Source organism: Pseudomonas sp. MF6396 (genome assembly GCF_002018915.1).
In the GTDB taxonomy this organism is placed as follows: Bacteria; Pseudomonadota; Gammaproteobacteria; order Pseudomonadales; family Pseudomonadaceae; genus Aquipseudomonas; species Aquipseudomonas palmensis.
In genome coordinates, this window is sequence record NZ_MVOK01000006.1 from 108,007 (window position 1) to 279,212 (window position 171,206).

A 171,206-nucleotide genomic window follows, 5' to 3' on the forward strand; every position below is an offset into this window, starting at 1 on the left:
GGATATCACCCTGACCGCCCGCGGGCAGTCAGCGGGCCAGTCGATCCCCATGTGCGGTATCCCCTACCACGCCGCCGAAGGCTACCTGGCCAAGCTGGTGAAGCTGGGCGAATCGGTGGTGATCTGCGAGCAGATCGGCGACCCGGCCACCAGCAAGGGCCCGGTGGAACGCCAGGTGGTGCGCATCATCACCCCAGGCACGGTCAGCGACGAAGCCCTGCTCGACGAGCGCCGCGACAACCTGATCGCCGCCGTACTGGGTGACGAACGCCTGTTCGGCCTGGCCGTGCTGGATATCACCAGCGGCAACTTCACCGTGCAGGAGTTCAAGGGCTGGGAAAACCTGCTGGCCGAGCTCGAGCGGGTCAACCCCGTGGAGCTGCTGATCCCCGACGACTGGCCCCAGGGCCTGCCCGCCGAGAAGCGCCGTGGCTCGCGCCGCCGCGCACCATGGGACTTCGACCGTGACTCGGCGCGCAAGAGCCTGTGCCAGCAGTTCGCAACCCAGGACCTCAAGGGCTTCGGCTGCGAGAAGCTGACCCTGGCCATCGGCGCCGCCGGCTGCCTGCTCGCCTACGCCAAGGAAACCCAGCGCACCGCCCTGCCGCACCTGCGCAGCCTCAAGCACGAGCGGCTGGACGACACCGTGGTGCTCGACGGCGCCAGCCGGCGCAACCTGGAGCTGGACGTCAACCTGGCCGGGGGCCGCGACAACACTCTGCAATCGGTGATCGACCGCTGTCAGACCGCCATGGGCAGCCGCCTGCTGACCCGCTGGCTGAACCGGCCGCTGCGTGACCTGAAGGTGCTGCAGGCCCGCCAGAGCTCGATTCGCTGCCTACTCGACGGCTACCGCTTCGAGAAGCTGCAACCGCAACTGAAGGACATCGGCGATATCGAGCGGATTCTCGCCCGTATCGGCCTGCGCAATGCTCGCCCACGGGACCTGGCGCGCCTGCGCGACGCGCTTGGCGCGCTGCCTGAACTGCAGAACGCCATGGCCGAGCTGGAGGCACCGCATCTGGCGCGCCTGGCGGCCATCGCCGGTACCTACCCGGAACTGGCCGACCTGCTGCAGAAGGCGATCATCGACAACCCGCCTGCGGTGATCCGTGATGGCGGCGTGCTCAAGGTCGGCTATGACGCCGAGCTCGACGACCTGCTGTCGATGAGCGAGAACGCCGGGCAGTTCCTGATCGACCTCGAAGCCCGCGAAAAGGCCCGCACGGGCCTTGCCAACCTCAAGGTCGGCTACAACCGCGTGCATGGCTACTTCATCGAGCTGCCGAGCAAGCAGGCCGAACAGGCGCCGGCCGATTACATCCGCCGCCAGACCCTCAAGGGCGCCGAGCGCTTCATCACCCCCGAGCTCAAGACGTTCGAAGACAAGGCGCTGTCGGCCAAGAGCCGCGCCCTGGCGCGCGAGAAGATGCTCTACGATGCGTTGCTCGAAACCCTGATCGGCCACCTGGCCCCGCTGCAGGACACCGCCGCGGCGCTGGCCGAACTGGATGTGGTCAGCAACCTGGCCGAGCGTGCGCTGAACCTTGACCTCAACTGCCCGACATTCGTCGACGAACCGTGCATGCGCATCCGCCAGGGTCGCCACCCGGTGGTCGAGCAGGTGTTGACCACGCCGTTCGTGGCCAACGACCTGGGCCTGGACGACAACACGCGCATGCTGGTGATCACCGGCCCGAACATGGGTGGTAAGTCCACCTACATGCGCCAGACCGCACTGATCGTGCTGCTGGCGCATATCGGCAGCTTCGTGCCGGCCGCCAGCTGCGAGCTGTCGCTGGTGGACCGCATCTTCACCCGTATCGGTTCCAGCGACGACCTGGCCGGCGGGCGCTCTACCTTCATGGTGGAGATGAGCGAAACCGCCAACATCCTGCACAACGCCACCGAACGCAGCCTGGTGCTGATGGACGAAGTGGGCCGCGGCACCAGTACCTTCGACGGCCTCTCGCTGGCCTGGGCCGCCGCCGAGCGCCTGGCCCAGCTGCGCGCCTACACGCTGTTTGCCACGCACTACTTCGAACTGACCGTGCTGCCCGAAAGCGAGCCGCTGGTGGCCAACGTGCACCTGAACGCTACCGAGCACAACGAACGCATCGTGTTCCTGCACCATGTGCTGCCAGGGCCTGCCAGCCAGAGCTACGGCCTGGCAGTGGCACAACTGGCAGGCGTGCCGGCACCGGTGATCCAGCGAGCCCGCGAGCACCTGGGCCGCCTGGAAACCAACAGCCTGCCCCACGAAACCGCGCCAGCAAGCCCGGGAGCGCCCAGCACGCCGCACCAGAGCGACCTGTTCGCCAGCCTGCCGCATCCGGTGATCGAGAAGATCGGCAAGCTCGACGTGGACAACCTGACGCCACGCCAAGCTATCGAAATGCTCTATACACTAAAGACTCTGTTATAACGCCCCATCGCACAAACTGATAGAATCCCGCGCGGTTCGGCGGGGCAGCGAGTTAGTAGCCTGGCTCGCTGCCGACCTACCGAACCGAGCGGCCCTGTCTGGAAGGGAACGCTGCCGTCGCCTGAGGAGAAAATTAGAAATGACCTTCGTCGTCACCGACAACTGCATCAAGTGCAAGTACACCGACTGTGTAGAAGTCTGTCCGGTGGACTGCTTCTACGAAGGCCCGAACTTCCTGGTCATTCACCCGGATGAGTGCATCGACTGTGCACTGTGCGAGCCTGAGTGCCCCGCCGTTGCGATCTTCTCGGAAGATGAAGTGCCGGCCGGCATGGAAAACTTCATCGAGCTCAACGCCGAGCTGGCCGAAATCTGGCCGAACATCACCGAGAAGAAGGATTCGATGCCAGACGCTGCAGAGTGGGATGGCAAGCCGGGCAAGATTGCAGATCTGGAGCGTTGATCGACGCCGGATCAATGAAAAAGGCCCTTCGGGGCCTTTTTTATGTTCGCTGCAGGGCCACCCACTTTTTCGCAGGCAAAAAAAAGGGGCGGTATGACCCGCCCACATTTTTTTCCGTAGTCCCTGTATTCCCTATCATCATCCTGATGAATCGCATCCCGCGATGTCCTTGGCGCTCATCCTTGAGAACCTGTGTCAGTCCGTAGACACAGTTCAGATACTATCCCCTGCAGCCGGCAGAGCAACTGGTAAAAGCTCTCAAAAAAAGTCCGGAAGGTGACGCCACCTCACAATAAACTCTTTCAATATCAATTGGTTAGACAAAATACCACGTCAAAACCGACTGGAATTTACACCCGCTTGATATAAAGGCTTACGGATCTTGTAAGCGATAACCTACAAATCCAATAACAATACGCAACCGGGAAAGGTTGCCGCCGTGGTATCGGTGTTTCTGCGCGTGTCTGAGCGCTTGAGACAGCCACGAACAAAAACGCCTCGACTGGGTCGAGGCGCCTTTTCACAGCCGTCGCAGTTACTGGAACAGCGACTCGCTGGACAGACCGTTCTTCTCCAGGATCTCCCGCAGCCGCTTGAGGCCCTCCACCTGGATCTGACGTACCCGCTCCCGCGTAAGACCAATCTCCAGGCCGACATCCTCCAGGGTGCTGCTCTCATGCCCGCGCAGGCCAAAGCGGCGAATCACCACCTCACGCTGCTTGTCGGTCAGTTCGCTCAGCCACAGGTCGATGCTCTGGGACAGGTCGTCGTCCTGCAACAGCTCGCAAGGGTCGGTGGGACGATCGTCGGTGAGGGTATCGAGCAGGGTCTTGTCCGAGTCCGGGCCCAGTGAAACGTCCACCGAAGACACGCGCTCGTTCAGGCCGAGCATGCGCTTGACCTCGCCTACGGGTTTTTCCAGCAGGTTGGCGATCTCTTCCGGTGACGGCTCGTGATCGAGTTTCTGGGTCAGCTCGCGTGCTGCACGCAGGTAGACGTTCAGTTCCTTGACCACATGGATCGGCAGGCGAATGGTGCGCGTCTGGTTCATGATGGCGCGTTCGATGGTCTGCCGGATCCACCAGGTGGCGTAGGTCGAGAAACGGAACCCACGCTCGGGGTCGAACTTCTCGACTGCGCGAATCAGGCCCAGGTTGCCCTCTTCGATCAGGTCGAGCAGCGATAGACCGCGGTTGACGTAGCGGCGCGCAATCTTCACCACCAGGCGCAGGTTGCTTTCGATCATGCGTTTGCGCCCGGCAGGGTCGCCACTTTGCGACAAACGCGCAAAATGAACTTCTTCTTCCGGGGAAAGCAGGGGCGAAAAGCCGATTTCGTTGAGGTAGAGCTGAGTTGCATCAAGTGCTCGAGTGTAATCGATGTACTTGTGCTGTTTGAGCGGTGAGCCTTGTTTGGCCCGGGTCCGAACCGGAGATACAGCAGGTTCGTCTGACACCACATCCGTTTCCAAAACGATGCCGGTTTCCATAAGGAGCACCTCATCGTCGATGTCAAACTCCGGCACTTCTTTACTGAGAGCCATTGTTATAGTCCTTTGCTGAGTTCGAACTCAGACTCAAGCGGCGCCTTTATCCTTGGCAACGCTGAGCCTGTCCCCACTACGCGAAGGAACAGGCCGGGTACATGCTTATCAACGACGTGGCAGGAATTGCAACGGATCTACAGGTTTGCCCTGGCGGCGAATCTCGAAGTGAAGCTTCACCCGGTCGGTGCCCGTGGACCCCATTTCGGCAATTGTCTGCCCAACCTTGACCTGCTGTCCCTCCCGAACCAACAGCCTGCGGTTGTGACCGTAGGCACTGACGTAGGTATCGCTGTGCTTGATGATTACCAGTTCACCGTAGCCCCGCAAGCCACTTCCGGCGTACACAACGGAACCATCCGACGCAGCAAAAACAGGCTGTCCCAAATCACCGGCGATATCAATGCCTTTATTCAAACTACCGTTTGAAGCGAATTTTCCAATCAGCACACCGTTGGCCGGCCATGCCCAGCCACCGGCCGAACGCTCCGAAGCCGGCACCTGGACGGGGGTGGTGGCGACGACGGGCGGCGCGCTGGTACCGCCTGGAGACGTGGTTTTTGCCGGTGCCGGGGTACCTGCCGGACGACGGGTGACCGTGGTCTTGCTGGAGGGCGAGGTGGAGGTGACGACCCGCGAGCCGCTGCTGGTAGCCGTGCCGGAGCCGAAGCGGATCGCCTGGCCGGGCCGGATGGTATAGGGCGCCGGGATACCGTTGCGCGCAGCGAGCTCCTTGTAGTCCCAGCCGTAGCGAAAGGCAATCGAGAACAGCGTATCGCCCGGGCGAACCACGTACTGCCCCGTAGTGACCACCGGGCGCTTGGGCGCGGCGCTGTTGCGGTCGACCACCCGCACGCTGCTCGAAGATGAACTGGAACACCCTGAAACCAGGGTTCCCAAGGCGAGTGCAATCACCAGAAGCTTTAAGCTCGATAGACCCATGCGCTGCCGAATGACTGTGTGACTCACCCGCCGCTCCCTTATGTGGTGACCGATGTAGGAATGCAATATTGTTGCAATTATAACCGAGCGCACAGGCAATGCAGATCAACTGCTTGCCAGGTTGTGCGATCGTTCAAGAAACCGCACGCCCCATAGACCCGGCAATGCACCGGGAATTCGACGCCCGCGAAAAAAATCGACTCAGCTCAATGTTCCATTGAGCAACGGCACGAAGCGTACGTCACACAGTTTGCGCCGCGAGAAGCCCTGTTCTTCGCGCACGATCAACAGCAATTGCTGTGTCTCGCCACTGGCGCCCACCGGTATCACCATGCGCCCGCCCGGTGCCAGCTGGTCGAGCAAGGCCTGGGGCACTTCGGGTGCGCCGGCGGTGACGATGATGCCATTGTAGGGGGCCAGTGCCGGCCATCCCTCGAAACCGTCGCCCCAGCGGAACACCTGGTTGCGCAGGTTCAACTCGACCAGCCGTTCCTTGGCGCGGTCCTGCAGGGGCTTGATGCGCTCTACCGAGAACACCCGCTCCACCAGCCTGGATAGCACTGCTGTCTGGTAGCCAGACCCGGTGCCGATCTCCAGCACCTTGTCCAGCGGACCGTCCTCCAGCAGCACCTCGCTCATGTACGCGACCATGAACGGCTGCGAGATGGTCTGGTTGTTGCCGATGGGCAGGGCGGTATCTTCATACGCACGGTGCGACAGCGCCTCGTCGACGAACATGTGCCGCGGGATGTTGCGCAAGGCCTCGAGCACCCGCTGGTCCTTGATGCCTTCCTCGATCAAACGCTGGATCAGCCGTTCACGGGTTCGCTGCGAAGTAAAACCGATACCATGGCGCATCAGATCCTCCGGCTCTCGCATCAGAGCAGCCCCTCCAGCCAACCCTCGAGACGGTCGAAGGCATCGTTGAAGGTGCGGTCAAGCTGTAGCGGGGTGATCGAGACATAGCCCTGCATCACCGCGTGAAAATCGGTACCCGGGCCGCCATCCTCGGCGTCGCCGGCCACCGCGATCCAGTAGCCTTCCTTGCCGCGCGGGTTGACCACCTTGGTCGGCGCCGCCGCACGTGCACGATGCCCCAGGCGTGTCAGCTGGATGCCACGGATGTGCTCCAGCGGCAGGTTGGGAATGTTCACATTGAGTACGGTGCGCGGTGGCAGCTCAAGGCTTGCATGCGCCTCGACCAGCTTGCGCGCGAAATAGGCGGCAGTGGGCAGGTTGTCCGGCAGGCGCGAGAGCAGCGAGAAGGCAAACGAGGTGCCCCCCAGGAATCGACCTTCCAGCGCCGCGGCGACCGTGCCCGAGTACAGCACGTCATCGCCCAGGTTGGCGCCCAGGTTGATACCCGAGACGACCATGTCCGGCGGATGCTCCAGCAGCCCGTTCAGGCCCAGGTGCACGCAATCGGTCGGTGTGCCGTTGAGGCTGATGTAGCCGTTGGCCAGGGTCTGCGGATGCAGCGGGCGGTCGAGCGTCAGCGAACTGCTGGCGCCGCTCTTGTCCTGGTCCGGGGCAATCACCACGCACTCGGCATAATCCGCCAGCGCAGCATGCAGCGCGGCGAGACCGGGTGCGGTGACCCCGTCGTCGTTCGAAATCAGAATACGCATGGGCTGTCCGTCTGCCCTGCCGGCACCAGATCGACGAGTTCGCGCACCACCACGGTGGCGAAGCATCCGGCCGGAAGGACGAATTCCAGTTGCAGGATATCAGGCTCGGGATAATGCCACGTCAAGCCGCCAATGGGCAGCCGCAGAATGCGACGTTCCTGTTTGAGGTTGGCATTGCCCAGCCATTGGCACAGGGCTGCCTCCTGTTCGGCCACGCGTTGCTCGATCGCACCGCCTGCCCCACTGGTGGCCGGCAGGCCCTCGCCCCACAGCGGCCCGGTAGGGTGCAGGTCGAGTATTGCCAGGCGCGGATCGCTGCACTCGGCCTCGCCCGCCGCGAAAAAGCTGCGGCTGTCGGTGAACGCCAGCAGGTCGCCGACCTGAGCCTGTTGCCAGCTGCCATCGGCAACCCGCTCGGCCAGCACCCGGTTGAACAGGTAGCTGCGTGCGCTGGACAGCAGCCGCGAGCGCACATTGCGCTGCTCGGGCAGGGCCTTGCGCTCGGCCCACTGGCGCGCATCGTGCACGTTGCCGCCCGCAAAGCCGAAGCGCTGGCTGCCGAAGTAGTTGGGCACGCCTTGTATGCGCAATTGCTCGAGGCGCGCGTCCAGGGCCTGGTGATCGGCGCTGAGCGCTGTGAGGCGCAGGGTGAAGCCGTTGGCCGAGTGCGCGCCACGCTGGAGTTTGCGCGAGTGGCGGGTGTGTCTGAGGATGCTCAGGGTTTCGTTTTCAGCCGCGCTCAGGTCAGGGTCGGCCTTGCCCGGCAGGTGCAGGCTGAACCATTGGCGAGTCAGCGCCTGACGGTCCTTGAGGCCGGCATAGCTCACGGTGCGCAGCGGTACGCCGGCGGCGCGGGCCAGGCGGCGGGCGGCCTCCTCGGTATTGAGGTCGCGTTTCTCGACCCACAGCCACAAGTGCTCGCCTTCACCCGACAGGGGAATGTCGAGCACTTCATCGACCTGGAAATCTTCGGCCGTGGCCTTGAGGATGGCGCTGCCCAGCGCCGGCCCGGCTGCCTGCGGGCCGAGCAGTTCGAGTTCGGTCATGCGCGCAGCAACAACGCGACGGCGTGAACGGCGATGCCTTCTTCACGGCCGGTGAAGCCGAGCTTCTCTTCGGTGGTGGCCTTGACGTTGACCTGGTCGAGCTCGACCTGCAGGTCCTGGGCGATCAGGGTACGCATGGTTTCGATGTGCGCGGCCATCCGGGGTGCCTGGGCCACGATGGTGGCGTCGACGTTGCCCACCTTCCAGCCCTTGGCATGGATGATCGACAGGATGTGGCGCAGCAGCACGCGGCTGTCGGCGCCCTTGAACTGCGGGTCGGTATCGGGGAAATGCTTGCCGATGTCACCCAGCGCGGCGGCGCCCAGCAGTGCATCGCTCAGCGCGTGCAGCAGCACATCGCCGTCGGAATGGGCCAGCAGGCCGAACTTGTGCGCAATGCGCACCCCACCCAAGGTGATGAAATCGCCTTCCGCGAAGCGGTGCACATCGTAGCCGTGGCCAATACGCATAAAAAAACGCCCTGATTGAGTCAGGGCGTGATTCTACCTGCTTTGCCGGGGGTTTGGCTTATTTGTAGGACTAGCCCTACGCCCGCCCCAATGCCGCCGCATGGTGGCGCAGGTGGTCATCGATGAAGCTGGCGATGAAGTAGTAGCTGTGGTCGTAGCCAGGCTGCAGGCGCAACGTCAGCGGGTAGCCAGCCGCCTGCGCGGCCTGGGCCAGCACTTCGGGCTTGAGCTGGGTTTGCAGGAAGTCGTCGCGATCGCCCTGGTCGACCAGCAGCGGCAGCGTTTCCTGCGCCTGCGCGATCAGCACGCTGGCATCCCATTCGCGCCAGCGCGAACGCTCCTCGCCCAGGTAGCGACTGAACGCCTTCTGGCCCCAGGGGCAGTCCATCGGGTTGCCGATGGGCGAGAACGCCGACACCGACACATAGCGCCCGGGGTTGCGCAAGGCGCACACCAGCGCGCCGTGCCCACCCATGGAGTGACCGCTGATGCTGCGCGCAGCGGAGGCCGGGAAATGCGCCTCCACCAGTGCCGGCAGCTCATCCACCACATAGTCGTGCATGCGGTAGTGCTCGGCCCACGGCTGTTCGGTGGCATTGAGGTAGAACCCCGCGCCCAGGCCGAAGTCCCAGGCGCCGTCCGGGTCGTCCGGTACCTGTGGCCCGCGCGGGCTGGTGTCCGGCGCCACGATGATCAGGCCGAGCTCGGCGGCAAGCTTGTGCGCGCCGGCCTTCTGCATGAAGTTCTCGTCGGTGCAGGTCAGCCCGCTCAGCCAGTACAGCACCGGCAGCTTGCCGCCCTGCTCCGCCTGCGGCGGCAGGTACACGGCAAACACCATGTCGCACCCCAGCACGCTGGAGCGGTGCCGGTAGCGCTTGTGCCAGCCGCCGAAGCTCTTCTGGCAGGAGATGTTTTCCAGGCTCATGGCAGACCTCAGAAGTGGATGACGCTGCGGATGCTCTTGCCTTCATGCATCAGGTCGAAGGCCTTGTTGATGTCTTCCAGGCCCATGGTGTGGGTAATGAAGGTGTCCAGCGGGATCTCGCCCTGCTCGGCCATGTCCACATAGCTTGGCAGCTCGGTGCGACCACGCACGCCACCGAATGCCGAGCCGCGCCAGACGCGGCCGGTGACCAGCTGGAACGGACGCGTTGCGATCTCCTGGCCGGCACCGGCGACGCCGATGATCACCGACTCGCCCCAGCCCTTGTGGCAGCACTCCAGGGCCGCACGCATCAGTTGCACGTTGCCGATGCACTCGAACGAGAAGTCCACGCCGCCATCGGTCAGGTCCACGATCACTTCCTGGATCGGGCGATCGTAGTCCTTGGGGTTGATGCAGTCGGTGGCACCCAGCTGGCGTGCGATCTCGAACTTGGCCGGGTTGATGTCGATGGCGATGATGCGGCTGGCCTTGGCCTTGACCGCACCGATCACGGCCGACAGGCCGATGCCGCCCAGGCCGAAGATGGCCACGGTGTCACCCGGCTTGACCTTGGCGGTATTGAGTACCGCACCGATGCCGGTGGTCACGCCGCAACCAAGCAGGCACACCTTCTCCAGCGGGGCCTCTTTCTGGATCTTGGCCACGGAAATTTCCGGCAGCACGGTGTATTCGGAAAAGGTCGAGGTACCCATGTAGTGGAACAGCGGCTGACCCTTGTAGGCAAAACGCGTGGTGCCGTCGGGCATCAGGCCCTTGCCCTGGGTCGCGCGGATGGCCTGGCACAGGTTGGTCTTGCCCGACGTGCAGAACTTGCACTGGCGACATTCCGGGGTGTAGAGCGGGATCACGTGATCGCCCACCGCCACCGAGGTCACGCCCTCACCGATGGCCTCGACGATGGCGCCGCCTTCATGGCCCAGGATGGACGGGAAGATGCCTTCCGGGTCGGCGCCCGACAGCGTGTAGGCGTCGGTGTGGCAGACGCCGCTGGCGACCACGCGCAACAGCACTTCGCCGGCCTTGGGCATGGCCACGTCGACTTCGACGATCTCCAGCGGTTTCTTGGCTTCGAAGGCAACGGCAGCACGGGACTTGATCATCAAGGTTCTCCACAAAGGTTTCAGTTCAGGCGTGAAGTGTAATTCATCGTCTTTTGATTAATAATCGAGCCAAACACAAAACATTATTGCCATGCAGGGATAATCGATGATCAGCCGCTGGGAAGGGATCGACGAATTCGTCGCGGTGGCCGAAACGGGCCAGTTCACTGCGGCAGCCGAGCGCCTGGGGGTATCGTCGTCGCACGTGAGCCGCGCGGTGGCGCGCCTGGAAGATCGCCTGCAGACGCGCCTTTTGTACCGCAGCACGCGCAAGGTGACCTTGAGCGAGGCCGGGCAGACCTTTCTTCAGCACTGCCAGCGCCTGCAGGATGGCCGCGAAGAGGCCCTGCGCGCCATAGGCGACCTGACCAGCGAGCCCAAGGGGCTGCTGCGCATGACCTGTGCGGTGGCCTATGGCGAGCGCTTCATCGTGCCGCTGGTCACCCGCTTCATGGCGCAGTACCCGCAGTTGCGGGTGGACATCGAGCTGACCAACCGCACCCTCGACCTGCTACACGAAGGCATGGACATGGCGATTCGTTTGGGCCGGTTGCAGGAGTCACGCCTGGTGGCGGCACGCCTGGCCCCACGGCGCATGTACCTGTGCGCCTCGCCAGCGTACCTGGAGCGCTATGGGCGGCCCCACAGCGTGTCGGAGCTGGCGCGGCACAACTGCCTGATCGGCAGCACGGATATCTGGGCCTTGCAGCAGGAGGGCCGGGAAATCAGTCAGCGGGTGCAGGGCAACTGGCGCTGCAACAGCGGGCAGGCGGTGCTGGATGCGGCGCTGCAGGGGATGGGCCTGTGCCAGTTGCCGGACTACTACGTGCTGGAGCATCTGGGCAGTGGCGCGCTGGTGTCGCTGCTTGAAGCGCATCAGCCGCCGAATACGGCGGTGTGGGCGTTGTACCCGCAACAGCGGCACCTGTCGCCGAAGGTGCGCAAGCTGGTGGATTATCTAAGGGAGAAGTTGGGACAGCTGCCTGAGTACCGCAGCGTGTAGAAAACGTCGCGGGCTCCCACAAATCATTCACCCGCCCTTGAACGTACTGCAGTCCCTTGTGCAAGGCTGGCTTGCCAGAGAATGGGCCACCGCGGTCAATTGCCGCGATTGGCCCAGCGCTGCCTCAGCCACTCCAGGTCTTCCGGTCGCGTCACCTTGATATTGTCGTTGCGCCCTTCGACCAGGCGCGGCGCCTGCCCCGACCATTCGATGGCCGACGCCTCGTCGGTGATCGCCACGTCCGCCACCAGGCTGTCTGCCAGCGCACGGTGCAATGCCCCCAGGCGGAACATCTGCGGGGTGTACGCCTGCCACACCGTGCTGCGGTCGATGGTGGCGCTTACCCGCCCGTTGGCATCGGCACGCTTGAGCGTGTCGCGCGCCGGCACCGCCAGCAGCCCGCCCACCGGGTCATTCGCCAGCTCGCCCAGCAGGCGGTCAAGGTCGGCACGCGCCAGGTTCGGCCGCGCCGCATCGTGCACCAGCACCCAGTCGTTGTCGGCCGCGCCCTGGGCATGCAGCAGCAGCAAGGCGTTGAGCACCGAATCGGCACGCTCGCGCCCACCTGCCGCACGCTGGATGCGCGTATCGCTGGCGCAGGCCAGGCCCGGCCAGTAAGGGTCGTCGGCAGCAATGCTGACCACCACGCCCTTGAGGCATGGATGGTCGAGAAAACAGTCGAGGCTATGCTCGAGAATCGTCCGCCCGCCCAGTTGCAGGTACTGCTTGGGACGGTCGGCCGCCATGCGGGCACCAACACCCGCGGCAGGAATCACTGCCCAGAAGGCAGGCAGGGACGCCGTCATTGGGCCAACTGGTAGAGGGTTTCACCCTCCTTGACCATACCCAGCTCATGACGAGCGCGTTCTTCGACGGTTTCCATACCTTTCTTCAACTCCAGCACTTCGGCATCAAGCACGCGATTACGCTCCAGCAGACGCTCGTTTTCAGCGTGCTGGTCGGCGATCTGCTGCTTGAGGTCGGCAACCTGGGCCAGGCTGCCGTTGCCCACCCACAGACGGTACTGCAGGCCACCCAGCAACAGGAGCAAGACGAGGAACAACCAATAGGGACTACGCATCAGGGTATCCACTGGAAAAAGGCCGCCCGTGCACAAGGGGCTGATGGCACGAAGCCTGACCGAAGCCAGGCTTTGTGGGGAAAGCACTTGCTGCACAGGGTTGCTGAAAGATTAGCTGCGTCTTTCAGCCTCACACTGCGGCCTTTTTACCATCTCTGGCTTAGCCGCGAAACTCGCCGCGACCACGGTACACAGCCTTGCTGCCCAGTTGCTCTTCGATACGCAGCAATTGGTTGTACTTGGAGACGCGGTCGGAGCGGCACAGCGAACCGGTCTTGATCTGGCCGGCAGCGGTACCCACGGCCAGGTCGGCAATGGTCGAATCTTCGGTTTCGCCCGAACGGTGCGAGATCACCGCGGTGTAACCGGCGGCCTTGGCCATCTGGATGGCTTCCAGGGTTTCGGTCAGGGTGCCGATCTGGTTGAACTTGATCAGGATCGAGTTGGCGATCTTCTTGTCGATGCCTTCCTTCAGGATCTTGGTGTTGGTCACGAACAGGTCGTCACCGACCAGTTGCACCTTGTCGCCGATCTTGTCGGTCAGGATCTTCCAGCCAGCCCAGTCGGACTCGTCCAGGCCGTCTTCGATCGAGATGATCGGGAAACGCTCGGTCAGGCCCTTGAGGTAGTCGGCAAAACCGGCTGCGTCGAACGACTTGCCTTCACCGGACAGGTTGTACTTGCCGTCCTCGTAGAACTCGCTGGCCGCACAGTCCAGCGCCAGGGTCACGTCGGTGCCCAGGGTGTAGCCGGCGTTGGCGATGGCTTCGGCGATGGCCGACAGCGCGTCTTCGTTGGAAGCCAGGTTAGGTGCGAAACCACCCTCGTCACCCACGGCGGTGTTCAGGCCACGGGCCTTCAGTACTGCCTTGAGGTGGTGGAAGATCTCGGTGCCCATGCGCAGCGCGTCGGAAAAGGTCTTGGCGCCGACCGGCTGCACCATGAACTCCTGGATGTCGACGTTGTTGTCGGCGTGCTCGCCGCCGTTGATGATGTTCATCATCGGGACCGGCATCGAGTACTGGCCAGGGGTGCCATTGAGGTTTGCGATGTGCGCGTACAGCGGCAGGTCCTGGTCCTGTGCAGCGGCCTTGGCGGCAGCCAGGGACACGGCGAGGATGGCGTTGGCGCCCAGGTTGCCTTTGTTTTCAGTACCGTCGAGCTTGATCATCGCCAGGTCGAGCGCTTTCTGCTCGACCGGGTCCTTGCCCAGCAGCAGGTCGCGGATCGGGCCGTTGATGTTGGCGACGGCCTTCAGTACGCCCTTGCCCATGTAACGGCTCTTGTCGCCATCACGCAGCTCCAGCGCTTCGCGCGAGCCAGTGGAAGCACCCGACGGCGCACAGGCGCTGCCGATGATGCCGTTGTCGAGCAGTACGTCCGCTTCGACGGTAGGGTTACCGCGCGAATCGAGAACTTCACGACCTTTGATGTCGACGATTTTTGCCATTGTTGTAAGCACTCCAGAATTGACGAAAACAACGCAGCTGAGAAAAAAACCGGGTCCGTCACAGGCGGTCGGCGCACGGGCAGGCCTGACGAGGACAAGCCCCTGACCCGGGGGTCAGGGGATGAACGGGCGGTACTTTACCGGAGAATCGAGGTTTACGCGGTTTCTACCGTCGGAAAACTCTTGACCAGTTCGTCCAGTTGCTTGAGCTGGGCCAGGAATGGCTCCAGTTTGTCCAGGCGCAGGGCGCACGGGCCGTCGCACTTGGCATTGTCAGGGTCCGGGTGGGCCTCGAGGAACAGGCCCGCCAGCCCCTGACTGAGGCCGGCCTTGGCCAGGTCGGTGACCTGGGCACGGCGGCCACCTGCGGAATCGGCGCGACCACCCGGCATCTGCAGGGCATGGGTCACGTCGAAGAACACCGGGTACTCGAACTGCTTCATGATGCCGAAGCCGAGCATGTCCACCACCAGGTTGTTGTAGCCGAAGCTCGAACCACGCTCGCAGAGGATCAGTTGGTCGTTGCCGGCCTCTTCGCACTTGCTCAGGATGTGCTTCATCTCCTGGGGTGCGAGGAACTGCGCCTTCTTGATGTTGATCACCGCGCCGGTTTTGGCCATCGCGACAACAAGGTCAGTCTGGCGCGACAGGAAGGCCGGCAGCTGGATGATGTCGCACACGTCGGCCACGGCCTGCGCCTGGTGCGGCTCGTGCACGTCGGTGATCACCGGCACGTTGAAGGTGCGCTTGATCTCTTCGAAGATCTTCATCCCCTCTTCCAGGCCAGGGCCGCGGTAGGAGTTGATCGACGAACGGTTGGCCTTGTCGAAGCTGGCCTTGAACACGTAGGGGATACCGAGCTTCTCGGTAACCCGCACGTACTCTTCGCAGACCTTCAGGGCCAGGTCACGGGATTCCAGCACGTTCATGCCGCCGAACAGGACGAACGGCTTGTCGTTGGCGATCTCGATGTTACCGACGCGAATGATCTTCTGGGTCATGGATCAGGCCTTGTTCTTTTGAGCCAATGCAGCTTTGACGAAGCCGCTGAACAGCGGGTGGCCGTCACGCGGGGTAGAGGTGAACTCCGGATGGAACTGGCAGGCCACGAACCACGGATGGTCCTTGGACTCGACCACTTCGACCAGTGCGCCGTCGCCGGAACGACCCGAGACCACCAGGCCCGCCTCGATCAGTTGCGGCAGCAGGTTGTTGTTGACCTCGTAGCGGTGACGGTGACGCTCGACGATCACGTCCTTGGCGTAGCAGTCGTGCACCTTGGAGCCGCTTTGCAGCTGGCACTCCTGGGCGCCCAGACGCATGGTACCGCCAAGGTCCGAGGCTTCGGTACGGGTCTCGACCGCGCCGGTGGCATCTTCCCACTCGGTGATCAGGCCCACCACCGGGTGACCGCTGGCGCGATCGAACTCGGTGGAGTTGGCGTCCTTCCAGCCCATCACGTTGCGGGCGAATTCGATGACCGCCACCTGCATGCCCAGGCAGATACCCAGGTAAGGCACCTTGTTCTCGCGAGCGTATTGAACGGCAGTGATCTTGCCTTCCACGCCGCGCAGGCCGAAACCGCCCGGTACCAGGATGGCATCCACGCCTTCGAGCAGGCCGGTGCCCTGGTTCTCGATGTCTTCGGAGTCGATGTAGCGCAGGTTGACCTTGGTGCGGTTGCTGATGCCGGCATGGCTCATCGCTTCGATCAGCGACTTGTAGGCATCGAGCAGCTCCATGTACTTGCCGACCATGGCGATGGTGACTTCGTGCTCGGGGTTGAGCTTGGCATCGACCACGGCGTCCCACTCGGACAGGTCGGCGCTGCCGCACTGCAGGCCGAAACGCTCGACGACGAAGTCGTCCAGGCCCTGGGAGTGCAGGATGCCCGGGATCTTGTAGATGGTGTCGGCGTCTTCCAGCGCGATCACCGCACGTTCTTCAACGTTGGTGAACTGCGCGATCTTGCGGCGCGACGAGCTGTCGATCGGGTGATCGGAACGGCACACCAGCACGTCCGGCTGCAGGCCGATGGAGCGCAGCTCCTTGACCGAGTGCTGGGTAGGCTTGGTCTTGGTCTCGCCGGCGGTGGCGATGTACGGCACCAGGGTCAGGTGCATCAGCATCGCGCGCTTGGCGCCCACTTCGAAGCGCAGCTGGCGGATGGCCTCGAGGAACGGTTGCGACTCGATGTCACCCACGGTACCGCCGATCTCGACCATGGCCACGTCGGCATCGCCGGCGCCCTTGATGATGCGGCGCTTGATTTCGTCGGTGATGTGCGGGATCACCTGGATGGTGGCACCCAGGTAGTCACCACGGCGCTCCTTGCGCAGCACGTGCTCGTACACGCGGCCGGTGGTGAAGTTGTTGTTCTGGGTCATGGTCGTGCGGATGAACCGCTCGTAGTGGCCCAGGTCCAGGTCGGTCTCGGCGCCGTCGTGGGTGACGAACACTTCACCGTGCTGGAACGGGCTCATGGTGCCCGGGTCGACGTTGATGTACGGGTCCAGCTTGAGCATGGTGACCTTGAGCCCCCGCGCCTCCAGGATGGCCGCCAATGAAGCCGAGGCAATGCCTTTCCCCAATGAAGAAACAACACCGCCCGTGACGAATATGTAGCGCGTCATGAAAAACCCTAGAAGTCTGCGTTAAAGCGGTCAGTGCCGCCGGGGAAAGCGAAGGAAGGCCGAAGCCCCCGATCACCTGCGTCAATCACAGTGCATCTTAAAAAACTGCCGCGCCTGGTCAGACCGGGGGTTGAAAACCCGGTAAGGAGCTCGCTAAACATTTTTAGAATCGCCCAGCAAAAAACTGCTTGGTAATCGGCAACTGCCGTGATTCAGATGAAGTCACAGAAGTTGTATCAAGAAGGGAGCGTAGTCTACCGGAATGTCCCTTTCATCTCAAACCTTGCGCGCTTGTCGGTACGCACCAGTGCAGTTGCCCGTCGGCAAGCCCCAGCCCCGGCAGGTTGGCCACCGCCAGCAACTGCCCGTCGCGGTACAGCAGCGGCACGCGCTGGCGGGCGAACAAGGGTAGCTGGCGCTCGTTGAGCAACCGCTTGAGGTCGCGATGGCCTCTGCCCTCGACCGCCATCCTCTCGCCGCCCTGCCGATAGCGCACCTGCAGCGGGCCCTGCGGCAACCTGCCGCTGAGTGTCAACTGGCCATTACCGGGCAGTGCAAGCGGCTGGCGCGGGTCGAGCCAAGGCCCCGGCTGCGCCGGCGGCGTGAGCCAGTGCGCATCCAGCCAGTAGATACGCAGGCCACTGCGGTGCAGCTCGCCATCGGCCAGGCGCCATACAGGACGCCCTTCGCCGCCGGCATCGCGCACGTCTTCCCAACCCGACCAGTGGCGGGTGTCCGGCAGGCGCGTGCGCGCCGCCAGCCAGAACTGCAGGGCGTTGCGCTGGCGTGCCGGGGACAGTTGGCGCAGCACCTCCAGATCCAGCGACGGGCAGCCCAACCAGGCGAAGGCATCGGGGGTCGAGGCTTGTGCGAGGTCCTGCTGCGCCACTTCATCGAGCAGGCCCTGCGCCTCGGCCAGGTGCGCGGCGCTGCGCGCCAGGCTACGCGCCGCCTGGGGCCAGCGTCGGGTCAGCGCCGGCAGCACCTGGTGGCGCAGGTAGTTGCGCGAGAACTGGGTGTCATCGTTGCTGGGGTCTTCTATCCAGTGCAGGCCATGCGCGGTGGCGTAGGCCAGCAGTTCATCACGCGGGGTATCCAGCAAGGGTCGCAGCAGGCTGCCCTGCCCCAGCGCCCGCTGCGCCGGCATCCCCGACAGGCCACGCAGGCCGGCCCCGCGCAACAGCCGAAACAGCAGCGTCTCGGCCTGGTCGTCGCGGTGCTGGCCGGTCAGCAGCAGTTCGCCCGGGCGCAGGGCCTGGGCGAAGGCTGCATAGCGCGCGTCCCGGGCGCCCTGCTCCAGGCTGGCGCCTGGGGCGACGTGCACATGGATGATGTCCAGCGGTACGCCCAGGCTGTCGCACAGGCGCTGGCAGTGGGCCGGCCACGCATCGGCAGCGGCTTGCAGACCGTGGTGGACATGGAGGGCACGAAGGGGCGCAGCCGGCTGTTGGGCCAGCAGGTGCAGCAGGACGGTGGAGTCGAGGCCGCCAGAGAGGGCGATGCACCAGCCGGTAGCTTGGTGCCAGGGGGACAGGGTGTTGCGCAGGTCGATCATCGGTGGCCCTTCGCCGGCAAAGCCGGCTCCTACAGAAGCGAAAGGGCCACCGATGAGTTCAGATCAGAGCCCGTAGCTCATCAGGCGATCATAACGGCGCTTGAGCAGCGCGTCGTTGTCGAACGCCTTGAGCATGTCCAACTGCTCGATCAGCGAAGCGCGGATGTTGGCCGAGGCTGCCGCCGGGTCACGGTGTGCGCCGCCCAGTGGTTCGCCGATCACCTTGTCAACGATACCCAGGCCCTTGAGGCGCTCGGCCGTGATGCCCATCGCTTCGGCTGCGTCAGCAGCCTTCTCGGCAGTCTTCCACAGGATCGAGGCGCAGCCTTCCGGCGAAATCACCGCGTAGGTGGAGTACTGCAGCATGTTCAGTTGGTCGCAAACGCCGATGGCCAGTGCACCGCCCGAACCGCCTTCGCCGATCACGGTGGCGATGATCGGCGTTTTCAGGCGAGCCATCACGCGCAGGTTCCAGGCAATCGCTTCGCTCTGGTTGCGCTCTTCGGCGTCGATGCCGGGGTAGGCGCCCGGGGTGTCGATGAAGGTCAGGATCGGCATCTTGAAGCGTTCGGCCATTTCCATCAGGCGGCACGCCTTGCGGTAGCCTTCAGGGCGTGGCATGCCGAAGTTGCGGCGTACCTTCTCGCGCACTTCACGGCCTTTCTGATGACCGATCACCATCACCGGCTGGTCGTCCAGGCGGGCTATGCCACCAACGATCGCGGCGTCGTCGGAGAAGTGGCGGTCGCCATGCAGCTCGTCGAACTCGGTGAAGATGTGGTCGATGTAGTCCAGGGTGTACGGACGACGCGGGTGACGCGCCAGGCGCGCGATCTGCCAGCTGGTCAGGTTGCCGAAAATGCTCTCGGTCAGCGTGCTGCTCTTGTCTTGCAGACGGGCGATTTCATCGCCGATGTTCAGCGAGTTGTCATTGCCGACCAGGCGCAGCTCTTCGATCTTGGCTTGCAGGTCAGCAATCGGCTGTTCGAAATCCAGAAAATTCGGGTTCATAGGCATCCGTCTTGGGTCGACGGCCAGGCGGCCGGCCGGTTGATCCGTTTGGCGCCCTACCTTAAGGGATCAGGCGCATTCAGGTCGAGATTAAAAATTCATCAATTCATCGATATTGCAGGAAGACGTTCTCACGCCCGAACTGGTCACGCAGGGCCTGAATCAGTCCGTCCGCGGGGTCGATGCGCCAACCTTCGCCAAACTGCAGCAGGGCGCGCGCATCGTTGCCGGTGTATTCCATGCTGATCGGGCACGCGCCGCGATGGCGCTTGAACAGCTCGCCCAGCCACGCCAGGCGGTCGCCCTTGAGGGCGTCGGCATGGATCTTCAGGCGCAGGCTTTCGGCCAGGTTGGTACGTGCATCTTCCATGCTCATCACGCGCTTGACCCGCAGGCGCAGGCCACCGGAGAAGTCGTCATTGCTGACCTCCCCTTCGACCACCACCATCGCGTCGGTCTGCAGCAACGGCTGCGCGGCCATGAACGCATCGGCAAACAGCGACGCCTCGATGCGCCCGGAGCGGTCGTCGAGGGTCACGAAGCCCATCTTGTCGCCCTTCTTGTTCTTCATCACGCGCAGCGCAATGATCATGCCGGCCACGGTCTGGGTATCGCGGGCCGGCTTGAGGTCGATGATGCGCTGACGGGCGAAACGGCGGATCTCGCCTTCGTACTCGTCGATCGGGTGGCCGGTCAGGTACAGGCCCAGGGTGTCCTTCTCGCCGCGCAGGCGTTCCTTGAGGGTCAGCTCGCGGGCGTTGCGGTGGTTGGCATAGACGTCGGCGTCGGCCTCCACGAACAATCCGCCGAACAGGTCCGAGTGCCCGCTGTCGTGGGTGCGTGCGGTCTGTTCGGCCGACTTGATCGCCTCTTCCATCGCCCCGAGCAGCACCGCGCGGTTACGGTCGATGTTGGCCTGGTAGGCCTTGATCTCGTCGTGGAAGAACGGCCCCAGGCGATCCAGTGCACCGCTGCGGATCAATGCATCGAGGGTGCGCTTGTTGATGCGCTTGAGGTCGACCCGCTCGCAGAAGTCGAACAGGTCCTTGAACGGCCCGCTGCTGCGCGCCTCGACGATCGCGTCGACAGGGCCCTCGCCCACGCCCTTGATCGCGCCCAGGCCATACACGATGCGGCCGTCGTCGTTGACCGTGAACTTGAAGTCGGAGGTGTTCACATCCGGTGCATCGAGGCGCAGCTTCATGCTGCGCACTTCCTCGATCAGGGTCACCACCTTGTCGGTGTTGTGCATATCCGCCGACAGTACCGCAGCCATGAACGCGGCCGGGTGATGGGTCTTGAGCCAGGCGGTCTGGTACGACACCAGGCCGTAGGCGGCGGAGTGGGACTTGTTGAAACCGTAACCGGCGAACTTTTCCACCAGGTCGAAGATGTTGCCCGCCAGGTCCGGGTCGATGTTGTTGGTGGCGCAGCCTTCGATGAAACCGCCACGCTGCTTGGCCATTTCCTCGGGCTTCTTCTTGCCCATCGCCCGGCGCAGCATGTCCGCACCGCCAAGGGTGTAGCCGGCCATCACCTGGGCGATCTGCATCACCTGTTCCTGGTACAGGATGATGCCGTAGGTCGGCGCCAGTACCGGCTTGAGGCCTTCGTACTGGTAGTCGGAGTGCGGGTAGGCCAGCTCGGCGCGGCCGTGCTTGCGGTTGATGAAGTCGTCCACCATGCCCGATTGCAGTGGGCCCGGGCGGAACAGTGCCACCAGTGCGATAAGGTCTTCCAGGCAGTCGGGCTTGAGCTTCTTGATCAGCTCCTTCATGCCGCGCGACTCGAGCTGGAATACCGCAGTGGTCTCGGCCTTCTGCAGCAGGTCGTAGGTCTTCTTGTCGTCCAGCGGGATGAAGTCGATGTTCAGGTCCGGCAGGCCGGCCTTGGCCTGCTCGCGGTTGATCGTCTCCATCGCCCACTTGATGATGGTCAGGGTACGCAGGCCGAGGAAGTCGAACTTCACCAGGCCGGCCGCCTCCACGTCATCCTTGTCGAACTGGGTTACCAGGCCGCCGCCCTCTTCGTCACAGGCAATCGGCGAGAAGTCGGTGAGTTTGGTCGGCGCGATGACCACGCCACCGGCGTGCTTGCCGGTGCCCCGGGTAACGCCCTCGAGCTTGAGGGCCATGTCCCAGATTTCCTTGGCATCCTCATCGGTCTTGAGGAAGTCGCGCAGCATTTCCTCCTGCTCGTAGGCCTTCTCCAGGGTCATGCCGACTTCGAACGGAATCATCTTCGACAGGCGGTCGGCCAGGCCGTAGGACTTGCCCTGCACCCGCGCCACGTCACGCACCACCGCCTTGGCCGCCATGGTGCCGAAGGTGATGATCTGGCTCACCGCATTGCGCCCGTAGGCATCGGCCACGTACTCGATCACGCGGTCGCGACCGTCCATGCAGAAGTCGACGTCGAAGTCGGGCATCGAGACCCGTTCAGGGTTGAGGAAACGTTCGAACAGCAGGTCGTAGGCCAGCGGGTCGAGGTCGGTGATCTTCAGCACGTAGGCCACCAGCGAGCCGGCACCCGACCCCCGGCCCGGACCTACCGGCACGCCGTTGTTCTTGGCCCACTTGATGAAGTCCATAACGATCAGGAAGTAACCGGGGAAGCCCATCTGGATGATGATGTCCAGCTCGAACTTCAGCCGGTCGAGGTAGACCTGGCGCTTCTCTTCATAGTTGGGCGTGGTGTGCTTGGGCCAGAGCACCGCCAGGCGCTCTTCCAGGCCTTCATGGGACACATGGCGCAGGTATTCGTCGATGCCCATGCCGTTGGGCGTGGGGAAGTCGGGCAGGAAGTGCTTGCCCAGCTGCACCTCGATGTTGCAGCGCTTGGCGATCTCGACCGTGTTGGCCAGGGCGTCGGGCAGGTCGCTGAACAGCTCGGCCATTTCTTCCGGGCTTTTCAGGTACTGCTGGTCGCTGTAGTTGCGCGAACGCCGCGGATCGTCCAGGGCACGGCCTTCGCCGATGCACACCCGGGTTTCGTGGGCGTCGTAGTCGGTCTGCTTGATGAAGCGCACGTCGTTGGTGGCCACCAGCGGCGCGCCCAGGCGGTCGGCCAGGGCCACGGCGGCGTGCAGGTACTCTTCGTCGCCGCTGCGGTTGGTGCGCTGCACCTCGACATAGAAGCGATCGGGGAACATCGCCATCCAGTCGCGCAGCAGGGCCTCGGCTTCCTGCGGGTTGTTGCCCAGCAGTGCCATGCCGATATCGCCTTCCCTGGCCGCCGACAAGGCGATCAGGCCCTCGCTGGCCGGGGCGATCCACTCGCGCTCGATGACCACCACGCCATTGCGCTGGCCGTCCATCCAGCCACGGGAGATCAGCTCGGTGAGGTTGCGGTAGCCCTTGGCGTTCATCGCCAACAGGCAGATGCGCGACAGCGGCAGGTCGGGGTCGGCGTTGGACAGCCACAGGTCGGCCCCGCAGATCGGCTTGATCCCGCTGCCCATGGCGGTCTTGTAGAACTTGACCAGCGAGCACATGTTGCTCTGGTCGGTGACGGCCACCGCCGGCATGTTCATCCCGGCCAGGGCCTTGACCAGCGGCTTGATCCGCACCAGGCCATCGACCAGCGAGAATTCGGTGTGCAGGCGAAGATGAACGAAAGAAGCCGACATGATGATCCTATAGCAGCACAAAACAACAAGGCCCGGATTGTACCGGGCCTCGATCAAAACTACAGCCTGCGCGGGAGTGGTCAGGCTGAACGGGGGTTGCCTCTACACCGGCAACAGGCCGTTGGCCTGCAGGCCACGGGCCTCGAATGCAGCCCGTACCGGGGCGAACGAGCGCCGGTGAATCGGCGTGGGGCCAAGCCGGGCCAGGGCTTCAAGGTGCAGCGGGGTCGGGTAGCCCTTGTGCCCGCCGATGCCGTAGCCAGGGTAGATCAGCTCGAAGGCCGCCATTTCCCGGTCACGGGTCACCTTGGCCAGGATAGAGGCCGCAGCGATGGCCGGCACCTGGCTGTCACCCTTGACCACCGGCGCCGATGGCACGTTGAGCTTGGGGCAACGGTTGCCGTCGATCAGTGCCAGCTTGGGCGTGATGTGCAGGCCTTCGACCGCGCGCTGCATGGCCAGCATGGTGGCATGCAGAATGTTCAGCTGGTCGATCTCGTCGACCTCGGCGCGGGCGATGTGAAAGCTCAGGGCCTTCTCGCAGATCTCGTCGAAGAGCTTTTCGCGGCGCGCCTCGGTGAGTTTTTTCGAATCGTTCAGGCCCAGGATCGGCCGGCTCGGGTCGAGGATCACGGCAGCGGTCACCACCGCGCCACACAGCGGGCCGCGGCCGACTTCGTCAACCCCGGCGACCAGGTCTTCGACCAGGTTGAAATCCAGTCCGATTTGCATTTATCGATGCTCCAGCAAGGCCAGTACCGCGTCGGCTGCCTGGTTGGAGGCATCGCGGCGCAGGGTACGGTGAATCTGATCGAAGCTCTCGGTCTGCTGCTCGCCACCGCTCACCAGTGGTGCCAGGGTCTGCGCCAGGGCCTCGCTGGTGGCGGCCTCCTGCAGCAGTTCGGGCACCAGCAGGCGCTGGGCCAGCAGGTTGGGCAGCGATACATAAGGGCTTTTGACCAGGCGCTTGAGAATCCAGTAGGTCACAGGGGCCACGCGGTACGCCACCACCATGGGTCGCTTGAACAACAGCGCCTCCAGGGTAGCGGTGCCCGAGGCGATCAATACCGCATCGCAGGCCGCCAGGGCCTGGTGCGACTGGCCGTCGAGCAGGGTCAGTGGCAGGTCGCGGCCTTCGAGCATCTGTTCGAGCTGGGCACGGCGCACCGGGTTGGCGCAGGGCGAGACGAAGCGCACCCCCGGCACCAGCTCGCGAAGCCGCTGTGCGGTATCCAGAAATAGTGCACCCAGGCGCCCTACTTCGCCGCCACGGCTGCCTGGCATCAGGGCCACCAAGGGTCCGTCGGGCAGGCCCAGCGCTTCACGCGCTGCAGTGCGGTCGGCCTGCAGCGGGATGGTATCGGCCAGCGGGTGGCCGACGAAACGCACCGGCACGCCCTGCTCTTCATAGAACCGCGCCTCGAACGGAAACAGCGTGAGCATCAGGTCGCAGCCTTCGCGGATCTTCAGCACACGCTTCTGCCGCCAGGCCCATACCGAAGGGCTGACGTAGTGCACGGTCTTGATGCCGGCCTGGCGCAGTTTCAGTTCGATGTTGAGGGTGAAGTCGGGCGCATCGATACCGATGAACACGTCCGGCTTCTGCTCGATCAGCGTCTGGATCAGCAGCTTGCGGCGCTTGAGCAGCTCGCGCAGGCGACCCAGCACTTCGACCAGGCCCATGACGGCCAGGCGCTCCATGGGAAAGTAGGAACTCAGCCCCTCGGCTTCCATCAATGGGCCGCCGACGCCGATAAAGCGTACCTGCGGATGGCGGGCCTTGAGTGCACGCATCAGGCCGGCGCCAAGAATATCGCCGCTGGCTTCGCCTGCCACCAGCGCTACACAGAGTGGCGCCATGTCAGCGGGTGATGCCGCGGGCGGAGTTCTGGATCGACTTGACGAACAGGTCGACCTCGGGGAACTGCTGGGCGGGCTCGGCCAGTTCGGCGATGGCCTGGTCGACCGTCAGGTTCTGGCGATACACCACCTTGTAGGCGCGGCGCAGGGCATGGATAGCCTCATCGCTGAAACCGCGACGGTGCATGCCTTCGAAGTTCATGCTGCGCGCCTCGGCCGGGTTGCCGAACACGGTGACGAAGGCCGGCACATCCTTGCCGATGGCGGTACCCATACCGGAAAAGCTGTGGGCGCCGATATGGCAGAACTGGTGCACCAGGGTAAACCCGGACAGTATCGCCCAGTCGCCCACATGCACATGCCCGGCCAGCGCGGTGTTGTTGACCAGGATGCAGTGGTTGCCGATCACGCTGTCGTGCCCGATATGGGCATAGGCCATGACCAGGTTGTGATCACCCAGGGTGGTTTCGCTACGGTCCTGCACGGTGCCACGGTGAATGGTCACGCCTTCGCGGATCACATTGTGGTCGCCGATCACCAGGCGCGTCGGTTCACCCTTGTACTTGAGGTCAGGGGTGTCTTCGCCGACAGAGGCGAACTGGTAGATGCGGTTGTGCTTGCCGATGCGGGTCGGCCCTTTGAGAATCACATGCGGACCAATCACGGTCCCTTCCCCGATCTCGACCCCGGCACCGACGATCGACCATGGGCCGACCTCGACGCCGTCGGCAATCTTTGCCGATGGATCGATGATTGCCCGAGGGTCAATCAAACTCATAGTTTGCGTTCCGCGCAGATGATCTCGGCCGAGCATACCGGCTTGCCGTCCACCGACGCCTGGCACTCGAACTTCCAGATCTGGCGCTTGCAGCTGATGAACTTGGCTTCGAGGATCAGTTGATCACCCGGCAGCACCGGCTGGCGAAAGCGCAACTTGTCGGAACCGACGAAGTAGTACAGGGTACCGTCCGCGGGTTTGACGTCCAGCATCTTGAACCCGAGGATGCCGGCTGCCTGGGCCATCGCTTCGATGATCAGCACGCCGGGCATGATCGGGTGCGCCGGGAAGTGACCGTTGAAGAAAGGCTCGTTGATGCTGACATTCTTGTAGGCACGAATGCGCTGGGCCTCTACGTCCAAGTCCACCACCCGGTCCACCAGCAGGAACGGGTAACGGTGAGGCAAATATTCGCGAATCTCGTTGATGTCCATCATTTCGGGGGGAAGCCTGTAGTAAAGATAGGGAGCGCGCACGTTCGAGCGGCGCTCCTTTAGCAAATCAAGGAGCGCAGTCTAGCGGCTGGGCGCTCTTGATCAGGAAATGGTATCAGCCTTCTGATGAAGCTTTGTCGCCCGAGGTCACGGCCTCAAGTCGCTTTTCCACTTGTTGAAGACGTTTGGCCATCTCATCCAGCTGGCGAATGCGCGCGGCACTCTTGCGCCACTCACCCAGCGGCTGCATGGCCGTACCGGACGAATAGGCACCTGGCTCGGTGATGGAACGGGTGACCATGGTCATCCCGGAGACGAACACCCCATCACACACATCAATATGCCCGACCATGCCGACACCGCCGGCGATGGTGCAATGCTTGCCGATCTTGGTGCTGCCGGAAATACCGACACACGCGGCCATTGCCGTGTGGTCGCCGACCTGTACGTTATGGGCGATCTGGATCTGGTTGTCGAGTTTCACGCCATTGCCGATACGGGTATCGGCCAACGCACCGCGGTCGATGGCGGTGTTCACGCCGATCTCGACATCGTCGCCGATGCTCACGCCGCCGATCTGGGCAATCTTCTGCCATACGCCCTTTTCATTGGCGAAACCGAAACCTTCACCCCCCAGCACGGCGCCGGACTGGATCACCACACGCTTGCCGATATGCACATCGTGGTACAGCGTGACGCGCGGGGCCAGCCAGCCGCCTTCGCCGATCACGCTGCGCGCACCGATGAAGCAGTGGGCACCGATGGTCACGCCAGGGCCGATCTGCACCCCGCTCTCGATCACTGCACAGGCACCGATGCTGGCGCTGGCATCGACCTGTGCGTCTGCAGCCACCACGGCGCTGGGATGAACTCCCGCCACAGCCCTGGGCTTTGGATCGAACAGGTGGGAAACACGTGCGTAGGCCAGGTAGGGATCTGCAACGATCAGCGCGTGACCGGCAAAGCCCTCGGCATCGGCAGCCTTGAGCAGGACCGCAGCGGCCTTGCTCTCAGGCAGGAATTTGCGGTACTGCGGGTTGGCCAGGAAACTCAGTTGTCCCGGGCCAGCCTCGTGCAGGGTCGCAAGGCCAGTGATGTCGAGCTCCGCCGGGCCACTGAGGGTGGCCCCGAGGAACTCGGCCAGCTGGCCGAGTTTCATGGTCGCAGTCATGTTCAACGGGACTGGTTCATGCGCTCGATGACCTGGCGGGTGATGTCGTACTGAGGCTTGACATCAATGACCGCGCCACGCTCGAGTACCAGGTCGAAAGCACCCTTCTTGATCACTTCCTCCACTGCGCCGTCGAGCTTGGGCTTGAGCTGCTTGAGCATCTCGCGGTCGGCAACGGCCTTGGCTTCGTTCAGCTCCTTGGACTGGAACTGGAAGTCACGGGCCTTTTGCTTGAATTCAAGCTCCAGACGCTCGCGCTCGCCCTGGGCCATCTTGTCGCCACCCTTGACCAGACGGTCCTGGATGCCCTTAGCGCTGCTTTCCAGGTTTTTCAGCTTGGTCAGTTGCGGGCCGAATTTCTTCTCCGCATCGACCGCGTACTTCTTGGCCGCGTCCGATTCCAGCAGCGCCATCTGATAGTTCAGGACGGCAATTTTCATCTCGGCAAATGCCGGGGTCGCGATCAGGGTCGCAGCCAGTACAGCCAGTTGAGTCAACTTACGCACGATGCACTCCTACAGAATCCGTTGTCGTTTACGCGGGGCAGACCCTTAGAAGGTCTGGCCCAGAGAGAATTGGAACACCTGGGTATCGGCATCGTCCGGCTTCTTGACCGGCATCGCCAGGCTGAAGCTCAACGGGCCCAGTGCAGTAATCCAGGTCACGCCCAGGCCGACCGAACTGGCCAGGCCGCTGAGGCCGACCTTCTCGCAATCCGGCTTGGAGCCGCAGTTGGTGTCGAACACGTTACCCACGTCCCAGAAAACCGAGGTGCGCAGCGAACGCTGGTCCTTGACGAACGGCAGTGGGAACAGCAGTTCCACGCCGCCCTGCACCAGCACGTTGCCGCCGAACGGCAGTGGATCCTGGTCCGGGTCGCGCGCAGTGCCAGGGTTGTTGCCTTTACTCGGGGTACTGCGCGGGCCCAGGCTGCTGTCCTTGAAGCCACGCACGGAGTTGAAGCCACCGGCGTAGTAGTTCTCGTAGAACGGCAGGCCCGAGGTGCCGCCGAAGCCGTCGCCGTAGCCCAGCTCGGTGTGCAGACGCAGGGTGTAGTCGTTGTTGATCGGCTTGAACAGCTGGCCACGGTAGTCAAGCTTGAAGAACGACAGGTCGCTGCCCGGGGTGGTCGCCTCGAGCACCAGGCTCTGGGAGTGACCACGGGTAGCCAGCACGCCCTTGTTCAGGGTGGACTCCGACCAGCCGGCCGATGCCTTGAAGTTCAGGTAGTTGTCGCCTTCCTTTTTGACGAAGTCGAAGATCTCGTCAACGGTGTAGCGACCGGTCTTGATCTTGTCCTGCTGGGCGGTGAGGCCGAAGGTCAGGCGCGAAGTCTCGCTGATCGGGTAGCCGACGCTGACGCCCGCACCCAGGCTGTCCACCGCATAGCTGGCCACGTCGACGTCGAGGTCGTCGTAGTCGGTGGTGCGGTAGAAGGCGTTGTAGCCAAGGCTCACGCCATCGGCAGTCCAGTAGGGGTCCACGAAGCCGAAGTTGTAGCGGCTCTGGTATTCGGAACGGGTCAGGCCGATGGAGACCTTGTTACCGGTACCCAGGAAGTTGTTCTGGCTGATCGAACCACCCAGGATCAGGCCGGCGCTCTGCGCGAAACCGACGCTGGCGGTGATCGAACCCGATGCCTGCTCTTCGACGCTGTAGTTCACGTCGACCTGGTCGTCGGTGCCCGGCACGGCCGGGGTCTCGACGTTGGCTTCCTTGAAGAAGCCCAGGCGCTCGAGGCGGGTCTTGGACTGGTCGATCAGGTAGGTCGATGCCCAGCCACCTTCCATCTGGCGCATCTCGCGGCGCAGCACTTCGTCCTCGGACTTGGTGTTGCCACGGAAGTTGATGCGGTTGACGTAGGCACGCTTGCCCGGGTCGACGACGAAGGTGATGTCGACGGTGTGGTCGTCATCGTGAGGCTGCGGCACGCCGTTGACGTTGGCGAAGGTATAGCCTTCGTTGCCCAGGCGGCGGGTGATCAGCTCGGAGGTGGTGGTCATCACCTTGCGCGAGAACACCTGGCCAGGCTGCACCAGCATCAGTGCCTTGACCTGGTCTTCCGGCACCTTCAGGTCGCCGGACAGCTTGACGTCACGAACGGTGTACTTCTCGCCCTCGTTGACGTTCACGGTGATGTAGACGTGCTTCTTGTCCGGGGTGATCGACACCTGGGTGGAGGCGATGTCCATGTTGATGTAGCCGCGGTCCAGGTAGTAGGAGCGCAGGCGCTCGAGGTCACCGGACAGTTTTTCGCGGGCATACTTGTCGTCGTTCTTGAAGAACGACAGCCAGTTGGTGGTCTTGAGTTCGAACAGGCTGGCCAACTCGTCGTCGCTGAACTTGGTGTTGCCCACCACGTTGATGTGCTGGATGGCAGCGACGGTGCCTTCGTTGATCTTGATTTTCAGACCTACGCGGTTGCGCGGTTGCGGCACCACCTCGGCGTCGACCTCGGCCGAGTAGCGCCCTTGGGCCACGTACTGGCGCTGCAGCTCGTTGCGCACACCTTCGAGGGTGGCACGCTGGAAGATTTCACCTTCGGCCAGGCCCGACTGCTTCAGACCCTTCATCAGGTCTTCGGTGCTGATGGCCTTGTTGCCTTCGATCTCGATGCTCGAGACGGAAGGACGCTCGACCACGGTTATGATCAGGACGTTGCCGTCGCGACCCAGTTGGATGTCCTGGAAGAAGCCGGTCTTGAACAGCGCACGGGTGGAATCCACCAGGCGCCGATCATCGGCCTCGTCCCCAACGTTCAATGGCAAGGCGCCGAACACGCTGCCCGCGGAAACCCGCTGCAGACCATTGACACGAATATCGGAGATGGTGAAGGACTCGGCGTGAACTTCAGCGATCATCAGTACGGCGAGAACCGCAGTTAGCAGCAGACGTTTCATGAAGTCCTTTCTTATTCCAACTGGCAATAAACGACCCACCGCGGGACGCGGCAGGTTCGCAATTGAGCGAAGCGTTACAGTCGACCCAAATCGTTGATCAGGGCAAGCAACATCACCCCGACTACCAAACTGATACCGATCTGGACCCCCCAACCTTGCACCCGATCCGAAAGCGGACGACCACGCGCCCATTCGATCAGGTAAAACAGCAAATGCCCCCCATCCAGTACAGGAATGGGCAGCAAATTAAGAACCCCCAGGCTAATGCTCAGGTAGGCGAGGAAATTCAGGAAATCCCCAACGCCGGACTGGGCCGAAGCGCCCGCCACTTTAGCAATGGTTATCGGTCCGCTCAAGTTTTTTACCGAGAGCTCGCCGAACAGCATTTTCTTCAGCGAATCGAGGGTCAGCACGCTCATGTTCCAGGTGCGCGAAACACCCTCGCCCAGGCCCTGCAGCGGGCCATAACTGACCTCGCGCAACATGGCCGCAGGCCACTCCACCGGCGCCACGCCCGCCCCCAGGTAACCACTGGCATTCTGGCCTTCGCCACGGCTGGCGAGGGTTACCGGCAACTCCAGCGTCGCCCCGTCACGCGCCACGCTCAGCACGATGCGGCTGCCGGCACGGCCGCGCACGGTGTCCACCACCTGCTGCCAATCGTCAAGCGCCTTGCCGTCGAGTGCCAGCAGGCGGTCGCCGGTTTTCAGACCGGCGGCCTGGGCCGGCCCCTTGGGATCAAGTTCGGCCAGCACCGGCACCAGCGCCGGGCGCCATGGGCGGATGCCCAGGGAGCGGATCGGGTCGGGCTCGTCGGCACCCTTGAGCCAGGCATCGAGCTTGAGCACATGGCTGCTGTCGGTGCTGGCACCCTCTTCACGCACGCTGACCTGCAGCGCGCCGCTTTCACCCAGCCGGCGCACCAGCTGCAGGTTGACCGCTGCCCAGCCGTTGGTCGGCTTGCCGTCGACCGCGACGGTCTCCTGGCCGGCGCTAAGGCCTGCGGCGGCCGCCAGGCTGCCAGCCTCGACCGCGCCGATGACCGGCCGCGCCTGCTGGCTGCCAAGCATGGCCAGTGCCCAGAAGAACACGATGGCCAGCAGAAAGTTGGCGATGGGGCCGGCGGCGACGATAGCGATGCGCTGGCGCACGCTCTTGCGGTTGAACGACTGCTCCAGCTGGTCGGCAGGCACTTCGCCTTCGCGCTCGTCGAGCATCTTCACGTAGCCGCCCAGGGGAATGGCGGCCACCACGAACTCGGTGCCATGGCGGTCATGCCAGCGTACCAGCGGCATGCCGAACCCTACGGAAAACCGCAAAACCTTGACGCCGCAGCGCCGCGCCACCCAGAAGTGACCGAACTCGTGAAAGGTGACCAGCACGCCCAATGCGACCAGGGTGCCGATAATCATGTAGAGCGCACTCATGTCTTTCTCCGAATAGCGTTCAGCGGGAGCGGGCGCAACCCGTGGCGACGTCGCACCTCAGACCCCGTGACGATCCAACCAGTGCCCGGCCAGGCTGCGTGCACGCTGGTCGGCTGCAAACACCGCCTCCAGCGTCGGCACGGCAACGACCGCTTCCTGGTTGAGCACGTGCTCGATGATACTCGGGATCTGCGGGAAGCGGATGCGCCGCTGAAGAAATGCCTCGACGGCCACTTCATTGGCCGCATTGAGCATCGCAGGGGCACTGTTGCCGGCGTCCGCCGCTTCACGCGCCAGGCGCAGACACGGAAAGCGCTGCTCGTCCGGCGCCTGGAAATCCAGGCGGGCAACGGCGAACAGGTCCAGCGGCGCCACACCCGAGTCGATGCGCTGCGGCCAGGCCAGGGCGTTGGCGATCGGCGTGCGCATGTCGGGGTTGCCCAACTGCGCCAGCACCGAACCATCGACGTAGTCGACCAGCGAGTGAATCACGCTTTGCGGGTGGACCACCACCTCGACCTGGGCAGGCCTGGCATCGAACAGCCAGCACGCCTCGATCAGCTCCAGGCCCTTGTTCATCATGCTGGCCGAGTCGACGGAGATCTTGCGCCCCATGGACCAGTTCGGGTGCGCACAGGCCTGCTCCGGGGTGACGTGCTCCAGCTCGGCCTGCGGCGTTTCACGAAACGGACCACCGGAGGCGGTCAGCAGGATGCGCCGCACACCCACCTGGGCCAGGCCGCGGGCATAGTCACCGGGCAGGCACTGGAAGATCGCGTTGTGCTCGCTGTCGATCGGCAGCAGTACCGCACCACTGCGCTGCACGGCCTGCATGAACAGGGCGCCGGACATCACCAGCGCCTCCTTGTTGGCCAGCAGCACCTTCTTGCCCGCCTCCACTGCGGCCAGGGTCGGACGCAACCCCGCCGCACCGACGATGGCCGCCATCACCGCATCCACCTGCAAGTCGGCCGCCACCTGGCACAGGCCCTGCTCGCCCACCAGCACCTCGGTACTCGACCCCGCAGCACGCAGGTCGGCCTGCAACTGCTGCGCGGCCTCATCGCCCGGCACCACGGCAAACACCGGAGCATGGCGCAGGCACAGGGCCAGCAGCTCGCCCAGGCGCGAATAGCCGCTCAGGGCATAGGCCTGGTAGCGCTCGGGGTGACGGGCAATCACGTCCAGTGTGCTCAGGCCAATGGAGCCTGTGGCGCCCAGCACCGTGATCCGTTGCGGGCGGCTCACAGCGCGCCCCAGTTGGCGGCCCACAGCAGCACGGCAAACAGCGGGATGGCAGCCGTGAGGCTGTCGATGCGATCCAGTACCCCACCATGCCCCGGCAGCAGGTTGCTGCTGTCCTTGATTCCGGAACGGCGCTTGAACATGCTTTCGGTCAGGTCGCCGACCACCGACACCAGTACCACGACGGCGGCACCGAACAGACCGAGGATCAGCTCGCCGGCGCTCCACTCGCGGGTCACGCCCACCACCGCCGTGATCACCAGGCTCAGCGCCAGGCCACCGTAGACACCTTCCCAGCTCTTGCCGGGGCTGACCTGCGGCGCCAGCTTGCGCTTGCCAAAGGCCCGGCCCGAGAAGTAGGCGCCGATATCGGCGCCCCATACCAGGACCATCACCGCCATGATCAGCCAGTTGCCCAGGGGCCAGTGCTTGATCAGCACCAGGCCTTGCCAGGCCGGCAACAGCACCAGCAGGCCGATCAGCAGGCGGCAGGCCACACTGGCCCACAGCTCGCTGGTACGCGGGTAGGTCAGCACCAGCCAGGTGGCCAGCGCCCACCACAGCACCGAAACGCCCAGCACCCAGGGTGCCAGCTCCGGCATCAGGTGCAGCAGCATCAGCAGGCCGGCGACCACCACGGCATAGGCAACCCGCAGGCCCTGGGCGATCAGCCCGGCCAGGCGGGCCCATTCCCAGGCCCCGAGGGTGACCACCAGGCCGATGAACAAGGCAAAGTTCGCCCCGTCGAGCAGGAAAAACCCGCACAGGGCAATCGGCAACAGAATCAGCGCAGTGATGATGCGTTGTTTAAGCATTAAGCACGGGCTCCAGCCTCGACCTGCTCGCTGGTTTTACCGAAGCGGCGCTGGCGCGAAGCGAAATCGGCCAATGCAGTGCGCATGGCCTCGTGTTTGAAGTCCGGCCAGAACAGGTCGGAGAAATACAGCTCGGCGTACGCCAGCTGCCACAGCAGGAAGTTGCTGATGCGGTGCTCGCCACCGGTGCGGATGCACAGGTCGGGCAACGGCAGATCGCCTGTCGCCAGGCACGGCTGCAGCAACTCGGGGGTGATGTCTTCCGGGCGCAGATGCCCGGCCTGCACTTCACGCGCCAGGCGCTGGGCGGCCTGGGCGATATCCCACTGACCACCGTAGTTGGCGGCGATCTGCAGGATGAAGCGATTGCTGCCTGCGGTCAGCGCCTCGGCCTCGCGCATGGCAGCCTGCAACTCAGGGTGAAAGCGCGAGCGATCACCGATGATGCGCAGGCTGATGTTGTTCTCGTTGAGCCGCCTGGCCTCGCGACGCAGCGCCGAGAAGAACAGCTCCATCAGCGCACCGACCTCGTCGGCCGGGCGCTGCCAGTTCTCGCTGGAGAACGCGAACAGGGTCAGGACCTCGACCTTGGCCTCGGCGCACACCTCGATGACCGCGCGCACCGCATCCACGCCTGCCTTGTGCCCGGCAACGCCGGGCAACAGGCGCTTCTTCGCCCAGCGATTATTTCCATCCATGATGATCGCGACATGGCGCGGCACCGATGGAGGCACACCCTGCTTGGTCTTTTCCATTGAAAAAAGTCCCGGCCCTTAAACGGCCATCAGGTCCTTTTCTTTCTCTTCGGTGGCCTTGGTGATCTGGGCCTCGGTATCTTTGGTCAGCTTGTCGATATCAGCGATGGCGCGACGCTCTTCGTCTTCACTGATTTCCTTGTCCTTGACCAGCTTCTTCAGCTCACCCAGAGCATCGCGGCGAATGTTGCGCACAGCAACGCGCGCGTCTTCGGCTGCACTGCGCGCCTGCTTGGTGAAGCCCTTGCGGGTTTCTTCGGTCAGGGCTGGCATGCTGATCAGCAGCAGCTCACCCAGGTTGGTCGGATTGAGATTCAAACCGGCGCTCTGGATGGCCTTGTCGACGGCAGCGAGCATGTTGCGCTCGAACGCCACGACTTGCAGGGTGCGCGAATCTTTCACGGTGACGTTGGCCACGCCGCTGATCGGGGTGTCGGTACCGTAGTAAGGCACCATCACGCTTGCCAGGATGCTGGGGTGTGCCTTGCCGGTACGAATCTGGCCGAACGCATAAGCCAGAGACTCCAGGGATTTCTGCATACGCGCTTGGGCGTCTTTCTTGATTTCGTTGATCATTTTTGAACTTCCTCGATCAGGGTCCCTTCAGCGCCACCATGCACGATGTTCAGCAGGGCGCCAGGCTTGTTCATGTTGAAGACGCGCAACGGCATCTTGTGGTCTCGGCACAGACAGATAGCTGTCAGGTCCATCACGCCCAGCTTGCGATCCAGCACTTCATCGTAGGTAAGATGATCGAACTTCTCGGCATGCGGGTCTTTGAATGGGTCTGCAGTGTATACACCATCGACCTTGGTTGCCTTCAATACCACGTCGGCATCGATTTCGATGGCGCGCAGGCAGGCGGCGGAGTCGGTGGTGAAGAACGGGTTGCCGGTACCGGCCGCGAAAATTACCACTTCTTTCGAGTTCAGGTGGCGCATGGCCTTGCGGCGATCATAGTGATCGGTCACGCCTACCATGGAGATCGCCGACATGACGATGGCGGTGATGTTGGCGCGCTCCAGCGCATCGCGCATGGCCAGCGCATTCATTACCGTGGCCAGCATGCCCATGTGGTCGCCGGTAACGCGGTCCATGCCCGCTGCGCTGAGCGCCGCGCCACGGAACAGGTTGCCGCCACCGATCACCAGGCCGACCTGCACACCGATACCGACCAGCTGGCCGACTTCCAGCGCCATGCGATCCAGCACCTTGGGGTCGATGCCGAACTCTTCCGAGCCCATCAGGGCCTCGCCGCTAAGCTTGAGTAGAATGCGTTTATAGCGAGCTTGATAACCACTGCCCTGCTGAGCCATTGCGAATCTCTCCTGCGGCGTTTTGAAAAAAAATCTGGGCGGGCTGTTTTCAGCCTGCTAACTGTAGCGTGGCGCAGCGACTGCGCCAGCGAAAGGGCGGCGTTGTAAACCGCCCCCGCTTTGACAAAGAGGCTGCGCGCGTGAGCGGGCAGCCTCTTTGGGGCGACAGAGGTGACTCTGTCTTACTGCTTGGCAGCAGCCAGCTGTGCAGCAACTTCTTCAGCGAAGTTGTCGACTGGCTTCTCGATGCCTTCGCCTACCTTGAAGTAGGTGAAGGAAACGATTTCGGCACCGGCTTTCTTGGCCAGTTCGCCGACCTTGATTTCCGGGTTCATGACGAAGGCTTGCTCGACCAGGCTGGCTTCGGCCAGGAACTTCGAGATACGGCCTTTGACCATGTTCTCGACGATGTTCTCAGGCTTGCCTTTGATCTTCTCTTCGTTCAGCTGCAGGAACACGGCTTTTTCGCGCTCGATCGCTTCAGCCGAAACTTCCGACGGCAGCAGGAACTCAGGGTTGCTTGCCGCCACGTGCATGGCGATCTCTTTGGCCAGTTGGACGTCGCCGCCCTTCAGGACCACTGCAACACCGATCTTGTTGCCGTGCAGGTAGGTACCGACAACGTCACCTTCAACGCGCACCAGGCGACGGATGTTGACGTTTTCGCCAACCTTGGCCACCAGGGCTTCACGAGCAGCTTCACGCGCAGCGATCAGCGGCGCAGCGTCGGTCAGTTTTTCAGCGAAGGCTTGCTCGACGCTTTCGGCGACGAAGGCCTTGAAGTCGTCTTGCAGGGCCAGGAAGTCGGTCTGCGAGTTCACTTCCAGCAGGACAGCGGACTTGTCGTCGGCCTTGATGGCGATGGCGCCTTCAGCGGCAACGTTGCCAGCTTTCTTGGCTGCCTTGATGGCACCCGAAGCGCGCATGTCGTCAATGGCTTTTTCGATGTCGCCGCCAGCCTTTTCCAGGGCTTTCTTGCAATCCATCATGCCTTCGCCGGTACGCTCGCGCAGTTCTTTTACCAGCGCTGCAGTAATTGCTGCCATTTCAAATTCCTCTTGGATAGGTTTTCAACCATTCCACCCGATACCTGACGGGCGTTCAATTCTGGAAATCCACTGCCAGAGCACATGCAGTTCGCAATGATGCAACGGCGACGCTGACAAGAGGATTTCAAGGTGGCAAAAAGGGGGCCAAGCCCCCTTTTTGCGTGCCGAGTCGACGCTAAGCGTCAGCTACTCAGGCTTCGGCAGCCGGTGCAGCTGCTTCTTCTGCGAACACTTCGGTGCCGCCGGCAACGTTGTTGCGACCACGGATAACGGCGTCAGCCATCGAACCCATGTACAGCTGGATGGCGCGAATGGCGTCATCGTTGCCTGGGATGATGTAGTCAACGCCTTCCGGGCTGCTGTTGGTATCGACAACGCCGATGACCGGGATACCCAGCTTGTTGGCTTCGGTGATAGCGATGCGCTCGTGGTCAACGTCGATCACGAACAGGGCATCAGGCAGGCCGCCCATGTCCTTGATACCACCCAGGCTGCGGTCCAGTTTTTCCAGATCGCGGGTGCGCATCAGCGCTTCTTTCTTGGTCAGCTTGGTGAAGGTACCATCTTCGGCCTGGGTTTCCAGGTCGCGCAGACGCTTGATCGAAGCACGGATGGTCTTGTAGTTGGTCAGCATGCCGCCCAACCAGCGGTGATCGACGTACGGCGAACCGCAACGTGCTGCTTCTTCAGCAACGATCTTGCCAGCGGAACGCTTGGTGCCGACGAACAGAATCTTGTTTTTGCCCTGGGCCAGGCGCTCTACGAAGGTCAGTGCTTCGTTAAACATCGGCAGGGTTTTTTCAAGGTTGATGATGTGGATCTTGTTGCGCGCGCCGAAAATGTACTTGCCCATTTTCGGATTCCAGTAACGGGTTTGGTGACCGAAGTGCACACCGGCCTTCAGCATATCGCGCATGTTGACTTGGGACATGATAGTTCCTTGATAAGTCGGGTTGGGCCTCCACGTATCCCAATGACCAACCCCGAAACCGAAGTCAGGGGCACCCAGGCCATCGTGTCGACACGTGTGTGGGTTTGAGCAGACGGGGCTATCCCCGAAAGCGGCGCATTTTATACCACACAAGTGAGCCGAGCGAAACCGAAAAAACAGACGACACCCGAGGGTTGCACCCGCCCTGCTCACGCAGCGACCGATGCAATCAACATAAATAGTAGGCAATGCCCCGCAGCCCAGGCCCCAGCCCGCCGCCTCGCTCTGTTAGAATCACGCCTTTCCCGTTTCATTTGCGCCTGCGCGCGCCGTAGAGAGCCTGCAATGACCGTCACTATCAAAACCGCCGAAGACATCGAAAAGATGCGCGTCGCCGGCCGCCTGGCCGCCGAAGTCCTGGAGATGATCGAAGAACACGTCAAGCCCGGTGTCACCACCGAGGAACTCGACCGCCTGTGCCACGACTACATCGTCAACGTGCAGCAGGCCATCCCCGCGCCCCTGAACTACAAGGGCTTCCCCAAGTCGATCTGCACCTCGGTCAACCACGTGGTGTGCCACGGCATCCCGGGCGACAAGCCGCTCAAGGATGGCGACACGCTGAACATCGACGTGACCGTGATCAAGGACGGCTACCACGGCGACACCAGCCGCATGTTCCACGTCGGCACCGTGCCGGTATGGGCCGAGCGCCTGTCCCAGGTCACCCAGGAGTGCATGTACAAGGCCATCGAGCTGGTCAAGCCGGGCTGCCGCCTGGGCGACATCGGCGAAGTGATCCAGAAGCACGCCGAAAAGAACGGCTTCTCGGTGGTGCGCGAGTTCTGCGGCCACGGCATCGGCAAGGTGTTCCATGAAGAGCCGCAGATCCTGCACTACGGCCGCGCCGGTACCGGCATGGAACTCAAGGAAGGCATGACCTTCACCATCGAGCCGATGATCAACCAGGGCAAGGCCGACACCAAGGTGCTGGGCGACGGCTGGACCGCCATCACCAAGGACCGCAAGCTCTCGGCGCAGTGGGAACACACCCTGGTGGTCACCGCCACCGGCTACGAGATCTTCACCCTGCGCAAGGACGACACGATCCCGCGCACTTCGGCCTGACCCTCACAGGAACGTCATCGATGCCCCAGGTGGACCCCGAGCTGTTCGACCGCGGCCAGTTCCAGGCGGAACTGGCCCTCAAGGCCAGCCCCATAGCGGCCTTCAAGAAAGCCATCCGCCAGGCCGGCGAGGTGCTCGACGGGCGCTTTCGCAGCGGCCGCGAGATCCGCCGACTGATCGAGGACCGCGCCTGGTTCGTCGACAACATCCTGCAACAGGCATGGAACCAGTTCAGCTGGAGCGAAGCCGCCGACATCGCCCTGATCGCCACCGGCGGCTACGGGCGCGGCGAGCTGCACCCCTACTCCGACATCGACCTGCTGATCCTGCTCGATGACGCCGACCACGAGGTGTTTCGCGACTCGATCGAGCGCTTTCTCACCCTTCTCTGGGACATCGGCCTGGAAGTCGGCCAGAGCGTGCGCTCGGTGGACGAATGCGCCGAACAGGCGCGCGCCGACCTCACGGTGGTCACCAACCTGATGGAAAGCCGCACCATCTGCGGCCCCGAACACCTGCGCCAGCGCATGCTCGAGGTCACCAGCACGGCGCACATGTGGCCGAGCAAGGAGTTCTTCCTGGCCAAGCGCGCCGAGCAGAAGGCGCGCCACCACAAGTACAACGACACCGAGTACAACCTGGAACCCAACGTCAAGGGCTCCCCCGGCGGCCTGCGCGACATCCAGACCGTGCTCTGGGTAGCGCGCCGCCAGTACGGCACGCTCAACCTGCATGCGCTGGCCGGCGAAGGCTTCCTGCTGGAGAGCGAGAACAACCTGCTGGCCTCGTCACAGGAGTTTCTGTGGAAGGTGCGCTACGCCCTGCACATGCTCGCCGGGCGCGCCGAAGACCGCCTGCTGTTCGACCACCAGCGCAGCATCGCCGCGTTGCTGGGCTTTACCGATGACAACCCCAAGCGCGCCATCGAACAGTTCATGCAGCAGTACTACCGGGTGGTGATGAGCATCGCCGAGCTCAGCGACCTGATCATCCAGCACTTCGAGGAAGTCATCCTCGCCGATGACAGCGCCAGCAGCACCCAGCCGCTGAACCCGCGCTTCCAGCTGCATGACGGCTATATCGAGGCGGTGCGCAGCAACGTGTTCAAGCGCACCCCGTTCGCCATGCTCGAGATCTTCGTGCTGATGGCCCAGCACCCCGAAATCAAGGGCGTGCGTGCCGACACCATCCGCCTGCTGCGCGAGCACCGGCACCTGATCGACGACGAGTTCCGCAACGATATCCGCAACACCAGCCTGTTCATCGAGCTGTTCAAGTGCGAGATCGGCATCCACCGCAACCTGCGCCGCATGAACCGCTACGGCATCCTGGGGCGCTACCTGCCCGAGTTCGGCCTGATCGTGGGGCAGATGCAGCACGACCTGTTCCACATCTATACGGTCGATGCGCACACCCTGAACCTGATCAAGCACCTGCGCAAACTGCAGTACACCCCCGTGTCCGAGAAATTCCCGCTGGCCAGCAAGCTCATGGGGCGCCTGCCCAAGCCCGAGCTGATCTACCTCGCCGGCCTGTACCACGACATCGGCAAGGGGCGTCAGGGCGACCATTCCGAGATCGGTGCGGTGGACGCCCAGGCATTCTGCAGCCGCCACCAGTTGCCCGCCTGGGACAGCCGGTTGATCGTGTGGCTGGTACAGAACCACCTGGTGATGTCGACCACTGCCCAGCGCAAGGACCTCTCCGACCCGCAGGTGATCCACGACTTCGCCCAGCTGGTCGGCGACCTGGTGCACCTGGACTACCTCTATGTGCTCACCGTGGCCGACATCAACGCCACCAACCCGAGCCTGTGGAACTCCTGGCGCGCCAGCCTGCTGCGCCAGCTCTACACCGAAACCAAGCGGGCCCTGCGCCGCGGCCTGGAAAACCCGCTGGAACGCGAAGAGCAGATCCGCCAGACCCAGAGCGCAGCTCTGGACATCCTGGTACGCGAAGGCACCGACCCGGACGACGTCGAACAACTGTGGTCGCAACTGGGCGATGACTACTTCCTGCGCCACACCGCCGCGGACGTGGCCTGGCACTCCGACGCGATCCTGCAGCAGCCGGCCGACGGCGGCCCGCTGGTGCTGATCAAGGAGACCACCCAGCGCGAGTTCGAGGGCGGTACGCAGATCTTCATCTATGCCCCCGACCAGCACGACTTCTTCGCCGTGACCGTGGCCGCGATGGACCAGCTCAACCTGAACATCCACGACGCACGCATCATCACCTCCAGCAGCCAGTTCACCCTCGACACCTACATCGTGCTCGACAACGACGGCGGCTCGATCGGCGACAACCCGCAGCGCGTCAAGGAAATCCGTGAAGGCCTCACCGAAGCCCTGCGCAACCCCGACGACTACCCCACCATCATCCAGCGTCGGGTACCGCGCCAGCTCAAGCACTTCACCTTCGCGCCCCAGGTGACCATCCTCAACGATGCCCAGCGCCCGGTGACCATCCTCGAGCTCAGCGCCCCGGACCGCCCGGGCCTGCTGGCACGCATCGGCAAGATCTTCCTGGAGTTCGACCTGTCGCTGCAGAACGCCAAGATCGCCACCCTGGGCGAGCGGGTGGAAGACGTGTTCTTCATTACCGACGCCGACAACCAGCCGCTGTCCGACCCTGAACTGTGCCGCCGCCTGCAGGCCGAGATCGTCGAGCAGTTGCGCGTCGACCAGGCCACCGGCGTCGAGATGACCCGCCTCACCCTTTGACCGATTGACGAGACCCAGCGCCAATGAACAACGCTTTGAACCAGCTTCAGCCCTACCCGTTCGAGAAACTGCGTGCCCTGCTCGATGGCGTGACGCCGGCCGCAGACAAGCGCGCCATCGCCCTGTCGATCGGCGAGCCCAAGCACGCCTCGCCGGCATTCGTGGCCAAGGCGCTGGCCGACAACCTCGACAAGATGGCGGTGTACCCCACCACCCTGGGCCTGCCCGCGCTACGCGAAAGCATCGTGCACTGGTGCGAGCGCCGCTTCGGTGTACCGGCCGGCTGGCTGAGTGCCGCACAGCACGTGCTGCCCGTCAACGGCACCCGCGAGGCGCTGTTCGCCTTCACCCAGGCGGTGGTCAGCCGTGGTGAGGACGCGCTGATCGTCAGCCCCAACCCGTTCTACCAGATCTACGAAGGTGCCGCGTTGCTCGCCGGCGCCCAGCCGCACTACCTGCCGTGCCTGGACAGCAACGGCTTCAACCCGGACTTCGACGCGGTGCCAGCCGAGATCTGGCAGCGTTGCCAGATCCTGTTCCTGTGCTCGCCAGGCAACCCGACTGGCGCACTGGTGCCGCTGGACACCCTGAAAAAACTCATCGCACTGGCCGACGAGCACGACTTCGTGATCGCCGCCGACGAGTGCTACAGCGAGCTGTACTTCGACGAGCAGGCCCCGCCACCCGGCCTGCTCAGCGCCTGCGTGGAACTTGGCCGCAGCGACTTCAAGCGCTGTGTGGTGTTCCACAGCCTGTCCAAGCGCTCCAACCTGCCAGGCCTGCGTTCGGGCTTCGTGGCCGGCGATGCCGAGATTCTCAAGGCCTTTTTGCTCTACCGCACCTATCACGGTTGCGCGATGCCGGTACAGACCCAGCTGGCGAGCATCGCCGCCTGGAACGACGAGGCGCATGTCCTGGAGAACCGCGACCTGTATCGCGAGAAGTTCGACGCCGTGCTGCAGGTGCTGGCCCCGGTAATGGATGTACAGAAGCCCGACGGCGGTTTCTACCTGTGGCCGAAGGTCCCCGGCGATGACGCGCAGTTCTGCCGCGACCTGTTCGAACAGCAGCACGTGACCGTGGTGCCGGGCTCGTACCTGTCTCGCGAGGTGGAGGGCTTCAATCCGGGGGCCGGACGCGTGCGCCTGGCGCTGGTGGCCCCGCTTGCCGAATGTGTCGAGGCGGCCCAGCGCATCCGCGCATTCGTCGAAGGCTGAGCCGGTACGCCTGGTCGGCCGACCGATAGATAAGTAACGCCCAAGGCCCGGTCGGCCCGCCAATCATGGAGCTCCACTCAACAGGAGCTCCAGCATGGACATACCAACCTTGTGCAAGGTCACCCAGGTGGCCGATCAGCAGCAATCCTACGAAACAGCCCTGAAAGAAAACCCGCTCAACGCCCCGCAGCCCTCGCGCTCGGGTCGTCAGAAACGCGGCGTTGCCTACCACAGCCGCCTGTGGGCGCCGGGCCGCACCCTGCTCATCGCCTTCGCGGCCGACGTACCGGAACAGACGCAACAGAGCATCTTCGAGGTTGCCTGCCAATGGCTGGCGTACGCCAACCTCAAGTTCCAGCGCACCGCCGACTGGGCCGAGGCACAGATCAGGATCGAGATGAAGCCAAGCGGCACGGGGATCAACCATTCACTGGTCGGTACCGACGCCTTGCTCCGCGAAGACAGCACCATGACCCTCAGCGACTGGCCTGGCGATGAGCAGTTCCAGCGCAGCGTGCTGCATGAGTTCGGGCACGCGCTGGGCCTGGACCATGAGCATCAGCACCCGGATGCGGACATCCAGTGGAACCTGGCCAAGCTGCTGGAATACGCCGAACAGGTCGGCATGCCCATGGAAGAGATTGCTGAAAACTTCCTCAACAGGATCGAACGCACGCAGGCATTGCACAACGCCTACGACCCGGGTTCGGTCATGCACTACCCGATTCCGGCCACCTTCACCCTGAACAATGTGGCTTTCACCGGCTCGGCGCAGCTCAGTGACGGCGACAAGGCGCTGGCGGGCAAGGCCTACCCCTTCACCCCGGTACACCCGTGAAGTACACCCCGCCCAGCCCGGCAGCGGGCGAGACCTAGGCGCCAGCATGCGCCTGACCTGTCCGCGCGACTGACCCCCAGCGCGGGGCCGCCATGCGACCCCGAGCACTTCACTTGACCGGCCCCAGGTTGGCCTCGCTCATGTCCAGCTCACCCAGCACCTGGCGCACCACGTCATCACCGATCTGGTGCTGGCGGTGCAGGCTGTACAGCTCCAGGCGCTGCGCCCGCAGCGCCCGCAGGCGCAGGCGTCGCTCCAGCTGATCCATCTGCGCGGCCAGCGCCTGGGCCTCGGCACTGTCGTTGAACACGTCCAGTTGCTGCCGGTACTCGGCCATCAGGCGCGCCTTCAACTCGGCGGCCAGTGCGGCCTGGGAGGCATCCTGGGGCGCGCCGGGCTCCACCAGTTCCTCGGCCTCCAACGCATGGATCGCCGCCTCGGCGGTGCGCCGCCAGGCCTCGCGCGCCTCCTGGCGCAGGGTATCATCGGGGCTCTTCTCCACCCCGCGCAGCAGCAACGGCAAGGCAATGCAGGCCGATACCAGCGACAGCAGAATCACCCCTGCGGCAATGAAGATCAGCAGGTCGCGTTCGGGGAACGCCTTGCCCGCGCCGATCAGCAGCGGCACCGACATCACGCCCGCCAGGGTCACCGCCCCGCGCACGCCGCCCACGGTCAGCAGCCAGCACGAACGCGCGTTGGGCACCAGCACCAGGTCTTCCTTGCCGCGCCAGCGCCGGATCACCCCGATCAGGCGCCAGATGCTCTGCACCCAGATGAACCGCAGCGCCAGCAACACCAGGAAGATCGCCACCACATCCAGGCAGCGGTACAGCAGGGTTGGCCACAGCGATGCCTCATGGCTGGTCACCGCCTTGGCGATATCGGGCAGTTGCAGGCCCAGCAGCAGGAAGATCAGGCCGTTGAAGGCGAACTCCAGCAGCGACCACACACTGCGGTTGAGCAGGCGCGTGCTGGTCTGGCGCGGCAGCAGGTCAAGCCAGCTCTGCATCATGCCCGCCGCCACCGCCGAGAGAATGCCCGAGGCGCCCAGGCGCTCGGCCAGCACATAGGCGGCGAACGGCAGCAACAGCATGAATACCACGTGGGTGGCCGGGTCGTCCCAGCCGCGCGCGATCATCCACACCCGCAGGCGCCCCACCAACCAGCTCAGCGCCACGCCGATGGCCAGGCCACCCACGGCCACCAGCACGAAGGTCACACTGGCCTCGGCCAGCGAGAACACCCCGGTGATCGCCGCCACCAGCGCAAACTTGAACGTCACCAGGCCCGAGGCATCGTTCATCAGCGCCTCGCCCTGCAGCATGTGCATCAACGGGGTGGGCAGGCGATCCTGGCTGATTGCCGACACCGCCACCGCGTCGGTGGGCGACAGCACGGCGGCCAGGGCAAAGGCCACCGGTAGCGGTATGCTCGGCAGGATCCAGTGGATGAAATAGCCGGCCCCCACCACCGTGAACAGCACCAGCCCCACCGCCAGGGTCAGGATCGGCCCGCGCAGGCGCCAGAACTCGCGCTTGGGCATGCGCCAGCCATCGGAGAACAGCAACGGGGGCAAGAACAGGAACAGAAACAGCTCAGGGTCCAGGGCCACGTGCAGGCCCAGAGTCGGCCAGGCCAGCAGCGCACCGGCACCAATCTGCACCAGCGGCAGTGGAAGCGGGATCAATCGCCCCACCAGTTTCGAGACACTGACCAGCATCAGCAGGATGAGAACGGTATAGGCTGACTGCATACGGCGTGTTTTTCCTGTTCAGTTTCAAATACGCTCAACGGCCAGGGTTATGCCATTGAAACAACATGTTACCGGGATCTGCATGAACACAACCGCTCCACCTAAGTCGCAGACCCGCCGGCAATCTGTAACACAATGCTACAAATGAGGAGCCTCGCATGATCACCCCCGCGTCGACCCTATTGACCCACGATAGCCCCAACCGTGCGCTGCTGGTCATCGATGTGCAAAACGATTTCATCCCCGGCGGCGCCCTGGCGGTGCCCGGTGGCGACGAGATCGTGCCGCTGGTCAACCAGCTCGGCCGCCAGTTCGAGCGCGTGGTGCTGGCCCAGGACTGGCACCCGGCCGGGCACGCCTCGTTCGCCTCGAGCCACCCGGGCAAGAATCCGTTCGAGGTCATCGAACTGTCATACGGGCCGCAGACACTCTGGCCCGACCACTGCATTCAAGGGAGCCCCGGCGCACAGTTTCACCCGGACCTGAACATTGCCCACGCACAGCTGATCGTGCGCAAGGGCGGCAACCGCCAGGTCGACAGCTACTCGGCGTTCACCGAAGCGAACCAGACCACCCCCACCGGCCTGGCCGGCAACCTGCGCGAGCGCGGCATCGACACGCTGTTCCTGTGCGGCCTGGCCCTGGACTTCTGCGTGGCCTGGACGGCACTGCACGCACGCCGCGAAGGGTTCGCCACCTATGTGGTGCTGGACGCCTGCCGCGCCATCGATACCGCAGGCTCCTGCGCGGCGGCGATGGCACAGATGCAGGCTGCCGGGGTGCAGTTCATTCAGGCGCGGCAACTGGGCGGCGCCAGCCGTGGCGCCCTGCCCGATGTTGTCGCATAATCCAGCCCACCCATTCTTCGAGGAGTTTCGGGGCGGCTGCGGGAACACCCGCGCGCCCTTAACGTTCAATGGCTTATATTCTCTTCGGCATCAAAGCCTGTGACACGATGAAGAAAGCCCGTACCTGGCTTGAAGAACACCACATCCAGTACGACTTTCACGACTACAAGACCCAGGGTATAGACCGGGACCACCTGAACCGCTGGTGCGACGAGCACGGCTGGCAGGTGGTACTCAACCGCGCAGGCACCACCTTCCGCAAGCTCGATGACGCGCAGAAGGCCGACCTCGACCAGGCCAAGGCCGTCGAGCTGATGCTGGCACAACCCTCGATGATCAAGCGCCCGGTGCTCGACCTGGGCGGCAAGACCCTGGTCGGTTTCAAACCGGACCTGTACGCGGCAGCCCTGCGCTGAACCGCGACGCCTTCACTCAATTTCGCAAGAGGTAACCGCATGTCCACTTCACTGTTCAGCCTGGCCTTCGGCGTCGGCACTCAAAACCGTCAAGGCGCCTGGCTGGAAGTCTTCTACGCGCAGCCACTGCTCGCCCCGAGCGCCGAGCTGGTCGCAGCCGTCGCCCCGATCCTGGGCTATGAAGGCGGCAACCAGGCCATCGCGTTCAGCAACGCCCAGGCCGCGCAACTGGCCGAGGCCGTCAAGGGCGTCGACGCCGCCCAGGCTGCACTGCTGACCCGCCTGGCCGAAAGCAACAAGCCGCTGGTGGCCACACTGCTGGCCGAAGACGCCACCCTGAGCTCCACCCCTGAGGCCTACCTCAAGCTGCACCTGCTGTCGCACCGCCTGGTCAAGCCCCACGGCCTGAGCCTGGCCGGCATCTTCCCGCTGCTGCCGAACGTGGCCTGGACCAGCCAGGGCGCCATCGACCTGGCCGAACTGGCCGAGCAGCAACTCGAAGCCCGCCTCAAGGGCGAGCTGCTGGAAGTGTTCTCGGTCGACAAGTTCCCGAAAATGACCGACTACGTGGTGCCGAGCGGCGTGCGTATCGCCGACAGCGCCCGCGTGCGCCTGGGTGCCTATATCGGCGAAGGCACCACCATCATGCACGAAGGCTTCGTCAACTTTAACGCCGGCACCGAAGGCCCGGGCATGATCGAAGGCCGCGTTTCGGCGGGCGTGTTCGTCGGCAAGGGTTCGGACCTGGGCGGCGGCTGCTCCACCATGGGCACCCTGTCGGGCGGCGGCAACATCGTCATCAAGGTCGGCGAAGGCTGCCTGATCGGCGCCAACGCCGGTATCGGCATCCCGCTGGGCGACCGCAACACCGTCGAAGCCGGCCTGTACATCACCGCCGGCACCAAGGTGAACCTGCTCGACGAGAACAACGAGCTGGTCAAGGTGGTCAAGGCCCGCGACCTGGCTGGCCAGACCGACCTGCTGTTCCGCCGCAATTCGCTAAACGGCGCGGTCGAGTGCAAGACCCACAAGTCGGCCATCGAGCTGAACGAAGCGCTGCACGCCCACAACTAAGTGGTACGATCGGGTCTGGCCCTCTGCCAGACCCGATATCAGGCCCTACACATCATGTTCCAGCCCTCTCCCTGGCGCGCAGACTTCCCTGCCATCGCCGCCCTGCAACGCCAGCACCAGACCTACCTGGACAGCGCTGCCACCACGCAGAAACCCCAGCACCTGCTCGACGCCCTGAGCCACTACTACACCCAGGGTGCGGCCAACGTGCACAGGGCCCAGCACCTGCCTGGCGCACTTGCCACCCAGGCCTTCGAGGCCAGCCGCGAAAAAGTCGCCGCCTGGCTCAATGCCGCCGATGCGCAGCAGATCGTGTTCACCCATGGCGCCACCTCGGCGCTCAACCTGCTGGCCTATGGCCTGGAATGGCGCCTGGAGGCGGGCGACGAGATCGCCGTCAGCGCCCTGGAGCACCACGCCAACCTGCTGCCCTGGCAGCAGTTGGCCCAGCGCCGCGGCCTCAGGCTGGTGATCCTGCCGCTCGACGCCAACGGGCATATCGACCTGGAGGCGGCCCTGCAACTGATCGGCCCGCGTACCCGCGTGCTGGCGGTGAGCCAGTTGTCGAATGTGCTCGGCACCTGGCAGCCGCTGCAACCGTTGCTCGACCACGCCCGCGCCCAGGGCGCCCTCAGCGTGGTCGATGGCGCCCAGGGCGTGGTGCACGGGCGTCACGATGTACAGCAACTGGGCTGCGACTTCTATGTGTTTTCCAGTCACAAGCTGTATGGCCCGGACGGCCTTGGCGTGCTCTATGGCCGCCGCGAGGCGTTGGGCCTGCTGCGTCACTGGCAGTTCGGCGGCGAGATGGTGCAACTGGCCGGCTACCAGCAGTCGAGCTTTCGCCCCGCCCCGCTGGGTTTCGAGGCCGGCACGCCGCCGATCGCCAGCGTGATCGGGCTGGGTGCCAGCCTGGATTACCTGGCCAGCCTCGACGCTACCAGCGTGGTCGAACATGAAGCCGCCCTGCACCGCCATCTGCTGCGCGGCCTCAACGATCGTGAAGGGGTGCGGATACTGGGCGCGCCGCAACTGGCCCTGGCCAGCTTCGTGGTCGAGGGCGTGCACAATGCCGACCTTGCGCACCTGCTGACCGAACAGGGCATCGCCGTGCGCGCCGGTCATCACTGCGCCATGCCGCTGGTCAACAGCCTGGGCCTGGACGGCGCGATCCGCGTGTCGCTGGCGCTGTACAACGATTCCCACGACCTGGAGCGCTTCTTCAGCGCCCTGGACCAGGCCCTGGAGCTGCTGCGATGAGCCTGCCCGACGCCGCCCGCGAGGCGCTGGATGTATTCGAACAGGCTGCCGGCTGGGAGCAGCGCGCCCGCCTGCTGATGCAATGGGGCGAGCGCCTGGCCCCCCTGGACGCGACGCAGCAGTGCGAGGCCAACCGCGTGCACGGTTGCGAAAGTCAGGTGTGGCTGGTGGCCGAGCAGGTCGAAGGTCGCTGGCACTTCAAGGCCGCCAGCGATGCGCGGCTGCTGCGCGGCCTGCTGGCGCTGCTGCTGGTGCGGGCCGAAGGCTTGACCGGCAGCCAGCTGCAGCAGCTGGACCTGCCCGCCTGGTTCACCGCCCTGGGCCTTGGCCGACAGCTCTCGCCGTCCCGCAGCAACGGCCTGAACGCCGTGCTGCAGCGCATGGCTCAGCTCGCCGCCGGCGCCTGAGCTGCTACGCGATCGGCCGGGCGGCGCTTGCCACCCACCAGTTTCTCCACGGCCTTGCTGGCAGCGACCATGCCGAAGGTCGCCGTCACCATCATCACCGCGCCGAAACCGCCCGAGCAGTCGAGCTTGACCCCGTCCCCGACGAAGCTCTTCTGCAGGCAGATACCGCCATCGGGCAGCGGATAGCGCAACTGCTCGGTGGAGAACACGCACGGCACCCCGTAGTTGCGGCTCACGTTGCGCGAAAACCCGTGGTCGCGGCGCAGCGTCGAACGCACCTTGGAGGCCAGCGGGTCGTTGACCGTGCGGTTGAGATCGGCCACCTGGATCTGCGTGGGGTCGAGCTGCCCGCCCGCACCGCCGGTGCAGATCACCTGGATCTTGCGCCGCTTGCACCAGGCAATCAGCGCAGCCTTGGCCATCACGCTGTCGATGCAGTCGATCACGCAGTCGATATGGTCGGTGATGGTCTGGGCCAGGTTGTCGCGGGTGACGAAGTCCACCACCGCGTGCACCTTGCAGTCCGGGTTGATTGCGCGCAGGCGCTCGGCCATCACCTCGACCTTGGGCTTGCCCACGTTGCCCTGCAGCGCATGCAACTGGCGATTGGTGTTGCTCACGCACACGTCATCCAGGTCGAACAGCGAAATTTCGCCAACGCCGCTGCGGGCCATGGCCTCGGCCGCCCACGAGCCGACACCGCCGATGCCGACGATCGCCACATGCGCCTCGCGCAGGCGTTGCAAGCCCTGCTGGCCATACAACCGGGCAACACCGGTAAAGCGTGGATCTTCTGTACTCATGGCCCAACCCTGAAAAAACCGGCGCGCATTATAGGCCCCACAACGCAGGATGACAGCCCGCAACCGACGCACTAATTGCTATGAATTGGTAAACCTGGCGCCAACCCTGCTTTAATGACCGGTGCAAACCCTGCTTTGGACGGCAATTGTACGGGCTTCAGAACTTCAGCATCTGAGGAAAATCCAAGCGCTACATGCACCCGTTTCCTATACCACGCTACCTGCCTGGTGCGTAGGATCCGTGCCCGCCGGCGCTTGCCCGTTCCACTTTTCGGAACCCGAAATATCTATGTCATCGCGTAAATTTGGTATCAACCTGGTGGTCGTCATGGCGATTGCCGCGCTATTCACCGGGTTCTGGGCACTGATCAACCGCCCGGTGTCCGCCCCCGACTGGCCGGAGCAGATCTCCGGCTTCTCGTATTCGCCTTTTCGCCTGGGCGAAAGCCCGCAAAAGGGCCAGTACCCGACCGAAGCCGAGCTGCGCGAAGACCTCGAGCAACTGAGCAAGCTGACCGACAGCATCCGCATCTATACGGTGGAAGGCACCCAGGCGCTGATCCCGCGTCTGGCCGAAGAGTTCGGCCTGCGCGTGACCCTGGGTGTGTGGATCAGCCCCGACCTGGAACGCAACGAGCGCGAAATCGAGACCGCCATCCAGTTGGCCAACACCTCGCGCAGCGTGGTGCGGGTGATGGTCGGCAACGAGGCGCTGTTTCGCGAAGAGGTCACCCCCCAGGCCCTGATGGACTACATGGACCGCGTGCGCGCCGCAGTGAAGGTGCCGGTCACCACCAGCGAACAGTGGCACATCTGGAAGGAAAACCCCGAGCTTGCCGGGCACGCCGACCTGATCGCCGCGCACATCCTGCCCTACTGGGAATTCATCCCGGTGAGCCAGGCCGAGCAGTTCGTGCTCGACCGCGCCCGCGAGCTCAAGCAACTGTTCCCGCGCAAGCCGCTGCTGCTGTCCGAGGTCGGCTGGCCCAGCAATGGCCGCATGCGCGGCGGTGCCGACGCCACCCAGGCGGATCAGGCCATCTACCTGCGCAGCCTGGTCAACCTGCTCAACCGCCAGGGCTACAACTACTTCGTGATCGAAGCCTACGACCAGCCCTGGAAAGCCAGTGACGAAGGTTCGGTGGGCGCCTACTGGGGCGTGTTCAATGCCGCGCGCCAGCAGAAATTCAACTTCGAGGGCCCGGTGGTGGCCATTCCGCAGTGGCGCGTGCTGGCCGTGGGCTCGGTGGTGCTGGCGATGCTGTCGCTGACCCTGCTGCTGATCGACGGCTCGGCGCTGCGCCAGCGCGGGCGCACCTTCCTGACCTTCATCGCGTTCCTGTGCGGCTCGGTGCTGGTATGGATCGGCTATGACTACAGCCAGCAGTACAGCACCTGGTTCAGCCTCACCGTGGGTTTCCTGCTGGCGCTCGGCGCGCTGGGGGTGTTCATCGTGCTGCTGACCGAGGCCCATGAACTGGCCGAGGCGGTATGGACGCACAAGCGCCGCCGGCTGTTCCTGCCGGTGGAGGCCGACAGCGCCTATCGGCCCAAGGTGTCGGTGCATGTGCCGTGCTACAACGAGCCCCCGGAGATGGTCAAGCAGACCCTCGATGCCCTCGCGGCGCTGGACTACCCGGACTTCGAAGTGCTGATCATCGACAACAACACCAAGGACCCGGCCGTGTGGGAGCCGCTCAAGGCCCATTGCGAGCTGCTGGGCGAGCGCTTCAAGTTCTTCCATGTGGCACCGCTGGCGGGCTTCAAGGGTGGCGCGCTGAACTACCTGATCCCGCACACTGCCAAGGACGCCGAAGTGATCGCGGTGATCGACTCGGACTATTGTGTCGACCGCAACTGGCTCAAGCATATGGTGCCGCACTTTGCCGACCCCAAGATCGCCGTGGTGCAGTCGCCGCAGGACTACCGCGACCAGAACGAAAGCACCTTCAAGAAGCTCTGCTACGCCGAGTACAAGGGCTTCTTCCATATCGGCATGGTCACCCGCAACGACCGTGACGCAATCATCCAGCACGGCACCATGACCATGACCCGGCGCTCGGTGCTCGAAGAGCTCGGCTGGGCCGACTGGTGCATCTGCGAAGATGCCGAACTGGGCCTGCGCGTGTTCGAGAAGGGTTACTCGGCAGCGTATTCCCACGAGAGCTACGGCAAGGGCCTGATGCCCGACACCTTCATCGACTTCAAGAAGCAGCGCTTTCGCTGGGCCTACGGCGCGATACAGATCATCAAGCGTCACACCTCCAGCCTGCTGCGCGGCAAGGACACCCAGCTGACCCGCGGCCAGCGCTACCACTTCCTGGCCGGCTGGCTGCCGTGGATCGCCGACGGCATGAACATCTTCTTCACCGTGGGTGCGCTGCTGTGGTCGGCGGCCATGATCATCGTGCCGCAGCGGGTCGACCCGCCGCTGCTGATCTTCGCGATCCCGCCGCTGGCGCTGTTCGTGTTCAAGGTGGGCAAGATCGTGTTCCTGTACCGCCGCGCGGTAGGGGTCAACCTCAAGGACGCGTTCTCGGCGGCGCTGGCAGGGCTGGCGTTGTCGCACACCATTGCCAAGGCGGTGCTGTACGGGTTCTTCACCAGCAGCATTCCGTTCTTCCGCACGCCGAAGAACGCCGACAGCCACGGGCTGCTGGTGGCACTGGCAGAGGCTCGCGAGGAGCTGTTCATCATGCTGCTGCTGTGGGGCGCGGCGCTGGGCATCTACCTGGTGCAGGGCCTGCCGAGCAACGACATGCGCTTCTGGGTGACCATGCTGCTGGTGCAGTCGCTGCCGTACCTGGCGGCGCTGATCATGGCCATGCTGTCGTCGCTGCCCAAGCCCGCGGATGTCACGCAGCCCGCACCTGCCGCCTGATAAACCGCCATCGCGGGTCAAGCCCGCTCCCACAGGGATTGCGCAGTACCTTGTGGGAGCGGGCTTGACCCGCGATAGGCCCGCACAGACAGCACAGATCCACAGTCCCTTCCCCGCACTTTTGCTATAAGATAACGCCCCTTCTTTTTGCCCCAGCCTTGCACCCCGGAGTCCTTCATGACGGCCCCAGCCGACCTCTCGCCTACCCTTGAACTGGCCTGCGACCTGATCCGTCGTCCCTCGGTGACCCCGCTGGACTTCGACTGCCAGAAACAGATGATGCAGCGCCTGGGCGATGCCGGCTTCATGCTCGAACCGATGCGCATCGAAGACGTCGACAATTTCTGGGCCACCCACGGCAGCGACGACGGCCCGGTACTGTGCTTCGCCGGCCACACCGACGTGGTGCCCACCGGCCCGGTACAGGCCTGGGCCAACGACCCGTTCGACGCCCTGATCGACGCCGACGGCATGCTCTGCGGGCGCGGCGCGGCCGACATGAAGGGCAGCCTGGCCGCCATGATCGTGGCCACCGAGCGCTTCGTCGCCGACTACCCGAACCACAAGGGCAAGGTCGCCTACCTGATCACCAGCGACGAGGAAGGCCCGGCCCATCACGGCACCAAGGCCGTGGTCGAACGCCTGGCGGCGCGCAACGAACGCCTGGACTGGTGCATCGTCGGCGAGCCGTCGAGCACCACCCTGGTCGGTGACGTGGTCAAGAACGGCCGTCGCGGCTCGCTTGGCGCCAGGCTCACCGTGCGTGGCGTGCAGGGCCACGTGGCCTACCCGCACCTGGCGAAGAACCCGATCCACCTGGCCGCCCCGGCCTTGGCCGAACTGGCCGCCGAGCACTGGGACGAGGGCAATGATTTCTTTCCCCCCACCAGCTTCCAGATCTCCAACCTCAACTCGGGGACCGGCGCCACCAACGTGGTGCCAGGCGAGCTGACCGCACTGTTCAACTTCCGTTTCTCCACCGAGTCGACCGTCGAAGGGCTGCAGGCCCGCGTGGCGGCGATCCTCGACAAGCACGGCCTGGACTGGCAGGTGGACTGGGCGCTGTCGGGCCTGCCGTTCCTCACCGAACCGGGCGACCTGCTCGACGCGGTGTCGGCCAGCATCAAGGCCGTGACCGGCCGCGACACCCAGGCCTCCACCAGCGGCGGCACCTCCGACGGGCGCTTCATCGCCACCCTGGGCACCCAGGTGGTCGAACTGGGCCCGGTCAACGCCACCATTCACCAGGTCAACGAGCGGGTCCTGGCCAGCGACCTGGACGTGCTGACCGAGATCTACTACCAGACCCTGACCCGGTTGCTCGTCTGATGCTCATCTGCCCCATCTGCAGCGCCGCGCTCGGCGCCCTGGACAACGGTGTCGGCTGCCCAGCCGGGCACCGCTTCGACCGGGCGCGCCAGGGCTACCTGAACCTGTTGCCGGTGCAGCACAAGAACAGCCGTGACCCTGGCGACAACCAGGCCATGGTCGAGGCACGTCGCGACTTCCTCAATGCCGGGCACTACGCCCCGGTGGCACGGCGCCTGGCCGAGCTTGCGGCCGAGCGCGCCCCCGCGCGCTGGCTGGACATCGGCTGCGGCGAAGGCTACTACACCGCGCAACTGGCCGACGCCCTGCCCCAGGCCGACGGCTATGCCCTGGACATCTCCCGCGAGGCGGTCAAGCGTGCGTGCCGGCGCAACCCGGCACTCACCTGGCTGGTGGCGAGCATGGCCCGGGTGCCACTGGCCGATGCCAGCTGCCAGTTCCTGGCCAGCGTGTTCAGCCCGCTGGACTGGCAGGAAGCCAGGCGCCTGCTCAGCCCCGGCGGCGGCCTGATGCGCGTCGGCCCCACCCGCGGCCACCTGATGGAGCTGCGCGAACGGCTGTACGATGAAGTGCGCGACTATGCCGACGACAAGCACCTGGCCCTAGTGCCCCCGGGCATGCACCACGCCCACGGCGAAGTGCTGGAGTTTCGCCTGAGCCTGGCGGCCCCGGCCGACCGCGCCAACCTGCTGGCCATGACCCCCCATGGCTGGCGCGCCAGCGCAGAAAGACGCGCGGCCGTCATCGATCACCCCGAGCCCTTAGAGGTGACGGTATCGATGCGTTACGATTACTTTGTGCGCCAAGACTGAGCCGCACCCGGAGAGCCCCATGCGCCAACCCGATATCGAGATTTACCTGAAGGACGCCGACGTCGATCACAAGCAGATCGCCGCCTGGCTGGGCCAGGCCCTCGGCCCGTGCAGCGACTGGCAGCAGAAGGGCCAGACCTACAAGTGCAAGGCCGGTAACGTACCTGTTACCTGGCTGCCCAAGGCTGTGGGCAAATGGAACAGCCTGTACCTGGAAAGCGACCAGACCCCGTGGGAGGACGACATCGCCTGCGCCCGCGCCGCATTCGCCGCACTCAATGTCGAAGTGCGCTGCGCGCCGGGTAGCTGGGTGGAAGAGGAAGGTGAAGAAGACGCCGACCGCTGGATCCGCATCAGCGCCGATGGCGAGGAAGAGATCACCTGGCGTACCAGTTGAGCCGTTGACCGGCTTTGCTTAGGCGCCAGCCTTGCTGGCGAAGCCCGGCATCGCCGGGCCAAGGGGCTGCTGCGCAGCCCATCGCCAGCAAGGCTGGCGCCTGCCGCTTTACAGCCCCACTACGTCTTCGGCCTGCAGGCCTTTCTGGCCCTGGGTCAGGTTGTACTCGACCTGTTGCCCTTCCAGCAGGGTGCGATGCCCTTCACCGCGGATCGCGCGGTAATGCACGAACACATCCGCACCGCCCTCACGCTGAATGAAGCCATATCCCTTGGCGTCATTGAACCACTTCACACTTCCAGTCTCACGAGACGACATCTGAACTACTCCGGATTTTTATTTTGGAATCGCCTTGTCGGCAGGGCCTCACCAGGCCCCACCTACGCCGCTTGCGGATTTGTCCTGCAAGTGGCGGACCGACTATAACGCAGCCATTCAACAATTTTCATGACCGGGGCGCTTTTTGCTGAACTTGCGCGGATACGGCACACTAACCTACCGAGCATCTGCTCGAATCCCATTACCCAGGGCACCTACCGAATGACCCGTTCCCCCTTGCGCCGCCTGATCTTCGGCGCCCTGCGCCGACTGCTGTACCTGTGGGTGCGCTCCGAAACCATCAACCAGTCATCCTTCTCGCTGAACCTGGACCGCAGCCGTCCGGTGTTCTACGTGCTGCAATCACCCGCGCTCACCGATCTGGCCGTGCTCGACCGCGAATGCACCAAAGCCGGGCTTCCGCGCCCGGTGCTGCCCGTGGCGGTAGGCCCGGTGATGGAGCCGGCGGCGTTCTTCTACCTGACCCCCGAACCCGACTGGCTGGGCCGCCACGACAAGCGCGGCGCACCGCCGACGCTGACGCGCCTGGTCAACCTGGTCAGCCAGCACGCCGAACAGGACGCGCAGATCATTCCGGTCAGCGTGTTCTGGGGCCAGTCGCCGGCCAGCGAATCGAGCCCGTGGAAGCTGCTGTTCGCCGACAGCTGGGCCGTCACCGGGCGCCTGCGCCGGCTGCTTACCGTGCTGATCCTGGGGCGCAAGACCCGCGTGCAGTTTTCCGCGCCGATCCATCTGCGTGAGCTGGTCGAGCACAACAAGGGCCACGAGCGCACCGTGCGCATGGCCCAGCGCCTGCTGCGGGTGCATTTTCGCAACCTCAAGACCGCCGTCATCGGCCCCGACATCTCGCACCGGCGCAACCTGGTCAAGGGCCTGATCCACGACCCGCTGGTACGCCAGGCCATCAGCGACGAGGCCCAGCGCGAGAACATCCCGCTGGCCAAGGCCGAGGCCCAGGCCCTGCGCTATGGCAACGAGATCGCCTCGGACTACACCTACACCGCCATCCGCTTCCTCGAAGTGGTGCTGAGCTGGTTCTGGAACAAGATCTACGACGGCATCAAGGTCAACCATATCGAACAGGTGCAAGGTATCGCGCCGGGGCACGAGGTGATATACGTGCCCTGCCATCGCAGCCACATCGACTACCTGCTGCTGTCGTACCTGCTGTTTCGCAACGGCCTGACGCCGCCGCACATCGCCGCCGGCATCAACCTCAACATGCCGGTGATCGGCAGCCTGCTGCGCCGCGGCGGTGCGTTCTTCATGCGCCGCACCTTCAAGGGCAACCCGCTGTACACCGCGGTGTTCAACGAGTACCTGCACACCCTGTTCACCAAGGGCTTCCCGGTGGAGTACTTCGTCGAGGGCGGGCGCTCGCGCACCGGGCGCATGCTGCAGCCCAAGACCGGCATGCTGGCGATCACCCTGCGCAGTTTTCTGCGCTCCTCGCGCACCCCGATCGTGTTCGTGCCGGTGTACATCGGCTACGAGCGCGTGCTCGAAGGCCGCACCTACCTGGGCGAGCTGCGCGGGGCGAGCAAGAAGAAGGAATCGATCTTCGACATCTTCAAGGTCATCGGCGCGCTCAAGCAGCGCTTTGGCCAGGTGGCCGTGAACTTCGGCGAGCCGATCCGCCTGGCCAGCTTCCTCGACCAGCAGCAACCGGGCTGGCGCGAACAGGACCACAGCCCGCAGTTCCGCCCGGCCTGGCTCAACGAAACCACCTCGCGCCTGGGCGAGAAGGTCGCGCAGCACCTGAACGAGGCCGCCGCGATCAACCCGGTCAACCTGGTGGCCCTGGCGCTGCTGTCCACCAGCCGCCTGGCCCTGGACGAACGCGCCCTGGCGCGGGTACTGGACCTGTACCTGGCGCTGCTGCGCCAGGTGCCCTACTCGGCCCATACCACCCTGCCCGAAGGCGACGGCCTGGCGCTGATCGGCCACGTGCGCGGCATGGACCTGCTGGCCGAGCAGCAGGACGCGCTGGGGCGCATCCTGTACCTGGATGAAAACAACGCGGTACTGATGACCTACTACCGCAACAACGTACTGCACATCTTCGCCCTGCCGGCGCTGCTGGCAAGCTTCTTCCAGAGCAGCTCGCGCATCAGCCGCGAACTGATCGGCCGCTACACCCACGCGCTGTACCCGTATCTGCAGTCGGAGCTGTTCATCCGCTGGGATGCCCAGGAGCTCGACGGGGTGATCGACCAGTGGCTGGAGGCATTCGTCGAACAGGGCCTGCTGCGTTTCGAGAACGGCGTGTACCTGCGCCCGGCCCCGAGTTCGCGCCAGTTCGTGCTGCTGACCCTGCTGGCGCGGGCCATCACCCAGACCCTGCAGCGCTTCTACATGGCCACCGCGCTGCTGCTCAACAGCGGCCAGCACACCCTCAGCGCCGAAGAGCTGGAAGACCTGTGCGTGGTCATGGCCCAGCGCCTGTCGATCCTGCATGGCCTGAACGCCCCGGAATTCTTCGACAAGAGCCTGTTCCGCCACTTCATCCAGACCCAGATCGAACAGGGCGTGCTGCGCCCGGATGCGGCGGGCAAGCTCGGCTACCATGAAAAACTCAGCGAGCTGGCCGAAGGCGCCGCCAAGCGCGTGCTGTCGGCCGAGGTGCGCCTGTCGATCCGCCAGGTGGCCTTGCAGCGCAGCGACGAAACCACCGAGCAACAAGTCTGAACAGGAGTACACGATGAAGAAATTGACCCTGGCTGTGCTGGGCAGCCTGCTGGCCGCCTGCAGCAGCACCCCGTCACCCTCCAAGGCCAGCCTGGACGGCGAGGTGTTCTACCTGCAGCGCATCGCCCTGCCACCGGCAGCCACCCTGAGCGTCAGCCTGCAGGACGTGTCGCTGGCCGATGCGCCAGCCGTCACCCTGGCCAACCAGAGCGGCCCGGTAAAAGGTCAGGTGCCCCTGCCGTTTCACCTGAGCTACGACCCGGCACAGGTCAAGCCGGGCCACCGCTATGCCGTGAGCGCGCGCATCGAGCTGGACGGCAAGCTGCTGTTCATCAACACCGAACACCACGGCGTGCAGCTGGACGGTAGCGACGCCCAGCCTGTACGAATCAAGGTCGACGCCGTTCGCTGATCCCCTTTTTGCCTTTGGATAAGGATGCTGCCATGTTCCGCCCTGCTCTTACCTTTACCGGCCTGTGTGCCGGCCTGCTGTTGTCGGCCAGTGCGCTGGCCCTGTCACTCGGCGACCTGTCGCAGAAGGACGCCACCGGCGGCCTCAAGGATGCCCTGACCCAGGGTGCGCAGATTGCCGTCAAGCAACTGGGCACCCCAGGCGGCTTCAGCAACAACCCGGACGTGCGCATCGAGCTGCCGGGCAACCTGGGCAAGGCTGCCAAGGCCATGAAGAAGTTCGGCATGGGCGCCGAGGTCGACCAGCTCGAGGCCAGCATGAACAAGGCGGCCGAGGCGGCAGTACCGCAGGCCCAGGCGTTGCTGGTGGATGCGGTCAAGAAGATGAGCGTGGCCGACGCCAAGGGTATTCTCAGCGGTGGCAACGATTCGGCCACCCAGTACCTGAACAAGACCAGCCGCGAGCAGATCCGTGCCAAGTTCCTGCCCATCGTCAAGCAGGCCACCGACCAGGTCGGCCTGGCCAAGCAGTACAACAGCTTTGCCGGGCAGGCCTCGTCGCTGGGCCTGCTGGACAGCAAGAACGCCAACGTCGAGGGTTATGTGACCGAGCAGGCGCTGGATGGCCTGTTCGAGATGATCGGCAAGCAGGAAGCCACGATCCGCCAGAACCCGGCGGCCGCGGCTACCAGCCTGGCCAAGAAGGTCTTCGGCGCCCTCTAGGGCCCTTCGCCGGCAGGAACAGCAGCGTCAACGCCGTGGCCACGATCAGCCCGCCCATGATCGCCACCGCCATCGGCCCGAAGAACACGCTGCGCGACAACGGAATCATAGCCAGCACCGCCGCCAGCGCGGTCAGCACGATCGGCCGGAAGCGCCGCACCGTGGCCTCGATGATCGCCTGCCAACGATCCAGCCCGGCCGCGATGTCCTGCTCGATCTGGTCCACCAGAATCACCGAGTTGCGCATGATCATCCCCGACAGCGCAATGGTGCCCAGCATCGCCACGAAGCCGAACGGCTGGCGGAACACCATCAGGAACAGCACCACCCCGATCAGCCCCAATGGCGCGGTGAGGAACACCATCACCGTGCGCGAGAAGCTGCGCAACTGCACCATCAGCAAGCTCAACACCACCACGATGAACAGTGGCACCCCGGCATTCACCGAGTTCTGCCCGCGGGTCGAATCCTCCACCGTACCGCCCACTTCCAGCAGGTAGCCATCCGGCAGCTCGGCACGCACCGGCTCCAGGGTCGGCAGTATCTGCTTGACCAGGGTCGCCGGCTGCTCCTTGCCATAGATGTCGGCACGTACCGTCACCGTCGGCAGGCGATTACGGTGCCAGATGATGCCTTCCTCGAAGCCGTACTCCAGCGTCGCCACCTGCGACAGCGCAACGCTGCGCCCATTCTCGGTGGGCACCGCCAGGCTCGACAGGTTGGTCAGCTCGGTGCGTTCCTGGCGCGTGCCGCGCAGCAGGATCTCGATCAGCTCGTTGTCTTCGCGGAACTGGCTGACCGACGAACCGGTCAGCGAGCTTTGCAGGAACTTGGCCAGGTGCGCGGTGCTGATCCCCAGGGCCCGGGCACGGTCCTGGTCGATACTCAGGTAGATCACCTTGCTCGGCTCTTCCCAGTCCAGGTGCACGTTCACCACATGCGGGTTCTCGCGCACCCGGGCCGCCACCTTGCGCGCCAGTGCACGCACCTCCTCGATGTGCTCGCCGGTGACCCGGAACTGCACCGGGTAGCCCACGGGCGGGCCGTTTTCCAGGCGCGTGACCCGCGAACGCAGGTCCGGGAACTGCTCGTTCAGGGTCTCGATCAGCCAGCTGCGCAGCGCCTCGCGCTCCTCGATGGTCTTGGCCAGCACCACGAACTGGGCGAAGCTGGTTGCCGGCAACTGCTGGTCCAGGGGCAGGTAGAAGCGCGGCGAGCCGGTGCCCACGTAGGCCACATAGTTGTCGATGCCGGCGCGCTCCTTGAGCAGGGCCTCCAGGCGCGTGACCTGCTCGGCGGTGTTGCTCAGCGAGGCGCCCTCGGCCAGCTTCAGGTCGACCATCAGCTCCAGCCGTCCGGAGGCCGGGAAGAACTGCTGGGGCACGAAGCGAAACGACAGCACACTGAGCACGAACAGGCCCAGGGTCGCCACGATCACCGTCTTGCGGTGCGCCACGCACCAGCCCACCAGCCGCCGTACACGCTGGTAGAACGGCGTGCCATAGGGGTCGGTGGCGCCATCGGTGGTGCCGTGCTTGGCCGCGTGCAGCTTGGCCAGGTCTGGCAGCAGCCGCTCGCCCAGGTACGGCACGAACACCACGGCAGCGATCCACGAGGCAATCAGGGCAATGGTCACCACCTGGAAGATCGAGCGGGTGTACTCGCCCGTGCCCGACTGCGCCGTGGCAATCGGCAGAAAGCCCGCCGCGGTGATCAGGGTGCCGGTGAGCATCGGGAAGGCGGTGCTGGTCCAGGCGTAGCTGGCGGCCTTGAAGCGATCGAAGCCCTGCTCCATCTTGATCGCCATCATCTCCACCGCAATGATCGCGTCATCCACCAACAGCCCCAGCGCCAGCACCAGCGCCCCCAGGGAAATCTTGTGCAGGCCGATCCCGAGGTAATACATCGCGGCAAACGTCATCGCCAGCACCAGCGGAATCGCCAGCGCCACCACCAGGCCGGTGCGCATGCCCAGCGAGAAGAAGCTCACCAGCAGCACGATGGCCAGTGCTTCCACCAGCACCTGCACGAACTCGCCTACGCCGGTTTTCACGGCGGCCGGCTGGTCGGACACCTTGCGCAGCTGCATGCCGGCCGGCAGATTGGCCGAGATACGGGCAAACTCGACCTCAAGGGCCTTGCCCAGCACCAGGATGTCACCACCGGCCTTCATCGATACCGCCAGGCCGATGGCGTCTTCGCCCATGAAGCGCATGCGTGGCGCGGGCGGATCGTTGAAACCGCGGCGCACATCGGCCACATCGCTGATACGGAAGGTGCGCTCGCCCACCCGAATGGGGAACTGCTCTATCTGCTCCACCGTCTCGAAACGCCCGCTCACGCGCAGTTGCAGGCGCTCGCTGGGGGTTTCGAAAAAGCCTGCGGTGGTCACCGCATTCTGTTCCTCCAGCGCCTGCTGCACAGCTTCAAGCGGCAGGCCCAGGGTCGCCAGCTTGAGGTTCGACAGCTCGATCCAGATCTTCTCGTCCTGCAGGCCGAGCAGCTCGACCTTGCCCACATCCTTTACCCGTTGCAGCTGGATCTGCACGCGGTCGGCGTAGTCCTTGAGCACCGCGTAGTCGAAACCTTCACCGGTCAGTGCATAGATATTGCCGAAGGTGGTGCCGAACTCGTCGTTGAAGAACGGCCCCTGGATACCCGGCGGCAAGGTGTGGCGAATGTCCGCGACCTTCTTGCGGATCTGGTACCACAGCTCGGGAACATCCTTGGAATGCATCGAGTCGCGGGCCATGAAAGTGACCTGGGACTCACCAGGGCGCGAGAACGAGACGATCTTCTCGTACTCGCCCGTCTCCATCAGCTTCTTCTCGATGCGTTCGGTGACCTGGCGCGAGACTTCCTCGGCGCTCGCCCCCGGCCAGTTGGTCTTGATCACCATGGCCTTGAAGGTGAACGGCGGGTCTTCGCTCTGGCCCAGCTTGGTATACGAAAGCGTGCCGACCAGGGCCAGCAGCACCATCAGGAACAGCACGATCTGGCGATTGCGCAGCGCCCAGGCGGAAAGGTTGAAACCCATCGGGACTTACTCCTTGGCCGCCAGATTCACCACGCGATTGGACCGGTCCACCGGTCGTATCTGCTGCCCCTCGTGCAGCACATGGCCGCCAGCCGCCACCACCCAATCGGTGGGCTTGAGGCCTTCGAGCACCGGCACGCTGGCCTGGCCGTAGGCGCCAACCCGCACCACGGTGCGCGTGAGCGTATTGTCAGACTCCACCCGCCACACGTAGGTCTGGCCGTTCTCGGCGCTCAGGGCCGACAGCGGCACCGCCAGCGGCACCTGCTCGGCGTGCTGGATGAACACCCGTGCGCTCTGCCCCAGTTCTGCGGGCACCTTGCCGGCCGCGAACGCGATGCGCGCAGCGAAGGTACGTGACCGCGGGTCGGCGGCCGGCGACAGCTCGCGGATGCGACCCTCGAAGCGCGTATCCGGTTGCGACCACAGCTCCACCGACACCGGCTGGCCGACCTTGAAGCGGCCGAAGTTCTGCTCCGGCAGGCTGATCAGCACCTCGCGCTCGCCATCAGCGGCCAGGGTGAACACGGTCTGCCCGGCAGCCACCACCTGGCCCACCTCGACCTGACGCTTGGCTACCACCCCGTCCTGTGGCGCGCGCAGCACCGAATAGCCGGCCTGGTTGCCGGCCACATCGAATTCGGCGCGCACCTGGTTGGCTCGCGCCAGGCCTGCACGGTACAGGTTTTCGGCGTTGTCGAACTGCGAGCGGCTGACCATCTGGCGTTCCAGCAGGGTCTGGTAGCGGTCGCGCTCGGCCTTGACCAGGCTCAGGTTGGCCTGGGCCGCTGCCATCTGCGCGCGGCTGGCCTCCAGCTGCAGGCGTACGTCCTGCGGGTCGAGCTCGGCCAATGGCTGGTCGGCCTTGACCCGCTGGCCCTCTTCCACCAGGCGCTTGCTGACCTTGCCGGGAATACGAAACGCCAACTCCGGCTCGAGCCGGGCGCGCACTTCGCCGGGGTAGCTGTCGACCGCCGCCGTGGACAGCTGCGGCTGCACCACCATGGCCGGGCGCAGGGTGCTTGGCGGGGGACTCTCCTGCCCGCAGCCGCTCAGCAGCAAGGCAAGGGTAAGCGGGAATGCAAGGGGCAAGGCATGGCGCAACATGATCGAGAACCTTCCGTGAGTAGCGCATCTAATATTTATACCGGCGGGTATAGTAAATCAGCGCAACGGCGCCGGGAAGCGATTGTCGGACAGAAATTTCAGGGTCGTCGCACGCACCGAACTGACACCTGGACCTGCCGCTTGGGCCCTCCGTGGAGCCGAAAAAGCCACTTCCACCCGCCATCACTGGCGCTGATAGGCGTTCAAAAAGCAGATTGCAGCCCCCAGGTGGCGACCACGGTGTACCCTGTACCCCTTAACGAACCTGTACGTGTCATTCATGCCAAACGAAACCAGCGCCCCCAACGGCCCCGGCCGGCCCAAGGACCTCGCCAAGCGCCAGGCCATCCTCGAGGCGGCCAAAGCCCTGTTTCTCACCCACGGTTACGCCAACACCAGCATGGATGCGGTCGCGAATGCGGCAGGGGTTTCGAAACTGACGGTCTACAGCCACTTCAACGACAAGGAGACACTGTTCTCCTCGGCTATCGTGGCCACCTGCACGGCCCAGTTGCCCGAACTGTTCTTCGAACTGACCGAAGGCACGTCGGTGGAGCAGGTCCTGCTGAACATCGGGCGCGGCTTCCAGGCGCTGATCAACAGCGATCAATCGGTCAAGCTCAGCCGCCTGATCATGGCCCTGGGCACCCAGGACCCCAAGCTCAGCCAGATCTTCTTCGAAGCCGGCCCGTTGCGCGTGCTGCGCGAGATGGAAGCACTGCTGCAGCGCGTCGACCAGCATGGTCTGCTGCGTATCGAGCAGCCGGCCAGGGCGGCCGAGCACTTCTTCTGTCTGCTCAAGGGGGCGCCGAACTATCGCCTGCTGCTCGGCTACTCCCCGGCGCTGGACGCCGAGGCTGCCGAGGCACATGTGCAGGACGTGGTGGCGGTGTTTTTGCGGGCCTACCGCCCCTAGTCAGGGCTTGAGGGCTTTCTTGGGGTAGATGTCGTAGCGGCTCGACTTGCCTTCCAGGCTATGGCTGGGCTTGGGCCCGTCGATGATCGGCGCCTTGCGCGGGCGCTTGACCACCACCCGGTGGCTGGCCAGGGCCAGGGCGGCCTCCAGCAGTGCCGGGGCATCCAGGTCATCGCCCACCAGCGGGCGGAACACGCGCATCTCCTTTTTCACCAGGGCGCTCTTGTCGCGGTGCGGGAACATCGGATCGAGGTAGATCACCTGCGGCGGTTCGCCCTGCCAGTCGCGCATGCGCTCGATGGAGTTGCCTGCCAGCAGCTGCATGCGGGCCACGATGGGGCCCACCTCGGCATCCGCTGCCGCACGCGCCAGGCCATCCTCGAGCAGCGCCGCCACCAGCGGCTGGCGCTCGATCAGTTGCATCTGGCAGCCCAGGCTGGCCAGCACGAAGGCGTCCTTGCCCAGTCCTGCCGTGGCATCCAGCACCCGTGGGCGCACGCCCTGGGCGATGCCGACCGCCTTGGCGATCATCTGCCCGCTGCCCCCGCCGAACACCCGACGATGGGCCGCCGCGCCCTCGACGAAATCCACCCGCACCGGGCCCGGTGCCTGCGGGCCCAACTGCTGGATCTGCAGGCCGGTCTCGCCCACCTGCACGGCAAAGGCCGCCGACGCATCCTGCAGCGGCAAGCCCAGGCGCACCGCCCAGTGCTCGGCCTGTGCCTGATACTCGGCAGCCAACGCCTCGACCCGGATACCGCCGTCCGCCAGTTGCTCCACCGCTCACCTTCCCCACACAAAAAAATTAAATGATTGCCGGCCTGTGCCGATAACCGCAGTAATCGCTATTTTGCCAGACCCGGACAGCCTTCGACTGCCATGTCAGACATTCTTCAGCTCCCTTCCGGTTATTTGTCGCCCGTCGGCGACTTTGCCCGGCACAACACCCAGACCCTCGGCGGCGTCAGCCACCTGTGGCAGGACTTCTTTGCCCAGGCGTTGGCAGAGCAGCAGGGTGAAGGTGCGCAGGAAGGTCAGCTGGCGGTCCCCGAGGTCGACACCGTCACCGGCGAACCGATTGCCGGCAGCCAGACCCTGGCGCAGATCCACAGCCAGCGCCTGTGCGACGTGCACGACACCATCGTCGCCCCGCCCGAGCCGCTGTTCCTGCCGATTGCCGAATTCGAACTGGACCTGCTGGACAAGCCTGCGCCGCCATTCAGCGCGCTGGAACTGGTGGAGCAGCAGCGCCAGCTGGACATCAGCAACAACTGGGTGCGCCCGGTGGTGATGAGCCAGGGTCATCCGCTGCCGCAGCCAGGCCCGGCGCCGCAACCGTACCCGCTGCACCTGCCGATCGCGGAGCTGGAAGCCAGCCTGCTCGACCCGGCGCCGGAGCCGTTCGACCAGGCCACGCTGCTCAAGCAGCAGTCGGACCTGGAGTTCGACCTCAGCTGGGCCCGTCCGGTGGTACTGAACAACGTGCGCATCGCCGCCTAACGGCAGATCTGCCAGAAGCCCATATCCAGGTGGAAGTGGTTGCGGTGGGCAGCGTTGTAGTCAGGCCCCAGCACCGTGTTGAAACTGTCGCAGCCGCCAGCCTGCACCTCGCGTAGAAACTTCGCCTTCCCCCCCTCACCCGGCCAGTCGCGCAGCACCTCGATGCGCTGCCCATCGGCCAGCCTGAACCCGGCGATGTCGAGCGCATTGGCGCTGGCATGCTGGCTGCGCCGCCCTTCCTTGCGCCCGTACACATTGCGACAGGCAAAACTGCCCAGGTGATCGACCTGCACCACCGCCTGGCCGAATGCACGCTGCGCGGCCGGTTGCAGGCCGTGGCGCTCGAACAGCGCGAAGGCCACCGCCACCGGGCAACTGGCCAGAAAACTGCTGCTCAGGCGCACGCCCGAGCCCTGCACCCGCACCACGTTGTGCAGCGGGCAGGCCACATCTGGCGCGCTGTCGGCCTGCTTGCTGTAGCGCAGCGTCGAGGTGGCCAGGGCCTGTTCGCAAAGCCTGGGGTCATCCTGCAGGCGGCTCAGCTTGTAGGGGGTCAGCAGGTTCGGGGGCGCCTTGACGTCCAGCACCGCCCACGGGTTCCAGGCAGCCGGCAGGCGCCAGCCCTGTTGCCAGGCCACCAGCCCCGCCGCCATCGCTATCACCAGGAAAATGCCCACTCCCCGCATGGGCGATCAGCGCCTGAACAACTGGTTGAGCTGGTCGAACGGCAGCGCCTGCTCGGCATAGTCGAAGCGGCCCTGCTGCTGGATCCGTTCGGCGGCGTGGAAGAACGCGCCGTAGGCCGCACGCGCCAGCGACGAGCCGACGCTGATGCGCTTGACCCCGAGCGCCTGCAGGTCGCTTACGCTCAGGTCCACCCCGCTCAGCCCCATCAGCACGTTGACCGGCCTGGGCGCCACGGCCTGCACCACCTGGCGAATCTCCTCGGCGCTGCGCAAGCCCGGCGCGTACAGCACATCGGCACCGGCCTCGGCAAAGGCCTGCAGGCGCTTGATGGTGTCGTCCAGGTCCAGGCGCCCGTGCAGCAGGTTTTCGGCGCGGGCACACAGGGTGAACGGGAACTCCAGGCTGCGCGCCGCCGCAACGGCTGCCTCGACGCGCTCCACTGCCTGATGAAAGCCATAGATCGGCTCTTGCGGGTTGCCGCTGGCATCCTCGATGGAGCCGCCTACAAGCCCCACAGCGGCGGCCTGCAGGATGGCCTCGGCGCAGCCCTTGGGCGTATCGCTGAAGCCGTTCTCGAGGTCTGCAGCCACCGGCAGGGCGGTGGCATCGACGATGCTGCGCGCGTTGCCCAGGGTTTCCTCCAGGCTCATGGCGCCTTCGGCATCGGGGCGCCCCAGCGAGAACGCCAGGCCGGCGCTGGTGGTGGCCAGCGCCTCGAAGCCGAGGCTGGCCAGCAGCTTGGCCGAGCCTGCATCCCAGGGGTTGGGGATGACAAAGGCGCCATCACGTTCATGCAGCGCCTTGAAGGCTTCGGCACGCAGGGTTTGCACATCCATGATCACGACTCCAGAGCAGGCGGTACGGGGCGGTCAGAGCAGGCCAAGCTGCTCGGCTGCGGGCGCCCTGTGCAGTTCAGGCAAGGCCGGCAAGCCGGGCAGGCGCTCCATCAGGCCCTGATGAAAACGCTGCGCCAGCGCGGCTGCCAGGCGGTTGTCGGCAGTATGCAGGAAAACGTACGGGGTGCGCCCCTCCTCGATCCAGGCCGCGACCTTGGCCAGCCACGGCAACAGAAACGGCTCGTTGGCCGCCAGTTCCGGGTGGCCGATGAAGCGCACCTGCGGGCTCTGGCTGAAGGCGGCAGGGCGTGGCGGCACCCGCGGTTTCTTGGACTGGGCATGCAGCACGCCCGGATCGCGCGAGGTGCAACTGAACAGGGCACGCGGGTCCAGGCAGATGCGTTCGACGCCGCGATCGAGCAAAAGCCGATTGAGCAGACGTTCCTCCTCACCCTTGGCGAAGAAGGCCTTGTTACGCACCTCCACCGCCAGCGGCACGTCCACCTCGTCGATGAACGCCACCAGCTCGCCCAGGCGTGCCGGACCGAAGCTGGCAGGCAGCTGCAACCAGTAGGGCGCCACACGGGCGCCCAGCGGCTTGAGCAGGTTGATGAAGGTGTGCGCGGCCACGCATTGCTGACGCAGGTCGTCTGCATGACTGATGTCGCCGGGGAACTTGGCGGTGAAGCGAAAGTGCGCGGGCATGATCTGCGCCCAGCGTTCCAGGGTGGCGGGCGCGGGGCGCGCATAGAAGGTGGTGTTGCCCTCCACCGCATTGAACACCTGGCAGTAGAGGCCGAGAAAGTCGCTGGGTCTGGCCTCGGCGGGGTACAGGTACTCGCGCCAGGCGTTTTCACTCCAGGACGGGCAACCGAGAAAGTAAGGTAAAGGCGTCATGCCTCAAATGTACAGGTCCAACCCCAGCACTTCCATCTCCCAGTCCACGAAGCCGGCAGTGGTCAGGTAGCTGGCCAGGGCCTGGGCGGTGCGCTTGTTGCGCGCCCGCGGGAAGATCATGTCCTGCTGGCGCACCGGCAGGCCGCTGCGGCTGGCGCCGCCTGCAGCACCTGATGGCGACGGCTGCGCCTCGAACTCGCCCGGCAGGTCTTCGTCCACGTCCTCTTCGCGCACCGGCGGCTTGCGCAGCGGGCGCTTGATCGGATAGGACTGGGAAGAGAAGCCGTCGACACGCATGAACGATTACTCAGGAGCAATGATGGCAATTTAGCGGCACCTGAGAGACTTCGCAAATGCCCGACTGATAACTGGACCACATATCGAGCAAAAGGTTTATGCGCAACGGCGATAGACGACCAGCGGTTTACCGCGCCTTGGGCGTGGCCACCTTGTCGCGCAGGTACACCGGTTGGGCGAGATCGGGCGCAATACCTTCGCCCCGGTCCCAGGCGAACCGCGCCAGGGTCAGCAGGTCGAGGGCGTGGGGCAGCATGCCGGCGTCCTGGCCACTGACGGCCACCGGCAGGCGCTCGGCGTAGCCCCAGCCGGTACCGGCACCGAACCAGTCGCCGGCCGCGCCCGGCGGCAGGCTGACCTGTTCGGGGGCCAGCACCGCCTCGCTGCCCAGCAGGCGCATTTCGCCGGCCTGCTGCTGGTAGCAGCCCCAGTACACCTCGTCCATGCGCGCATCGATCGCCGCCGCCACCTGCTCGGCGCCGTGCTCGCGCAACGCGCGCTGGGCCAGCAGCGCCAGGTTGGACACCGGCAGCACCGGACGCTCGAGGGCGAACGCCAGGCCCTGCACCACGCCGATGGCGATCCGCACCCCGGTAAAGGCGCCGGGGCCGCGGCCGAAGGCAATCGCATCGACGGCCGACAGGGCGATGCCCGCTTCGGCCAGCATCGTCTGGATCATCGGCAGCAGCTTCTGCGCGTGCAGGCGCGGGATCACCTCATAGTGGCTGAGCACCTTGCCGTCATGCAGCAGGGCAACGGAGCAGGCTTCAGTGGCGGTATCCAGGGCCAGCAAGGTGGTCATCGGGGGTTCCAGGGGGCAAGAAAAAAGAACGGCATTATAAACAACAACGGCCCGCAAGCGGGCCGTTGTGTGCACATCCGAGCGGTGATCAGCTCAGAGCGGCCAGCACCTTGGCGGTGATGGCATCGACCGAGCCCACGCCTTCGATGTGGCTGTACTTGGGCTTGCCACCGTTGGCAGCCGACAGCTTCTGGTAGAAGTCCACCAGCGGCTTGGTCTGCTCGTGGTAGACCGACAGGCGATGACGCACGGTTTCTTCGGTGTCGTCCTTGCGCTGGATCAGCGGCTCGCCGGTCTCGTCGTCCTTGCCTTCAACCTTCGGCGGGTTGTAGACCACGTGGTACACGCGACCCGAACCTTCGTGCACGCGGCGGCCGGCGATACGCTGGACGATCTCTTCGTCGGCAACGGCGATCTCGACCACGGCATCCAGCTCGACGCCGGCGCTCACCAGGGCTTCAGCCTGGGGAATGGTGCGCGGGAAACCGTCGAACAGGAAACCCTTGGCGCAGTCGGCCTGAGCGATGCGGTCCTTGACCAGGTTGATGATCAGCTCGTCGGACACCAGCTTGCCGGCGTCCATGATCGCCTTGGCTTCCAGACCCAGCGGGGTGCCGGCCTTGACCGCGGCACGCAGCATGTCGCCGGTGGAAATCTGGGGAATACCGAACTTCTCGGTGATGAACTTTGCCTGAGTACCTTTACCGGCCCCGGGAGCTCCCAGCAGAATTACGCGCATCTTGTGCTCCTCAATTTTTTATAAGCAAATCAATGGATTCGCCACTCAGGGCCAATCCCAAGAATCGGGTGATGACCGCAAATCGGTCAAAAGGCTGCTCAAGATACACAGCGCACCCGGACCACACAAGCGGTCGAAAGTCGGAAAAAAATACTGCGTGAGGCCCGTTCGTGCCCGGGTTGCGCCCGGCGCAACCGGGGGCGAAACCGCTTCGCCCGGGTGCTCGGGGTGCGCGCCGGGCACTGGCGCGCCACCCCTGCCCCGCCCTCAACCGGTGTTGCGCAGACCTGCCGCAATACCCGCCACAGTCACCAGCAGCGCCTGTTCCAAGGGGCTGTCCAGAGCGGCTTCGCGTGCGCGCGAGCGTGCCAGCAGCTCGGCCTGCAATAGATGCAGCGGGTCCAGATAGGTGTTGCGCAGACGGATGAATTCCAGGGTGTCTGGGCTGTGCGCCAGTAGCACCGGCTGCCCCGTGAGGCCCAGCACTACCTGGCACGCCTGCGACAATAGGTCGCGCAGATGGGCACCCAAAGGTCGCAGTTGCGGTTGCACCAGACGTTCGTCGTAGAAGCGCGCGATGTCGGCGTCGGCCTTGGCCAGCACCATCTCGAGCATGTCGATGCGGGTGCGGAAGAACGGCCACTGTTCGCGCATCTCGGCCAGCAGTTCGCCCTGGCCACGGGCCAGCGCATTGTTCAGCGCCGCCTCCCAGCCCAGCCAGGCGGGCAGCATCAGGCGCGTCTGGGTCCAGCCGAAGATCCACGGGATCGCCCGCAGGCTCTCGATGCCGCCCGCGCGCCGCTTGGCCGGGCGACTGCCCAGTGGCAGGCGGCCGAGTTCCTGTTCCGGGGTGGACTGACGGAAGTACTCGACGAACTCGGGGTTGTCGCGCACCACGCCACGGTAGGCCTTCACGCCGTCGGCGGCCAGCTGGTCCATCAGTTCGCGCCAGGCCGGTTGCGGCGGCGGTGGCGGCAGCAGGGTCGCCTCCAGCACCGCAGCCAGGTACAGGTTGAGGTTCTGCTCGGCGATGTCCGGCAGGCCGAACTTGAAGCGGATCATCTCGCCCTGCTCGGTGGTACGGAAGCGCCCCGCCACCGAGCCCGGCGGCTGCGACAGGATCGCCGCATGCGCCGGGCCGCCACCACGCCCAACGGTGCCGCCGCGACCGTGGAACAGCAGCAGTTCGACCTGTTCTTCACGGCAGATGCGCACCAGGGTTTCCTGGGCACGATACTGCGCCCAGGCCGCCGCGGTGGTGCCGGCATCCTTGGCCGAATCGGAATAGCCGATCATCACCTCCTGCGGCCCGTGCAGGCTGGCGCGATAGCCCGGCAGGCCGAGCAGGCGCTCCATCACCGGGCCGGCGTTGTCCAGGTCGGCCAGGGTTTCGAACAGCGGCACCACGCGCATCGGCCGGCGCACGCCGGCTTCCTTGAGCAGCAGTTGCACGGCCAGCACGTCGGAAGCGGCGCCGGCCATCGAGATCACGTAGGAGCCCAGCGAAGCGGCAGGTGCGGCGGCCACCTCGCGGCAGGTGGCGAGCACCTCGGCGGTATCGGCCTGGGGCTTGAAGTCGCCAGGCAGCAGCGGCCGGCGGTTGCTCAGCTCCTGCTGCAGGAAACGGATACGCGCGTCTTCATCCCAGTCGGCGTAGCGCCCCAGGCCCAGGTACTCGGTGATCTCGCTGAGTGCGTCGGCGTGCCGGGCGGCGTCCTGGCGCACGTCCAGGCGCACCAGAAACAGCCCGAAGGTAACGGCCCTGCGCAGGCAGTCGAGCAGCGGGCCATCGGCGATCACGCCCATGCCGCACGCGTGCAGCGATTCGAAGCACAGCAGCAGCGGCTCGAACAGGTCGCGGTTGTCGTGCAGCACCTCGGCGGGGGCCGGCTGCGGGCTGGCCAGCGAGCTCTGGGCCCAGGCCCGCGTCACCCGCAGGCGATCACGCAGTTGCTTGAGCAGGGTGCGGTAAGGCTCGGCCGAATCACCGACCTTGGCACGCAACGCCTCGCTGGCCTGCTGCATCGAAAGTTCGGCGGCCAACGAATCGATGTCGCGCAAAAACAGGTCGGCGGCCATCCAGCGCGCCAGCAGCAGTACTTCGCGGGTGACCTTGGCGGTGACATTGGGGTTGCCGTCACGGTCGCCGCCCATCCACGAGGCGAAGCGGATCGGCGCAGCCTCCAGCGGCAGGCGCAGGCCGGTGGCCTCGTGCAGCGCCTTGTCAGCCTTGCGCAGGTGATGCGGGATGGCGTGCCAGAGCGAGTGCTCGATCACCGCGAAGCCCCATTTGGCTTCGTCCACCGGGGTCGGCCGGGTACGGCGGATCTCTTCGGTGTGCCAGGCCTCGGCGATCAGCCGTTGCAGACGCTGGCGCACCTGGTCGCGTTCGGCGGGGGTCAGGTCGCGGTGGTCCTGGGCGGCCAGTTGCGCGGCGATGGCGTCGTACTTCTGGATCAGCGTACGGCGCGCGACTTCGGTCGGGTGGGCGGTCAGCACCAGCTCGATGCTGAGCTTGCCCAGCTGGCGAGCCAGGGCGTCGTCGCTGTGCCCGGCGGCCTTGAGCCGGGCCAGCAGCTCGGGCAGCACGCGCGACTCGAACGGCGCGGGCTGGTCGGCATCACGACGGCGAATCAGCTGGTACTGCTCGGCGATGTTGGCCAGGTTGAGGAACTGGTTGAAGGCCCGCGCCACCGGCAGCAGTTCGTCTTCGGCAAGGTCGTTCAGGGTCGAACTCAGCTGCTCGGCACTGCCGCTGCGGTCGGCCTTGGCGCTGCGACGTATATCTTCGATCTTTTGCAGAAAGGCTTCGCCGTACTGCTCGCGCACGGTGTCGCCCAACAACTCGCCCAACAGGTGAACATCTTCTCGCAAGCGCACATCGATATCGGTCATCAGCCTTGCCTCCGCATCCTGGGAAAACAGCTCTGGGTCCAGAGTGCCCCGTCGAGGTTGGGCTTTCAAGCCGGGTAGGCGATGCAACCAAACTATGTGCGGTGGCGATGCTCTAACGAACACATCCACCTGTGGGAGGCCACCATGAAGATCCGTGATTTAGCCGAGCATTGGGAACACAGCGCCAAGGGCCCGTTGAGCGCCACCGGCCACGTCCTGCACCTGGACGTCGAAGCGGCGGCGCGCCTGGCGGCGCTAAGCGAAATGTACCCCAAGCGCCGGCCCGAAGAGTTGCTGGGCGAATTGCTCGGCGCGGCGCTGGAGGAGCTTGAGGCGAGCTTTCCGTATGTGAAGGGCCAGCAGGTGATCGCCACCGACGAGGAAGACAATCCGCTCTACGAAGACGTCGGCCCCACCCCTCGGTTTCTGGCGTTGTCACGCCGTTACCTGCGCGACATGAGTGAGCGCAAGGACGGGCCGGCGCACTAGTGATCCGCTGGCCGACTGCGGGCTGCGCTGTGGAGCGCCACAGCCCGCAGGCCTCTGCAACGGGACGTGCAGCCGCCTCGAGAACCCCGCATTCAAGGCCCTTTGATGGCCCGAACCACAAACCCCGTCTATACCCATACAGGCACGCGTACTACGCACGCGCTGCAAAGTTCCCCCGAAAACCTACTGACCGATCAGTCAGATAAAAACACGATAAGGCGAGACTTTTTTCTGAACTATTCAAAAAACGCTTCGGTCACAGCCAATAGCCATTACGGCAAAACCCCTAAGCTACGGGCATATCGTGTTCCCCAGGCTGACGGGCCATGCCGATGGATTGTTACGGAATTCGTTGTTCATCAGGAGTGATCCAATGGAGTTGACCACCATGAAGACCCGCACCGAAAAAACTTCCTTCACCCAACTGCGCGGGCTCAAGCTGGCTGCGCTGGCATTGGGCAGCAGCCTGGTTCTGGCCGGCTGCGCAGGCAATCCGCCAACCGAGCAGTACGCCGTAACGCAGTCAGCGGTGAACTCCGCCGTCAGCGCGGGCGGTACCGAGTTCGCGGCGGTGGAAATGAAGGCGGCTCAGGACAAGCTCAAACAAGCTGAAATCGCCATGCATGACAAGAAGTACGACGAGGCCAAGCGCCTGGCCGAACAGGCCGAATGGGACGCTCGCGTCGCCGAGCGCAAAGCCCAGGCGGCCAAGGCCGAAAAAGCGGTGCAGGACGCCAACCAGGGCGTGCAGGACCTGCGTGAGGAAGGCATGCGCAGCGTGCAGTAAGCCGCTCGCCTCACCGACCCATGCATTCGTAATCGATAAAGGATGACCCACTATGCGTAAACACGTGATGATCCCCGCCCTTCTGGCCTTGAGCGTTGGTCTGGCTGCCTGCTCCACGCCGCCTAACCCGAACCTGGAATCCGCCCGGACCAACTTCTCCGCCCTGCAGAGCAATCCGCAGGCGAGCAAGGTCGCGGCGCTGGAAACCAAGGACGCGCAAGACTGGCTGAACAAGGCCGACCAGGCCTACATGAACAAGGAAGACGAGAAGAAAGTCGACCAGCTCGCCTACCTGACCAACCAGCGCGTAGAAGTGGCCAAGCAGACCATCGCCCTGCGTGACGCCGAAAACAACCTGAAAAGCGCTGCCGCCAAACGCGCCCAGGCCCGCCTGGATGCCCGTGATGCGCAAATCAAGCAGTTGCAGAACAGCCTCAACGCCAAGCAGACCGAACGCGGCACCCTGGTGACCTTCGGCGACGTGCTGTTCGACTTCGACAAGGCCAACCTGAAAAGCAGCGCCCTGCCGAATATCACCACCCTGGCGCAGTTCCTCCAGGAAAACCCTGACCGCAAGGTGATCGTCGAGGGCTACACCGACAGCAAGGGCTCTGCCAGCTACAACCAGTCGCTGTCCGAGCGTCGCGCCAACGCGGTTCGCACCGCACTGGTACGTGCCGGCGTAGACCCATCGCGCATCGTGGCCCAGGGCTACGGCAAGGAGTTCCCGGTGGCTGACAACTCCAGCAACTCGGGCCGTGCGCAGAACCGTCGCGTGGAGGTCACCATCTCCAACGACAACCAGCCGGTAGCGCCACGCTCGGTAAGCAAAGCCTACTGACAGGCTGAGCAACCCGCAGAATCCCGCCTGTCACAGGGCGGGATTTTTTTTGCCTGCCCCTTGCGCAAATAACTACCACCGCCACCTGCCGGGCCTCTGGATCAATGCCACATTCCCCCTCCACAAGGACTGTGCACCATGCCCACTTCCAACACCGACGCGCAGGTGCGTCAATTCGATACCCTGTTCTCGCCGCTTGAAACCCAGGAGCAACCGGCCTGGCTGCAGCAGGCCAGCCCCGAGCAACGACGCCAGCTGCACCAGTACCAGGTACTGGGCCGACTGGCCCGACGGCGGGCAACGCAGGCATTCGCGCAGGTTCAGAGCCTGTACACCTACAACCTTCTGGACCTGTCTGCGAAGGACTTCGCCACCGTCACCGCACAGGTGTTCCATCGCGTGCAGCAGCGCAGGAGCCTGGACGAGGTCTACCTGACCTACCTGCAGGCCATGCTCCAGCGCCGTACGCTGCTTGACGCCAAGCAGGATGCCTACCTGGCGACCCTGCGCGAGGAATACAGCATCGCGCACATCCGGGGCCACCTGGGCAGGCAAGGCAGGCAGCTGCTCGAGTGGATCATCGGCGCCTATCCGGACGGTTCGGTGGAGTTCCCGCAACAGGGCCCGTACTTCGGCCCGGATGTAACGGTGTGCGCATCGCTCAGGCTGTTCGACGACCTGCTGGTGCCCGGCATCCTTCTGCTCGGCCCGCCGGTGGACGATGCCCCGTGCGTCGCGTACATGCCGGGCCACCCGCAGCACCCGCTGAAGCAGTACCCCTCGCGCACGCACTTCTTTTCCAACCTGCGTGGCGCGCTGGCGAGCACCGCCTTCCAGCAGTACTTTCTGCGCTTCATCCCCCTGCGTCACCAGCAGCGGGTGGTGAGCAGCTGGCAGGCCAGCGACGCGATGCTGGACCTGCCGATGGACACCAGCGCCCTGGACCAGGGGCTGCGCTGGTTCGTGCAGAAGCACATGATCGAGCGCCTGCTCGACGATGCGCGCCTGCTGATCCCGACCACACCGCAGCAGGCCGACAGCCTGAACACCCTGTGCACCCCGTTCGCCAGCGCTCTCGAAGCGCATCTGCTGATCGGCGCCGGCGCGGGCCTGTGCTGCACCGAGGAAGACGAAGGCCAGGCACCTTCGCAGTGGGTCACACCGCTGCGTGTGATCAAGCCGGCACCCGCCGACTATCGGCGCTGGCTACCCGACCTGAGCAGTTACCGCCTTGACGCCGCCAGCTCCCCGACCGGGCAACCGGATGCCATGGGGCTCTACACCCAGGGCGCGCACAAGGCGATCATGATCAACCAGGCGTTCTACCGGGTGGAGCAGGCCCCCGAGGGCCACTGGCAGATACGCCACCCCACCGACAAGGATGCCTACTGCCCGCCTCTGTACCACAACGGTGCCGGAGCCTGGCACCATCGCCACGAGCAGCCCCAGCGCTGGGAACGCCTGTCGCTGCTGCGTCGCATGGGGCCGCTCGCGGCCGGCTTCGACGATGCGCGCCTGCTGGAGCTGGGTCGCGTCAGCGGGGCTGACAATTCAAGCCTGCGCCAGATGTACCTGCGCGACCGACCCGCGCCCGCGCTGCTGGTGCATGTGCTGCAGCGGGCACGCATTCAGGACCAGGTAACGCGCAGCATGGCCCTGATCGCCCAGGGGCTGGCGGTACCCGCAATCGATGATGTGCCCCAGCTGCAGGCCTTCTACCAGGCCGTGGCCGTCTATCTGGGCAAGGAACCGGCATCGAGGCGAACCCGTCGCAGCGGCGATTCGACCCCTCCCCCCGGCGACACCGCCACTCCCTGCACCACTGGCTGCAACCCGCCGCCGGCCGACCTGTACGATGCCTGGTCACCTCGGCTCAATCGGGCGATCGCCTTGCACCGCTTCGAACTGGCACAACTGGATACCGATCATGCGGTGCTGGAGCTCCAGCAACGCTATCCGAACCTGCCACTGAGTGTCGCGCAACGACTGCTGGACGAAAACCGCCAGCGCATCTATGCCCCGCTGCAGGCGACCCCGCCGCTGCCCCTGCCTCTGGACGTGGCCGAGCAGGCGCGTGCCCTCGACCATGACGCGCGCCTGAGCAATGCCCTGGAGGGCTTTACCCAGCCGGCCTCGATCAACCAGGACACCTTCATCCTGGCCGTGCGCCTGCTCGAACACCTGGACCACTGGCCGGCCGGTACCGCGCTGCTGCTGCGCAGCGGCGCACGGTTCGGCACCCCGCTTGCAGCGTTGGGCCAGACCGATGTCGATACCACCTCGGTGTACCTGGATGAAGACGAGGGCTGGCACGCAATCAGCGCGACCCAGGTGCTGCTGGCCCAGGACACCAGCGAGTTCGGGTTCTACCGCGCATTGCTGCATGCACTGGGCGAGTCGCGCAGCGCGCGGCTGGGCTTCGGACTCAACGAGCCGCAGCGCCTGCACCAGCGCCTGATGGAGATGGCGCTGGCGCGCCCTACCCGCGCCCGCCTGCTGCTGGGCCTGCCGGTGCAAAGAAGCTGGTTGACCACCACCGCCAATGCCCCGGCCCAACGCAGCCCCAGCCGTGGCGAGCAGAACATGTTCAACCGCGAACCACTGCATACCCGCCTCGAACGCCTGATCAGCCACCATCGGCTGCCCATTGCGCGCCGCTACGTCAATGCCTACATCGCCCACCTGCTCAGCCAGAACCAGCCCATCGGCGCGCACGTGACGCAGTTGGAACAGGAGCGCCTGCAACTCGATGGCAGCCTGGACCGGTGGGTCGAGCAAAGTGCCGATGCCACTGCCCACGCCGAGCGCACAGAGGTGGCGCAGCAGCTGGTGCGGGCCTGGGAATGTCGCATTCTGCGCCGGCGGGACGAGGTTCGCATCGACAGCCAGCAGGCGTTGCCACCGTTGTCGGTGACGTTGCCGGCAGTGGTGGCGCTGAGGGTCCTGGATACACCGCGCATCGACGGCCTGGCAGCCTTCGTGCAGCGCTTTCCGAACCTGCACAGGCTGGAACTGGTCAACCTGCCCCTGACCGAGCTGCCGCAAGGTCTGGAGAACCTGCACCGGCTCAGCCACCTGAACCTGTCGCGTACCCGGCTGACCCCGACCCGCCTGGCCGAACTGGGCACCCTGAGCGGCTTGCAGACCCTGATCCTGAACGACATCGACGTGCCCGACTTCAGCTGGACGGCCCAGCACATGACCCGTCTGCTGACCCGCGACTCGCTGCGCATTCTGACCCTGCAGGGCTCGAGCGCGCGCTTCGAACAGGGCGTTTTCGCCGCACTGCAGCAGGCAACGCACCTGCACACCCTGAACCTGGCGCAGAACCTCATCAGCTTGAGCGAACAGGACATCATCGATCTGGGTGGCCTGCAGCGCCTGGTCAGCCTCGACCTGTCCGCCAACCCGCTTTCACGCATGCCGGACGTGACCCGCCTGCAGGCCCTGGAAGAGCTCGACCTGTCGTACCTGGCCTCGCCCGTCGACCAGTGGCCCACGGGCCTTGAGCGGCTGCCCCGGGTGCACAACGCCGACCTGCGCGGGCTGGCCATTGCCAGCGTGCCCGAAGGGGCCGGCCTTGTACGCGGCCTGCGCATGGCATACGAGTACCTGCCCGAATCACAGCACCAGCGGTTCGAGGACGACATGATCGCCACGGGCAACACGCTGCAGGACTCCGATGCATCCAGCGCCGGGAGCTCCGACTCGCAGGGCTCCACCGACGTCGAACCGGCCTCGGTGCGCCACGCCACGGCACTGCGCGACGCACCGCGCCTGTTCGAAGGCATGTCCGCTGACGATCAGGCACGGGCCCGGCAATTGCTCGAAGACAACGGCTCGGCGGTGATCGAGTTCTTCGCCTTGCTGCTGCGCCAGGACCGTCTGCACGCCTTGCCGCCAAGGCACACGGCAATGCGCACGCGAATCCAGGCATTGATCCGGGGGGCTTTCGGCCAGGACCTGCGCAGAACCCTGTATGAGGTGGCGCTCGAGGCAGTGAGTTGCATCGACCGCGATGCGGTGGTGTTCTCGCAACTGGAAAACCTGCTGCACGCCGACCTGGCGCTGGCCAGCGTGGGCGATGCGGCAGCCGAGGGCGAACTGATCGACATGGCGATCAGCCATTGGCGCGCACTGCGCCTGCGCGAGCATGTCAGCGCCAACCTGCCGGGCTGGGAACGGCTAGGGCACCAGATCGACTACAGCGAAATCGAACTGCACTTCAGGATCGCGTTGACCACGCGCCTGGGGCTGCGCGACCAGCCGGCCACCCAGGCCTTCACCGGTTACACCCGCTGGGTTACCCCGGCAATGCTCGATGAAGCCTGCGAGGCCGTGTTGCGCTCCCAGATGAGCCAGTTGCCCGACTACCTCTATGGGCAGGCCTACTGGCAGCGCTACCTGGATTTTGCCGCGTCACCGCAACTGGAGCAGGTCAACCGCTGGCGGGATCGAATCAGCGAATACCTGGACGCCGTCAGCAACGAAGAACTGCCGCCGCCCTTGAGCGAGGATGAACAGGCGCGCCTGCGCGACATCCTGCACCTGAGTGGTCGGCTGGGCCTGCACGAAGCGCTGCCGGACATGCTGTCGCTCAACAGCAGCGAATACCGCGCGGCCTACCAGGCCTTGATGAAACGGGTCGAACAGGCCCGCATGGAACTGACCAGGACCATTCTGCGCGAGCCGCGCCCGGGCCCTTCGTCACGTAGCTGACGCGTGCCCGGTACGCCGCAGGTATTCACGCGGCGTACCGGGAACCGCTTACTGCTGGACCTGCTGGGGCGTCTCCTGCCCCATGCAGCGCACCGCCTGCTTGCGGTTGTCCACCAGCACGCCGGTCAGGCCCTTCTGTTCGGTGTCGAACAGCACCAGCACGCCATCGATGCACTGCGCCACCTGCGCCGCCGGCTTGAGCGAGATCTTGTAGTCCTCCCCCGGCACCGTCTTGAGCATGGTGTAGTCGGCCAGCAACAGTGCATCCTGGGGCTTGGCGAAATGCAGGTAGCCGTAGTACCAGAGCACGCCCACCGTACCGATGATGCTGCAGATACCGGTAATGATCAGCGGGATGGCGTTGCGTTCTTCACTCATTGCGACTTCTCGTCAGGGTAATTGGGGACTTCGGCCAAGCGCCGCAGCCCGTTGAAATGCTCGGGGTCATCCAGAAAGCGCAGCATCACCTGGCGCCAGGTCTTGTCGGCGAAGGTCTGCACATGCCCGCCACGGGTCAGTTGTAGAACCCGCGGTGGCGGCGCGGCGCGGTACAGCGCCAGGCCGTTGGCCAACGGCACGATCGGGTCGTCGATGCTGTGGAAGAACAGCTTGGGCGGTGTGCTCAGCTGGTCGATCGACCCGATGGCGCTGTCGCCATCGGGTACCAGCCACGACAACGGCACCTGGAACGGCCAGGTCAGCCAGGAAGTGCTCAGGGCAAACTGGCCCACCTTGCGGTAGCTGGCCGGCACCCCGTCGAACACCAGGGCCTTGAAGCGCTGGCGCTGCTCGGGATGCTGCGCCAGGTAGTGAATGCCCATCGCCCCGCCCAGGCTCTGCCCCAGCAGCACCAGCGGCTTGCCCTGCACTTCGGGAGCCTGCTGCAACCAGTCCAGAGCCGCGGCGATGTCCTGGTACACCGCCGGCAGGGTCGGTTCGCCCTGGGACACCCCGTACCCCCGGTAGTCCACCAGCAGCACCTGGTAGCCCTGCTCGGGCAGCCACCAGCTGGCGCCCAGATGCCAGGCCAGGTTGCCGCCATTGCCATGCAGGTGCAGTACCGTGCCCTTGACCGGCACCCCGGCCTTGGCCGGCAACCACCAGCCGTGCAGGCGCGTGCCGTCCTCGGTGGTCAGGCTCACGTCGCGGTAGGCCAGCCCGGCCTTCTCGGGCGTGAACGGCAGGCCACGCTCGGGGTAGAACAACAGCGAACTGCAGCCGGCCAGGCTCAGCAGCGCGGCCAGCAGCCCGACCCGCCAGTGCTCAGAGAATGTTCGAATAATCGGCTTCAATCCGGTCCAGGCTCAGGTGGTTGAGGAAGTTGGAAAAACACATCCAGGCCGACAGCGCGTTCAGGTCGCGGAACTGCTCGGGCAGGTACTTGGGTGGCTCCACCAGGCCTTCATCGACCAGTTGGCGCAGGGTGCGCATGTCTTCCAGGGTGGTCTTGCCGCAGAACAGCAACGGAATCTGCTCCAGCTTGCCCTTGCGCACGGCCAACTGAATGTAGTTGTAAACCATGATGAAGCCCTTGAGGTAGGACAAGTCCTTGGTGAATGGCAGGCCATTGGGCACCGAGCCGCGGAACACGCGGCTGGCATTGCCATAGCTTTCGGCCATTTCAAACCCCTGGGCACGGAAGAACTCGTACACCTGCATGAAGTCCGCCCCCTCCTCGACCATGTGGATGGCGCGGGTGCGGTTGGTGAGCTTGCGCAGGCGGCTGGGGTAGGAGGCAAAGGCGATCACTTCCATCAGGATCGCCAGGCCTTCCTGGGTCACCGTCGACGAGGGCGGGCCCTTGGCCAGGAAGGTGCAGATCGGCTGGTTGAGGCCGTTGAGCGTGGTGCCCACGTGCACCAGCCCTTCATGCACCTCCAGCGCGCGCACGTCGCGGCTGTTGAACATCGCGTCGCTGCGGATCTTGATATAGTCGGCGCCCGCCGCCGCGTCGGCGACGATACCGTCGGACTCGAACACGCGGATGGTTTCCTCGGCCTCGCCGAACACCTTGTTCAGGCGGCCCTGGAGCAGCTCCACGGCCTGCTTGGCGGTGAGGTCCTTGGGTTCGTCCTTGAGGTCGCCGCGCCCGTCGATGTTGTTCAGGTAGTCCGAGAGCATCAGGCCCAGGTCGGCCAGGGTCGGGTCGCCGGCATGGAAGGCGTCGGAGGCGGCGCCGTAAAGCTCCTGGGAAATCAGGCCGAAGTCTTCGGTGCCGCGCGCCTCGAGCATGCGCACCACCATGCGGTATTCCTTGCACATGCGCCGCATGATCTGCCCGACCGGGTTGAACTGGCCGAGCTGGCGGGTGATGTCGCGCTCGATGTTCTGGAACTCGAGCTTCACCGCGCTGGAGTCGAACGACAAGGGCCTGCCCTGATAGTAGGCGCGGTCCACGGCCGGCATTTCCCGGCCCTTGGCCTTGAGGAAACCCTGGCGAATGCTGTCGTCCCATTTCACCGCATCGAGTACGCGAATGGGGGTTTGCGCCAGGACAATGCGATCAGACAGGGTGCGTATCGTCTGCTGGTACTCGTCCACCCGAAACTCCTTGTGTTGGCCAGCCTACTTGCCGGCCCGCTGAAAACGTGCGACTTCGATGAACAGGTCGGAGTTGGCCGGGTCGTCCAGGTAGGCCAGCACCCGCGCCGCCGGGCTGTCGATGAGCACGCCCTGGCCGTTTTCCTCCGGTATCTCGATGGCGCGACCGCTCAGTTCCTTGTTCTTCAGGGCCTGGTTGATCTGCTCGACATCCAGGTTGTAGATCACCAGTTGCTTGTTGTCGATCACCTCGAACCCGCCGATCAGGAAGTTGCCCCCCAGGCGCTTGGGCACGGCGGCCGAGAGGTACCAGCGGTTGCCATGGCGGGCCACGGTGAAGGCGTAGGTTTCAGGCTTCTTGCCCTTGGCGGTGGCCACCGCCTTGTAGGCGTTGTCGCCCCTGCGGCTGATCTGCAACGTCAGCGGCTCGCCCCAGGCGTCCTTGCTGGTCCATTTGCCGAGCAGGGCCTTGGGCGCCGGCTGGTTGGTCGGGATCGGCTCGTTGAACGTCACCAGGCAACCACTCAACAGCACAAACGACAGGGCCAACAGCACACGCCAGGCTTTCATCCGATACTCCTTGAATTAGGTAGAGCCTCAGGCCGATGCCAGCACCAGATGCAGGTATCGGGTAAGGATAGCGAGCATCTGCGCTTCGGCCTGGGGTTGTGCAGCATCGAGCAGGCCCTGATATTCCATCTGCTCGATGATGGCCGTCAACACTATGGCATCTTGCTGTGGCTGGCGCGAACCCACCACCTGCAACAGCTGGCAGGTGCCGCGCAGCAGGATCTGCGCATGCAGGCGCACCAGTTCGGCCAGCCGCGGGCACAGCAGCGCTTCCTGGCGAAACGCCTGCTCGGCCATCAGAAAGTCGCGGCGGTTGTGCAACTGGCGCTGCACGTACTCGGCGCCCATCTTCGCCACTTCGTCGGCCAGCTGCGCGCGGGCGCCGGGGCTGCCGTCGCCCTTGGCGATCAGCTGGCGCAACAGCACCTCGGTGTTTTCCCACAGCTTGGCCATGTAGGCCGCGCTGCGTTCGACATACTGGGCGAAGGTGTCGGTGAGCAGGTCTTCGATGTCCTTGAAATAGTAGGTGGTGGCCGACAGCGGCACACCGGCCTCGGCGGCCACCGCACGGTGGCGCACGCCGCGCACGCCATCGCGCACGATGATGCGCATGGCCGCGTCGAGGATCTGCTGACGGCGCTGCTCGCTGCCCTGGCGGCTGGCCTTGCGCCCCTGGTACTGAACACTTTCGGCTACCGCTGTGGCCACGCCAGCAGCACCTTGTTGAGCCATTGCAGTCGTCACTGGGGTCTACCTCGTTGAATGCTGACTGATCGATCAGCTTGTCGCAGACATGAAAAAGCCGCCCCTAGAGGCGGCTTGTTCAAGACACTCAGGCCTGCGGGCGCATGTGCGGGAACAGGATCACGTCGCGGATCGACGGCGAGTTGGTCAGCAGCATCACCAGGCGGTCGATACCGATGCCCTCACCGGCAGTGGGCGGCATGCCGTACTCCAGGGCGCGCACGAAGTCGGCATCGTAGTGCATGGCCTCGTCGTCGCCGGCGTCCTTGTCGGCCACCTGGGCCATGAAGCGCTCGGCCTGGTCCTCGGCATCGTTGAGCTCGGAGTAGGCGTTGGCGATCTCGCGGCCGCCGATGAACAGTTCGAAGCGGTCGGTGACGTTCGGGTTCTGGTCATTGCGACGGGCCAGCGGCGACACTTCGAACGGGTACTGGGTGATGAAGTGCGGCTGCTCCAGCTTGTGCTCGACCAGCTCTTCGAAAATCATCACCTGCAGCTTGCCCAGGCCTTCGAAGCCCAGCACCTTGGCGCCGGCCTGCTTGGCGATGGCGCGGGCCTTGTCGATGTCGTTGAGGTCGTCGGCGGTCAGCTCGGGGTTGTACTTGAGGATCGAGTCGAACACCGACAGGCGCACGAACGGCTCGCCGAAGTGGAACACCTTGTCGCCGTACGGCACGTCGGTGCTGCCCAGCACCAGCTGCGCCAGCTCGCGGAACAGCTCTTCGGTGAGGTCCATGTTGTCTTCGTAGTCGGCGTAGGCCTGGTAGAACTCGAGCATGGTGAACTCGGGGTTGTGCCGGGTCGAGACGCCTTCGTTACGGAAGTTGCGGTTGATCTCGAAGACCTTCTCGAAACCACCGACCACCAGACGCTTGAGGTACAGCTCCGGCGCGATGCGCAGGAACATCGGCATGTCCAGCGCGTTGTGGTGGGTTTCGAACGGCTTGGCCGCAGCGCCACCGGGGATGGTCTGCAGCATCGGCGTTTCCACTTCCAGGAAGTCGCGCTGGATGAGGAAGTTGCGAATATGGTTGATGACCTGCGAGCGCACACGGAAGGTGTGGCGGGTTTCCTCGTTGACCATCAGGTCGACGTAGCGCTGGCGATAGCGCTGCTCGGTGTCGGTCAGGCCGTGGTGCTTGTCCGGCAGCGGGCGCAGCGACTTGGTCAGCAGGCGCACGTTGGTCATCTCGACGTACAGGTCGCCCTTGCCCGAACGGGCCAGGGTGCCTTCGGCGCTGATGATGTCGCCCAGGTCCCAGGTCTTGACCGCTGCCAGGGTTTCCTCGGGCAGGGTCTTGCGGTTGACGTAGACCTGGATGCGCCCGGTCATGTCCTGGATCACCATGAACGAGCCACGGTTGAGCATGATGCGACCGGCAACCTTGACCGGGATCGCTGCAGCTTCCAGCTCTTCCTTGGTCTTGTCGACATACTGTTTCTGCAGGTCGTTGCAGTAGCTGTCACGGCGGAAGTCGTTGGGGAAGGCGTTGCCCTTGGCGCGCTCTGCGGCAAGCTTTTCCTTGCGCAGGGCAATCAGGGTGTTTTCTTCCTGTTGCAGGTCTTGCGGGTCGAGTTTGAGGTCGCTCATGTGGTCACATTTTCCATCAGGGGTTCATTGCCCCCGCCCGCAGGCGAGGGTCTTGTAGCGGGTCGCGAAACTTACAGCCCCTGCTTGAGGCTGGCTTCCAGGTACTCGTCGATATCGCCGTCGAGCACCTTGTCGCAGTCGCTGCGTTCGACGTTGGTGCGCAGATCCTTGATCCGCGAGGCGTCGAGCACGTACGAACGGATCTGGTGACCCCAGCCGATGTCCGACTTGCTGTCTTCCAGGGCCTGCGACGCGGCGTTGCGCTTCTGCATCTCCAGTTCGTACAACTTGGCCCGCAGCATCTTCATGGCGGTGTCCTTGTTGGCGTGCTGGGAACGTTCGTTCTGGCAGCTGACCACGGTGTTGGTCGGCACGTGGGTGATACGCACCGCCGAGTCGGTGGTGTTCACGTGCTGGCCGCCGGCACCCGAGGAGCGGTAGGTGTCGATACGCAGGTCGGACGGGTTGATCTCGATTTCGACCTTGTCGTCGATCTCGGGGGACACGAACACCGCCGAGAACGAAGTATGGCGGCGTGCGCCGGAGTCGAACGGGCTCTTGCGCACCAGACGGTGCACACCGATCTCGGTGCGCAGCCAGCCAAAGGCGTACTCGCCCTTGATGTGCACGGTGGCGCCCTTGATGCCGGCCACGTCGCCTTCGGACAGTTCCATGATGGTGGCGTCGAAACCACGCTTGGACGCCCAGCGCAGGTACATGCGCAGCAGGATGTTGGCCCAGTCCTGGGCCTCGGTGCCGCCGGAACCGGCCTGGATGTCCAAGTAGGCGTTGTTCATGTCCATCTCGCCGCTGAACATGCGACGGAATTCAAGCTGGGCCAGGGAGTCTTCCAGGCCCTGGAGCACTTCGACGACGTCATTGACGGCGCCTTCGTCGTTCTCCTCGACAGCCATGTCGAGCAGCTCGCGGGCGTCGACCAGGCCGCCGGACAGTTCGTCCAGGGTGTCGACGATCTGCGCCAGCATGGCGCGTTCGCGGCCCAGTTCCTGGGCGTACTCGGGCTTGTTCCAGACGTTCGGGTCTTCGAGCTCGCGGTTGACTTCGATCAGGCGGTCATGCTTGTGATCGTAGTCAAAGATACCCCCGAATGGATTCGGAGCGCTCGGTCAGGTCCTTGATGGTGTTCAGGATCGGTTGGATTTCCATGGGCGGGCAGCTCTCGTGCGTATTCTGTGAAAAGCCGGAGAGTATAAACGAGTCTGCAGGTGCGCGGCAGCCCGTCGGGCGGCCTTTGGAGAAGCCGGCGCCTGATCGCGTCAAGCCGCCCACAAGGGCGGCACGATGCCCGTGGGAGCGGGCTTGACCCGCGATGGCGGTCTGTCAGGCCACCCCGACCTGGTTGCGCCCGCCATTCTTGGCCTGGTACAGGCCCTTGTCCGCCGCCGAGATCAACTGTCGGCAATGGCTGCCGACTGCCGGCGTGTGGGTGGCCAGGCCGATGCTGATGGTCAGCACGCTGCCCGCCTGCGGCATGTTGTGCGCGATGGCCAGGCCCACCACGGTCTGGCGCAGCTTCTCGGCCACCAGCCGCGCCCCGCCCGGCGAAGTGTTGGGCAGCACCAGGGCGAATTCCTCGCCACCGTAGCGTGCCGGCAGGTCGCTGGGCCGGCTGCACGAGGCACGAATCGCCTCGGCCACCTGGCGCAGCGCCTCGTCCCCGGCCAGGTGGCCGAACGAGTCGTTGAAGGCCTTGAAATAGTCGACGTCGATCATCAGCAACGACAGCTGCGACTGGTCACGCATGGCCCGGCGCCATTCCAGTTCCAGGTACTCGTCGAAATGCCGGCGGTTGGACAGCCCCGTCAGGCCGTCGGAGTTCATCAGCCGCTGCAGCACCAGGTTGGTGTCCAGCAACTGCTGCTGGCTGACCCTCAACGCCCGATAGGCTTCGTCACGCTGCAGCAGGGTGAGGTAGGAGCGCGAGTGGTACAGGATGCGCGCGACCAGCTCGATGTTGTCGGGCAGCTTGACCAGGTAGTCGTTGGCCCCGGCGGCGAACGCGGCGCTCTTGACCAGCGCGTCTTCCTTGGACGACAGCACGATGATCGGGATGTCCTGGGTGGCCGGGTTGCTGCGGTACTCGCGCACCAGGCTCAGGCCATCGAGGCCGGGCATGACCAGGTCCTGCAGGATCACCGTGGGCTTGATACGGATCGCCTGCGCGACGGCCTGATGCGGGTCGGCGCAGAAGTGGAAGTCGATGTTGGCCTCGTTGGCCAGGCCGCGACGCACGGCTTCGCCGATCATCGCCTGGTCGTCGACCAGCAGCACCATCGCCGAGTTTTCATTGGTGGTCGGGAACCCCACGAGCGGTAGATCATTCATGCGCGCCCTGCTCCCTGGCGAACGACCGGTTTGGTTCATTACACATCGTCATTTCGAAAAAATCTCCATCAGGCGCGGCGCAATGCGCTCCAGCGCACGTATCTCGACGGCGGCATCGATGGCCGCAGCCGCCTTGGGCATGCCGTAGACCGCACTGCTCTGCTGGTCCTGGGCGATGGTCAGAAAGCCCTGCTCGCGCATCAGCTTGAGCCCCTGTGCGCCATCGCGGCCCATGCCGGTCAGCAGTACGCCCACCGCATCGCCCTGCCAGAAGCGCGCCACGCTCTCGAAGAACACATCGATCGAAGGGCGGTAGATCGCGTTGACCGGTTCGGCGGTGTAGGCCAGGGTGCCGTCCTTCAACAGGCGGATATGGTGGTTGGTGCCGGCCAGCAGCACCTGCCCGGGCTGGGGTGCTTCGCCCTCGCGGGCCAGGCGTACCGGCAGGCCGGAGGCGCTGCTCAGCCACTCGGCCATGCCGGCGGCGAACACCTGGTCGACGTGCTGGACCAGCACGATGGCCGCGTTGAAATCCTGCTCCAGGCTCTTGAGCAGCACCTCAAGCGCCGCCGGGCCACCGGCCGAGGAACCGATCGCCACCAGGCGCTGACGTTGTGCCCCCTGGCGCTGCGGGGCTGCCACTGCCCGCACGCGGTTGCTGCCGTGCTGGCCGATCAGCCAGCTGATATTGAGGATCTTGCGCAACAGCGGCGCGGCCGCCTCACGCGGGTTGCCGGCGCCTACCGCCGGGGTGTCGACCACGTCCAGGGCGCCGTGGCCCATGGCCTCGAACACGCGGTGCACGTTCTGCTGGCGGTCGACCGTGACAATCACGATGGCGCAAGGGGTCCGGGCCATGATCTGGCGCGTGGCCTCCACGCCGTCCATGACGGGCATGATCAGGTCCATCAGGATCAGGTCGGGGGTGTGCTCGGCGCAGCGCTGCACCGCCTCGGCGCCATTGCCGGCCACCCAGATCACCTCGTGCTGCGGCTCGAACGCCAATGCCCGGCGCAGGGCCTCCACGGCCAGGGGCATGTCGTTGACGATGGCGATCTTCATCCCTGGGCTCCCCCGATAAGCTCCACCACGGCTTCCAGCAAGGCATCATCATGAAAACTTGCCTTGGCCAAATAGTAGTCGGCCCCGGCGTCCAGTCCACGACGACGATCTTCCTCGCGGTCCTTGTACGACACCACCATCACCGGCAACGACTGCAACCGGCTGTCGCGGCGCAGCAGGGTGACCAGTTCGATGCCGTCCATGCGCGGCATGTCGATGTCGGTGATCAGCAGGTCGAAATCCTCGCTGCGCAAGGCGTTCCAGCCGTCCATGCCGTCCACCGCGACGGCCACTTCGTAACCGCGGTTGGTCAGCAGCTTGCGCTGCAACTCGCGCACGGTCAACGAGTCATCCACCACCAGCACGCGCTTGCGCGTCGCTTCGCGGGCGGCGCGCTGGCCGCGCTCGATACGTTCCAGGCGGCCGGTGCTGAGCAGCTTCTCGACCGAGCGCAGCAGGTCCTCGACGTCCACGATCAGCACCACCGAGCCGTCATCGAGCAGGGCCCCGGCCGAGATGTCCTGCACCTTGCCCAGCCGCGCGTCCAGCGGCATCACCACCAGCACGCGCTCGCCGATCAGACGCTCGACGGCCACGCCATACAGGGTGTCGCGCTCACGGATGACCACCACCTTGATGGCCTGTTCCGCCGCCTGGCTGGGCGGCCGGTTGAGCAACTGGGAGGCGGCCACCAGGCCGATGTGCCGGCCTTCATGCCAGAAATGCTGGCGCCCCTCGATCTGCACGATGGCCTCGGCGGGCAGGTCCAGGGTGCGTTCGATATGCGCCAGCGGGAAGGCGTAGGCCTCGCCCCCCACCTCGACCACCAGGCTGCGCACCACCGACAGGGTCAGCGGCACCTCCAGGTGAAAGCGGCTGCCCTGCCCGCTGTGCTGGCTGAGGTCGATGAAGCCGCGCAACTGGCGCACGCTGTGCTGCACCGCATCGAGCCCCACGCCGCGCCCGGAAACCTCGGTGACCTTGTCGCGCAGGCTGAACCCCGGCAGGAACAGGAACGTCAGCAGTTCGGCTTCGCTCATCTGCGCCACGGTGTCGGCCGGCGACAACTGGCGCTCGACGATGCTGTGGCGCAGGCGTTGCAGGTCGACGCCGCCACCGTCATCGCTCAGTTCCAATACCAGCAGGCCGGCCTGGTGCGAGGCGCGCAGGCGGATCAGGCCCTCGGCCGGCTTGCCTGCCAGCAGGCGTTGCTCGGGCAGTTCGATACCGTGGTCCACGGCGTTGCGCAGAAGGTGGGTGAGCGGCGCCTCGAGTTTTTCCAGCACGTCACGGTCGACCTGGGTCTTTTCGCCCTCGATCTCCAGACGCACCTGCTTGCCCAGCGACCGCCCCAGGTCGCGAACCATGCGGCTCTGCCCGTTGAGCACGTCGGCGAACGGGCGCATGCGGCAGGCCAGCGCGGTGTCGTACAGCAGTTGCGCGCGCTGGCTGGCCTGCCAGCCGAACTCGTCCAGGTCGGCGGCCTGCTGCTGCAGCATCTCGCGGGTTTCGCCGAGCAGGCGCTGGGCCTGCGCCCGCGCTTCCTGCACCTCCGGTCGCTGGCCGCCGGTGTCCAGCTCGGCCTTGAGCGTATCGAGGGCGCGAATGCTCTGGCCGTGCATGCGCTTGAGGCGCTGCAGGGTGGCCAGGTAGGGCTTCAGGCGCTGGGTTTCGACCAGCGACTTGCTGGACAGGTCGAGCAGGCTGTTCAGGCGCTCGGCCGTGACCCGCAGCACCCGCTCGCCGCCTTCGCTGCGCTTGCCCGGCGCAAGGGCCACGGGCTCGGCAGACGCCTCCGGTTGCGCGAGCGCCTCAGGCTCGGGCGCCGGGGGCACCAGCTGCGGCGCAGCCGGTGCGGGTTCAGGATTCTGCGTCGGCTCGGGCGCGTCGCCGATTGCCGGCCCCGTCGCCATCAGCGCACTGGCCGGATCGAGCAGCACGGCCATCTGCACCACGAAGGCCTGGACCGCCGCCTCGGTGGCCGCACCGCCCAGGGTGGCGATGCGCATCAGCAGGTCGGTGCCCTGCAGCAGCGCATCGATGTGCTCGGGGCGCAGGCGCAGGCGGCCTTCCTGGGCCTCGACCAGGCAGTCTTCCATCACGTGGGCGACGCTGACCCCGGCGTCGATCCCCACGATGCGCGCCGCGCCCTTGAGCGAGTGGGCGGCGCGCATGCAGGCCTCGAGCTGGTCACTCTGGGTAGGGTTGCGTTCCAGGGCCAGCAGGCCGGCGCTGAGCACCTGGGTCTGCGCCTCGGCCTCCAGGCTGAACAGCTCGAGCAGCGAAGCGTCGCGCATTTGCTCTGGGGTCATGACAGGCTCCGGTTCACGGCAGACAACAGCTGTTCTTCATCCAGCACCCGCACGCTGCGACCGCGCCATTGCAATACCGCTTCGGTGAAGCGTGCATCGGTGGCGGTGTCGCTGGCCGGCTGCCCGGGGTCGAGGGCATGGATACCGTCCACTTCGTCCACCGGCAGCACCACGGCGCCGCCGCTGGCACCCAGGATCAGCATGCGTGGCATGACCCGCGCCGACACCGCTACCGGGCTGCCAGGCTCGAGCCCCAGCAGGTCGCCCAGCGACAGGCACGGCACCAGCGCACCGCGCACATTGGCCACCCCCTGCAGCACCCGCGAGCGCTGGTGCGGCAAGGAGTGCACCGGCTGCAGCGGCGCCACCTCGACCAGGCAGCGGGTCGCCAGGGCCAGCCATTCCTCGCCCAGGCGAAACAGCAACAGCGAGCGCCCGACACTCACCGGTGCCTGCACATGCGTCTGCGCATGGGCGTCCTGGGCCAGCGCATAGCGGTCCAGCAGGCGCGTGGCCGCTGCCGCGTACACCTGGCAGTTGCGACAGTGAATATGCTCGGCCAGCAACGGGCAGCTCTTGTCGCCGTGCACACCGATACGGTTCCAGCAATCGTCGATGGCCTCGACCGTGGCGGCCATCACGCCCAGCTCTGCCTGGCCGCTCATCGTTCAGGCTCCCGCTCGCTGCGCTCTCGGCGCGCCGCACGCTCCTGCAGGCGCCGGGCGCCCACCTCATCGCCCTGGGACGCCAGCAGCGCCGCCAGGTGCGCCAGGGCCTCGGGGTGCTGGGGTTGCAGGTACAGCACCTTGCGGTAGTGGCTCACGGCCTGGGCCGCATCGCCGGCGGTATCGCTGAGCAGGCCCAGCCAGTAATACACCTGCGCATCCGGTGCATGCTGCTGCAGATAGCGTTCGCAGGCCGCGCGTGCCTCGTCGCTGCGGCCCTCGTTGGCCAGCGTGGCGATCTGCGCCAGCAGCTGTTCGGCGCCGGGCTTGCCGGCGGCTGGGGGCGCAACCCGGGCAGGCTGCGGTGCCGGGGCTGGCGCACGGCGCGCCAACGGCGCAGGCGCCCGCCGTGGACTGGGTGCAGGCATCGGGGGCGGCGGCGAAAGCACTGGGGGCGGCTCCTGCGGGATATGCCGTACATAGGCGAACGACTGCGCGATACCCAGCGGGCGCATGCCCATGCGTGCCAGCAGGCTGCCTTCGGCCGGGCCGATGAACAGTACGCCGTCTTCATGGGTGAGGCTTTTCAGTACGTCGAACACCCGTTGCTGGGTGGGTACATCGAAATAGATCAGCAGGTTGCGGCAGAAGACGAAGTCGTAGCTGCCCCTGCGGGTGCGCAGCGCCGGGTCGAGCACGTTGCCCACCTGCAGCTCGACCTGCTGGCGAACCCGCTCGTCGAGGCGATGGCCCTGCTCCACCTCGCTGAAGTGGCGCTGGCGGAAGGCGATGTCACTGCCGCGAAAGGAGTTGCGGCCATACACCGCCTGTTCGGCGCGGGCGATCGAGTTGGGGCTGATGTCGATGCCGTCGACGCGAAACCCGGGGCCGGCGATACCGGCATCGAGCAGGGCCATGGCAATCGAATAGGGCTCTTCACCGGTCGAACACGGCAGGCTGAGCACCCGCAGCGGCCGGGTGCCATTGAGCTCGGCCAGGCGCCTGAGGGCAAGCCCGGCCAACGCGCTGAACGACTCGGGATAACGGAAGAACCAGGTTTCAGGCACGATCACCGCTTCGATCAGCGCCTGCTGCTCCGGGGTCGACTGCTGCAGGCGCACCCAGTAGTCGTCCAGGTCGCGGGCCTGCAGGGCAGCACAGCGCTGGCGCAGGGCCCGCTCGACCATCGGCGCGCCAACCGAGGCGACATCCAGGCCGATACGCTCTTGCAAGAATCGAAAGAACCGCTGCTCGTCGCTCATGGCTGCACCTCCACGGGCGGGTACAGCAAGGCGCGGGCCTGGTCGGTCAGCAGGTCCTGGACGCTGATGCGTTGCATCAGGCCCTGGGCATCTTCGCGCACCGGCCCCAGGTAGGGGGCCTGGTGGTTGTCGACGCCATAGGGACGAAACTCGTCGGGGTGGCAACGCAGGGTGTCGCTGGCCTGCTGCAGGATCAGGCCCAGCAACTGCGGCTCGGCCTGCGCCTGGCCCCGGTAGTGCACCAGCACCAGCCGGGTGCTGGTACGCAGCGGCGCCGGGGTGCCGAACCCCAGGTCGCCCACGTCGATCACCGGCACCAGCGCACCGCGATGCGCCAGCACCCCCGCCACCCAGCGCGGGGTGTGGGCGATGGGCTTGAGTGGCAGGCGCGGCAGCACCTCCACTACCTCATGGGTGTCCAGGGCAAAGCGCTGCTCGCCGATACGAAATACCAGGAACAGGCGCCCTGGCGTAGGCACCGAAGTGTCGCGGCGTGACTGAAGGTCGCTCATCGGGGCTTCAGACTTTGAACCGCGACACACCACCACGAAGGCCGACCGCTACCTGGCTCAGCTCGTCGATGGCGAAACTGGCCTGGCGCAGCGACTCCACGGTCTGGCTGCTGGCATCGCCCAGCTGCGCCAGTGCATGGTTGATCTGCTCGGCACCGGTGGCCTGGGCCTGCATGCCTTCGTTGACCATCAGCACCCGTGGCGCCAGCGCCTGCACCTGGTGGATGATCTGGGTCAGTTGCTCGCCCACCTGCTGCACCTCGGCCATGCCGCGACGCACTTCCTCGGAAAACTTGTCCATGCCCATCACCCCGGCCGACACCGCCGACTGGATCTCGCGCACCATCTGTTCGATATCGTAGGTGGCCACGGCGGTCTGGTCGGCCAGGCGGCGCACTTCGGTGGCCACCACGGCAAAGCCGCGGCCATATTCGCCGGCCTTCTCGGCCTCGATGGCGGCGTTGAGCGACAGCAGGTTGGTCTGGTCGGCGACCTTGACGATGGTGACCACCACCTGGTTGATGTTGCCGGCCTTCTCGTTGAGGATCGCCAGCTTGTTGTTGACCAGGTCGGCCGCGCCCATCACCTGGTGCATGGTCTCTTCCATGCGCGCCAGGCCCTGCTGGCCGGAGCCGGCCAGTACCGAAGCCTGGTCGGCGGCGCTGGTGACCTCGGTCATGGTGCGCACCAGGTCCCGGGAGGTGGCGGCGATTTCCCGCGAGGTGGCACCGATTTCGGTGGTGGTGGCGGCCGTTTCGGTGGCGGTGGCCTGCTGCTGCTTGGAGGTGGCGGCAATCTCGGTCACCGAGGTGGTGACCTGCACCGACGAGCGCTGGGCCTGGGACACCAGCGTGGTCAGCTCGCTCATCATTTCGTTGAAGCCGGTTTCCACCGCGCCGAATTCATCCTTGCGGTCAAGGCTCAGGCGCACGCTGAGGTCACCGCCGCGCAGCTTGTCCAGCGCCCGCACGATCAGTTGCATGGGGCCGGTGATGGCGCGCATCAGCATCAGGCCGCAGATGCCGGCTGCAATGATCGCCAGCACCAGCGAGATCATCATGCTGACCTTGGCCGTGGTCACCGCGCTGACGATGGCACCGGTGGCCTGCTCGGCCGACACCCGGTTGCCTTCGATCACCGTGTTCAGGTGCTTGCGGCCCTCGTTCCAGGCCGGGGTCATGCTGTCCTGCAGCAGGCGCTGGGCCTCGGCGTAGTTCTTCTGCCGGTAGGCCTCCAGCACGCTGTCGAGCAGCTTCAGGTAGCCCTGCTCCAGGCGCACGAACTCCTCGTAGCTGGACTGGTCTTCGGTGGACTGGATGGTCTTCTGGTAATCGGCCATGTTCTGCTTGAGGCGATCCTCGAAGCTCTTGTACAGCTCGGCGTCGGCATTGGTCAGCTCGCGGTGGTTGCTCAGGCCGAGCAACTGCTGGGTGTTGACGTAGCTGTCGACCCAGGCGCTGCGGATCATCGAGCTGTAGTACACGCCAGGGATGCTGTCCGAACGCACCGCCTCCTCACTGGACTCGATCGCCACCAGGCGCGAGTAGGCAGCGACCACCATCAACAGCATGATGGCAATGATCATGGCGAAGCTCGCCAGGATGCGTTGGCGCAATGTCCAGTTCTTCACAGTCAGCCCTCAAGGATTCTACGCGAGCAGAAAAATGCGCAGATTATAGCCCACGCACCTTATCTGCACGCGCTCTGGATCAAGACGGCTCGGGCAAAATGGCCTGCGCGATGGCCATATGCCCGCATTTGCTGACTCAGGCCTGGCGAACCTGTTTTTCCAGCTCGGCCTTGAGGGCCGGGTCGAGCTTGAGCTGCTTGGCCAGCTCGTCGAGGTAGGCGCGCTCCATGAAGTGTTCCTCGTCCACCAGCATGACGCTGGCGATGTACATCTCGGCCGCCATTTCCGGCGTTGTGGCGGCGCGGGCGACGTCGGCCGGGTCCAGCGGTCGGTTGAGTTCGGCATGCAGCCACTGTTGCAGCTCGTGGTCGTTGTCGAGCTTGACGAACTCGCCTTCGATCAGCGCCTTCTCGCGCTCGTCGACATGACCGTCGGCCTTGGCCGCAGCCACCAGCGCCTTGAGGATGGCCTGGCTGTGCAATTCGACCTGGGCGGCTGGCAGGCGATCGAGGGTCTGTGGTTCGCGCTGCGGCGCACTGCCCTGCTGGGCCTGCCAGTTGCCGTAGGCCTTGTAGGCCAGCACACCGAGGGCGGCCAGGCCACCATAGGTGAGCGCCTTGCCCCCCAGGCTGCGCACCTTCTTGTTGCCCAGCAGCAAGCCCATCGCGCCCGCCGCCAGCGCACCACCGCCGGCACCGGAGAGCAGCCCGCCCAGGCCACCGCCACCGGCGCCGCCGAGCAACCCACCCAGCCCGCCACTGCCCCCTGGCTTGGCGCTGGCACCTTTGCCGGCCTGGTTCTGCAGCAGCTCCTGGCCGGACTTTAGCAACTGGTCGAGCAAACCTCGGGTGTTCATCTGGACGTCCTCAAACAGGAAATGAAACGCCAGAGTAAAGCCTGACCTGCGTCGTCACGCTGCGCATTTGCTTCTGGATGTTGCATTCGCGGGAACGCACTACGCTAGTAGGGAATGCACCGCTGCAGCACCGTCATCACTGCCCCTGCACAATTCCAATAAAAGAGGGAACATCATGCTTGTGCACACCACCGCATTGCTTGGCGCCCTGGGCGCCGGGATCCTCGCCAGCGCCAGCCTGCAGGCCGCCGAGCCGCTCAAGGCCGTGGGTGCCGGCGAAGGGCAACTGGACATCGTGGCCTGGCCCGGCTACATCGAGCGCGGCGAGAGCGACAAGGCCTACGACTGGGTCAGCGGTTTCGAGCAGGACACCGGCTGCAAGGTGAGCGTCAAGACTGCCGCCACCTCCGACGAGATGGTCAGCCTGATGACCAAGGGCGGCTACGACCTGGTGACCGCGTCGGGCGATGCCTCGCTGCGCCTGATTGCCGGCAAGCGTGTGCAGGCGATCAACACCGACCTGATCCCCAACTGGAAGCACCTCGACCCGCGCCTGAAGGACGGCCCCTGGTACGTGGTCGACGCCAAGGTCTACGGCACGCCGTACCAGTGGGGGCCGAACGTGCTGCTGTACAACACCGAGGTGTTCAAGCAGGCGCCCACCAGCTGGGGCGTGGTGTTCGAGCCGCAGGACCTGCCGGACGGCAAGCCGAACAAGGGCCGTGTGCAGGCCTATGACGGGCCGATCTACATCGCCGATGCGGCGCTGTACCTGAAGACGGCCAAGCCGGAACTGGGCATCGACAACCCCTACGAGCTCAACGAAACCCAGTACAAGGCGGTGCTCGACCTGTTGCGCCAGCAACGCCCCCTGATTCACCGCTACTGGCATGACGCAACCGTGCAGATGAGCGACGTCAAGAACGAAGGCGTGGCGGCTTCAAGCTCCTGGGGCTACATGGTCAACGGGCTCAAGGCCGACAAGCAGCCGGTGGCCTCGACCATCCCCAGGGAAGGCGCCACCGGGTGGGCCGATACCACCATGCTGCACGCCGAGGCCAAGCACCCCAATTGCGCCTACAAATGGATGGACTGGTCGCTGCAGCCCAAGGTGCAGGGCGACGTGGCGGCGTGGTTCGGCTCGTTGCCGGTGGTGCCGGCGGCGTGTTCGGGCAGCGAACTGCTGGGGGCCGACGGGTGCAAGACCAACGGTTTCGACCTGTTCGACAAGATCGCGTTCTGGCGCACGCCGCAGGCGCAAGGGGGCAAGTTCGTGCCCTATAGCCGCTGGACCCAGGACTACATCGCGATCATGGGCGGCCGTTAGGGCCTCTTCGCCGTCAAGGCCGGCCCCTGCAGGCGACTCGCACACCTGCAGGGCCGGCCTTGACGGCAAAGCGAGCGCACCGTCCTCGCAGAACCGTGGAGTACCTCGCATGCCCCCAGCCGTACAGTTCACCCAAGTGTCCCGCCTGTTCGGCGAGGTCAAGGCCGTCGACCGGGTCTGCATCGACATCGAAGACGGCGAGTTCTTCTCCATGCTCGGCCCTTCGGGCTCGGGCAAGACCACCTGCCTGCGCCTGATCGCCGGGTTCGAACAACCCAGCCACGGCTCGATTCGCATCCACGGCGTGGAAGCCGCCGGCCTGCCGCCCTACCAGCGCGACGTCAACACGGTCTTCCAGGACTACGCGCTGTTCCCGCACATGAACGTGCGCGACAACGTGGCCTACGGGCTCAAGGTCAAGGGCGTGGCCAAGGTCCAGCGCCATGCCCGTGCCGAAGAGGCCCTGGGCATGGTGGCCCTGGCCGGCTACGGCGAGCGCAAGCCGGTGCAGTTGTCCGGCGGGCAGCGCCAGCGCGTGGCCCTGGCCCGCGCGCTGGTCAATCGTCCCCGGGTACTGCTGCTGGACGAGCCCCTCGGCGCGCTGGACCTCAAGCTGCGCGAGCAGATGCAGGGCGAGCTGAAGAAGCTCCAGCGCCAGCTGGGCATCACCTTCATTTTCGTCACCCACGACCAGACCGAGGCGCTGTCGATGTCCGACCGCGTTGCGGTGTTCAACCGCGGGCGCATCGAACAGGTCGACACGCCGCGCAACCTCTACATGCAACCGGCCACCCCCTTCGTTGCCGAGTTCGTCGGCACTTCCAACGTGCTGCGCGGCGAGCTGGCCCAACACCTGGTGGCCAGCCCGCAGCCGTTCTCGATCCGCCCGGAACACATTCGCCTGAGCGCGTCGGCCATCCCGGGCGACGTCCTCCAGCTCAGCGGCGTGCTGCACGATATCCAGTACCAGGGCAGCAGCACCCGCTACGAACTGCAGCTGGACAACGGCCAGTTGCTGGCGGTGAGCCAGGCCAACAGCCAGTGGCATGCCGACGCCGCCCCCTGGCAGCCCGGCCAGCGCCTGCACGCCCACTGGCCGCGCGAGGCCATGACCGCGCTGCGCGAAACCGTGTTCGACGAGGGCCGCTGAGATGATGCGGCGCCTGGCCACCCTGCTCTACCGTCGCCCCAACCTGTACCTGGCGATGCTGTTGATACCGCCGCTGATCTGGTTCGGCGCGATCTACCTGGGCTCGCTGCTGGCGCTGCTGTGGCAAGGTTTCTACACCTTCGACGACTTCACCATGGCGGTGACGCCCGAGCTGACCCTGGCCAACTTTGCCGCGCTGCTGCAGCCATCCAACTTCGACATCATCCTGCGTGCTCTGGGCATGGCGGTGGCAGTGTCGATCGCCAGCGCGGTGCTGGCGTTTCCCATCGCCTACTACATGGCCCGCTACACCCGCGGCAGCACCAAGGCGTTCTTCTACATCGCGGTGATGATGCCGATGTGGGCCAGCTACATCGTCAAGGCCTATGCCTGGACCCTGCTGCTGGCCAAGGGCGGGGTGGCACAGTGGTTCGTCCAGCAGTTGAACCTGGAGCCACTGCTGCAATGGCTGCTCGGCATTCCCGGGGTGGGCGGCAGCACCCTGTCGACCTCGCACCTGGGGCGCTTTATGGTGTTCGTGTACATCTGGCTGCCGTTCATGATCCTGCCGATCCAGGCCGCGCTGGAACGCCTGCCGCCCTCGCTGCTGCACGCCTCGGCCGATCTTGGCGCACGCCCGCGCCAGACGTTCGTGCAGGTGATCCTGCCGCTGGCGGTGCCGGGCATCGCCGCCGGCTCCATCTTCACCTTCTCGCTGACCCTGGGCGATTTCATCGTGCCGCAGCTGGTGGGCCCGCCCGGCTACTTCATCGGCAGCATGGTGTACGCCCAGCAAGGCGCCATCGGCAACATGCCGATGGCCGCCGCCTTCACCCTGGTACCGATCATGCTGATCGCCGTGTACCTGACCCTCGTCAAACGCCTGGGAGCCTTCGATGCACTCTGACAACGCCTCGCCGGGGCTGCGCCTGGCCGCCTGGGGCGGGCTGCTGTTCCTGCACTTTCCGATCCTGATCATCGTGCTGTACGCCTTCAATACCGAAGACGCGGCCTTCAGCTTTCCGCCCCGGGGCCTGACCCTCAAGTGGTTCGGCGTGGCGTTTTCGCGCCCCGACGTGCTCGAGTCGATCAAGCTGTCGCTGCAGGTGGCGTGCCTGGCCACGCTGATCGCCCTGGTGCTTGGCACCCTGGCCGCCGCGGCCCTGTACCGGCGCAGCTTCTTCGGCAAGGAGAGCCTGTCGCTGATGCTGATCCTGCCCATCGCCCTGCCCGGCATCATCACCGGCATCGCCCTGCTGTCGGCGTTCAAGACCCTGGGCATCGAGCCCGGGATCTTCACCATCGTGGTGGGCCACGCCACCTTCTGCGTGGTGATCGTCTACAACAACGTCATCGCGCGTCTGCGGCGCACCTCGCAGAACCAGATCGAGGCGTCGATGGACCTGGGCGCCGACGGCTGGCAGACCTTTCGCTACATCGTGCTGCCCAATCTGGGGTCGGCCCTGCTGGCGGGCGGCATGCTGGCGTTCGCGCTGTCGTTCGACGAAATCATCGTGACCACCTTCACCGCCGGCCACGAACGCACCCTGCCGATCTGGCTGCTCAACCAGCTCAGCCGCCCGCGCGACGTGCCGGTGACCAACGTGGTGGCCATGCTGGTGATGCTGGTGACCATGCTGCCGATTCTGGGCGCCTACTACCTGACCCGTGGCGCCGAGAACGTGACCGGCAGCGACGGCAAATGACCTGAACCAGGAGGATCGAACACCATGCAAACCCGACTGCTGATCAACGGCCAGCTCGTCGCCGGCGAAGGCCCGGCCCACAGCGTGCTCAACCCCGCGCTGGGCAGCGTGCTGGTGGACATCAACGAGGCCAGCGAAGCGCAGGTGGATGCGGCGGTGCGCGCCGCCGACCATGCCTTCGACGGCTGGTCGCAGACCGCACCGAAAGACCGCGCCGCACTGCTGCTCAAGCTGGCCGACCTGATAGACGCCCATGCCGGGGAGCTGGCCAGGCTGGAATCGGACAACTGCGGCAAGCCCTACCCGGCCGCGCTGAACGACGAACTGCCGGCAATCGCCGACGTGTTCCGCTTCTTTGCCGGGGCCAGCCGCTGTCTGGGCGGCTCGGCGGCGGGCGAGTACCTGGCGGGGCACACTTCGATGGTGCGCCGCGACCCGCTGGGTGTGGTGGCGTCCATCGCGCCGTGGAACTACCCGCTGATGATGCTGGCATGGAAGATCGCCCCGGCCCTGGCCGCCGGCAACACCGTGGTGCTCAAGCCTTCGGAACAGACCCCGCTGACCGCCCTGCGCCTGGGCGAACTGGCGGCCGAGCTGTTTCCGGCCGGGGTGCTCAACATCCTGTTCGGCAAGGGCCAGAGCGTAGGTATGCCCCTGGTCACCCACCCCAAGGTGCGCATGGTGTCGTTGACCGGCTCGATCGCCACCGGCAGCCAGATCATCACCGGCACCGCCGACAGCGTGAAACGCCTGCACATGGAACTGGGCGGCAAGGCCCCGGTGATCATCTTCGACGATGCCGACATCGACGCTGCGGTGGAAGGCATTCGCACCTTCGGCTTCTACAATGCCGGGCAGGACTGCACCGCGGCCTGCCGGATCTACGCCCAGGCCGGCATCTACGACACCTTCGTGAACAAGCTCGGCGAGGCGGTGGCCAGCCTCCGGCACGGGTTGCAGGACGACCCGGACACCGAACTCGGGCCGCTGATCAGTGCCGCACACCGCGACCGGGTGGCAGCGCTGGTGGAGCGCGCCGTGGCCCAGCCGCATATTCGCCTGGTCACCGGCGGCAAGGCGGTGGCGGGCGACGGGTTCTTCTTCGAGCCGACGGTGCTGGCCGACGCCCAGCAGGATGACGAGATCGTGCGCCGCGAGGTGTTCGGGCCAGTGGTGTCGGTGACCCGCTTCGAAGACGAAGCGCAGGCGCTGGCCTGGGCCAACGATTCGGACTACGGCCTGGCCTCGTCACTGTGGACCGCCGATGTCGGCCGCGCCCACCGGGTGTCCGCCCGGTTGCAGTACGGCTGCACCTGGGTCAACACGCACTTCATGCTGGTCAGCGAAATGCCCCACGGCGGGCAGAAGCTGTCGGGCTACGGCAAGGACATGTCGATGTATGGGCTGGAGGACTACACCTGCGTGCGGCATGTGATGTTCAGGCATTGAGGCCCACGGCGCAGGCAGGCGTTACCTGCGCAGGAGGGCCGCTCGGCGGCCCTTTGGCATAGCCTTCAGTCGCGCAGGTCGGACTCGTGGATCGGCTGGTCGCGGTGGGTCGCACGCTGGTACTGCGCCGGCCATATGGCCTTCTGCCCGCCCAGGTCGTCGTCGGCATGCAGCGGCCAGTACGGGTCGCGCAGCAGCTCGCGGGCCAGCAGGATGATGTCGGCCTGGCCGGTGCGCAGAATGTGCTCGGCCTGGGCCGGCTCGGTGATCATGCCCACCGTGCCGGTGGCGATCCCCGATTCCTTGCGCACCCGCTCGGCAAAGCGTGTCTGATAGCCAGGCCCGGTGGGAATCTCGGCATTCATCGAGGTGCCGCCCGACGACACGTCGATCAGGTCGGCGCCCAGGGCCTTGAGGCGCTTGGCCAGCTCGACGGTTTCATCCGGGTTCCAGCCATCCTCCACCCAGTCGGTGGCCGATACCCGCACGAACAGCGGCAACTCCGACGGCCACACCTCGCGCACCGCCTCGGTCACCTGCAAGGTCAGGCGAATGCGGTTCTCGAACGAGCTGCCGTACTGGTCGCGACGCTGGTTGCTCAATGGCGAGAGAAACTGGTGCAGCAGGTAGCCATGGGCGGCATGCACCTCCACGACCTTGAAGCCGGCCACCAGTGCACGCCGGGCGGCCTCGACAAAGGCCTGGATCACCTCGTGGATCTGCCCTTCGCTCAATTCGGTGGGCGCCGTGTGCTGCGGGTCGAAGGCGATTTTCGACGGCCCCACCGGCACCCAGCCACCGTCCTCGGGCTTGACGCTGCCGTGCTTGCCCAGCCACGGCCGATGCGTGCTGGCCTTGCGCCCGGCGTGCGCCAGCTGGATGCCGGGCACCACGCCCTGGGCTGTGATGAAGCGGGTGATGCGTTGCAGGGGGGCGATCTGTTCGTCGCACCACAGGCCCAGGTCCTGGGCGGTGATGCGGCCCTCGGCCGTGACGGCGGTGGCTTCGGTGAAGATCAACCCGGCACCGCCGACCGCGCGGCTGCCCAGGTGGACCAGGTGCCAGTCGTTGGCCAGGCCGTCGACGCTCGAATACTGGCACATCGGCGAGACCGCAATGCGGTTGGGCAGCGTCAGTTGACGCAGGGTATAGGGCTCAAGCAGCAGGCTCATGGGGCACCTCTCCAGTCTCCGAATGGTGGACCGGACCGAGCGCCTTGGCTTCCCCGCGGCTCAGTGCCGGTCTCTGAGAGACTAGACCAGTTTGCCCACCCAGGGGTTCAGCGCGGCTCGATGTGGGCGATCATCAACTGCACCGTCTCGTTGCCGCGAAACTCGTTGACGTCCAGCTTGTAGGCCAGCTCCACCCAGCGCACGGTGGGGTTGGGCCATACCTCGCGGTCGATGCCAAAGGCGATGCCGTCGAGGGTCACCGAACCGCATTCGCTCTTGAGCACCACCTTCAGGTGACGCTCGCCCACCACCCGCTGCTGCACCAGCTGGAACACGCCATGAAACAACGGCTCGGGAAAATGCTGCCCCCACGGCCCGGCGTTGCGCAGGGCGCGGGCCAGCTCCAGGTGGAACTCCTCGACCGCCAGGCTGCCGTCGGACAGCAGCCGGCCGGTGAGGTCGTCCTCCTGCAACTGGCGGCGGACTTCTTCATCGAACGCCTGGGCGAACGCCGGGAAGTTCTCGGCCGGCAGCGACAGCCCCGCCGCCATGGCGTGCCCGCCGAACTTGCTGATCAGCTCCGGGTTGGCCGCCGCCACGGCGTCCAGTGCATCGCGAATGTGAAAGCCCGGCACCGAGCGTGCAGAGCCCTTGAGCATGCCTTCGCCGGCATCGGCAAAGGCGATGGTCGGGCGGTGATAACGTTCTTTCAGACGCGAGGCCAGAATGCCGATCACGCCCTGGTGCCAGTCAGCCTCGTACAGGCACAGGCCGAACGGCATCGACTCCAGCGGCAGGTCCTTGAGCTGGGCCAGCGCCTCGCGCTGCATGCCCTGCTCGATGGACTTGCGGTCCTGGTTCAGTTCGTCCAGCTGCACCGCCATCTCGCGGGCCAGGGTCGGGTCGTCGCTGAGCAGGCATTCGATGCCCAGGCTCATGTCGTCCAGGCGCCCGGCAGCATTGAGCCGCGGGCCCAGGATGAAGCCCAGGTCGGTGGAGGTGATGCGCGCCGCTTCGCGCCGGGCCACCTCGAGAATCGCCTTGAGCCCCGGGCGCGCGCGACCGGCACGGATGCGCTCCAGGCCCTGGTGCACGAGGATGCGGTTGTTGGCGTCCAGCGGTACCACGTCGGCCACGCTGCCCAGCGCCACCAGGTCGAGCAGCTCGCCGATGTTCGGCTGCGGGCGGTCGTCGTAGCGGCCCAGGCTGCGCAAGCGCGCACGCAGCGCCATCAATACGTAGAAGATCACCCCGACCCCGGCCAGTGCCTTGCTCGGAAACTCGCAGCCCGGCTGGTTGGGGTTGACGATGGCATCGGCCGCCGGCGGCGCATGGCCCGGCAAGTGGTGGTCTGTGACCAGCACCTTCAGGCCGGCCGCCTTGGCCGCCGCCACGCCTTCGACGCTGGAGATGCCGTTGTCCACGGTGATCAGCAGCTGCGGCGTGCGCTGCAGTGCCACCTCGACGATTTCCGGGGTCAGCCCGTAACCGTATTCGAAACGGTTGGGCACCAGGTAGTCGACGTGCGCGGCGCCCAGCAGGCGCAGGCCCAGCACGCCCACGGTGCTGGCCGTGGCACCGTCGGCGTCGAAGTCGCCGACGATCAGGATGCGCTGGCGCTGGTCCAGTGCCTCCACCAGCAGGTCTACCGCCGCGTCGATACCCTTGAGCTGCTGATAGGGCAGCAGGCGTGCCAGGCTCTTGTCCAGCTCGACGGCGCTCTGTACGCCACGGGCGGCGTACAGGCGGGTCAGCAGGGGCGGCAGGTCGCCAAGAAACGGCAGGGTGGACGGCAGTGAACGCGGTTCGATACGCATGGAGTGATCAAGGCTTCTCTGGTTTGAAAAAGGTCGGCGGGCGGATCAGCCGCGCTCGCCCAGCAGCCATTGCAGCTGGACTTCGTGCTGGCCGCGGTCGTCGGTGACGAACACCGTGCCTTCGCTGATCATCACATCCCACTTGATGGCGCGTGGCATGTCCTTGGCCAGGACCTCCAGCACCTCTTGCGGCACGGCGGCGATGTTGAGGTTCTTCAGGTTCTTGACCGCCGGGATCACCTTGGTTTCCCACACCCGCAGGCTGCCGTAGGCCAGCAGGCTGGTGCGCTCGGTGCGGCGCGAGCACCAGGTCAGGCGGTCGGCATCGGGCTGGCCGACTTCGATCCAGTGCAGCACCCGGTCATCCAGGCTTTTTTCCCACAGCGCCGGCTCGTCGACGTCCGACAGGCCGCGACCGAACGACAGCTGCTCGTTGTACCAGAGGGCATAGGCCAGCAGGCGCACGGCCATGCGCTCTTCGGTTTCCGAAGGGTGGCGGGCGATGGTCTGCTTGACGCTTTCGTACACGCCGCGGTCGAGATCGGTGAGGTTCAGTTCAAACTTGTAGGTGGTGGACGGCTGGGCCATGGACGGGCTTCTGGTAACAGGAAAAGTCGCCCAGTCTAACCGATGCGCTGGCAATCAACGAACCGAACCGTACAATCTGCGGCCAACAGCAGTATCTGCCGCTGCCGCCCTGTGATAAAAACTAGCGCTCTGCCCTGCTGCCACGGAAGCCCCATGTCGTTGCCCACCAAACCGCTTGCCGGCCTCAAAGTCATCGAACTCGGCACCCTGATCGCCGGCCCCTTCGCCTCGCGCATCTGCGCCGAATTCGGCGCCCAGGTGGTCAAGGTCGAATCGCCCGATGGCGGCGACCCGCTGCGCAAATGGCGCAAGCTGTACGAGGGCACCTCGCTGTGGTGGTTCGTGCAGGCGCGCAACAAGCAGTCGCTCACGCTCAACCTCAAGCACCCCGAAGGCCTGGCCATTCTCAAGCAGCTGCTGGGCGAGGCCGACATCCTGATCGAGAACTTCCGCCCCGGCGTTCTGGAAAAGCTCGGCCTGGGCTGGGAGGTACTGCACGCGCTGAACCCGAAGCTGGTGATGGTACGCCTGTCCGGCTTCGGCCAGACCGGGCCGATGAAAGACCAGCCCGGCTTCGGCGCGGTCGGCGAGTCGATGGGCGGGCTGCGCTACATCACAGGTTTCGAGGACCGCCCGCCGGTACGCACCGGCATTTCCATCGGCGACTCGATTGCCGCGCTGTGGGGCGTGATCGGCGCACTGATGGCGCTGCGTCATCGCGAGGTCAACGGGGGCCAGGGCCAGGTGGTCGACGTGGCCCTGTACGAGGCCATCTTCGCGATGATGGAGAGCATGGTGCCGGAGTTCGACGTATTCGGCTTCATCCGCGAGCGCACCGGCAACATCATGCCGGGCATCACCCCCTCCTCCATCCATACCAGCGCCGATGGCAAGCATGTGCAGATCGGCGCCAATGGCGATGCGATCTTCAAACGCTTCATGCAGGCCATCGGGCGCGACGACCTGGCCGCCGACCCGGCGCTGGCCAGCAATGACGGGCGCGACATGCGCCGCGACGAGCTGTATGCGGTGATCGACCGCTGGGCCCGCAGCGTGCCGCTGGACACCCTGATGCAGGTGCTCAACCAGGCCCAGGTGCCGGCCAGCCGCATCTACTCGGCCGAAGACATGTTCAGCGACCCGCAGTTTCTCGCCCGCGAGATGTTCCTCCAGGCCAGGCTGCCCGACGGCAAGCCGTTCAAGATGCCGGGCATCGTGCCCAAGCTGTCGGACACCCCAGGCTCCAGCGAGTGGGTGGGGCCGGCGCTGGGCGAGCACACCGCGCAGTTGCTGGGCGAGCTGGGCTATGACGCGGCGCAGATCGCCCATCTTCGCGAACAGGGCGCGGTCTGAGTCGCGCCATGTGCTGCAACCTGCACGGCGCACTGCTGGCTGTGCTGCTGAGCCTGCTGCCTGCCTCGAGCTGGGCCAAGGAAACCCTCACCTGGCTGTTGCGCGACCTGCCGCCGCTGACCGTGTTCGAGGGCCCCAAAACCGGCCAGGGCGCCATGGACCAGCTGCTGCCGCTGCTCATCGCGCAGATGCCCGAGTACCAGCACAGCATCGTGCGGGTCAACCGCGCGCGCGGCATGCAGATGCTCCAGGAGCCCTCCTTCACCTGCGACCCCACGCTGCTGCGAACCCCGGAGCGCGAGCGCTTCGTGAAGTTCTCGATACCGGCGCTGGCTGCGCAGAGCAACATGGTGATTGCCCGCCAGAGTGACCAGGCAAGCCTTGCGCCGTACCTGCACGATGGCGAAATCGACCTGGACGCCCTGCTGGCAAGCAACACGCACAAGCTCGGTGTCGTCGGCCAGCGCAGCTACAGCCCCGCCGTGGACGCGATACTGGCCAACGCCCCGCCCGCCACCATCAGCCGCCATTACGGCAACGATGCGGTGGGCAGCCTGCTGCAGATGCAGCAGCTGGGGCGCCTGAACCTGCTGCTGGCCTACTGGCCGGAAGTGCGCTACATGAACGAAAAGCAGCCGCAGCCCCAGGCCCTGACGTACTTCCCGATCAAGGGCGTGGCGCGCTACCAGCTGACCTACGTGGGTTGCTCCGACACCCCGCTGGGCCGCGAGGCCATCAGCCACCTCGACCAGTTGCTGCGCAACCTGCGCCTGCAGACCCTGGCACCGCTGTATGCACAATGGCTAGAGCCCGACCAGCGCAAGACCTACCTCGATGCGGCGCGCGAGCTGCTGAGCCAGCACTGACCCCGGCACGCGCTTTTACGCAGGCAAAAAGAAACCCCGAGCGGTGGGGAGGCCGTCGGGGTTAAACGAGGGCTGCTTGGAGCCTCGCACGAACAGCCTGGCGGCATCGGAGCAAAATGCCGTTCAACTGTCCTTAAGCTGTCTGAGTACCTGTCTGGACAAAGGTTCCCGTCACACCGCAACGATTTGCGCGCGGCCCTGGCGGGCATGTTTGAGGGCTGCGATCACGCAGGGTTGCAGGCGTCCTTCGTGGATGCGCAGGTCACGTTGGATACCGTCCACCAGGTCGATGAGCAGGCGCTGGTCATGCAGCTGGCTGGCCTTGACACTGCGCTGCAGCACGGTGTCGCCGGCAGGGTCGACCAGTTGCAGGTCGAAGTCGGCACTGGCATGCCGGGAGGTCAGCGTGACCTGATAGGGCGTCAATGCTTCACTTAGCAACAAGCTGATATTGTCCATCCATTCACCGTTCACGTTGTTGTTGAAGGGGGTCTTTCACTGACCCTCGGCACAGGCTGAAAGTTCTGCCGCGGCGCGCTGCACGTTCATCGAGCATGCCCGGTGCACATGACAGATTCATGCCACGGGCCCGGCCTCCGGATGTTGCAGCAGCAACGGGTGCAACTGGCTGGGGCTGGCTGGCGCGGGGGTGCTGCCCAGCACCCGCAGGCCCGACAGCTCGATCAGTTCGACAACCCCCTGGAGCACGCTGCGCCTGGCGCCACTGAGGACAATCAGGGCACTGGCAAGGCCGTGCAGCGCCAGGTGCTCGACGAAGCCCATGCCATCGTGCTCGGGCGACAGCGGGTCACAGATGACGATATCCACCGGCCCCCGTCGTTCGAGCACACCGTGCGCCTGGAGGGTCGTTTCAGCCACGCGCACGTCGTAGATGCCCAGGCCATTGAGCATCTGGTGCAGGTTCATCAGCCGATAGGCATGGGGCTCCAGAAGCAGAACCTTGAGTGAGCGCATGGGCGACTCCGGATTGGACGGGAGCCCACTCTAGGAAAGCCCGCGCGGGCGTCCCATAGGAAAAATCCGAAACCAGGGGGCGGCAACGTCCTCGTGTCGCCACGGTATCGACGCGTCGCGTCGGTTCGCCAGCAAGCCAGGTTCCTGCCGTGGCATGGCGGGCCGCGCAACAAAATGCCCCGGGGCTTGCGCACCGGGGCCTGGTTCAACGCTGCATACCGCTGCCGTCAGAGCGGCTTGCCACGGTTGCCGTGCTGGCTGACGAAGGCCTGCACCGCTTTCAGGTCGTTGGGCAGTACCGTGCATTTCTCCTCGCGGGAGAACAGGTCGGTCAGGTGCGCCGGCAGCTCCAGGGCCTTGCCCACGCCCGCCTTCTCCACCGCCTCGGGGAACTTGACCGGGTGCGCGGTACCCAGCACCACCATCGGCGTGTCCAGGCTGCGACGGCACTCGCGGCCGGCCTTGACGCCAATCGCGGTGTGCGGGTCGAGCACTTCGCCGGTTTGCGCGAACACGTCGGCGATGGTCTCGCAGGTTTGCGCATCATCCACCGCCAGCGAATCGAACAGCTTGCGCGCCTCGGTCCAGCGGTCTTGCTCGACGCTGAAGCCGCCACCCTGCTTGAAGGTGTCCATCAGGCCGGCAATCTCGGCGCCATTGCGACCGTGCAGGTCGAACAGCAGGCGCTCGAAGTTCGACGACACCATGATGTCCATCGACGGCGACAGGGTGGCGTGCAGGGTTTCCTTGACGTACTGGTTGCCGCTCATGAAGCGGTGCAGGATGTCGTTGCGGTTGGTTGCCACGATCAGCTGGCTGATCGGCAGGCCCATGTTGCGCGCCAGGTAACCGGCGAAGATGTCGCCGAAGTTGCCGGTAGGCACCGAGAACGCCACCGAACGCGCCGGGCCACCCAACTGCAGGGCGGCGTGGAAGTAGTACACGATCTGGGCCATGATCCGCGCCCAGTTGATCGAGTTCACGGCCACCAGGCGGGTGCCCTTGAGGAAGCCCTGGTCGGCGAAGCTGGCCTTGACCATCTCCTGGCAGTCGTCGAAGTTGCCTTCGATGGCGATGTTGTGGATGTTCTCGCCGAAGATGGTGGTCATCTGGCGGCGCTGAACTTCCGACACACGCTGGTGCGGGTGCAGGATGAAGATGTCGACGTTGTCGCAACGCCGGCAGCCTTCGATGGCAGCCGAACCGGTGTCACCGCTGGTGGCACCGATGATCACCACGCGCTCGCCGCGCTTGGCCAGCACGTGATCGAGCAGGCGGCCGAGCAGTTGCAGGGCGAAGTCCTTGAACGCCAGGGTCGGGCCGTGGAACAGCTCCAGCACCCACTCGTTGCTGTTCAGCTGACGCAGCGGGGCAACCGCGGCGTGAGCGAACTCGCCGTAGGTTTCTTCGAGGATCTTCTTGAAGTCGGCATCGGCAATGGAGCCGGTGACGAACGGGCGCATCACCCGGAAGGCCAGCTCGTGGTACGGCAGGCCGGCCCACGAGGCGATTTCTTCCTGGGTGAAGCGCGGCAGGTTTTCCGGCACGTACAGGCCGCCATCGCTGGCCAGGCCGGCCAGCAGGACATCTTCAAAATTCAGGGCCGGTGCCTTGCCGCGGGTACTGATGTAACGCATGACCTATTCCTCTAACTCAAAGACGGCTCAGTTCAGTTGTTCGACGCGGATGCGCACAACGCTGCCAACCACATCCTGCAAGGCTTCCAGGGCGGTGATCGCGTCGTCCATGCGCTGCTCGAGCACGCTGTGGGTGAGCAGGATCATCGGCACCAGGCCATCGTGCTCCTCGACTTCCTTCTGCATGATCGACTCGATATTGATGCCGCGCTCGGACAGGATGCTCGCCACCTGGGCCAGCACGCCCGGACGATCCTTGGCCTGGATGCGCAGGTAGTAGGCGCTCTCGCAGGCTTCGATCGGCAGGATCGGGTGAGCCGACAGCGAGTCGGGCTGGAAGGCCAGGTGCGGCACGCGGTTTTCCGGGTCGCTGGTCATGGCACGGACCACGTCGACCAGGTCGGCGATTACCGACGAGGCGGTCGGTTCCATGCCGGCGCCGGCGCCGTAGAACAGGGTGGAGCCTGCGGCATCACCGTTGACCATCACCGCGTTCATCACGCCGTTGACATTGGCGATCAGGCGGTCGGCCGGAATCAGCGTCGGGTGCACGCGCAGTTCGATGCCATTGGCCGTGCTGCGGGCCACGCCCAGGTGCTTGATGCGGTAGCCCAGCGCTTCGGCGTAGTTCACGTCGGCCGTGGTCAGCTGGGTGATGCCTTCGGTGTAGGCCTTGTCGAACTGCAGCGGGATACCGAAAGCGATGGACGCCAGGATGGTGAGCTTGTGCGCGGCGTCGATGCCCTCGACGTCGAACGTCGGGTCGGCCTCGGCATAGCCCAGCGCCTGGGCTTCGGCCAGCACGTCGGGGAAGGTGCGGCCCTTCTCGCGCATTTCGGTGAGGATGAAGTTGCCGGTGCCGTTGATGATACCGGCCACCCAGTTGATGCGGTTGGCCGACAGGCCTTCGCGGATCGCCTTGATCACCGGGATACCGCCGGCCACGGCCGCTTCGAAGGCGACGATGACGCCCTTCTCGCGCGCCCTGGCGAAGATCTCGTTGCCGTGCACGGCAATCAGCGCCTTGTTGGCGGTGACCACGTGCTTGCCGTTCTCGATGGCCTTGAGCACCAGCTCGCGGGCAATGGTGTAGCCGCCAATCAGTTCAATGACGATATCGATCTCGGGGTTGCTCGCGACCTCGAACACATCAGCGGTAATGGGGGTACCGGTAATCTGGCAGTTCGGGTTTGGCGTACGCATGGCGATTTGTGCCACTTCGATTCCACGCCCGGCGCGGCGGGCAATCTCCTCGGCGTTACGCTGAAGTACATTGAAGGTACCGCCACCGACGGTCCCCAACCCACAGATGCCTACTTTGACCGGTTTCACTGTGAACTCCCCATTGAACGACCGGCCATGCGCCGGTCGAAAAAACAGCCGTCTCCCCATGGTGACGGCTCACTGATTGAATTACTTGCTTGCGGTCAATGCCAGCTTGGCCACTTGCGGCGCCGGCTGATAACCCGGGATCACCTGACCGTCCTCGAGCACGATGGCCGGCGTGCCGTTGACGCCGATCGACTGCCCCATCTGGAACTGCTTGCTGACCGGGTTCTCGCACTTGGCGGCCTTGATTTCCTTGCCGTCGACCATCTTGTCCATGGCCGCCTTGCGGTCGGTGGAACACCATACCGCCTGCAGCTGCTGGTCACCCGACGAGCCCAGGCCCTGGCGCGGGAAGGCCACGTAGCGCACCTCGATGCCGCGCTTGTTCAGCTCGGGCACTTCGGCATGCAGCTTGTGGCAGTACGGGCAGGTGGTGTCGGTGAACACGGTGATGTGCGACTTGGTTTCGCCCTTGGCAGGGTAAACCACCATTTCGGAAGCCGGAATCGCATTGATGGTCTTGGCGATGGCCACGCGCTCGGCCTTTTCGGTCAGGTTGACCGGCTTGCCGTCCTGGATCTGGAACAGATAGCCCTGTACCAGGAACTGGCCGTCGGCGCTGGCGTACAGCACACGGCCGCCCTTGAGCTTGACCTCGTACAGGCCGTTGACCGGGCTGGCAGCGATGCTGTCGACCGGTATTTCCGACTCCAGCGACTGCAGCGACTTGCGAATCGCCTGCTCGGCATCGTTGGCCGCAGCCACGGCGAAGGAACTGGCCAGCGCCAGGGCGGCGGCGGCTAAAATCTGGGTCACGCGCATGAAAACTCCTGAAGGCGGACAGGGGGCCGAAAGCGGAACAGGCGTACCGAAAAACGGCCGCGATCCAGGGCCCGGGTGTAAACCGCGAAAGCGTACCACATTCGCCGCCCTGCATTGACTGCTGGCGACGCATGCAATGTGCGATCAGCGCTCAGCCGCGCGGGTGATGACGGGCATGCAGTTCCTGCAGGCGGGCGCGGGCCACATGGGTGTAGATCTGGGTGGTCGACAGGTCGCTGTGGCCCAGCAGCATCTGCACCACGCGCAGGTCGGCGCCGTGGTTGAGCAGGTGGGTGGCGAAGGCATGGCGCAGGGTGTGCGGCGACAGCGCCTTGCCGATCCCGGCCACCTGGGCCTGGTGCTTGATGCGGTGCCAGAAGGTCTGGCGGGTCATCTGCTCGCCACGCTGGCTGGGGAACAGGACATCGCTGGGGCGGCCGTTGAGCAGTTCGACGCGGCCGTCGCGCAGGTAACGTTCTACCCACACCACCGCCTCCTCCCCCATCGGCACCAGGCGCTCCTTGCTGCCCTTGCCCATCACCCGCAGCACGCCCTGGCGCAGGTTGACCTGATCGAGGGTCAGGCTCACCAGCTCGGTGACGCGCAGCCCGCAGGCATACAGCACCTCGAGCATGGCACGGTCGCGCTGGCCGATGGCCTCGCCAAGGTCGGGAGCCTTCAACAGGGCCTCCACATCGGCCTCGGACAGCGACTTGGGCAACGGCTTGCCCAGTTGCGGCATGTCGACCTGCAGGGTCGGGTCGAGGGCGATCAGCTTCTCGCGCAGCAGATAGCGATAGAAGCCACGCGCGCCCGACAGGAACCGCGCCGTGGAACGGGGCTTGTAGCCCTGGTCGAGGCGCCATGCCAAGTGGTCCAGGATCAGCTCGCGACCGGCATCGGGCAACACCATGCCACGTTCCTGAAGCCAGCCGTTGAACAGGGCCAGGTCGCTGCGGTAGGACGCTCGGGTGTTGTCGGAAAGCCCCTTCTCCAGCCACAGGGCGTCGAGGAACTGGTCGATCAGCGGGTGGTCGATGGCGGGCATGAAGACTCGGTGGTAGGCCGTAAAAATACCGCTAGTCTTCCATAACACCGCCGGCATAGGGAGCCCGAATGAACGAACAAGAGATATTGCTGGCATTCGGCGGGATCGGTGTCGCGGCCCTGGGCTGCCAGTGGCTGGCCTGGCGGCTGAAGCTGCCGGCGATCCTGTTCCTGCTGCTCAGCGGCATAATGGCCGGGCCGATCCTGGGTTGGCTCGACCCGCAGGAAATGTTCGGCCCGCTGCTGATGCCGCTGGTGTCGCTGGCGGTGGCGCTGATCCTGTTCGAGGGCAGCCTGACCCTGCACCTGTCGCAATGGCGCGAGATCGGCACGGTGGTGCGGCGCATGGTGACCCTCGGCGCGCTGTCCACCTGGGTGGTGATCAGCGCGGCCACCCACTGGCTGCTGGGGTTCGACTGGCTGCTGGCGATCCTGTTCGGCACCCTGACCCTGGTCACCGGGCCGACCGTGATCGTGCCGATGCTGCGGGTGGTACGGCCCAAGGCGGCGGTGGCCAACATCCTGCGCTGGGAAGGCATCGTCATCGACCCGATCGGCGCCCTGCTGGCGGTGGTGGTGTACAGCTTCATCATTGCCAGCGCCGCTGGCGACGGCCTGAGCCAGAGCCTGCTGACGTTCGCCGGGGTGATCCTGTGCGGCAGCGCCTTCGGCGTGGCCGGTGGCTGGCTGCTGGGCCAGGTGATCCGCCATCAATGGCTGCCCGAGTACCTGCACAACCTGGCCTCGCTGGCAGCGGTGCTGGGGATCTTCATCGCCTCCAACCAGGTGATGCACGAGTCGGGGCTGCTGGCGGTGACCCTGATGGGCATGTGGCTGGCCAACATGAAGGGCGTGGATGTGCGCCAGATCCTGCACTTCAAGGAGAACCTCAGCGTGCTGCTGATCTCCGGCCTGTTCATTCTGCTGGCGGCGCGCCTGGACCTGAATGCCCTGCTCGGCCTGGGCCCTGCGGTGCTGGCCCTGCTGCTGGTGATTCAGCTGATTGCGCGGCCGCTGAACGTGGCGCTGTCGACCTGGGGCTCGCAGCTCAACTGGCGCGAGCGTGCGCTGCTGGCCTGGATCGCCCCGCGCGGCATCGTGGCCGCGGCAGTATCGGCGATTTTCGCGATTCGCCTGGACGAGGCCGGGCACGCGGGGGCCTTGCTGCTGGTGCCGCTGACGTTCGCGGTGATCATCGGTACGGTGGTGCTGCAAAGCGCCACGGCGCGGCCGCTGGCGCGCCTGCTCAAGGTGGCCGAGCCTGCCCCCAGCGGGTTTCTGATCGTGGGCGCCAACGCGCCGGCCAGGGCCCTGGGCACGGCCTTGCAACAACTGGGCAGCCGGGTGCTGCTGGCCGATTCGAGCTGGGAGAACATCCGCGCGGCGCGCATGGAGGGGTTGCCGACCTATTTCGGTCACCCGGCCTCGCAGCATGCCGATGCGCACCTGGACCTTGTAGGCCTGGGGCACCTGCTGGGGCTGTCGCCGGCGGGCGAGCTCAACACCCTGGCATGCACGCGCTTTCGACATGATTTCGGGCATCAGCGCCTGTTCGTGCTGGCCAGCGGGCTGGAGCGCCAGCGCAGCGACAAGCACCGCGCCAGTGACGAACATCGCGGGCGCCTGTTTGGCAGCCAGGCGTTGACCTATGTGCAACTGGCCAACCTGTTCAACCAGGGCGCCGAGCTGTACACCACACACCTGACCGAGGCGTTTGGCTGGGCGGACTACCAGGCGTTGCATGGCGATCGCGCGACCTTGCTGTTTGCCCGCGATGCCAGTGGCTGGGTGTATGTGGTAGGACCGGATACGGCGCTGAAGCCGGGGCCTGGGTGGACGCTGGTGGCGCTGGTCCAGCCGCAGGCAGGTTGATCGCGCGGGCTTGTTGGCCGTTCAGAAGCCGGGCAACACCGGCACCGGCCGCTTGTCTTCGTCGATGGCGACGAAGCTGAACAACCCGTGAATCGCCTTCTCGCGACTGTCGCAGCTCATGCTTTCGACAAACACCTCCACCTCGACCTTCAGGCTGGTGGTACCCACCTTCACCACCGTCCCCACCAGTTCCACGATCGAGCCGGCGGCAATCGGGTGCTTGAAGTCGATGCGGTCGGTCGACACCGTCACCAGCGGCAAGCGGCAGAAGCGCGTGGCGGCAATGAACGACACCTCGTCCATCCACGCCAGCGCGGTGCCGCCGAACAGGGTGTTGTGATGGTTGGTGGTCGAGGGGAACACCGCCTTGGTCACGCGGGTCACCGACAACTGGGTACGGCGCTGGATCTCTTGCTCTCTACTGTTCATGACATCTCTGAAACACGAATGACGGACAACAAAAAAGCAGCCCGAAGGCTGCTTTCTTTTCGCATGGCGGTCCCGTGCCCGCCGGTCAAACTAGCCTCAGGCCAGTTTTTCCTTGATGCGAGCGGCTTTGCCGGACAGGTCGCGCAGGTAGTACAGCTTGGCTTTACGCACGTCACCACGACGTTTCACGGCCAGGCTGTCGATCTGCGGGCTGTAGGTCTGGAAAGTACGCTCTACGCCAACACCGTTGGAGATTTTACGAACAGTGAAAGCACTGTTCACACCACGGTTACGCTTGGCGATAACAACACCTTCGAACGCCTGCAGACGCGAACGGTCGCCTTCCTTCACTTTCACCTGAACGACAACAGTGTCGCCTGGGGCAAAGGTCGGGATCTCTTTGGTCATCTGCTCGGCTTCGAGTTGCAGAATGATTTTGTTGGTCATGCTGTGCTCCTAAGATAGGTCGTCAGACCCACCATCGATACGTTAACTATCGTCCCGCTCTCGGAGATACTCCTCGAGCAGCTTCTTCTCTTCTCCAGAAAGTGAGCGACTTTCCAGAAGATCGACGCGTCGTTCATAGGTCCGCCCAAGGGACTGCTGTAAACGCCAGCGCCGGATGTGTGCATGGTTGCCACTGAGCAACACGTCGGGAACACGCTGATCCGCATACACCTCCGGTCGGGTGTAGTGCGGGCAATCGAGCAGACCATCGGTGAAGGAGTCTTCCTCCGCCGAGTCCGCATGCCCTAAAGCTCCGGGCAGCAGCCGCGTAACCGCATCGATCAGGACCATCGCCGGCAGCTCGCCGCCAGACAGTACATAGTCGCCAATCGACCACTCTTCATCGACATGAGCCTGAATGAACCGCTCGTCAATGCCTTCATAACGACCTGCGATGAGAATCAACGACTCTGCATTCGCCAGTTCGCGTACCGCCGACTGATTCAGCTGACGGCCTTGTGGCGACAGGTAGATCACCTTCGCCGCTTCCCCTGCCTGCTGCCTGGCCTGAACCAGCGCATCTTCCAGGGGCTTGATCTTCATCACCATGCCCGGACCACCGCCAAACGGCCGATCATCCACGGTGTGGTGGCGATCTGTGGTGTAGTCCCGCGGATTGTGGCAGGTCAGTTGCAACAACCCCTGCTTCACCGCGCGGCTGGTAATGCCGTACTCACTGATGGCCGAGAACATCTCGGGGAACAACGTAATGACTTCGACACGAAGGCTCGCCATCGTCTAGAAGTCCGCGTCCCATTCCACCCTCATTTCGCCTGCAGCCAGGTCGACCTTCAACACGCACTGCCCGGTATAGGGCAACAGGCGTTCACGATCATCCAGGCTGCCCACGCAGGGCTTGACCACCATTACATCGTTCGCGCCGGTCTCCAACAGGTGATCAACCGTGCCGAACAGCTGTTCGTCCTGGTTGATGACTTTCAGACCTACCAACTGGTACCAGTAGTACTCGTCTTCGGTCAGGTCGGGCAAAAGGCTACGCGAGATGCAAATCTCGTAACCGCTCAGAAGACGGGCTTCATCGCGATCGTCGAGGCCTTTGAGCTTGGCAACCAGATCCTTTTGAGTGGATCGGCCGCTGACCAGCTCGACCTGCTTGACCACACCTTCGCGCCGGAGCGTCCAGTTGCGGTAATCCAACAGGTTTTCAATCGGATCGGTAAAGGAAAAGACCTTCACCTCGCCGCGAACGCCGTGAACCGAAAAAATCTTGCCAACAACGATCAGGTCGTCAGCTTTTTCTGGCGTCGCGCTCATACTATTCAGGCAGCAGCCTTAGCAGCATCTTTCAGCAGTTTTGCAACGCGCTCGGATGGCTGTGCGCCAACGCTCAGCCAGTGAGCAACGCGATCCTGCTTAACGGACAGGCGAACTTCCTGGCCACGAGCGATAGGGTTGAAGAAACCAACCTGCTCGATGTGCGAACCGGTAACCGGGTTACGCGAGTCGGTCACGGTCAGGGTGTAGAATGGGCGCTTTTTGGAGCCGCCACGGGCAAGACGGATGGTTAGCATAGAACATCGTTCCTGTAGTCGGTGCTGCAAATCATAATGCACAGCGGGCACACGGGTGCCCGAAAGGCCGCATATTCTCAAGGAATACACGGACTTTTGCAAATGCCTTTTCACGGCGAGCGACAAGCCGCCGTGCTGATCTGCGAATGAGCCGCTTCTGTATATAGAAGGCGGCACGGGTCCCGCCAGCGGCGGGGTTCCGGTCGGTGCCCCACGGGAGGCACCGGCCTGAATGTGGTTACAGCTTGGGCATGCCGCCGCCAGGCAGCATGCCGCCAAGGCCGCGCATCATCTTCGACATGCCGCCCTTGGTGGAAAACTTCTTCATCATCTTCTGCATCTGCTTGTGCTGCTTGATCAAGCGGCCGATGTCCTGCACCTGGGTGCCCGAGCCCATGGCGATGCGGCGCTTGCGCGAACCACTGATCAGCTCGGGGTCGCGGCGCTCGGCCGGGGTCATGGAGTTGATGATCGCCTCCATCTGCTTGAACTGCTTCTCTGCCGCGCCCTGGGCATTGCCCATCTGCGACAGGTTGACGCCGCCGATGCTCGGCATCTTGTCCATCAGGCCGCTCAGGCCGCCCATGTTCTTCATCTGCTGCAGCTGGTCGCGGAAGTCCTCGAGATCGAAGCCCTTGCCCTTCTTCAGCTTCTTGGCCAGCTTGTCGGCCTTTTCCTTGTCCAGGGTCTGCTCGGCCTGCTCGATCAGGCTGAGCACGTCGCCCATGCCCAGGATCCGCGAGGCAATGCGGTCCGGGTGGAACGGTTCGAGCGCTTCGCTCTTCTCGCCCATGCCGATGAACTTGATCGGCTTGCCGGTGATCGCGCGTACCGACAGCGCGGCACCGCCACGGGCATCACCGTCGACCTTGGTCAGGATCACGCCGGTCAGCGGCAGCGCCTCGCCAAACGCCTTGGCGGTGTTGGCGGCGTCCTGGCCGGTCATGGCATCGACCACGAACAGGGTCTCGATCGGCTTGACCGCAGCGTGCAGCTGCTTGATCTCGCCCATCATCTCGGCATCGATGTGCAGACGCCCGGCGGTGTCGACGATGACCACGTCGATGAACTTGAGCTTGGCTTCGCGAATCGCCGCCTCGGCGATGGCCACCGGCTTCTGGGTGATGTCCGACGGGAAGAAGGTCACGCCGATGTCGTTGGCCAGGGTTTCGAGCTGCTTGATGGCCGCCGGACGGTACACGTCGGCCGACACCACCATCACGCTCTTCTTCTTGCGCTCCTTGAGAAAGCGCGCCAGCTTGCCGGCGGTGGTGGTCTTGCCCGCACCCTGCAGGCCGGCCATCAGCACCACGGCAGGCGGCGCGCTGTTGAGCGCGAGGTCTTCGTTGGCCGCGCCCATCAGCTCTTCGAGTTCGGCCTGGACGATCTTCACGAACGCCTGGCCAGGCGTCAGGCTGCGCGACACCTCGGTGCCGACCGCGCGCTCCTTGACCTTGTTGACGAAATCCTTGACCACCGGCAGGGCGACGTCGGCCTCGAGCAACGCCATGCGCACTTCGCGCAGGGTGTCTTTAATATTGTCCTCGGTGAGCTTGGCTTTACCGGTGACATGGCGCAGCGTCTGTGACAGACGGTCGGTCAGGTTTTCAAACATGGGGATCCTTTCAGGCTCTGTAGAACCGAGGTTTATCAGCTGCCCCTGGCGCATTCGGCCAGCCTTGGGCAAGGGCAGGCCGGCGATTATAGCGAAGACTCGCGCACGCGCACACCATGGCGTCGGCCACCAGTCTTCCTTGGCAGGCGCGTTGTATGCCAAACTCAGGGCCTTTCGGGCTTGCCTAACAGGACTTATGCTCCCCTTGTCACCCAGCTTGCTACCCAATCTGATCGCCGCCTGCCTGTACGCCGCCGCGATTTTCTATCAAGGCACCCGCCTGGCCCGAGGCACCAAGGCCGACAAGCGGCTGCTCGGAATGCTCGGCGCCTTCGCCGTGGTCGCTCAGGGCACCGCGTTGTGCTGGCAGTTGCTCACGCCGCTGGGCCTGAGCCTGGACTTCTTCAGCGCCGCCAGCCTGATCGCCACCGCAGTGATTGCCCTGACCCTGGTCGCCACCCTGCGCATCCCGGTGGAGAACCTGTTGCTGCTGCTGTTCCCGCTGGGCCTGCTGACCGCGCTGATGGCGCAGTTCGCGCCCTCGGGCACGGTGCCGCTGGTCAACGAGGAGCCCGGCATCCTGGCGCATATCCTGCTATCGATCCTGGCCTACGGGCTGTTCACCATCGCGGTGTTCCAGGCCTTGCTGCTGCTGGTGCAGGATTACCAGCTCAAGCACAAGCACCCCTCGGGCCTGATCCGCAACTTCCCGCCGCTGCAGACCATGGAGAGCCTGCTGTTCGGCTTCCTGTGGGCCGGCTGGGCGCTGTTGTCGCTGTCGCTGATCTCCGGCTGGCTGTTCCTGGACAACCTGTTCGCCCAGCACCTGGTGCACAAGACCCTGCTCGCCTGCGTGGCCTGGATCGTCTTCGGCGTCCTGCTGTGGGGCCGCACCCGCCTGGGCTGGCGCGGTCACAAGGCGATCCGCTGGACCCTGGCCGGTTTCTGCCTGCTGATGCTGGCGTATTTCGGCAGCAAGCTGGTACGCGAATTCATTCTGCATATCTGACAGGCGACCTATGAACACTCTGCCGTTAGGCCCACAGGTCGCGGTACTGGCACTGACCCTGGTGTGGTCGGCGCTGTTCAGCGCAGTGGATGCCGCCCAGCAGCAACAGGGCGGCACCCGCCGCAATGGCCCCAGAAGCGAACGTGCACTGATGCTGGGCGCCACCCTGGGCAAGCTGCTGGTGTTCGCCCTGGCCTCGCTGCTGGGCTTTGCCCATGCCGGCGAGCGCGGCTTCTGGCTGGCCTGCGCGGCAGCGGCACTGGCCGTGCTGGTGCTCACCGACTACCTCCCCCGCCAGCTGGCCCGACGCTACCCCGACGCCCTGCTGGGCCTGGGCGAGAGCCTGCTCAAGGTGCCGCTCATGCTGCTGCAGCCACTGGCCTGGCTGCTCGATGGCGTTGCACGCCTGTTGCTGCGCCCCTTCGCGGGCAAGGTCACGGCCGTCACCCAGCATGACAATCGCCACGACACCCCCGGCGCCCCCGGCACGCCGGACGAGGAACATGCCCAGCACAGGAGCGACCTGCTCGGCAGCCTTCAGGCGCTGGACAAGGTGACGGTCAACGACATCCTGGTGCCGCGCAACGATGTCGACGGGATCAACCTCGACGAGCCGATCGAAAAGATCATCGAGCAACTGATCGTCAGCCGTCACACCCGCCTGCCGGTGTTCCACAGTGATATCAACCAGGTCGAGGCGATCCTCAACACGCGTCAGATCAGCCATCTGCTGCCCAAGGCCGAGCTGACCCTGGCCAACCTGCTGGCGGCGTGCTACGAGCCATACTTCGTGCCCGAAAGCACACCGCTGCAGCTGCAGCTGCTGAACTTTCACAAACAGCAGCGGCGCCTGGGCGTGGTGGTGGACGAATATGGCGAAGTGCAGGGCATCGTCACCCTGGAAGACATTCTTGAAGAGATCGTGGGCGAGTTCGAGGAAGAGCACAGCCTGGACAACCCGCACATTCACCCGCAGCCCGATGGGCGCTACGTGATCGAGGGCAACATTTCGATCCGCGAGCTCAACCGCAGCCTGGGCTGGCACCTGCCCAGCGACGGCCCGAAAACCCTGAACGGCCTGGTGACCGAGGCGCTGGAAAGCATCCCTGCCAGCGCGGTGTGCCTGAAAATGGGCCGTTATCGCATGGAAATCCTCGAAACCGAGGACAATTGCGCCAGCCGCATACTGGTCTGGACCGTTTCCCGCTAGCTATACTCGAGCCCGCCGGCGCTTGCCCGCGGCAGGTGCCGGAGCCTTCGCAGCACTCGACAGGGAAACGTTCATGACGACCAGCAGCACCTATAACAACAACGATGAAACCGCAGCGCCCCCAGTCAACTCGCCCGCCCGGGTAGCCACGGCCAGCTTCATCGGCACCGCCATCGAGTTCTACGACTTCTACGTATACGCCACGGCAGCGGCCCTGGTGATCGGCCCGGTGTTCTTCCCGCAGACCTCGGGCACCGCGCAGATGCTCTCGGCCTTCCTCACCTTCGGCATCGCGTTTCTGGCGCGCCCGCTGGGTTCGGCGCTGTTCGGCCATTTTGGCGACCGCATCGGCCGCAAGTCGACGCTGGTGGCCTCGCTGCTGCTGATGGGCATCTGCACCACGCTGATCGGCGTGCTGCCGGGTTACGACAGCATTGGCGCCTGGGCGCCGATCCTGCTGTGCCTGCTGCGCTTCGGCCAGGGCCTGGGGCTGGGCGGCGAATGGGGCGGTGCAGCGCTGCTGGCCACCGAGAACGCGCCCAAGGGCAAGCGGGCGTGGTTCGGCATGTTCCCGCAGCTGGGCCCTTCGATCGGCTTTCTGGCGGCCAACGGCCTGTTCCTGACCCTGGCCATGACCCTTTCCGACGAGCAGTTCCGCAGCTGGGGCTGGCGCATTCCGTTCCTGCTCAGCGCCGCGCTGGTGATCGTGGGGCTGTATGTGCGGCTCAAGCTCGAGGAGTCGCCGGTGTTCGCCAAGGCCGTGGCGCGCCACGAGCGGGTGAAGATGCCGGTGGTCGAGCTGTTCGCACAGTACTGGGCGCCGACCCTGCTGGGCGCGGCGGCGATGGTGGTGTGCTATGCGCTGTTCTACATCTCGACGGTGTTCTCGCTGAGCTACGGGGTATCGACCCTTGGCTACAGCCGCGAGACCTTTCTGGCACTGCTGTGCTTTGCGGTGGTGTTCATGGCCCTGGCCACGCCGCTGTCGGCCTGGCTGAGCGACCGGTACGGACGCAAGCCGGTGCTGATCGTGGGTGGGGTGCTGGCCATCCTGTCGGGGTTCACCATCGAGCCGCTGCTGACGTCGGGGTCGACCGCGGGCGTGGCGTTGTTTCTGGCCATCGAACTGTTTCTGATGGGGGTGACGTTCGCGCCGATGGGGGCGCTGCTGCCTGAGCTGTTCCCCACGCACGTGCGCTATACCGGGGCCTCGGCGGCGTACAACCTGGGCGGGATCGTCGGGGCCTCGGCGGCGCCGTTCTTTGCACAGAAGCTGGTGGCCATGGGCGGCCTGAGCTGGGTGGGCGGGTATGTGTCGGCGGCGGCAGTACTGAGCCTGATTGCAGTGCTGTGCCTGAAAGAGACCCGGCATACGGAACTCTGAAGACGGGCTGCTGCGCAGCTATCGCGGGTCAGGCCAGCTCCCACAGGCATCATCACTGTCCCTGTGGGAGCGGGCCTGACCCGCGATGACGTACTAAAGCCTTACAGCTCTACGCTGACTGCCTGCGAAGCCCGGGTCGCCTTGGCCCGCGCGGCTTCGATCGACTCGTCACGCGCCAGGCACACGCCCATGCGCCGCTGGCCATTCACTTCTGGCTTGCCGAACAGGCGCAGCGCCGTGTCCGGCTCGCTCAGCGCCGCGCCGAGGTTGGCGAAGGCGGTCTGCTGCGAAGTGCCTTCCACCAGAATCACTGCCGAAGCCGACGGCCCGAACTGGCGAATCAGCGGAATCGGCAGGCCCAGGATCGCCCGCGCATGCAGCGCGAACTGCGACAGGTCCTGGGAGATCAGGGTCACCAGGCCAGTGTCGTGCGGGCGCGGCGAGACTTCGCTGAACCACACCTGGTCGCCCTTGACGAACAGCTCCACGCCGAACATGCCGCGACCACCCAGGGCCTCGGTCACCGCACGCGCCACGCGCTCGGACTCGGCCAGCGCCTTGGGGCTCATCGCCTGCGGCTGCCACGACTCCTGATAATCGCCCTTCTCCTGGCGATGCCCGACCGGCGCGCAGAAGGTGGTGCCGCCCACATGGCGCACGGTGAGCAGGGTGATCTCGTACTCGAAGTCGATGAAGCCCTCGATGATGACCCGGCCCTTGCCGGCACGCCCGCCTTCCTGGGCATAGTCCCAGGCAGCCTGCACGTCATCGACGCCCTTGAGCAGGCTCTGGCCCTTGCCCGACGAGCTCATCACCGGCTTGACCACACACGGGAAGCCGAGGTCTTCGACGGCCTTGCGGTAGTCTTCGAAGGTGTCGGCAAAGTGGTAAGGCGAGGTTGGCAGGTCCAGCTCCTCGGCGGCCAGGCGGCGGATGCCCTCGCGGTTCATGGTCAGCTGCGCGGCGCGTGCGGTCGGCACCACGGTAAAGCCTTCGGCTTCCAGCTCCACCAGGGTGGCGGTGGCGATGGCTTCGATTTCCGGCACGATGTAGTGCGGCTGCTCGGCCTCGATCACTGCGCGCAGGGCGGCGCCATCGAGCATGTTGATCACGTGGCTGCGGTGCGCCACCTGCATGGCCGGGGCATCGGCGTAACGGTCCACGGCAATCACTTCAACGCCCAGGCGTTGCAGCTCGATCACCACTTCCTTGCCCAGTTCGCCACAGCCACACAGCAGTACTCGGGTCGCGGTCGGCGACAAGGGGGTTCCGATACGGGTCATCTCAGGTCCTCAGAGGGAAGGAATCCAGGGCCGCCCCAGCACGGTGCAACCCGGTGAAAAGAAGCGCCATTTTACATGGCGCAGGCGTTCTTGCGTGCGCGCCAGGCCATCGCCAGCCACACCACCGTCACCCCGGCGAACTTGGAGCCCAGCGCGGTACCGACCACGGCCGGGGTCAGTGCGCCGATCATGCCGAAGAAGATGAAGGTATCCAGCGGGATGCTCAGCGCCGAGCTCAGCCACAGGCGGTCATGCAACGGGCGCTTGGTGATGCTGAACACCAGCCAGTCGATCAGCTCCGATACCGCGAACGCGGTGGCGCTGGCCAGGGCGATGGCAGGCTCGGAGGTGATATAGGACAGCACCAGGGCGCCAAGCATGGCCAGCAGGGCGCCGTGGCCGAAGCGGGTCTGCACCATGTCGCGCAGGATGAACACCAGCCCGCCCCAGGCGGACCAGATGACGTCCAGGTGCGGGGCACTGGAGAACGCGTAGTTGATCAGCACCACGCTGGCGATATAAGCAATCAGAAAGAACATAGAAACACCGGTTGGCAAGCCGTACAGGGTACTTGAGTGCCCCCGCACGGCCAAGCCCGGGATCAGCCGGCGGCCTTGCCCACCGTCATCACCAGCCCCGCCGCCACGGCGCGCTCATGGCACAGCACCAGCACCTGGCGCCGTTCGTCGTTGGCCATGCGGCCCCAGCGCGTGATCTCGCTGGCGGTGCGCTGGCAGCCGGTGCAGATATCCTGCTCGTCCAGCGCGCAGATGTGCACGCAAGGCGAGGCCACCGGTCGTTCAGGGCTGCTCATCAGTCCTCCTGGGGTACAAGGTCACGGGCATAGCGCTGGGCGTTGTGCACATAGTGGGCAGCGCTGGCCTCGAGCAGTTGCTGCTGCGCCGGGGTCAGTTCGCGCACCACCTTGCCCGGCGAGCCGACCACCAGCGAACCATCGGGAATCTCGCGCCCCTCGGGCACCAGCGCATTGGCGCCGATGATGCAGTGCTTGCCGATGCGCGCACCATTGAGGATCACCGCACCGATGCCCACCAGGCTGTAGTCGCCGACCGTGCAGCCATGCAGCATGGCGTTGTGGCCGACCGTCACGCCCTTGCCCAGGGTCAGTGGCCAGCCCATGTCGGTGTGCATCACCGTACCGTCCTGCACGTTGCTGTTCTCGCCGATGTCGATCAGCTCGTTGTCGCCGCGCAGCACCGCGCCGAACCAGACGTTGGCCCCCGCCTGCAGGCGTACCTTGCCGATCAGCGTGGCGGTGGGCGCTACCCAGCTCTGTGGGTGGGTTTCGACGCGCAGGTCGCCCAGACGGTATTTCATGCGTGGTTCCTCACGGTGGGAAGGCGGCGGGTGGGCCCGCTCATCTTGTAGGGGTGCGCTCAGGCGGATGGTGCAGGCTGATGCGCGCATCGTAAAGCAGGTTGACCAGCTCGACGATCATGATCGCCGACAGGCCCCAGATCTTGTACTCGCCGAAACGGTAGCTGGGCACGTACCAGCTGCGGCCCTGGTAGTCGATGCGGTGGGTATGGTCGCGCGGGTCCTGGCGGAAGAACTCCAGCGGCACGCTGAACACCGCGGCAATCTCGGCATCGTTGGCGCGGTACTCGACATAGTCGGGAATCAGCCCGACAAACGGCGTGACCTTCAGCCCGTGCAACGAAACCAGCGGGCTCAGCGGGCCGATGACTTCGACCAGCCCGGGCGGCAGGCCGATTTCCTCCTCGGCCTCGCGCAGCGCGGTGAACACCAGGTCCGGGTCTTCGGGGTCTCGCCGCCCGCCGGGGAAGGCCACTTCGCCGCCATGGGTCGAGAGCCCCTTGGCGCGCAGGGTCAGCACCAGTTCGGGCGACTCGCTGCGGGTGATGGGCAATAACACGGCAGCCTCGGGGAACCGACGATCGGTCTCCAGGGTGCCCGGCGTGTGACTGCTCATTCGGCGAAGTAACTCGTCCAGCATGGTCTCTCTCGTTCTGTCGGGTCTCTGCATGATGCACCAAAGGCGCAGCCCGCCCAAGCCCCCGCGACAATCGCGCTTGCGGGCCTGCGCGCACTGGCGCGAAGATAGGCGCAGCCACCAGGAAGATAAGCATGAATTACTGCAGTGCGTGCGGCAAACCGGTCACTCATCGCATCCCCGACGGCGACAACCGCCTGCGTCATGTCTGCGATCATTGCCATACCATCCATTACCAGAACCCCAATATCGTCGCCGGCGTGCTGCCCAGCCATGGCAGCCAGGTGCTGCTGTGCCGACGCGCCATCGAGCCGCGACGTGGCTACTGGACCCTGCCGGCCGGCTTCATGGAAAACGGCGAGACCATGGAACACGCCGCACGCCGCGAGGCCGACGAGGAAGCCTGCGCGCGCCTGGGGCCGATGGCCCTGTACCAGCTGTTCGACCTGCCGCACATCAACCAGGTGCACGTGTTCTACCGCGCCGAGCTGGCCGACCTGGCATTTGCGGTGGGCGTCGAGAGCCTGGAAGTGCGCCTGTTCGAGGAAAGCGAGATCCCCTGGGACGAGCTGGCTTTCAGGACCGTGAGTCGTGCCCTAGAATGCTACTATCTCGACCGCCAGGGGCAGCATTACCCGGTACGCACCGAATGCCTGTCCCCGCGGGTCGAACCGCTCACTTGAACCCCAACGTCGCCACTTTCAGGGATACCGTTTCATGCGCTGGTTGCTTGCCCTCTTCTGCCTCGGTGTGGCGTCGGTGTCCCAGGCGGCGTTCACCGAAACCATTGTGCGAAAACCGCTTGGCCAGGTGACGCCCTCGACCCCGGCGCCCACCCCCTCCGGCGCCCCGTTGATCGACAAGGTGCTGGTGATCAAGTCCGAACGCCGCCTGCAACTGATGAGCGGCGACACCTCGATGAAGAGCTACCGCATCTCGCTGGGCAAGCAGCCCACCGGTGCCAAGCTGCGCGAGGGCGACAAGCGCACGCCCGAGGGGCTGTACTGGCTCGACTGGCGCAAGGTGTCCGACCGTTACAACCTGGCCATCCACGTCTCCTACCCCAATGTCAGCGACTCGGCCCGTGCCCGCCGCGAAGGGGTGAAACCGGGCAGCATGATCATGATCCACGGCACCCCGGACAGTGCGGACTACCCCGAGGCGCTGTTCCACACCCTGGACTGGACCGAAGGCTGCATCGCCATGACCAACCGCGACATGCGCGAAGTGTGGAACCTGGTCAGCGACGGCACGCTGATCGAGATTCGGCCCTGACCGAGCGTGCCCCTTCGCCGGCTCCTACCTGCCGCCCCCCCCCAAAACCTGCAGGAGCCGGCCTTGCCGGCGAAAAAGCGCCCACTGGCGAATCACCAATTGAAGGACCACCGCCCCGCGTGCTCTCCGGCCTGCAGCCACTGCCCGCCGACCAGCACCGGATACAATGCCGCCCCCTGCCCCACCTGCCCTTGCAGCGTACCGCCTGCCACCCCCGCGTCCAGCGCCAGGTGGTGCTGCCCCGCCGCAGCCAGTCGCGCCGATAGCCGCCAGCCGTCGTTGCACACCACGCGCACCTCGCCGCGCCCCAGGGCCAGCGTCCATGGCGCCACCAGGTTCAGCTGATCCGCCACCAGCGCACCCTGCCCGCTCACGCACCGCGCGCCACGCCCACTCAGTGCCAGTTGCCCCGACCACTCACCCCCCAGGCGATACGCCGAAGCCACACGGCTGGCCGGACCCTGCGGCATGACGCTCGCTTGCCAGTCCCACGGCCAGCCGCGCAATACCAGCCCCCAGCGCTGGCCCTGATACCCTGCCTGCACCTGCACCGCCCACGGGCGCACCTGCCAGCTCAACGGGCCAACGTCGCCGATCCGCCCGGCCTGCCCCTGCCACACGCTACCGGCCACGTCCTGCGCAGGCCACGGCGCAGCCTTGAACAACCAGCGCGCCGGCAACCCCGCCAGCAACGTCAGGCAGAACACCAACAGCATCCACCCCAACCTCCTGCGGCTCATCGCGCCAGCACCAGATCGAAACTCAGGCCCGACGGCGCCTGCTCCAGCCCCCATTGAAGCGGCTGAACGCCTTCACGCTGCAAGCTCAGCAACCACGCCTGAAGCCGCCGCTCGTCCTTGACCTGGCCGCGCACCTGCCACCCCGCGTCAACCGGCTGCACGTCGCTGAGCACGAGCTGCTGCGCCGCAGCCGACTGCTGCAATCGCTCCAGCGTCACCTCGGCGCCTGAGTGCATGGCCGTCGCCGAGGCGGCCAGTTCGCGCCACTGCGAAAGCTCGCGCCATTGGCCAAGGCCCTCGCGCACCACCAGGCTCAACAGCAAGAGGGCCACTGCGGTCCAGGCCAGCGGCATCAACCAGCGCCGTGCGGTGACGCTGCTCATGCTCCTGCCCCCAGGTCGAACACCAGTTGCACGGCATCTGCCGTGGCCGGCTGCACCGCCACCTGCGCCCCGGCACTGGCGGCCATGGCAGCCCACGGCGTGTCCGACGGTGCCTGCGCACCCTGCAACTGCAAGGTCCAGCGTGTGCCATCAAAGCGCGCACGCTGCAGCCGCCAGCCAGGCTGCGCCGAAAGCCACTGCACCATGGCGCCCTGCAATGCCTCCAGCTGGCGCAGTCGCAGGTTGCGCTCATCCCGCGTCTGGCGCTCGCGCTTGAGCCACTGCGTAGCCTGGCGCGGGGTGCTCAGCGGCCCGGTCACGGCCACCACCTGCGCCTTGTACAGCGTGGCCTGGCGCCACTGCAGGCCGAGCCACAGGGCACACCACACCACACCCAGCACGGCGCAGGCCGTCGCCAGGCGCCGTTGCCCCTGTGCCAGGTGCGGTGGCGCGCGGGGCGTGCGGCGCAGCTCGAACAGGCCGGGCAGACGTTCCAGCGCCGCCAGCGACGCCGGCCACGCGCCCTCGAATGCCTGCACCTGCCTGTCGCACCACACCGACGGCGGGGTTGCCCCCAACGCCGTCGGCCAGGCCAGCCACGCCTGGCGCCGGTCGGCGCCGCAGCTCTTGAACAGGCTAAGGTCCGGGCTGCGTCGCCAGCACCAGGCATCGCCGGGGGCAAGCTCCGGCAGCAGCTGGAACTCCGCCCAGCAGCGCTCGACCTGCAGGCCCCAGCCCTGGCAAGCCTGCAACCAGCCCGCCAGGCGTTGCCGGTCAATCACCGCCAGCTCAAGCCATCCCGAACCTCGCGACACACAACCGACATGGATCGCCTCGGCTGGCTGCAACACGCGATCTTCAAGCAGCAATGGCCACTCTTCACGCTTGAGACCCGGCGGCGCCTGCAAATGGAAGTGCGCGCATTCACTGCCCGGCACCACCAGCGCCACGCGACCGGCACCTTCCGGCGGTTGCCCGTGCCCCGCGCGCAGCACCTCACCGGCCCGCACCTGCAGCCAGCTCCAGCCGGCCTCATCGGGGCGCACCAGCAACCACGACCCAGGCTGGCGCCGTCGCCAGTATCGAATGTCAATCATTGGCTCTCCGGCAGGGCAAACGTACACACATAGGGGGCTCCATCACGCTGGAACTCGAGCCGTACACCACGATCGGGCGCAGCGCGTTCGGCAGAGGGCCAGGCCAGCCAACGGCTGCCCTGGCGAAATTCGAAAACGGGGCTGGACACCCCGGCCAGGCTGTCGCGCAGCACCCAGTGCGGGCGCTCGACGGCATACAGGTCGGCAGAGGTCTCCAACAGCAGGCGTGCATCGCGCCGGTCATAGCGCAGGCGTTGGCGCTGCAAGCGCGAGCCGCCTTCGGCCGCCGGCCACGCCGCCAGCGCCACCCATTGCAGCTGCAACTCGGCAGGCTGCCAGTCCAACCAGTTCAAGGCCAGGGGCAGGCGCTGCTCGTACAACTGGCGCAGCACCGTGGCGTCGAAGCGGCGCTCCAGCCCCAGGCAGAAGCTCAGCACCGGGCTCGCCTGCGGCGCTTGGTCGAGTCGCTCACGTACGCTCAGCCAGCCATTGACCAGCGCCGCCAGCAGCACACCCAGTACAGCGGTCAGTGCCAGCGCCACCAGCAGTTCGAGCAGGGTCAGGCCCTGCTGCCTGCGCCTCACGGGCGCACCAGAAACAGGCGGTACTGACCCAGCGGCTCACGTTCATCGCGGTCGGCAAACAGGCGCAGTTCGCCACCGCGCAGGTTGCGCACGCCGGTGGAACCCAGTTGCAACCGCCAGTGGCAGGTGCCCGGCCCCTGACGCAGCTCGCCGCTACTCAGTGCCTGCGCCGGCCAGTACTGCTCCACCACAAAGCGCGCCTGCAGTTCCCGGGCACACAGGCTGCCCAGCCAATGCTGCTGCACGCCCTGCTGCACCACCAGGCGCTGACGCAGTACCTGGCTGCTGATGATCGCCATGGTCGCGGCGATGCCCAGGGCCACGCTCACTTCGAGCAGAGTGAAACCACGCTGGCGAGCCTTCATGGCACGTTCACCACCTGCAGGCCGGCAGCATGACGCCAGTGCCAGCGCTGTCGGCCCTCGGCCCAGCGCCACTCCAGCCTCACCGGTCGGGCCAGCCCGGAGGGGGTGAACATCACCCGTGGCGTGCTGCCCGCAGGCCAGTCCGGGCGCAGCCCGGCCGGCCACTCGCCCAGCGCCACCGGCTCCACCTGCCACTGGTCGCCCTCGACCAGGCGCACGAACTCGGGCCGCTGCCCGTTCCAGCGCAGGCCGCGCACCTGCCCGCCATGCAGGGCCAGGTCGGCCTGCGCCCGCGACGCCGCGGCCAGGCGCTCCAGGGCCTGGTGCAAAGGCGCCTTGGCACTGTCGAGCGAGGCCACCGCCAGGGCGCTCATCAACCCGGCGATGGCGATCACCACCAGCAGTTCCAGCAGGGTGAAGCCACGCTGGGCCGGCATGCCTAGAGGTCCCAGTTACCGATGTCGGCATCGATCCCCTCGCCGCCCTCCACCCCGTCGGCACCCAGCGAATAGATGTCGATGCGCCCATGCTGCCCCGGCGCCCGGTACTGGTACGGTGTGGCCCACGGGTCCTGAGGGAGCCTGCGAATATAGCCATCGGCCCGCCAGGCACGCGGCACCGGCTCGGCCTGCGGCTTGCTCACCAGGGCCGACAGCCCCTGCTCGGCGGTGGGGAAGCGCAGGTTGTCGAGGCGGTACATGTCCAGCGCCTGCTCCAGGCTCGACAGGTCCGCCATCACCTTCTGCTTCATGGCCTTGTCCTGGCTGCCCAGCACACTGGGCGCCACCAGCGCGATCAACAGGCCGATGATGAAGATCACCACCATGATTTCCATCAGGGTGAAGCCGTGCTGGCGGGAACGTCGTGTCTGCATGGTAGTGCTCCTATTAAAGTGTGAGGCCCTGGTTGAGCTGCATGATCGGCAACAGCACCGCCAGCACGATGAACAGCACCACCGCGCCCATGACCAGGATCATCAGCGGCTCGAACAACGCCATCACGGTGTCGACCTGACGGGCAAAGCCGCGCTCCTGGTTGTCGGCCACGCGCTCGAGCATGTCGGGCAAGGTGCCGCTGGCCTCGCCGCTGGCGACCATGTTCAGCAGCATCGGCGGGAACTGCCCGCTGGCATCCAGCGCGCGGTGCAGGCTGACGCCGCCTTGCACATCGACCTGCACCCGCTCCAGCGCCAGGCGAATGCGTCGGTTTTCCAGGGTGGCGGTGGCCACCTGCAAGGCTTCGAGCAGCGGTACCCCGCTGCCGACCAGAATCGCCAGGCTGCGCGACAGCCGCGCGCTTTCCAGCACCCGCAGCAGCGCACCCACGCGCGGCAGGCGCAACAGCAGGTCGTCACGGCGCAGGCACCAGTGCGGCCGACGCAGCAGCCGCGCCGCGCCTGCCGCACCCAGCACCGCGGCGCCCAGCAGCCACGGCCCGGCCAGCAACAGCGCTTCGCTGGCGCCGATCAGCAGGCGCGTGATCAACGGCAGGCTCTGCCCGGAATGGGCGAATTGTTCGGTCAGCCTGGGCACCACGAAGCTCATCAGGCCGACCACCACCGCCAGCGACACCCCCATCAGCACGCACGGGTAGATCAGCGCGGTACGCGCCTTGTGCTGCTGGCGCTGCACCTGCTCAAGGTGGTCGGCCAGGCGTTCCAGCACCTGGGCCAGGCGCCCCGAGCGTTCGCCGGCCTCGACCAGCGCGCAGTACAGCGCTGAAAACACCCCGCCCTGGCGTGCCAGGCTGCGGGCCAGGCCCAGCCCCTCTGCCAGCGCGCCGCGCACCCCCACCAGCAGATTGCGCAGCGCCGGCTCCACCAACTGCCGCTCAAGGGTGGCCAGGGCATCCACCAATGCAATGCCGGCCCCTGTCAGCGTGGCCAGTTGCCGGGTCAGTTCACACAGCTGTGCGCGGCTCACGCGCTGGCGCCGTGGCAACACCTGCGCGTTGCCCTGCACCTGCAACTGACGCGCGAACAGCCCCTGCTCGCGCAGCAACTGGCGGGCATGGCGCTCGCTTTCGGCCTGCAGGCTGGCCTTGAGGGTGCGCCCGGCGAGGTCAACGGCCTGGTATCGGTAGGTCGGCATGGCTCAGCCCTGCACCGCGCGCAGCACTTCGGCCAGGCTCGTCTGGCCCTGGCGCAGGCACTCGCTGGCCATGCCGGCCAGGCTCTGGCGCCGGCCCTGCAGATGCGCCTGCATGGCCACCTCACTGGCCCCGTCATACAGCAGGCCGATCAGCCCGGCGTCCAGCTCGATGAACTCATACAGCCCCAGCCGGCCGCGATAGCCGCTGCCCTGACACTGCGCGCAGCCCACTGCGTGATAACTGTGCTCAAGCTCGACCAGCTCCGGCCACAACGCCCGCTCGGCCGCCTGCAATGGCTGCGCCACGGCGCAACTGCACAGGCGCCGCACCAGGCGCTGGGCCATGACCCCGCGCAGGCACGAGGCAATCAGAAAAGGCTCCACGCCCATGTCGCGCAGACGCGTCACCGCGCCCACCGCACTGTTGGTGTGCAGGGTCGAAAGCACCAGGTGGCCGGTGAGGCTGGCCTGCACCGCAATCTGCGCGGTTTCGCGGTCGCGGATTTCGCCAAGCATGATCACATCCGGGTCCTGGCGCAGAATCGCGCGCAAACCGCTGGCAAAGGTCAGCCCGGCACGCGGGTTGATGGCGGTCTGGCCGATGCCGGTGATGGCGTACTCCACCGGGTCCTCGACGGTGAGGATATTGCGGCTGCCGTCGTTCAGGCTGTTGAGGCTGGCGTACAGCGTGGTGGTCTTGCCCGAACCGGTCGGGCCGGTGCTCAGCACGATGCCGTTGGGTCGCCCCAGGCAGGCGCGCAGGCCCGCCTCGACGGCACCGGGCATGCCCAGGTTGCCCAGCGAGAGCAGGCTGGCCTGCTTGTCGAGCACGCGCATCACCACTCGCTCGCCGTGGATACCCGGCAGCGTCGAGACACGTACATCGACCTCGCGCCCACCCGAGCGCAGGGTGATGCGCCCGTCCTGGGGCTGGCGCTTCTCGGCGATGTCCAGGCGCGCCATGACCTTGATCCGCGACACCAGCATGGCCGACAGCGCACGTGGCGGGCGCAGCACCTCGCGCAGGTGGCCGTCGACCCGCAGGCGCACCACCAGGCTCTGCTCGAAGGTTTCCACATGGATGTCCGAGGCCTGCTGACGCAGCGCCTCGCCGAACAGCCCGTTGATCAGGCGGATCACCGGGGCTTCGTCATCGCTTTCGAGCAAGTCCTCGACCCGCGGCATCTCGCTGATCAGGCCGTCCAGGTCGACCTGTTCGCCAATGCCCTCGATCAGCGCCGCCGTGGCGTTCTCGCCGGCCTGGTACAACTGGCCCAGGCGCGTGTCGAACTCCCCCGCGTCGAAATGGCACACGGTCTGGGGCGCGCCATACACCCGCAGCAGCTCGTGCAACTGGTCGCTGTCGACATCCGGGCGCAGCCACAGGCTCCAGCCGTCGGCGCCAGGCGCCATGGCCAGCCCGCCCTGGCGCGCCAGGCGATAGGGCAGCAACGGCTTCACCAGGTGCCCTCGTCCAGGCGCTGGCGGCTGGCCGGGAACACCCGCAGCAACTCGCTGCCATCGGCCAGGCTGGGCAGGGCAAGCGGCGTGGTCTGTTGCAGGTTGCGGTATTTTTCGCTGCTGAGGCTGGTCAGGCTGGCCCCGTCACGCAGGATCCGCGGGCGGATGAACACCATCAGGTTCTGCTTCACGCCACGGCTGGCATCGGAGCGGAACAACCGGCCCAGACCGGGGATATCCCCCAGAAACGGCACCTTCTGATGGCTGGAGGTGACCTCGTCGCTGATCAGCCCGCCGAGAATGATCAGGCCGTTGTCCTCGACCATGACCTTGGTCTTGATCTCGCGCTTGTTGGTGATCACGTCGCTGGCCGCAGCGGTGTCGGCAATCGACGAGACCTCCTGCACGATGTCCAGGCGCACGGTGTTGTCACTGTTGATCTGCGGCTTGATGCGCAGTTTTACACCGACCTCCTTGCGCTCGATGGTCTGGTAGGGGTTGGTGTTGTCCTGGGTTACCGAGCCGGTCACGAAGGGCACTTCCTGGCCGACCAGGATCGACGCCTCGGCGTTGTCCAGGGTCAGCAGGGTCGGGGTCGACAGCAGGTTGAAGCCACTGTTGCTCTTGAGTGCATTGACCAGCATGGCGAAGTTGAAGCCGCCGCCGCAGTTGCCGATGCCGGCCGTCACGCCGTTCACGCCCGACAACAGTTTGCCCAGCGCCGCGTTGTCGCCGCTGGCCACGGCCCCGGCAATGCCGGTGATGCTGGCACCGCCGGTACCGAAGTTGACTGCGCCGGCACCGAATTTCTCGTCGGCGAACAGCCACTGCACGCCCAGCTCCTGGGCCCGCGAGTCGGACACTTCGGCGATGATCGCCTCGACCACCACCTGCGCACGGCGGATGTCCAGTTGCTCGACGATGGTGCGGTAGGCCGCCAGCTCGCTGTCGGGCCCGACCATGACCACGGCGTTGGTACCCTCCTCGTATTCCAGGCGAATGCCCGAAAGGTTGACCGGCACGGGCGCCTTGGCGTCCTTGTCAGCTTCGCCCGGCGCAGCGCCGGCATCCTGGCTGAGGCTGCGCAGCACCTTGACCACCTCGCCGGCATTGGCGTGACGCAGGTAGATCACCTGAGTGTTGGAGCTGCGCAATGCGTCGCCGGGGCGGTCCAGCTGCGCCAGCAAGGCACGCACGCGCTCGCGGCTGTCGGCACTGCCGCGCACCAGCAGGGCATTGCTGCGCGGGTCGGCGACCACCTGGGCACTGTCGGCGCCCTGCTCGCGGGCCAGCAGGCGGGTGATCAACTGGCTGGTATCGCTGGCGCTGGCATGGTGCAGCGGCATCACCTGCAGCGGCTCCTCGCTGACCTGATCGAGCTGGCGCAGCAGGCTGTCGATGCGCTCCAGGTTGCTGCGCCAGTCGGTCACCACCAGCAGGTTGGCGGCCGGGTACGGCGTGATCACCCCCACACGGGGGTCGATCAGCGGCTTGAGGATCGCCAGCATCTGTTCGCTGGCGGCGTTGCGCACGTTGAACACCCGGGTGGCGATGCCATCGCTGCCGGCCTGGGCCTTGCGCCCGCTCTCGACGGGCACCGGCTCCAGCCGCGCCGCCTGATCGGGCACGATCTTCACGCTGCCGTTGGGCAGGTCCACTGCAGCAAAGCCCTGGGCCCGCAGCTGGGCCAGGAAGATATCGTAGATCGCCTCGCTGTCGTGACGGTCCACCGTACGTACCGTGACCTTGCCTTTTACCCGCGGGTCGACGATGAACGTGGTCCCGGTGATGCGCGACACGCTGTCGATGAACTCGCCCAGGTCGGTGTCGACGAAATTCACCTCGTACAGCGGTGTACCGTCTTCGTCCGCTACCGCTTCGGGCTCGTCGAACGCCCAGGCCAGGTTGAGCCCCAGGGCCAGTACGCCAGCCACGCAGAATCTTGCGATCATCCCTTCATCCTTGGCGCTTGAAGCCGGTCACGGCGGGCCGTGGCGGCCAGGGCAAGCGCTCGCGCCGCCCCTGGTTGTCGAAAATCAGGCCATCGTCATCGATGTCCTGCAGCACGATGCCCGGTGCCAGGCGCTGGCCGCGAACGTAGGTACGCACCGCCTGCTCGTAGCGCAGCACTACCACTGTGGCGCTGGCGGGCACGGCCTTGAGGCCGCCCAGGTAATGCACGGGCAAGCGCGTGAGCGGCAGCGCGTCACTGGCCGGCGGCGCCTGCCAATGCCCGACCAGCAGGCCGGGCAGCTCAGCCGGTTGGGCCTCTGCGGCCGGCGCCGGCAGCGGCTCGCGGGCGGCCAGCAGCACGCACTGCGCAGCCAGCCAGCCGGCCAGGCTCAACAGCACGCCGTCGAGCACGCGGCCCGGGCTGATCAACTGGCCAGCCCGCGCGGGTGCCAGCCAGGGTGGCCCTGGACGTAACGCACCTGCGGCAGGGCCAGCGGCGGCAATTGCCAGCCCGGTGGCTGCTGCACCAGCCATGCTTCCACCCGCTGCCACAGTGGCTCGCCGGCGTCGCTGTCGAATTGCAGGCCGAAGGTGCGGCACTGGCCATCCTGTACGGCTACCCCGGAGACCCGTTTGCCGCCCGGGCTGTAGCTGACCTGCCAGGGCGCGCTAAACCAGCGCGGCAAATCCTGGCTGTTGTCGAGCAGCAGCGGCGTGCCGAACAGTTGCTCGGCAGCGTTTTCCAGCACCTGCTGTACCTGGCGTGCCGGCACCTGCACCACCGGGGCCGGGTAGCTGCCGGTGAGGCTGATCAGGTGTTCGCGGGTGATCGGCTGGCCGGCCGCCAGCGGGCTGTCGTAGCGCAGCCCCGGCAACAGCACCGGTGCCCCGCTGTCATCGGCCAGCGCCTGGTGCAGCAGGTTGTCCCAGCTGCCGCCACGGGTATCGCGTCGCCACAGGTTTTGCGGTGCCTGCGCCAGGGGTTGGTCGAGCCAGGCGGCATGCCCGGCGCGCTGTTGCTGCAACTGCGCGCGCAACGGCTCGACCCGCGCTCGGGCAGCCGGCGTGAGGCGGTGCTCGAAAGCGGGATGAAACTGCGCGGTGAACTGCCAGCGCCCGTCGCGATGCAGGCAGTTCACCGCGAACACGCCGCTGGCACGGTTGCCGGCCAGCAGCACCGGCACCTGCTTGCCGCTGGCCTGCAGTACCGAGACAGGCTGCGGCCACAGGTCCTGGCCACGGGCGCACAGCAGCCGGTCGGCATCGCTCAGACGCTCGGCCAGCCACAGCCCGGGGCCGGTGCCCACGTCCGCCAGGGCGATCACCAGGTCCGCCGCCTGGCGTGCCTGTTCGAAGGCCGGCAGCAGCGCCTGATACCACTGTTTGAGGGATGCGTTCTGGTCGCGGGCGTACGGGTCGGTAATGCCGACCACCGCCACCCGCACGCCGCCGCGGTGCAGCACAGTGAAGGCCGGCGTGCCCAGGGCCTGGGCGCGTTCGGGGGCCAGCCCCGCACCAAGCACGGCCTGACCGTACTGGCGATACAGGCCGGCGCACTGGCGCGGCCACAGCACCCGCTCATCGCTGCTCACGCGTACCTCGCTGCCCAGCATCCGGCTGCCCTGCACGCCACTGGCGCCCTGGGTCAGGTAGGCCAGGCCACTGCCGTTCCAGCCCTGGCCATTTTCCAGGGTCAGGCAGTTGCCCCGCCCCGCCGCCTCGCGCAGCTGTTCGAGCAGGGCACCCAACACCGCATACCCGCCGGTCTGTACGCCTTCGGCAAGGCTGGCGTCGAGCAGCGGGTTGAGCTCGGCACGCCCCTGGCGGGCATTGATACCGCTCATCCACGGTGCCTGGCCAAGGTGGCTGACCGGCCCCAGGCGCGTCGCCGGCACCACGGGCATGCCGGGCTGGCGCGCATCCAGGGTGTCGGCGAAATACAGCAGCTCCACCGTGCCGGCCTCTGCCGTCGACGGTGTGGCCAGGCTGGAACAGGCGGTCAGCAGCGGCGCCATTGCGCCAACGCCCATCCAGCCCAACACATCGCGTCTGTACATGCTCGCCATCTACTCCATCGCCCTCGGGCTGATCAACTGTCGCAGCGGATAGTGCGGCGAGGGGATTACAGTTTGATGGCAGTTATTCGACAGGGCGTACAAAACCCCATCCAAATCAAATGGTAAGGATTCATTTCCTTAAAGGTCTGTTCACAAAACTGCCAATCAATCATCACACTCGCTCTCTACAGTGCCGGTTTCCGTAGAAGCCACTTCACCCAACAAGGATATGAAGAGATGAGTCGAGACACCGGCGACAACCTGGACCGCAACACCAGTGGCAACCTGCCAATGGCGACTGTCCTGGATGCCTACCTGAGCCGCCGCAGCGTGGTGCGCGGCAGCCTCGGTGCCGCGATCGCGATGATTGCAGGGACGGGCCTGAGCGGCTGCTTCGACAGCGGCGGGGGCTCGAGCCACAAGCCGACCCCTCCGGTGGAACCCGAGAAACCGAAACTCAAGCTGGGCTTCAATTCCATCGCCGGTTCGCGCACCGACGCCTGCGTGGTCGCCGACGGCTACAGCGCCTACGTGCTGGCACCCTGGGGTACACCGCTGAACAGCGCGGGCAACCCGTGGAAAAGCGACGGCACCAACACTGCCGCCGACCAGGCCAACGCCATGGGCATGCACCATGACGGCATGCATTTCTTCCCCATCAACGGCAGCTCCGACGACGGCCTGCTGGCGATCAACTTCGAGTACATCGATGCCGACGCCCTGCACCCGGCCGGCCCGACCGTGGACGGCAGCGGCAAGCGCCCGGCCGAGGAAGTGCGCAAGGAAATCAACGCCCACGGTGCCGGCGTGGTGCGCCTGAGCAAGGTCAACGGACGCTGGCAAGTGGTCGACAACGACCCGCTCAACCGCCGCTTCACCACCGCCACGCTGATGGACCTGGCCGGCCCGCTGCGCGGCAGCGACCACGTCAAGACCGTGTTCTCCAACACCGGTACCCAAGCCCGCGGCACCAACAACAACTGTGGCAATGGCTTCACCCCGTGGGGCACCTACCTCACCTGCGAAGAGAACTGGCCAGGAATTTTCGTCAACACCAGCGGCGCCGTGCCGGACGATCAGCGCCGCATCGGGGTGAGCACCAGCAAGGGCAACTACGCCTGGGAAAGTGCCGCCGGCGATGCCAGCGAAGTGGACGGCGAGTTCACCCGGTTCATCCTTGACCCCACCGGCGCGACGGCCACCGACGACTACCGCAACGAAGCCAGCACCTACGGTTACATCGTCGAGATCGACCCCTATGACGCCAGCACCCGTGCGGTCAAGCGCACCGCCCTGGGGCGTTTCCGCCATGAAGGCTGCTGCCCGGCGCTGCCGGTAGCCGGCAAGCCGGTGGTGTTCTACATGGGCGACGACTCCAACAACGAGTACCTCTACAAGTTCGTCTCCACCGCCCTGTGGGACACCGCCGACGCCAACCCGAGCAACCGCCTGGCTACCGGTGCCAAGTACATGGACGACGGCAAACTGTACGTGGCGCGCTTCGACGCCGACGGCAGCGGCCACTGGCTGTTGCTGGATGTCGCCACCACCACCAAGGCCGGCACCACCCTGGGCGCGCTGTACACCGACCTGCCGGGCATCATCCTCAACACCCGTGGCGCCGCCGATGCCCTGGGCGCAACGCCGATGGACCGTCCGGAGTGGACCACGGTCAACCCGCTCAACGGCGACGTGTACCTGACCCTGACCAACAACAGCAAGCGCACCCCGGCCACAGTCGACAACGCCAACCCGCGCGGGCCGAACAAGCATGGCCACATCATCCGCTGGCACGACAGCGACGACCACCTGAGCTTTACCTGGGACATCTTCGTGTTCGGCGCCAACGCCGCCGGCAGCGCCGACATCAACCGCTCGGGGCTGACCGAACTCAACCAGTTCGCCAGCCCCGACGGGATGAGCTTCGATAGCCGCGGCATCCTGTGGTTCCAGACCGACAACGGCGAATCGACCCTGACCGACTACACCAACGACCAGATGCTGGCGGTGATCCCCACCGACCTGGTCGATGCCAGCGGCAAGCAGGTGCCGATCAATGCCCAGAACCAGGTCGACCTGCGCCGCTTCTTCGTCGGCCCCAACGGCTGCGAGGTGACTGGCATCGCCTTCACGCCGGACAACAAGTCGATCTTCGTCAACATCCAGCACCCGGAGAACTGGCCGTCGACCGACGTCGCAACCTCCGTCACCCCCGCCGGCACCACCGTGCGCCCACGCGCCTCGACAGTGGTGATCCAGCGCAACGATGGCGGTGAAATCGGCGTCTAGACCCGACCGGCACCGCTGCCCTTACCAGGGCAGCGGTTCGCGCCGGGTTACCCGCACCTGCTGCACCGGCACCAGGGCATGCCACTGCACCACGCCACGGGCATGTACCTGGTACTGGCTGCGCAGCACGTGAGCGTCCTGCTCGATCTCCAGCTGCAACAGAAAGTCCCCGCTGTTGAGCAACAACCCCTCACTCAAGCGTTCGAAGGTCGCATCGTCCAGCGCACCGAGTGCCTGGCGCAAGGCGCCGGCATCCCGGTAGCCGGTGGCCGGGCGTGCAGTGACCACCCGGCTCAGCAGTGAGCGGCTCATCCTTCCCTCATACAGCGCCTCCAGCAACGGCAACTGTTCAAGGCTCAGCGCATTCGCATTGAGCCGCCAGTGCGTGGTTTCGGGCAACGCACACAGCTGCGGGTAACGGGCCTGGCGTTGCGGGTCGGGGCCCAGCAGCAGGTTCAACTCGCTCATGTCCAGCATCAGCTGATTGGCCGCCAGGCGCGGCGGCGACTGGCGCAGGTAATGATCGTTCTCGGCGCCCTCGCGACGCGCCTGGTGATCGCTGTCGATCCAGTCGGCCAGGGCCTGGGCCAGCTGGGCGGCGGCCATGTCGCCGCCCAGCAGGTACTGCAGTTGGCGTTCGGCACGCTCGGCATCCTCGCCCACCAGGCTGTTGACGTTGAAACAGGTGTGCAGGTCGCGGATGCGCAGGGTCGCCGAACCGCCGTCGAACGCATACGGCAGCGCCTGGCCACGCAGCGCCTGCCAGAACAGCGGGCTGGCACGCCAACTGGGGTCTTGCAGGGCCTGCTCGGCAAAGGCCAGCCCGGCCCGCTCCAGCCCGCGCGCCTGCACGCGCTGCTGCACCAGGCGCACCGCATCGACCTGGGCGCGCCCCTCCTGTACCAGCCATGCCAGGCCACCGGCGACCATCGCCAGCACCACCAGCACCATCAGCAATGCCGCGCCCTGCTGTCGCTTGCCACCCATCGTCACGCTACCTCTGCCAAAGAGCGGCCAGTCAACACGGCGGATGTTTCAGGCACATGGCAAAGGCGTTGCCCGTCACCTTTGCGTCATAAAGCGCAGGCAGGATAAACCCTTCTTTTTCATGACCTTGGAGTGCTTCACATGGGCGGTATCGGGATCTGGCAACTGGTTATCGTGTTGATGATCGTGTTCATGCTGTTCGGCACCAAGCGCCTCAAGGGCCTGGGCGCGGACGTGGGCGAGGCGATCCAGGGCTTTCGCAAATCCATGGGCAACGGCCCGCAGGCCGACACCCCGGACGCCCCTGCCCCGGTGCAGCAGGTACAGCAGGGGCAACCGGAACAACGCAGCTGATGTTCGAGATCGGCTTTACCGAGCTGCTGCTGGTGGGCGTGGTCGCGCTGCTGGTGCTGGGCCCCGAACGCCTGCCGGTGGCAATGCGCACCGTGGGACGTGGCGTGGGCCAGGCCAGGCGTGCCATGGGGGCGCTGCGTGCACAGGTGGAGCGTGAGCTCGACACCCAGGCACTGACCCAGGAGCTGGATGCCGAGCCACTGCGGCGTCTGGAACAGGAACTGCGCCAGGGCGTGAACCTGCAGGCGCAGCCGACCCCGACTTCGACCAATGGACCCTGCCCATGACTGATACCCAAGCGGGCATGCCCCTGACCGCCCACCTGACCGAACTGCGGCGGCGCCTGGTGCGCTGCCTGCTGGCCGTCATGCTGGTGTTCCTGGGTTTGTTCCCGTTCGCCCAGACCCTCTATACCGCCGTATCCGAACCCTTGCGCCGTTACCTGCCCGAAGGCGCGAGCATGATCGCGACCAGCGTGACTTCGCCGTTCCTGGCGCCCTTCAAGCTGACCCTTATGGCTGCGCTGTTCGTCGCCATGCCGGTGCTGCTGCACCAGGTGTGGGGGTTCGTGGCACCGGGGATGTACCGCAAGGAACGGCGCATCGCCTTGCCATTGCTGGTATCGAGCATCGTGCTGTTCTATGCCGGCATGGCCTTCGCGTTCTTCGTGGTGTTTCCGATGATGTTCGGTTTTTTTGCCAGCGTGACCCCGGCCGGGGTGTCGATGATGACCGACATCAGCCTGTACCTGGACTTCATCCTGGCGCTGTTTCTGGCGTTCGGGCTGGCGTTCGAGATACCGGTGGCCACCTTCATCGTGGTGTGGGCGGGGGTGACGGATGTGGCGACACTGCGCAAGAGCCGGCCTTACGTGATCGTCGGATGCTTTGTGGTGGGCATGCTGCTGACCCCGCCGGACGTGTTTTCACAGACCTTGCTGGCGGTGCCGATGTGGATACTGTTTGAAGTGGGGTTGCTGGCGTGTGCGGGGGTGCAGCGCAAGCAGGAACAGACGATGGAGGTTGCCTGATCGGACCTCTTCACCGGCAAGGCCGGCGCCTACAGGGTGTTGCGTCGCACATGAACCCTGTAGGAGCCGGCCTTGCCGGCGAAGAGGCAGACCTGCCAATCAGAAATCAGCGAGCTGCCAGACCTCGTAGGCCGGGGTCTCGTAGGGGTGGCTCGCCTTCAGGGCCGCGACTACCGGCCCCACCAGCGCATCGTCCACCACCAGCTCGACCCGCCACTCCTCGACCTGCTCGACCACCCCGCTCTGCCCGATGAACGGCTGGCTGCCGCTCAACGGACGGAACTGGCCCTGGCCCAGCACCTGCCACGCACAGCTGTCGTAGGCGCCGATGCGTCCGCCACCGGCGGCGAACACAGCGGCCTTGACCTGCTCCACATGGCTGGGCGGCACGAAGAAGGCGAGTTTGAACACCCTCAGTTCACCCAGGCCCGCGCGTTGCGGAACATGCGCATCCAGGCGGCGTCTTCGTTCCAGTCATCCGGGCGCCACGAGTTCTGCACCGCACGGAATACCCGCTCAGGGTGCGGCATCATGATGGTGACGCGCCCGTCGCGGCTGGTCAGGCCGGTGATCCCGCGCGGCGAACCGTTCGGGTTGGCCGGGTAGGTCTCGGTGACCTTGCCGTGGTTGTCGACGAAACGCAGGGCCACGCAACCGGACAGGTCGGCTTCCAGCAGTGCCTCTTCGCTGGCGAACTCGGCATGCCCTTCACCGTGCGCAATGGCGATCGGCATGCGCGAACCGGCCATGCCCTGCAGGAAGATCGAGTTGGACTCCTGCACCTGGACCATCGCCACGCGCGCCTCGAACTGCTCGGAGCGGTTGCGCACGAAGTGCGGCCAGAACTCGCTGCCCGGGATCAGCTCGTGCAGGTTGGACATCATCTGGCAACCGTTGCACACACCCAGGGTGAAGCTGTCGCTACGCTCGAAGAAGCCCTGGAAGGCGTCGCGGGCGCGGCTGTTGAACAGCGCCGACTTGGCCCAGCCTTCACCGGCACCCAGCACGTCACCGTAGGAGAAGCCGCCGCAGGCAACCATGCCCTTGAACTCGTTCAGGTCGACGCGACCGGCGAGGATATCGCTCATGTGCACGTCGATGGCGTTGAAGCCGGCACGGTCGAACGCCGCAGCCATTTCCACCTGGCCGTTGACGCCCTGCTCGCGCAGTACCGCCACCTGTGGGCGAATGCCCTTCTTGATGTAAGGCGCCGCGATGTCGTGGTTGACGTCGAAGCCCAGCTTGACGCTCAGGCCCGGGTTGTCTTCCTCGAGCAGGCCGTCGAACTCCTGGTCGGCGCAGTCGGCGTTGTCGCGCAGGCGCTGGATCTGGTAGCTGGTCTCGGCCCACTGGCGCTGCAGCAGGCGGCGGTCGCCGGTGAACAGCACTTCGCCGTTCAGGCTGATGGCCACGTCGGCACAATTGACCGGCTTGCCGATCACCGCCACGCAGTCTTCGCCAAGGCCGGCGGCGCTGAACTGGGCCAGCACGTCCGGGGTGGCGTCCTGGCGCACCTGGATCACCGCACCCAGCTCTTCGTTGAAGAGGATGGCCGCGACTTTCTCGCGCTTGCCGGTCAGGGTGTCCAGTTCCAGGTTCAGCCCGCAATGGCCGGCGAAGGCCATTTCCAGCGCGGTGGCCAGCAGGCCGCCGTCGGAGCGGTCGTGGTAGGCCAGCAGGTGACCGTCGGCGTTCAGGCCCTGGATCACCGCGAAGAACGCCTTGAGGTCTTCGGCGTCGTCGACGTCCGGTGCCTGGCTGGCGAGCTTGCCGTGGGTCTGGGCCAGGATCGAGGCGCCCATGCGGTTCTGGCCGCGACCCAGGTCGATCAGGATCAGGTCGGTTTCGCCCTTGTCCATGCGCAGTTGCGGGGTCAGGGTCTTGCGGATGTCGGTAACCGGGGCAAAGCCGGTCACGATCAGCGACATCGGCGAGGTCACGGTCTTCTCGCGACCTTCATCTTCCCAGCGGGTCTTCATGGACATCGAGTCCTTGCCCACCGGAATGGTCAGGCCCAGCTCGGGGCACAGTTCCATGCCCACGGCCTTGACCGCGTCGTACAGGCGCGCGTCTTCACCGGGGTGGCCGGCAGCCGACATCCAGTTGGCCGACAGCTTGATGTCGGACAGCTTGCCGATGCGCGAGGCCGCCATGTTGGTCAGGGTCTCGCCGATCGCCATGCGCCCGGACGCCTGGGCGTCGAGCAGGGCCAGCGGGGTGCGCTCGCCCATGGCCATGGCTTCGCCGGTGTACACGTCGAAGCTGGTGGCGGTGACGGCCACGTCGGCCACCGGGACCTGCCATGGACCGACCATCTGGTCGCGGGCGACCAGGCCGGTGATGGTGCGGTCACCGATGGTGATCAGGAAGTTCTTGCTGGCCACGGCCGGGTGGCGCAGCACGCGCTGTACCGAGTCGGCGAGGTCCAGGGTGCTCGGGTCGAAATCGTCGCCCAGCTCGGCTTCGCGGCTGACCGAACGGTGCATGCGCGGGGCCTTGCCCAGCAGCACTTCCAGCGGCATGTCCACCGGGCTGTTGCCGAAGTGGCTGTCGGTGACGGTCAGTTGCGGTTCGGCAGTGGCTTCGCCGACCACCGCGAACGGGCAGCGCTCGCGTTCGCAGATGGCGGTGAAACGCTCCAGGTCCTTGGCGTCGACCGCCAGCACGTAGCGTTCCTGGGACTCGTTGCTCCAGATTTCCAGCGGCGCCATGCCCGGCTCGTCGTTGGGCACGTTGCGCAGCTCGAAACGACCGCCACGGCCGCCGTCGTTGACCAGCTCGGGGAAGGCGTTGGACAGGCCGCCCGCGCCGACGTCATGGATGAACGCGATGGGGTTGGCATCGCCCAGCTGCCAGCAGCGGTCGATGACCTCCTGGCAGCGGCGTTCCATTTCAGGGTTTTCGCGCTGTACCGAGGCGAAATCGAGGTCGGCAGAGCTGGCGCCGGTGGCCATCGACGAGGCAGCACCGCCGCCCAGGCCGATCAGCATGGCCGGGCCGCCGAGCACGATCAGCTTGGCGCCGACGGTGATCTCGCCCTTCTGCACATGGCCTTCGCGGATGTTGCCCATGCCGCCGGCGAGCATGATCGGCTTGTGGTAGCCGCGCACTTCTTCGCCATGGGGGGTGTTGATCGACTGCTCGAAGGTACGGAAGTAACCGGTCAGTGCCGGGCGCCCGAATTCATTGTTGAACGCCGCGCCGCCCAGCGGGCCTTCGATCATGATGTCCAGCGCGGTGACGATGCGCTCCGGCTTGCCGTAGGGCTTTTCCCAAGGCTGTTCGAAGCCCGGGATCTGCAGGTTGGACACGGTGAAGCCGGTGAGGCCGGCCTTGGGCTTGGCGCCGCGACCGGTGGCACCTTCGTCGCGGATCTCGCCGCCGGAACCGGTAGAGGCCCCCGGGAACGGCGCGATGGCGGTCGGGTGGTTGTGGGTCTCGACCTTCATCAGGATGTGCACCGGCTCCTGCACCGCGCCGTACTGGCGGGTTTCAGGGTTCGGGAAGAAGCGCCCGGCGGTGGAACCGACGATCACCGAGGCGTTGTCCTTGTAAGCGGACAGCACGCCTTCGCTGTGCATCTGGTAGGTGTTCTTGATCATGCCGAACAGGCTTTTTTCCTGGCTCTGGCCGTCGATATCCCAACTGGCGTTGAAGATCTTGTGGCGGCAGTGCTCGGAGTTGGCCTGGGCGAACATCATCAGTTCGATGTCGTGCGGGTTGCGCTTGAGGCCCTGGAAGCTGGTGACCAGGTAGTCGATCTCGTCTTCGGCCAGGGCCAGGCCCAGCTCGACGTTGGCTTTTTCCAGCGCGGCGCGGCCACCGCCGAGGATGTCGACGGCGGTCAGCGGCTTGGGTTCGGCATGGCTGAACAGGCCGGCAGCCTCTTCGAGCCTGCCCAGCACGATCTGGGTCATGCGGTCGTGCAGCAGCTCGGCGACGGCGGCCACATCGGCCTCGCTCAGTTCACCGCCGACATAGAAGGCAGTACCGCGCTCCAGGCGCTTGACGTTCTCCAGGCCGCAGTTGTGGGCGATGTCGCTGGCCTTGCTCGACCAGGGCGAGATGGTGCCGAAACGCGGCATGACCAGGAACAGGCGACCGCTGGGCTCCTGTACCGGCACGCTCGGGCCGTACTTGAGCAGGCGCGCGAGCACATGCTGTTGGTCGGCACTCAGCTCGCCGTCAACCTCGGCGAAATGGGCGAATTCAGCGTACAAACCACTAACAGCGGGGACTTTCTGGCTCAGTTGCTCGAGTAATTTACCGTGGCGAAAGGCAGAAAGGGCAGGAGCGCCGCGCAGGATCAACATCGTCGGGACAGCCTCAGGAAGGGGGTGTGCTTAGAGGCCGTGCATTCTAGCCTAAACCGCCGCCGACGGCACCCGAAACGCTGCATCGGCGACAGGCCGAATGTCGGCAAGCCGACAAGAGTGCTTCACGAGATGACAAAAACCCGTCCCGACGCGGTTTTATCGGGCTGTGCTAGCAGACAAGCCGGATGTTGTCGAGATATGGCGCGGCAGGTCCTTTGCGTATACTGCACCCTATGTTTGCCCAGACTGCTGTGCGCCAGCGTTGTGCCAAATGGCTCATCGCAACCGGACTCTTCCTGATGCTCGGTGCCTGTGTTGAAAAACCCAGCACCCTGGAGCGTGTCAAGGAGGACGGCGTGCTGCGCGTGATCACCCGCAACAGCCCGGCCACCTACTTCCAGGACCGCAACGGCGAAACCGGCTTCGAGTACGAGCTGGTCCAGCGCTTTGCCGACGACCTGGGCGTGAAGCTGCAGATCGAGACCGCCGAAAACCTCGACGACCTGTTCAACCAGCTCGGCCAGCCGAACGGCCCGGTGCTGGCGGCAGCGGGCCTGGTAAGCAGCGAGCAGCGCAAGCAGCAGGTACGTTTTTCCCACCCGTATCTCGAAGTCACCCCGCAGATCATCTACCGCAACGGCAAGCCCCGCCCCACCGACGCCGGCGACCTGGTCGGCAAGCGCATTCTGGTACTCAAGGGCAGCAGCCATGCCGAACAGCTGGCAGAGCTGAAAAAACAGTACCCGGCCCTGCAATATGAAGAATCCGACCAGGTCGAGGTGGTCGACCTGCTGCGCATGGTCGACGAGGGCCAGATCGACCTGACCCTGGTCGACTCCAACGAAGTGGCGATGAACCAGGTGTACTTCCCCAACGTGCGGGTCGCCTTCGACCTGGGCGACGGGCGCGACCAGCGCTGGGCGGTGGCGGCCGGCGAAGACAACAGCCTGCTCAACGAAATCAACGAATTCATCGACAAGGTGCACAAGAACGGCACCCTGCAACGGCTCAAGGACCGCTACTACGGCCACGTGGACGTGCTCGGCTATGTCGGCGCCTACACCTTCGCCCAGCACCTGCAGCAGCGCCTGCCGCGCTACGAGAACCACTTCAAGACCTCGGCCAAGAAGGAACAGGTGGACTGGCGCCTGCTGGCGGCGATCGGTTACCAGGAGTCGATGTGGCAGGCCGAGGTCACCTCCAAGACCGGCGTGCGCGGGCTGATGATGCTGACTCAGCGCACCGCCCAGGCCATGGGCGTGTCCAACCGGCTCGACCCGCGCCAGAGCATCGAGGGCGGGGCCAAGTATTTCATGCATGTGAAGAAGGAGCTCGATGACGACATCGAGGAGCCGGACCGCACCTGGTTTGCCCTGGCCGCCTACAACGTGGGCAGCGGCCACCTGGACGATGCACGCAAGCTGGCCAAGCGCGAGGGGCTGAACCCGAACAAGTGGCTGGACGTGAAGAAGATGCTGCCGCGCCTGTCGCAGAAGCAGTGGTACAGCAAGACCCGCTACGGCTATGCCCGTGGAGGCGAGCCGGTGCATTTCGTGGCCAACATCCGGCGCTACTACGACATCCTGACCTGGGTGACCCAGCCGCAGTTGGAGGGCAGCCAGGTGGCCGAAGGCAACCTGCATGTGCCGGGGGTCAACAAGACCAAGCCGGCCGACGCTTCGCCGCCGCTCTAGTTTGCAGCGCCTGTATCGCGGGCCAAGCCCGCTCCCGCAACAACGGGGGAGCGGGCTTGACCCGCGATGGTCACACCACGGTTATCAGGCCTTGGCCCGCCGAGCCCTGAAGAACTCGGTCAGAATCGCCCCGCACTCCTCGGCCAGCACCCCGCCCTCGAACAGCACCCGGTGGTTCAGAAACCCCTGGGTAAAGAATTGCCCCTGGCTCTGCACGATCCCTGCCTTGGGCTCCAGGGCCCCGAACACCACGCGGTTGACCCGCGAATGCACGATCAGCCCGGCGCACATGCTGCACGGCTCCAGCGTCACATACAGCGTGCTGCCCGGCAGCCGGTAGTTGCTGGCCGCCTGCGCCGCCGCGCGAATGGCCACCATTTCGGCATGCGCGCTGGGGTCGCTGCCGCTGATCGGGCAGTTGAAGCCTTGCCCGATCACCTCGCCGTGCTGCACCAGCACCGCGCCCACCGGCACCTCGCCCAATGCAGCCCCCTGCGCCGCCAGCTCCAGCGCCAGGCGCATGAAGTGCTGGTCGCGGCTGCGGTCGATGATCTGCGGCTGACGCATCACGCCACCTCGATGGCGGCCATCAGGCCGGTTTCCATGTGATCGATCACGTGGCAATGGAACATCCAGGTGCCGGGGTTATCCGCCACCAGCGCCACCTGCGCCCGCTCGTTCTTGCCCAGCAGGTAGGTGTCGGTGAAGTACTGCTCCGGGATCTTGTGGCGATTGGAGCTGAGCACCCTGAAACTCATGCCGTGCAGGTGGATCGGGTGCTGGTACTGGGTCATGTTCTTGAGCTCGAAGATGTAGCTCTTGCCCTTCTTCAAGGTGGCGATCGGCCGGTCGGAACAGGTCTTGTCGGTGATGTCCCAGGCCTGCCCGTTGATCTGCCACAGGCTTGGCGGCTTGCCGTTCTCGGTATTGACCGACACCGAGCCTACCCACTCGAAATTGAAGTTGATCTTCTCGGCGTTGGCCAGGTCCGGCTCGGCGATGGGGTTGGCCGGCAGCGCCGGTGGCCAGTCGCCCGGTGCCTCGCTGCTGGCCACCGAACGCAGGGTGCCCAGGCGCACCGAGCCGTCGCGCAGCGACAGCTCCTCACCGGCTGCCGGCATGCGGATGGCCAGGCAGATGCGCATGCCGGGGCCCAGCCAGTAGTCCTTGCCCAATGGGCGCGGGGTGATCGGGTTGCCATCCAGCGCATAGATACGCGCCTCGAAGTCGCCCTTGAGGTTGATGCGGTAGGTCAGGGTGTTGTCCAGGTTCAGCAGGCGCACCCGCACGATCTGCCCGGCGGGCATTTCCACCACCGCGTCGGGCTGCCCGTTGATGGTGATCAGGCGCCCTGCGGTACCGCCACGGGCCGCTTCGCGCGGCACGCTGAACTCGACGAAGTTGCCCTGCTCGTCCACGTGCCAGTTCTTCAGGCTCAGGGTGCGCTCGTGCTTGAAACCGGTGGGCTCGCACTCCTCCACGATCAGCGGGCCGACCAGGCCGCGACCCAGCTCTTCGCTGCTGTTGACGTGGGGGTGGTACCAGAAGCTGCCGGCATCCGGCACGCGGAACTTGTAGTCGAAGTACTCGCCCGGCAGCACCGGCAGCTGCGACACGTAGGGCACGCCGTCCATTTCCAGCGGCAGGCGGATACCGTGCCAGTGGATGGTGGTGGCCACCGGCAGGTGGTTGATGAACCGCACCCGCAGCCACTGCCCCTGGCGCACCCGTAGCTCGGTACCCGGCGCGGACGGGCCGAACGCCCAGGCCTGGGTGGTGTGCCCGGCCACCAGCTCGACGTCCAGCGGCGCGGCGATCAGTTCATAGTCATGCCCGGCCTGCTCGTCCTCGACCTTGCCCATCCAGTAACGTGCGGCGCCCCCGGCGCCCAGGCCAACCACCACCAGGCCAGTCAGCCCCTTGAGCATTTGTCGACGGGTAAAGGACATCGGAACAGGCACCTCGTATCGCGAAAACAGCCTGCCAGCCATGACCGGGCTGGCGGTAAGGGCGAATACGATACACCTGCATTTGCGAAACTTTAAGTGAAGAGTTGCCCCGGCAGCGGCACACGATGCCGCACCCACCCGCGCAGCACTATCTACCGCACCTGCCCGCTGGAGCCAGCCCATCCTGCCATGGCCCAGACCAAGGAAGGATCGCCATGCCCCAGCCCCCCAACCCACAACGCGCGCAGCTTCAGAGCATTGCGCGCCAGCTCGTCGTCAACTGCCCGGACATGCGCCAGATGGCCCGTGAGGTGGCCGTCGACGCCCTGAAGAAGTTCGCCCGCAGCAGCCTCGATCCGGACACCGTGTACCTGCACCGTTTCAAGGCGGCCCAGTCCAACCCCAGAAGCTTCAGCGGCTGGGAGCACCGTGAGCTGCCCTACCAGTCGCTGACGTTGCCGCAACTGGTGATGCAGCGCTTCGACGCCAACGACCAGGACAACGCCGACCTGCTCGGCTACCGCACCGGCTTCTACCGCGAAGGCGCGCATGCCGGGGTGTTCGACGAACGCAACGAAGTCCCCATGGCACCGGCCGATGTGCTGCGCTACTTCTGGCAGATCGACTTCAGCTCGGACTTCAAGCAGAAGATGCAGGCGTTCTGGGCCGACAGTGCAGAGGCGTTTCGAAGCATGGCCAAGGCCAACTTCCTGAGCAAGGTAGTGGAAGCCTGCGAACACGCAGACCTGCCCGAACAGCGCAAACGCTACCGCCTGCTGGCCCGGGCACTGGCCGGCACCACCGACTGGCCGCCCACCCTCGAACAACTGCAGCAAACGCATGTTCCCGACCAGGGGGTGCGCCTGCATGCCTTCGACATCGGCGGCTACGTCGCCAGCGACATGCTGCGTGCCGTGCTGCCCGATGGCTACCAGGCGCTGTACATGCCCGGCGAGGTCACGGCCCTGCACCTGTTTGCCAACCCTGCGCAGCTTTACTGGTGGGTGCTGCAGAACACCAATGCCGCAGATAACCGCGCGCGCCTGATGGCCCACTTCGCGTTGTCCAGCCATGCCGAACACCCCGCCGGGGTCGGGCTCGAGCATCTGATCGACCTGCTGTTCTCCAACTGGGCCGGCAGCGCACACGATGCCATCAACCTGCTGGACAAGCCGGTCGAGCAGGATGCATTCAGCTACCTGCGCGATGCGGCGCGACAGCGCATGAGCGACGACGCGCACTTCGCCCTGCGCTCCAACGCCGACCTGCGCAAACAGATGTGGGTGGCGGACCTGCACGCCTTTACCCGGTTCGCCGGGGCAATGGCCGCCTTCGACTGGCCGGTTGCACTGGCTGCCGTGGGCGCAGGGCTTGGCGAGACCGGCCTGTCCATCGACGAGGCGATCAACGGCCACACCGAACGCCAGGCGGGCGTCATCGGCGCCGTACTGGCCTGCATCGACACGCTGTTCAACGCGACGCTGCTCGGCGAGGAGACCGGTGAAGCGATACGGGTCGACAGCGAGGTGCCCGCCGTCGCCGAGCCCTATGTGGAGGCCGAGGACGAACCCCTTGCCACTGCCGAGGATATCGACGCCCAGGTGCCCGCCCCCCTGCGACCGACACCGGCTTCCCAGCGCCTGGCCACCTTCGAGACCAATGCCCTGCTCGATGGCGAAAAACCCGGGGTCGGCAAGATGCAGGGCATCTACTCGCTGGCCGACGGTTTCTATGTAGCGATCGGCGATTTCGCCTACCAGGTGCGGTACGTGGGCGAGCTCAAGAGCTGGGTGGTGATCGACCCGAACACGCCCTTTTCGTTCTACCGCAACGTGCCCATCCGGCTCAATGCGCAACAGCAGTGGGAGCCCGTCGCACAGGGCCGCCTTCTGGGGGGTACACCGCGCTTTCGCCTGAAACTGTGGGGCCGCAGCGACTACGCGCCACCCCCTGCCGAACGTATCCCCACGCCCTACGAGCTGCTCCCGCGCCAGCAGGCACAGCTGCGTTCGGTGGATGACGAACAGCTCAGCGGCATTACCTATCGGGCCAATCAGCCACACCTGGAAGAAGCCTGCGACCTGTTTCGCAAGCTGCGCAGCAAGCTGCTGAACGATGCCAAGGAGTATCTGAGCACGGTGGAGCTGCCGCCACGCCCGCAACTGCCGCTGTTCGAAAGCAACCCGGCGCCCAAGCAGATCTTGTGTGGTTGCTACTCCCGCTGCGACGGCGTGGTGATCGGCGAATGCCACGCACACCTGGGCAGCAAACGCTTTCTGATCGACAACATGGCGCAACTGCGCAAGCAGAAGGTCAAGGTGCTGTACCTGGAGCATCTGCTGACGGACTTTCACCAGGCCGACCTCGATGCGTTCAACCGCACAGGCAACATGAGCCAGCACCTGCGCGACTATGTGGCCGAACTGGACCGAAGCCAGGCCACCGACAGCAGCGGACGCTATACCTTCCAGCAGGTGATGCTCACCGCACAGGCCAACCAGGTCCGCCTCCAGGCCATCGACTGCATGGCCAGCTATCGTCAGGCCTGGCTGGCCACCCCGCCGGGCCCGATCCGCCAACAGATGATGAACTTCTTTGCCCATCGGGTCATTGCAGCAGACCAGGCCCTGCACCCCAGCAGGTGGATCGCCTTCGTGGGCAACACCCACACCAACACGTTTGACGGCGTGCCAGGGCTTGCCGAGCTGCAGGGCGCCATCGGCCTGCGCATCGAAGACATCGAGTGCGGGCTGCCTGTTCGATTCGGCGTGGACCCCGGTATCCAACCCGACCAGTCGGCCAACCTGGCGGCGGTCAAATGCGACCTGCTGCTGCAGGTGCCCATTGCTCCCGCACACGGCGTGGCACGCACCCTGGAAGAAAAGCTGCGCGCTGTCGGCTCCTTCAGTTTCACCCAGGTGGAGGGGACCTTGCAGATGATCCACCGCAGCAAGGACCTGACGCTGCACTACACCCCCATCCAACGGGACGGCACGTTCTACTACATCGATCGGGCGAGCTGGCCACGCGTGGACAAGCGCCGCATGCCAAGCCTGGCGCAACTGTCGACCCTGGTGACATCCAACGGGCTGACCTTCGTGCCACTGTAACGGCGCCGCCCAGCTTTGCTTGCTGCCTGAGCGGGCCGGGCTGGCTGGGCGGCCCGCACTACTTACTTACCGCACGCTGCTCGCCGCCCCCGGCCAAGCTGGCCCCTCGCCCCTGACACGGAAGTACCGCCATGCCCCTGACCGCCCAACAGACCCACGACCACGAACAGCTGCAGAACCTGGCCCGACAACTGGTCAAGCATTGCCCCGACATGCGCCAGATGGCCCGCGAAATCGCCAGCCATATCCTGAAGAAACACACCCGCAGCACGCTGGACCCGGACGCGGTGTACCTGCACCGGTTCAACACCGCGCATAGCAGCCCGCGCACCTTCAGCGGCTGGGAACACCTCGGCCCGCCCAGCGAATCGCTGACACTGCCGCAACTGGTGATGCAGCGTTTCGATGTCAACGACCAGGACAACGCCGACCTGCTCGGCTACCGCACCGGCTTCTACAGCCGCGGGCCGGGCACAGGCCTGTTCGATGAGCGCGATGAAGTGCCGATGGCCCCGCGCGAGGTACTCGACGAGCTGTGGAAGGTCGACTTCTGCAGCGCCTTCCACCAGGACCTGACCCGCTTCTGGGCCCGTCATTCGGACAACTTCCGCACCCTGGCCAAGGCCAACTTCCTGAGCAAGGTGCTCGAAACCTGCGCGCACCAGACCGACCCCGCCCGCCTGGCACGCTTGCGGCGGGTGGCCACTGCCCTGGCCGGTGACGCCAGCTGGCCGCCCTCGCTGAGCCAGTTGCAACAACAGGCCAGGCCGGTGGCGGGGGTGCGCCTGTGCACCTTCGACATCGGCGGCCATGTGGCCACCGATATCCTGCGGGTGGAACTCGACGACGGTTACCAGTTGCTCTACATCCCGGGCGAGGTCGACGCCCTGCACCTGTTCGCCAACCACAGCGAGCTGTACTGGTGGGTGCTGCACAACACCAATGCGGCGCAGAACCGCGCACGTTTCATGACCCACTTCGCCCTTGCGGACCGCGGCGAAAAAGCCAGCGCGGTGGGGCTCGAGCACCTGATCGACGTGCTGTTCAACAACTGGGGCGGCAACGGTCACGACGCACTCAACCAGTCGAACACGACCGTGCATGGCGATGGGTTCACCCACCTGCGCGATGCAGCGCGTCAGCGCATGATCGACGATGCGCACTTCTCGCTGCGCTCCAACGCCGACCTGCGCAAGCAACTGTGGATCGGCTACCTCAAGGCCTTCGGCACGTTCGCCAGTGCCATGGCCGCGGTCGACTGGCCGGTAGCGCTGGCTGCCGTGGGCGCCGGGCTGGCCGAAACCGGCCTGAACATCGATCAGGCGGTCAACGGGCACACCACTGCCCAACGCAAGGCCGGCGTGATCGGCGCCGTGCTGGCGGCCATCAACACGCTGTTCAATGCCACCCTGCTCGCAGGCCCGGCCGTCACCGGTGAAATCGCCGAGATCGAACCCAGCCTGGACGCGGGCACGCAGACTGCACCCGTCGAGCCCGAACACACGCCAATGGCCACCCCGGCGGAACTCGCCGAGTGGGCACCTGCGCCGCTGATACCGGCCGAGCGCTCGCAACTGCTGGCCCCGTTCGAAACCAACGTGCTGCTGGACGGGCACGCCACCGGCAGCGGCAAATTCCAGGGTATCTACACCCTGGACGATGGCTTCTATGCCCAGATAGACGGGTTCCCCTATCACGTGCGCTACATCGGCGAGCTGCGTTCATGGGCGGTGGTCGACCCGCAAAACCCCTACTCGTTCTACCGCAACGTGCCCATTGGCCTGAACGACGAAGGCGTATGGCAACCGCTGGAGCAGGGTCTGAAAGGCGGGGCGCCACGCTTTCGCCTCAAGCTCTGGGGCCAGGCCCAGGTACCCGCGCCCGGCCCGGAACGCGTGCCCACCCCCTATGAAGTCGACAAGGCGCTGCAGCCCGAATTGCTCAAGGCCTCCAACGGTGGCGAGGAGTCGAACCTGAGCGGGCGCACGTTCTCCCCCAACAACCCCGCCCGCGAACAGGCCTACGCGCAATTTCGCACCTTGCGCGACCTGCTGGTCGACGACGCCGAAGCGTTTTTCAGCACCGCAAGCCTGCCGCAGCGGCCACCGCTGCCAACATTGGCTGCCGATGCCAGCGCCAGGCAGATCATTCGCAGCGTGTACGAAAACAGCGAGGGCCTGGTGGTCGGCGAAGCCCATTCACAACTGGGCAGCAAGCAGTTTCTGATCGAGAACATGGCCCTGCTCAAGCAGCAGAAGGTGCGGGTGCTGTACATGGAGCACCTGATGACCGACTTCCAGCAGGCCGACCTGGACCTGTTCAACCAGACAGGTCAGATGCCCCAGGCACTCAAGACCTACGTGACCGATCTGGACCGCGGCTGGCACACCGACCCCGCCCAGCGCTACACCTTCATGCAGGTGCTCAGGAGCGCGCAGAAACAGGGCATCCGGATACAGGCCATCGATTGCATGGCCAGTTACCGCCAGGCATGGATGGGCCCCCGACCACCCGCGATTCGCCAGAAGATGATGAACTTCTTCGCCCACCGCGTGATCGCTGCCGACCAGGCTGCCCATGGCGCCGGCAAATGGGTTGCACTGATGGGCAACACCCACGCCAACACCTTCGAGAGCGTGCCCGGGGTCAGCGAACTGCAAGGTGTGATCGGTGTGCGCGTCGAGGACATCGAAATCGGCAGCAGCGCAAGCGTCGGCCGCGACCCGGGGCTTTACGCAGTGGACGACGGTATCCGCGAAACCCGCGTGCAGGGCGACCTGCGCCTGCAGGTGCCGATTGCCCAGCCGCCCTCGGCCTCGGGCACGCTGGAAAGCCGGCTGGCCAAACCGGGGGCGTTCGGCTTCAAGGACATCGACGGCAAGATGACCCTGGTGCACCGCAGCAAGGACCTGGCGCTGCACTACACGCCCATCGCAAGGGACGGTGAGTTCATCTATATCGAACGCACCAGCTGGCCATGGCTGGACAAGCGACGCCTGCCGGACCTGTCGGAAATGGCCTTCCAGCTGTCCCGGTACGGCTTGAAGTACGTGCCGCTGTGACGCCAGGCAGGCGGCGATGAAAAAAGGGCAAGGCCGCCTGGCCTTGCCCTTGCTTTCGCCTCGCGGCAACCGGGCCGCTAGGCCTGGTGCGTCAACTAGTGCTTGAACATCACATGGCGCACGGTGGTGTAGTCCTCCAGGCCATACATCGACATGTCCTTGCCATAGCCGGAGAGCTTGGCGCCGCCGTGGGGCATTTCGCTGACCAGCATGAAGTGCGTGTTGACCCAGGTGCAGCCGTATTGCAGGCGTGCGGCCAAACGGTGGGCGCGGCCCACGTCGCGGGTCCACACCGAGGAGGCCAGGCCGTAGTCCGAATCGTTGGCCCACGCCAGGGCCTGGGCCTCGTCGTCGAAGGCGGTGACCGTGACTACCGGGCCGAAGATCTCATGGCGCACCACCTCGTCGTCCTGCCGGGCGCCGGCAAGTACGGTCGGCTCGAAGAAGAACCCTGGCCCGGCGACACGCTGGCCACCGGTCACCACCTCGATGTGCGACTGCTCGCGGGCGCGCTGCACAAAGCCTTCCACGCGCTCCAGATGCTGCTGGGTGATCAGCGGCCCGAGCTCGGTGTCAGGGTCGTCCTGCAGGCCGTAGCGGATGCTGGCCACCGCCTCGCCGAGCTTCTTCACGAACGCCGCGTACACGCCCTTCTGCACATACAGGCGGCAGGCGGCGGTGCAGTCCTGGCCGGCATTGTAGAAGCCGAAGCTGCGCACGCCTTCGACCACGGCATCGATATCGGCATCATCGAACACGATCACCGGGGCCTTGCCGCCCAGCTCCATGTGCATGCGTTTCACGCTGTCGGCGGTGCCGGCGATGATGCGGCTGCCCGTGGCCACCGAGCCGGTCAACGACACCATGCGCACCTTGGGGTGCCCGGTCAGGGGCTTGCCGACACTCGGGCCGCGGCCGAAGACCACGTTCACCACGCCTGCCGGGAAAATCTCCGCCATCAGTTGCGCCAGCTTGAGGGTGGTCAGCGGCGTCTGCTCGGACGGCTTGAGCACCACGGTATTGCCTGCGGCCAGGGCCGGCCCGAGCTTCCAGGCGGCCATCATCAGCGGGTAGTTCCACGGTGCGATGGAGGCCACCACGCCCACCGGGTCGCGACGGATCATCGAGGTGTGCCCTTCCAGGTACTCGCCGGCGGCACTGCCTTGCAGGCAGCGGCTGGCACCGGCAAAGAAGCGGAACACGTCGGCCACGCCCGGCAGCTCGTCGTTGAGCGCCGCCGCGTAGGGCTTGCCGCAGTTGTCCGCTTCCAGGCGCGCCAGCTCCGGGGCGTGGGCGTCGATCGCATCGGCCAGTTTGAGCAGCAGCAGCGAACGGTCCTTGGGGGTGGTCTGCGACCAGCTGTCGAACGCCGCATCCGCAGCGCACACCGCGGCATCGACCTGGGCCAGGCTGGCCTCGGGGATCTCCACCAGCGTGGCCCCCAGGGACGGGTTGAGCACCGCCAGGGTTTCGCCTTCACCGGCGATGAGTTGTCCATTGATCAGCAGGCAGGTTTGCATGGGTTCTCCTGTGCGGCGAGGTTGGCCGCCGCCATAAAAAAGTCGCAAGCGCTCCGTGCCCGCAGCCGGGCTGCGCACAGGGGGAGCATTACAGGGGGGCAGGCGCCGGGCGCCCGCAGGTTCAGAGTGCGGCTTCAGGCACTGCCGTGCTGAACAGCCGGGTGCGCCAGGCCAGGTACACCAGCCCCAGCAGCACCCAGCAACAGCCGAGAATCAGCGCGTCGGCATCCAGGCTGATCAACATCCAGCCCGAGGTGAAGGCGCCGGCCAGGGGGAAGATCACCCCGCGGACCACGCCGGCCTTGTCGCCGATGCTGCGGTCGAAGGTCAGTTTCAGTGCGCACAGGTTGACCGAGGTGAAGGCCAGGAAGGCGCCGAAGTTGACCAGCGAAGTAGCCGTGGCGATGGTCAGGCCGAACCCGACGAAACCGAAGGCCCCGCACAGGGCGATGTTGAATACCGGGGTCCTGTAGCGCGGGTGCAGCACGCCGAACAGCTTCTGCGGCAGCTGGTTGTCGCGGCCCAGGGCATACAGCAGACGCCCCACGCTGGCCTGGAACGACAGGCCGGCGGCGAAGTGGGCAATGATGATGCCGGTGAGTACCACGCCGAAGAACAGGTCGCCACCGATGGTCTTGGCGATTTCGAAGGCCGCGCCGTCGATGTTCTCGAACAGGCCCGCCGGGTGCGCCAGGTACATGAAGTACGAGGAGCCCACGTACAGGCTGCCGCCGATCAGGGCCACCAGCAGGATGGCACGCGGGATGGTACGCTCGGGCTCGACGGTTTCTTCGCTCAGGGTCGACAGCGCGTCGAAGCCCAGGAACGAATAGGCGGCGATCGCGGCCCCGGCCATGGTGGCCGAGAACGGCACGTCGGCATTGAAGAACGGCTTGACCGAGAGCAGACCGCCCGGGCCGTTGATGGCCGACACGTAGTGCCAGCACAGCGCGATGAACACCGCGATGATGGTCAGCTGGATCAGCATCAGGATGATGTTGAAGCGGTTGGCGACCTGGATGCCCAGGATGTTGAGCAAGGTGGTGGAAACGATGAAGCCGGTGATCCAGCACCACTGCGGTACATCCGGGAACGCCAGGCTCAGGTAGCTGGCCCCCAGCAGCCAGATCAGCATCGGGATGAAGAAGTAGTCCAGCAGCGCGGCCCAGCCGACCATGAAGCCGATGCCTGGGTTGAACACCTTGCGGGTGTAGGTGTAGGCGGAACCGGCCGCCGGGAAGATCCGCACCAGGCGCCCGTAGCTCAGGGCGGTGAAGATCACCCCGATGGAGGCCACCACATAGGACAGCGCCACGGTGTTCTGGCTGGCCTGGGCGATCACGCCATAGGTGCCGAACACGATCAGCGGGGCGATGAAGGCCAGGCCGAACAACAGCACGGACACCGGCCCGAGGGTCCGGCGCAGGTGCGCGGAGGAAGTCGATGCGCTCATGGTTAGGGCCTCAGGCTGCGTAGGTGTAGGCGGCGCGGATCACGTCGAGGTAGCTCTCGACTGACATCTCCTTGGCGTTGCTCGCATCGGAAATGTTGCTCTTGGACTTCTCTGCGATGGCCAGGAAGTCCTCCTCGCGCACCCCGGCCACATCGGCAAAACGCGGAATACCCAGCTCGCGATTCATGCGGAACAACTGCTCCACGCCCGCTTCGGCGGCAGCGCTGGCGCCAAGATTGGGGTCGATGCCCAAGGCATAGGCGACATCGGCATGGCGGCGCAGGTCGGCGTCGCGGTTATGGCTGAACACGAACGGCAGGAAGATCGCGTTGCCCACCCCGTGCGGGGTGTCGTACATGCCGCCGATGGCTTCGGAGATGCAGTGCACGCTGGCGATGTCGGCATTGCCGAAGGCCATGCCGGCAATCAGGCTGGCGATCAGCATCTGTTCGCGGGCCTCGCGGTTGTCCGGCTCCTGCACGGCGGGCTTGAGGTACTGCGCGATCAGGCGAATGGCATGCAGGGCCAGGCCGTCGCTGATCGGGTTGGCCGGCTTGCCGGTGTAGGCCTCGATGGCGTGGGTCAGCGCGTCCATGCCGGTGGCGGCGGCGATGTGCGGCGGCAGCGTGGCGGTGATGTCCGAGTCGAGCAGCGCCAGAACCGGGCCGATGCGGTAGTCCAGGATGCTCATCTTGAACTGGCGGCGGGTGTCGGTGATCACCGAGAAGAACGTGACCTCGCTGCCGGTGCCTGCGGTGGTCGGGATCGCCACGATAGGCAGCACCGGGCCCTTGAGGGTGAAGGCACCTTCGTAGTCCTCGACCTTGCCGTCGTGGGTCAGCAGTACGCTGATCGCCTTGGCCGCGTCCATCGCACTGCCGCCGCCCACTGCCAGCACGCCATCGATGCCCTTGCCGCGATACAGCTCGGCGGCGCGGTTGACGTCTTCGCTGCGCGGGTTGGGCTTGACGTCGACGATCTCGTCATAACGCACGCCGGCCTTGTCCAGGCTGGTATAGATGCTGTCGAGCAGGCCGGCGTTCTTCACGCCCGGGTCGGTGACCAGCAGCACGTGGCGCAGGCCCAGGTCGGTCAGGTGCTCGCCGGTACGCTGGCGCAGGCCAGGTTCCATGACGATCTTGGTAGGTAACAGAAACTGGAATTGCATCGGTAGGTTCCTCTCGCACTGGGGCGCACTTGCAATGTTGTAGTTATGGCAGACGAGTCAGAGGGGCCGCCTGGGCGGTGGGTGTCTGGTTATTGTTGTGGCGGTTGCCGATCGCCGAAGCCGATGGACCGCTTGTCCAGGCGCTGCACGGTGGGCACAGGCCGGTATGGGGCCAGACACTAAGACACGGGTAGCGGATCGACAATTACTAAAAACTCAAGGGAGCATTCGATTAAATCGAATGCTCCCCGTGCACCGGGGGTAGCGGCCTACAGGTGCTGCCCGTGGCGCGCCATGATGTGCCGCACCACGCTGTAGTCCTGCAGCGAGTCGCTGGACAGGTCCTTGCCGTAGCCCGAGCGCTTGAGCCCGCCGTGGGGCATTTCGCTGACCAGCATGAAATGGCTGTTGATCCAGGTGCAGCCGTACTGCAGGCGCGCCGCCACCTGCATGGCCTTGTCCAGGTTCTGGGTCCACACCGACGAGGCCAGGCCGTATTCGGAGTCGTTGGCCCAGTCCACGGCCTGGGCCAGCTCGTCGAAACGGGTCACGGTGACCACCGGGCCGAACACCTCGCGCTGGACGATCTCGTCGGTTTGCCGGCAGCCTGCCAGCAGCGTCGGCTGGTAGTAGAACCCGGGCCCGGCATGCATCGCCGCACCCGTGACGCACTCCACGTGCGGCTGGCTGAGGGCGCGCTCGACGAAGCTGGACACCCGGTCGCGCTGGCGCGTGCTGATCAGCGGGCCGATCTCGTTGTCGGCATCGTGCGCGCCGGCATAGCGAATGCTGCTGACCGCAGCCCCGAGTTCGGCCACCAGCCGGTCGTGGATGCCGGCCTGGGCGTAGACCCGGCACGCCGAGGTACAGTCCTGCCCGGCGTTGTAGTAGCCATAGGCACGCACGCCCTCGACCACCGCCTGCAGGTCGGCATCGTCGCAGACGATCACCGGGGCCTTGCCGCCCAGTTCCAGGTGGGTGCGCTTGAGGGTTTTGGCCGCTGTGGAGAGGATCTTCTGCCCGGTGACGATATCGCCGGTCAGCGAGACCATGCGGACCTTGGGGTGGCCGACCAGGTGAGCGCCGACGTTCTCGCCACCGCCGCAGATGATGTTGATCACCCCGCGCGGCAGGATCCGCGCCAGCGCCGGCGCCAGGGCCAGGATCGACAGCGGGGTGTGTTCGGACGGCTTGAACACCAGGGTGTTGCCTGCGGCCAGGGCCGGCGCGATCTTCCAGGCGGCCATCATGATCGGGTAGTTCCACGGCGCGATCGATGCCACCACCCCGATCGGGTCGCGGCGCACCATGCTGGTGTAGCCGGGTACGTATTCGCCACTGAGCTGACCGGTCTGGCAGCGCACCGCGCCGGCGAAGAAGCGGAACACATCGACGGTGGCGCTCAGATCATCCTTGCGCGCCAGGTGCAGCGGCTTGCCGCAGTTCAGCGCTTCGAGCCGGGCGAAGGCGTCGGCGTGCTGCTCGATGGTACTGGCGATCTCCAGCAGCAGGTTGGAGCGCTGCTGCGGCGTGGTGCGGGCCCAGCCGGCGAACGCGCGGTGGGCGGCCAGGATCGCGGCCTCGGTCTGCTCGGCGCTGGCTTCGGCGATAGGGGTCAGCACCTGGCCGGTGGCCGGGTTGAGGATCGGCTCGACGACGCCCTCGCCTGCGACTAGTTCGCCATCGATCAGGAGTGCGGTGGACAACGGGGTCTGCGCGACTGGCATGTGCAGGGTTCCTTCTTGTGGTGTGGCCATGCGGCTAAAGGGATGACTTGCGCCCGCCGTGGGGCTGCTCGCGGGCGACCGTCAGAAACGGGTCGACCAGCGCCGGGCGCGCAGTGCCGCGGCGCCAGGCCAGGCCCACGTCGAGGGTCTGGGTCAGGTCGGCAATCGGGCGGGCCTCGATGATGTCGCCTTCCAGCGACCACGGGCGGTAGGTCATGTCAGGCTGTATCGACACCCCCAGGCCCGCTGCCACCAGGCTGCGCACCGCCTCGGTGGAGGCCGTGCGCAGGGTGATGCGCGGCTGCAGCCCGGCCTGCGCCCACTGGCGCTGGGCGGTGTGGTCCATCTCGTCGACGTTCAGCTGGATCAGCGACTCCCGGGCCACGTCGCCCAGGTTGATGCTGTCTTTTTCGAGCAACGGGTGCTGGGCCGGTAGCCACAGCCGGTAGGGCGAGTGGGTCAGCACCTCCGATTGCAGGGCGTGACGGTCTTCGAGGTTGGAGAGTATCAGCACGCCCACATCGATTTCGCCGCTGACCAGCAGGTGCTCGATGTACGGTCGCTCGTCTTCCATCACGCGGATTTCGACGTTGGGGTAGGCACGCTGGAAGCGCGTGAGCAGGTCGGCCAGGTAGTAACCCGCCACCAGGCTGGTCACCCCCACCACCAGCTGGCCGGCGACCTGGTCGGTGCTCTGCTGCAGGCTGCGCTTGGCGTTATCCACCGTGGCCAGGATCAGGTGCGCCTGGCGCAGGAACTGATGGCCCTGGTGGGTCAGGTGCATGCCCTTGGCGTGGCGATTGAACAGGCTCACGCCGATTTCCTGTTCCAGCTGCTGGATGGCCAGGGTCAGGGTGGACTGGGAGATATACACCGCCTGGGCCGCAGCCGAGATCGAACCGGTCTCGGCCACGGCAATGAAGTGGCGGATCTGACGCAGAGTCATCATGGGCATTACCCGGTACGTTGTTTTTATAGATGTGGGCGAGTGTATATCTTTTTTATCGATGGCTTGGTGAAAACCGCCGCGCCTGCGGTTCAACGTCAAACCGCGTGGGCGGCCCCGGGTGGTTACAAAAAGGTGCGTACTTGTGGGGATCTGGCGCCCGCCCTAGATTGCCCGCCTCAATCACTGGAGTCCCGAGCCATGCGCACCCTGATCATTCTCGCCCACCCCAACCTGGAAAAATCCGTGGTCAACCAGGCCTGGCTGAAAGCCCTTGAAGCCAGCGACATGAACGTCACCCTGCACCGCCTGTACGAGGTGTATCCCCAGGGCGGCGCGCTGGACGTGGAAGCCGAGCAGGCACTGGTTCGCGCCCATGACAGCATCGTGTGGCAGTTCCCGTTCTACTGGTTCAGCACCCCGCCGCTGCTCAAGCAATGGCAGGACGAAGTGCTCACCCACGACTTTGCCTACGGCCACGGCGAAGGGCAGCGCCAGCTGGCGGGCAAACGTGTTGGCATGGCGATTTCTGCCGGCATCAGGCAAGACGATTACAGGGCCGGCGGGCGTTACAGCTACAGCCTGGACGAACTGCTGCGCCCGCTGGAAGTCACCCTCCGCTACATCGAAGCACTGCCGGTACGCCCGTGGGTGTTCTATGGTGCCGAGTACGCCATCGACCCGGCGGAGCTGGAGGCCAACGCCGAAGGTTACCTGGATTACCTGCGCCAATTTGCCCAGGCAGCCTGAGTTCAGCCTTCGGCGGGCGCCGGCGGTGTCTCGGTGGCCAGCGCATTACCTGAATGCAGGGCACCCCACTGGCACATCGCATCGATGATCGGCTGCAAGGTGCGGCCGTGCTCGGTCACCCGATACAGCACCTTGGGCACCTTGCCAGGGAAGGCTTCGCGCTCGACCAGCAGATCGCCCTGCAACTCCTTGAGTTGCTCGGTGAGCACCTTCGACGACAAGGGGCGCATCAGGCGCAGCAGCTCGCCTGTGCGCTTGGGGCCTTCCATCAGGTGGCACAGGATGGAGCACTTCCAGCGCCCGCCGATGGCCTCGATGGTAGCGTCGATGGGAAAGTTGAACACGCGGTTGACCATGTACTTCTCCTGACAAAAGGCGCGTAGCAAAAAGCCCGCAGTTACGCGGGCTTTCGGCTGTAGGTCGCTAGCGGGTTCCGGCGGATGCCGGACGCCCGATCATTCCCACTCGATCGTCGCAGGCGGCTTGCTCGATACGTCGTAGGTGACGCGCGAGATGCCTTCGATCTCGTTGATGATGCGGCCGCTGACGGTTTCCAGCAGTTCGTATGGCAGGTGCGCCCAACGCGCGGTCATGAAGTCGATGGTCTCGACCGCACGCAGCGCCACCACCCAGGCGTAACGACGGCCGTCACCGACCACGCCCACCGATTTCACCGGCTGGAATACCACGAAGGCCTGGCTGACCTTGTGGTACCAGTCGGCCTTGCGCAGCTCTTCGATGAAGATGTGGTCGGCACGACGCAGCAGGTCGGCGTACTCCTTCTTCACTTCACCCAGGATGCGCACACCCAGGCCCGGGCCCGGGAACGGGTGACGGTAGACCATGTCGTACGGCAGGCCCAGCTCCAGGCCCAGACGACGGACTTCGTCCTTGAACAGTTCGCGCAGCGGCTCGACCAGCTTGAGGTTCATTTCCTCCGGCAGGCCACCGACGTTGTGGTGCGACTTGATCACGTGGGCCTTGCCGCTCTTGGCACCGGCCGACTCGATCACGTCGGGGTAGATGGTGCCCTGGGCCAGGTACTTGATGTTGTGCAGCTTGTTCGACTCGGCATCGAACACGTCGATGAAGGTACGACCAATGATCTTGCGCTTCTTCTCGGGGTCCGCTTCGCCGGCCAGGTTGTTCAGGAACTGGTCCTCGGCGTTGGCACGGATCACCTTGACGCCCATGTTCTCGGCGAACATGGCCATCACCTGCTCGCCTTCGTGCAGGCGCAGCAGGCCGTTGTCGACGAACACGCAGGTCAACTGGTCACCGATGGCCTTGTGCAGCAGCGCCGCAACCACCGAGGAGTCCACGCCGCCGGACAGGCCCAGCAGCACGTTGTCGGTGCCGACCTGGGCGCGCACCTGGGCGATTGCGTCTTCGGCGATCTTCGACGGGGTCCACAGTGCTTCGCAGCCGCAGATGTCGAGGATGAAGCGCGACAGGATGCGACCGCCCTGCTTGGTGTGGGTCACTTCCGGGTGGAACTGCACGCCGTAGTAGCCGCGATCATCGTTGAACATGCCGGCGATCGGGCAGCTTGGGGTGCTGGCCAGGATGTGGAAGTCTTCCGGGATGCGGGTGACCTTGTCACCGTGGCTCATCCACACGTCCAGGCCGAATACGCCGTCAGCGTCGACGTGGTCTTCGATGCCGTCGAGCAGGCGGCTCTTGCCGACCACATCGACACGGGCGTAGCCGAACTCGCGCAGCTCGGAACCTTCAACCTTGCCGCCCAGTTGCTCGGCCATGGTCTGCATGCCGTAGCAGATACCGAATACCGGTACGCCCAGGTCCCATACGGCCTGTGGCGCGCGCGGGCTGTCGGCTTCGTGCACCGACTCGGGGCCGCCGGCGAGGATGATCCCGCGGGGGGCGAATTCGCGAATCGCCTCGTCGTCCATGTCGAACGGGTGCAGTTCGCAGTACACGCCGATTTCGCGCACGCGGCGGGCGATCAGCTGGGTGTACTGGGAACCGAAGTCGAGGATCAGGATACGGTGAGCGTGAATGTCGAGGGCCATGACTCAATCTCGTCAGTGGTAATCGGAAACGACGCGGGGCTGTCGTGAACAGCCCCGCTTACAGGTATTGCCAGGAGCATCAACCTACGCGGTAGTTTGGCGCTTCCTTGGTGATCTGCACGTCATGCACGTGGGACTCGGCCATGCCGGCACCGGTGATGCGCACGAACTCGGGCTTGGTACGCATTTCTTCGATGTTGGCGCTGCCGGTGTAACCCATCGAGGAACGCAGGCCGCCCATCAGCTGGTGGATGATCGCGGTCAGGGTGCCCTTGTACGGCACGCGACCTTCGATACCTTCCGGTACCAGCTTCTCGGCACCGGCCGAGGAGTCCTGGAAGTAGCGGTCCGAGGAACCCTGGGCCTGGGACATCGCACCCAGCGAACCCATGCCGCGGTAGGCCTTGTAGGAACGACCCTGGAACAGCTCGATCTCGCCCGGGGCCTCTTCGGTACCGGCGAACATCGAACCCATCATCACGGCGCTGGCGCCGGCGACGATGGCCTTGGACAGGTCACCGGAGAAGCGGATGCCACCGTCGGCGATCAGCGGTACGCCGGTGCCTTCCAGCGCGGCAGCCACATTGGCGATGGCGCTGATCTGCGGCACGCCGACGCCAGCGACGATACGGGTGGTGCAGATCGAGCCAGGGCCGATACCGACCTTGACCGCGTCGGCGCCGGCTTCGGCCAGGGCCTTGGCGGCTGCGCCGGTGGCGATGTTGCCGCCGATCACCTGCACGTCGGGGAAGTTCTGCTTGACCCAGCGCACGCGGTCGATAACGCCCTTGGAGTGGCCGTGGGCGGTGTCGACCACCACCACGTCGACGCCGGCAGCAACCAGTGCGGTCACGCGGTCGCCGGTGTCCTTGCCGGTACCCACTGCAGCACCGACGCGCAGGCGACCCTGGTCGTCCTTGCTGGCCAGCGGGTAGGCCTTGGCTTTCTCGATGTCGTTGACGGTCATCATGCCCTTGAGGGCGAACTTGTCGTCGACGATCAGTACGCGCTCGATGCGGTGCTTGTGCAGCAGCTCGCGGGCCTCGTTCTTGTCGGCGCCTTCGCTGACCGTGACCAGACGCTCTTTGGGCGTCATCACTTCACGCACGGTGGCGTCGAGGCGGTTTTCGAAGCGCACGTCACGGGAGGTGACGATGCCGACCAGGTCGCCGTTGTGCAGCACCGGCACGCCGGAGATGTTGTGCAGGCGGGTCAGTTCGAACAGGTCGCGTACGGTGGCGTCGGCCTCGATGGTGATCGGGTCCTTGACCACGCCGGCCTCGAACTTCTTGACCTTGCGCACTTCGGCAGCCTGCTGCTCGATGGTCATGTTCTTGTGGATGATGCCGATGCCGCCTTCCTGGGCCATGGCAATGGCCAGACGGGCTTCGGTCACGGTGTCCATGGCGGCGGAAACCAGTGGAATATTCAGCTCGATGCCACGGGTCAAACGGGTCTTGAGACTGACTTCGTTAGGTAGCACCTCGGAGTAACCGGGTACTAGGAGAATGTCGTCGAAGGTCAGGGCTTCTTGGCTGATACGCAGCATCGCGGGGGCTCCCGGGCGGGAAAATGGAAGCGCGCCATTATACTCATGCGCGCCGTGTGACTCAATGTAAAGATGGGCCTTCGGTCAGTTGTCTTGCAGCTTTACCTGCACCACTGCCACCGGCTGGTCGAGCCAGTCGGCAAAGGCATCGATGAAAGACGGCTTGAAACCGGCCTCGCCCCAGTTGTTGAAGATGAACCCCAGGTTGGAAAAGGCACAGGGCTGCAGGTAAAGGAAGCCGTTGATGTCGTCTTCATGGCCGCAGCGCGGGCAGGTGAAGTTGTCGCTGATGCCGGGCATCCACTCTTCCAGGCTGGCGAACAGCTCCACCCCCACTTCCCGGCGGCACTCGGCGCAGCCGGCTTCTTCGAGAAAGCCTTCGGTAGGTGTATAGATGCAGCGCTTGTAGATGACTTCCAGGCCATTGACGGGCTGGCCGTACGGTAGCAACTGCGGCCGCTCGACCACCTTGCGCGCACCCTCGGCGATGGCATAGCCCATGCGGTTGCCGGTGCGCCCGCAGGTGCTGAGCTGTTCCTCGATCACCTTTTCGCGTACTAGCCAGCGCAGGATCGCGCGGGCGCGCGGCTCGTGCACCGGCACGGTGGAGATCTTGGGGACGATGATGCTCTGGAATGTCATGAAGGCGGCCGAACAGGTTAAAGGTGCCAGTTTACCTCACTCAGGTAGCGCGCGATCAGCGCGATGCCGCTGGCCAGCACCAGCCAGGTGACCAGCCGCACGAAGGTTTCGCGGGACATCTTCAGGGTCAGCCGGCGCCCCACCCACAGGCCGGCGAACATCATCGGCAGCAGGCACAGGGCAAGCAGCAGCAACGGCAAGTCGGCGTACACCCCGGCAATCAGGAACAGGCTCAGGCGCACCACGGTGCTGCAACTGATCAGCGCGCTCTGGGTCGCGCGCACCTGCTCCTTGGCGTCGAGCCGGGCATTGAGGTAGATGGCATAGAGGAAGCCGCCGCTGCCGAACAGCGCACCGAACAGGCCGCCGGTGATGCCCATCGGCACCGACCAGCCGGCATTCAGGCGCGCCGGCTTGACCTTCACCGCCAGGCTGTAGAGCGCATAGGCGCTGATGAACAGGCCCATCAGCAACAGCAGCAGGTCGGACTTGAGGTTGAGCAGGAACACCACGCCCAGGGTGCAGCCGATGGCCATGCACGGCAGCAGGCGCAGCAGTTCGCCGCGCACCACGGCCTTGCGCGCCGGCAGCCAGTTGCCGAAGGCAGCGACGAAGTCCAGCAGCACCAGCAACGGGATGATGCGCGACAGCGGCATGAAGTTGATCAGGACCGGCCCGGCGACCAGTGCGGTGCCGAAGCCGGCGATGCCGAATACGATGTAGGCGACGCCGATGCCAAGCAGTATCGGCAGCCATTGGAGCGCAGTGAAAGGGAGCGAGTCGAGCAGTGTGGAGAGCATGGTGTATGCCTGAGTCGTGAGTGAGGCAGCGTTCAGACCAACTTTAGCCATTGGCCAGCCATGCCGACTAATATGCAATTGCGCCATCAGCCATCTCGAAAAGGCATCCCTCATGATCTCCACCCGACAATTACGCTACTTCGTCGAGATTGCCGAGTCCGGCAGTTTCAGTGCTGCCGCCGAGCGCCTGTTCGTCGCGCAGTCGGCGCTGAGCCGGCAGATAAAGGAGCTGGAGAGTCAGCTGGCCACCCCGCTGTTCGAACGCACCGCCCGCCAGCCGCGCCTGACCGCAGCGGGCCTGGCGTTTCTGCCGCGGGCCCGCAACCTGCTGGGCGAGCTGGAGAAGGCCTGCCGCCTGGCCACCGAAATCGGTCAGGGCCTGCGCGGCAGCCTGCGCCTGAGCCATTCGAGCACGGTGCCGCTGACCGGCGCGCTGCTGGATCGGCTCACGGGCTACCTGCAGCACAACCCCGGCGTGTCGATGGACATCGCGCAGCTGTCTTCCGAGGCGCAACTGGAGGAACTGGCCGAAGGTCGCCTGGAGTTCGGCCTGCTGCGCCTGCCGGTGCTGCGCCAGCACGAAGGGCTGTGCGTGCAGCCGCTGTTCGACGAACCGCTGCTGCTGGCGGTGGCCGCAGACCACCCGCTGGCCGATGAGCCCAGCGTGTACCTGGCGCAGTTACGCGACGAGGCGTTCATTTCCATCCCGCACCGCCAGCGCGGTGGCTTGAGCTACCTGTCGGCCGAGCTGTGCATGCGTGAAGGGTTCTTCCCTCGGGCTGCGCGGGTGGTGTCGCGCAAGACCACGCAGTTGCAGTTGATCCAGGCCGGGTTCGGGGTGGCCTTGCTGCCACGGTGCATGCGCGATATCGCGCCGGCGACGCTGCGCTTCGTGCCGCTGGCCGACGCGGGGTGCGTGAGTACGGTGGCGCTGGCCTATCGACGTGATGCCGGGCCGTTGGTGCATCAGTTTGTGGAGCACATGCAGGACTGAGCCGGCAAGCAGCGCCGCCACCTGCCGGGACTGCAAAGACCGCACGATTCCCTTTATGATGCCCCGCATGATCAGAGACCCTTTCGAAAGACTCGGCCTGGACCGCGAGGTCCTTACCGTCAGCCAGCTCAACGGCCGCGCCCGCGTGCTGCTCGAGGACGTGTTCAGCAACATCTGGGTCGAGGGCGAAATCTCCAACCTCGCCCGGCCCGCCTCCGGCCACGTCTACTTCACCCTCAAGGACAGCGGCGCCCAGGTGCGCTGTGCACTGTTTCGCAACAACGCCGCCCGCGTGCGCCAGGCATTGCGCGACGGCCTGGCGGTCAAGGTGCGTGGCAAGGTCTCGCTGTTCGAGGGGCGCGGCGACTATCAGCTGATCCTCGACACCGTCGAACCGGCCGGTGACGGCGCCCTGCGCCTGGCCTTCGACGCGCTCAAGGAAAAGCTCGGCAACGAGGGCCTGTTCAGCAGTGAACGCA

Annotated in this window: 153 protein-coding genes and 1 pseudogene (1 of these 154 running past the window's edge); 48 read left to right on the top strand and 106 right to left on the bottom strand. The window is 65.4% G+C overall.

The window, feature by feature from the left end; all coding sequences use genetic code 11:
• Together mutS and fdxA are read left to right on the top strand one after the other, a co-directional pair.
• Window positions 1-2,425 carry the 3' portion of a DNA mismatch repair protein MutS gene (gene mutS, locus MF6396_RS08160; RefSeq protein ID WP_078480063.1) on the top strand. The gene continues 143 nt to the left of window position 1, outside the view, so only the last 2,425 of its 2,568 coding nucleotides appear in the window; the start codon falls outside the window, past its left edge; it ends in the stop codon at window positions 2,423-2,425.
• A 139-nt stretch (window positions 2,426-2,564) separates the two neighbouring features.
• Window positions 2,565-2,888 carry a ferredoxin FdxA gene (fdxA, locus tag MF6396_RS08165; protein ID WP_043863281.1) on the top strand — a complete coding sequence of 108 codons (324 nt, stop codon included), beginning with the start codon at window positions 2,565-2,567 and terminating at the stop codon, window positions 2,886-2,888.
• A 535-nt stretch (window positions 2,889-3,423) separates the two neighbouring features.
• Here fdxA and rpoS read toward each other — a convergent pair.
• The 8 genes from rpoS to MF6396_RS08205 form a co-directional block, all read right to left on the bottom strand.
• On the bottom strand, window positions 3,424-4,431 hold the full coding sequence (rpoS, locus tag MF6396_RS08170) for an RNA polymerase sigma factor RpoS (protein WP_054914992.1): 1,008 nt from the start codon (window positions 4,429-4,431) through the stop codon (window positions 3,424-3,426).
• A 108-nt stretch (window positions 4,432-4,539) separates the two neighbouring features.
• On the bottom strand, window positions 4,540-5,400 hold the full coding sequence (locus MF6396_RS08175; RefSeq protein WP_043863279.1) for a peptidoglycan DD-metalloendopeptidase family protein: 861 nt from the start codon (window positions 5,398-5,400) through the stop codon (window positions 4,540-4,542).
• A gap of 174 nt (window positions 5,401-5,574) precedes the next feature.
• Window positions 5,575-6,252: a protein-L-isoaspartate(D-aspartate) O-methyltransferase gene (locus tag MF6396_RS08180; RefSeq protein ID WP_162484879.1), complete on the bottom strand. Its 678-nt coding sequence runs from the start codon at window positions 6,250-6,252 to the stop codon at window positions 5,575-5,577.
• Window positions 6,252-7,001: a 5'/3'-nucleotidase SurE gene (gene surE / locus MF6396_RS08185; protein WP_043863278.1), complete on the bottom strand. Its 750-nt coding sequence runs from the start codon at window positions 6,999-7,001 to the stop codon at window positions 6,252-6,254. Before surE ends, MF6396_RS08180 begins: the two co-directional genes overlap by 1 nt.
• Window positions 6,989-8,047 (bottom strand): tRNA pseudouridine(13) synthase TruD, encoded by a 1,059-nt coding sequence (truD, locus tag MF6396_RS08190; protein ID WP_043863277.1) that lies wholly within the window; start codon window positions 8,045-8,047, stop codon window positions 6,989-6,991. Before truD ends, surE begins: the two co-directional genes overlap by 13 nt.
• Complete coding sequence (ispF, locus tag MF6396_RS08195; protein ID WP_043863276.1) at window positions 8,044-8,517, bottom strand: 2-C-methyl-D-erythritol 2,4-cyclodiphosphate synthase; 474 nt, start codon at window positions 8,515-8,517, stop codon at window positions 8,044-8,046. The genes truD and ispF overlap by 4 nt, the downstream gene beginning before the upstream one ends.
• Before the next feature lie 76 nt (window positions 8,518-8,593).
• The gene (fghA, locus tag MF6396_RS08200; RefSeq protein WP_043863275.1) at window positions 8,594-9,442 is read right to left on the bottom strand and encodes an S-formylglutathione hydrolase; all 849 of its coding nucleotides are present in this window, start codon (window positions 9,440-9,442) and stop codon (window positions 8,594-8,596) included.
• Between the two features lie 8 nt (window positions 9,443-9,450).
• Window positions 9,451-10,563, bottom strand: a complete 1,113-nt coding sequence (locus tag MF6396_RS08205; RefSeq protein WP_078480064.1) for an S-(hydroxymethyl)glutathione dehydrogenase/class III alcohol dehydrogenase — start codon at window positions 10,561-10,563, stop codon at window positions 9,451-9,453.
• 109 nt (window positions 10,564-10,672) lie between these two features.
• On the opposite strand from MF6396_RS08205, the gene MF6396_RS08210 reads away from it, so the two are divergent.
• Window positions 10,673-11,566, top strand: a complete 894-nt coding sequence (locus MF6396_RS08210) for a LysR substrate-binding domain-containing protein (protein ID WP_177346320.1) — start codon at window positions 10,673-10,675, stop codon at window positions 11,564-11,566.
• A 95-nt stretch (window positions 11,567-11,661) separates the two neighbouring features.
• On the opposite strand, the gene ispD is transcribed toward MF6396_RS08210, so the two are convergent.
• From ispD to rpsB, 23 genes are all read right to left on the bottom strand, one after another.
• Window positions 11,662-12,372, bottom strand: a complete 711-nt coding sequence (gene ispD, locus MF6396_RS08215) for a 2-C-methyl-D-erythritol 4-phosphate cytidylyltransferase (RefSeq protein ID WP_078480066.1) — start codon at window positions 12,370-12,372, stop codon at window positions 11,662-11,664.
• Window positions 12,369-12,647, bottom strand: a complete 279-nt coding sequence (gene ftsB / locus MF6396_RS08220; RefSeq protein WP_043863271.1) for a cell division protein FtsB — start codon at window positions 12,645-12,647, stop codon at window positions 12,369-12,371. Before ftsB ends, ispD begins: the two co-directional genes overlap by 4 nt.
• 160 nt (window positions 12,648-12,807) lie before the next feature.
• Complete coding sequence (gene eno, locus MF6396_RS08225; protein ID WP_043863270.1) at window positions 12,808-14,097, bottom strand: phosphopyruvate hydratase; 1,290 nt, start codon at window positions 14,095-14,097, stop codon at window positions 12,808-12,810.
• Window positions 14,098-14,252: 155 nt separating this feature from the next.
• Window positions 14,253-15,098: a 3-deoxy-8-phosphooctulonate synthase gene (gene kdsA, locus MF6396_RS08230; RefSeq protein WP_043863269.1), complete on the bottom strand. Its 846-nt coding sequence runs from the start codon at window positions 15,096-15,098 to the stop codon at window positions 14,253-14,255.
• 3 nt (window positions 15,099-15,101) lie between these two features.
• Window positions 15,102-16,730, bottom strand: coding sequence for a CTP synthase (locus MF6396_RS08235; RefSeq protein WP_043863268.1), 1,629 nt, complete (start codon window positions 16,728-16,730; stop codon window positions 15,102-15,104).
• 271 nt (window positions 16,731-17,001) lie between these two features.
• On the bottom strand, window positions 17,002-18,285 hold the full coding sequence (tilS, locus tag MF6396_RS08240; RefSeq protein ID WP_078480067.1) for a tRNA lysidine(34) synthetase TilS: 1,284 nt from the start codon (window positions 18,283-18,285) through the stop codon (window positions 17,002-17,004).
• A gap of 63 nt (window positions 18,286-18,348) precedes the next feature.
• Entirely contained in the window at window positions 18,349-19,296 is a 948-nt protein-coding gene (locus MF6396_RS08245; protein WP_043863266.1) for an acetyl-CoA carboxylase carboxyltransferase subunit alpha, read from the bottom strand.
• A 106-nt stretch (window positions 19,297-19,402) separates the two neighbouring features.
• Entirely contained in the window at window positions 19,403-22,924 is a 3,522-nt protein-coding gene (gene dnaE / locus MF6396_RS08250; protein WP_078480068.1) for a DNA polymerase III subunit alpha, read from the bottom strand.
• A gap of 102 nt (window positions 22,925-23,026) precedes the next feature.
• Window positions 23,027-23,656 (bottom strand): ribonuclease HII, encoded by a 630-nt coding sequence (gene rnhB, locus MF6396_RS08255; RefSeq protein ID WP_054914999.1) that lies wholly within the window; start codon window positions 23,654-23,656, stop codon window positions 23,027-23,029.
• On the bottom strand, window positions 23,657-24,784 hold the full coding sequence (gene lpxB, locus MF6396_RS08260) for a lipid-A-disaccharide synthase (protein WP_078480069.1): 1,128 nt from the start codon (window positions 24,782-24,784) through the stop codon (window positions 23,657-23,659). It abuts the gene before it with no gap.
• Window position 24,785: 1 nt separating this feature from the next.
• A complete protein-coding gene (gene lpxA, locus MF6396_RS08265; protein ID WP_078480070.1) occupies window positions 24,786-25,562 on the bottom strand; it encodes an acyl-ACP--UDP-N-acetylglucosamine O-acyltransferase in 777 nt (258 codons plus the stop codon).
• Window positions 25,559-25,999 (bottom strand): 3-hydroxyacyl-ACP dehydratase FabZ, encoded by a 441-nt coding sequence (gene fabZ / locus MF6396_RS08270; protein ID WP_038613986.1) that lies wholly within the window; start codon window positions 25,997-25,999, stop codon window positions 25,559-25,561. The genes lpxA and fabZ overlap by 4 nt, the downstream gene beginning before the upstream one ends.
• A gap of 112 nt (window positions 26,000-26,111) precedes the next feature.
• On the bottom strand, window positions 26,112-27,167 hold the full coding sequence (gene lpxD, locus MF6396_RS08275) for a UDP-3-O-(3-hydroxymyristoyl)glucosamine N-acyltransferase (protein WP_043863261.1): 1,056 nt from the start codon (window positions 27,165-27,167) through the stop codon (window positions 26,112-26,114).
• Between the two features lie 2 nt (window positions 27,168-27,169).
• Window positions 27,170-27,673: an OmpH family outer membrane protein gene (locus MF6396_RS08280; protein ID WP_043863260.1), complete on the bottom strand. Its 504-nt coding sequence runs from the start codon at window positions 27,671-27,673 to the stop codon at window positions 27,170-27,172.
• Window positions 27,674-27,718: 45 nt separating this feature from the next.
• Window positions 27,719-30,067, bottom strand: a complete 2,349-nt coding sequence (gene bamA / locus MF6396_RS08285; protein ID WP_043863259.1) for an outer membrane protein assembly factor BamA — start codon at window positions 30,065-30,067, stop codon at window positions 27,719-27,721.
• Window positions 30,068-30,141: 74 nt separating this feature from the next.
• On the bottom strand, window positions 30,142-31,494 hold the full coding sequence (rseP, locus tag MF6396_RS08290; RefSeq protein ID WP_078480071.1) for an RIP metalloprotease RseP: 1,353 nt from the start codon (window positions 31,492-31,494) through the stop codon (window positions 30,142-30,144).
• A gap of 57 nt (window positions 31,495-31,551) precedes the next feature.
• Window positions 31,552-32,742 carry a 1-deoxy-D-xylulose-5-phosphate reductoisomerase gene (gene ispC / locus MF6396_RS08295; protein WP_078480072.1) on the bottom strand — a complete coding sequence of 397 codons (1,191 nt, stop codon included), beginning with the start codon at window positions 32,740-32,742 and terminating at the stop codon, window positions 31,552-31,554.
• The gene (locus MF6396_RS08300; RefSeq protein WP_054915002.1) at window positions 32,739-33,554 is read right to left on the bottom strand and encodes a phosphatidate cytidylyltransferase; all 816 of its coding nucleotides are present in this window, start codon (window positions 33,552-33,554) and stop codon (window positions 32,739-32,741) included. Before MF6396_RS08300 ends, ispC begins: the two co-directional genes overlap by 4 nt.
• Window positions 33,554-34,309 (bottom strand): polyprenyl diphosphate synthase, encoded by a 756-nt coding sequence (gene uppS, locus MF6396_RS08305; RefSeq protein WP_043863255.1) that lies wholly within the window; start codon window positions 34,307-34,309, stop codon window positions 33,554-33,556. The genes MF6396_RS08300 and uppS overlap by 1 nt, the downstream gene beginning before the upstream one ends.
• An 18-nt stretch (window positions 34,310-34,327) precedes the next feature.
• Window positions 34,328-34,885 carry a ribosome recycling factor gene (gene frr, locus MF6396_RS08310; protein ID WP_043863254.1) on the bottom strand — a complete coding sequence of 186 codons (558 nt, stop codon included), beginning with the start codon at window positions 34,883-34,885 and terminating at the stop codon, window positions 34,328-34,330.
• The gene (gene pyrH, locus MF6396_RS08315; protein ID WP_038614006.1) at window positions 34,882-35,625 is read right to left on the bottom strand and encodes a UMP kinase; all 744 of its coding nucleotides are present in this window, start codon (window positions 35,623-35,625) and stop codon (window positions 34,882-34,884) included. Before pyrH ends, frr begins: the two co-directional genes overlap by 4 nt.
• A gap of 182 nt (window positions 35,626-35,807) precedes the next feature.
• Window positions 35,808-36,671, bottom strand: a complete 864-nt coding sequence (gene tsf / locus MF6396_RS08320; RefSeq protein ID WP_043863253.1) for a translation elongation factor Ts — start codon at window positions 36,669-36,671, stop codon at window positions 35,808-35,810.
• A 193-nt stretch (window positions 36,672-36,864) separates the two neighbouring features.
• Entirely contained in the window at window positions 36,865-37,605 is a 741-nt protein-coding gene (rpsB, locus tag MF6396_RS08325) for a 30S ribosomal protein S2 (protein ID WP_043863252.1), read from the bottom strand.
• A 345-nt stretch (window positions 37,606-37,950) separates the two neighbouring features.
• Here rpsB and map point away from each other — a divergent pair, with 345 nt between their 5' ends.
• From map to MF6396_RS08345, 4 genes are all read left to right on the top strand, one after another.
• Window positions 37,951-38,733 (top strand): type I methionyl aminopeptidase, encoded by a 783-nt coding sequence (gene map / locus MF6396_RS08330; RefSeq protein ID WP_043863251.1) that lies wholly within the window; start codon window positions 37,951-37,953, stop codon window positions 38,731-38,733.
• Between the two features lie 20 nt (window positions 38,734-38,753).
• Window positions 38,754-41,456, top strand: a complete 2,703-nt coding sequence (locus MF6396_RS08335) for a [protein-PII] uridylyltransferase (RefSeq protein ID WP_043863250.1) — start codon at window positions 38,754-38,756, stop codon at window positions 41,454-41,456.
• 23 nt (window positions 41,457-41,479) lie between these two features.
• Window positions 41,480-42,673, top strand: coding sequence for a succinyldiaminopimelate transaminase (gene dapC / locus MF6396_RS08340; protein ID WP_043863249.1), 1,194 nt, complete (start codon window positions 41,480-41,482; stop codon window positions 42,671-42,673).
• Window positions 42,674-42,767: 94 nt separating this feature from the next.
• Complete coding sequence (locus tag MF6396_RS08345; RefSeq protein ID WP_052504292.1) at window positions 42,768-43,511, top strand: M12 family metallopeptidase; 744 nt, start codon at window positions 42,768-42,770, stop codon at window positions 43,509-43,511.
• A gap of 109 nt (window positions 43,512-43,620) precedes the next feature.
• On the opposite strand, the gene MF6396_RS08350 is transcribed toward MF6396_RS08345, so the two are convergent.
• Complete coding sequence (locus MF6396_RS08350; protein ID WP_043863248.1) at window positions 43,621-45,267, bottom strand: Na+/H+ antiporter; 1,647 nt, start codon at window positions 45,265-45,267, stop codon at window positions 43,621-43,623.
• Window positions 45,268-45,425: 158 nt separating this feature from the next.
• Here MF6396_RS08350 and pncA point away from each other — a divergent pair, with 158 nt between their 5' ends.
• From pncA to MF6396_RS08375, 5 genes are all read left to right on the top strand, one after another.
• Complete coding sequence (pncA, locus tag MF6396_RS08355; RefSeq protein ID WP_078480073.1) at window positions 45,426-46,115, top strand: bifunctional nicotinamidase/pyrazinamidase; 690 nt, start codon at window positions 45,426-45,428, stop codon at window positions 46,113-46,115.
• 68 nt (window positions 46,116-46,183) lie between these two features.
• Window positions 46,184-46,531, top strand: a complete 348-nt coding sequence (locus MF6396_RS08360) for an ArsC family reductase (protein WP_043863246.1) — start codon at window positions 46,184-46,186, stop codon at window positions 46,529-46,531.
• 39 nt (window positions 46,532-46,570) lie between these two features.
• Window positions 46,571-47,605 carry a 2,3,4,5-tetrahydropyridine-2,6-dicarboxylate N-succinyltransferase gene (gene dapD, locus MF6396_RS08365; protein ID WP_043863245.1) on the top strand — a complete coding sequence of 345 codons (1,035 nt, stop codon included), beginning with the start codon at window positions 46,571-46,573 and terminating at the stop codon, window positions 47,603-47,605.
• A gap of 54 nt (window positions 47,606-47,659) precedes the next feature.
• Entirely contained in the window at window positions 47,660-48,865 is a 1,206-nt protein-coding gene (locus tag MF6396_RS08370) for a cysteine desulfurase (protein WP_054915006.1), read from the top strand.
• Window positions 48,862-49,272 (top strand): SufE family protein, encoded by a 411-nt coding sequence (locus MF6396_RS08375; protein ID WP_078480074.1) that lies wholly within the window; start codon window positions 48,862-48,864, stop codon window positions 49,270-49,272. Before MF6396_RS08370 ends, MF6396_RS08375 begins: the two co-directional genes overlap by 4 nt.
• Here the strand turns inward: MF6396_RS08375 and tcdA are convergent.
• Entirely contained in the window at window positions 49,251-50,075 is an 825-nt protein-coding gene (gene tcdA, locus MF6396_RS08380) for a tRNA cyclic N6-threonylcarbamoyladenosine(37) synthase TcdA (protein WP_078480075.1), read from the bottom strand. The two genes, MF6396_RS08375 and tcdA, sit on opposite strands and share 22 nt — an antisense overlap.
• 289 nt (window positions 50,076-50,364) lie before the next feature.
• Between tcdA and MF6396_RS08385 the strand changes: the two genes are divergently transcribed.
• The 4 genes from MF6396_RS08385 (at window position 50,365) to MF6396_RS08400 (ending at window position 55,494) form a co-directional block, all read left to right on the top strand.
• A complete protein-coding gene (locus MF6396_RS08385) occupies window positions 50,365-52,956 on the top strand; it encodes a glycosyltransferase (protein WP_043863241.1) in 2,592 nt (863 codons plus the stop codon).
• A 177-nt stretch (window positions 52,957-53,133) separates the two neighbouring features.
• A complete protein-coding gene (gene dapE, locus MF6396_RS08390; protein ID WP_043863240.1) occupies window positions 53,134-54,285 on the top strand; it encodes a succinyl-diaminopimelate desuccinylase in 1,152 nt (383 codons plus the stop codon).
• Window positions 54,285-55,097: a putative RNA methyltransferase gene (locus MF6396_RS08395; protein ID WP_058541481.1), complete on the top strand. Its 813-nt coding sequence runs from the start codon at window positions 54,285-54,287 to the stop codon at window positions 55,095-55,097. The genes dapE and MF6396_RS08395 overlap by 1 nt, the downstream gene beginning before the upstream one ends.
• A gap of 19 nt (window positions 55,098-55,116) precedes the next feature.
• The gene (locus tag MF6396_RS08400) at window positions 55,117-55,494 is read left to right on the top strand and encodes a hypothetical protein (protein WP_043863238.1); all 378 of its coding nucleotides are present in this window, start codon (window positions 55,117-55,119) and stop codon (window positions 55,492-55,494) included.
• Window positions 55,495-55,602: 108 nt separating this feature from the next.
• Here the strand turns inward: MF6396_RS08400 and MF6396_RS08405 are convergent, their stop codons facing one another.
• Window positions 55,603-55,812, bottom strand: coding sequence for a cold-shock protein (locus MF6396_RS08405; RefSeq protein WP_038996759.1), 210 nt, complete (start codon window positions 55,810-55,812; stop codon window positions 55,603-55,605).
• Window positions 55,813-56,034: 222 nt separating this feature from the next.
• Here MF6396_RS08405 and plsB point away from each other — a divergent pair, with 222 nt between their 5' ends.
• Genes plsB through MF6396_RS08420 form a run of 3 tightly spaced genes read left to right on the top strand, consistent with a single transcriptional unit; the run spans window position 56,035 to window position 59,655 of the window.
• Complete coding sequence (gene plsB / locus MF6396_RS08410) at window positions 56,035-58,521, top strand: glycerol-3-phosphate 1-O-acyltransferase PlsB (RefSeq protein WP_078480076.1); 2,487 nt, start codon at window positions 56,035-56,037, stop codon at window positions 58,519-58,521.
• Between the two features lie 13 nt (window positions 58,522-58,534).
• A complete protein-coding gene (locus tag MF6396_RS08415) occupies window positions 58,535-58,933 on the top strand; it encodes a YbaY family lipoprotein (RefSeq protein ID WP_043863236.1) in 399 nt (132 codons plus the stop codon).
• 32 nt (window positions 58,934-58,965) lie between these two features.
• Window positions 58,966-59,655 carry a DUF4197 domain-containing protein gene (locus tag MF6396_RS08420; protein ID WP_043863235.1) on the top strand — a complete coding sequence of 230 codons (690 nt, stop codon included), beginning with the start codon at window positions 58,966-58,968 and terminating at the stop codon, window positions 59,653-59,655.
• Here MF6396_RS08420 and MF6396_RS08425 read toward each other — a convergent pair.
• Entirely contained in the window at window positions 59,618-62,692 is a 3,075-nt protein-coding gene (locus MF6396_RS08425; protein ID WP_078480077.1) for an efflux RND transporter permease subunit, read from the bottom strand. The genes MF6396_RS08420 and MF6396_RS08425 overlap by 38 nt on opposite strands.
• Before the next feature lie 6 nt (window positions 62,693-62,698).
• Window positions 62,699-63,799, bottom strand: a complete 1,101-nt coding sequence (locus MF6396_RS08430) for an efflux RND transporter periplasmic adaptor subunit (protein ID WP_078480078.1) — start codon at window positions 63,797-63,799, stop codon at window positions 62,699-62,701.
• 280 nt (window positions 63,800-64,079) lie between these two features.
• Here MF6396_RS08430 and MF6396_RS08435 point away from each other — a divergent pair, with 280 nt between their 5' ends.
• Window positions 64,080-64,715, top strand: a complete 636-nt coding sequence (locus tag MF6396_RS08435) for a TetR/AcrR family transcriptional regulator (RefSeq protein ID WP_043863232.1) — start codon at window positions 64,080-64,082, stop codon at window positions 64,713-64,715.
• Here MF6396_RS08435 and MF6396_RS08440 read toward each other — a convergent pair whose 3' ends face one another.
• Window positions 64,716-65,495, bottom strand: coding sequence for a class I SAM-dependent methyltransferase (locus MF6396_RS08440; protein WP_043863231.1), 780 nt, complete (start codon window positions 65,493-65,495; stop codon window positions 64,716-64,718).
• A 99-nt stretch (window positions 65,496-65,594) separates the two neighbouring features.
• On the opposite strand from MF6396_RS08440, the gene MF6396_RS08445 reads away from it, so the two are divergent.
• Entirely contained in the window at window positions 65,595-66,215 is a 621-nt protein-coding gene (locus tag MF6396_RS08445) for a hypothetical protein (protein WP_058541478.1), read from the top strand.
• On the opposite strand, the gene MF6396_RS08450 is transcribed toward MF6396_RS08445, so the two are convergent.
• The 7 genes from MF6396_RS08450 to ppc all read right to left on the bottom strand — a co-directional run bounded on the left by MF6396_RS08450 (window position 66,212) and on the right by ppc (window position 73,368).
• The gene (locus MF6396_RS08450; protein WP_078480079.1) at window positions 66,212-66,901 is read right to left on the bottom strand and encodes an extensin-like domain-containing protein; all 690 of its coding nucleotides are present in this window, start codon (window positions 66,899-66,901) and stop codon (window positions 66,212-66,214) included. The two genes, MF6396_RS08445 and MF6396_RS08450, sit on opposite strands and share 4 nt — an antisense overlap.
• Before the next feature lie 6 nt (window positions 66,902-66,907).
• Window positions 66,908-67,738: an isocitrate lyase/PEP mutase family protein gene (locus MF6396_RS08455; RefSeq protein WP_043863228.1), complete on the bottom strand. Its 831-nt coding sequence runs from the start codon at window positions 67,736-67,738 to the stop codon at window positions 66,908-66,910.
• 33 nt (window positions 67,739-67,771) lie between these two features.
• Complete coding sequence (locus tag MF6396_RS08460; RefSeq protein ID WP_078480080.1) at window positions 67,772-68,635, bottom strand: DUF72 domain-containing protein; 864 nt, start codon at window positions 68,633-68,635, stop codon at window positions 67,772-67,774.
• Between the two features lie 3 nt (window positions 68,636-68,638).
• Window positions 68,639-68,932, bottom strand: a complete 294-nt coding sequence (locus tag MF6396_RS08465; protein ID WP_043863226.1) for a hypothetical protein — start codon at window positions 68,930-68,932, stop codon at window positions 68,639-68,641.
• Window positions 68,933-69,059: 127 nt separating this feature from the next.
• Entirely contained in the window at window positions 69,060-69,734 is a 675-nt protein-coding gene (gene tsaB / locus MF6396_RS08470) for a tRNA (adenosine(37)-N6)-threonylcarbamoyltransferase complex dimerization subunit type 1 TsaB (protein ID WP_043863225.1), read from the bottom strand.
• 88 nt (window positions 69,735-69,822) lie between these two features.
• The gene (adk, locus tag MF6396_RS08475; RefSeq protein ID WP_043863224.1) at window positions 69,823-70,473 is read right to left on the bottom strand and encodes an adenylate kinase; all 651 of its coding nucleotides are present in this window, start codon (window positions 70,471-70,473) and stop codon (window positions 69,823-69,825) included.
• A gap of 267 nt (window positions 70,474-70,740) precedes the next feature.
• Window positions 70,741-73,368, bottom strand: a complete 2,628-nt coding sequence (gene ppc / locus MF6396_RS08480) for a phosphoenolpyruvate carboxylase (protein WP_043863223.1) — start codon at window positions 73,366-73,368, stop codon at window positions 70,741-70,743.
• Window positions 73,369-73,512: 144 nt separating this feature from the next.
• On the opposite strand from ppc, the gene MF6396_RS08485 reads away from it, so the two are divergent.
• The 4 genes from MF6396_RS08485 to MF6396_RS08500 all read left to right on the top strand — a co-directional run bounded on the left by MF6396_RS08485 (window position 73,513) and on the right by MF6396_RS08500 (window position 80,204).
• Window positions 73,513-73,857, top strand: a complete 345-nt coding sequence (locus MF6396_RS08485; protein WP_043863222.1) for a hypothetical protein — start codon at window positions 73,513-73,515, stop codon at window positions 73,855-73,857.
• A 373-nt stretch (window positions 73,858-74,230) separates the two neighbouring features.
• Complete coding sequence (locus MF6396_RS08490; protein ID WP_043863221.1) at window positions 74,231-74,644, top strand: DUF4398 domain-containing protein; 414 nt, start codon at window positions 74,231-74,233, stop codon at window positions 74,642-74,644.
• A gap of 52 nt (window positions 74,645-74,696) precedes the next feature.
• Window positions 74,697-75,485 carry an OmpA family protein gene (locus MF6396_RS08495; RefSeq protein ID WP_043863220.1) on the top strand — a complete coding sequence of 263 codons (789 nt, stop codon included), beginning with the start codon at window positions 74,697-74,699 and terminating at the stop codon, window positions 75,483-75,485.
• Between the two features lie 138 nt (window positions 75,486-75,623).
• Entirely contained in the window at window positions 75,624-80,204 is a 4,581-nt protein-coding gene (locus MF6396_RS08500; protein ID WP_078480081.1) for an NEL-type E3 ubiquitin ligase domain-containing protein, read from the top strand.
• Window positions 80,205-80,252: 48 nt separating this feature from the next.
• On the opposite strand, the gene MF6396_RS08505 is transcribed toward MF6396_RS08500, so the two are convergent.
• The 15 genes and pseudogenes from MF6396_RS08505 to MF6396_RS08570 all read right to left on the bottom strand — a co-directional run bounded on the left by MF6396_RS08505 (window position 80,253) and on the right by MF6396_RS08570 (window position 96,295).
• Window positions 80,253-80,582: a hypothetical protein gene (locus MF6396_RS08505; RefSeq protein ID WP_043863218.1), complete on the bottom strand. Its 330-nt coding sequence runs from the start codon at window positions 80,580-80,582 to the stop codon at window positions 80,253-80,255.
• Window positions 80,579-81,496 carry an alpha/beta hydrolase gene (locus MF6396_RS08510; RefSeq protein WP_058541471.1) on the bottom strand — a complete coding sequence of 306 codons (918 nt, stop codon included), beginning with the start codon at window positions 81,494-81,496 and terminating at the stop codon, window positions 80,579-80,581. Before MF6396_RS08510 ends, MF6396_RS08505 begins: the two co-directional genes overlap by 4 nt.
• Window positions 81,468-82,745, bottom strand: a complete 1,278-nt coding sequence (locus MF6396_RS08515; RefSeq protein ID WP_043863216.1) for a flavohemoglobin expression-modulating QEGLA motif protein — start codon at window positions 82,743-82,745, stop codon at window positions 81,468-81,470. The genes MF6396_RS08510 and MF6396_RS08515 overlap by 29 nt, the downstream gene beginning before the upstream one ends.
• Window positions 82,746-82,769: 24 nt before the next feature.
• On the bottom strand, window positions 82,770-83,315 hold the full coding sequence (locus MF6396_RS08520) for a hypothetical protein (protein ID WP_078480082.1): 546 nt from the start codon (window positions 83,313-83,315) through the stop codon (window positions 82,770-82,772).
• 27 nt (window positions 83,316-83,342) lie between these two features.
• On the bottom strand, window positions 83,343-84,047 hold the full coding sequence (locus tag MF6396_RS08525) for a TetR/AcrR family transcriptional regulator (RefSeq protein ID WP_043863214.1): 705 nt from the start codon (window positions 84,045-84,047) through the stop codon (window positions 83,343-83,345).
• 100 nt (window positions 84,048-84,147) lie between these two features.
• Window positions 84,148-85,650: a lysine--tRNA ligase gene (gene lysS, locus MF6396_RS08530; protein WP_043863213.1), complete on the bottom strand. Its 1,503-nt coding sequence runs from the start codon at window positions 85,648-85,650 to the stop codon at window positions 84,148-84,150.
• Between the two features lie 71 nt (window positions 85,651-85,721).
• A protein-coding gene (prfB, locus tag MF6396_RS28195) for a peptide chain release factor 2 (RefSeq protein ID WP_100633065.1) occupies window positions 85,722-86,817 on the bottom strand; the annotation gives its coding sequence in 2 pieces (ribosomal slippage) (window positions 85,722-86,744 and window positions 86,746-86,817; 1,095 coding nt in all).
• Between the two features lie 110 nt (window positions 86,818-86,927).
• A pseudogene (locus MF6396_RS08535) lies at window positions 86,928-87,996 on the bottom strand (diguanylate cyclase).
• Between the two features lie 48 nt (window positions 87,997-88,044).
• Window positions 88,045-89,058: a chemotaxis response regulator protein-glutamate methylesterase gene (locus MF6396_RS08540; RefSeq protein ID WP_043863210.1), complete on the bottom strand. Its 1,014-nt coding sequence runs from the start codon at window positions 89,056-89,058 to the stop codon at window positions 88,045-88,047.
• On the bottom strand, window positions 89,055-91,370 hold the full coding sequence (locus MF6396_RS08545) for a hybrid sensor histidine kinase/response regulator (RefSeq protein WP_078480083.1): 2,316 nt from the start codon (window positions 91,368-91,370) through the stop codon (window positions 89,055-89,057). The genes MF6396_RS08540 and MF6396_RS08545 overlap by 4 nt, the downstream gene beginning before the upstream one ends.
• A complete protein-coding gene (locus MF6396_RS08550; RefSeq protein WP_043863208.1) occupies window positions 91,367-92,035 on the bottom strand; it encodes a chemotaxis protein CheW in 669 nt (222 codons plus the stop codon). Before MF6396_RS08550 ends, MF6396_RS08545 begins: the two co-directional genes overlap by 4 nt.
• Window positions 92,032-93,297, bottom strand: a complete 1,266-nt coding sequence (locus MF6396_RS08555; protein ID WP_078480084.1) for a CheR family methyltransferase — start codon at window positions 93,295-93,297, stop codon at window positions 92,032-92,034. Before MF6396_RS08555 ends, MF6396_RS08550 begins: the two co-directional genes overlap by 4 nt.
• The gene (locus tag MF6396_RS08560; RefSeq protein ID WP_043863206.1) at window positions 93,294-93,809 is read right to left on the bottom strand and encodes a chemotaxis protein CheW; all 516 of its coding nucleotides are present in this window, start codon (window positions 93,807-93,809) and stop codon (window positions 93,294-93,296) included. The genes MF6396_RS08555 and MF6396_RS08560 overlap by 4 nt, the downstream gene beginning before the upstream one ends.
• 7 nt (window positions 93,810-93,816) lie before the next feature.
• Window positions 93,817-95,394, bottom strand: a complete 1,578-nt coding sequence (locus tag MF6396_RS08565) for a methyl-accepting chemotaxis protein (protein ID WP_231390573.1) — start codon at window positions 95,392-95,394, stop codon at window positions 93,817-93,819.
• 181 nt (window positions 95,395-95,575) lie between these two features.
• Window positions 95,576-96,295, bottom strand: a complete 720-nt coding sequence (locus tag MF6396_RS08570; protein ID WP_078480086.1) for a tellurite resistance TerB family protein — start codon at window positions 96,293-96,295, stop codon at window positions 95,576-95,578.
• A gap of 175 nt (window positions 96,296-96,470) precedes the next feature.
• Here MF6396_RS08570 and ydcS point away from each other — a divergent pair, with 175 nt between their 5' ends.
• The 5 genes from ydcS to MF6396_RS08595 all read left to right on the top strand — a co-directional run bounded on the left by ydcS (window position 96,471) and on the right by MF6396_RS08595 (window position 101,927).
• Window positions 96,471-97,622, top strand: coding sequence for a putative ABC transporter substrate-binding protein YdcS (gene ydcS / locus MF6396_RS08575; protein ID WP_058541467.1), 1,152 nt, complete (start codon window positions 96,471-96,473; stop codon window positions 97,620-97,622).
• A gap of 109 nt (window positions 97,623-97,731) precedes the next feature.
• Window positions 97,732-98,772, top strand: coding sequence for an ABC transporter ATP-binding protein (locus MF6396_RS08580; RefSeq protein ID WP_078480087.1), 1,041 nt, complete (start codon window positions 97,732-97,734; stop codon window positions 98,770-98,772).
• A 1-nt stretch (window position 98,773) separates the two neighbouring features.
• Complete coding sequence (locus MF6396_RS08585) at window positions 98,774-99,679, top strand: ABC transporter permease (RefSeq protein WP_078480088.1); 906 nt, start codon at window positions 98,774-98,776, stop codon at window positions 99,677-99,679.
• Entirely contained in the window at window positions 99,669-100,478 is an 810-nt protein-coding gene (locus tag MF6396_RS08590) for an ABC transporter permease (protein WP_043863200.1), read from the top strand. The genes MF6396_RS08585 and MF6396_RS08590 overlap by 11 nt, the downstream gene beginning before the upstream one ends.
• Before the next feature lie 24 nt (window positions 100,479-100,502).
• Window positions 100,503-101,927 (top strand): gamma-aminobutyraldehyde dehydrogenase, encoded by a 1,425-nt coding sequence (locus tag MF6396_RS08595; protein ID WP_058541466.1) that lies wholly within the window; start codon window positions 100,503-100,505, stop codon window positions 101,925-101,927.
• A gap of 65 nt (window positions 101,928-101,992) precedes the next feature.
• Here MF6396_RS08595 and MF6396_RS08600 read toward each other — a convergent pair whose 3' ends face one another.
• The 3 genes from MF6396_RS08600 to MF6396_RS08610 all read right to left on the bottom strand — a co-directional run bounded on the left by MF6396_RS08600 (window position 101,993) and on the right by MF6396_RS08610 (window position 105,504).
• Window positions 101,993-103,099, bottom strand: a complete 1,107-nt coding sequence (locus MF6396_RS08600) for an NADH:flavin oxidoreductase/NADH oxidase (protein ID WP_043863198.1) — start codon at window positions 103,097-103,099, stop codon at window positions 101,993-101,995.
• A 107-nt stretch (window positions 103,100-103,206) separates the two neighbouring features.
• A complete protein-coding gene (gene recJ / locus MF6396_RS08605; RefSeq protein WP_078480089.1) occupies window positions 103,207-104,916 on the bottom strand; it encodes a single-stranded-DNA-specific exonuclease RecJ in 1,710 nt (569 codons plus the stop codon).
• 45 nt (window positions 104,917-104,961) lie between these two features.
• Complete coding sequence (locus tag MF6396_RS08610) at window positions 104,962-105,504, bottom strand: YaeQ family protein (protein WP_054915026.1); 543 nt, start codon at window positions 105,502-105,504, stop codon at window positions 104,962-104,964.
• 153 nt (window positions 105,505-105,657) lie between these two features.
• On the opposite strand from MF6396_RS08610, the gene MF6396_RS08615 reads away from it, so the two are divergent.
• Window positions 105,658-106,857, top strand: a complete 1,200-nt coding sequence (locus tag MF6396_RS08615) for a CaiB/BaiF CoA transferase family protein (protein ID WP_078480090.1) — start codon at window positions 105,658-105,660, stop codon at window positions 106,855-106,857.
• 8 nt (window positions 106,858-106,865) lie between these two features.
• Window positions 106,866-107,723 carry a TIGR02285 family protein gene (locus tag MF6396_RS08620; RefSeq protein WP_043863194.1) on the top strand — a complete coding sequence of 286 codons (858 nt, stop codon included), beginning with the start codon at window positions 106,866-106,868 and terminating at the stop codon, window positions 107,721-107,723.
• A gap of 171 nt (window positions 107,724-107,894) precedes the next feature.
• Here MF6396_RS08620 and MF6396_RS08625 read toward each other — a convergent pair whose 3' ends face one another.
• From MF6396_RS08625 to xerD, 6 genes are all read right to left on the bottom strand, one after another.
• Entirely contained in the window at window positions 107,895-108,182 is a 288-nt protein-coding gene (locus MF6396_RS08625; protein WP_078480091.1) for a DUF3509 domain-containing protein, read from the bottom strand.
• Window positions 108,183-108,299: 117 nt separating this feature from the next.
• Window positions 108,300-108,698, bottom strand: coding sequence for a response regulator (locus tag MF6396_RS08630; protein WP_054915028.1), 399 nt, complete (start codon window positions 108,696-108,698; stop codon window positions 108,300-108,302).
• Between the two features lie 227 nt (window positions 108,699-108,925).
• Entirely contained in the window at window positions 108,926-110,335 is a 1,410-nt protein-coding gene (gene thrC / locus MF6396_RS08635) for a threonine synthase (RefSeq protein WP_054915029.1), read from the bottom strand.
• A gap of 27 nt (window positions 110,336-110,362) precedes the next feature.
• Window positions 110,363-111,667 (bottom strand): homoserine dehydrogenase, encoded by a 1,305-nt coding sequence (locus MF6396_RS08640; protein ID WP_043863191.1) that lies wholly within the window; start codon window positions 111,665-111,667, stop codon window positions 110,363-110,365.
• A gap of 81 nt (window positions 111,668-111,748) precedes the next feature.
• Window positions 111,749-112,486 (bottom strand): bifunctional protein-disulfide isomerase/oxidoreductase DsbC, encoded by a 738-nt coding sequence (gene dsbC, locus MF6396_RS08645; RefSeq protein WP_043863190.1) that lies wholly within the window; start codon window positions 112,484-112,486, stop codon window positions 111,749-111,751.
• Between the two features lie 151 nt (window positions 112,487-112,637).
• Window positions 112,638-113,534, bottom strand: coding sequence for a site-specific tyrosine recombinase XerD (xerD, locus tag MF6396_RS08650; RefSeq protein WP_043863189.1), 897 nt, complete (start codon window positions 113,532-113,534; stop codon window positions 112,638-112,640).
• A gap of 68 nt (window positions 113,535-113,602) precedes the next feature.
• Here xerD and MF6396_RS08655 point away from each other — a divergent pair, with 68 nt between their 5' ends.
• Window positions 113,603-115,405 carry a cation:proton antiporter gene (locus MF6396_RS08655; RefSeq protein WP_078480092.1) on the top strand — a complete coding sequence of 601 codons (1,803 nt, stop codon included), beginning with the start codon at window positions 113,603-113,605 and terminating at the stop codon, window positions 115,403-115,405.
• Window positions 115,406-115,426: 21 nt separating this feature from the next.
• Here MF6396_RS08655 and MF6396_RS08660 read toward each other — a convergent pair whose 3' ends face one another.
• The 6 genes from MF6396_RS08660 to ffh form a co-directional block, all read right to left on the bottom strand.
• Window positions 115,427-115,834: an acyl-CoA thioesterase gene (locus MF6396_RS08660; RefSeq protein WP_043863187.1), complete on the bottom strand. Its 408-nt coding sequence runs from the start codon at window positions 115,832-115,834 to the stop codon at window positions 115,427-115,429.
• Window positions 115,835-115,930: 96 nt separating this feature from the next.
• On the bottom strand, window positions 115,931-116,281 hold the full coding sequence (gene rplS / locus MF6396_RS08665) for a 50S ribosomal protein L19 (protein ID WP_043863186.1): 351 nt from the start codon (window positions 116,279-116,281) through the stop codon (window positions 115,931-115,933).
• Between the two features lie 42 nt (window positions 116,282-116,323).
• Window positions 116,324-117,076, bottom strand: a complete 753-nt coding sequence (gene trmD, locus MF6396_RS08670; protein ID WP_043863185.1) for a tRNA (guanosine(37)-N1)-methyltransferase TrmD — start codon at window positions 117,074-117,076, stop codon at window positions 116,324-116,326.
• A gap of 3 nt (window positions 117,077-117,079) precedes the next feature.
• Window positions 117,080-117,616 carry a ribosome maturation factor RimM gene (gene rimM / locus MF6396_RS08675; protein ID WP_043863184.1) on the bottom strand — a complete coding sequence of 179 codons (537 nt, stop codon included), beginning with the start codon at window positions 117,614-117,616 and terminating at the stop codon, window positions 117,080-117,082.
• Window positions 117,617-117,621: 5 nt separating this feature from the next.
• Window positions 117,622-117,873 (bottom strand): 30S ribosomal protein S16, encoded by a 252-nt coding sequence (gene rpsP / locus MF6396_RS08680; RefSeq protein ID WP_028942918.1) that lies wholly within the window; start codon window positions 117,871-117,873, stop codon window positions 117,622-117,624.
• A 238-nt stretch (window positions 117,874-118,111) separates the two neighbouring features.
• The gene (gene ffh, locus MF6396_RS08685) at window positions 118,112-119,488 is read right to left on the bottom strand and encodes a signal recognition particle protein (RefSeq protein WP_043863183.1); all 1,377 of its coding nucleotides are present in this window, start codon (window positions 119,486-119,488) and stop codon (window positions 118,112-118,114) included.
• 196 nt (window positions 119,489-119,684) lie between these two features.
• On the opposite strand from ffh, the gene MF6396_RS08690 reads away from it, so the two are divergent.
• From MF6396_RS08690 to MF6396_RS08700, 3 genes are all read left to right on the top strand, one after another.
• Window positions 119,685-120,497 carry a cytochrome C assembly family protein gene (locus tag MF6396_RS08690; protein ID WP_043863182.1) on the top strand — a complete coding sequence of 271 codons (813 nt, stop codon included), beginning with the start codon at window positions 119,685-119,687 and terminating at the stop codon, window positions 120,495-120,497.
• Between the two features lie 10 nt (window positions 120,498-120,507).
• Window positions 120,508-121,707: a transporter associated domain-containing protein gene (locus tag MF6396_RS08695; RefSeq protein WP_078480093.1), complete on the top strand. Its 1,200-nt coding sequence runs from the start codon at window positions 120,508-120,510 to the stop codon at window positions 121,705-121,707.
• Between the two features lie 73 nt (window positions 121,708-121,780).
• Window positions 121,781-123,091, top strand: a complete 1,311-nt coding sequence (locus tag MF6396_RS08700; protein WP_078480094.1) for an MFS transporter — start codon at window positions 121,781-121,783, stop codon at window positions 123,089-123,091.
• A 101-nt stretch (window positions 123,092-123,192) separates the two neighbouring features.
• On the opposite strand, the gene purT is transcribed toward MF6396_RS08700, so the two are convergent.
• From purT to MF6396_RS08725, 5 genes are all read right to left on the bottom strand, one after another.
• Entirely contained in the window at window positions 123,193-124,374 is a 1,182-nt protein-coding gene (gene purT, locus MF6396_RS08705; RefSeq protein ID WP_043863179.1) for a formate-dependent phosphoribosylglycinamide formyltransferase, read from the bottom strand.
• Between the two features lie 71 nt (window positions 124,375-124,445).
• Window positions 124,446-124,913 (bottom strand): VUT family protein, encoded by a 468-nt coding sequence (locus tag MF6396_RS08710; protein ID WP_043863178.1) that lies wholly within the window; start codon window positions 124,911-124,913, stop codon window positions 124,446-124,448.
• Window positions 124,914-124,975: 62 nt separating this feature from the next.
• Complete coding sequence (locus MF6396_RS08715; protein WP_043863177.1) at window positions 124,976-125,188, bottom strand: DUF1289 domain-containing protein; 213 nt, start codon at window positions 125,186-125,188, stop codon at window positions 124,976-124,978.
• On the bottom strand, window positions 125,188-125,712 hold the full coding sequence (locus MF6396_RS08720; RefSeq protein ID WP_054915036.1) for a gamma carbonic anhydrase family protein: 525 nt from the start codon (window positions 125,710-125,712) through the stop codon (window positions 125,188-125,190). The genes MF6396_RS08715 and MF6396_RS08720 overlap by 1 nt, the downstream gene beginning before the upstream one ends.
• A 40-nt stretch (window positions 125,713-125,752) precedes the next feature.
• Window positions 125,753-126,352, bottom strand: a complete 600-nt coding sequence (locus MF6396_RS08725) for a CoA pyrophosphatase (protein ID WP_043863175.1) — start codon at window positions 126,350-126,352, stop codon at window positions 125,753-125,755.
• Window positions 126,353-126,483: 131 nt separating this feature from the next.
• Here MF6396_RS08725 and MF6396_RS08730 point away from each other — a divergent pair, with 131 nt between their 5' ends.
• Both MF6396_RS08730 and MF6396_RS08735 read left to right on the top strand, forming a co-directional pair.
• Window positions 126,484-127,032, top strand: a complete 549-nt coding sequence (locus tag MF6396_RS08730; protein ID WP_043863174.1) for an NUDIX hydrolase — start codon at window positions 126,484-126,486, stop codon at window positions 127,030-127,032.
• Window positions 127,033-127,066: 34 nt separating this feature from the next.
• Entirely contained in the window at window positions 127,067-127,624 is a 558-nt protein-coding gene (locus MF6396_RS08735) for a L,D-transpeptidase family protein (protein WP_054915039.1), read from the top strand.
• A gap of 92 nt (window positions 127,625-127,716) precedes the next feature.
• Here MF6396_RS08735 and MF6396_RS08740 read toward each other — a convergent pair whose 3' ends face one another.
• Genes MF6396_RS08740 through MF6396_RS08795 form a run of 12 tightly spaced genes read right to left on the bottom strand, consistent with a single transcriptional unit; the run spans window position 127,717 to window position 138,363 of the window.
• Window positions 127,717-128,340, bottom strand: a complete 624-nt coding sequence (locus MF6396_RS08740; RefSeq protein WP_161493028.1) for a general secretion pathway protein GspN — start codon at window positions 128,338-128,340, stop codon at window positions 127,717-127,719.
• Window positions 128,341-128,360: 20 nt separating this feature from the next.
• Window positions 128,361-128,747: a type II secretion system protein GspM gene (gspM, locus tag MF6396_RS08745; RefSeq protein ID WP_054915041.1), complete on the bottom strand. Its 387-nt coding sequence runs from the start codon at window positions 128,745-128,747 to the stop codon at window positions 128,361-128,363.
• Window positions 128,744-129,844 carry a type II secretion system protein GspL gene (locus tag MF6396_RS08750; protein WP_238596420.1) on the bottom strand — a complete coding sequence of 367 codons (1,101 nt, stop codon included), beginning with the start codon at window positions 129,842-129,844 and terminating at the stop codon, window positions 128,744-128,746. The genes gspM and MF6396_RS08750 overlap by 4 nt, the downstream gene beginning before the upstream one ends.
• On the bottom strand, window positions 129,841-130,428 hold the full coding sequence (locus MF6396_RS08755) for a prepilin-type N-terminal cleavage/methylation domain-containing protein (RefSeq protein ID WP_043860624.1): 588 nt from the start codon (window positions 130,426-130,428) through the stop codon (window positions 129,841-129,843). Before MF6396_RS08755 ends, MF6396_RS08750 begins: the two co-directional genes overlap by 4 nt.
• Window positions 130,425-130,793: a type II secretion system protein gene (locus tag MF6396_RS08760; RefSeq protein WP_054915043.1), complete on the bottom strand. Its 369-nt coding sequence runs from the start codon at window positions 130,791-130,793 to the stop codon at window positions 130,425-130,427. The genes MF6396_RS08755 and MF6396_RS08760 overlap by 4 nt, the downstream gene beginning before the upstream one ends.
• Window positions 130,790-131,230 carry a type II secretion system minor pseudopilin GspH gene (gene gspH / locus MF6396_RS08765; protein ID WP_054915044.1) on the bottom strand — a complete coding sequence of 147 codons (441 nt, stop codon included), beginning with the start codon at window positions 131,228-131,230 and terminating at the stop codon, window positions 130,790-130,792. Before gspH ends, MF6396_RS08760 begins: the two co-directional genes overlap by 4 nt.
• Window positions 131,231-131,232: 2 nt before the next feature.
• Window positions 131,233-131,667 carry a type II secretion system major pseudopilin GspG gene (gene gspG / locus MF6396_RS08770; protein ID WP_043860627.1) on the bottom strand — a complete coding sequence of 145 codons (435 nt, stop codon included), beginning with the start codon at window positions 131,665-131,667 and terminating at the stop codon, window positions 131,233-131,235.
• A 13-nt stretch (window positions 131,668-131,680) separates the two neighbouring features.
• The gene (gspF, locus tag MF6396_RS08775) at window positions 131,681-132,883 is read right to left on the bottom strand and encodes a type II secretion system inner membrane protein GspF (protein WP_043860628.1); all 1,203 of its coding nucleotides are present in this window, start codon (window positions 132,881-132,883) and stop codon (window positions 131,681-131,683) included.
• Window positions 132,884-132,886: 3 nt separating this feature from the next.
• The gene (locus tag MF6396_RS08780; protein ID WP_078480108.1) at window positions 132,887-134,335 is read right to left on the bottom strand and encodes a GspE/PulE family protein; all 1,449 of its coding nucleotides are present in this window, start codon (window positions 134,333-134,335) and stop codon (window positions 132,887-132,889) included.
• A gap of 5 nt (window positions 134,336-134,340) precedes the next feature.
• Window positions 134,341-136,296, bottom strand: coding sequence for a type II secretion system secretin GspD (gene gspD / locus MF6396_RS08785; RefSeq protein ID WP_078480095.1), 1,956 nt, complete (start codon window positions 136,294-136,296; stop codon window positions 134,341-134,343).
• A 4-nt stretch (window positions 136,297-136,300) separates the two neighbouring features.
• Window positions 136,301-136,723, bottom strand: a complete 423-nt coding sequence (locus tag MF6396_RS08790; protein ID WP_102063792.1) for a pilus assembly protein PilZ — start codon at window positions 136,721-136,723, stop codon at window positions 136,301-136,303.
• The gene (locus MF6396_RS08795; RefSeq protein ID WP_078480096.1) at window positions 136,723-138,363 is read right to left on the bottom strand and encodes a lipoprotein UxpA; all 1,641 of its coding nucleotides are present in this window, start codon (window positions 138,361-138,363) and stop codon (window positions 136,723-136,725) included. The genes MF6396_RS08790 and MF6396_RS08795 overlap by 1 nt, the downstream gene beginning before the upstream one ends.
• 228 nt (window positions 138,364-138,591) lie before the next feature.
• Between MF6396_RS08795 and MF6396_RS08800 the strand changes: the two genes are divergently transcribed.
• A complete protein-coding gene (locus MF6396_RS08800; protein ID WP_054915049.1) occupies window positions 138,592-140,643 on the top strand; it encodes a PhoX family protein in 2,052 nt (683 codons plus the stop codon).
• 21 nt (window positions 140,644-140,664) lie between these two features.
• Here MF6396_RS08800 and gspK read toward each other — a convergent pair whose 3' ends face one another.
• Window positions 140,665-141,630, bottom strand: coding sequence for a type II secretion system minor pseudopilin GspK (gene gspK, locus MF6396_RS08805; RefSeq protein WP_078480097.1), 966 nt, complete (start codon window positions 141,628-141,630; stop codon window positions 140,665-140,667).
• Window positions 141,631-141,771: 141 nt separating this feature from the next.
• Here gspK and tatA point away from each other — a divergent pair, with 141 nt between their 5' ends.
• The 3 genes from tatA to tatC are packed head-to-tail and all read left to right on the top strand — an operon-like array spanning window position 141,772 to window position 143,014.
• The gene (gene tatA / locus MF6396_RS08810; protein ID WP_043860635.1) at window positions 141,772-141,984 is read left to right on the top strand and encodes a twin-arginine translocase TatA/TatE family subunit; all 213 of its coding nucleotides are present in this window, start codon (window positions 141,772-141,774) and stop codon (window positions 141,982-141,984) included.
• Complete coding sequence (gene tatB, locus MF6396_RS08815) at window positions 141,984-142,271, top strand: Sec-independent protein translocase protein TatB (RefSeq protein WP_078480098.1); 288 nt, start codon at window positions 141,984-141,986, stop codon at window positions 142,269-142,271. Before tatA ends, tatB begins: the two co-directional genes overlap by 1 nt.
• Entirely contained in the window at window positions 142,268-143,014 is a 747-nt protein-coding gene (gene tatC / locus MF6396_RS08820) for a twin-arginine translocase subunit TatC (protein WP_043860637.1), read from the top strand. Before tatB ends, tatC begins: the two co-directional genes overlap by 4 nt.
• A gap of 99 nt (window positions 143,015-143,113) precedes the next feature.
• On the opposite strand, the gene MF6396_RS08825 is transcribed toward tatC, so the two are convergent.
• Window positions 143,114-143,425 (bottom strand): Nif3-like dinuclear metal center hexameric protein, encoded by a 312-nt coding sequence (locus tag MF6396_RS08825; RefSeq protein WP_054915053.1) that lies wholly within the window; start codon window positions 143,423-143,425, stop codon window positions 143,114-143,116.
• Window positions 143,426-143,427: 2 nt separating this feature from the next.
• Window positions 143,428-147,327 (bottom strand): phosphoribosylformylglycinamidine synthase, encoded by a 3,900-nt coding sequence (gene purL / locus MF6396_RS08830; protein ID WP_043860639.1) that lies wholly within the window; start codon window positions 147,325-147,327, stop codon window positions 143,428-143,430.
• A gap of 236 nt (window positions 147,328-147,563) precedes the next feature.
• Here purL and mltF point away from each other — a divergent pair, with 236 nt between their 5' ends.
• The gene (gene mltF / locus MF6396_RS08835; RefSeq protein WP_078480099.1) at window positions 147,564-149,024 is read left to right on the top strand and encodes a membrane-bound lytic murein transglycosylase MltF; all 1,461 of its coding nucleotides are present in this window, start codon (window positions 147,564-147,566) and stop codon (window positions 149,022-149,024) included.
• An 84-nt stretch (window positions 149,025-149,108) separates the two neighbouring features.
• On the opposite strand, the gene tadA is transcribed toward mltF, so the two are convergent.
• On the bottom strand, window positions 149,109-149,591 hold the full coding sequence (gene tadA, locus MF6396_RS08840; protein WP_054915054.1) for a tRNA adenosine(34) deaminase TadA: 483 nt from the start codon (window positions 149,589-149,591) through the stop codon (window positions 149,109-149,111).
• Entirely contained in the window at window positions 149,591-150,973 is a 1,383-nt protein-coding gene (locus tag MF6396_RS08845; RefSeq protein ID WP_078480100.1) for a multicopper oxidase family protein, read from the bottom strand. Before MF6396_RS08845 ends, tadA begins: the two co-directional genes overlap by 1 nt.
• Before the next feature lie 215 nt (window positions 150,974-151,188).
• Here MF6396_RS08845 and MF6396_RS08850 point away from each other — a divergent pair, with 215 nt between their 5' ends.
• Entirely contained in the window at window positions 151,189-154,083 is a 2,895-nt protein-coding gene (locus MF6396_RS08850; RefSeq protein WP_078480101.1) for a membrane-targeted effector domain-containing toxin, read from the top strand.
• A gap of 131 nt (window positions 154,084-154,214) precedes the next feature.
• A complete protein-coding gene (locus MF6396_RS08855) occupies window positions 154,215-157,145 on the top strand; it encodes a membrane-targeted effector domain-containing toxin (RefSeq protein WP_078480102.1) in 2,931 nt (976 codons plus the stop codon).
• Window positions 157,146-157,240: 95 nt separating this feature from the next.
• On the opposite strand, the gene MF6396_RS08860 is transcribed toward MF6396_RS08855, so the two are convergent.
• The 5 genes from MF6396_RS08860 to MF6396_RS08880 all read right to left on the bottom strand — a co-directional run bounded on the left by MF6396_RS08860 (window position 157,241) and on the right by MF6396_RS08880 (window position 163,962).
• A complete protein-coding gene (locus MF6396_RS08860) occupies window positions 157,241-158,665 on the bottom strand; it encodes a gamma-aminobutyraldehyde dehydrogenase (RefSeq protein WP_054915058.1) in 1,425 nt (474 codons plus the stop codon).
• 121 nt (window positions 158,666-158,786) lie between these two features.
• Window positions 158,787-160,118, bottom strand: a complete 1,332-nt coding sequence (locus tag MF6396_RS08865) for an APC family permease (RefSeq protein ID WP_043860646.1) — start codon at window positions 160,116-160,118, stop codon at window positions 158,787-158,789.
• A gap of 10 nt (window positions 160,119-160,128) precedes the next feature.
• On the bottom strand, window positions 160,129-161,286 hold the full coding sequence (locus MF6396_RS08870; protein WP_043860647.1) for an iron-containing alcohol dehydrogenase: 1,158 nt from the start codon (window positions 161,284-161,286) through the stop codon (window positions 160,129-160,131).
• Between the two features lie 269 nt (window positions 161,287-161,555).
• Window positions 161,556-163,013, bottom strand: coding sequence for a gamma-aminobutyraldehyde dehydrogenase (locus tag MF6396_RS08875; protein ID WP_043860648.1), 1,458 nt, complete (start codon window positions 163,011-163,013; stop codon window positions 161,556-161,558).
• 34 nt (window positions 163,014-163,047) lie between these two features.
• Window positions 163,048-163,962 carry a LysR family transcriptional regulator gene (locus MF6396_RS08880; RefSeq protein WP_078480109.1) on the bottom strand — a complete coding sequence of 305 codons (915 nt, stop codon included), beginning with the start codon at window positions 163,960-163,962 and terminating at the stop codon, window positions 163,048-163,050.
• 198 nt (window positions 163,963-164,160) lie between these two features.
• Here MF6396_RS08880 and MF6396_RS08885 point away from each other — a divergent pair, with 198 nt between their 5' ends.
• Window positions 164,161-164,709, top strand: a complete 549-nt coding sequence (locus MF6396_RS08885) for an NAD(P)H-dependent oxidoreductase (RefSeq protein WP_043860649.1) — start codon at window positions 164,161-164,163, stop codon at window positions 164,707-164,709.
• 2 nt (window positions 164,710-164,711) lie between these two features.
• Here the strand turns inward: MF6396_RS08885 and MF6396_RS08890 are convergent, their stop codons facing one another.
• From MF6396_RS08890 to MF6396_RS08910, 5 genes are all read right to left on the bottom strand, one after another.
• The gene (locus MF6396_RS08890; protein WP_043860650.1) at window positions 164,712-165,065 is read right to left on the bottom strand and encodes a winged helix-turn-helix transcriptional regulator; all 354 of its coding nucleotides are present in this window, start codon (window positions 165,063-165,065) and stop codon (window positions 164,712-164,714) included.
• A gap of 99 nt (window positions 165,066-165,164) precedes the next feature.
• Window positions 165,165-166,742 (bottom strand): glutamine-hydrolyzing GMP synthase, encoded by a 1,578-nt coding sequence (guaA, locus tag MF6396_RS08895; RefSeq protein WP_043860651.1) that lies wholly within the window; start codon window positions 166,740-166,742, stop codon window positions 165,165-165,167.
• Between the two features lie 79 nt (window positions 166,743-166,821).
• Complete coding sequence (guaB, locus tag MF6396_RS08900; protein ID WP_043860652.1) at window positions 166,822-168,291, bottom strand: IMP dehydrogenase; 1,470 nt, start codon at window positions 168,289-168,291, stop codon at window positions 166,822-166,824.
• Between the two features lie 84 nt (window positions 168,292-168,375).
• A complete protein-coding gene (locus MF6396_RS08905) occupies window positions 168,376-168,933 on the bottom strand; it encodes a hypothetical protein (RefSeq protein ID WP_054915068.1) in 558 nt (185 codons plus the stop codon).
• A gap of 17 nt (window positions 168,934-168,950) precedes the next feature.
• A complete protein-coding gene (locus MF6396_RS08910) occupies window positions 168,951-169,733 on the bottom strand; it encodes a sulfite exporter TauE/SafE family protein (protein ID WP_370408961.1) in 783 nt (260 codons plus the stop codon).
• A gap of 112 nt (window positions 169,734-169,845) precedes the next feature.
• On the opposite strand from MF6396_RS08910, the gene MF6396_RS08915 reads away from it, so the two are divergent.
• Entirely contained in the window at window positions 169,846-170,727 is an 882-nt protein-coding gene (locus MF6396_RS08915) for a LysR family transcriptional regulator (protein WP_078480103.1), read from the top strand.
• Window positions 170,728-170,794: 67 nt separating this feature from the next.
• Window positions 170,795-171,206: exodeoxyribonuclease VII large subunit (locus tag MF6396_RS08920; protein WP_177346319.1), on the top strand; the 412-nt coding region annotated here is incomplete at its 3' end.

Excerpts from the sequence above, each read along its gene's own strand:
- fdxA (WP_043863281.1), top strand. The coding sequence starts at position 2,565 with ATGACCTTCGTCGTCACCGACAACTGCATCAAGTGCAAGTACACCGAC.
- rpoS (WP_054914992.1), bottom strand. The coding sequence starts at position 4,431 with ATGGCTCTCAGTAAAGAAGTGCCGGAGTTTGACATCGACGATGAGGTG.
- MF6396_RS08180 (WP_162484879.1), bottom strand. The coding sequence starts at position 6,252 with ATGCGAGAGCCGGAGGATCTGATGCGCCATGGTATCGGTTTTACTTCG.
- surE (WP_043863278.1), bottom strand. The coding sequence starts at position 7,001 with ATGCGTATTCTGATTTCGAACGACGACGGGGTCACCGCACCCGGTCTC.
- truD (WP_043863277.1), bottom strand. The coding sequence starts at position 8,047 with ATGACCGAACTCGAACTGCTCGGCCCGCAGGCAGCCGGGCCGGCGCTG.
- ispF (WP_043863276.1), bottom strand. The coding sequence starts at position 8,517 with ATGCGTATTGGCCACGGCTACGATGTGCACCGCTTCGCGGAAGGCGAT.
- fghA (WP_043863275.1), bottom strand. The coding sequence starts at position 9,442 with ATGAGCCTGGAAAACATCTCCTGCCAGAAGAGCTTCGGCGGCTGGCAC.
- MF6396_RS08205 (WP_078480064.1), bottom strand. The coding sequence starts at position 10,563 with ATGATCAAGTCCCGTGCTGCCGTTGCCTTCGAAGCCAAGAAACCGCTG.
- ispD (WP_078480066.1), bottom strand. The coding sequence starts at position 12,372 with ATGACGGCGTCCCTGCCTGCCTTCTGGGCAGTGATTCCTGCCGCGGGT.
- ftsB (WP_043863271.1), bottom strand. The coding sequence starts at position 12,647 with ATGCGTAGTCCCTATTGGTTGTTCCTCGTCTTGCTCCTGTTGCTGGGT.
- eno (WP_043863270.1), bottom strand. The coding sequence starts at position 14,097 with ATGGCAAAAATCGTCGACATCAAAGGTCGTGAAGTTCTCGATTCGCGC.
- kdsA (WP_043863269.1), bottom strand. The coding sequence starts at position 15,098 with ATGACCCAGAAGATCATTCGCGTCGGTAACATCGAGATCGCCAACGAC.
- MF6396_RS08235 (WP_043863268.1), bottom strand. The coding sequence starts at position 16,730 with ATGACGCGCTACATATTCGTCACGGGCGGTGTTGTTTCTTCATTGGGG.
- tilS (WP_078480067.1), bottom strand. The coding sequence starts at position 18,285 with ATGATCGACCTGCGCAACACCCTGTCCCCCTGGCACCAAGCTACCGGC.
- MF6396_RS08245 (WP_043863266.1), bottom strand. The coding sequence starts at position 19,296 with ATGAACCCGAATTTTCTGGATTTCGAACAGCCGATTGCTGACCTGCAA.
- dnaE (WP_078480068.1), bottom strand. The coding sequence starts at position 22,924 with ATGTCGGCTTCTTTCGTTCATCTTCGCCTGCACACCGAATTCTCGCTG.
- rnhB (WP_054914999.1), bottom strand. The coding sequence starts at position 23,656 with ATGCAAATCGGACTGGATTTCAACCTGGTCGAAGACCTGGTCGCCGGG.
- lpxB (WP_078480069.1), bottom strand. The coding sequence starts at position 24,784 with ATGGCGCCACTCTGTGTAGCGCTGGTGGCAGGCGAAGCCAGCGGCGAT.
- lpxA (WP_078480070.1), bottom strand. The coding sequence starts at position 25,562 with ATGAGTTTGATTGACCCTCGGGCAATCATCGATCCATCGGCAAAGATT.
- fabZ (WP_038613986.1), bottom strand. The coding sequence starts at position 25,999 with ATGATGGACATCAACGAGATTCGCGAATATTTGCCTCACCGTTACCCG.
- lpxD (WP_043863261.1), bottom strand. The coding sequence starts at position 27,167 with ATGACTGCGACCATGAAACTCGGCCAGCTGGCCGAGTTCCTCGGGGCC.
- bamA (WP_043863259.1), bottom strand. The coding sequence starts at position 30,067 with ATGAAACGTCTGCTGCTAACTGCGGTTCTCGCCGTACTGATGATCGCT.
- rseP (WP_078480071.1), bottom strand. The coding sequence starts at position 31,494 with ATGAGTGCGCTCTACATGATTATCGGCACCCTGGTCGCATTGGGCGTG.
- MF6396_RS08300 (WP_054915002.1), bottom strand. The coding sequence starts at position 33,554 with ATGCTTAAACAACGCATCATCACTGCGCTGATTCTGTTGCCGATTGCC.
- uppS (WP_043863255.1), bottom strand. The coding sequence starts at position 34,309 with ATGGAAAAGACCAAGCAGGGTGTGCCTCCATCGGTGCCGCGCCATGTC.
- frr (WP_043863254.1), bottom strand. The coding sequence starts at position 34,885 with ATGATCAACGAAATCAAGAAAGACGCCCAAGCGCGTATGCAGAAATCC.
- pyrH (WP_038614006.1), bottom strand. The coding sequence starts at position 35,625 with ATGGCTCAGCAGGGCAGTGGTTATCAAGCTCGCTATAAACGCATTCTA.
- tsf (WP_043863253.1), bottom strand. The coding sequence starts at position 36,671 with ATGGCAGCAATTACTGCAGCGCTGGTAAAAGAACTGCGCGAGCGTACC.
- rpsB (WP_043863252.1), bottom strand. The coding sequence starts at position 37,605 with ATGTCCCAAGTCAACATGCGCGATATGCTGAAGGCCGGTGTGCACTTC.
- map (WP_043863251.1), top strand. The coding sequence starts at position 37,951 with ATGACCGTCACTATCAAAACCGCCGAAGACATCGAAAAGATGCGCGTC.
- MF6396_RS08335 (WP_043863250.1), top strand. The coding sequence starts at position 38,754 with ATGCCCCAGGTGGACCCCGAGCTGTTCGACCGCGGCCAGTTCCAGGCG.
- dapC (WP_043863249.1), top strand. The coding sequence starts at position 41,480 with ATGAACAACGCTTTGAACCAGCTTCAGCCCTACCCGTTCGAGAAACTG.
- MF6396_RS08345 (WP_052504292.1), top strand. The coding sequence starts at position 42,768 with ATGGACATACCAACCTTGTGCAAGGTCACCCAGGTGGCCGATCAGCAG.
- MF6396_RS08350 (WP_043863248.1), bottom strand. The coding sequence starts at position 45,267 with ATGCAGTCAGCCTATACCGTTCTCATCCTGCTGATGCTGGTCAGTGTC.
- pncA (WP_078480073.1), top strand. The coding sequence starts at position 45,426 with ATGATCACCCCCGCGTCGACCCTATTGACCCACGATAGCCCCAACCGT.
- MF6396_RS08360 (WP_043863246.1), top strand. The coding sequence starts at position 46,184 with ATGGCTTATATTCTCTTCGGCATCAAAGCCTGTGACACGATGAAGAAA.
- dapD (WP_043863245.1), top strand. The coding sequence starts at position 46,571 with ATGTCCACTTCACTGTTCAGCCTGGCCTTCGGCGTCGGCACTCAAAAC.
- MF6396_RS08370 (WP_054915006.1), top strand. The coding sequence starts at position 47,660 with ATGTTCCAGCCCTCTCCCTGGCGCGCAGACTTCCCTGCCATCGCCGCC.
- MF6396_RS08375 (WP_078480074.1), top strand. The coding sequence starts at position 48,862 with ATGAGCCTGCCCGACGCCGCCCGCGAGGCGCTGGATGTATTCGAACAG.
- tcdA (WP_078480075.1), bottom strand. The coding sequence starts at position 50,075 with ATGAGTACAGAAGATCCACGCTTTACCGGTGTTGCCCGGTTGTATGGC.
- MF6396_RS08385 (WP_043863241.1), top strand. The coding sequence starts at position 50,365 with ATGTCATCGCGTAAATTTGGTATCAACCTGGTGGTCGTCATGGCGATT.
- dapE (WP_043863240.1), top strand. The coding sequence starts at position 53,134 with ATGACGGCCCCAGCCGACCTCTCGCCTACCCTTGAACTGGCCTGCGAC.
- MF6396_RS08395 (WP_058541481.1), top strand. The coding sequence starts at position 54,285 with ATGCTCATCTGCCCCATCTGCAGCGCCGCGCTCGGCGCCCTGGACAAC.
- MF6396_RS08400 (WP_043863238.1), top strand. The coding sequence starts at position 55,117 with ATGCGCCAACCCGATATCGAGATTTACCTGAAGGACGCCGACGTCGAT.
- MF6396_RS08405 (WP_038996759.1), bottom strand. The coding sequence starts at position 55,812 with ATGTCGTCTCGTGAGACTGGAAGTGTGAAGTGGTTCAATGACGCCAAG.
- plsB (WP_078480076.1), top strand. The coding sequence starts at position 56,035 with ATGACCCGTTCCCCCTTGCGCCGCCTGATCTTCGGCGCCCTGCGCCGA.
- MF6396_RS08415 (WP_043863236.1), top strand. The coding sequence starts at position 58,535 with ATGAAGAAATTGACCCTGGCTGTGCTGGGCAGCCTGCTGGCCGCCTGC.
- MF6396_RS08420 (WP_043863235.1), top strand. The coding sequence starts at position 58,966 with ATGTTCCGCCCTGCTCTTACCTTTACCGGCCTGTGTGCCGGCCTGCTG.
- MF6396_RS08425 (WP_078480077.1), bottom strand. The coding sequence starts at position 62,692 with ATGGGTTTCAACCTTTCCGCCTGGGCGCTGCGCAATCGCCAGATCGTG.
- MF6396_RS08430 (WP_078480078.1), bottom strand. The coding sequence starts at position 63,799 with ATGTTGCGCCATGCCTTGCCCCTTGCATTCCCGCTTACCCTTGCCTTG.
- MF6396_RS08435 (WP_043863232.1), top strand. The coding sequence starts at position 64,080 with ATGCCAAACGAAACCAGCGCCCCCAACGGCCCCGGCCGGCCCAAGGAC.
- MF6396_RS08445 (WP_058541478.1), top strand. The coding sequence starts at position 65,595 with ATGTCAGACATTCTTCAGCTCCCTTCCGGTTATTTGTCGCCCGTCGGC.
- MF6396_RS08450 (WP_078480079.1), bottom strand. The coding sequence starts at position 66,901 with ATGCGGGGAGTGGGCATTTTCCTGGTGATAGCGATGGCGGCGGGGCTG.
- MF6396_RS08455 (WP_043863228.1), bottom strand. The coding sequence starts at position 67,738 with ATGGATGTGCAAACCCTGCGTGCCGAAGCCTTCAAGGCGCTGCATGAA.
- MF6396_RS08460 (WP_078480080.1), bottom strand. The coding sequence starts at position 68,635 with ATGACGCCTTTACCTTACTTTCTCGGTTGCCCGTCCTGGAGTGAAAAC.
- MF6396_RS08465 (WP_043863226.1), bottom strand. The coding sequence starts at position 68,932 with ATGCGTGTCGACGGCTTCTCTTCCCAGTCCTATCCGATCAAGCGCCCG.
- tsaB (WP_043863225.1), bottom strand. The coding sequence starts at position 69,734 with ATGACCACCTTGCTGGCCCTGGATACCGCCACTGAAGCCTGCTCCGTT.
- adk (WP_043863224.1), bottom strand. The coding sequence starts at position 70,473 with ATGCGCGTAATTCTGCTGGGAGCTCCCGGGGCCGGTAAAGGTACTCAG.
- ppc (WP_043863223.1), bottom strand. The coding sequence starts at position 73,368 with ATGACCGATATCGATGTGCGCTTGCGAGAAGATGTTCACCTGTTGGGC.
- MF6396_RS08485 (WP_043863222.1), top strand. The coding sequence starts at position 73,513 with ATGAAGATCCGTGATTTAGCCGAGCATTGGGAACACAGCGCCAAGGGC.
- MF6396_RS08490 (WP_043863221.1), top strand. The coding sequence starts at position 74,231 with ATGGAGTTGACCACCATGAAGACCCGCACCGAAAAAACTTCCTTCACC.
- MF6396_RS08495 (WP_043863220.1), top strand. The coding sequence starts at position 74,697 with ATGCGTAAACACGTGATGATCCCCGCCCTTCTGGCCTTGAGCGTTGGT.
- MF6396_RS08500 (WP_078480081.1), top strand. The coding sequence starts at position 75,624 with ATGCCCACTTCCAACACCGACGCGCAGGTGCGTCAATTCGATACCCTG.
- MF6396_RS08505 (WP_043863218.1), bottom strand. The coding sequence starts at position 80,582 with ATGAGTGAAGAACGCAACGCCATCCCGCTGATCATTACCGGTATCTGC.
- MF6396_RS08520 (WP_078480082.1), bottom strand. The coding sequence starts at position 83,315 with ATGAAAGCCTGGCGTGTGCTGTTGGCCCTGTCGTTTGTGCTGTTGAGT.
- MF6396_RS08525 (WP_043863214.1), bottom strand. The coding sequence starts at position 84,047 with ATGGCTCAACAAGGTGCTGCTGGCGTGGCCACAGCGGTAGCCGAAAGT.
- lysS (WP_043863213.1), bottom strand. The coding sequence starts at position 85,650 with ATGAGCGACCTCAAACTCGACCCGCAAGACCTGCAACAGGAAGAAAAC.
- MF6396_RS08540 (WP_043863210.1), bottom strand. The coding sequence starts at position 89,058 with ATGAAGATCGCCATCGTCAACGACATGCCCCTGGCCGTGGAGGCCCTG.
- MF6396_RS08545 (WP_078480083.1), bottom strand. The coding sequence starts at position 91,370 with ATGACCCCAGAGCAAATGCGCGACGCTTCGCTGCTCGAGCTGTTCAGC.
- MF6396_RS08550 (WP_043863208.1), bottom strand. The coding sequence starts at position 92,035 with ATGAGCGGCCAGGCAGAGCTGGGCGTGATGGCCGCCACGGTCGAGGCC.
- MF6396_RS08555 (WP_078480084.1), bottom strand. The coding sequence starts at position 93,297 with ATGAGCGACGAGCAGCGGTTCTTTCGATTCTTGCAAGAGCGTATCGGC.
- MF6396_RS08560 (WP_043863206.1), bottom strand. The coding sequence starts at position 93,809 with ATGAGCGACCTTCAGTCACGCCGCGACACTTCGGTGCCTACGCCAGGG.
- MF6396_RS08565 (WP_231390573.1), bottom strand. The coding sequence starts at position 95,394 with ATGATCATTGCCATCATGCTGTTGATGGTGGTCGCTGCCTACTCGCGC.
- MF6396_RS08570 (WP_078480086.1), bottom strand. The coding sequence starts at position 96,295 with ATGAACACCCGAGGTTTGCTCGACCAGTTGCTAAAGTCCGGCCAGGAG.
- ydcS (WP_058541467.1), top strand. The coding sequence starts at position 96,471 with ATGCTTGTGCACACCACCGCATTGCTTGGCGCCCTGGGCGCCGGGATC.
- MF6396_RS08580 (WP_078480087.1), top strand. The coding sequence starts at position 97,732 with ATGCCCCCAGCCGTACAGTTCACCCAAGTGTCCCGCCTGTTCGGCGAG.
- MF6396_RS08585 (WP_078480088.1), top strand. The coding sequence starts at position 98,774 with ATGATGCGGCGCCTGGCCACCCTGCTCTACCGTCGCCCCAACCTGTAC.
- MF6396_RS08590 (WP_043863200.1), top strand. The coding sequence starts at position 99,669 with ATGCACTCTGACAACGCCTCGCCGGGGCTGCGCCTGGCCGCCTGGGGC.
- MF6396_RS08595 (WP_058541466.1), top strand. The coding sequence starts at position 100,503 with ATGCAAACCCGACTGCTGATCAACGGCCAGCTCGTCGCCGGCGAAGGC.
- MF6396_RS08600 (WP_043863198.1), bottom strand. The coding sequence starts at position 103,099 with ATGAGCCTGCTGCTTGAGCCCTATACCCTGCGTCAACTGACGCTGCCC.
- recJ (WP_078480089.1), bottom strand. The coding sequence starts at position 104,916 with ATGCGTATCGAACCGCGTTCACTGCCGTCCACCCTGCCGTTTCTTGGC.
- MF6396_RS08610 (WP_054915026.1), bottom strand. The coding sequence starts at position 105,504 with ATGGCCCAGCCGTCCACCACCTACAAGTTTGAACTGAACCTCACCGAT.
- MF6396_RS08615 (WP_078480090.1), top strand. The coding sequence starts at position 105,658 with ATGTCGTTGCCCACCAAACCGCTTGCCGGCCTCAAAGTCATCGAACTC.
- MF6396_RS08620 (WP_043863194.1), top strand. The coding sequence starts at position 106,866 with ATGTGCTGCAACCTGCACGGCGCACTGCTGGCTGTGCTGCTGAGCCTG.
- MF6396_RS08625 (WP_078480091.1), bottom strand. The coding sequence starts at position 108,182 with ATGGACAATATCAGCTTGTTGCTAAGTGAAGCATTGACGCCCTATCAG.
- MF6396_RS08630 (WP_054915028.1), bottom strand. The coding sequence starts at position 108,698 with ATGCGCTCACTCAAGGTTCTGCTTCTGGAGCCCCATGCCTATCGGCTG.
- thrC (WP_054915029.1), bottom strand. The coding sequence starts at position 110,335 with ATGCGTTACATCAGTACCCGCGGCAAGGCACCGGCCCTGAATTTTGAA.
- dsbC (WP_043863190.1), bottom strand. The coding sequence starts at position 112,486 with ATGCGCGTGACCCAGATTTTAGCCGCCGCCGCCCTGGCGCTGGCCAGT.
- xerD (WP_043863189.1), bottom strand. The coding sequence starts at position 113,534 with ATGCCCGCCATCGACCACCCGCTGATCGACCAGTTCCTCGACGCCCTG.
- MF6396_RS08655 (WP_078480092.1), top strand. The coding sequence starts at position 113,603 with ATGAACGAACAAGAGATATTGCTGGCATTCGGCGGGATCGGTGTCGCG.
- MF6396_RS08660 (WP_043863187.1), bottom strand. The coding sequence starts at position 115,834 with ATGAACAGTAGAGAGCAAGAGATCCAGCGCCGTACCCAGTTGTCGGTG.
- rplS (WP_043863186.1), bottom strand. The coding sequence starts at position 116,281 with ATGACCAACAAAATCATTCTGCAACTCGAAGCCGAGCAGATGACCAAA.
- trmD (WP_043863185.1), bottom strand. The coding sequence starts at position 117,076 with ATGGCGAGCCTTCGTGTCGAAGTCATTACGTTGTTCCCCGAGATGTTC.
- rimM (WP_043863184.1), bottom strand. The coding sequence starts at position 117,616 with ATGAGCGCGACGCCAGAAAAAGCTGACGACCTGATCGTTGTTGGCAAG.
- rpsP (WP_028942918.1), bottom strand. The coding sequence starts at position 117,873 with ATGCTAACCATCCGTCTTGCCCGTGGCGGCTCCAAAAAGCGCCCATTC.
- ffh (WP_043863183.1), bottom strand. The coding sequence starts at position 119,488 with ATGTTTGAAAACCTGACCGACCGTCTGTCACAGACGCTGCGCCATGTC.
- MF6396_RS08690 (WP_043863182.1), top strand. The coding sequence starts at position 119,685 with ATGCTCCCCTTGTCACCCAGCTTGCTACCCAATCTGATCGCCGCCTGC.
- MF6396_RS08695 (WP_078480093.1), top strand. The coding sequence starts at position 120,508 with ATGAACACTCTGCCGTTAGGCCCACAGGTCGCGGTACTGGCACTGACC.
- MF6396_RS08700 (WP_078480094.1), top strand. The coding sequence starts at position 121,781 with ATGACGACCAGCAGCACCTATAACAACAACGATGAAACCGCAGCGCCC.
- purT (WP_043863179.1), bottom strand. The coding sequence starts at position 124,374 with ATGACCCGTATCGGAACCCCCTTGTCGCCGACCGCGACCCGAGTACTG.
- MF6396_RS08710 (WP_043863178.1), bottom strand. The coding sequence starts at position 124,913 with ATGTTCTTTCTGATTGCTTATATCGCCAGCGTGGTGCTGATCAACTAC.
- MF6396_RS08715 (WP_043863177.1), bottom strand. The coding sequence starts at position 125,188 with ATGAGCAGCCCTGAACGACCGGTGGCCTCGCCTTGCGTGCACATCTGC.
- MF6396_RS08720 (WP_054915036.1), bottom strand. The coding sequence starts at position 125,712 with ATGAAATACCGTCTGGGCGACCTGCGCGTCGAAACCCACCCACAGAGC.
- MF6396_RS08725 (WP_043863175.1), bottom strand. The coding sequence starts at position 126,352 with ATGCTGGACGAGTTACTTCGCCGAATGAGCAGTCACACGCCGGGCACC.
- MF6396_RS08730 (WP_043863174.1), top strand. The coding sequence starts at position 126,484 with ATGAATTACTGCAGTGCGTGCGGCAAACCGGTCACTCATCGCATCCCC.
- MF6396_RS08735 (WP_054915039.1), top strand. The coding sequence starts at position 127,067 with ATGCGCTGGTTGCTTGCCCTCTTCTGCCTCGGTGTGGCGTCGGTGTCC.
- MF6396_RS08740 (WP_161493028.1), bottom strand. The coding sequence starts at position 128,340 with ATGCTGTTGGTGTTCTGCCTGACGTTGCTGGCGGGGTTGCCGGCGCGC.
- gspM (WP_054915041.1), bottom strand. The coding sequence starts at position 128,747 with ATGAGCAGCGTCACCGCACGGCGCTGGTTGATGCCGCTGGCCTGGACC.
- MF6396_RS08750 (WP_238596420.1), bottom strand. The coding sequence starts at position 129,844 with ATGATTGACATTCGATACTGGCGACGGCGCCAGCCTGGGTCGTGGTTG.
- MF6396_RS08760 (WP_054915043.1), bottom strand. The coding sequence starts at position 130,793 with ATGAAGGCTCGCCAGCGTGGTTTCACTCTGCTCGAAGTGAGCGTGGCC.
- gspH (WP_054915044.1), bottom strand. The coding sequence starts at position 131,230 with ATGCCGGCCCAGCGTGGCTTCACCCTGCTGGAACTGCTGGTGGTGATC.
- gspG (WP_043860627.1), bottom strand. The coding sequence starts at position 131,667 with ATGCAGACACGACGTTCCCGCCAGCACGGCTTCACCCTGATGGAAATC.
- gspF (WP_043860628.1), bottom strand. The coding sequence starts at position 132,883 with ATGCCGACCTACCGATACCAGGCCGTTGACCTCGCCGGGCGCACCCTC.
- gspD (WP_078480095.1), bottom strand. The coding sequence starts at position 136,296 with ATGATCGCAAGATTCTGCGTGGCTGGCGTACTGGCCCTGGGGCTCAAC.
- MF6396_RS08795 (WP_078480096.1), bottom strand. The coding sequence starts at position 138,363 with ATGGCGAGCATGTACAGACGCGATGTGTTGGGCTGGATGGGCGTTGGC.
- MF6396_RS08800 (WP_054915049.1), top strand. The coding sequence starts at position 138,592 with ATGAGTCGAGACACCGGCGACAACCTGGACCGCAACACCAGTGGCAAC.
- gspK (WP_078480097.1), bottom strand. The coding sequence starts at position 141,630 with ATGGGTGGCAAGCGACAGCAGGGCGCGGCATTGCTGATGGTGCTGGTG.
- tatA (WP_043860635.1), top strand. The coding sequence starts at position 141,772 with ATGGGCGGTATCGGGATCTGGCAACTGGTTATCGTGTTGATGATCGTG.
- tatB (WP_078480098.1), top strand. The coding sequence starts at position 141,984 with ATGTTCGAGATCGGCTTTACCGAGCTGCTGCTGGTGGGCGTGGTCGCG.
- tatC (WP_043860637.1), top strand. The coding sequence starts at position 142,268 with ATGACTGATACCCAAGCGGGCATGCCCCTGACCGCCCACCTGACCGAA.
- purL (WP_043860639.1), bottom strand. The coding sequence starts at position 147,327 with ATGTTGATCCTGCGCGGCGCTCCTGCCCTTTCTGCCTTTCGCCACGGT.
- mltF (WP_078480099.1), top strand. The coding sequence starts at position 147,564 with ATGTTTGCCCAGACTGCTGTGCGCCAGCGTTGTGCCAAATGGCTCATC.
- tadA (WP_054915054.1), bottom strand. The coding sequence starts at position 149,591 with ATGCGTCAGCCGCAGATCATCGACCGCAGCCGCGACCAGCACTTCATG.
- MF6396_RS08845 (WP_078480100.1), bottom strand. The coding sequence starts at position 150,973 with ATGTCCTTTACCCGTCGACAAATGCTCAAGGGGCTGACTGGCCTGGTG.
- MF6396_RS08850 (WP_078480101.1), top strand. The coding sequence starts at position 151,189 with ATGCCCCAGCCCCCCAACCCACAACGCGCGCAGCTTCAGAGCATTGCG.
- MF6396_RS08855 (WP_078480102.1), top strand. The coding sequence starts at position 154,215 with ATGCCCCTGACCGCCCAACAGACCCACGACCACGAACAGCTGCAGAAC.
- MF6396_RS08860 (WP_054915058.1), bottom strand. The coding sequence starts at position 158,665 with ATGCAAACCTGCCTGCTGATCAATGGACAACTCATCGCCGGTGAAGGC.
- MF6396_RS08865 (WP_043860646.1), bottom strand. The coding sequence starts at position 160,118 with ATGAGCGCATCGACTTCCTCCGCGCACCTGCGCCGGACCCTCGGGCCG.
- MF6396_RS08870 (WP_043860647.1), bottom strand. The coding sequence starts at position 161,286 with ATGCAATTCCAGTTTCTGTTACCTACCAAGATCGTCATGGAACCTGGC.
- MF6396_RS08875 (WP_043860648.1), bottom strand. The coding sequence starts at position 163,013 with ATGCCAGTCGCGCAGACCCCGTTGTCCACCGCACTCCTGATCGATGGC.
- MF6396_RS08880 (WP_078480109.1), bottom strand. The coding sequence starts at position 163,962 with ATGATGACTCTGCGTCAGATCCGCCACTTCATTGCCGTGGCCGAGACC.
- MF6396_RS08885 (WP_043860649.1), top strand. The coding sequence starts at position 164,161 with ATGCGCACCCTGATCATTCTCGCCCACCCCAACCTGGAAAAATCCGTG.
- MF6396_RS08890 (WP_043860650.1), bottom strand. The coding sequence starts at position 165,065 with ATGGTCAACCGCGTGTTCAACTTTCCCATCGACGCTACCATCGAGGCC.
- guaA (WP_043860651.1), bottom strand. The coding sequence starts at position 166,742 with ATGGCCCTCGACATTCACGCTCACCGTATCCTGATCCTCGACTTCGGT.
- guaB (WP_043860652.1), bottom strand. The coding sequence starts at position 168,291 with ATGCTGCGTATCAGCCAAGAAGCCCTGACCTTCGACGACATTCTCCTA.
- MF6396_RS08905 (WP_054915068.1), bottom strand. The coding sequence starts at position 168,933 with ATGACATTCCAGAGCATCATCGTCCCCAAGATCTCCACCGTGCCGGTG.
- MF6396_RS08910 (WP_370408961.1), bottom strand. The coding sequence starts at position 169,733 with ATGCTCTCCACACTGCTCGACTCGCTCCCTTTCACTGCGCTCCAATGG.
- MF6396_RS08915 (WP_078480103.1), top strand. The coding sequence starts at position 169,846 with ATGATCTCCACCCGACAATTACGCTACTTCGTCGAGATTGCCGAGTCC.